The organism is Allochromatium humboldtianum (assembly GCF_013385175.1).
Taxonomy (GTDB): domain Bacteria; phylum Pseudomonadota; class Gammaproteobacteria; order Chromatiales; family Chromatiaceae; genus Thermochromatium; species Thermochromatium humboldtianum.
In genome coordinates, this window is record NZ_JABZEO010000005.1 from 112,639 (window position 1) to 311,697 (window position 199,059).

Here is a 199,059-nt window from a genome sequence, read left to right on the forward strand (position 1 = left end):
TGAGTCGCGACAGCTGTGGTCTTCGCGACGGTTCCGAGACTTTAGGCAGCATTGACGAGCGCCTTGGCCCTGGAACGGATGTTCCGGGCCGCATTCACGTCTGCATGGTCGGTGTGCCCACAGGCCACGCAGCGGAATTCCGATTGCGATGGGCGATTGGCCTTCTCCACACTGCCGCAGACCGGACAGGTCCGGCTGGTGTGGCGCGGATCGACGATCACGACATCGACGCCGGCGAGCTTTGCCTTGTAGGTGATGAACTGGCGTAGCTGGAAGAAGGCCCAGCCGCCCATCTTGGCTCGTTGCGGCTTGCGAAACCGGGTCCGGTCGCGAATGCCCTTGAGGTTTTCCAGGGCGATTCCGCGTTCGGTGTCTTTGGCCTTCGCCACGAGCGTTTTGGACAGGTGGTGGTTGACGTCCTTGCGAAACCGCGCCTCGCGGCCGGCAAAGGACTTGAGTTTGCGCCGGATGTTTTTGGGACGGCGTCCCCGACGTTGCCGCCGGGCGGCGGCCTGTTGCAGCGAGCGGCGCTGGTCGTGGTAGTGCCGGCGGCAGGCTTCGACCTCGGCGCCGCTGTGACGCTCGCCGTCGCTATCGGTGGCTAGGTTCGTCACGCCTAGGTCGACTCCGATGAAGTCGGTACTCGGCAGCGGCGTGCCGTCCGGCAGGTCGACGGTGACGAGCAAAAACCAGCGCCCGTCCTGGCGGCGTACCAGATCGCTCTGTCCCTTGGCGGCCTTGAACCGGGTCTGTTGGTATTGGCCCATGATGAAGGGCAGGATGATCCGCCCGGAGAGTGTGAGCAGTGAGACGCGGTCCGGTCCCTTGAAGCTCATCAGCCGCTGATCGAAGGGCATGGCGGCGAAGGGTTGGAACTGGGGGCGGATGGATTTGTCGCGTTTGTAGGCTTCGCAGACTTGGGCGATGCAGCGCACGGCCATTTGCGCGGAGAGGCCGAAGCGTGAGCGCAGGTCGGCATAGTAGAGTTTCTGGAGCGCGATCTTGTTGGCGGTGCGCCGTGCGAAGGCTTCTCCGGCGAGCCAGTCGGCGGCGGCATTGAAGGCGCGCAGTGTCGCTTCCAAGGCTTCGATTTGTTCGGGTGTGGGCAGTAGCTGGGTTTGCAGGGTCAGTTTCATGGAGAAAAAATATAGGCAATAAGAGTCTATGCTGCAAGCGCGATCTATCCACACCCGCTCAAGGAATGCGCAGACAGGCGATCGATCTTCCGGCCGTGAAGAATGGCGCTTCGCGCGCGTTTTGCTGGCTTCAGTGCGGATTTGTCACAGCAGGGTGTGACATCGGCAGGCTTTTGTCACAGGGGGGGGCGACAGAAAACGCCTGTGTCATCCGGGGAGGATGTGGCAGGCTGAGGGTGGCGGTGGGCGAAGGGCTGTAAACACAGGCGTTTGGGTGATTTTGAGCGTATCGAGTCGTAGTTGGCACGGCTTCTGCTGTAGCTGGGGCGGGAGACTTGAGTCATACGGTGGTGCAATCTAATCGCTGTTTGGTCTCCTCGCTCAAACGGTTTTCTTATTCATTGCGGAGCATGTCACATGAAAAAGTATCAGCAAGGCTTTACTTTGATCGAACTCATGATTGTGGTGGCAATCATTGGTATTTTGGCGGCAATTGCAATTCCAGCTTACAATGATTATACAGCCAGAGCTCAAGTCTCTGAAGCATTGAGCTTAGCCGGTGGAGCAAGAATAGCTGTTGCTGAAACATGGCAGTCAACCGGTGATTGGCCTACTGATAATGCGACAGCAGGATTGTCTGATGCTGCGGATATTAGTGGAACATATGTCGATAATGTAGCAGTTGGAGCAAATGGAGTTATTACAATTACGTTTATAAATGCTGCTCCTGCCAATGCTGCCATTAGAGGTGAAACTGTTGAACTTGAACCGACTGATGCAACGGGATCGGTTACATGGACATGCACGAGCAGCTTGGATGATAAATTCCTTCCTGCTAATTGCCGTGGTGGCGCGGCTGGTGGCGCGGCTGGTGGCGCGGCTGGTGGTGCGGCTGGTGGCGCGGCTGGTGGCGGCACTGGTGGTTAAAAACCTCCAACTGTCCTACTTGATTAAGTAGAGCACGATTGAAAAGGCGCCCTTGGGCGCCTTTTATTTAGTGACTTGGATGATTTAGCGAAGCATTCGGAGGCATCATGCATTTGGCGCTTTGGATGTTGGCAGTATTTTTCACCAGCCTCGTTACTGCCATTTTTACTGGACTAGCGAACGCATTGGGGTACGGCATTACCGCCAGATTATTGATGGCACTCACATGGGCAGCCGGCTTAGGAATGCTATGGCGAATGCGTGTGAGTGGCGATTTTGGAGTAAGCGCACCAGATCCCGATCGACTGACCCTGAAGCGATTAAGCCTCACTTTATGGCTAATGATATTGCTAATTTATACTTTTGCAATGAGCAAAATTGGTGTTGGACCTTTTGATTATTTTTTATTCGATTATTTACTGATACTGCCTATACTTTTATTGCTTTTACCCTGGTATTTGCGCTCGGCAGAAACACGCTTGCACGATCTCGAAGATGCCGAGTGGAGCTTTGGTCAATTTTTGACAGGCCAACGTCGATGGAAATTCCAAGAGCATAAACCTTATCTGCTTGCCTGGGCAGTGAAAATTGCTTTTATTCCAATCATGTATGGCGGCCTGGTTCTGACCTTAGAACAACTGCTTGCTTTCAACTGGCGCTGGGAGCCGACAACGCTAGTTGCTGGACTGTTTTTGTTTGGCCTGGCATTCGATCTCATCATTGCCAGCGGTGGTTACATCTTTGCCAGTCGGCTGCTAGGCAATGAAGTTCGCAGCACTGACGACACCTTTAGCGGTTGGTTAGTTTGTATGATCTGCTATCCGCCGCTGGTATTTTTCTTTCACTTGATCCGCGAGCAGACCGACAACGTAATTTGGTCAGACTGGCTCACGCCGAGTGAGCCGCTTTATTGGCTATGGGCAATTCTTGTAACTGTAACCTGGATGATTTACTGGTTATCAACCGCTAGTTTTGGCCTTCGCTTTTCAAATTTGACTTGGCGCGGACTGGTTGCCCAAGGACCATATCGTTTGTGCCGTCATCCCGCTTATCTATCAAAAAACATCTATTGGTGGTTGCATACCATTCCTTTTGTTGGCGTTGCTAGCGGTCTTGATTTGGCTCGCAATTTAGCTGGTTTGACGTTTGTATCTCTAATATACTGGCTGCGTGCAAAGACCGAAGAACGGCATCTGATGCGATTCCCTGAATATGCCGCGTATAGCGCCTGGATCGATGAGCATGGCTTATTTGCACGTCTGCGCCGCTGGGTTTTGCGTCTGCGACATGCACATTAAGCGGTTCGGTTCTTCTGACCCTATCTCCCCGTGGCGCTTGCGCCTGTTGCTCGCACTGCTGATGGTCGCTGTGCTTGGGCTGGCATTTCACTCCCCCACCCCGCCGATACTACGGCTGCCAATGCCTTACGCTTGCCAACCGTTTCCTCCTGCCGGTTTACATGAATTGATCGCCTTGGCGCGAGAACTTGGCTATCTTGGCTTCCAACTGGCATGGGTCAACACGCAGGGCGAGCGGGGCGCGTGCACGGCAGGTTGGGCGCAGACAGGTGTTTGGCCACAACGGCTGACATCTGGACATCGTTTACGCTATGCCAGTCTCACCAAGCTGTTTACCGCAACCGTCGCCATGCAATTGATTGCTGAACAACGCTTGGGGCTGACTGATCGCTTGGTGGAGCGTCTTGAGATCGCCGCACCCTATCGAGACCCTAACATCGCCGAGATTCGTGTTGCGCATCTGCTTGAACATACGGCCGGCTTTGACCGCAATCTTACTCCCGACCCAATGCTTCAGGCTGATCCCTGGTGTCCGCAACGACTCGACACACTCGCAAACTTGCAACTTGACCATACACCAGGAGAAGTCTATGCCTATGCTAACCTGGGTTATTGTTTGCTGGGAGCGATAATTGAAAGTATTGAACAGAAACCCTTAGAGCAGGTATTCGCGCAACGCTTGTTTGAGCCTGCTCAGGTCTCTGATATTCGTTCTGCAATCACAGGTAAATTGCACGACGATGAGCCGATCTACGAAATCGACCCAGCCGAATCTACTGAGAATCTTCTTTATCACAATTACGCTTCCAGCGTCGCCACTGGAGCTTTTACAGGCACAGCGGAAAACTTGCGAGACTTTTTAGTCGCCGTATTTCGCTCACCCAACTCATTACTTAGCCTGGATGCACAAGTACAGATGCTTCGAGTCAATCGCCCTTGTGATCTGAGTCGTTGGCGAACGTGTCATGGATATGGGTTGTATGCTTATCGCGCATCAGATGGCCATCTGATGTACTGGCGCGATGGAAGTTTACCTGGCGTCACTGCTTTTGCTGCGCTATTTGAAAATGAATCGATAATAGTTTTTCTTGCAAACAGTCGTCGCCGCCACTGGATGCCTGACCATGACCGGTTAGGCCAATGGTTGTATAAATGGCAATCAGGATAAAGAGTCAGGGCTGTTGCGTCCCGCGTGATCGGTCGCGTCGACCAGCGGCGGCGGCTCGGACAGCGATCGGGTGCGCAGATGCAGCGCCGCCTTGGACAGCAGATGCGCGCTCACCGGCGCGGTGATGAAGAGAAACAGCGTCACCAGCACCTCATGGAAACTCAGGCCCGCCTCCTGAGTGCTGAAATGGATCATGGACGCGATCAGCAGACTGCCGACACCGATGGTCGTGGCCTTGGTCGGTCCATGCAGCCGGGTGTAGAAATCCGGCATCCGCGCCAGTCCCAGCGAGCCGATGAAGGTGAAGATGGCCCCGATCAGGATCAGGACCGTCAGCGTGATCTCCAGCATCATGCACCTATTCGATGATGTCGCCGCGCAGCAGATACTTGCACAGCGCGACGGTTCCAATGAAGCCCATCATGGCGATCAGGATCGCCGCCTCGAAATAGAGCGCCGAGTCCAGATGCATCCCCAAGAGCACCAGGAGCGCGATGGCGTTCACATACAGCGTGTCGAGCGCCAGGATGCGGTCGGGCCTGTCCGGCCCGGTCAGCAGGCGCCAGAAGGTCAGACCGATGGCGGCCGTCACCAGGGCAAAGGCGATGAGTACGGCGATGTTCAGCATGACTCGAAGACCTCGCGGATGGGTGTCTCGTAGCGGCGCTTGATGGTCTCGATCAGCGCCTCGGGATCGGCCACGTCCAGTCCCTGCACCACCAGGATGCGTCGGTCCGGACTCAGCCAGGACGACACGGTCCCCGGCGTGAGCGAGATGGTGTTGGCCAGCAGACTGATACCCAGCTCCGAACGCAGATCCAGCGGAACCTCCACAAAAGCGGGTCGGATGTGATTGGCGCCGCGCAGGATCAGCCAGGCCACGGCCAGATTGGCGACCAGGATGTCGTATCCCACCACCAGCAGGAAACGCAGCAGGGTCAGCGGCCGGCGCACGGGCGCCGGGTCCGGCCAGAAGCGCAGGGTGAAGATGGGGATCAGCCAGCCGAGCAGCAGCCCGAGCAGGATGGAGCCGGGCGCGAGACTGTTGGCCAGCAGCACCCAGATCAGGGCGAGCGTCGGCGTGAGGATCGGATGCGGCAGCCAGCGTCTCATGACTCGGCCTCCCAGGGGGCGATCTGGATTCCGACGGGTTTGAGCACCGCCTGGATGTAGTCGGCCGGATCGAGCAATTGTCCAGCGGTCGCCTCGGCCAGATCCAGCACCGGACCCGAGCCGATCAGCAGCGCCAGACACAGCAGGAGCAGCCCGATGGTCGGCAGCGACGCGCCGGGCAGACCCTTCGCCGGTGGCGGATGGGTGGGTTCGCCCGAGCCGGCGCCCCGGATATGGAAGAACAGCAGACTGCCCGAACGTGCCAGGGCGACGATACCCAGCAGGCCGCCGACCAGGACCACCGCCAGCATCCAGGGCCAGACCGATTCCTCAAGCGCCGCGCGCAGGATGAGGAACTTGCCGACGAAGCCCGAGAGTGGCGGCAGCCCCGCGACCAGCAGTGCCGTGACGAAGAACAGCCCGCCGAGCAGCCCGGCATTCGGCAGCGCCGGCCCGGGCGCCAGCCGATCGGCCGCCCAGCCGCGCTCGCGCGTGATGAGATCCGCCAGCAGGAAGAAGGCCGCCGTCGCAAAAGTGGTATGGACCAGATAATAGAGTCCGGCCGCGATTCCCTCACGACTGCCGAGTCCGAACGCGGCCAGCAGCAATCCGACCGAGACCACCACCAGATAGGCGATCTGCCGGCGCAACTCGGTCGCCGCCAGCGCGCCCAGCGCACCGAGCGCCAGGGTCAGCAGCCCCAGCGGCAAAAGCCAGGCGGCATAGAACCCGGCCAGGATGCCGGCCTGTTCGCCGAACAGCAGCGTCTCGACGCGAAGCAGTGAATAGGCGCCGACCTTGGTCATGATGGCAAACAGTGCCGCCACCGGCGCCGAGGTCGAGGCATAGGCCGAAGGCAGCCACAGATGCAGAGGCGCCAGCGCCGCCTTGAGCGCGAACACCCCCAGCAGCAGCAGCGCCGCCACCCGCGCCGGTCCCAGATCCTCGGGCGGCAGCTGCGCGATCTTCAGCGACAGATCGGCCAGATTGAGCGTGCCGGTCAGACCATAGAAAGCGCCGGCCGCAAACAGGAACAGCGTCGAGCCGACCAGATTGATGACGACGAAATGCAGTCCGGCGCGCACCCGCGCCGCCCCGCCGCCATGCACCAGCAGGCCGTAGGAAGCCAGCAGCAGGATCTCGAAGAAGACGAACAGATTGAACAGATCCCCGGTCAGGAAGGCCCCGTTGAGACCGAACAACTGGAGCTGGAACAGCGGATGGAAATGGCGGCTGCACGTGTCGGCGCCCTGCATGGCGTGCAGCAGCGCGAAGAACGCCAGCAGTGACGTCACCAGCAGCATCCACACCGCCAGCCGGTCGGCCACCAGCACGATGCCCCAGGGTGCGGGCCAGTGGCCCAGATGATAGGTGAGGACGGTGCCGTCCCCGACCAGGATCAGCAGCTCGATCGCGAGCAGGATCTGCCCCAGGATCGCCGCCAGATTCAGGCTACGGCGCGCGGCCAGCGACAGTGTCCGCCGCGACAGCAGCAACAGGGTGCCGACCAGCAGCGGCAGCAGTAGCGGAGCGATGACGAGATGGTTCATGTCTCCGACTCCCGGCTGTCACGGACACTCGCCCGACCGTCGACATGATCGTTGCCCAGTTCGGCGCGCGCCCGCAGCGCCAGCATGATGACGAAGGCGGTCATGGCGAAGCTGATGACGATGGCCGTGAGCACCAGCGCCTGGGGCAGGGGATCGGTATAGCGACTCACCTCGGGATCGAGGATCGGCGGCGCGCCGATGGTCAGGCGTCCGCTGGCGAACAGGAACAGATTGACCGCATAGGTCAGCAGGGTCAGGCCCAGCACCACCGAGAAGGTGCGCGCGCGCAGCAGCAGATAGACGCCACCGGCGGTCAGCACACCGACGATCAGACTCATCAGGGCTTCCATGTCAGGCCGGCTCCTGGTTTGCGTGAGAACCGTCCGCTCCGGGATGGGTGGCGCGATGCATCAGCCCCAGATGGATCAGGATCAACAGGGTCGCGCCGACCACCACCAGATAGACGCCCAAGTCGAACAACATGGCCGTGGCCAGCTCGAAATCGCCGACGATCGGCCAGTGCACATGGGTGAAGCTGGAGGTCAGGAAAGGGTAGCCGAACACCAGACTCCCAAGCCCGGTCAGGGTCGCGATCAGCAGACCCGCGCCGATCAGCGGCAGCATGTTGCTCGACAGTCGCCGATGGGTCCAGGCCACGCCATTGGTCAGATACTGCATGATGAGCGCCACCGCCGTGATCAGCCCGGCGATGAACCCGCCGCCCGGCTCATTGTGTCCGCGCAGGAAGATGAAGATCGACACCAGCAGCGCCAGCGGCAGCAGCAGCCGCGCGAGCGCCGCCATGATCGCCGGATGGGTGTCCCAGTTCCAGGGGCGACCATCGGCATCGTGTGTCAGGCCCGGCAGCCGCAGGCCATAGAGCATGGCATGGATGCCGAGTCCGGCGAGCGCCAGCACTGTGATCTCGCCCAGGGTATCGAAGCCCCGGAAATCGACCAGGATGACATTGACCACGTTCGAGCCGCCGCCGCCCGGCAGACTGTTGGCGATGAAGTAATCCGAGATCGATTCCAGCGGGCGGGTGAGGATGGTCCAGGTCAGGACACCGGCGCCGAGTCCGGCCAGACCCGCGACCACGCCATCGCGCCAGCGCCGCGCGGCGCTCGACTCGTCCGGTCCGCGCTGCGGCAGGAAATAGAGCGCCAGCAGCAGCAGCACGATGGTCACGATTTCCACCGAGAGCTGGGTCAGGGCCAGATCGGGCGCGGAGAACTTGACGAAGATCAGCGCCACCAGCAGCCCGAGTGCGCCGACCACCACCAGCGCCGTGAAGCGGCGCCGATGCAGGGCGACCGTCACCAGCGTCACCAGGATCAGCCCGGCAGTCATGGTCAGACTGACACCGTCGATCGGCAGGATGGCGCGCGTTCCGGTCAGCGGCGAGCCGGAACCGACGAAACCGAGCACGCCGAACACCAGCACCGTCAGCAGCAGCACCAGCACCAGCCGTTGCAGCGAGCCGTTGTCCAGCCGCCGGGTGATCCAGCCCGAAAACAGCATCAACTCGGCCAGCAGCCACTCATACATGGCGCGCGCGTCGATCCGGCCCTCCATCCGCGCGGCGAGCCGGAACAGTGGCCGGCGCGCGGCATAGATCGACAGCCCCCCGACCAGCGCCACCAGACTCATGACCACCGGCAGCCCGAAGCCATGCCAGATGGCCAGATCGAACTCAGGCGGCGGGGCCTGCAGGACACTGGCGACGGTCATGCGCAGAATCGGATCGACCGTGAGCGCCGGCAGGATGCCGACCAGCAGACAGATGGCCACCAGGATCGCCGCCGGCGCCTTCATCCAGAACGGCGGCTCGTGCGGGGTGCGCGGCAGGTCGACCGGCTCGCCGTTGAAGAAGACGTCGTGGATGAAGCGCAGCGAATAGGCCACCGCCATCACGCCCGAGGCGACCACGAGTGAGGGCAGCAGCCAGCCGTATTCGAAGCCGGTCGAGAAATCGGCGGTCTCGGCGAAAAACATCTCTTTCGACAGAAAGCCGTTGAACAGCGGCACACCCGCCATCGAGGCCGCCGCCACCATCGCCAGGGTCGCGGTATAGGGCATGAAGCGCCACAGACCATTGATACGGCGCATGTCGCGCGTGCCGCACTCGTGGTCGATGATTCCGGCGGCCATGAACAGCGAGGCCTTGAAAGTGGCGTGATTGAAGATGTGGAAGACGCCCGCGACCGCCGCCAGCGGGGTGCCGAGTCCGAACAGGAGCGTGATCAGTCCCAGATGACTGACGGTCGAGTAGGCCAGCAGCCCTTTGAGGTCATGCTTGAACAGCGCCACGCCGGCGCCGATCAGGAGCGTGGCCAACCCGGCGCCGATCACCAGCCAGCTCCATTCCGGCGTGCCCGAGAGCACCGGGAACAGCCGCGCCAGCAGAAAGATCCCGGCCTTGACCATGGTCGCCGAGTGCAGATAGGCCGAGACCGGCGTCGGCGCGGCCATCGCGTGCGGCAGCCAGAAATGGAACGGGAACTGAGCCGACTTGGTGAAGGCTCCGAGCAGGATCAGCACCAGCATCGGGGTATAGAGCGGGTCGGCGCGCACCGCCTCGCCCTGGGTCAGGATCACCGAGAGGTCATAGCTGCCGGCCATCTCGCCGAGCAGCAGCAGACCGCCGAGCAGCGCCAGTCCGCCCATGCCCGTGACCGCGAGCGCCATGCGCGCCCCGCGCCGGCTCTCCGGCTTGCGGTAGGAATAGCTGATGAGCAGGAACGACGACAGACTCGTCAGCTCCCAGAAGATCAGCATCAGGATCACGTTCTCCGACAGCACGATGCCGAGCATCGAGCCCATGAAGAACAGCAGATAAGCATAGAAGCGTCCCAGCCCATCGCGCTCGGGCAGATAGTAGCGGGCATAGAGGATGACCAGCAGCCCGATGCCCAGGATCATGGACGCAAACAGCAGCCCCAGCCCGTCGAGCCGGAAGGCCAGATCCAGCCCGACCGCCGGCATCCAGTCCAGACGCCACAGCACCGTCTCGCCGGCGAAGGGCGTCGGTGCAAACGGTGCCAGACAGAGCACGGCCAGCAGGGTCACGGCGCCAGCCGTCCAGGCGGACTTCATGCGCCCGAAATGGGACGCCCAGCCCGTCAGGACCGCGCCGAAGAAGGGTAGGAGTACGACGAAGGACAGATTCATAGTGCCGCGACTCTGCCAGCGGAACGGCACGATGGCAAGTCGAGAGCCGAGCCGCGATCACTCAAGACCCGAGACGCGTTCGCTCAATTCATCGGCTCAACCCACTCATAGATCTCGACCGTCGCCGGATCGCACTGGCAACAGCCCCCGGCGCAGGGCGTATTGGCCGGGAGCTTACGCACCCGCCCCTTGCGCTCCAGCGTTTCCAGCATCCCGCGCAGCGCGTCCGGTTCAGCGTCGAAGCGATAGGCCAGATCGCGCACGGCGGCGCGGCGGTTGTCGCGCAGATAGCGCGAAAGTTCGCTGACGATCATGACGCCGCCCCCTCAGCCGCCAGTTTGACGGGCGCCGGCTCGCGCCTTGCCCAGAGACGCATCCCGATGACAACGGTGAGCAGCAGCCCAAGCATCACACCGATCCAGATCGAGGCGCTGACCGGATCACGGTTGAAGATCGCGGTCTGATAGAACACAGTCGCCGTGACATAGCCCAGTCCCGTCGTCCAGAGCACCGCGAAAGCGGCCCAGCCGGTGCTGGTCTCGCGCTGGATGGCGCCGATCGCGGCGACACAGGGCGAATAGAGCAGGATGAACAGCAGATAGGCGAAGGCCCCGGCCGCGCCGTCGAAGCGTGCGGCCATGGCGCCGAAGGTACCGCTGCCGACCTCCAGTTCCTCCGCCGCTGCCTCAGGTGTGGTCGTCTCAGCGACACCGCCCAAGCCCAGCGGATCGGCCCAACTGCCCAATGCATCGACCAGATTGATCGGGATGGTCGCCACCGCCTCGTTCAAGCCGGCGCTCAGGCTGTAGGGCACGTCCTCTTCGACGCCTGACTCATCACCCGCGTCGGCGGCGGCCAGACCCGAATAGGTCGCGTCCAGCGTACCGACCACGGCTTCCTTGGCCAGGATGCCGGTGAAGATGCCGACCGTCGCCGGCCAGTTCTCAGCATTCAGCCCCATCGGCGAGAACGCTGGAGCGATGGTGCGCCCGATGGCGGCGAGCACTGACTGTTCACTGTCCTCGTTGCCGAAACTGCCGTCGGTGCCCGTGGTGTTGAGCACGTTGAGCACCAGCACCATGGGCACGATCACCGCACCCGCTCGCACGACAAAGCCCTTGGTGCGATCCCAGGTGCGCAGCAGCACGCCCTTGAGCGTGGGCAGGTGATAGGGCGGCAGTTCCATCACGAAGGGCATGACCTGACCTTCGAGCAGCGTGCGCTTGAGGATGAAACCGGTCAGCACGGCGGCGAGAATGCCGATCAGATAGAGTGCGAACACCACGTTCTGCCCGCCGGCGGTGAAGAAGGCGGCGGCAAAAAGTGCATACACCGGCAGCCGCGCTCCGCACGACATGAAGGGCGCCATCAGCACCGTCAAAATACGGTCACGCGGATTCTCCAGGGTACGCGCCGCCATCACCGCCGGCACGTTGCAGCCGAAACCGACCAGCAACGGTACGAACGACTTGCCCGGCAGGCCGATGGCGCGCATGAAACGATCCATGACGAAGGCGGCACGCGCCATGTAGCCCGAGTCTTCCAGCACCGACATGAACAGATAGAGGAAGGCGATGATGGGGATGAAGGTCGCCACCACCTGCACGCCGCCGCCGAGTCCGTCGGCAATGCCGATGATCAGCCATTCGGGTGTGCCGATCCGACCCAACAGCTCGGCCGTACCATCGACGAAGATGGCCCCGGCGGCGATGTCGAAGAAGTCGATGAAGGCTCCGCCGATGTTGATGGTGAACATGAACATCAGATACATGACGGCGAGGAAGATCGGGAGGCCGAGCGCGCGATTGAGCACCACCCGGTCGACCCGGTCGGAGAGCGAACGCGAGGCTTGACCGGACTGCTGGATGGTCGCCTGGGTGACGGCGTGCGCGAAGCCATAGCGTGCGTCGGCGAACAGGATATCGACGTCGTCTGCCTCGTCGCCGAGCAGGGCTCGGACTTCGTCCGCCGTCACCGCCGCGCCTGCCAACTGGCGCGCCAGATCGTCGCCCTCGATGAGCCGTGCCGCCAGCCAGCGCGGCGGATCGCCTTGAGCGACAGCAATTGCGCTCAGACGCGGTTCGAGCGCGCTGATCGCTGCTTCCAGCGTCGGACCGAACGGAATCCGGACCGGCGGCGCGATGGCGCGGCCTGGGACGTATCTGGCCTGTTCCAGCAGGGTCTGCTTGAGTTCCGGCAGTCCCTGACCATTGGCCGCCACCAGCGGCACCACCGGACAGCCGAGCCGTTTGGAGAGCGCCGCGATGTCGATCTGGAGGCCGCGCGACTCGGCCACGTCCATCATGTTGAGCGCCAGCACCAGCGGTCGGCCCATCTCGATGAGCTGGGTGGTCAGATAGAGGTTGCGCTCGAGGCTGGAGGCATCGAGGATGTTGAGGATGACGTCGGCCTCGCGCGCATGGACGAAATCGCGCGCGATGCGCTCGTCGAGCGAGACCGAGGGGTCGGAGACGTCGAGCGAATAGGTGCCGGGCAGATCGACCAGGGTGAACTCGGCCTCGCCGAGCCGATAGCGTCCGGTCTTGCGCTCGACCGTCACACCCGACCAGTTGCCGACCTGCTGACGCGAGCCGGTCAGGGCGTTGAAAAGCGTCGTCTTGCCGCAGTTGGGGTTGCCGACGACGCCGATGCAGTAATGCGGCCTGGATTGGGGTTCGACCTGACTCATCACGCGCGCTCCATTTCGAGTACCGCCGCCTCGTCGCGGCGCAGACTGACCGAGGTGCCGCGCACCCGGATCTCGACCGGATCACCCAGCGGGGCGACCCGGATCACTTCCAGCGCGGCGCCGGGCGTCAGCCCCATCGCCAGTAGCTTGCGCCGATAGGCTCCGCCGCCGGCCTGAAAACCGAGCACGCGCCCTTGGTCCCCCGCCTTGAAATCCTTGAGTGTCGTGTTCATCCGTCGATCGCCTCCACCAGGATCTTGACCGCCATGCCGCACCCGAGCGCCAGACGCGTCTCGCCTCGCGCCACCACCAGGCCGCAGCCCTGACGCGCTACGATGCGCACCTCGGTGCCTGGATTCAGACCCAGCTCGGTCAGACGCCTGGCCAACCCCTTGCCGCCTTGCAGGGTCCGGATGCGCACCCGCTCGCCCTCGCCGGCCATGGCGAGCGGGAAGGTCTTGACCGCCGGTTGATCTTTGCAACGATCGACCCGTGCCGCCGGGGGGAAGGAATCACCGATATCGCCTGGATGCAGTGAGAGAGCAAGATTCATCTGGGATGCACCAATGAATAGCAACAAGAATGATTCTTATCCTATTTGAATATCCATGCTAATGCAATGAATTCTCATTCTGTCTTCAGGTCTGAGCGATGGGAGGCATGGCGGATCATGCAGCGACGCCCAGCGTTGGGCTTGACGCGGATCAAGGACTGTCATCACGGATCGGCCAAGATGCGCCCCGGCGATCTATGTTGGACCGCATGACACACGACGAGGAACCACGATGCCATCCGGACAACGACTCGAACGCGAGCAGAAGACCATCGCCGCCATGCTGGCGATCTATTGCCGAGACCATCATGGCGGACGACGGGAGCTGTGCGAGGACTGCGCCGGACTGCTCGACTACGCCCGGCGTCGGCTGGAGCGCTGTCCTTTCCAGGAAGAGAAACCGGCCTGCAATCGCTGCGAGGTACACTGCTACTCGGCCGGTCGGCGCGAACGGGTGCGGGCCGTGATGCGTTACGCCGGACCGAGGATGATCCTGCCGCATCCGATCCTGAGCCTATGGCACCTGATCGACACCAGGCGACCGGTGCCCAGGCTCAAGCGGCGCAAAGGCGCGGAGTGAGTCGCGCCTTACATCGACGCAACGGGCGGTGCGAAAGACATCGCCAGCCACACTCCGGCCGCGAACGTCAGCACCAGTGCGATGACGATCAGCCAGCGGACGACACGGCCCGTCGGCGGGTTCACGGGCGGATGCGCCGCCGGCGCCGTTGCTGGTGCGTGTTCGGCGACACAGATCGCCCGACGCCCGATCGCCATGGCCGTCTGTGTCAGCAGCACCACCACGACCCCGCTCAACAGCGTGACCAGTCCCGTACCGAGCTGGAGATAGAACGCCTGCTCGGTCTCGGCGAACAGGGTCAGGCTGGCGATGCCGATGGCGGCCAACGGAAACGAATAGGCCCACCAGGACAGAAAGAAGCGCAGCCCCAGAAAGCGCCGGATCTGGGTGAACAGCAGGAGTGTCAAAAAGAGCCCGGCGAAATAGAGGATGCGCCCGAAGCTGTCCAACTCGCCGACCAGCTTCAGATAGGCGATGAAGCCGACGGCCGGCGGCGCGATCAGGATGAAGAGCGTCGGCATCAGGTGCGACTCGATCGGATGATGGAAGAGCACCCGGTTGAAGACGATCACCAGCAGGATCAGCCAGAACAGGATCCCGATGCTGAAGAAGAACCAGGACAGGTCGACATAGCCCAGGGACACGCCGGCGATGGGCACCAGCACGTTACCGACCGCTGGGATGAACCAGGCCGGGTTCATGTGATGGATCTGGAAATGCTCGTGATGGATCCAGACACTGACGATGTAGAGCGTGAACAGCAGATGCAGTCCGGCGCCGATCATCCACAGCGGCGCACTGACGGCCGACGAGACCGGCAGGAAGGCGATGGCCAGCAGCAGCAGGCTCATCGAGATGGTCGGGAAGAAGTTGATCTTGACCGGATGGCGCAGCTCGCGGACCACCGACTGGCGATGGAGCAGCAGCTTGAACGTATAGAGCAGCACGAGCAGGCCGAAGATGGCGCTCGTGGCGCCCAGCAGCCAGGGCGTGAGTCCGAGATCGAGGTTCAGGAGCGACTGGACCTTCTCCCAACCGATGGTCAATCCCGACAGCCCCATGATCATCGAGAAGAAGGAGACGGGAAAATTGGCCAGACGATGTTCAGTGTGAGACATGTTCTCCATGATGACTCCGAGAGCGCCCGCTCCGAGCGGAACGGGCATGAGAATGGATCAGGCCCGCTTGGTATTGAGCTTCAGGGGCAGATAGAGCGGGCACCAGCCGATCAGGGCGGTGCCGAATGGGATCAGGGCCAGGGCGCCGAACAACCAGTTCTGGGTGTTCAGTGCCCAGAAGGCCAGGGCCAGGCCGATGAGGACACGGACGACGCGATCGAGTGTGCCGAGGTTCTGGGTCATGTGAGGATCTCCGTTCGAGTGCGGGCGGCTGGAGGCCGCTTGGACGTTGACTATGGAACGCACTCTAATGGTCGCCGCCGACCCTGTCGGTGACTTTGTCACACTGAAGCTTCGCGTCATACCTGACTTCAATCGTCCTGCGTGCGGCGTCGCAATTCCGCGCGATCGAGCAGTTCGATCCAGCCGCGCCGTGCCCGCAGTAGCCCCTGCTCCTCCAGCCCCTTGAGCACCCGGCTGATGACCTCGCGCGAGGAGCCCAGTTCGGCGGCCAGTATCTGGTGGGTCGCCTGGATCTCGGACGAATCCGTGCGCTCGGCCTGGCGTAGCAGATGGTCGATCAGCCGCTGGTCGAGGCGCTGGAACAGCACCGCGTCGAGCACGCCGAAGACCTCGACCAGCCGGCCGGCGATGAGGCCGAAGAGATATTCGCGCCACGGCTCGCTGCTCCCCAACCATCGGCGCACGCTCGCCGGCTGCACGACCACCGCCTCGACCTCCGTCTCGCATACGGCGAAGGCCGGAAAGGGGCGCGCGCTGAGCAGACAGGAGGCGGTTAGCACACAGCTCTCGCCCGAATGCACGCGGTAGAGCGTGATCTCGCGGCCGTTCTCACCGAGCTGATAGACCCGCGCCGTGCCGTCGAGCACCAGCGGCAGATGCGCGCACTGAGCGCCCGCCTGACAGACGGCCTGTCCGGCGGGCAGGCGCACGCGCATGATCTGATCGAAGAATTCGCGCTGGAACTCGGCCGAAGCGGCGCGCAAAAAGGCGAAGGTCTCCAGCAGACGTCGACGTTGATCGGGATCGGAAATCATGCCGAATCGTTTCGGGCGGCGCTAACGGGCCGGCGTGATGATGGCGTACAGCATGTCCGGCATGTACTGGGTGTCGGTGGAGGCATCGAACGGCCAGAGCGGTTCGGGAACCTTGCTGAACCGATCCTTGGTGTAGATGGCTTCCACCGCGTGAGTCAGACGTGTATTCGGGGCTGCGCCGTCGGAATGCTCCGGGATCAGGATGGTGCAGGAATCGGCCGACTGGCAGCCGCGTGGTCGCAGATTGGCCTGCCAGCCGGGGGCGGCCTGGATGGACGGATTGGCGGCGAGCAGCGCCTGGGCGACCGCGCGCGCCAGCGGCCCGTATCCGCTGAGTTCGGCCGGATAGACGGCATTGAAGGCGCCGTCCCGGAAGCTGACGTCGTACAGTCGGCCCTGGATGTCCAGCCCGGACACACCCGCGATCTCGCCGTCCTCGACGACGAGCGAGAGCGCTTGGGCCGAGCCGGCGATTCCAAAGCAGAGAGCCGCAAAGATGGAAGCGCGTCGACGCGAAACACGGGGGTTGGCGCTCATTCCGGCAGATGCTCCTGGAGCCATGTGTTGATCTGGATACGCGAACGCGCGCCGCTGAAACGGCCGCATTCCTCGCCGTGCCGGAACAGGATCACGGTCGGGAAGCCGCGCACCCGATAGTGTCCGGCCAGACGCATGTTCTCGCCCTCGTCGACCTCGACCTTGGCCAGTCGCAGACGCCCCGCGTGTTCCTCGACGACGCGCTTCAGATGCGGCGTGAGCGCGTGACAGGGACCGCACCAGTCGGCCCAGAAATCGACCAGGATCGGCTGCTCGGACGAGGCCGCGATGACCTGGGTTTGAAAGTCCTCGTAGTGGACATCGAAGATGGGCGGATGGGGCGGCGCGAACGACGACATTGAGATTGTTACCATTGAGTGGGCAAAAAGCCTGAAATCAATCGGGGATCGTGAGTTCGAGGTTTTCGAGCAGCAGTTCGTCGCCGCTGACCAGCCGGGTCTGGAAGGCGCCGCAGGCGCCGCACAGCAGCCGGTTCGCCCGCGCCTGGGTCTCGGCGCCGCAGAGATTGCACTGCACCCGGATCTCGGCCGGCTCGATGACGAGTTCGGCGTCCTCGGCAATCGTGCCCACGGCGACGAGCGGATAGGCCTGCCGGAGCAGCATCGGCTCGACCCCGGCGAGCGGTCCGACCTTGAGCCGGATGCGATCGACACGGCTCGCCCCGTGCTCGCGGGCGATGCCTGTCACCTGATCGATGAGCGCCTGACAGAGTGAGAGTTCGTGCATGTTTCGCTCGCTATCATCCTGGTTGCGGGCAGTCTAGTCTGATGTGACCCGGACGCCAACGTCTCGCCGTCAAGCTCGCCCGCTTGCGGCTGGCCGACAAACAGCGTCTGCTCGGCGCCATGACCACCACGGTGCTCGCCGATGGTCGGGTCGCGGCGGCCGAGTTGGAACTTTTGCGCGCCATCTGTGCCACACTGCGGACACCGTTGCCGGTTCTCGACTTGAATCGGTTGGGTGTCGCCCCGATCTAGGGGCCTTCTGCACTCCTTCGGAATGAAGGGCGCCAGACTCAAGCTTTATCAACCCACATCCATCGACCAACAATGGAGATTGTCCCGATGAAACACCTGCTAGCCAGCACCGCCGCCGGTCTCATGGCCCTTGGCCTCGCCAGCTCCGCTATCGCTGCCGGCCTCTCGCCCGAGGAGCAGATCGAGACCCGTCAGGCCGGCTACGAATTCATGGGCTGGAACATGGGCAAGATCAAGGCGAATCTGGAAGGCGAATACAATGCCGCTCAGGTCGAGGCCGCCGCCAACGTCATCGCCGCCATCGCCAACTCCGGCATGGGCGCGCTCTATGGCCCAGGCACCGACAAGAACGTCGGCGACGTCAAGACCCGTGTGAAGCCCGAGTTCTTCCAGAACATGGAAGACGTCGGCAAGATCGCACGAGAGTTCGTCGGTGCGGCCAACACGCTGGCTGAAGTGGCCGCCACGGGTGAGGCCGAGGCGGTCAAGGCCGCCTTCGCCGATGTCGGCGCGGCTTGCAAGTCGTGCCACGAGAAGTATCGGGCCAAGTAATCCCCGAACGTCGCCTGATCGCTCGAAAAAGGCCGCTCGATTCACTGGGCGGCCTTTTTCGTTCCTCACCAATCCGGTACGCTTCCCGCCGGCGGTGGGGGAGGCGGTGGCGGCAGTAGTCCGCCATTGGCGATCCAGACCGCGCCGGCCGCGATGGCGAGCGCCAGAACGAAGGCGATCGGCCCGCCGCCCCTGGCCGAGTGCGCCATCGGCTCGCGCGTCATCTTGTAGCCCGTGATCATGGGCCGGATCAGGTTGTCACGCCGCACCCAGGTATGGAAGAGTGTCGCCAGCACATGCAGGGCGACGAAACCGCCGATGATCCAGATCGCCTGACGGTGCAGACTGCTGAGCCAGCCGCTCGTCTCGCTGGAGACCAGAGATTTGAGCGGTCCTGAGAAGGCGATGTCGTCGTTAGCGAAGAGTCCGGTCAGGCTCTGGAACAGCATCAGCGCCAGCAGCACCAATACCGAGAGTCCCCCCAATGGATTGTGCCCCATGCCGTGCCAGCGTCCGCGCAGATAGGTCAGAATCGTTCGTGGGCCGGGCACGAACTGGCCGAAGCGGGCATAGGTCGAACCGACGAAGCCCCAGACGAGGCGAAAGACGATCAATCCGAAGATGGCCAGTCCGATCAAGCCGTGCCAGTCGATCCAGGGTCCGCCCGTCAGTCCGGTCACGAAGGCCAGTGCGACCAGTAACACCAGCAACCAATGAAAGAGACGGGTCGGAAGATCCCAGAGTTTGATTCGATGTTCCTGCATCATTCCTGTACCAGAGAGGGATGGGTGGCTAAAGTGTCGCCCAATCCGGCGGTCGACGCCAAGTGCGCGCGTGCTCCGGGGCGCGAGGTCGGGCGATGAAGCCCGCTGTCGTCCTGTTGAGCGGCGGTCTGGATTCGACCACGGCGCTCGCCATCGCCCGCGCCCAAGGCTTCGCTCCCTATGCGCTGTCCTTCCGCTATGGTCAGCGTCATGCCGTCGAGCTGGAAGCGGCCGCGCGCGTGGCCGAATCCCAGGGCGTGGTCGAGCATGTGATCGCCGAGATCGATCTGCGCCGCTTCGGCGGCTCGGCCCTGACGGCGGATCTCGCCGTTCCCAAGGGACGTGATCCGAGCGAAATGGATCATGACATCCCTGTGACCTATGTGCCCGCACGCAACACCGTCTTCCTGTCGTTCGCACTCGCCTGGGCCGAGGTGCTGGAGGCGGGCGACATCTTCATCGGAGTCAATGCGCTCGACTATTCCGGCTATCCGGACTGCCGTCCCGAGTACATCGCCGCCTTCGAGACACTGGCGAATCTGGCTACGGCCGCCGGTGTCGAGGGGCGTCAGCGTTATCGCATCCATGCCCCGCTGATCGAGATGAGCAAGGCCGAGATCATCCGTGCCGGGCTGGCGCTCGGGGTCGATTATGGGCTGACCAGCAGCTGCTATGACCCCGGCCCCGATGGTCGCCCCTGTGGGGCCTGCGATTCCTGCCGACTGCGTGCCAAGGGCTTTGCCGAGGCGGGCAGCGCCGATCCGCTCCTGACTCGCTTCGAGGTGGGTGCATGAATACCCGACTCTTCCATCTCGCCGCCGTCCCCTTCGAGGCCGCGTGTCGGGTCGACATCCTGCCCGAGGGACATCGCTGCCGGCGTCTGCATGGTCACAGCTTCCTGGCGCGGGTGCGCGCCGAGCCGCCGTCGGGCTGGGCCGGCTTTCCGGGCGCCGAGAGCGACGACCTCCAGGCCGCGCTCGCGCGCTGTGTCGAGCCGCTCGACTATCGCGATCTCAACACCGTCCTGCCAATCCCGACCGACGAGAATCTGGCGCGCTGGGTGCGCGACCGGCTCGACGTGCCCGGCATCGCCTCCGTCGGCATCCAGAGCACGCGCGATCAGGGCGCGGATCTCGACGGCGCCGATCACGCCCATCTCTGGCGCCGTTTCCGCTTCGAGTCGGCGCATCGGCTGCCGAACGTCCCCGAAGGCCATCCCTGCGGGCGGATGCATGGCCACGGCTTCGAGGTCATCCTCCACGCCGATCAGGATCTGGACGGCGAGGACATGGGCATCGACTTCGACCGGCTGGCCGCGCTCTGGGCGCCGCTGTACGCTGAGCTGCATCAGGTCTGTCTCAACGACATCCCCGGTCTGCAGAATCCGACCAGCGAGCTGTTGGCACGCTGGATCTGGGCACGGCTCAAGCCCGAACTACCGGCGCTGTCCTGGGTCACGGTCTACGAGACGGCGACTGCCGGCTGTCATTTCGACGGGACTCACTATCGCATCTGGAAGGAACAGCGCTTCGAGGCCGCGCTGCGTCTGGATCGGGCGCCCGAGGGCGATGCGCGTCGGCGTCTGCATGGACACAGCTATCTGTTGCGGCTGCATCTGACCGCGCCGCTCGATCAGGTGCTCGGCTGGACGGTCGACTATGGCGACGTCAAGCGGTTGTTCAAACCGCTCTATGACCGGCTCGACCATCATCGGCTCGATGCGCTCGACGGGCTGGAGTCGGCTGATCCGGGGAGTCTGACCCAGTGGATTCGTGAGCGCATCCGCGACGATCTGCCCGAACTCGACCGTATCGATCTGCAACCGACGCCTGGTTGCGGCGCTTCGTTGTGCTGGGGCGAACTGGGTCCGGCGCTGCCGACATGAGCTACTGGGTCAAGGAAAGCTTCTACAGTCTGCAAGGAGAGGGCGCTCAGACCGGACGCGCGGCAGTGTTCTGCCGCTTCAGCGGCTGCAACCTCTGGTCGGGTCGCGAGCAGGATCGCGATCGCGCCCTCTGCCGTTTCTGCGACACCGACTTTCGCGGCACGGACGGCGAGGGCGGCGGACGCTATCGCGATGCCGACGAACTGGCCAAACACCTCTATACCCTCTGGTCGGCCGAAGCGGATGCGAGCGGTCGACCCTATGTCGTTTGCACCGGCGGCGAGCCGCTGCTGCAACTCGACGCACCCCTGATCGATGCGCTGCACGGGCTAGGCTTCGAGGTCGCCGTCGAGACCAACGGCACCCGTCCGGCGCCGCCCGGTCTCGACTGGATCTGCGTCAGCCCCAAGGCGGGCACAACCACGGTATTGATCCTAGGTGACGAACTCAAGCTGATCTATCCGCAGCCCGGTCTGGAACCCGAGCGCTTCGCGGGGCTGGATTTCCGCCATTTCTTCCTGCAACCCATGGACGGCCCGCATCGCGTCGCCAACACCCGTCTGGCCGTCGACTACTGCAAGGCCCATCCGCGCTGGCGTCTGAGTCTCCAGACACACAAGTGGCTCGGGATTCCCTGAGCGCGACCCGCGCACAATTTTTGTAAATTCCTGTTGACATTGTTCGGTGTCAAGCTAAGATGACACCTGCCGAGCAGCGGAACCCCTTGAACCAAGCGTCAGCCGTTCGAGTGAGGCTTGAGGCAGCGTTGAACGCGATTCGCGCCTCCATCCGCGCGTCACGAAGGCGGTAGTTTCGATTTCCTTCGGAGTCATCAACTCAGTGGCTGAACAGAAGAAACCAGTTGCCCAAACCAAGGGCGGCGGTAGCGCCAAACCCACAATGGAGACCAAGTCCATGGCAAGTCTTTCCGGTCTGACCGATCAGCAAGCCAAAGAATTCCACGAGCAGTTCAAGACGACCTACACCGCGTTCGTCGGTCTGGCCGCTCTGGCTCACCTGTTCGTCATCGCCGCCAATCCTTGGTGGTAAAACGGTTTTAAACCTTCTTCACAGAGGTCAATGCAATGAGCAACGTCGCAAAGCCGCGTAACCCCGAAGACGATTGGAAGATCTGGCTGGTCGTGAACCCGGCTACCTGGCTGATGCCCATCTTCTACGCCCTGCTGGTTCTGGCCATCGCCGTCCACGCGGTCGTCTTCTCGGTCGGTCTCGGCTGGCAGTAAGGCATCAGATACTCGATCGCTCGTTGGGCGAATTCAGCCCTCGCGTCGCTCACTCGGCGTAAGCCGTCTAGCGATAGGTAGCGTTCGAGGTCTTGGCTTATGAAAGCAGCGCTGGTAGTCTCTGGCTATCAGCGCTGCTTTCGTTTGTCTGCGTGTCGTGCTAGACATGCGATGGGAGTGCGTTGGCCGCATACGGCCGTTGTTTCTTCAAAGCGATAAGCCCTGTTTCGGGTAGGAGCCTGGGATGCCCATCAGCCTGGTTCTAGCCGATGATCATGGTCTCATCCTGAGGGGGCTCGAATACCTCTTTTCCACGTCGTCCGATTTCGCCATCCTGGCTTCGTGCATCAATGGCGAACAGGCTTTGACGGCCGTCCGGCATCATCGACCGGATATCCTGCTGCTCGACCTCAAGATGCCCGGTCTCGATGGTCTGGGCGTGATGCGAAAACTACGCGAAGAGCACGACATCCCGACTAAGATCGTGTTGCTCACCGCCGAACTCAATCGAGACGAAGCGCTCGAGTCCATGCGGCTTGGTGTGCGTGGCATTCTCCTCAAGCACATGGCGCCGGCCTTGCTGATCCAGTGTATCCGGAAGGTCTACGCCGGCGAGGAGTGGTTCGAAAAACGCTCGGTCAGTCGCGCCCTGGACCGTCTGCTCTGTCGAGGGTTGGACGCGAAGCCCGAGCTGGCCTCCCTGACGCCGCGCGAGATCGAGCTGGTGCGGCAAGTCGCCAGTGGAATCAGCAATCGCGAGATCGCCGAGCAGCTCCACATCAGTCTGGGGACGGTGAAGATCCATCTGCACAACGTCTATGGCAAGCTCGGGGTCAGGGGGCGGGTGGCGCTGGCGAACTATGCGCGTGAGAATGGGTTGATTTGAACGTCATGCAGGCGCCTGAGAGCGGAGCCCGGCCCCTGAAGGCCGGGGGATCGCGGAGTACGGCGTTTCAAGCCACGTCGAAATACATGTTCGTATCCGTGGTGGCCGTGTTCCAGCCCTCGATCGGAAATTCTTCGTCGAACAGTGTGGCGAGCGGTACGTTATCGAGCAGCGAGAAGGTGTTGCCCCACAGGAAACCGTCGTTGTTGCCGTCGACCGATGGGATGAGGCCATCGAAGAGGCTGACGCTGGGTCCACTGAAGAAGTCGGACGTGATGCCGCCCTGCAGGCGCAGAAGTCCGACGAAGAAATCGAGATCGAGTCCTAGATAGGATAGATTCGAGAAAACTGCGTCCATGTCCACCGCGACGCCGAAGTCGATCAGTCCATCGGCGTCCCCGTCGATATCCGCATCGAACGTGCTGTCATCGGGTGTGTCGATGGTGATAGCGTCTCCAAGTGAGAACCCGGTGATGGTCGATCCATCTTCGAGCATGGCCATGAGCGGCAGATCCATGACCTCCAGCGAGAATTCCTGGATCGCTTTCAGTGTCGTGATCAGGTTCGCGGCAACGAGATCCCAAGTATATTCGAAGGACAACAGGTTCACGCCAGCGCCGGCGATGTCGATGTTCAGTCCAAAGCTGTCGCTTTCGCCGAAAGTGATCGGCACGCCGGTAGCTGCCTCTATCAACTGCGCGACCACGGCGTCCACGTCGATGTCGAGCACGGCCACATCGTCCTCGCCTTCGCTCGTCAGTGTATTGGATCCCACTGGATCCGGCGTCCCCGTGGTTTCGATGACCGGGAAGTTCAAATCCAGGGTTGCAAGACCGGCCAGGTCTATCGAGGTTTCGAGGTCATCCTCGGCTGAGAAGTCGAAAATATTGAAGCCTGGCTCGCCCTGGACCCCATTGAAACCAGCGATATTACCGGTGTCGATATCCCAGACGTCGATCGTGGAGCCGCCACCAAAGGTTGAGGCCGTGAGCAGCAAATCGAGATCGGTATCGAGATCGAATACGAAATCCATGCCGAAATTCACATTGGGCGACATGGTGTTGAAGGTGGCTCCGCCATCGACCGAATAGACGCTGGAGATGCTGAAGGTCTCGCCGTTCTCGACCTGGCGTGGTACTTCGAAGTAGACGTCGACGGGGATCTGGCTATCGACATCGCCCGATGTGAAGTAGAAATAGGGTTGGAGTCCGACCTTGGCGGCGAATGAACCCTGGGTGGAAACACCGGGTGTGATGATCGAGTCGGGAAGCTCGACATCTTCACCGAAGAGTCCGGCGAAGAAGTCCGCCAGTGCCTCGATTCCATTGAGGATACCGCTCAGGACATCACCCTCGAAGGTATAGCTGGGAACGATTTGGGCGCTGAGGTTCTGTGTGCCCGTGTCGAAACCGAAGAAGGGCAGTTCCGGCTGAAGGATGAGCGCCTCCCCGGTGCCGAACATTGATTGGTCTTGGGTCTCGAAAAGCAACTCATCGGAGAAGCCCACAGGCGCATCGTCCGAACCTGTGACCGTGACGGTGATCGTTGCCGGTACGGACGTATCGCTCTCTTCCGTGCCGCTGGGCGAGTTGCCGACTCCGCTGTCGTCGATGGCGACATATTGAAAGGTGACAGCGCGTGACTCGCCGGCATCGAGGAACTGGAATTCGTCCTTGGGGTTGAAGGTGAAGGTTCCGTCACCGTTGTTGACGACTTCACCATATTGATTGCCGAAGGCATCGGTCGGCGCCGAGATGATCTCGAAGGTCAGGACGTCGCCGATATCGATGTCGGTGCCGACGAAGTTGCCGGTCACGCCGTCTCCGGTCAGCGGGTCGAACTGGCTGCTCTGAACCGTATCGAACGCATCGTCCTCGTCGACGGTCAGGGCTACGTCGAAGGCAATGGGCTGATCGTTCTGACCATCGATCGTCAGCACCACGTCGGCCGTGGCGAGATTGCCTTCGCTGGATTGGGTCTCATAGGTGAAGGACCAGGTGCGGATGTCGTCATGGGCCAGCTTGTCCACGTCGGCGCCATCCGCCGTGAAGGTTGCAAAACCGTCATCGCTGACGAAGAGCGTACCCAGTACGAGTCCACCGATCTCGACCGTTCGCTGAAAGCCGCCACTGACGGGGTCGAGATCGCCCTCGGCATCAATGACGCTGATCACGGTCTTGCGAGTACCGTCGGGCTGCACGCCATTGGTGTCGTTTGCCAGCAGGTCGATGGTGCCGGCCGCGTTTTCATCCACCTCCCAGGCGTCGTTGCGTGCCACACCGCTGGCATCCCCGGCGATCTTGGTGCCGTCGCTGCGTTTGGATGCATTGCCGGCCGTGATATAGCGCAGACCAAAATCCGCGAGGTCGAGGCTGTCGAGCGAGAGGGGGTCATCGGCCGAGAGAATGAAGCGCGCCGAATCGATGTCGTCCCTGCCGAGGCCTGATGTCCCGAACTCGATACCTACGTCGAATTGCCCTTGTTCACGCGCGACGGCGCCTTTGACGTTGATGTCCCCGCGGACGCTGTCCACGTTTTCTTCACCGAAGACGCTCTGACCGATGAAGTGCTCGCTACCATCGATGCCGGTCACGGACAGGCCAGCAGTCGAGGCGTCCACGCCTGCAAGGTCGAAAAAGAGGCCGCGTAGGTCAGTGATCAGGCCAGCGCCTAGCAATTGCACATCGAAGCGGAGCGTGCCATCCAACAATTCCTCGATTTTGATGAGTGTATCGACAGGACCGTTGACCGTGAACGTTATGGAACGAGCCATGGCAGCCTCCAGTTGAATGAGGGTCTCGATGTGAGGCGCTAGCAAGAAAGCCCCGTGGAGATCCGCGTTATGGTTTATCGATTCTGTCAACTATTGTGGCTGTGGAGGCGCGATCGCCAATCGATCGAGCGATAGATTTTGGCTATACCCAAAGATATATTTTTCCTAGGGCGCCAATCGATTTGTGTGTTGAAGCGGGCGGCTGGATCCAGCCACAGGGCGGGGGAAGGACTGGAAAGTGACTGCCGATTGCCGCAATCCTCGCCGCAAGCCCCTATCCCTATCGGGCTCGTGCCAGAACACGGCGGAAATGGATCAGGTGTAGAAGTAGCGGGTGATATGGAAGAACAGGGGGGCAGCGAAACACAGCGAATCGATGCGGTCGAGCACGCCGCCATGTCCCTCGATGAGGGTGCCGAAGTCCTTGACCCCGAGATCCCGCTTGATGGCCGACAGACACAATCCGCCCGCGAATCCGGCGAGATTGATCGTCAGCGCGATCGCTAACGCCGCCCAGAAGCCGAACGGCGTCGACCACCACAGCAGCGCGCCGACGAGGCTGGCGCCGGCGATGCCGCCGATGGTTCCCTCCCAGGTCTTGTTCGGACTCACGCTCGGGACGATGCGCCGCCGTCCCAGCGTCTTGCCGAAGACGTATTGCAGCACGTCGCTCAACTGGACCACGACCACCAGAAAGAGCAGCAGCTTGGCGTTTTCATGCGCATAGCCCGGGATCTCCAGCATCAGGAGCGCGGGCGCGTGACTGACGCAGTAGACCGCGATCATCAGACCCCACTGGATCTTGGCCGTCCGCGCCAGGAAATCCTGAGTATCGCCGGCCAGGGCGCTGCGCGCCGGGATGAAGAGGAAGGCATAGACCGGAATGAAGATCGCGAACAGCCCGTACCAGCCGTCGTAGACCAGCAGATACTGGACGGGCAGGAAGACGAAGAAGGCCCAGAACAGGGTGCGGTGGTCCGCCCGGTGGGTCGGTGTGAGCGTGATGAGTTCGCGCAGGGCGACGAACGAGAGCAGGGCAAAGAGCAGCACCGACCCGATCCCGCCGGTCGCCATGGCCGCCACGAAGACGGCGGTCATGATCCACCAGGATTTGGTGCGGGCGTTGAAATTGGCGATGACCGCGCGGCCTGTCTCGCTGCGGAGGCGTTGCGCCAGCCACCAGCCGGTCACGCTCGCGACCACGAGCAGGGCGAGGATGCCGCCGAGCAGCAGCAGGATCTCGTGGTCCCAGGTGACGTTCATGCGCGACCTCCCAAGGCGAGCAGCGTCTGGCGGGCACGCTCCAGGAAGACCTGTCGCTCCTCGTTCGGCTCCAGCCGAATCGGTCGGCCGAAGCGGGTTGTGGCGATCAGCGGCACCGGCAGATACTCGCCCTTGGGCAGGATGCGGCTCAGGTTTTCGAGGAAGACGGGGGTCAGCTCGACGTCGGGGCGCTCCCGTGCGATGTGGTAGAGGCCGGCGCGCAGCTCGCCGATGTGCTCCCCGTCACCACGCGAGCCTTCGGGAAACAGGATCAGCGATCGCCCTTCGTCCAGCGCCGCGATCAGATGCCGCAGTGACTCGCGTGCCCCGCCGGTTCCACGCTCGATGAGGATCGCGTGGAGCACGGACACGGCCAGCCAGCGTCTCGGGCCGGGGCGATTCCAGTAGTCCATCGCCGCCACCGGGCTTGTCTGACGGCGCAGCGGCGGCGGAAGCGACGACCAGATCACCAGGGTATCGAGATGGCTTGCATGATTCGCGAAATAGACCCGCTGAATCCCAGGGACCGGGGGAGTGCGATCGATCCACTGCGCGCGGACTCCCGTGATCAGCCGGGTCAGGCCGACCAGGAGCGTGGCCGCGAGCGTGGCGGTGTTCATGGCGATCCCAGGTCTCGAAGCAGGGTTCGCGTGCGGCGGATGGCGGTCAGGCCGGTGCCGATCAGGAGCAGGATGAGGGTGATGAGCAGGACCGGGCCATCCAGGGACAGCGGCGTGCAGAGTGCGGCGATGAGCAGCCCGACAGTCAGGGCGGCCATGCGATGCGGCTTGGCCATGGGGCCTTGGAAGTCCTGCGGCAGTCCGAGCGAGGCGCCGAGCAGGCGGATGTTGGCGGTCAGCAGGGCCAGCAGACCCGCGCTCCAGGCCAGTTCCGGCCCCCACGCCACGCCGGTCAGATAGCCGGCGGGAACGATCAGCAAGGGGTCGGCGAGTCGGTCGGGCAGTTCGTTGAAGACGGCGCCTGTCCTGGTACCCAAGCCGCCCTCGACCGCGACCATGCCGTCCAGCAGGTTGCAGAGCAGACGCAATTGGATGCAGGCCGCCGCTGTCACGAGTAGTGCGGCCCGTAGCCCCGGCGGTCCGTCCGGAACGGCGGCGAGCATGACCAGCGCCCCGATCGAGGCGAATGCCAGACTGGCAACCGAGATGGCGTTGGGTGAGATGCGCCAGCGCGTGAGCAGCCGTGCCAGGGCGATGGCCAGACCTGAACTGCGGGTCTTCAGCGGACGTCTCGCGGATGGGTGATCTGGCATGACGGATAGACTCGCTCGCTGAACCCTGGTTAGGGTGAGAAAATGTCATGTTGCAGTGCTGTCGAGCGGCGAGCTTGCACCGAAAATCGATGTCCGGCAAGAGCGATTCGATTTCGGCCTGAAACGCCTGACGCCGTGAGATGAGTCCATAAAAAATCCCCCAGACGGGGGATTTTTGTTTTACGGCAATCGACGTCTCAAATCAGAGCGTCTTGGCCTGCTCGGCCAGATAGAGCCAGGTGTCGATCACGGTGTCTGGGTTGAGCGAGATGCTGCTGATGCCCTGCTTGAGCAGCCAGTCGGCGAAGTCCTTGTGGTCCGACGGCCCCTGGCCGCAGATGCCGACATACTTGCCCTGAGCGCGGCAGGCGGCGATCGACATCGACAGCATCTTCTTGACCGCCGGATCGCGCTCGTCGAAGTGCTCGGCCACCAGGCTCGAATCGCGGTCCAGACCGAGCGTGAGCTGGGTCATGTCGTTGGAGCCGATCGAGAAGCCGTCGAAATACTCCAGGAACTCTTCAGCCAGCACCGCGTTGGACGGCAGCTCGCACATCATGATCAGGCGCAGTCCATCCTTGCCGCGCTCCAGACCCTGCGCCGCCAGCGCCTCGGTGACGGCCTTGGCCTGACCCAGGGTACGCACGAAGGGGATCATGATCTCGACATTGGTCAGACCCATGTCGTTGCGCACGCGCTTGAGCGCCTCGCACTCCATCTCGAAGCAGTCGCGGAAGTTCTCGGCCACGTAGCGTCCGGCGCCACGGAAGCCGATCATCGGATTCTCTTCCTCCGGCTCATAGCGCGGACCGCCGATCAGGTTGGCGTATTCGTTGGACTTGAAGTCCGACATACGCACGATGACGGCGCTTGGCGCGAAGGCGGCGGCGAGTGTGGCGATGCCCTCGGCCAGCTTGGCGACATAGAACTCGCGCGGGCTGGCATAGGCGGCGATGCGCGGGGCGATCTGCGCCTTGAGATCCGCCGGCAACTGGTCGAATTCGAGCAGCGCCTTGGGGTGGATGCCGATCATGTTGTTGATGATGAACTCCAGCCGCGCCAGACCAATGCCCGCGTTGGGCGTGGCCGCGAAGGCGAAGGCGCGGTCGGGGTTGCCGACGTTCATCATGATCTTGACCGGGATCTCGGGCATGGCCGACAGTTCCACGGTCTTGTACTCGAACTCGAGCTGGCCGTCGTAGATGAAGCCGGTGTCGCCCTCGGCGCAGCTCACGGTGACGGGCTGACCGTCGACGATCTTGTCGGTGGCGTCGTTACAGCCGACCACGGCTGGAACGCCCAGCTCGCGGGCGATGATGGCCGCATGACAGGTGCGTCCGCCCCGGTTGGTGACGATCGCCGCCGCGCGCTTCATGATCGGCTCCCAGTCGGGATCGGTCATGTCGGTGACGAGCACGTCGCCCGGCTGGACCTTGTTCATGTCGGCGATGCTCTCGACGATACGCGCGACACCGGCGCCGATGCGGTTGCCGATGCTGCGCCCGGTCGTGAGCACCGGCCCCTTGCCCTTGAGGATGTAGCGCTCGATGACGTTGCCGGTGCGGCTCTGGACCGTCTCGGGACGCGCCTGGACGATGTAGAGCTTGCCGTCGGTTCCGTCCTTGGCCCACTCGACGTCCATCGGACGGCCATAGTGCTGCTCGATCAGGATCGCCTGCTTGGCCAGCTCCTGCACTTCGTCGTCGGTGATGCTGAAGCGCGGGCGCAGGTCTTCCGGAACCGGCTCGGTCTTCACATGCGCATCGTGCTCGGGATCGCTGTAGACCATGCGGATGGCCTTGTCGCCGACGGTGCGGCGCAGGATCGCCGGACGGCCGGCCGTCAGCGTCGGTTTGTGGACATAGAATTCGTCCGGGTTGACCGCGCCCTGGACCACCATCTCACCCAGACCATAGCTGGCGGTGATGAAGACCGCATCGCGGAAGCCCGACTCGGTGTCGAGCGTGAACATGACGCCCGAGGCCGCCAGATCGCTGCGCACCATGCGCTGGATGCCGGCCGACAGGGCGACGTGACGGTGCTCGAAGCCCTGATGCACGCGATAGGCGATGGCGCGGTCGTTGAACAGCGAGGCGAAGACTTCCTTGATCCGGTGCTTGATGTTGTCGAGCCCGTGGACGTTGAGGAAGGTCTCCTGCTGGCCGGCGAAGGAGGCGTCCGGCAGATCCTCGGCTGTTGCGGAGGAACGCACCGCCCAGGAGACGTCGTCGGTTCCGGCCTCGGCGGTCAGTTTGGCGTAGGCTTCATCGATGGCCGCTTCCAGGCCGGCGGGGAAGGGCTGTTCCATCACCCAGCCGCGAATGCGCGGGCCGGCCTCGGCCAGTGCGGCGACATCGTCCACGTCCAGCTCATCGAGTACGGTCTGAATGCGCTCGTCGAGTCCATCCTTGGCCAGGAACTCGCGATAGGCGTCAGCGGTGGTGGCGAAGCCGCCGGGAACGCTCACTCCGAGATGGGTCAGGTTCTGGATCATCTCGCCGAGAGAGGCGTTCTTGCCTCCGACGACGGGGACATCGTCCATCCCGAGGTCGCTCAGCCAGCGGACGTAGTCGGTCATCGTTGTGCTACTCCAGTCTTTGGAAAAGTCTGTATTTCAAAGGTATCCGGGCGGTGCGGTCCAGCGGAGTCTGGACCCATCCAGGCGGGCGAGTCGGCGTGGGCCACGGTGGGGGATCGGGTCGAGCCGCCCCGAACGGGTGATCGTCGGTTGCAATGACCGCATAATAATCTAGAAAATATACCCCAGCCAGACAGGGTGCGTCCCGAGAGTCCATCAATCCTGAGCATTGAACCGCACTGGATTGGCGGTTGCCGTTGCGCGCCTGGAGTCGCTTCTGGCGCGGACACCACATTCTTGTCTTGAACCAGCGGGTCCGTTCAGGCAGCCTAGGCGCGCCTAGCCGTATCCAAACCGATCCAGTCGATACTCGAACCGAGAGGAAGATCCAAATGAGTGAAGAATTGCCTGGCCTCGCGCAATTGCGAGCCATGCTGGGGGCCAGCGACAACAGTCAGCTCATCGTGCGTGGCATGTCCATCATCGTGGCGGCTGGAACCTTCTATGTGGTCTCCACCGAAGCGCTCTATGGCGATGCACCGCCGCTGCCGCAGTCTCAGGTTGAAGCCAATATCGCTCCGATCGGCGCTGTGGCGCTGACCGCGCCGCCAGCCGCGCCGGCACCCGCCGTTGAGGCAGCCCCGGCAGTCGAGGAGGCCGCTCCGGTTGCTGAGGAAGCCCCGGCAGTCGAGGAAACCGCTCCGGTCGCCGAGGAAGCCCCAGCAGTCGAGGAGGCCGCTCCGGTCGCTGAGGAAGCCCCAGCCGTCGAGGAAACCGCTCCGGTCGCTGAAGAAGCTCCGGCAGTCGAGGAAACCGCTCCGGTCGCTGAGGAAGCTCCGGCAGTCGAGGAAACCGCTCCGGTCGCTGAAGAGGCTCCGGCAGTCGAGGAGGCCGCTCCGGTCGCTGAGGAAGCTCCAGCCGTCGAGGAAACCGCTCCGGTCGCTGAGGAAGCCCCAGCCGTCGAGGAAACCGCTCCGGTCGCTGAAGAAGCTCCGGCAGTCGAGGAGGCCGCTCCGGTCGCTGAGGAAGCCCCAGCCGTCGAGGAAACCGCTCCGGTCGCTGAGGAAGCTCCGGCAGTCGAGGAAACCGCTCCGGTCGCTGAGGAAGCTCCGGCAGTCGAGGAAACCGCTCCGGTCGCTGAGGAAGCTCCGGCAGTCGAGGAGGCCGCTCCGGTCGCTGAGGAAGCTCCGGCAGTCGAGGAGACTGCTCCGGTTGCTGAAGAAGCTCCGGCAGTCGAGGAAACCGCTCCGGTCGCTGAAGAAGCTCCGGCAGTCGAGGAGACCGCTCCGGTCGCTGAACCAGCCGCCGTCAAGCGGCCGATGCCGGCCTGGATGCTGCACATGACGCCACGATCCTAAGCCAAGTCAGCCCACCATCCGGGTCGCGTGCCGAGGTGCGCGCGGCCCGCTTGCTGGCTGTCGTCCCTGGCCCCCATGGCCTGGGACTTGTCTCTGGTCAGGGTCGGCTCCATCTGCACACCATGTATCAGCCGAGTTCAGCCACCAAGCCTTTGCTCCTGATCTGCCTGCTCGTCTTTCAGGCGCAGGTGCTCGCGCTCTCCTGGCTGCCCTGTCCGCACGTCGACCAGCCCGAGACGATCGCCGGCTGCCCCAGTCACGCCTCCCATCCGCCAGCCCCCGACACGGATCCGAATATCCGCCAGGACTGCGCCAAATGCACCCTGGCCGTTGCGATCGGGACACTACACGCCCCACCGTTCGCACCGATCCAGGCCGTCCAGCCTCCCAGACTCGCCGACTGGCCGAGTCTCGATCCCATCCATACACAGCGCTTTCTCGCGCCTGAACTCCGACCTCCCCAGCCGGGTTCGGTCTGACCGAACCACCCTGACGGCGTTTCAATCCAGCATGGCGCCCAACGAACGGCGCCGGAGGTCATCATCATGCGCAACCCAACGAGCGGCACGGCTCGGTGGCGGCCAGCCCGCGCCCGTGGTCCTGTGCACCTGCACGCCCTGATATTCCTGCTGCTTCCGCCACTCCTGACGGGCTGTGGCGACGAGACGGGATCCCTGTATCAACCGACCGAATCCCTGGAAGAGGCTCAGCGCGACACGGCTCTGCAACATGCCGCCAAGCACCTGGACTCCAAATACATCTGTCCCATGCATCCCCAGATCGTCCGCGACGAGCCCGGCACCTGCCCGATCTGCGGCATGGCCCTGGTCGAGAGGCGCGTCGAGCCAACGGACGGCCGCGCTCCCGAGGTGACGCTGAGCGAAGCGACCATGCACAAAATGGCCATGCGTCTGGCGCCGGTCGAGCGCGGCCTGCTCTGGCGACACATCCACACCCTGGGGCGGATCGAGTACGACGAGACCCGGCTCGCCCACGTCCACCCGCGCGCGTCCGGGTTCATCGAGGGGCTGGATCTGCGCGCCGAGGGCGAGCCGGTGCGCCGGGGCCAGACGCTCGCACGGCTCTATGCGCCCGACATCCTCGCCGCCCAAGTCGATTTCCTGCTGGCACTCGATCCCCAGCCCCAGGGCGGCACGCGGGTGAGGGCGGACAAGGCGCGCAACCTGCTGCGCCTGCTCGACGTACCCGAGGACAGCATCCGCGCCATCGAGCAGAGCCGCGAACCCCAGCGCACCATTCCGGTGCTCGCGCCGATCGATGGCGTGGTAACGGCCATGACCGCGCGCGAGGGTATGTACGTGAGCGCGGTGGACGCGCTCTTCAGCATCGCCGACCCGAGCCGGGTCTGGGTGCTGGCCGACGTCTTCGAGCATCAGATCGACTGGCTGCGGCCGGGCCTGAGCGCCGAGATCCGCGTCCCGGCCCGTCCCGGTCGAGTGTGGGAAGGGCGGGTCGACTATCTCTATCCGGCGCTCGACCCCAAGGCGCGCACCCTGCGCGTGCGACTGGTGTTCGACAATCCGGACGGCGCACTCAAGCCCAATATGTTCGCCGACGTGGTCGTCTTCGGCGGACCCAAGCGGGATGCACTCAGCATCCCCGCCGAGGCGCTGATCCGGACCGGAACGCGATCCAGCGTGGTCAAGGCGCTCGGCGAAGGGCGCTTCCAGCCGGTCGACGTGGTGCCGGGGATGCGCGCGGATGGCGCGGTCGAGATCCTGTCGGGTCTGGACGAGGGCGATCAGGTCGTAGTCTCGGGCCAGTTCCTCATCGACTCCGAATCCAGTCTCCAGGCGTCCTTCGGTCGCCTGGGATCGGCGCCCGAGGCGGCGGTCGGGCCGGGAGGCGAACATGCGCACCACTGAGTCCCAATCGCAAAACATGGCTGTCGATGCAGGGAATGTCATGGTTTTTCAGGGAGAGACACCATGAAGCGCGTCATCCTCTGGTCGATCGAGAATCGCTTTCTGGTGCTGATGGCGGCGATCCTGCTGACGCTCTGGGGACTGGTCTCGCTCCAGCGTCTGCCGGTAGACGCCATCCCGGATCTGTCCGACGTGCAGGTCATCGTGCGCACCGACTTCCCCGGTCAGTCGCCGCGCGTGGTCGAGGATCAGGTGACCTATCCGCTGACCACGACCCTGCTGGCCGTCCCCGGCGCCAAGACGGTGCGCGGCTACAGCTTCTTCGGCGAGAGCTTCGTCTATGTACTGTTCGAGGACGGCACTGACCTCTACTGGGCGCGTTCGCGGGTGCTGGAGTACCTCAGTCAGGCGACCTCGCGGCTACCGGAGGGGGCCGAGCCGCGTCTGGGACCGGATGCGACCGGGGTCGGCTGGGTCTACAGCTATGCCCTGATTGACCGCTCCGGCCGCCACGATCTCGCGCAGTTGCGCGCGCTCCAGGACTGGTTCCTCAAGTTCGAGCTGCAATCCGTGCCGGGCGTGGCCGAGGTCGCGACCGTCGGCGGCATGGTCAAGCAGTATCAGATCGTCGTCGATCCCGAGAAGCTGCGCGCCCACGGCATTCCCTTGTCACGGGTCGTCGAGGCGGTGCGTGAGGGCAACGAGGAGGTCGGCGGCTCGCTGATCGAGCTGGCCGAGGCCGAGTACATGATCCGCGCACGCGGCTATCTGACCGGCGTCGAGGACATCGAGACCATCCCGGTCGATCTGTCCGAGCAGGGGACGCCGATCCTGCTGCGCGACCTGGCCCATGTCCAGATCGGCCCCGAGATGCGCCGGGCCGTCGCCGACCTGGACGGGGAGGGCGAGGTCACGGGCGGCATCGTCGTCATGCGCCACGGCGAGAACGCGCTCGCCACCATCGCGGCGGTCGAGGACCGGCTGGAGGCACTGCGTCCGAGTCTGCCCGAGGGCGTCGAGATCGTCACGACCTACGACCGCTCGCGGCTGATCCTGGCGGCGGTCGACAACCTCAGGGGCAAGCTGATCGAGGAATTGATCGTGGTGGCCCTAGTATGCGTGGCCTTCCTGTTCCATTTGCGCTCGTCGCTGGTGGCCATCCTCAGTCTGCCGCTCGGCGTGCTCATGGCCTTCATCGTCATGGACTGGCAGGGCATCAACGCCAACATCCTCTCGCTCGGCGGCATCGCGATCGCCATCGGCGCCATGGTCGACGCGGCCATCGTCATGACCGAGAATGCCCACAAGCATCTGGAGCGTGCCGGACCCGGACTCTCGTCCGCGCGCCACTGGCAGGTGATCGGCGAGGCGGCGGTCGAGGTGGGACCGGCGCTGTTCTTCTCGCTGCTGGTCATCACCCTGAGCTTCCTGCCGGTCTTCGCCCTGCAGGCGCAGGAAGGACGGCTGTTCGCCCCGCTCGCCTACACCAAGACCTATGCCATGGCGGCCGCCGCCGGGCTGGCCGTGACCCTGGTGCCGGTGCTGATGGGCTATCTGATCCGGGGCCGTATCCCGAGCGAGTCGCGCAATCCGTTGAGCCGCGCACTCATCCGGGTCTACCGTCCGGTGTTGCGCGCGACCCTGCACCGGCCACGGCTGACGATCCTGATCGCCCTCCTCGTCCTCTTCAGCACCGCGATCCCGCTGGCAGGCGTCGGCGGTCTGCTGGCGCCGCTCAAATGGCCCATGCAGGCGGTCGGGCTCGTCTGGCCGGACGGCCCCCAGCGTCCACTGCTGGCGCGCGTCGAGTCCTGGCAGTCGGGTCTGGCCGCGGGCTGGCGCGAGACCTTCCGCGACGTCCCGGTCCTGCGCGACTGGCACCGCGGCCTGGGCTCGGAGTTCATGCCCGAACTCGACGAGGGCGATCTGATGTACATGCCGACCACCCTACCGGGGATCGCGATCGGCAAGGTCGGCGAGTTGCTGCAACAGACCGATCGTCTGATCGCGAGTCTGCCCGAGGTCGAGCGAGTGTTCGGCAAGGCCGGCAGCGCCGACACCGCCACCGACCCGGCGCCCCTGAGCATGATCGAGACCGTCATCCGGCTCAAGCCGCGCGACCAGTGGCGACCTGGGCTGACGCTGGAGGATCTGATCGCCGAGCTGGACGCGACCGTCCGCTTCCCCGGCCTCACCAATGCCTGGGTGATGCCGATCAAGACCCGCATCGATATGCTGGCCACCGGCATCAAGACCCCGGTCGGGATCAAGATCGCGGGGCCGGATCTGGCCGAGATCGAGCGCATCGGCCGCGAGATCGAGCGTGTCCTGCCGGAGGTCGAAGGCACCGCCTCGGCCTATTCGGAGCGCGTCGCCGGCGGGCGTTACATCGAGATCCGCCCCGACCGGGTCGCCGCCGCGCGCGTCGGGCTCAACATCGCCGACATCAACCGGATCGTCGCGGCCGGTCTCGGCGGCGCCACCGTGACCGAGACGGTCGAGGGGCGCGAGCGCTATCCGGTCGACCTGCGATTCCCACGCGAGCTACGCGACGATCCCGAGAAGCTGCGAGATCTGCCGATCGTCACCCCGAGCGGTGCCCAGGTCGCGCTCGGCCAGATCGCCGAGATCGTCATCGTCGACGGCCCGCCCATGCTCGTCAGCGAGAACGCGCGTCTGAACGGCTGGACCTTCGTCGACATCCGCGGACGCGATCTCGGCAGCTATGTCGCCGAGGCGCGGCGGGTGGTGCGCGATCGGGTCCGGCTCCCGCCCGGCTATTCGATCACCTGGTCCGGTCAGTACGAATACATGCAGCGCGCTCAGGAGCGGCTGGCCCAGGTCGTCCCGGTCACGCTCGCCGTCATCCTGGTGCTGCTCTATCTGACCTTCCGCTCGCTCGGCGAGGCGCTGCTGGTGATGCTCTCGCTGCCCTTCGCCCTGGTCGGCGGGGTCTGGCTGGTCTATCTGCTCGGCTACGACCTCTCGGTCGCGGTCGGCGTCGGCTTCATCGCCCTGGCCGGGGTGGCCGCCGAGTTCGGCGTGGTGATGCTGGTCTATCTGGACAGCGCGGCGCGGCGCTGGCGCGCCGAGGGGCGGCTCGACCGTCCCGGCGGGCTGGAAGGCGCCATCATCGAGGGCGCCGTGCTGCGCATCCGGCCCAAGGCGATGACGGTGGCGACCATCCTCGCCGGCCTGCTGCCGGTGATGATCGGCGCCGGGGTCGGGTCCGAGGTCATGCGCCCTATCGCCGCGCCCATACTCGGCGGCATGATCACCGCGCCCCTGTTGAGCCTGATCCTGATCCCGGTGCTCTATCGCCTCTGGCACGAGCGGCGTCGGCCGGATCTCAAATGAAGAGCTGTCGCAGCTCGCTGTCGACGCTGCCGCGCTCCCAGAGCCGCTCGAAGTCCTGGCGCAACCGGCGCGCCGCCGGCGGATCGGCGTAGTCGGCGATCGCCTCCAGACGCTCGGCCAGCCGGCGATGGACATAGCCGGTCTCGTCGACGATGAGGAAGGCGTCGAGACGCTCCTGATCCTCGTCGGCGACACGCCGGATGGCGATGCGCGAGGTCAGGCGGCGTGCCAGCTCGATGAGCCGATGACCGCCCTGGGTTGCGGCGCGCGGGTCGAACAGCAGGACGCGCACGCAGACTCCGGGACGCGCCAGCGCCAGACGCCGCACGGCCTCCAGAAAGGACGCCTGGTCATAGAGCGCCGGGTCGAGCGTTGGGCCGTAGATCAGCAGCTCGCGTCGGGCCTGGGCGGCCATGTCCGCGCTGATCGCGGCGATCTCCGGTCCGTACGCGAGCGTCCGGCGTCCCGCATCGGTACCGAGCATGCCGCCGGGCTGGTCGATCTCTCTGGACATGGTCACTCCTGATGCGCCGTGGATGGCGGATGGTGCCGGATACATACAGATCGCGCGCCGGAGGCGAGCGGCGGGCGGCCTCGACAGGTCTGTATGTTGCAAATATGTAACGCGCTGGATGTGATGAAAACTTGTTTCATACGATCATTGCTTGCCTATTGGCTAAAAAGTGTTGCTTCCATATGGCAAACGTTGTAAATATGTCGCGAGTTCATAAATAAAGTTGCACTTTTGCTCCTTTTGTGGGCTAAAATGTCTGTGTCAAGGCGCGCGGCTTCATTGAACCGCGCTCGCGCTACGCTCATTTCGCCAGTGAGATTCCCGAGGCGGAAAGATGGTTTAGCGTTAGGGATCATGAGCGATCTTTGCAACTGACCCGTAGTTCGGCTAGACCATGCGTTCTCCGATTCGATCATCTCCACCACCTCAACAGGAAGCCAAAAAGATGCGCAAACAACCTCTTTTCAAACGTCTGGCCGCCCTGGCCGCCCCGCTTGCGGTGGCCGCTGCCCTGTCGGCTCCCGCGGCCGTGAGCGCCAACGACTACAACATGGAGCACTTCTGGTCGGCCCAGCCCGAAGGCACGGCCTGGGTGACTGGCTATGGCGAGTGCTGGCAGAGCCTGCATGGCCCCGGTGATCTGGAGCCCTGTGTCGTCGCCGCGCCTCCGGCTCCCAAGGAATTCACCGTGCGTCTGAACTTCGAGTTCGACAAGTACCGCATAGAGAACGTCGTCAACGACAGCGAGCTGCGTCGTCTTGATGACTACATCGCCCAGGTCAAGAACTCCGAAGTGCGGGAGCGCATCTCGCTGACCGGCCACACCGACGCCAAGGGTTCGGATGCCTACAACTATCAGCTCGGTCAGCGTCGCGCCGAGGCCGTTCAGGACTACATGATCAGCCGCGGCATCCCGGCTGAGGACATCGTCTCGGTCGAGAGCCGTGGCAGGTCCGACATGCTGCCGGGCGTCGACATCTACTCGGTCGAGCAGCGTCGCGTGAAGATCAACGCCGAGTACTGATCGTCGATCCACCCTCGTTCGGGCGCACCGCCGCCATTGGCCTGACGGCGCGCCCGATCCCCCGGCATCCGCTCCGGTGTTCGGCGGCCCGATGCCGAGTCCTTCTCCTGAGTTTACAAGTCCAATGAGCCTCATCCCCCCGACTGGGGCTTATGGCGGGGCCGGTTACGCCTGCGTGATCGGCCTTTTTTACGTCCGCGTCCTGGGATAGCGACCAATCTGAACGATGTCTTTCGAATCCCTCGTCGAGCTGCATTGGTGGATCTGGCTGACGGCCATGTTGCTGTTCGTTCTCTGGCGTCTCGGCACCGGGTCGCTCCAGGGACGCTGGCTCGCCGAGCGGCTGCCGATCGGCGCGGCTGTGCTGGATCTGGCGCTGTTTCCTCTGGTGCTGCTGGGACTGGGCGCCCTGACCGATCTGGCGGCGCGCACCCTGGGGCTGGATGGCGCGACGGCATCGATCCGCACCGCGACCCTGGCAGTGGTCTATGTCGCCGGCGGCTGGCTGGTCGCGCGTCTGATCGAGTCCATCCTGGCGGCCCGGACCGAGGCGCTGTCCGAGCGCATCCCCAAGCTGATGATGGGGCTGATCCACGGCGCCTTCATGTTCGTCGGGCTGGCGCTGTTTCTCTGGAGCCAGGATGTCTCCTTCACCGGCGTCTGGCTGTCGACCGGCGTGGCGGCGGCCGTGCTCGGTCTGGCCCTGCAGCGTACCCTGGGCGATCTGTTCTCCGGCATCGCGCTCGGCATCGAACGCCCGTTCAGTCTGGGTGACTGGATCGAGCTGTCGGACGGCACCGTCGGTCAGGTCATCGATCTGAACTGGCGCGCCACGCGGCTGCGCGGCTGGGACAATGCCACTCATGTCATCCCCAACTCGCGCATGGCCAGCGAGTCGCTCAAGAATCTCCACGACGATCAGCATCTGTTCGCGCCCTGGTATTTCGTCAAGATCCCGGCCGAGGTCGATCCGCGTTTCGCCAGTGCGCTGATCCTCGATGCGGCCATGCGCTGCGAGTCGGTCCTGAAGTTTCCGCATCCCATCGTGCGTCTGGCCGATGCCACCACGGTGCCCTACAGCTACATGGTCTGGGTGCATCTGCGCAACTATCCGGCGATGTTTCGCGGGCGCGAGGAGCTGTTCCGTGAGATCCACTGGGCCTTGCAGCGCGCCGGGATCGGTCTGGCGCCCGAGGTGCATGAGATGCGCACCAAGCGCGCTCCGGAGGTCCAGACCGAGCCGCCGACCATCCTGCTGGCGCTCAAGGGACTCGACATGGCCGGCTTGCTGACCTATGAGGAACTCGAACAGATCGCCGCGCGTGCCGTCTATGCCTACTTCGACAGCGGGCATGTGATCCTGGCCGAGGGCGCGATGAGCGATGCCTTCTATGTCATCGTCGGCGGACTGGTCGAGGCGGCGATCACGCTCCCTGATCGCACCCGTACCGTGACCGAGGTGCTGGCGCCCGGCAGCCATTTCGGCATCACCACCATGCTGGCCAACGAGCCGTCGTTCCTGGAGCTGCGCGCGCGCAGTGACGTCAGCCTGATCCGCATCGATCTGGAGGTCGTGCGCACACTGCTGGCCAACAGGCCCGAACTGGCCGAACGGCTGGCGCGTATCGTCAAGGAGCGCGTCGACGCCGCCGATACCGCGCGCGCGGCCAGTCGTCAGCCGGTCGGGCGTCTGAGTCTGCGCGACATCCGGCAGCGCATCGAGGGTCTGCGTCTGCGTCACCCACGCACGACGCGCCGTCTCTGAACGGTTCAGGCAGGAACCAGACGATGCCCCTGACCATCGTCGTCGATCCGAACTTCAGCCGCCCGGAGTTCCGCATCCCAGCGCCAGTCCTCGACCGCCGTCTCGTCGAGCGTCAAGCCAGCCGGGGCTTCGGGCAGATGCAGCCGTAGGATCAGGGTGCGCGGCGCCGGCCGGTACTCGCCGCGCCGTGCCGCCAGCGTGAACACCGCCCCCTGCGACAGCGGCGCGATGCGGCAATCGGTCTCGGCGAGCGCGCCGTCCTGATAATCGAAACTCTCGCCATCGTCCTCGATCAGCGTCCAGAAGCCTTCCGCCTCGTCGTCCGGGTAGATCTCCAGCATGAGTTCACCGAGCGGTTCGGCGGTCGACTGGCGGACGTTGCCCAGGGTGATGACCGAACCGCCGCGCACCAGGATCGGCATGGCCCCGAGCGGGGCGTCCATCACCAGCGGAGCTGGGCCGACACCGAGCCGCGCGCCCGAGCGGAAGTCGTACCAGCAGCCGGGCGGCAGCTCGATCAGACGCCGTCTGAGTCCGGGCGCGCGGATCGGGGCGATCATCATCTGCGGTCCGATCATGATCTGATCCTCGATCGCGTAGAGATCGGCCTGATCGGGGAAGTCGAACAGCAACGGACGCCACCAGGGTTCGCCGCTGCGATGGGCACGATGGGCCAGTGTGTAGAAGTAAGGCAGTAGCCGGTAGCGCAGTTCGATGGCTTGGCGGGCGATGGACTCGATCTCGGGGCCGAACGACCAGGGTTCCTGCGGTCGGCTGTCGCAATGGGCATGGGCGCGCATAAAGGGGTAGAAGGCGCCCAGTTCGATCCAGCGGCCATAGAGCTCGCCGAAACTGTGGCCGTAGAAGCCGCCGATGTCCACGCCGACGTGCGGCGCGCCGCACAGACCCAGACTGGCCAGTTGCGGCAGGCTGGTCTCCAGATCCTCCCAGCGCGCGCTGTTGTCGCCCATCCAGCTCGCCGCCCAGCGCTGGGTGCCGACGAAGGCCGAGCGGGTCAGCACCCAGGGGCGGCGTGCAGGGCGTAATCGCTCCAGCCCCTCCCAGGTCGCGCGCGCCATCAGGTGTCCATAGAGATTGTGGGTCTCGGCATGGAGCGCCTCGCCCTCGTCGCCCTGACGGACCGCGAGCGGTATCGGGAACTCGGTCACGCCCGGCTCGCGATAAGGACGGTCGACGATCGACGGCTCGTTCATGTCGCACCAGACGCCGTCGACGCCGATCTCGATCAGGGAGCCGTGTAGATCGCCCCACCAATGGCGGGTGCGCTCGCTGCAGAAATCCGGAAACAGCGACTCATCAGGCCAGACCCAGCCGCTGAAGAGTTCGCCATCGGGCCGGCGCAGGAAATAGTCGCCCGCCACGCCGGACTCGGCCACGCCGTAGCCCGTGCCGAGATCGTGCTTCACGCCCGGATCGACGATGGTGACGGTGCGGATGCCGAGCGCCTGGAGCGCCGCGACCGTCGCCGCCGGTTCGGGAAAGCGCTCGCGATCCCAGGTGAAGACCCGGTAGCCGTCCATGTAGTCGATATCGAGATGGATCGCATCGAGCGGGATGGCGCGCTGGCGGAAATCCTCGGCCAGGGCGCGCACGTCGCGATCGGTGCCGTAGCTCCAGCGCGACTGATGGAAGCCGAGCGCCCACAGCGGCGGCAGCAGCGGGCGGCCGGTGAGGCGTGTGAGCTGCTCGACGACCGCCGCCGGGGTCGGTCCGGCGAGGATGTAATAGTCCAGCTCGCCGCCCAGGGTGAAGAGCGTGAGCACGTCTTCGTACTCGCGCCCGACGTCGAAGCCGCTGAACCAGGTCGAGTTCAGCAGCAGACCCCAGGTCAGCCCCGGACGCACGGCCATGAAGGTCGGCTGGGCCTGATAGAGATTGTCCTCGCCCAGACCATGACCGGGCGCGGCACGATCGACCGTCCAGTGGGTCAGGCGCCGATGGCGGCGGTCGAGCCGTCCGTCGCGCTGGCCAAAGCCGAAATAGCCCTCGTCCTGGGCCATGCGCTTGCGCACCCCGACCCCGATGCGCGCTTCGCCGGGGGGCAGTTCGGTGTCGGGCAGATGTTGCAGGCCGGTCTCTTCCAGGGCGACCTCACGCCAGCCGGGTGCACAGAGATCCTCGGCGAAGGGGCGTCCGTCGGGTGTCGCGAAGCTGACGGCTCCGGAACTTAGATCGAGTCGGGCGCTCAGACGCTCGGTCTCCATCCAAAGCCGGCCGTCCTCCTCGTGCACCGAGAGTCCGGCCGGCGGCAGCTCCAGGACCGGACTCCAGGGACGGGGCGCGGCGAAACGTCCGCTGGGCGCGAAACGCAGACGCAGGATGTCGGGCGCGACCGCCTCCAGACGCAGGAGGCCGTGTTCATGGCGGGTGACGCAGGCCGTGGCCTCGCTGACCCAGTCCAGGGCAGGCATGGGCGGCGCGAGCAGTGGATCGTCCATCGCGGGTTCCTCATCGAGTGTGGGCCGACGGCTGTCCGGAGACGAGCACCGACTGTAAAGACCGATAGGATGTGATCGATTATTCAGTATCATGCCGCGCGATCCAAGCGTAGATGTACGCCCGGATCGCAACGGCGGATCGTCTTCCACTTCGTGCCTGTGGTTAAATGCCAACCCTATGTTCCATCCCTTGTCACTCTACATCGGCCTGCGCTACACCCGCGCCAAGCGCCGAAATCACTTCATCTCCTTCATCTCGGGCACTTCGATGGTCGGGATCGCGCTGGGGATCGTCGCCCTCATCGTCGTGCTGTCGGTGATGAACGGTTTCCACAAGGAGATCCAGCAGCGCATCCTGGCCATGGCCTCGCATGCGACCCTGTCCGATCCCTATGGCGGCGGCCTCACCGACTGGCGCGAGGTGCTGGATCAGGTGCGCGCCAATCCGCACGTGGTCGGCGCTGCGCCCTTCGTCGAGATCCAGGGGATGCTGGCCAGCGGCGCGCAGGTGAGCGGGGCGGTGGTGCGTGCCATCGAGCCAATCGAGGAGGACGAGGTCGCGGATCTGCGCCGGCACATGGTCAGCGGCTCGGTCGACGCGTTGGTCGACGGAGCGTTCAATATCATCCTGGGCCAGGATCTGGCCAACTATCTCGGCGTGGGGCCGGGCGACAAGGTGACGGTGGTCACGCCCCAGGTCAGCTCCACCCCGGTCGGCGTCATGCCGCGTCTGAAGCGCTTCACGGTCAGCGGGATCTTCGCCGTCGGCATGGCCGACTACGATCGCAACGCCGCCTTCATCCATCTGGCCGACGGCGCACGCCTGATGAGTCTGGGCGATGCGGTCGGCGGGGTGCGGCTCAAGCTCGACGACATGTGGCAGGCGCCGCGTCTGGCGCGCGAGATCGCCTATGAACTCGGCGGCGTCTATCGTCTGGTCAACTGGACCCAGGTCCACAGCAATTTCTTCAGCGCGCTGGCCATGGAGAAGCGGATGATGAGCATCATCCTGTTTCTGATCGTCGCCGTGGCCGCGTTCAACATCGTCTCGACCCTGGTGATGGTCGTCACCGACAAGCAGTCCGACATCGCGGTGATGCGCACGCTCGGTATCTCGCCGGCGCGGGTGATGGGCATCTTCATGGTCCAGGGGACGGCGATCGGCCTGATCGGCACCCTGGTCGGTGTGGTCGCCGGCGTGATCCTCGCGTTCAATGTCGAGTCCGTGGTGGCCGGGATCGAGAGCCTGTTCGGCATTCATTTCCTCGATCCGGACATCTACTACATCAGCGAGCTGCCCTCGGACGTGCATCTGGCGGACGTGCTCAGCATCGGCGGCGGCGCCTTCCTGATGTCGGTCCTGGCGACCCTCTATCCGGCCTGGCGCGCGGCCAAGACCCAACCGGCGGAGGCGCTGCGTTATGAATGAGTCGACGTCAGTGCTGGAGGTCCGGGATCTGGTCCAGACCTTCCGTCAGGGGCCGCAGGAGGTCCAGGTGCTCAAAGGCGTGAGCTTCCGCATCCAGGCCGGGGAGCGCATCGCCATCGTCGGCGCGTCCGGGTCGGGCAAGAGCACGCTGCTGCATGCGGTCGGCGGGCTGGAGCGTCCCACGTCGGGGAGCATCCGGTGGCGCGGCGAGGACATCGGCCGGCTCGGCGAGGCCAAGCTCGGACGGCTGCGCAACCGGCATCTCGGTTTCGTCTACCAGTTCCATCATCTGCTGCCGGAGTTCACGGCGCTGGAGAACGTGGCCATGCCGCTGCTGATCGGCGGCGCCGCGCCGGCCGAGGCGCGCGAGCGGGCGACACAACTGCTGGAGCGCGTTGGATTAGGCCATCGCGTCACGCACAAGCCGGGTGAACTCTCGGGCGGCGAGCGCCAGCGCGCGGCCGTGGCCCGTGCTCTGGTGACACGTCCGGCCTGTCTCCTGGCCGACGAACCGACCGGCAACCTCGACCGGCACACGGCGGCCGGGGTCTACGAGCTCATGCTCGAACTCAACCGCGAGATCGGCACCAGTCTGGTCATCGTCACCCATGATCCGGAGCTGGCCGGGCGTCTGGATCAGATCTGGCGGCTCGACGACGGGGTCTTGTCCAGCGCCTCGAACAGCGCACGATAGCGCGCCCGGCGCCGTTCGACCTGGCGCGCCACGCGCCAGCGCCAGAGGATCCGGATCGTCACATAGCCGACGAGCGAGCAGACGCTCCCGCAGATCAGACAGCCGATCAGCATGGGTTCGAGGATCTCGAACCAGTGATGCCAATCCAGCCAGAAGGCGGCCTCGAAGCCGCGGGGCTGGAGGCCGAGCACCCAGCAGCCGAGGACATAGGCGAGGTAGTACATGGCCGGCATGGTCAGCGGATTGGAGATCCAGGCCAGGGCGACCGCGATCGGCAGATTGACCCTCAGCCAGATGGCCAGCGCAGCGGCGATGAAGGTGTGGCCCAGTGGCGGCAGGTACATCACGAACAGGCCGACCGCCGTCGCATTGGCCACTGAGCGCCGATTGAGGTGCCAGAGGTTGGGATCGTGCAGCAGGGTGCCGAAGATCCCCACGAAGCGATTGCCATGCATCTGCGCCTGGGTTGGCATGACCCGTTTGAGCCACTTTCTCACGCGTTGTACTCTCTCGATTGGAATCGCGGCGCGAGTATAAGGCCAGAGGCGGCTTGGGATGCGGCTTGATGTCGGATTGGGCTTCGCGTTGGGTGTCGGCGGGCTGCATCTGCTGCCTGAGATGCCGCCCTGGTGGTCGGGAGCCGTGCTCCTGTCCGCGTTGGCCGTTGCGGCCTGGGTCCGGCCGCGTGCGAGCTGGGCCTTCGCCTTCGCGCTTGGATTCTGTTGGGCCTGGATGCACGCCTGTCAAGGGCTGTGCACGCCCTTTCCGGATGAACTGGCGCGCGCGCCTCTGGTGGTCGAGGGGCGCGTGGCCTCGATCCCCGCTGTCGAGACGCATCGAACGCGCTTTCTGCTCGACGTCGGGCACACCTGGGACGAGCACGGAACCGGGCTGGATTTCAGCGGCCGGGTTCGGATCTCCTGCTATCGCGACTGTCCCGCACTGTCGGCCGGTGAGCGCTGGCGTATCAACGTCCGTCTCAAGCCGCGTCATGGCTCGCTGAATCCGGGCGGCTTCGACTACGAGCGCTGGCTGTTCGAGCAGGGGATCGCGGCGACCGGCTATCCGCGCGGTCGGGAAGCGTTCGAGCGTCTGGACGCGGGGCCGGGGGCCTATTGGCTGACCCGCCTGCGTCAGCGGCTGGCCGAGCATCTGGCCGGAGCGCTGGACGGCTCGCCGCAACTCGGGCTGATCCAGGCCCTGACCCTGGGCGAACGCGGCGCCCTGGAGCGCGAGACCTGGGACACCTTCACCCGCACCGGCACCAATCATCTGGTCGCGATCTCGGGGCTGCATGTCGGGTTGGTGGCCGGCGGCGTCTTCTGGCTGGCGCGCCGGCTGTGGTCGCTGAGTGCGCGTCTGACCCTGCTTCTGGCCGCTCCGCGTGCGGCGGCGGTCTTCAGTCTGCTGGCCGGGTTCGGCTATGCGGCGCTGGCCGGATTCGCCATCTCGACCCAGCGCGCGCTCATCATGCTGGCGGTGGTGCTGGGGGCGCTGTTCTGGCAGCGCACGCTGCGACCCTATCAGGCGCTGATGCTGGCGCTGGTCGGGGTGCTGGTCTGGGATCCGGGGGCCGTGCTGTCGTATGGCTTCTGGCTGTCGTTCGGAGCCGTAGCCCTGCTGCTGCTGCATCTGGGACAGCGGTTGCCGAGCCGCGATCTCTGGACGCGCTGGGGGCGGGCGCAATGGGCGGTCGGTCTGGGACTGCTGCCGCTGCTGTTTCTGTTCTTCGGTCAGGCATCGCTGATCGCGCCGCTGGTCAATCTGGTGGCGGTGCCGCTGTTCAGTGTGCTGATCCTGCCGCTGGTGTTGATCGCCGGTCTCTTGAGCCTGGTTCCGTTCGCTGGACTCGATGTCCCGCTGCGTCTGGTCGCCGAGGGGCTCGGCTGGTGTCTGAACGGTCTGGACTGGCTCGCGGCTCGACCCTGGGCCGCCGTTCACCTGCCGGCACGACCGCTGTGGGCTTGGGCCTCGGCGCTGTTGGGGGCGGTGCTGCTGCTTGCGCCGCGCGGTCTGCCGGGACGCTGGCAGGGCTTGATCCTGATGCTGCCGCTGGCGGTCGCGCGCCCGGATGCGCCCGGCTGGGGCGAGGTCTGGTTCAGTCTGCTCGACGTGGGGCAGGGGCTGGCCGTCGTGGTCGAGACCCAGGACGGCATTCTGGTCTATGACGCGGGGCCGGCCTATCCGGGCGGTTTCGACACGGGCGCGATGATGGTCGCGCCCTTTCTCCGGTCGCGCGGGATCGAGCGTATCGATCGGCTCGTCGTCAGCCATGCCGACCGGGATCATGCGGGCGGAGCCTCCGGTCTGTTGGCGCTGGCGCCCGCCGAGACCATTCTCAGCGGCGAACCGGAGCGGCTGGGACTGGCCGGCGCCGAACCCTGTCTGGCCGGCGAGACCTGGAACTGGTCAGGCGTCGACTTTCGGCTGCTGCATCCGCAACGCGCCGACCTCAAGGGCAACGAGGCATCCTGTGTGCTGGAGATTCGCACCGGCGAGCGATCCATCCTGCTGACCGGTGATGTGGGCGCCCGCACCGAAGAGCGTCTGGTCGCGCGTCTCGGGGCCGACTGGCGGGTTGCGGTCTTGATCGCCGGACATCACGGCAGCGCGACCTCGACGTCGGCGCGTCTGCTGGATGTGACTCGGCCCGAGTGGGTGCTGTTCTCGTCCGGCTATGCCAATCAGTTCGGCTTTCCGGCGCCTGTGGTGCGCGAGCGTCTGGCCGAGCGCGGGATTCAGACCCTGAACACGGCGTTCGACGGCGCCGTTCAGTTCAGGCTGGGGCCGGACGGTTGGATCGACGAGCCGCAGGGCCGGCGCGAGCGTGCCGGACGGCTGTGGACGCATCATCCGTCGCGGCCGCCTTGAGGCGATCGAGCGTCTTGTGGTGGCGTGTGTGTGCCGACAGTGGCTCGAATGTGCCGATCACTCGATGAGGATCGCGCACAGCAGCAGCGCCAGGGTCTCGGTCAGCTCGACCAGGGCGCCGGCGGTGTCGCCGGTGAAGCCGGAGATCCGAGCGAGCATGGCTCGCCGCGCGATCCAGTAGAGCGCCAGCGCCGCCAGGATCAGTACCAGCCCCGACCAGCCGCCGAGCGCCAGCGTCACGACTCCAGCCGCCGTCACGCTCAGCCAGGCCGCCCGCCGAGGCAGATGATTGAACTGATCGGCGGCCATACCCTGCCGACGCGCATAGGGCGTGGTCAGTAGCAGCAGCGGCAACTGCGCCCGCGCCAGCATGGGAACGGCGAGCAGCGGCCAGATGACGCCGGCCAGGATCAGCGTCTTCAGCGCAGCCCACTTGGCGAGCAGCACCAGCCCGATGAGCGTCACGGCGGCCGGACCACTGCGCGGATCCTTCATGATCTCCAGCGTGCGCTCGCGACTGCCGATCCCGCCGATCCAGGCGTCCGCGCTATCGGCCAGCCCATCCAGATGCAGCACGCCGCTCGACCAGACCCAGAGCATCAGTACCAGAACGGCCGCAACGTCGATCGGCGCGCCGGCGAGCGCGAGTGCCGCGAGCGCCGCCGGTCCTCCCATCAGGAGGCCGACGAACGGATACCAGGGGACGGAGTGCCCGGTCTCATGCGGTTGCGTCGAGCCGGGGTCGGGGAAGGGCAGCCGGGAGAGGAATCGTCCGGCGATCCAGAGCGGGCGTAGTCGTGTCATTCGATCGAACCGTGAGCAATCAGACTCGGACGCCCCGGCGGCGGATAGATCCGCAGTCGGGTGAGACAGGCATGAGGGACTTCGAGCAGCAGCAATCCGGCATCGGACATGCTCAGCACCTCGGCGACCAGCACCCGGATGACGCCGCCGTGGGTGATCAGGAGCGTCCGGGGTTCGCGCGTGTCGAGCAGATCGCGCCAGGCCGCCAGCACCCGCGCGCGGAAATCGACGAAGGGTTCGGCCCCAGGCGGCGTATAGCCGACCGGATCGTTCCAGAAGCGCTGGAGTTCATCGGCCGGGATCTCGGCGACGGCAAGGCACTCCCAATCGCCGAAACCACGCTCGCGAAAAGCGTCCACCAGGTCCAGGGGTCGGTCATGCGTCTCGGACAGTTCGCGCGCGAACTCGGCGCACCGGCACGCCGGTGAACTGACGATTCGCGTCCAGTCCGACCGATCCGCCGTCGCGCGCCGCATCTGCTCCCAGCCGAGCGGACTCAGCGGATCGTCTCGCTCGCCGCGAAAACAGGCGCCGCCCTCGACATCGCCATGACGCAACAGCTCGATGAGCGGCTCAGCTCCAGAGCTGCTCAAGCCTCGCTGACCCCGGCCTCGTCGAAGGTGGCCATCTTCCGATGCACGACACAGGCCATGCGCAACAGTGGCACCAGGGTCGCGCCGCCCGTGGCCTCGCCGAGCCGCAGCCGCAGATGCAGATAGGGATCGGCGTCGAGCGCCTCCATCATGTGTCGATGTCCGGGTTCCGCCGAGCCGTGCGAGAACAGCATCCAGTCGCGCACGCCGGGGTTGATCCGGGTGGCGACCAGCGCCGCCGCGCTGATGATGAAGCCGTCGACCAGGATCGGCAATCCGAGCTGCGCGGCGCGGATGAAGGCGCCGGTGCTGGCGGCGATGTCGAAGCCGCCGAGACGGCGTAGCAGTTCCACGGGGCCGTGCTCGGGGCGGGCATGGAGATTCAGGGCCGCCGCAACTACCTGGGCCTTGCGCGAGACGCCCTGGCGGTCGAGTCCGGTGCCGGGGCCGGTCAGGATCGACGGCTCCAGATCCAGCAGGGCACAGGCCAGCGCGGTCGCCGGGGTGGTGTTGCCGATGCCCATCTCGCCGCAGATCAGGAGTCGCGCGTCTTCGTCGAGTGCACGCTCGACCGCCGTGCGACCGATGTCGAGCGCGCGCGCGAGCTGATCCTCGGTCATGGCCGGTTCGCGGGCGATGTTGCCGGTGCCGGGGCCGAGCCGCTCGGAGCGCACGTTCGCGACCGGGCCGGGGTCGGTGGCGATGCCCAGATCGAAGATCTCCATCACGGCGTCGATCGCCTCGGCCATCACCGAGACGGCCGCGCCGCCGCGCGCGATGTTATGCAGCATCTGGAGCGTGACTTCGCGCGGGAAGCAGGAGACGCCCTCGACGGCAACGCCATGATCGGAGACGAATTGCAGGATGCGCACCGGGTCGGGCGTGGGCGCGTCCGTGCCCTGCATCCCGGCGAGCCGGATCGCCATCTCTTCCAGGCGACCGAGCGAGCCGCGCGGTTTGGTGAGTTTGTCCTGACGCGCCTGAGCCGCCGCAGCGGCCTGGTGGTCGATGGGGCGGCAGGGGTCTTTGAGCCAGTCGAGCGTCATGTTCATCGATCTCAGGGCTGGTAGCGGAGCGTCAGATAGACCGAACGCCCGAGCTGGTTGTACAGATAGGCGGTCTCGTACTCTTCGTCGAGTGCGTTTTCGAGACTGGCCTGAAGACGGAGTGCCGGATTGATCCGGTATTCGGCGCGCAGGTCGAGCAGGGCATAGCCGTCGAGCCGGTCGCGATTGGCCAGATCGTCGTAACGCCGGCCGGCGACGAAGACCGTGCCACCGAGCGACCAGCGGTCGAAGCGCCGCTCCAGGTCGATCTCCAGACTCTGCTCGGGACGGCGCGGCAGCAGGTTGCCCTGGTTGGCGCCGGGCGAGCGGTTCTCGGGATCGAGCAGGGTCAGGCTGGTCTTGAGGCTCCAGTCGCGATAGTCGGCGCTCGTCGTCGCTTCCAGTCCGCGAATGCGCGCGCGCCGGACATTGGCGGCGGCCGAACTTGCCGCATCATAGGCGATCAGATCGTCGATGTCGGTCTCATAGAGACTCAGATCCCAGCGTCCGTCGATCCCTGGACCGACCGGCAGCTCACCGGCGATCCCCAGCTCCCAGCTTCGCGAACGCTCCGGGTCCAGGTCCGGATTGCCGTAGTCGGGATAATAGAGATCGTTGAAGCTTGGGGCCTTGAAGGCGGTGCCATAGGCCAGCGAGACGCGCAGTCCGGTGTCGAACAGATAGCCGAGCGCGGCATTGCCGGTGCCGTGTCCACCCAGATCGCCATCTTCGTCCTGGCGCAGACTGAGCTTGAGATCCGCCGCGCCGAGGCTGGCCTGATATTCGCCGAAGACGCCCAGGTTGTCGCGGGTGTCGCGGCTGTAGTCGACGGTGCCGTCGACACGGTCGACGCGATAGTCCAGGCCGACTGTGGCGAGCTGAGCCTCGTTGAGACGCCAGTCGTTCTGCAGCGAGAGGCTGTCGCGCGTGGTCTCGAAGCGATCGATGAAGCGCTCGCCGTCGGCTGTGTCCGGATCGTCGAAGAAAGACCGATAGTTGTCCCGGCTCTGTCCTGCAGCCAGCGTCAGGGTCCAGGGTTCGAGGGGCTTGAGGATCGCTTTCGCGCCCAACACCTGCTGTTCGGAGCGCGAGACATTGCCGGCGAAGGCTGAGCCGTCGAAGTCGAGCCGCCCCTCGGTTCTCAGTGCATTGAACTCCAGTTCGGCCTGTTCGCTGAAGCTGTAACCGGCGCGCAGACTCAGCCCTAGATTGCGATAGGGATCGCGGTCGTCCTGCTCGACGCCGCAACCAGCGAAGGGACTGGAGCGCCCGGAACAGGCATCGATGCCGTCGGTGCGATCGAGGCTGGCGCCCAGATCGATCCAGCCGCGTTCGCCGCCGCCAGAGAGTCCGGCGGCAACCCGCGCGGTGTGGAGGGTGCCGGCCCCCAGCGTCAGCCGTGGCGACCAGTCGCCGCCGCCGCGCCGGGTGAAGATCTGGATCACGCCGCCGATGGCCTCCGAGCCATAGAGACTGGAACGCGGTCCGCGCACGACCTCGATGCGCTCGATCTGCTCGATCGGCAGATCCTCCAGCGAGGCCGTACCCGAGGTCGCCGAGCCGATCTTGACGCCGTCGACCAGCACCAGCACGTGATCCGAGTTGGTGCCGCGCAGAAAGAGCGAAGACTGATGGCCGGGGCCGCCGGTGCGCGTGAGGCTGACGCCGGGCAGACCGCGCAGCAGATCCGGCACCGAGCGCGCCTGACGACGTTCGATCTCGGGGCGGTCGATGACGGTGACCGAGGCCAGGGTCGTACTCTCAGGTTCGGCGGTCCGGGTGGCGGTGACAACCACAGATTCGAGTTGAGTGGGCGTCTCGTCGGCCAGGACGAGACCGGCCAGCGGTAGCATCAGCGCCGCCAGCATCCAGGGATGGGACATGGTTGTTTCGACTCCGTGCATTGAGTCAGGCACACCCGCCTGACTCGACAGGGGAGGGCCGCGATGGGGAGCCGAATGGACGCACACTGAACCGCCGGACGAGCCGGGGACGCTGGCGCACGGTCGTCGCCCCACGCGACCCCGTTCATGGAGCCGGCCTCTCAATCTGGCGCGGCTCCGATCCCCTGGCCGGTCTCCGGGCTCACGAGCGGGGTGTTTGGACACCCCGACGCGACGCCTTCCCATGAGCCTGTTGCTCACAGTGGCCGTCTGTCGCGTCTTGACTCGTCTACCGTTGCGGGGGCAGCGCCGGCTTTCCTCGTTCACCCTGGACGAAGGCACCGGCTTCCCGTTCAACCGCTTGGTGAAGACCACCAAGCGGCACCGGGGGATCAAGGGCGGCTATTAAACCGCGTTCGGAGTGAAATGACGAGCTTGGGGTTTACTTGGATTTTCTGAAATTGGCCGTGACCGTCAGATCGGACGACATCGTCACGCTGCAGGCACCCGCACCCGAGCAGGCGCCGCTCCAGCCGGTGAACGCGAAACCACTACCCGGAACCGGGGTGAGCGTCACCTTGGTTCCACTGGTATAGTTCGCCGAGCAGCCACTGCAGTCGATTCCGGCGGGCGAACTCTTCAGCGTGCCGCTGCCCGTGGTCTTGACCGTCAGTGCATACTGAACCGTGCTGACCGGCGCCGCCGTGAAGGTGGCGGTACAGGTGGTGTTGGCGTTCAGGCTGAAGGAACTGCCGCAACTGCTCGGACTCCAGCCGCCGAAGGTTGAGCCGCTCGCCGCCGTAGCCGTCGGCGTGACTGTGGTTCCGGCGACATAGGTACCACCACCGCCGACCGTCCCCGAACCCGTACCCGTCTTGGTCACTGTCAGCGTGTAGTTGACCGGCGCCGTCGTGAAGGTGGCGGTACAGGCGGTGTCAGCGTTCAGGCTGAAGGAACTGCCGCAGCTGCTCGGACTCCAGCCGGCGAAGGTCGAGCCGCTCGCCGCCGTGGCCGTCGGGGTGACGGTCGTGCCCGCCGCATAATAGCCACCGCCGCCGACCGTCCCCGAACCCGTACCTGTCTTGAGGACGTCGAGCCAGTAACCCGTCGCGGTGATCGGCTCACCCCCCGTCGACGATACACGCTCCAGCTTGAACGCCGGCCACAGCGCCCCATTCGAACTCAGATAGGCCGAACTCCCGAATGGCCCCATCAGATTGGCGGCATTGGCGAAACCGGAGCCGGCATCCTCGAACAACTCGGCATAGCCGCCGCCGCCCTCGCCGAGACCGGCGATGATCTCGCCGCGCTGGTCGCCATCGACGTCGCCGATGGCCAGACGTGTCTCGCCGTTGAAGTCGTTGTATTGGCTCCAGCCAACGGTTAACTTGGCCATCGACAGGATCGAGGACAAACGATAGTCGAACACCTCGACATAGCCGCCGCCATAGGGTGCAAGACCAATCGCAATCTCCTGCGTACCGTCGCCATTCAGGTCGCCCAACGCCGGACGAGTCTCGCCGACTTGCGCGGCATATTCAGGCCAGGACAGATCGCCCTGAAGCTCCGTCTGCCAGGGATCCTGACCGGCTGCGAGCAATGTCTTGTCGAAGCCCTTCTTGATCAGGAAGGTGCCGCCAGTCCCGAGCCCGACGACGAGTTCGGCGCGTCCGTCGCCATCAATGTCACCCATCGCCGGCCAAGTTTGACCAGGCCAGTTGATATCGGTCCAGCCGAGCGATTGCAGTGAACCGCCGGCATAACTGAAGATCTGGAGAGAACCGCCTCCCTCGGCGCCGAGACCGATGAAGATCTCGGCCTTGCCGTCGCCATCGACGTCACCCACGGCCGGGCGTGTCTCGCCATTGGCTGAGTTGTAATCCGCCCAGTCGACCTGCCCCCAGGCCAGATGCGAGAAGTCGTCGTCCAGGATCTGAAAACGTCCGCCCGGCAATCCAGATCCGGCCTTCGCGAAGCCGATGACGATCTCGTGCTTGCCGTCGCCGTCGATGTCGCCGGTGGCGATCCGCGTCGCGCCGCTCAGAGCGTTGTATTCGGCCCATCCGGCCGGGAGCGTCTGCTCGAAGAGCTTGTTCATGTTGGCCAGTTCGAGCTGGCCGTCGTTGTTGGGATAGGCGCCCAGGCCGAAGACATATCTGAAACTTCCGCTGGTGACTTCGTTGGAGAAGTCAGACGACTCGCCGGCACCGTCGTCGGCCTTCACGGCGAAGTAGTAGACGGTGTTCGGGTCGAGATTCTGTACGGTGTAGGTCGTCGCATTGCCGACATCGACCCATTGATCGTAGTCGCGGTGAGTCTGACCATAATAGACCCGGTAATTGACGACGCGCGGGTCGTCGACAGGATCCCACTCCAGTACGTACTGCGCCGCGAGCAGGGGCATGCTCAGGCACAGCAGTATGGACAGAAGTCCGACTCGGCGAGCAAGGTTGAGAAATGTGTTCATAAGCTCATGATCCCGCTGAAAATGGCGTCTTTTCGTTGACATCCCATACCAACCGAAGTCGGTCGCTATTTATTATTAATCTTAGCGCCTTTTGGACTCGACAGTGATCCACCATCGGGTGAATCGCCCCGTCGTTACGACGATGAATCCAGGCGGATACATCCCTAGCATAGGGGCAACCGTCATTCGAAACCGTGAAGCCATCTGCAAGAATGCAATGATGGGGCAGGATCGCGATAGATTTTGAGCGCGCCCTGAAACGCAAAGACCCGGCCGAGCAGGGACTCGACCGGGTCTTTGGCATCAGCCCGCTTGGGGCGATTCAGCGGGAGGCGGCGCCTCAGTAGTCCATGTCGTCCATGCCGCCGGCGGGCGCGGCCGGAGCCTTCTCCTTCTTCGGTTCGTCGGCGACCATGGCCTCGGTGGTGATCATCAGACCAGCCACGGAGGCCGCATTCTGCAGCGCCGAGCGCGTGACCTTGGTCGGATCGATGACGCCCATCTCCATCATGTCGCCAAACTCGCCGTTGGCGGCGTTGTAGCCGAAGCTGCCCGAACCCTCGGCGACCTTGTTGAGGATGACCGACGGCTCTTCACCGGCGTTGGCGACGATCTGACGCAGCGGCTCTTCCATCGCGCGACGGGCGATGGTGATGCCGACGGTCTGGTCGTCGTTGACGCCCTTGAGATCCTTGATCGCGGTGAGTGCGCGCACCAGGGCGACACCGCCGCCGGGCACGATGCCTTCCTCGACCGCCGCGCGGGTCGCGTGCAGGGCATCCTCGACGCGCATCTTCTTTTCCTTCATCTCGATCTCGGTGGCCGCGCCGACCTTGATCACGGCCACACCGCCGGCCAGCTTGGCCAGACGCTCCTGGAGCTTCTCGCGATCGTAGTCGGAGCTGGTCTCCTCGATCTGGGCGCGGATCTGCTCGCAACGGGCCTTGATGTCGTCGTGCGAGCCGGCGCCGTCGATGATGGTGGTGTCGTCCTTGCCGACCTGGACGCGCTTGGCGGTACCCAGATCGTTCAGGGTCGCCTTCTCCAGCGACAGGCCGACTTCTTCCGAAATCACGGTCGCGCCGGTGAGGATGGCGATGTCCTGAAGCATGGCCTTGCGACGATCACCGAAGCCCGGCGCCTTGACCGCGCACACCTTGAGGATGCCGCGCAGGGTGTTGACCACCAGGGTCGCCAGCGCCTCGCCCTCGATGTCCTCGGCGATGATCAGCAGCGGCTTGCCGGCCTTGGCGACACCTTCCAGCACGGGGAGAAGATCACGGATGTTGGAGATCTTCTTGTCGTACAGCAGGATGAAGGGATCGTCCAGCTCGGTCTTCTGGCTCTGCTGGTTGTTGATGAAGTAGGGCGACAGGTAGCCGCGGTCGAACTGCATGCCTTCGACCAGATCCAACTCGTTGTGCAGCGACTTGCCTTCCTCGACCGTGATGACGCCTTCCTTGCCGACCTTCTCCATCGCCTCGGCGATGATGTTGCCGATCGAGTCGTCGGAGTTGGCCGAGATGGTGCCGACCTGGGCGATCTCCTTGTTGGTCGAGCAGGGACGCGACAGGGCTTGCAGCTCCTTGATCGCGGCCTCGACGGCCTGATCCATGCCGCGCTTGATGTCCATCGGGTTCATGCCGGCGGCGACCGACTTCAGGCCCTCGCGGACCATGGCCTGCGCCAGCACGGTCGCGGTGGTGGTGCCGTCGCCGGCGATGTCGGAGGTCTTGGAGGCGACCTCCTTGACCATCTGCGCGCCCATGTTCTCGAACTTGTCCTTGAGTTCGATCGCCTTGGCGACCGAGACGCCGTCCTTGGTGACGGTCGGCGCGCCCCAGGACTTCTCGATCACGACGTTGCGGCCCTTCGGCCCCAGCGTGACCTTGACCGCATTGGCCAGGACGTCGACGCCGCGCAACATGCGGACACGGGCGTTTTCACTGAAGAAGATCTGCTTGGCAGTCATTGCTCGATGAGCCTCTCGACTTGGATTCGGGATGTTTCGGTATCAGATGCGCTCAGGGGCTTATTCGATGACGCCCATCAGGTCGTCTTCGCGCATCACCAGCAGCTTCTCGTCGCCGATCTTGACCTCGGTGCCGGAATACTTGCCGAACAGCACGCGGTCGCCGACCTTGACGTCGAGCGCGCGCACATCGCCGTTGTCGAGGATCTTGCCCTTGCCGACGGCGACGACTTCGCCCTGGCTCGGCTTCTCGGTCGCACTGTCGGGGATGAGGATGCCGCCGGCGGAGGTGCGCTCCTCTTCACTGCGACGGATGACGACACGATCATGCAAAGGACGGAGGTTCATGGATCTTGGATCTCCCTTGAGGAAGGTCAGTGTGGATCGATCGGGTTGAGTTTGTTAGCACTCTTGCGGCGCGAGTGCTAACAATGTAATCGCAAAAATGGCGCTGTCAAGAGGGATGCACGCGGGTTGATAGCGTCGCGGTTTCCCGACACACTGCTCGGCCTGTCTCAGCGCCCGGTCCACTCCGGCCTGGACGCAGACTGATACTCGCTCGACTTCAGGAATCCCAGCTACCGCCGTGACCGCCATCCGCATTCGCCGCGTCCCCGACCAGGACGCTCCCATCCAAGCCCGCCACCCGGACGAACTCCTGAGCGTCCTCTATGCCCATCGCGGCCTGAGCGATCCGGCCGAGGCCGCGCCCGGACTCGGAACGCTCGCGCCCGTGACGTCCCTGCATGGCATGGAGGCCGCCGTGGATCGGCTGGTGGAGGCGATCCGGTCGGACCAGTCCATCCTGGTGGTCGGCGACTATGACGCCGACGGCGCCACCGGCAGCGCGCTCGCCGTGCGCGGGCTGCGCGATCTGGGCGCGCGCCGGGTGTCGTTCCTGGTGCCGAGCCGCTTCTCCAATGGCTATGGTCTCAGTCCCGCCGTGGTCGAGGCGGCTTGCGGGCAGGGCGCGGATGTCATCCTGACGGTCGACAACGGCATCTCCAGTCATGCGGCCATGGCGCGCGCCCGCGAGCTGGGTCTGAGCGTGGTCGTGACCGATCATCATCTGCCCGGCGACGCGCTGCCCGAGGCCGACGCCATCGTCAATCCCAATCAGCCGGGCTGCGATTTCCCAAGCAAGCATCTGGCCGGGGTCGGCGTGGTCTTCTATCTGCTCGCCGCGTTGCGCGGACGACTGCGCGAGAGCGGCTGGTTCGGCACCGACCGACCGGAACCCAATCTGGCCGAACGGCTCGATCTGGTCGCGCTCGGCACGGTCGCCGATGTGGTCAGCCTGGATCGCAACAACCGTATCCTGGTCGAGCAGGGACTCAGACGAGTGCGCGCCGGACGCGCCTGTGCCGGGGTGCTGGCCCTGCTCCAGGTGGCCGGGCGCGATCCGGCACGCGCGACGGCGGCCGACTTCGGCTTCTTCGTCGCACCCCGGCTCAACGCGGCCGGACGCCTGACCGAGATGTCGCTCGGTGTCGAGTGTCTGCTGACCGACGACCCGGACCGGGCGCTCGCGATGGCCCAGCAGCTCGATGCCCTCAACCGCGAGCGCCGGGCGATCGAGGGCACCATGAAAGAGGCCGCCGAGGCCGTGCTCGACGCCCTGATCCTCGATGGCGAGTCACTGCCGCCCGGACTCTGCCTGTTCGGTGAGGACTGGCATCAGGGTGTATCCGGAATCGTCGCCGCGCGTCTGCGCGAACGCTATCATCGCCCGACCATCGCCTTCGCCGACGCCGGTGATGGTCGGCTGCGCGGCTCGGGACGCTCGATCGAGGGACTGCATCTGCGCGATGCCATCGACTGGGTCGACCGGCGACATCCGGGGCTGATCGAGTATTTCGGCGGACATGCGATGGCGGCGGGGCTGACGTTGCGCCCCGGCTGTCTGGAGCCGTTTCGAGACGCCTTCGTCGAGGCTGTCAGAGTACAGCTCGGCGACATTCCGCCGACCCCTGAGATCCGTTCCGACGGCGCCCTGCCAGCGGAACTCCTGACGCTGGAGACCGCCGAGGCGCTGCGCTTCGGCGGTCCCTGGGGCAAGGATTTCCCCGAACCGCGTTTCGATGACGTGTTCGAGGTCGTCGAGGCGCGCCTCGTCGGCGATGACCGACGGCATCTGAAACTCAGGGTCGCGCCGCCGGGCGGGGCCGTGATCGAAGCCATCGCCTTCGGTCTCGGCGAGCGGATCGAGGCTGCGCACGGTGCGGTGCGTCTGGTCTATCGACTGGACATAAACAGTTATCGCGGGCGGCAATCGCTGCAACTGCTGGTCGATCATCTGGCCGACCCAGTGGAGATGTGACAAGACAGGTTGAATTGAATGCAATTACACGATGATGAGTTGGAATACGACGATGAGGACGATCAGCCGCAAGGCCCGAGCAAGAGCCAGATCAAGCGCGACAAGCTAGCGCTCCAGGCGCTCGCCGAGCGGATGGCGTCGATGCCGCGCCATGAGCTGGAGCGGCTCAATCTCAGCGAGGCGACCTGGGTCGCACTCGACGAGACGCCGCGCATCAAGGATCTGCGCGCGCGCAAGCGTCACTGGAAGCGCATCGCCAATCTGCTCGAACGCGAGGACATGGAAGCCGTCCATGTGCTGATCGACGGTGCCGAGGAGCGCGAGCGTACCGCCACCGCGCACCATCATGCGCTGGAGCGCTGGCGCGAACGTCTGATCACCGAAGGCGATGGGGCCGTGACCGAATTCATCGAAGCCTGCCCGGAAGTCGACCGCCAGCAATTGCGCGCCCTGGTCCGCGCCGCTCAGCGCGACACCGAACGCGGCAAGCCGGATGCGCCGCGCAAGCTGTTCCGGTTCCTGCGCGACTCCCTGGACTGATCGACCCAAGGACGCGCCGGAGGGTCAGCCGGCGGCTGGAGGCTCGACCGGGTGGCCATGGCGGTCGCCGCCGTAATACCAGCGGTTGCGGCCGTCCTGCTTCGATCGATACATGGCCTGGTCGGCGACTTGCAACAGGCGGGCGAAGTGATGCCCATCCCTGGGCGCCAGGGCGATGCCGATACTCGCGCCGATGCGGGCCTCGCCGGCTGGCGTCGGTATGGCGGCGGCCAGACTCGTCAGCAGTTTCGACGCCACGGCTCCGGCGTCGGTCGGCTGGGTGACGCCCCGCAGGACCAGCACGAACTCATCCCCGCCGATACGCGCCACGATATCGCCCTCGGCGCGTACCAGAGCCTGCATCCGCTCGGCGACCGCGATCAACACGGCATCGCCGGCCTCATGCCCCAGTTGGTCGTTGACCGGCTTGAAGCGGTCGAGGTCCACGACCATCAGCGCATGGGGGATCTGTCGATCCCGTAGCTCCTCGACCCTTCGCGACAGCCCATCGCGGTTGAACAGTCCGGTCAGCGGATCGGTCTCGGCCCGCTGCTGGGCCTGCTGCTTCTCCTGCCGCAGCAATTCGATCCGCTGTGCCAGGGCGAGCGAGAACAGCATCACTTCCAGTGACACGCCCATCTGGAACGCATGCTCGGTCCAGAGTGCATCCGGGGCGATCCCGAGCGCACGTGCCAGGGTGACGAGCGCGCCGGCCAGCGGGGCGAACTGGGCGAGCAGGAACAACCGCGCCGGTCGATAACCGCGCCACAGAACGCGCAGCGTCGCGACGAAGACCAGCAGCGTCATGGTGGTGCCGACCCAGAACGCCAGTTGATTCCCCAGCGTGTATTGGCCGGCGATCGCCAGGGCGATCATGCCCAGCGCGGCCAGCATGATCCCGCGCAATGCAAGATCGAGCCACGGCGTCTGTCCGGGCATATCGAGAAAGCGACGCGCCCACCAGGACAGGGCGATGAAATGCAGCGCGGGCATCAGGACATGCTGGTAATCGGCCAGCCAGAGATTCGTCGGCCAGAGGTACTGGTAGGCGTGGCCGTTGAGTTCGAGAATGACCACCAGCGAGGTCAGGCCGGCGAGCACATAGACGCCATAGAGCGAATCGCGCAACACACTCCAGAGAACCGCGTTGTAGATCAGCATCCCGAGGATGAGACCGTAGCTGATGCCCAGCCAGAGGTTTTCATGCGCCATGCGCTCGCGTAACGACTGCGGCCCCCACAGCCTGACGGGAACCGCCAGGCTGTCGCCGGTCGCCACGCGCAGATAGAGGCTGTAGGTGCCGGGACCGGGCAGTTCGAGCGGAAAGAGGAACAGTCGATGTGCGAGCGGGCGCTCGGCAAAGGGTTGGTGATCGCCCGAGCGCGTCATCCGGTAACGGCCATCGGTCTCCGGGACATAGAGACGCAGATCGTCCAGTGACGGCAGAGCCACCTCCAGCCACCAGTGGCCGTCGCCCGGCTTCAAGGCCCCGGCGTGCTCGTGCACGTCGAGCTTCAGCCAGATCACATCACGGGTGAATCCAAAGCCGGCTTGTCCCGCGAGCGGCGTGAAGGGGCGTTCGCGTATCTGGTCGAAGTCCAGTCGACCGCCGGGGTCGCGCAACACGGAGAGATAGCCCTCGGTGCGCTGGCCTTGGGGGCGATCCTCCAGCACCAGGGGGGCGGACAGGGCATCACTCAGCCAAAGCGTCGTCAGCACCAACACGGTCGCGATTTTGTACAACACCTGGCTTTTCATCGTTGTTTTCGGTCTTTGCGCGACAGGGGCCGGCAAGCGTGACGCAGGGAACAACGATGATAGGGGATGTGGCGTCGTTTGTGATGAGCGACGGTTCAACGGCGGTCTGGATGCCCTGGTGCTTCACTTCGGCGGTGAGGTGGCCGAGCCGACACCAGCTGCACCCCCGCCGGCACCGGAACCGGCGCGGCTGTCGCTCGAAAAGCGCGTCGAACAGCAGGCACCGCAACTGGTCAGTCTGGTGAAGACGGCGCGGCTGAGTCTGGGGAAGCAGGGATTGCAGGGACTGCGTGCGCGGGTCGGCCTGGTGCTCGATGCCAGCGGCTTGATGGGGCGTCAGTACAAGAGCGGGCGCGATGAAGTCTCCCACCGCTAAAGCCTTTGGCTTGTAGCACGGGGTTCCTGCTTCGTCGAACGCGGCGCGGTCGTGTTACCACGACCGCGTCTGAGCGCGTTCTCAACAGGCGTTTGCGGGATCAATCCCGCCGGTTCGGCCTCTCCCGGACCTACCGTCGTGCGCTTGAGCGCACAGCGTTTCTTGGGTTTTTCGACCACCTGTCCGTCTGCCACCAATCGTGCGCCGCGCGCCGCGATGACCTGCGCGGCATTGTGGTCGGCGTGGGCGTGATGGGCGCAGGCTTGGCAGACAAACCGCGCCTGACTGGGGCGGTTGTCCGGGTGAATGTGCCCACAGCGGGCGCATTCCTGCGAGGAATAGGCGGGCGGCACCTCCACCACCAGCTTGCCAGCACGGGCGGCCTTGTAGTGGAGGATCGTTTTGAACTGTCCCCAGCCGGAGGCGAGGATCGAGCGGTTGAGGCCGGATTTGGCCTTGGCGTTGTTCGGTAGATAGTGCCCAGGGCGTTCGGGATCGGGCTTGGGCGTAGCCCGCCGGGTCATCGACTGCACGCGCAGCGCCTCAAGGGCGTAGACCTGATAGCGCGGGTCATCGACCAGCACGCGCGTCGCCTTGTGCGCCAGATCCCGGCGCACGTCCGAGGCGTAGCGGTAGGTGCGCGCGACCTGCGCACGGGCCTTGGCGTGGTTTTGGCCGCCTTGGCGGCGCCGGGCGAGCTTGCGCTGCCAGCGTTTGCGGCGACGCTCCTTTTGGGCCAGACGCTGTTGCTGTGCCGGGGAGGCGACGAGGCGCTGCCCGTCGCTGGTCATCACCGGCGTGGCCACGCCGCGATCCAGGCCCACGGTGGCCGCCTGGAGTTGATCGATCGGCAACCGCTGCAAGCGTTCAGCGATGGCCGTCTCGCTTGGCGTCTCCGTGGCGGTCTCATTGGAAAAGCTGACATGCCAGCGTCCCGCGTCGAGACTGATGTGCAGCGAGGCCGGCGGCTCAAAGGCGCGGTGCGCGGTGAAGGCCAGTTTGCCGACGGGGAACTTGCCACAGCCGATCAGGAGCCGGTAGTGGCCGGGAGCCGCCTCGATCGGCTCGAACGCGAACAGTTCGCGCGTCAGCCACACCGATTGACGGCCATGGCGGGTCTTGATCGTGGGCCGACCGCCAAGCCCTTTGAAAAAGCGCTGGTAGGCCTGCTTCCAGCGGACCGCCCCGTTGCGCAAGACCACAGCCGGCACGTCGGCCAGAAACGGCGTCAGGTCGGTCTTGAACTGGGCGTAGGTCTGATCGATCGGGATCGGCGTGCCGGTGAGGGCGAGCGCCGACGCGGCAAAGCGGCGGAAATAGCGGTCCTCGCCCACCTTGGCGTTGTAGATGAAGCGCTGGCAGCCGATCCACTGGCGCAAAATCTGCGCCTGGTCTTCGGTGGGATAGCAGCGAAAGCGAAAGCCGTCCATGTCGGCTATAATACCCCCAAAACGCATTAGGCCGCAAGATGGATAACGCCAACAGATCAAGCTCTCACGCCGTTTTTAACCTTAAGCTGCATGTCGTTTTCGTGACCAAGTACCGGCGTCCGACCCTGAACCCGGAGCTACTGGCGTACCTGGAATCGGCCTTCGCGGAAATCCTGGCCGGCTGGCGATGTCGGCTCCTGGAGTTCGGCGGCGAGGCCGACCATGTGCATCTGCTCATCGACATCCATCCGGCGCTGGACATCTCGGTGCTGATCAACAACCTCAAGACGGCGAGCGCCCGGCGGGCGCGCAACCGCTTCGGCGAACACCTGGCGGGGTTCTATCGCAAGCCGCTGTTCTGGCACCGGGCCTATTTTGTCGCCAGCGTCGGCGATGCCTCCCTGGAAACAGTGCGCGCCTATGTGCAATCCCAGGGCACCGAGGAACATGCGCGCAAAAGCGCGCGGCGTGCTTGACGCCCTGTTGGCTTCGCCTAAGAAGGGGAATGCGCACGCAATTCGTTCAGGCTGGCCATCAGTGAGGCACCTCTTGCGATTGAGTGGGCGGTACGGTCGGAGACGGTCAGCGAACGCATGGCGAGTGCGCGGCACCGTCTTCCGTCGTCGCCCATTTCACGCCGCTGCTGTGTCGCAAGTGGGGCAGGAAGTGACAAGCTTTGTGGTTTTCGATGAGGCGGACAGTCCGTGTCGCCCGCCTCACCCGCGCGACTCAAGCACTCGGCCGATACTTCTCCAGCCAGTGCGCATAGGGTGCCGGCAATACCCAGGACGCCTTGTCTTCGTTCAGCGCCAGGGCCGCCTGATAGGGCCAGTGCGGATTGGCCAGATGCGCGCGTCCGACCATCACCAGATCCATCTGTTGCTGCTCGATGACGCGGTTGCAGGTCGCGGGCGCATCGATGCCCCAGGCCGAAGCGACCGGCAGCTCGGCTTCCCGGCGAACGCGCTCGGCGATGGGGGCCAGAAACGCCGGTCCCCAGGGGATCTGGGCGGTGGGCGTGGAAAACCCGACGCTGACGCTCAGCAGATCCAGACCGCCACGCCGCCAGTCGCGCACCAGTTCGATCGACTCGGCGAGCGTCTCCTCGTCGCGTCCGTCGAACTCGATGACGCCGAAGCGGGCCGTCAGCGGCAGGCGTTCCGGCCAGACCTCACGCACGGCCGCCAGGGTCTCGCGCAGGAAACGGCCGCGTCCGGCAGCGTCGCCGCCGTAATCGTCGGTACGCTGGTTGGAGTGGACGGAGAAGAAGCTTTGTCCCAAATAGCCGTGGGCAAAGTGCAGTTCGAGCCACTCGAATCCGGCCTCGCAGGCACGTTTGGCGGCGGCCACGAAGTCGCCACGAACGCGGTCGATCTCTTCTTGGCTCATAGCCTTGGGTACGCGCGGCAGATTGGCGCCGAAGGCAATGGCCGATGGTGCCAGCGGTGTCCAGCCACGCGGATCCCCTTCGGGGATGTGGTCATCGCCATCCCAAGGGCGATTGGCGCTGGCCTTGCGTCCGGCATGGCCGATCTGAATCCCCGGAACCGCGCCACTGGCCTTGATCGTGGCTGCGATGCGCGCCAAGCCTTCAGCCTGTGTCTCGTTCCAGAGTCCGAGGCACGCCGGGGTGATGCGACCCTCCGGGGCCACGGCGGTCGCCTCGACGATCACCAGCCCGGCTCCACCGCGCGCCAGACTCGCGTAATGGACTTGATGCCAATCGTTGGTGAGGCCGTTCTCGGCACTGTACTGGCACATCGGCGGGACGGCGATGCGGTTACGCAGCGTGATGTCCTTGAGCTTGAAGCTGGAGAAGAGTGCGGACATGGTGAGTTCCTGCGTGGTGTATGAACGGGAGCAAGACGAAGCTGGAGTGTCTGGCTCAAGCCTTGAGCTGATCGTTCAGACACGGCTGGATCAGGTCCAGCATGGCGCGATGCACCCGCAGATTGCCGGCGACCAGATTGCCGGTGTCGAGGAAGCGTTCACCGCCTGCCAGATCGGTCACGGTGCCGCCCGCCTCCTTGATGAGCAGCGCACCCGCCGCGCAGTCCCAGGGCGAGAGTCCCAGCTCCCAGAACCCATCCGTGCGCCCGGCCGCCACATAGGCCAGATCGAGCGAGGCCGAGCCGGGACGGCGCAGTCCGGCCGTGGCCAGGGTCATGGCCTTGAACATGCCGAGATAGGCGTCGATGTGGCGCTGGTCGCGGAACGGAAAGCCGGTGCCGATCAGCGCCCCGTCGAGCGACTGACGATTGGCCACCCGGATCTTGCGATCGTTGAGCTGAGCGCCCTGACCGCGCGCGGCGGTGAACAGCTCCTCGCGCAGCGGATCATAGACCACGCCGCATTCGAGCTGCCCCTTGTGCAGCAGGGCGATGGAGACGGCGAACTGCGGAAAGCCGTGCAAATAGTTGGTGGTGCCGTCGAGCGGGTCGATGATCCACTGGAAGTCGCTCTTGCCGGCCTGCTCGCCGCTCTCCTCGGCCAGGATGGCGTGGCTGGGGAAGCGCCCGCGCAGCTCCTGGACGATGGCCGCCTCGGCGGCGCGGTCGACGTCGCTGACGAAGTCGTTGCGGCTCTTGGTCTCGACCTTGAGCTGATCGACCCGGTCGGAGAAACGCAGGATGATCTTGCCGGCACTGCGGGCGGCACGGATGGCGATATTGAGGCTTGGGTGCATCGGTTGCGGGATATCCGGGACGGTCGCTGTATCATAGTCGGATCGAAACAGCGAGAGACTTGATGATTGAGTCGCCCATGATAGACCAAATGACCGAGTCGCTGGCGCGAATCCGTTTCGTGCTGGTCGAGACGACACACAGCGGCAACATCGGCGCGGTGGCGCGAGCGATGAAGACTATGGGGTTGTCGCGCCTGGAGCTGGTCGCCCCGCGTCAGCGGCCCGACGCCGAGGCCCTGGCCCGTGCCTCCGGGGCCGATGACCTGCTCGAACGCGCCGGCATCCACGAGAATCTGACCGATGCCCTGGCCGGCTGCCGGCTGGTCGTCGGCGCCAGCGCGCGGCTGCGCTCGATCGAGTGGCCGCTGCTGGAGCCGCCCGAGTGCGCGGCGCGTCTGCTCGCCGAGGCCGGCGAGGGCGAGGTGGCCCTGATGCTGGGACGCGAGAGTTCCGGCCTGACCAACGACGAGTTGGCGCGCTGTCACTTCCTGGTCCATATCCCGACCAACCCGGACTTCAGTTCGCTCAACGTCGCCGCCGCCGCCCAAGTGCTTGCCTATGAGATCCGCCGCGCGGCCCGTCTGGCAGCCGGTGAGCGACTGACCGAGACCCCGCGCGACCTGGCCACCGCCGAGGCGATGGAAGGTTTCTACACCCATCTGACCGAGACGCTGGTCCGGATCGGCTTCAGCGACCCCGAGCAGTCGCGCACGCTCACCCGCCGCCTGCGCCGCCTCTTCAACCGCGCCCGGCCCGACCGGGTCGAACTCAACATCCTGCGCGGCATCCTCAGCGCCGCCCAGGGGCGCAAGACCCCTGAACGCTTCGCCCGTTCGGACGAGGCCCCGCAACCGGATTGAACCCACGAGGTATCGGGACATCCATGTTCGATCGCATCCGAGAAGACATCCTCTGCGTCTTCGACCGTGACCCAGCCGCGCGCAACGCCTTCGAGATCCTCACCACCTATCCGGGGCTGCACGCCGTCATGGTGCACCGCCTCGCCCATCGGCTCTGGCGGCGCGACTTCAAGTGGCCAGCGCGACTGCTCTCGAACGTCGCGCGCCTGTTCACCGGCATCGAGATCCATCCGGGCGCGGTGATCGGGCGGCGCTTCTTCATCGACCATGGCATGGGCGTGGTCATCGGCGAGACGGCCGTCATCGGCGACGACTGCACGCTCTATCACGGCGTCACCCTCGGCGGGACGAGCTGGCAGAAGGGCAAGCGTCATCCGACGCTCGGGCGTGACGTGGTGGTCGGCGCCGGGGCCAAGGTGCTCGGCCCGATCGAGATCGGCGACGGGGCGCGCATCGGCTCCAATGCGGTGGTGGTCAAATCGGTCCCGGCCGGGGCGACCGCCGTCGGCGTACCCGGACGCATCATCGAGCCCGAGCGCGACGCGACCACACGCCGCCGCGCCGACACCGCCAAGCGCATCGGCTTCGACGCCTATGGCGCCACGCGCGACGCGCCCGACCCAGTCGCCAATGCCATCAACCGGATGCTCGATCACATCCACCACATGGACCAGCGGCTCGAATCCATGTCGCGCATCCTGGAGCGGCATGGACTCATGACGCACTTCGACCACGATGGCGATCTGGACGCCGTGGCGATCGAGCCGGCGACCCAGCCCGACCTCACCCGATCGGATAGCCCGCCGACGGATGACCCGACAGGCGCTAGGGGATAATTGATCGTCCTGCTTGGGTAACGTATGATGCCGCACGTACGTCACGCAAGAGAGGTTGCCCGTGAGACTGACGACCAAAGGCCGCTATGCCGTCACCGCGATGCTGGATCTGGCCATCCATCAGGGGCAGGGTCCGATCGCCCTGGCCGACATCGCCCAGCGGCAGGGGATCTCGCTCTCCTATCTCGAACAACTCTTCGCCAAGCTGCGCAAGCGCGGACTGGTGACGAGCGTGCGCGGTCCGGGCGGCGGCTACAATCTGGCCCGAACGCCGGCCGAGATCCATGTCGCCGAGGTGATCGGCGCCGTCGACGAGAGCGTGGACACGACCCGCTGCGGCGGGGCACACAACTGTCAGAACAACGGACCCTGTCTGACCCACGATCTCTGGCACGACCTGAGCGATCGTATCTACGATTACCTCAACCAGATCGATCTTCAGACCCTGGTCGACCAGCGCGACAGCCTGGGGCAGCGTCCGCCGACCACCTGCGCGGCGGTCGACGTCAAGCTCGACGTCCAGCGGATTCGCCTCGGCGCCTGAGCACCTTTGGTCCGGATGATCCGGCGACGGCACGAGCCGTGTTGAACTCACAGAAAAACTACTTCGAACTCTTCGACCTGCCGGTCGGCTTCGCGCTCGACTCCGGGGTGCTGGCCGAGCGCTATCGCGCCCTGGTGCGCGCGGTGCGGGCCGACTTCCTCAGCGACGAGGAAGACGAGACCACCCGTTCGCTGGCACGCATCGATCTGGCCTATCAGACACTGACCGAGCCGCTGGCGCGTGCCGAGTATCTCTTCCGGCTCTATGGCGTGGAGGGGACCGAGACCGGCGGCGACGACGACCCGGCGAGCACCACGCTCGTCGAGGAGATGGAGCGCCAGGAGGCTCTGGTCGCGGCCACCAACCGTTCCGATCCGGGCGCGGCCCTGTCCGAGGTGCTGACCCGTCTGGCCGAGCGCGGCGCGGCGCTCGACAAGGAACTGCACCAACTCTTCGCCGATCCCACGCCGCACAATCTGAGCGCTGCGCGCGAGGTCGTGCGTCAGCTCCAGGGACTCGCCCGCTGCCGGCGCGAGACCGAGGAGCGACAGGCCGAACGGCTCAGGCCGCGTCCGGCCTGAGTCCGGACCGGACGCGGTCGGGCTAGCACTGTTCCCAGGGCAGTCCGTGGAAACGCCAACCGCCGAGGGTGCTGCGATGGTGCTGCTCGTCGAGTTCGCCCTCGAATCCCTCGTCGATGTGGAACACCGACTTGAAGCCCTCGCGGATCAAGGCCCGGCCGGCTTCCAGCGAGCGCTTGCCGCTGCGGCAGATGAGGATGATCGGTGCGCAGCCCTGGCGCTGCTCGCAGACCGCGCCGCCGAGCACCAGCTTGCGGATCTCGGTGACGAAGTCGGGGTTGACCACCCAGTCGGGTTCGTCGATCCAGGGGACATGGACTGCGCCCTTGGGGTGCCCGACGAACAGGAACTCCATGGACGAGCGGATATCGACCAGGATGGCCTGCGGATGGGATTCGATCATTTCGAAGGCTTCGCGGGGCGAGAGGCCGGTCGGCAGGTCTTCGGTCGTGGTGCTCATATGGTGTGAGGCCTCGTTTTGGTGGTTGGTGATCGTCTGGTTGTTATCGTGCCGTGCCGGCTCATGCCGGTCAGTGGACCGTCTGGAGCCGAGTCTTCAGTGTAACCATTGCACGCCGTCTGTCATCACGAGCACCCTGGCGGGTGACTTGAATTTATCTATTGAATCGATGAAAACAAACCGCGCCACTCGGATTTCGAGGGAGCGGTGGGAGCGATTGCCTTGACTCGCCAAGCGAAGCGGGACTCCAACCAGGGTAAGGGGGCCGGGGATGTGTCACGTCCCGGACAGGCGCTCAAGGAGCGTGGATTGCGTGGGCTGATGCGGATGATGGCGCATCTGCCGTTGCCGCTGATTCATCGGCTGGGCGCCGTCGTGGGCTGGATCGTGGCGCGCTGGCCGAATCGGCAGCGACGCAATGCGCTGCTCAACATCGCGCTCTGCTTTCCGGAACTGACGGCTGAAGAACAGCGGCGTCTGCGCGACCGCAATCTCGGCGAGTTCGGCAAGACCTATCTGGAGATCGCTTATCTCTGGCTGCGGCCGGTCGATCATGTCCTGTCGCTGGTGCGCGAGGTGCGCGGGGCCGAATGGCTCGAACGCCGGCCGGGGCAGGGCCTGATCGTGCTCTCACCCCATCATGGCGCCTGGGAGCTGGCCGGACTCTATCTGGCGGCCCAGGGACGCACGGCCATCTTCTACAAGCCGCAGCGCTATCTCGACGATCTGATCCGCGAGTCGCGCGCGCGCACCGGCGCGGATCTGGCGCCCATCACGGCGCGCGGAATCCGGGTGCTGGTCGAGGCGCTGGAGCGGGGGGATTGCGTCGGCATCCTGCCCGATCAGGAGCCGAAAGCGGACAAGGGAGCGGTCTTTGCGCCCTTCTTCGGGATACCGGCCTTCAGCATGCTACTGGTCAACCGTCTGGCGCGGCGCACCGGCGCGCCCGTGATCTTCCTGTTCGCCGAGCGGCTGGCCGACGGGAGCGGGTTCGTCATCCACTGTCTACCGGCCCCCGAGGGCATCGACAGCGAGGACGACGGCGTGGCGGCCGCGGCACTCAATCGCGGCATCGAGCAGTGCGTGCGCGTCTGTCCCGAGCAGTATCTCTGGCCCTACAAGCGCTTTCGTCGTCGCCCGGAGGGCCTGCCCAAGGTCTATACCGGACCGCTCGACGATGGGCACGCGCTCGAACAGGCGCGCCGCGTGCGCGAGGCCCTGAAGACGCCTCAGGACATCGCGCCCGCGTCGGATCAGACGTAGCGCGCCTCGCGCTTGACGGGCAGGCCGGCGGACTCCCAGCCGGCGAAACCGCCGGCCAGACTCAGGACATCCTTGTAGCCCATCATTTGCAGGACGGCGGCGCCCATGGCCGAGCGTCCGCCCGTGGCGCAATAGAGCACGACCGGGCGCTCACGCGCTGCTGCCAGTTCCGGCATGTGCTTGGAGTAGGCGGGATCGGCCGCAGCCTCCAGGATGCCGCGCGGCACGAGCAGGGCGCCTTCGATATGTCCCTGCTCGTGTTCGGAGGACTCGCGCACGTCGACGATCAGAGGATCCGACCGCCGCGCGTCGAGCGTCTGGCTCAACGCCTCGGGCGCGATCTCCTGAATGCGCGATTTGGCCGAGGCCACGAAATCCATGAGGCCCACGGGTCGCTCCGGGTTGAAACTGCTGTACATCGATACCTCGTTTATCCGAAATGTATATTAGCGTTGGCTAACGGATTGTTTCAGATCATGAGGGTCGTTGTCAAAAGTTGACTTCAATCGTCGGCGATATGGACGTCCTGACCGGCCGCGAGCCGTTCGGCGGTCTTGGCGTTGATGTAATCAAAGGGGCTGTCCGGATACGTTTGATAGTGCCGCTGGCCGACGTATTCCAGAATTCCGATGAAGTGATAGCGGTAGAGCTCGTTGGCGATACGGGCGATCTCACGACCCTGGTCATAGAGCACCAGGGTTGGGCGGTAGTCGACGTCCAGCTCGTCGGCGAAGGCGCGCGCAGTGGTCTGGCGTCCGTCGGGCGTGGTTATGGGCGTGTCGGCCTGTGCGTCGAGCCGGACCAGGACGAAAGGCGCCAGGGCGGCATCGACCTCGGGGGCGGCCAGATGACCGTCGTGCAGGGCGTTGCAGGCCGCCGCGCACTGGGCATCCTCGAACAGCACGGCGAGCGGCTGATCCTTGACCGTGCTCAGGTCCGTGATGGACTGGAGGCGCGGATGCGGGCGGAAACCGTAATCGCTCGCGCCGTCGGCCGCGATGAACTCGGCCAGGGTCTGCTTTTCGTAGGCGCGCGTGGCCACATAATCGAGCACGCGCTTGAAGTCCGTGGCGTTGCGATAGCCATCGACCCGCGCGACCGGCTCGCCGCCGGCGTTCAGGAAGATGACGGTTGGGGTGTAACGCACCCCGAGCTGACGGGCGACCTCCTTTTCGGGCAGGCTGGTCTCGGCATCCAGCGCCACCTCGCGATCGCCCTGGACATTGAGCACGATGACGTCGAATTTCTCCTGGATGAAGTCGCGATAGGGCGCCTGAGCGAAGTTCTCCTCGACCATGCGCGCGCAATAGGGGCAGCCGTTCATCTCCAGCAGCAGGATCACATGCTTGCCGCGCTGTGTCGCTTCGTCGATGTCCTCGTCGATGTCGAGGAAGCTGTCCTTGAACCAGTCCGGGTGGACCGATTGGCGCGTGCCGAGGATCTTGCCGGCAGGTGTGGCTTGTTCGGTCTGCGCCGTGTTCTCGCTCGCCTGAGCCAGCAGCGGTAGGGAGAGCAGGGCGCCCAGCGACAGGGCGAGGATTCGGGATCTGTGTTTGGACATGGTCTATTCACTCCTCATCGAAGAATGCGGCTGATCCGGCGTCGATCGCTTGTGGCTGACAGTGCGGACAATGGAAACTCGATCGCTGTCCGATCTTCTGCTGCCGGATGAGTGTGCCGCAGATCCGGCAGGATTCGCCCGCGCGCCCATAGACCCGCAGCGACTGAGCGAAATAGCCCGGAGCACCGGACTCGTTGACGAAGTCGCGCAGCGTGGTGCCGCCCTGCTCGATGGATGCCCTGAGCACCAGTCGGATCGTCTCGGCCAGGCGTTCGTAGCCGCCCTGATCGATCCGGTTGCAGGCGCGCGCCGGATGCAGACCGGCGAGAAACAGCGATTCACTGGCGTAGATGTTGCCGACACCCACCACGACCGCCGAGTCCATGATGAACGACTTGACGGCGACCCGGCGTGAGCGGCTCGAACGATAGAGATGTTCGCCGGTGAAGTCGTTCTCCAGCGGTTCCGGTCCCAGCCTGCACAACAGCGGATGCTCGACGAGCGCGATCTCGGGCGACATCGATATCCAGAGAAAGATCCCGAACCGGCGCGGATCGTGAAAGCGCAGGATTCCGCCGTCCGAGAGTATCAGATCGAGATGATCGTGAGTTCGGGGCGGACTCCCGGCCGTGACGACGCGCAGACTGCCCGACATGCCCAGATGCACCAGCAGGCTGCCGTGCTCCAGCCCGATCAACAGATATTTGCTCCGCCGTCTCAGGGAGCGGATCGTTTGACCGGCGACCCGTTCGGGCATCTCGGGCGGGATCGGCTGGCGCAGACGCGGATTGCGCACGATCAGGCGTGCGATTCGGCGACCTTCCAGATGGGGCCGGATGCCGCGCAGCGTGGTCTCGACCTCGGGTAATTCCGGCATCAGTTGGCTGGATCGCTGTACATGGCCGGATCGGGCGCGAAGGGATCCTGACCGAAACCGCTGGGTGCGATCTTGTCCGGCTCGCCCGGTAGTGGAAACTCGGAGCTGGCCGGTTCGGCGTCCGGAACCTCGACGGGTATGGCTTGGCCGTCCGGGGTCAGGCGGACCACGGGCGGTTTGCCCGTCAGCCCATCGGCCGGAACGAGGCGTTCCGGAGTCGCCGCAAAGGGCTCGTCCGGCTGAGCGAAGGCATCGGACGCCATCGGTTCGTCCGATGGGGCTGGATCCATCGTCGGTCCGAACGGTGGCGAGTCCATGACCGGCGGTATGGACGGGCTTTGTACGGACGCGGGTGATCCGCCGAACGGGGACGGTATGGAGGCTTCGGGTTGAGGCTCCGGCGGCGTGGGGTCGACCGCGTTCGGATCGAGCGTCAGCTCGGGCGCATCGGTCAGGACATAGAGCAGCCGCTGGTCGAGCCGCGCCCAGCGGCGCCGGTCTTCCGAGATCAGGAAGCGCAGCGTGGTCCCATCAGCCGACTTGAGCGCGACCGGCTCGCCGCTCGGCGTCTCGGCCAGGATCTCGACGCGCTCGGCGTGCAGACCCACCAGATCGTTCAGGGTCTCGGGTGTGAGCGGGATGCCGCCCAGCCGCCCGAAGACCGGCCCGAATCCGCGCGGCACCAGTTGCGGCGAGACATAGTGGATGGGCGGCGCGATCAGCAGATGATGGAAGCGATCCTGGATCAGATGCACCAGTCCCTCGCCTGCGACATAGCGCATCCGACCGACCGGGTCCGTATCGCCGAACTGGAGTTCACGTGCGTCCAGACGCAGTCGGAGCCGCGCCGGCGAGAGTCCGAGTTCGCGCAGGTCGACAGTCTGAGCCGGGAAGCTGCGTTCGACCGGGGCCTCCAACAGACCGAGCAATTGAGTGACGCGACCGTTGTCAGCGTCCACCTGGAAGGGCGTCTCCAGACGCCAGCCGATCGCGGTCTGAAGCAGGGTGATAGTCGGCTCGCCCGTCCGATCGATCTCGACGCGATAGAGATCGGCGGCGGCCAGATCGGTCAGGGTCGGGACGACGTGCGCGCGCTGGAGTTCGGCGCGGATCAGCAGACCGAGCGCGACCAGGAGGATCGCCAATGCCCCATTGACCAGCCAGCGTCCGCTCATCGGCCCCTCCAGCGCCACCAGCGCATCCCCAGACCGCCGATCAGGAACACGCCCGGCAGCAGCACCAGCGCCCCCAGACCGATCAGGGTCCGGTGCCGTTCGTCCAACTCCAACGGCTCGGCCGCCGTCGGCGGGGGCGGGAGTTCGGGCAGATCCTCGCCCTCGCTCAGCCAGCGCAGCAGCGCCAGACCGAGCGCGCGATTGCCCTGAAGACCGAACTGGGCGTTGGACAGCAAATCACCGTCGCCCACCGCCACCAGACGCTGCTCACGCTCGCGCTCGGGGAGCGTGCGCGTGAGCGCCAGCACGACCGGCAATGGACCGGCGCGCTCGCCGATCACCTCGTCGCGCGTGAGCGGGCCGCTGAGTGTGCCGGTCTCGTTCCAGCTCTCGGCGCGGCTGGTCAGATAGGTCGCCAGCGCCCAGCCCGGCGCGACCTGGGTCTCGAAGGCCAGGGCGCCGGGCAGCAGCGCCGGTGCAGCGAGCCCTTCGGTCAGCGGGTGCGGTGCATAGTCGTCGATCACCGCTGCGGCGGTCGTCCCGAATCCGAGCCGCTCGGCTTCGGGATCGACCACCTGGCCGGGCAGGACGGCGAGACCCAGATGCTCCAGCAGGGGTTCGAGACCGCTCGGCGGACCAGGGTCCATCAGCCACAGCAGATGACCGCCGCGATCGAGGAAGTCGATCAACGCCTCGATCTCGCCGGGAAAAAGCGGCAGTCGGGGCTGGCTGAGCACCACCAGCCGCGTGTTGTCCGGGACGGCGCTGGTGGTGGCCAGATCCAGCGGACGCGCGATCAGGCCTAGTTCGAGCAGCTCGCGTCCCAGCCGGCCCAGATCCGTGTCGCGCTCACCCGCGATGGCGCGCTCGCCATGCCCCTCGATGATCGCCACCCAGGCATGGCGCGGACGGGTCAGGCGCGCGATGGCCGCCGAGATCGACCGCTCGCCGATCTCGGCCAGGGTTTCGCGTCGCCCCCGGTATTCGAGCAGGATCTGACCCTGGAGCGAGACCTCGGCCTCGCGTGCCTGCTCGGGGAAGCGTCGCGGATCCAGATAGCGGATCTCCAACTCGGGATATTCGTGCGCGTAACGCTCCAGGAGTTGGCCGATCATCCTGGCCAGCGGTGTCTGCGGATCGGCGAAGACGGTCAGACGCAGTGGCGCCTCCAGCCGTTCGAGGATGGCGCGGCTCTCGCGGGTCAGCCGATGGCTCTCGGACTGGGTCCAGTCCCAAATCCGGTCGTGTCGCGCCACCAGCCAGCCGGCGGTGACGACACAGCCCAGCAGCAGAAGGGCGAAGAGCGTGTCGGCGAGCGCGCGCTCGAAGCGGTGGACGAGGACTCGGATCGCCTGTGCGCGCGTCTTCATTGCAGTCGCCGATTGGCCAGATGCCGGTGGGCCAGGGCCAGGAAGAAGCCCGTGAAGAAGAGGAAATAAGCCAGGTCGCTCAGACGCACGGCCCCGAGCAGGAAGCGGAACAGATGCTCGTTCCAGGACAGCCAGCCGAAGAGCGAGAGCGTCTGGGCGGTGAGCGACTCGGCGCGTCCGATGATCGAGAACAGCAGCAGGAGGCCGAAGGCGATCAACACCGCCGCGCCCGGCTGTTCGGTGAGACTGGAGGCTTGGAGGCCAATGGCGCCGAAGAACAGGGCCGCGAGCCACAGACCCAGGGTAGCCGCCGCGACCTGACCGAGATCGAGCGTGGCCGCGCCGCTCAAGAGCGCCAGATTGGCCGCCGGCAGCAGACAGAGCGGGGTGATCAGGACCGCCAGTGCGATGAACTTGCCGAGCAGGATCTCGATCAGGCGGGCCGGAGCGGCGGCGAGCAGGTCATAGCCGCCGTCGCGAAACTCCGCGCTCAGCATCCGCATGGCCAGCAGCGGCGCGGCGAACATGGCGAGCACGGCGGCGAATCCGAACAGGTTCACACACAGCTCCTGGGTGAGCGAGGCCGAACGCTCCCCGGCATCCAGAGCGCTGAAGTCCTCGACGACCTGGAGGAAGATCCAGGCCAGGACCACCTGCCCCACGCCCAGCAGCACCCAGAGCAGCGGCGTCACCAGTCCGCTGCGGATCTCGCGCGCGGCGATGGTCCCGATCATGCGTGTTCCTCCGCGCCGATGAGATCGAAGAAGGTTCGCTCCAGATCACTGCGCTCGGGCGTCAGCTCGAACAGTTCCAGACCCGCCAGCAGGATGGCGCGCGCCAGATCGGCCGAAGTCGCCTCGGCGCGCAGATCGACCTGGAACTGATTCGGCCCGATGGCGAGCGCGCCGGCGACCGGCGCCAGATCGTTCAGATGCATGACATGGGTCTCGCCGCCCAGACGCACCCGCCAGAGATTGGTCGGACGTGCCGTGCGTGTCTCGGCATCGAAGCGCACCCGTCCCTGATGCAGGATCATCACCCGATCGCACACCGACTGGACCTCGGGCAACAGATGGCTGGAGAGGATGATGCCGCTGTCCTGCGCCAGATCGCGGATGAGTCCGCGCAGTTCGCGCATCTGCACCGGGTCGAGTCCCTCGGTCGGCTCGTCGAGGATCAGGAGCGGCGGGCGGTGCAGGATCGCCTGGGCCAGACCGAGCCGCTGGCGGTAGCCTCGGGAGAGTTTGGCGATCAGCCGCCGGCCCTGATCCTCCAGGCCGCAGCGCTGTTTGGCGGTGGCGATGGCCTCGGGGATGGCGCGTCGGGGCAGACGGTGCAGATGGGCGCAATGGGTCAGATATTCGTCGACCCGCAGTTCGGGATGGAGCGGCGGGCGCTCGGGCAGATAGCCCAGATGGCGTTTGGCCGCCAGCGGTCGGCGCACCAGATCGAGACCGAGGATCTCGATGCGGCCCGAGGTTGGGGCGAGCAGTCCGCTCAGGAGCCGCAGACAGGTGGTCTTGCCCGCCCCGTTCGGCCCGAGCAACCCCAGTACCTGCCCGCGCTCCAGGCACAGATCGACGCCGGACAGGGCCGAATGGCGTCCGAAGTCGCGGCTGAGATCGGTGACGCGAAGGAGTGTCTCCATGGTCGCGCGAAGATAACCGGTCTCAGCCGTCTTGCCAAACCCTGAAATCCGGGATCTCCGGAGCCCACAGAGATCGGTCCGTCAATGATCGAGCGCTCGATCGTCGGCGGCCCCAATGGGAACCAAGCGCGTCAGCAGCGCCATGGCGCTGTGCTCGTTCTGTGCGTTCAGTGCGTCTTCCAGCTCACTGAGCGCCGTCGCGAGCACGCCGGTCTCCAGGGTCTCGGCACAGCGCGCGATGTGGATGCGTGGATGCGGCGTATCGGCGAAACCCTCGGTCGGATAGAACAGCTCCTCGTACAGCTTCTCACCCGGACGCAGGCCTGTGTATTCGATGCGAATGTCGCGTTCGGGTTCGCGTCCGGACAGCCGGATCATCTGCTCGGCCAGATAGCGGATCTTCACCGGCTCGCCCATGTCGAGCACGAAGGTCTCGCCGCCCCGACCGATCACGGCCGCCTGCATGATGAGCTGACAGGCCTCCGGAATGGTCATGAAGAAGCGCTCGATCTCGGGATGGGTCACGGTCAGCGGCCCGCCGCGCTCGATCTGCTGCTGGAAACGCGGCACCACGCTCCCGGCCGACCCCAGCACATTGCCGAAGCGCACCGTCATGAAGCGACAGGCCGAGCGCCGCTGCACATCCTGACAGATCAGCTCGGCGAAACGCTTGGTCGCGCCCATCACATTGGTCGGATTGACCGCCTTGTCGGTCGAGATCAGCACGAAACGCTCGCAGCCCCAGGCGTCGGCGGCGGCGGCGATGGTGCGCGTCCCCAGTACATTGTTGGCGAGCGCCGCCAGCACCTGATCCTGCAACAGCGGAACGTGCTTGTAGGCCGCGGCATGGAAGACCACGTCCGGACGCTGCCGTGCAAAGAGCCGATCGAGCGCCGTCGCATTGGCGACATCGATCAGATGACGCGACAAGGGCGGCGGCTCGGGTCCATCCAGCAACTCGGTCTCGATACGATAGAGGTTGTATTCGCTGTGGTCGATCAGGATGAGTCGGCTGGGGCGACAGCGGGCCAGTTGACGACAGAGTTCCGAGCCGATCGAACCACCCGCCCCGCTGACCAGGATCACGCGCCCGGCCAGCCCCCGTTCGACCGCGTCCCAGTCCAGGGTCACGGGATCGCGCCCCAATAGATCCTCGATCGAGACCGCCCGGAGCTGATTGACCGCCACGCGCCCGGCCATCAGCTCCTTGGTCTGGGGCACGGTGCGAAACGGGCGTCCGGCCGTCTCGCACAGTTCGACCAGTCGCTGCATCTGGTGCGCCGAGGCACTGGGCGCCGCCAGCAGGATGACATCGATGCCGAACAGTTCGACCAGACGCGGAATGTCGTCCGCCGTGCCCCGGATCGGGACGCCGTGCACCACGCCGCCCTGACGATGCGGTTTGTCGTCGACGAAGGCCACGGGCACATAGCCGCACTGCCGATCGCGCAACAGGTCGCGCACCAGCATCTCGCCGGCACGTCCGGCGCCGACGATCAGCACCCGCCGGCCGCCGCTGAAGTCCAGCCGCCGATCCTTCAGCCAGCGATAGAGCAGCCGCGGCCCGGCCAGCAGCATCAGCTGGAAGATCACGAACAGCACCGGCAGCGAGCGCGGCACATAGGCCATGCGGTTGAGCGCGAACAGCACGAACAGCAGCAGCGTGGTGCCGACCAGCACCGCCAGGGCGATGCGCACCAGGTCGTTCAGCGAGGCGAAGCGCCACACGCCCCGATAGAGGCCGAAGGCCCAGTAGACAGGGCCCATCACCAGCACCACCAGCGGCAGGGTGTCGACGGCCTCCTCGATGAACTCCGGCGGCACATAGCCCAGGTTGAAGCGCATCCAGTAGGCCAGACCCCAGGCCGCCGGGATCATCAGCATGTCATGCAGGAACACCAGCAGGCGCGAGCGGGCGCGTTGTAACCACAGGCTCATCGGGACGACAAAGCCTGTGCCGGATCGAGTCGTCGAGGCGACTGTCGCATCAGCGGATCACGCTCTTCGAGATCGCGGGTCGGGAAGGCATTGAGCCAGTAGTTGGACCGGGCGCCGTCCGGCTCGCGGATGAAGACGCGATCCCGGGTCGCGAACCAGACGGCATGGTGTTCGGCCAGGGCGTCGGGCCGGACCGGATGGCCGCAGGTGTGCATGGGCACGCAGGCGCGATCACGATCCGTAAAGCGCGGGGCATGGAGCGGGATGAAGTCCCGGGTCGCATAGCGCGCCCGGATCATGTCGACGAGTGCGTCGGCGAAAGTCTCGATATCCGTGTTCATATCCTGCACAGTACAACATCACATCCTGTCGTCGAGATAGCGCCCGGTGTCGCGGTGCTCGAAATCGGGCAGTCTGTCATGGAAGAGGCGACCCGTTCAGCGCGCGTCCAGAGTCCGTGGGCCTCGTCTTCCGTCGCGCAAGGATAGGGTTCATAGCCCTGGGCCGACAAGTACCGTTCGGCGATTTCGGCGAACTCGACCGAGCCGCAATCGGTGGCGAAGGTGCGGAAGTCGCCGTCGATATGCCTGACCTACGTCCAGTTATGGCTCCACGACACGTTTCAAGAAGGCCTGCTGGGCGCTGGGAAGGAGCGTGTTTTTGTCCAAAGTCCAGCTTGTGTAGTCGCGAGATTTTATTGATAATGCCCGGTTATTCCGCGACTCCCCTCTAGGCTGGCCGGTCGGCCTTCTCCAAGGGTTCGCCCTTACCTCCCTCCGAGAGGCCCCTCCATCATGGATACCCCAGACGAAACGAGCGTCGGCTTCGACGCGCTCGGTCTTTCACCCGTGATCGCGCAAGCGGTCCAGAACCTCGGCTACGAATCCCCGACGGCGATCCAGAGCCAGTGTATCCCGCATCTCTTGGCCGGTCGCGATCTGCTCGGCCAGGCCCAGACCGGCACCGGCAAGACCGCGGCCTTCGCCCTGCCGATGCTCAGCCGTCTCGATCCGGATCTGCGCAAACCTCAGGTGCTGGTGCTCACGCCCACGCGCGAACTGGCGCTCCAGGTCGCCGAAGCCTTCCAGCGCTATGCCACGGATCTCAAGGGCTTCAATGTCCTGCCCATCTATGGCGGTCAGGGCTACGGGCTGCAACTCTCGCAACTCAAGCGCAATCCACAGGTGATCGTCGGCACGCCGGGGCGGGTCATGGACCACATCCGTCGCGGCACCCTGGCGCTGGACGCGATCCGCGCCCTGGTGCTGGACGAGGCCGACGAGATGCTCAACATGGGCTTCGCCGAGGACATCGACTGGATCTTCGACCAGGCTCCTGCTGAACGTCAGGTCGCGCTGTTCTCGGCCACCATGCCGCCGGCCATCCGGCGCGTGGCTCAGACGCGACTGGTCGATCCGGTCGAGGTCAAGATCGCCGCCAATTCCGAGACGGTCGACACCATCGAGCAGCATCACTGCATCGTCACCCGCTTCCATAAGCTCGATGCGCTCACCCGCATCATGGAGCTGGAGCCGTTCGACGGGCTGCTGATCTTCGTGCGCACCAAGAACGCCACGACCGAACTGGCCGACAAGCTCAAGGCGCACGGTTTCGCCGCTGAGCCGCTCAATGGCGACATGAACCAGGAGATGCGCGAGCGCACCGTCGAGCGGCTCAAGCAGGGTCAGCTCGATGTGCTGGTCGCCACCGATGTCGCCGCGCGCGGTCTGGACGTCGAGCGCATCAGCCATGTGGTCAACTACGACATCCCGACCGATCCCTCGGCTTATGTGCACCGTATCGGTCGCACCGGACGCGCCGGACGCGCCGGACGGGCGATCCTGCTGGTCGAGCCGCGCGAGCGTGGGCTGCTCAAGTCGATCGAGCGCGTCATCCGGCGTCCGATCCCGTCGATGGAACCGCCCTCGGCCGCCGCGCTCAGCGAGTCGCGCATCGACCGCTTCGTCGACGAGATCCGTAAGGCCCAGTCGGAACAGGATCTGGATTTCTTCTATCGCCTGCTCGCCCGCATCAGTCAGGAGCAGGAGATCGAGATGCTGGACATCGCCGCCGCGCTGGCCTATCTCAATCAGCGTGAGCGGCCGTTGAACGTCAAGGAAGATCCGCCGCGCCCGCCCAAGCGCTTCGACGAGCGCGGCGAGCGTGGACGCGGGCGCGATGGGGATCGGCGTCAGGGCGGCTGGGAGGATCGTCCGCCGCGCCGCGAGCGTTTCGAGGAGCGCGACGGGAATCGCGACGAGCGCCGGCCGCGTTTCGATCGGGCCGAACGCTCGGAGCGTCCGGAGCGCCCCGAACGCGGTCAACCGCGCCGCGATGATGCCGACCTGACCAGCTACCGCATCGAGGTCGGCCATCAGCACGGCGTGAGTCCGCGCGAGATCGTCGGCGCCATCGCCAACGAATCCGGCCTGGAAGGGCGCTATATCGGCCGCATCGACATCCGTGACGATCACTCGGTCGTCGACCTGCCCAAGGGGATGCCGAACGAGGTCTTCCAGCATCTCAAGCGTGTCTATGTGCGCGGTCAGGCGCTGCGGATCACGCCGGCCGATGAGAGCGCCGGAGCCGGGCGGGGCGGAGCCTGGGAAGGACGCCGTGACTCGGGCCGCGACCGCTCGGGTCCGCCGCGCGAGCGTGAGGCGAGACCGCCGCGCGCCGGAGGCGACTTCCAGCGCCGTGACCGCGACGGCTATGCACCGCGCCGGCCGAGCTCGGGCAAGAGCAACGACGGCGGCAAGCGCGGTCCGGGCTCGGGACGTAAATTCCGCGATTGAGCAAGATCACTGGATAGTTGGCGGATTATTTGCTTCATCTTCGTGAACAACCCTCCTTGTATCGGAAGTCACGAAGATGTCAGTCAACCTCGAAACACTCGCCGCCGGTCTGGCCGGCGGCGATCTGGCGCCCTATCTGGGGGCGGGCGCCCTGGCCGGTGCGGTCGATCCGCAGACCGGGGAGCCGATCCCCGCCGATAGCGACAGTCTGATCCTGGCCATGAACAATGGTCAGCCGATGTCGACGCGGCTGATGTGGGAGTTCTCGCGCGCGGCCATGAACGTCGAACTCAAGCGCGGTCGCGGCGCGATCCATCGCTTTCTGAACACGACCTATGCCGAGCGCACCTGGACCCGCTCGCCGCTGCACGACTGGCTCGCGCACATCCAACCGCCCTATGTGATCGACATCAACCGCGATCTCCAGCTCCAGGACAGCTATGCCGGGCGCCCCCATACCCTCGTCCGGGGCATCGCCCGCACCGGCGGCACCGACTATCGTTTTCGCATCCACGCCTATGACGGCGAGCGCTATACCGAGGTCGATCAGGCCGAAGTCGATCCGGCGCTCCCGATCCTGTTCAAACCCATGGGCAGCCCGCGCCCGGACGCGACCTACATCGCCTCGGACGCTGACTATGTCGATTACATCACCGAGCTGATGGGCGGATTCGCCATTCCGAGCTTCGTCAAGACGTTGCGCGCCGGCAAACAATATGTCTTCCTCGGCCTGAGGCTTCTGCGCGACACCGAGCGCATGGTGCTCTCGGATATGACCTATGGGGCGGGCGCACCGACCGGCTGGGCGCTGATCCCGGAGCCGACCGACAAGGAACGTCGTTTTTGCGACAAACGCGGCATCGAGATCCTGAAAGCCGACATCGCGGACCTGCTCGCGGTATCCTCGACACCGGAACCCACGGCGGCCTAGACACCGCCACAGCGCGACAGTGTCGAGGAGCCGATCTGAACCCCGTCATCGAACTGGTCCGCGGCCTGGCCGCCTGGATGGTCTTCACGGCCCATGCCGCCCATCTGCTCACGCCTGATCCAGCTTTTCTGAAGTTTCTCTGGACCGGAGTCGACCTGTTCTTCGTGATCAGCGGCTTCGTGTTCGCCCCGTTGCTGCTGTCGGGCGGCTTTGCGATCCGACCCTATGCGATCCGGCGCGTCTTCCGTCTCTATCCGCTCTATCTGGTCTCGCTGCCGCTGTACTACCTGATCGCGCCCGAGTCGCCCGACAAGCTCCTCTATCTGCTCAGGCATCTGGTCTTTCTCGGCACCACCAGCGGCGCGCACGAAGCCTTCTTCTTCAATCCGGCCTACTGGAGCCTGCCGGTCGAGGTCGAATACTATCTGCTGCTGCCGCTGCTGGCGCTGATCGTCGCGGGCCGGCTGTGGGTGGTGCTGGCGCTGTTCGGGGGTTTTTGTGTCGTGCGGTTCGGGATCGTGCTGGGAGCCACGTCCTTCGCGAGTCCGGATCCGAACTGGCTGTCGATCCTGCGGGTCCATCTGCCCGGCATCCTGATCCAGTTCCTGATCGGGGTCTTCGTCCATGTGGCGCATCAGCACTGGAGCGACTCAGGGCGACGCCTGTGGCCGATGCTCGCCGGGGCGGGCGGGTTCGCGCTCTGGCTGAGCCTGGGACTCTTCTTTGCGCGCCATGGCGATCCGGGGATCAGCGCTCATCTGTGGTTGAAGTCCTATTTCAGCCTGCTGTGCGCCATCGGCTATGGGCTGATGCTGTTTGGGCTACTGGGGCTGTTGCGCGGTCTGGACGGACGCGCTCGACGGTCGGCCTTCTTCCTGGGCAACCTGAGCTATGGCGTCTATCTGTTCCATATCCTGGTGCTGCGGCTCTACGAACGGTCGGACCTGGCGCTGCCGGGAGTCCTGGCCTTCATCGTCTGTGCGCTCGCGGTGCTGGTGCTGGCCCTGCTGGGCCATCACCTGGTCGAGCATCCGGCGCGCACCTTCGGTCGTCGTCTGGCATCGCGCTATCAGCCGATGCAAGCCCCTCTCCACTCGCGGGAGAGGGCGGCTGATTCATCGCTTGGATCTGCTCAATAGCTCCAGCGCCTGCCGGCGACAGAGTCGGGCCGTCTCCCGATCCAGGGCTTTGAGCCAGCGCCGGGGAATGGCCTCGAATCCATACAGGGCGCCGGCGATCATGCCGAGGATGGCGCCGGTGGTATCGGCATCGCCGCCTCGATTGACCACATCGATCAGGGCCGATTCAAAGCCATCCGTGGCGAACAGCGCTTGGAAGACCGCGCGCAGGGTCTCGACGATATAACCGCCGGGGTTGTCCTGACGGCGCTCGCCGTCGAAGGCAAAGCGTGGTTCCGCCTCGACGAGTGCATCGGCGAGCAGACGCAAATCTTCCAGCGATCCGCCGAGCAGGGCGGTCTGAGTCATTCGGATGACGCTGAGGGTTCCGAGATCGGACAGGGCGTTGTGATGGGTGACATGGGCCTGGAGCCGATTGGCTCGATCGACCGCCTCGGGTTCGGCGCCGAGCGTGTAGAGCGCGACCGGCAGACAGCGCATACAGGCCCCGTTGCCGGCATCGTATTCGTGCTCCGGAACCTCGGTCGTTCCAGTGCGCCGGTAGAGACTGATGCCGCGCCGGACCGTATGACCGATGTCGACCGGCTTGCCGCGCATCCAGTCGCTGAAGGCTTCGGCGATGGCCGGGGCGTCGAGTCCGTCACGCTCCAGGATCGCTCGCCCGAGCGCAAGACTCATCTCGGTGTCGTCGGTCACGCGCCCCTTGGGCAGTCGGAGCCAGCCGCCGCCGAGGATGTTGCGATGGATGCCATGGTGTTCGCGGATCTCGCGCGGGGTCATGAACTCGACCGTGGCCCCGAGTGCATCACCGATCGCCAGCCCCAGATAGGCCGCAACGGCGCGATCACGTAACCGGGCGTCGCTACTCGCGCCCCGGTCAATCCTCAGGCCCAAAACAGTTCGCATAGTCGACACAGACCCCACAGGATGGCGCACGGCAGACATAGATGCCCTCCGACTCGCACAGTTGCTTGTAGAGGAAGCGTTTCCACTTCATGTCATGGACGTTGCGCGCCGCCAGCTCGGGGAAGTTGCGCCGCATCAGCTCGGTCAGCTCGGCGCGGTTCCAGAGTCCGAGATCGTGCCACAGATGATCGTTGGCCAGGCAACCGCTGGCGACCACGCGCGCCATCCAGGCTTCCGACGGCGAACGGCCGGCACGATGGGTCAGCAGCAGTTCGATCAGCTCCTCGCGCTCCTCCAGGCGGTTGCCCAGCAGCGGGCTGGCGCCATCGGAGGAACCGAGCACGTCCGGCGAGACGCCAGGGAAATGATGCGCCATGAGGCGTTTGAAGTCGGCCTGATCCAGCCCGAGCCAGGCGGGCAGGGCGCCGCCGCCGGCCGCGCGCGTGGCGATCATGCCGGCGAAGGCGCGATCGTTGCCGTCCCCGGCCGCGCGGACCATCAGGCGGGCGAAGACGTGGTCGACTTCCCGAGTCAGGTCGCGGGCCAGGGTCGACATGATCAGTACTCCACGAGGATGTCTTCGTCGCGCACGATCATCTGACAGGCCAGACGCCATTCGCTCGGCATGTCATCGAGCGCCAGCCGGTCGATGTCCTCCTGGGTCAGCTTGCCGAGCTGACGCAGTACGGTGATCTCCTTGTCAGTGAGGTGATAGCCCATGCGCTGCTTGTCGTCGACGCTGGTCACGCGCACGATGCAGCTTCCGCACTCGCCGTCCTGGCAGTCGTGCTTGACCGGGATCTTGTTTTCCTTGGCGATCTTGAGGATGGTCTCGGTGTGGCTTCCGGCCACGGCGTAGACAGTCTTGTCCTTGTAGTCTGGATTGGAAAAGGTCACGAGGGCCACGGGGGTTCTCCGTCGAATCGGGGTGGGATCAGGCCGTCAGGCCGGCTTGACGCGGCAGTCGCCGAGGATCTGAGCCTGGCAGGCGAGGCGATCGTGGCGGCTGGCCATGTTCTCGCGCAGCACCTTCTCTTCCAGCACCGAGGGTTCGGTCAGATTGTTCCAGCCTTCCTCCACATGCATCATGCAGGTGCCGCAGTCGCCCTCGCGGCAGCCGTAGATGATGCCGGCGCCGATCTTCTCGGACACCTCGATGACGCGAGTGCCGGCCGGGACGTTGACGGTCTGGCCGATGTCGGTAAAGGTGATCTTGGCTTTCGCCATGATGTCGGACTCCTAAGTTTGAATGGTCGGTCGTCAGTGATCGGTCGTCGGGAACCACGGGCGCGCGGACGAACCGATCGCGAGGTTCAGCGCGCCCGGATCTCGGCTCTGGCGGCGGCCAGACGCTCAGGTGGAATGCCGGTCAGCGAGCCGGGCGGATTCAGCGGCATGCCCAGGCTATCGAGAATGACCCCTTCGACCGGGCAGATGCTCGCGCACTGTGGATCGGCGTACTCGCCCTCGCATTCGGTGCACTTGTGCGCGTCGATCAGGAAATGCGGTTTGGCGGCGACGATGGCCTGACTCGGGCACAGCGGTTCGCAGGCCCAGCAGTTGACGCAACCCTCGATGATCTTGAAGGCCATGGGTGTTGGCTCCCGGTGGATGACTGACTCAGGCCGACAGGCGCTCGGGTTCGGCGGTGACGGACTCCAACCGACCGGCGTCGAGCAGCTCGCGATAGACGGCGGCGACCGCGTCCTCGATCGGCTCCAGGGCATGTTCGCCGTTGGGCGCGATACCGGCGGCCTCCAGCTTTCCCCAAGGCTCGTAGCCGATGCGCGCGCACAGCACCACCTCACAGCCGTCGAGCGCGCGGATGGTCTGCTCCAGGCGGGTCTCGGCCTCGCCGCAGGTCTCGCTGCCGGTGCAATAGAGATCGACCTTGCGCGCCCCGATGAAACGCACGTCCTGGGCCGAAGCCTCGTAGATCAGGAACTCGCGCGCATGGCCGAAGTGCTGGTCGATGACGCCGCCGCCCGTGGTTGCGACCGCCATCAGCACCGGGCGGGACTCGGGCTGTTTGGGCTGAGGGCGGGCGCGCTCGATGGAAGCCAGTGAGACGAGGGCCACCTTGGTTTGCTGGTGCTGCGCGGCGCGCCTGGCCTCGATCTCGGCCTGGACCTCGGCGCGCTTCTGCATGGCCGCCGCGTAGTCGATCTCCAGATGCTCGATCTTGTCGAGCGTGAACTCCTGACCGCGATCCTCGCCCAGCATCCCGACCGCATCGGCGCGGCACTGACGGCAGTGACGCATCATGGCCATGTCGCCGGCGCAGGCGTCCTGGAGGCTCTGGAGTTCAGCCGAAGTCGGACCGCGCTGGCCCATGAGTCCGTAGAAGGTGCCATGCTCGGGCTCGGCGATCAGCGGCATGACGTTGTGCAGGAAGGCGCCCTTGGCCTTGACCACCCGGCTGACCTCCTTGAGATGTTCGTCGTTCACACCCGGAATCAGCACCGAGTTGACCTTGACCAGCACCCCACGCGCGACCAGCTTCTCCAGGCCCTCCTGCTGGCGACGGATCAGGATCTCGGCGGCCTTGCGCCCCTTGATGCGACGGTTGTTCCAGAAGATCCAGGGATAGATCTTGGCGCCGACGTCGGGGTCGACACAGTTGATGGTGATGGTGACGTGCTCGATGTTGTACTGACAGAGCTCGTCGACCAGATCGGGCAGGGCCAGACCATTGGTCGAGACGCACAGCCGGATGTCGGGCGCCTTCTCGGCGAGTTGACGGAAGGTCTCCAGGGTGCGCTCGGGGTTGGCGAGCGGATCGCCGGGACCGGCGATGCCGAGCACCGTCATCTGCGGAATGGCCGCCGCCACCGCCAGCACCTTCTTGACGGCCTGATCCGGCGTCAGGAGTTCGGAGACGACGCCCGGACGCGACTCATTGGCACAGTCGTATTTGCGGTTGCAGTAGTGACACTGGATGTTGCAGGCCGGGGCGACCGCGACATGCATACGCGCATAGTGATGATGCGCGTCCTCGGAGAAGCAGGGATGATTGTTGACCTTGGCGCGGATCGCCTCAGGCAGATGGGCCAGCCGGTCGGCACTACCGCCACAGCCGCTCGACGCGCAACCCCCTTGGGTCTGTACTTTCAACTCCAGCATGCGGCCTCCAGTGAATCAGGGGCGCCGGCCCCGGTGAAACGAATCTCTGGAGGAGTGAATGCAAAGCGTGCGCCAAATCTTTTTTTGACGCTAGATCGTTGATTATTCGATGACTAGAATCCGAGGGCAGGCGTCTTTGTGAGGATCGCGACAGTGGCGATCACAGTCCATTGTGAGGATCGGCACGGGCCGACCGAAGGCGTGCAAACAGGCGGGATGGCTTTGCTCTGGCCCCATCGACGCGGTTCGAATGATTCGAAATCACTCGAACCGCGCCTGGAGGTTCTCGTCGGCAGCGAGCCGAGAATCGGACGCGCAGCGGATCAGCTCTCCTTGAGGTGGTGTGCCAGCCGGGTCGCGTCCGGCATGGAACCCAGGACCGGCAGATCCAGATAGCGCGCGATCTGGCGCTCGGATTTGAAGGAAGGATCGGACAACTCCAGTATCCCGATCAGGAGCAGCACGGCCAGCAGCGACAGCACCAGGATGAGCGCCACGCGCGGCAGTCGCTCCGCACTCCAGGGCGTCGTCATCCCCACGACGCTCAGACCGCCATCGGCCTGGAAGCTGTAGGGCGCCGCGGCCTCGGAGGCTGGATGTCGCGCCGCGCCATCCTCGATGCGTTGGGCGAGCCGCTCACCATAGAAGTCGACCATGGCCTCGCCCAGACGCGCATTGGAACCCTCATAGGTCAGACGAAGTCGCGAGCCGGAGTCGCTCGCGAGCCGCATGGATCCATGGGCCGTGCGTCTGAGTTCCTGACCGGTCGGCAGTATGCCGGCGCTGTCCTGGAGTTCGAGTCTCTGCTGCAACTGGCTCAACGCAAAGGTATCGAGAAAGAGCTGATCCGGATCGGCCAGCAGGGTCTCCAGGGTCAGCGTATTGACCGGACTATTGGTGGCCGCGATGCGCAGGTCGCCGGAATAGGTGAAATCCTGAGTGACCGCGAAACTGTCGACACGCAGCGCGGCGACGATCAGATAGAGGATGACGGGTACCAGGGCCATGAGTGTCCAATGTTTGCGCTCCTGGAAAGCCGCGAGATAGCGTTTGATATAGAAGCCCATGTCGTCCTACCTTGTAGAATGAATCGAAGATGACCGCTGTGCGAAGATTTCGAACTCGTTATTGTTTGGTGGCCGGCTCACGGTGTTGATTGATGGTCACGCCGATCACGTTGGCTCCGGCCGCCTGCATGATCGTATAGGCCCGCTTGACCTGCTGTTTCGGCGTGACCCCGGTCTGGACCACCATCACGACGCCATCGACCATTCCCGAGAGCATCACCGGATCCATCATCATGCGATTGGTCGGGAAGATGGAGGCGCTGTCGACGATGACGAGGTCATAGGATTTCTTGGCCTGTTCGATCAGACGATTGACGACTCCAAAGACATCGCCATTCATCTTCGTATGATCCTGATGATCGATGGGCGCGACCAGCAGATCGGGAGACTGATCTCCGTTCTTGGCCACGAGTTCATTGAGATCGGCCTGAATGATGCGCTCCATCGGTTGATTCAATTCGTGGCCGAAACAGCGGTGCACCGAGGGCCGATACCAGTTGAGATCCAGCACGGCCACGCGATGCTTGCCCAGGCTCGCGGTGGTCGCCGCGAGCGCTGAGGCGAAGAGGCTCTTGCCCTCGCCATGCAGGGCGCTCGTGACCAGTACGGCCGCCGGTGTCCGATTCTGCAGGGCATGATCGATCGCACAGGAGATGCGCTTGATCTCGGCGATCTGCCCGAGGGCTTGCCGTTGTCTTTCCTCTAGTGTGTTCATGATCTTTGGTCCATTGGATTTTGGAGTACGGCGTGCAAGGAACCATTAGTATATAGCACGAAAAAAGCGGCTCGATCGGCGTGCCGCGGAATGGCGACCCCCGAGGCCCATGCATGATGACTGATTTGGCGTCCACCCCTTCCATGGATCGGAACCGGGGATTTTCGCAACGCTTGCACGACCGGCTCGATGCCGCCCTGGATCTGCTCGGGCGTGTGCGCGCCGACGAGGAGCTGCTGGCGGCGACGCTGGAGGCCGCGACCCGGACCGCCGAATCGATCGCGCGCGGCGCCACACTCTTCATCTGCGGCAACGGCGGCAGTGCGGGCGAGGCGACCCATCTGAGCGGCGAGCTGATCGGTCCCTTTCTCGACAAGGGCCGCCGTCCGCTGCCGGCCATCGCGCTCGGTTTCGACGCCAGCGCCACCTCGGCCGTGGCCAATGATTTTTCCTTCGATGAGATCTTCGCGCGTCAACTCGCCGCGCTGGCCCGCCCGGGCGACGTGCTCTGGGCGCTGTCGACCAGCGGGCGTTCGCCCAATGTGCGCCGCGCCCTGGAGACGGCTGCCGACAAGGGAATGCTGAGCGTGCTGCTGACCGGCGCCCGGCACGAGGATCTGCCGCCCCAGGCCGACATCGTGCTCGCTGTCCCCTCGCGCGAGACGCCCCGCATCCAGGAGATGCACCTGATACTGGGGCACTTCCTGTGCGAGATCGTCGAGTCCCTGAATCGGGACTGAGACCGGGCGACCGCCTCACACGACCATGGCCAGCCCGAAGCCGATCACCAGCAGTCCGGCCAGATGCCGGATCCAGGGGCGCTCGGCCAGACGCGCCACGGCGCCGGCCAGGAGCGCGAGGCCGAGCAGGTTCGGCAGGGTGCCGAGGCCGAAGGTCAGCATGATCAGCGCCCCGGCGAGCGGATCGGCGCTCGACATCGCTATGATGAGCACGCTGTAGACCAGGCCACAGGGCAGCCAGGCCCAGAGGAAGCCGATGACGGCGGCCTGTCCCAGGCGTCGGACCGGCAGGAAACGCCGCGCGATGGGTTCCAGCCGACGCCAGAGCGGCGCACCCAGGCGCTCGACGGCGGCGAGCGCGGCGGACCAGCCGGCCAGATAGAGTCCCAGCAGAACCATGGTCAGGCCGGCCAGTCCCTGGAGCAGGTGCTGCATTGCGGGCAGGGCCTCCAACTCGATCAGCGCGGCGCCCAGCCCGCCGAAGAGCGCGCCCGCCACCGCGTAGCCACTGATGCGTGCCAGATTATAGGTGAGCTGATAGGGCAGCATCCGCCAGGGATCGCGGCGGATCTCGGGAGTCATTCCCAGCGTCAGTGTGGCGACCAGCCCGCCGCACATGGTCAGGCAATGCACGCCGCCCAACAGCCCGACGGCCAGGGCCGTGAAGTACACTTGCGGCTGAGAAACTTCCATCGTGGAACCTCCCGGATCCGAACTCGATCAGACACGACCGCGAGGCTCCACCGACTTCCGACCGTGCGGACAGGAACCCTGACGATGCATGATTATCAACGTGAACTGCTGGACTTCGCCACCGAGATCGGCGCCCTGCGCTTCGGTGACTTCACTCTGAAATCCGGACGCCGCAGTCCCTATTTCTTCAATGCCGGACTCTTCTCCAGCGGCCTGCGGCTCGCGCGTCTGGCACGCGCCTATGCCCATGGCATCCAGGCCGCCGGGATCGCCTTCGACGTGCTCTACGGCCCGGCCTACAAGGGCATCCCGCTGGCGGCGGCCACGTCCGTGCTGCTGGCCGTCGAGCATGGCCGCGACACGCCCTATGCCTTCAACCGCAAGGAGGCCAAGGATCACGGTGAGGGCGGGCTGATCGTCGGCTCGCCGCTCGACGGGCGCATCCTCATCATCGACGACGTCATCACGGCCGGCACCTCGGTGCGTGAGTCGGTCGAGATCATCCGCGCGGCCGGCGCGACGCCCGCCGGCGTCGTCATCGCGCTCGACCGCCAGGAGCGCGGTCAGGGCGAGCGCTCGGCCGTACAGGAAGTCGAGGACCAATTCGGCTTGCCGGTCCGGGCGCTGCTGACCATGGCCGATCTCATCCTCTACCTCGAAGAGAAGGGCACGGATGCCGCCCTGCTGGAGTCCATGCGCGCCTATCGCACGCGCTACGGAATCTGAACCATGAGCCGCTCGGCCCCATCCAAGCGGCCCGTATCGGCTCGACGACTGGCGATCCTGATGCTGATGCCGGTCCTTGGGCTGGCGTCCTGGACTGCGTCGGCCCAGAAGCTCTACCGTTGGGTCGACGACCAGGGTGAGGTCCACTATACCGATCAGGTGCCGCCTGCGCAGGCCGACAAGGCACGCGCCCGCCTTTCGGAGCAGGGGATCGCCGTCGAGACCCAGCCGGCGGTGCCGACCGGAGAGGAGTTGGAACGCGCCAGGGAGCTGGCGCGCCAAAAAGCCGAGGAGGAGCGGCGCCGCGCCGAGCGTCAGGCCAAGGACGAGCGTCTGTTGAAACTCTACCGCACGGTCGATGAACTGGAATTGGCCCGTGATGGCCGAATCGCCGCGATCGAGGCGAGCATCCAGGCCAAGCGTGATGACATGCGCGACGAGACGCGAACACTGATCGCCCTCTACGAGGAGATGCGGACGCTCCAGAAAGCGGAAAAGCCCGTCCCGCTCGATCTGATGAGCCGGATCGACTCATCAATGACGAACATCCGCAATGGCTACACCGAGATCGTCGACAACGAAGCGCGCAAGCAGAGCGTTCAGGACGAATTCGAGGGCGACATCGCGCGTTTCAGACAGCTCAGGCGCCTGCCGGCGCCGGATGAATCCGCCGTGGCGGCCAGGCCTGAGCGCAATGGCTCGACCCTGGTGAGTTGCCGGGATCGGGAGCAGTGCCATGCCTATTGGGAGCGTGCCGTCAGCTATGTCCGCGCGCATTCGGACCGGGACGGTGAGGTTCTCGGACCCGGACTGCTGATCGCCTTTCAGCAGGACGAGCGTGAGATTCGCACCCTGACCATCGCCTGGACCCAGGAGGCGGTCGATCGGCCGGTCTGGATCTATCTGGACATTCAGTGCCGGCATCGGCTGACCGCCAGCCTGATCTGCGTCGATCCGAATGTGCCCAGGGTGCGGGAAGGGTTCAGAGCCGCTGTGATGGATGAGTGAGCGACGGGGGCCGCCGAAACGACGAAACCCGCACTCGGGCGGGTTTCACAGGATTCGTCCGGACGACTCGTCTCAGAGACGCGAGGAACCGACGATCTCGTGCGCCAGATCCACGACGCGATTGGCCATGTCCATGTATTCCTGACGATAGTTGGCGAGCATACCGTCCGAGGAGGCCCAGTAGTCCTTGCCGGTGACACCGTGCTGGTGCTCGTACTCGATGAACTGCTTCTGCATCTCCAGCATCTTGTCGATCAGATCCTGCTTTTCTTTCTTCAGCGCCGCGATGTCGGTCATGGAAGGTGTCCCCCGGTCTGGGATTGGCTGTCGAGCCTTGTGGTTTCAGTAAATGCGGATGCATTAATATAGCACGCGCCTAGGAAAAGATGTAAAGCCTCCCGATATGTTCGAGATCATCCTCTACGAGCCGGAGATTCCACCCAATACCGGCAATGTCATGCGTCTGACCGCCAATCTCGGCGCGCGTCTGCATCTGATCGAGCCGCTCGGCTTCTCGCTCGACGACCGGCTGCTGCGGCGGGCCGGACTGGACTATCGGGAGTGGGCGGACGTGCGGACACATGCGTCGCTGGCGGCCTGTCTCGCGACCCTGGAGCGGCCCAGGCTGCTGGCCGTCAGCACACGCGGGCGCGTGCCCTATGTCGATCTGGAGTTCCAGCCGGGGGATGCCTTTCTGTTCGGCCCGGAGACCCGCGGGTTGCCGGAATCCGTGCTGGAGTCCGTCTCCGAAGAGCACCGTCTCCAGATCCCCATGCGTCCGGGCAACCGCAGTCTCAATCTCTCCAACGCCGTGGCCGTGGTGCTCTACGAGGCCTGGCGCCAGCAGGGATTCGCCGGCGCGGCTGAAATGGGAGACTAGCCGAACTCCGGCTTGGGCTCGCGCTCCAGGAGGGCGCGCGTGGCCTCGGCCGGCGAGACGCCTTCGTGGAGCACGCGATAGACCTGTTCGCTGATCGGCATCTCGATCCCGAGCCGCGCGGCGAGACGATGGACGGCCAGCGCCGTGACGACGCCCTCGACCTCCTGCCCGATCTCGGCCTTGGCCTCGTCGACGGACTTGCCGCGCGCCAGTGCCAGACCCATGCGCCGGTTGCGCGACTGATCGTCGGTACAGGTGAGCACCAGATCCCCGAGTCCGGCCAGTCCGGTGAAGGTCTCGGGTCGACCGCCGAGCGCGGTCCCGACCCGGATCAGCTCGGCCAGACCACGGGTGATGAGCGCCGCGCGCGTGTTGGCGCCGAAGCCCAGACCATCGGCGATGCCGGTGGCGATGGCGAGCACGTTCTTGGCCGCGCCGCAGATCTCCACCCCGACCATGTCCGGGCTGGTATAGGCGCGGAAGGTCGCCCCATGCAGCAGGGTCGCAAAGCGGGTGGCGAACTCCGGCTGGTTGGAGGCGACCGTCACCGCCGTCGGCAGTCCGCGCGCGACCTCGCCGGCGAAGCTCGGACCCGAGACCACGGCCAGCGGGCGCTCGCCGAGTTCTTCCTGAGCGACCGTGTGCAGGAGCTGACCGCTGGCCACGTCCAGGCCCTTGGTCGCCCAGGCGACGCCGAAATCCGCCGGCAGACGCTCGGCCAGTTGGCGCGCGACCAGACGGAAGGCCTGGCTCGGCACGACCACCAGACAGTCGCCGGCACCGTCGAGCGCCTCGTCGAGCGAATCCGTCGGGTGCATCCCGGCCGGGAGCGGATGACCGGGCAGGAAGTGACGATTCTCGCCATCGCGGCGGATCGCCTCGATCTGAGCCGTCTCATGCCCCCACAGCCGCACCTCGTGACCGTTGCGGCACAGTTGCAGCCCCAGGGCCGTGCCCCAGGAACCGGGGCCGAGCAGAGCGATCCGGGCCGGCGTGCACATGGTCAGTGCTGGACCGGCTTGGCGTCGCCGGCCTGTTCGGCGGCCTGCTGCTGATGCTGGGCGAAGAGCACGTCGAAGTTGACGTGCTGGAGCACCAGTTGCGGGAAGCTGCCCTTGACCACCAGATCCGAGACGACCTCGCGCGCATAGGGGAAGAGCAGGTTGGGGCAGTAGGCGCCGAGCAGCGGCCCGAGATCCTCCTCGGAGAAGCCCTGGGCTGTGAAGATGCCGGCCTGCTGCACCTCGACCAGGAAGGCGGTCTTGTCCTCGACCTTGACCGTCACCGTGACCGCGAGCACCACCTCATAAACGGTGGCGTCGAGCTGGTTGATCTTGGTGTTGAGGTTGAGCTCGTGACGCGGCTTCCACTCGCCCCGGAAGATCTCGGGCGCGTTGGGCGACTCGAAGGAGACGTCCTTGGTGTAGACGCGCTGGACGGAGAATTGACGTTCGTTGTTCTGCTGTTCTTCGGTCATGCCGGCACCTAGAGTCTGTGTGTCGTGATGAATAGGGTTCGAGAGATGGCGCGCGGGGCGCTCATCTCCATGGGATCAGCGTTTTTTGCGCGTCAGGGGCAGGCTCGCCGACTCCCAGGCCATGATGCCGCCCTGGAGGTTGTAGACCTCTTCGAACCCGGCCTTGCGCAGATGCGCGCAGGCCACCGAGGACTGGGCGCCGGACCGGCAATTGACGATGATGGGCCGGCCCTTGTATTTGTTCAGGGTCGCCAGTTGATTGTTGAAGCCGTTCATCGGGATGTTCAGGGCATTGATGATGTGCCCGCGCGCATAGTCCGCTGCCGGACGCACGTCGATGATGACCGCCTCGCGATGATTGAGCATCTCTGTGGCCTGGAGCGGCCCGACGCTGCCCTTGCCGCCGACGATGAGATTGTGGGTCAGGAGGCCCAGGATCACGATCAGGGCCAGGAACAGGAACCAGTGATTACCGATGAACTCGATGAGTTGTGACATGGTGTGAGCCGTCTCGTTCGGAATGGGGATCGGGCTGGGCGGCTCGCCCTAGCGGGTGTGATGACAGAAGACCTCGCGCATCATCCCGATCAGTTGCAGGGTGCGATTGTCGCTGACGCGATAGTAGACGCGATTGGCATCCTTGCGCGAGGCGAGGATGCCCTTGTCGCGCAGGATCGCCAGATGCTGCGAGATGTTGCTCTGCGAGGTGCCGACGTGCTCGACGATCTCCTGGACGCTGATCTCCTGGTCGCCGAGCGTGCAGAGGATCTTCAGACGCAACGGATGCGACATCGCCTTGAGCGAGCGCGAGGCGCGCTCGATGTCGGCATCGTCGGCGAACAGATCGATCTCCTCGCCCGCGCTCTCGGGGAGATTCAGTACCGGACGGACGGGATGACTCGAGTTGCCTGCCATTGGATCGCATCTGATCGATTTATCAACGTACAATGATAAACGCTTTCCGACCGGCTGCGAAGCGCCTGGACGAGAAGCGCGCAACGCCATCAACTCGGACACCATCGATGCCTAGTACCCTTCACGGATCCAATCCGAGATTCCAGCGAGGAACTCCAGCGGCGCTCCGATGGTGCTGTTCGTCCGGACGTGCATCCCTGTGGAGCCGATGCACGGTCGTGTTCCTGACCGGGTTTCTGTCGTCATCGAGTCCGTCGTTCGCTCAGTCGGACGCCTATCCGACGCTGGAAGCGCGACAACGGGATCTCAGCACGGTCGAACGCTCGCTCGAGGACATCGGGCGCGAATTGAGCGACAGGCACGCCGACCGGCGCGCCCTGATCGCGGAGTTGGAGGCGCGCGAGCGCAACGTCGCCGAGCTGTCGCTGGCCAATCGCGAACTGGAGCGTCTGGTCGCGGAGCACAATCGTATCGCCGGTGAGTTGCGCACGCGGCAGGTCGAGGAGCAGGCGGCGTTGGGTATCGAGCTCGACCTGCTCGCGGATCTGCTGCGAACGGCCTATGTCATGGGGCGCGCCGACCGTCTGCGCCTGCTGCTCAACCAGCAGGATCCGACCCGCGCCAGCCGCGTCATGTCCTATTTCGCCTATTTCAATCGCGAACGCATGAAGGGCATCCAGGCCGTGCAGCAACGCGCCGAGCGACTCGAACGACTCGCCCGCGACGCCGAGGACGAGGCGCGCCGACTGGCCGAGCTGGCGCGCAGTCAGGAGGCCACGCGCCTGCGGCTCGAAGAGGCCAGGACACGCCGCGCCCAGGTCTTGCGCGATCTGGAGGCCAGCATCACCAGCCGTGCCGAGACCCTCGAGACGCTCAAGCGCGACGCCGAATCCCTGAAGCTGCTGGTCGAACATCTGCGTCAGCACGCCCAGATCCAGGCCGAACTCGACATCCAGCAGGATCCGTTCGCTGAGCTCAAGGGGCGGCTCGCCTGGCCGCTGCTGGAGAATCGCATCCTCGCCGCCTTCGGCACGCGCAAGGAGGCGACCGAGATCGACTGGGATGGCGTGCTGCTGGCGGCCGGCGAGGGCGAGGAGGTGCGCGCGGTCAAGGACGGGCGCGTGATCCACGCCGACTGGCTGCGCGGCTTCGGTCTCTTGATCGTGATCGACCACGGCGACGGCTACATGACGCTCTATGGTCACAACGAGGCGTTGCTGCGCGAGGTCGGCGAGTGGGTCGCGACCGGCGACCCCATTGCGCTCAGCGGCAAGAGCGGCGGGCGCCGGGAACCCGTGCTCTATTTCGCCATCCGGCACAATGGGCGTCCCCAGGATCCGGCGGTCTGGTGCGCGAATCAGGGCCGATACGATCGGCGTTCCAGTCAGGCCCAGCCCGCCGGCGCCAGCCCCCTGGAGGCTGGCGCCCTGATCGTCCGCTCGCCGAATCTGTCGAATCGATGCGAAACATGCGATCCTTCATGACACTGTGTCCAACTCCATTTTTCGCACAATGCTAGCCACCGTCCGCTAGGGATTCATGATGATGCGCCTTCTTCAATTCGTCCTTCCGCTGTGTCTTGGTTTTCTGGTCGGCGCCGTCGCCTGCGCCGAGGAGCCGGCCCCCATCGCGCCGGCCCCGGTCCAGACCGCTCCGGCCGCTGAAACGCCCCAGGATCTGCCGCTCGACGCGCTGCGAACCTTCGCCGATGTCTTCGGACGCATCAAGGAGGACTATGTCGAGGAGGTCGAGGACAAGTCCCTGATCGAGAATGCCATCCGCGGCATGTTGTCGGGACTCGACCCGCATTCGTCCTATGTCGACGGCGAGGAGTACCGCGACCTCCAGGTCGGCACCAGCGGCGAGTTCGGCGGACTCGGCATCGAGGTCGGCATGGAGGACGGTTTCGTCAAGGTGATCGCGCCGATCGACGACACGCCGGCCCAGCGCGCCGGACTCCAGGCCGGCGACATGATCATCCGCATCGACGACAAGCCGGTGAAGGGTCTGAGTCTGAACGAGGCGGTGCAATTGATGCGCGGCAAGCCCGGCACCCAGATCCGGCTCAGCATCCTGCGCGGGAGCGATGAGAAGCCCTTCGAGGTCGTCCTCGAACGCGCGGTCATCCAGGTGGCGAGCGTCAAGAGCCGGATGCTGGAACCCGGATTCGGCTATGTGCGTCTGACGCATTTCCAGGCGCATACCACCGACGACATGCTCAAGGCGATCGAGGAACTCAAGAAAGCCGGCGAGGGCCGGCTCAAGGGGCTGGTGCTGGATCTGCGCAACAATCCCGGCGGCGTGCTCAATGGCGCGGTCGGCGTCAGCGATGCTTTCCTGGCCGACGGGCTGATCGTCTATACCGAGGGCCGGGTCAAGAACAGCCAGATGCGCTTCAAGGCCGGTCCGGACGACGTGCTCGACGGCGCACCGATCGTGGTGCTGGTCAACGGCGGCAGCGCCTCGGCCTCCGAGATCGTCGCCGGCGCGCTCCAGGATCATCGGCGCGCCATCGTCATGGGCACCCGGACCTTCGGCAAGGGATCTGTCCAGACCATCGTGCCGATCGACGAGGACTCGGCCCTGAAGCTGACGACCGCGCGCTATTACACTCCGTCCGGGCGCTCGATCCAGGCCAACGGCATCGTGCCCGACATTGCCCTGGAGCGCGGCGAGTTCAAGCCGCTGGCCGATTCCGGACTCGGTTCGCTCAAGGAGTCCAATCTGGTTCGGCATCTCGACGGACAGGCGCCGGCGGGCGAGGAGCCGGCCGAACCCACACCAGACCCCTTGCCGCTCGCCGTCGAGGATTTCCAGCTCTCCGAGGCGCTCAACGTGCTCAAGGGACTGAACATCCTCGGCGCGGCGGCCAAACCCTGAGCCAACCATCAAGATGCCGGAGGATCCGTCATGCGCGTACTCGTCCCACTCGCCCAGGGCTGCGAGGAACTCGAAGCCGTCACCATCATCGATCTACTGCGCCGTGCCGAGGTCGAGGTCGTGACCGCCGGTCTGACCGAGGGTCCGGTCAGGGCCAGCCGTGACACTGTGCTGCTGCCCGACACCACGCTGGACGCGGTCGTGGACCAGGACTTCGACATGGTCGTCCTGCCCGGCGGGCTGCCCGGCGCCCGGTATCTGGAAGAGGATCCGCGTCTGTGTGCCATCCTGCGTCGTCACGCCGAGCGTGGCGCCTACACGGCGGCGATCTGTGCCGCCCCCAAGGTGCTGGCGAGCGCCGGGCTTCTCGACGGCAAACGGGCGACCTGCTATCCGGGCAGCGTGAAGCCGGAGGACTTCCCGCGTCTGAACCTGATCGACGAACCCGTGGTGATCGATGGCCGGGTCGTCACCGGACGCGGACCGGGAGCGGCCATGGATTTCGCGCTCGCGCTCATCGAGTCGCTCGCCGGACGCGAGCGGCGCGAGGCCGTCGAGTCGGCCCTGATCCGCTCGCATTGATCGAGACGTTCCACCTCCATTCTCAACGACCGCCGCCCCATGTCGCCCAGCCTCACACCGCTCGTCCTCGTCTCCATGGCCGCCCTGGTTCTCAGCCTGCTGCTCACGCGCCGGCTGGCGACGCGGGCGGGTTCGGGATTCGGTCCGCTCGATCATCCGAACGAGCGTTCACTGCACGCCACGCCGGTACCGCGCTCGGGCGGGCTGGGCGTGCTGGCGGGCGTGATCCTGACGCTCCTGGCCGCGCTCGGGCTGGGCTGGATGGAGACTGAGTTGGCTTGGATCGGAGGCGCGCTGCTGCTGGTCGCGCTGGTGTCCTTTCTCGACGACCTCGGGCATCTCTCCCCACTGGTGCGGCTGACGGCCCATGGGTTGGCCGCCGGCCTGCTCGTGTTCGGCGCATTGGGCTGGAGCCGTTTGGATCTGCCCGGCTTCACGCTGGCGTTTCCAGGCTGGCTCGCGCTCGTGCTCACGCTGCTGTTCGTGGTCTGGATGATCAATCTCTACAACTTCATGGACGGTATGGACGGTCTGGCCGGCGGCATGGCGGTGTTCGGCTTCCTGGCGCTGGCCTGGTTCGGTTGGCACGGCGGGGAGGCGGTCTATTCGCTGGTCTGTCTCGGCGTGGCGGCCTCCGCCGGCGGCTTTCTGGTCAGCAACTTTCCGCCGGCACGCATCTTCCTGGGTGACGTCGGCTCGTCGAGCCTGGGGCTGCTGGCCGCCGCGCTCGCGCTCTGGGGCGCCAAACTCGGACTCTTTCCGCTCTGGGTCGCCTGGCTGGTCTTCTCGCCCTTCATCGTCGATGCGACCTGGACGCTGCTGGCGCGTCTGGCGCGCGGCGAGCGGGTCTGGGAGGCGCATCGCTCGCATCACTATCAACGTCTGGTGCTGGCCGGCTGGAGTCACAGACGAACGGTGCTGCGCGCCTATGGACTGATGGCGGCGGTGGGCGCCTGCGCGATCGCGGCACCCGGACTCACTCCAGCTGATCAATGGATGCTGCTCGGGGGCTGGGCCGTAATCTATGGGGTCATCCACCTCAAGGTCGGGCTGGTCGAGCGTCGCGCCCGGATGGACGTCGCATGAATCCGCCCGTCGACCGGCTAAGTTCGCGCACCGCCGCCTTGAAGTACGATCTGCCGAGCATCCCGATGGCCTGGATGCTCGCCTCTTGGCGGCGCTTCGGTCTCGACGCCGCCGAGGGGACGGGCCAGAGGCTCGTCATGAGCGTGCTTCCCGGCCGGCGTTCCGAAACCGTTCACTCCAACGAGACCAGGGGCTGATCCAATGCAAGAAGACGCCATCCTAGTAGAGGACGCGCCGCCGATCAGCGCGCGGCGCGACGAGCTGGACGAATCGCTGCCGGACGCATCGGCGAATCCGATCCCGGAGGCGGTGGCCGAAGCGCCCGAGCCGAGCGCCGAGTCCCGGATCGCCGGTCATCTGATCGCCCAGTCCAAGCTGACCGCCGCCGACATGGCGCGCGCCCGGCGTCTGGCCGAGGAGGCGGGCGAGGCGCTCTTGCCCCTGCTGGTGCGTCTTGGGCTGGTGTCGGAGCGCGACATGGCGCTGGCCATGTCCGAGGTGCTGGCTCTGTCGCTGGCCGGCGGGTCGGACTTCCCCGAGGAGCCGGTGCGCGAGGATCTGCTCACGCTGCGCTTCATGAAGGATGCGCGCGTCCTGGTGCTCGCCGAGCAGACGGAGCATCTGCGCGTCGCCTTCGCCAATCCGGTCGACGACTTCGTCCGGACCGCCGTCGCGCTGGCCGCCGACCGACCGATCGAGGCCGTGGTCGCCCTGCCGAGCGAGATCGACTCGGCCATCGAGCGGCTCTACGAAAAGGTCGAGGAGACGCCCGAGACCGGCGAGTCCGAGACTGACTTCGGCGACTTCGACGAGGAAGACATCGAGCACCTCAAGGATCTGGCCAGTGAGGCGCCGGTCATCCGCATGGTCAACCAGCTCATCCAGCGCGCCGTCGAGTCGCGCGCTTCCGACATCCATATCGAACCCTTCGCCGATGAGCTGAAGGTCCGCTATCGCGTCGACGGGATTTTGAAAGAAGTCGACGCCCCGCCAGTGCGTTCCACGGCGGCCGTGATCTCGCGCGTCAAGATCATGTCCAAGCTCAACATCGCCGAGCGCCGTCTGCCGCAGGACGGACGCATCCCGATCCGCATCCAGGGCAAGGAGCTGGATCTGCGCGTTTCGACCGTGCCGACCATGTTCGGCGAGAGCGTGGTCATGCGTCTGCTCGACAAGGAGAGCGTGCGCTTCGATCTGGATGCGCTCGGTTTCGACGGCACGCCGCGCCGGCGTCTGAACACCATTCTGGAGCAACCCTACGGCATCCTGCTGGTCACGGGGCCGACCGGCTCGGGCAAGAGCACCACGCTCTACACGGCGCTCAGCCGGCTCAACACCCAGGAGCGCAAGATCATCACGGTCGAGGATCCGGTCGAATACCAGTTGCCCGGCATCAACCAGATCCAGGTCAAGTCCTCGATCGGCATGACCTTCGCCGGCGCGCTGCGCGCCATCGTGCGCCAGGATCCGGACATCATCATGGTCGGCGAGATGCGCGACCTGGAGACGGCGCGCATCGCCGTGCAGTCGGCGCTGACCGGTCACGTCGTGCTCTCGACGCTCCACACCAACGACGCGGCCAGCGGCGTGACACGCTTGCTGGACATGGGCGTCGAGGACTATCTGCTGACCTCGACCATCAACGGCATCCTTGCCCAGCGGCTGGTGCGCCGGCTCTGTCCGCACTGTCGCGAGTCTTATCGCGCCCAGTCCGAACTGGCCGCACGCTTTGCCCATATCAAAGGCTTGAGCGGACTGGCCGGTGAAGTCGATCTCCAGCGCGCCGTCGGTTGCGAGCAGTGCAACGGCACCGGTTATCGCGGCCGGCTGGTCATCACCGAGGTGCTGGTCATGTCCGAGACCATCCGTCAGGCGATCCTGGCCCATGCCACCGCTACCGAGATCAAGCGCATCGCGATGGAGGAAGGCATGGAGACCATGTATCAGGACGGACTGCGCAAAGCGCTCGACGGGCGCACCACCATCGAGGAGGTGTTGCGCGTGGCCGAGGCGGATTGAGTCCTTTGACTTTGGGGGGGTTGCATTGCTGAATCCGGTCGCGTATATTTCGCGGTCTTTCCCGTAGTGGACAAACGATTTACACGGCCAGCGCGCTGATCACCGTGCGCGGCCTCCCGGAGCGATGGAACATGACGACGACTGTTAGCGCCAAGCCCGCCGAGGTTCGCCGCGCTTGGTACCTGGTTGATGCCGAAGGCCAGACCCTGGGGCGTCTGGCAAGCGAGCTGGCACGCCGCCTGCGCGGCAAGCACAAGCCGCAGTACACCCCGCACGTGGACACGGGCGACTACATGGTGGTCGTGAATGCCGAGAAGATCCGTGTGACCGGCAACAAGCTTCAGGACAAGATGTACTATCGCCACACGGGCTATGTCGGCAACCTCAAGTCGACCAATCTGGAGAAGCTGTTGCAGACCGCGCCTGAGCGTGCCATTCAGATCGCCGTCAAGGGCATGTTGCCCCGCGGTCCGCTCGGTCGTGCCATGTTCAAGAAGCTGCGTGTCTACGCCGGCCCCAACCACGAACATCAGGCCCAGCAGCCGCAAGTCCTCGAACTCAACGTGTAGGAATCAGACTCATGTCGGAGACACAACTCGCCACTGGTCGTCGCAAGACCTCCGCCGCACGGGTCTTCCTGTCGCTGGGATCGGGCAACATCACCGTCAACAACCGTCCGCTGGATGAGTACTTCGGTCGCGAGACCGCGCGCATGGTCGTGCGTCAGCCGCTGGAGACCGCCGGTCTGGCCGAGCGTGTCGACGTCAAGATCACGGTTCGCGGCGGCGGCAACACCGGACAGGCCGGCGCTATCCGTCATGGTATCGCTCGCGCACTGGTCGAGTATAATGAGGAACTGCGCAGCCCCATGCGCCGCGCCGGTTTCCTGACTCGCGATGCACGCGAAGTCGAGCGTAAGAAGGTCGGTCTGCACAAGGCGCGCAAGCGTCCGCAGTACTCCAAGCGCTGATCGCTTCGAGACAGTTTTCCTGGGGAATCGTCTAACGGCAGGACAGCGGACTCTGACTCCGTCAATCTAGGTTCGAATCCTAGTTCCCCAGCCAAACAAAACAAGGGCTTACCGAAAACGGTAGGCCCTTTTTCTTTGTGCTGAGTCCAATATGAGTCCACACCGCTAAAAACCGCGCTACACTCCACGCCACACAAGGCCGTAAGGAGTCCCCGCCGTGGCGTCGATTCAGAAGCTCGACAACCGCACCAAGCCCTGGCAGGTCCGCATTCGCCGCAAGGGCCAGACCTTCATCGAATACTTCCGCACCAAGAAAGAGGCCGACGCCTTCGCCGCCAAGGTGGAAGCCGACTTCGACCGTTGGGCCAAGATCCTTGGCGGGGAGCTGCGCCGCCATACGCTCGCCGAGCTGATCGAGCGTTACATCACGATCTGGACCGGCAAGGATCCGACCCTGACGGCCCGGCTCGGCTGGTGGAAGGATCGCTTTGGCGACCGCTCGCTTTCGGAGTTCAACACGGACACCGTCCGCGAGGCGCTGGCCATCATGGAGAGCGAGCCGGCAAGCCGGGGAGGGCGCAAGGTGACGACGCTCACGACCACGCGCTCGAATGCGACCATCAACCGCTACAAGGCCGCGCTGAGTGCGGCATTCAAGACCGGCATCGATCGCGGCTGGTTCGGTCTCCAGGTCAACCCCTTCACCGGCATTCGCGACAGGAAGGAGAGCGGGCACCGATTCGGCCGTTGCCTGGAGGATGACGAACGCGCCCGGCTGCTGGAGGCGTGCGACCGCTCGACTGTGTGGCGGGATCTCGGGCTGTTCGTTCGCTTGGCGCTGGCGACCGGCGCGCGTCGAGGCGAGCTGGTCGGGCTGGAATGGCGTGACGTGGATCTCAAGGGCGGATCGATCCTGCTGCGCGAGACCAAGAACGGGGAGGATCGCCGCGTCCCGCTGCTCGGTGAGGTCCGCGCCTTGCTCGCCGATCACGCCAAGGTCCGGCGCCTGGACGATCCGCGCGTGTTCCCATCGGCCAAGACACACACCAACCCGCCCGTCGACAAAGCCTGGTCGGCCGCCAAGCAGGACGCCCAGGTCGAGAATCTGCGTCTGCATGATTTGCGTCACAGTTGCGGGAGCTATCTCGCCAAGGCCGGCGCGTCCGCGTTCCAAATCGCCGCGATCCTTGGGCACCGATCCGGCCCCGGACTGACTGCGCGCTATGTGCATCTGGTCGCCGAGGATTCGCGCGAGATCATGGAATCGGCACTGCGCGGAAAGATCGGGGAGGGAGCCTGACATGCAGCCAGTTCGAACGACGGACGACCATCACCATCGCGAGATACTGGCCGCCTGGAAGGCGGGGCGTGGTTATCGTGGTCTCTCTCATGGCTTCATCGACCGATACGTCATCAATGGCCCGCATCGCGAGACCCTGCAACGCATGATGCGTGACGCCGAATTCAAGTCTGTGGTCAATTCATTGCTGGCCGCGCACACTCTGCCGGGCATTCCGGCCCAGCAAGCCCTAGAAGGTGTGCTCCATGTGGCGTCCATGCCGACGAATGGCGTATTCGGCGATAAGTTCGATTGGTCTGCGCTCAATAAGGATTTCAAGAGCACAGTGAAAGCCGCGCACTCACTGAGTTACAAGCTCAAACGGCTGAATACGATAGCGCTTCAAGAGAAGCAAAATCAGGAGCTACCCCCAGCTCGGCGAGGGCGGCTCGACTACTCCACGCGACTGGTGGCGACGATCGACCAACTCTTAGCGGAGCTGGTCCGGCAATGCGAACTGCCCCCGCCGCCGCTCGAATACTATGAGTCCCGCAAGAAGGAAGGCCGCCGCGCGATGGCGCTACGAAAAGCGCGCGTTCTCAAACGCGAGTTCGCGCACCTGTACCGCAGGCCGCATCATCAAGCCGTTGCTGATCTCGTCAATCTGGCTGTGCTCGCCGAGCTGGCTGAGGATCTACCGGATAAGGAACCATGCAAGCTGACGGCTTGCGATGTCGAAAAACTCTGAGAATCCGAAGATTCGACTCCGAAAAAAATCCTGAATCTTCGTCGCGGCCAAGACTGCTCTGCGCGACCCTAAAACCTCCCAAGCAACCGGAGGTTTTAGACATGCCTGCACCGATCGACACCAATCCGGGCAAATCCGCCCTGGACCTGTCCGATATCGTCCCCTTCGCCGATTTCTGCCGTGAGGCCGAAAAGCGCAAGCTCGCCACGCGAACCGCGTTGCAGTGGTGGATGCGCTACCGGCGCGAGAATGGATTGCTCTCGTCCGGCGCCGTGGTCGAGAAGCGCGCCAACCCGCAAAGCAAACGCGCACTGCTGTTCGTGGTCCGGCCCCGTTTCGTCGAGTGGCTGACCAACAGCCACCAGCACGCCGCCTGACAGGGAGTCGTCACGATGCCGAGAAGATCACAGAAGATCCGCGCAGAACGGCGCGAGAAGCAGGCCCGGAAGTGGGCCACAAATGAGAACGCCCCGACGCGCGACCGTCGAGGCGTTGCAAAGCAGTCCGATTTGGGCGTATCGTTAAAGCCGTTCCCCCCGGCCCTGCCAGGCCAAAGGGGACATTTAAGCACCGACCTGTGAAGCCAATGGTGCACCGGCAAGCGCGATTGTACCCCGTTCGGGGTCTGTCTGCCATGCGCGCTCGCTCGCCTGCCCGCCGTCTTTGCGGTCGGTCCATCCATGTTCCACATGAGGACCGTACCCATGTTCCCGACTTTCAATGTCGACTCCCATCCCGAGCTGAATCCGCTTGTCGGCTCCAGCCTGTACGAGACCGCGCTGAACTGTGCCAGCGCCTTGCGCTGGCTCATGGCCATCGATGTCGAGCGCCTGTCTGATAAGGCCGCCGAAGATGGCTTGTACAGCGTCATCAACCCGATTCTGGGCGCCCTGGAATGCGCGGCAGGACGCGAGGAAGGCTGCATCACGCTCTCGGCCGGCGACTCCAAGCGCCTTCGCGCACTGGCCAGCGAAGCGCATCAAGGCCATATCGCCGCCGCCCTGAATGCCGCGATCGATGCGGCTGAGATCCTGACTGAGCAGGAAACCGAGGCCAAAGCCGCCGCCGAACCCGAACGCCAGCGCCGCATTGCCGAGGCATTGCGCGCCGTCGCCGATGATGTCGAGCGTCAGGCCAAGGAGGGTGAGCGTCCCGAACCCCTGAATCTGGACCTGTCCGACGCCGAGCTGGCCCAGCTTCGCTCCCTCGCCGAGCAGGAGGGCGCCGACCTGCCCCGCACCGCCGGCCGGCTGCTGGCTGCCGCGCTGCATCGCCATGCCGATGCGGTGACGGGAGGTGCGCAATGATCGAGCAACGCCGCTACGCCCTGGACGCCTGCCGCGCCGTCATCCGCGAACTGGATAGCCGGCTCAGCGAATGCTCATTGACGAGCGAAAACCGAGACCACGCCGTTTGGCTTGTGACTGGCGCCGCGATCCTGGCTGATGTCGCCGTTGAATGGCGCGACTCGGAACCCACGCCAACACCGGTACCCGCCACCGACACCCCGAAGGCGACCGAGCCGGAATCCGTCTGTGACCTGCTCGCCGATCTCGACTGGTATCTGAGTCCGTCCCAGCACCGGGCGCTTCGCCGCTTGGCCGATGAGCGTTACGACGGGAATCTCAAGCTGGCGCTCGCCAGCCTCTTCGAGGGCGCGCTTGAGGAACTGGAGGGTGCCGACCAATGAGCACTTATCCCGAGTCCTTCAAACTGAGCTACGCGCTCAGCAAGCAATTGGCATCGGCCCACACGCTCGCATCCAGCTATGGCGATCTCGAATTGGATGATGAGCTTCGTCGAGCCGTCGCGCGGGCACTGAGGCCGATCCTCGAATGCCGCTTGAAGCAGGCCGAGAAGCAGGAGTCGAAGCGATGACCAGCAGCCCCAAGGACGGGGCCGCTTCGGCCCCGACGAAACGTGCCCGGCGCGGGATTCGGCTGCACACCGACCCGCCGCCGGTCTCCTTCCCTCCATCTGGCTTCCCCATCGCGACCGTGGCCAATCGCTTTGGCGCGGTCGAACAGCGCGAGCTGGTGAACTGGTCTGCCCTGGTCGAGCGCCTGACACACACCAAGCCTGGCCCCAAGGACGGCCCGGCATGGCTGCCCGCTGATATCGATCCAGGCCCACGCTCTGCCGAGCGCGTCCGCGCGTGGTCGGTTCTCCCGCTGGACGTGGAAGCCACCACCCACGGCACCGGCGCGGCTAAGACCGTGGTCGGTCTCGAACCGCCGCCCCTCGCCGAGATCCTGGACGAACTCCAGGCGAGCGGTTGGCGCTGCATCGGTCACACCACGCATAGCCACCTGGACCCGACGATCCAGCCGACCGACCGCGAACACCACCGCTATCGGCTGGTGTTCGCGCTCTCGCGCCCCTTGGCCCCCGCCGAGATCCGCCCGTTGGGCCTGCACCTGGCCGCCGTGCTGGGTCTGAGCGAGTGTGTCGACGCCAAATGCCTGGAACCGGCCCGCCTACTGTATCTGCCGCGCTGCCCCCAGGAGCGGCTTGAACACTTCCAGGCCCGCGCCGTCGAGGGCGAACCGCTCGACGTGGACCGCCTGCTCGAAGCCGCCCAGCACGCCGAGGCCATGCTTCGTGCAGTCAGCCAAGCACCGCCGCCCGCCCACTCGACGCCCCAGGACGGCCCGTCTGTCATCACCGCCTTCAACGAAGCCCATGACCCCGGCGAGCTGCTGACCCGGCATGGCTACATCCCGAAGGGTCGGGGTCGCTGGCTGCACCCGGCGTCTTCGTCGGGTATGCCCGGAGTCCGGTTGTTGTCGGAGACCGGCAAGGTCTACTCCGATCATGGCGGCGATCCGCTGGCCGATGGGCACCCCCACGATGCGTTCGACCTGTACCGCATCCTCGCCCATGGGGGCGACCAGAAAACCGCCGTGCGGGAAGCGGCCCGGTTGCTGGGGCTGAGCCGGGGCGGATCATCGCGCCGCGAGTCACGCCATGAGCCGCCCATTGAGGCACCACCCCCCGCGCCCCCCGAGGATCTGGACGACAGCGCGCCGCCGAGTCTGCCCCCGGAGAACCTGCGTCTCGGGCAATACCTCTGGCGTGGTGGCGAGTTCTACCTGGTGCGCGTTTCGGTTGGCCGTGGAGCCGACGCCAGTCCGACCGAGAGCACGACCAAGCTGGCCAATTTCTCGGCGATCGTCACCGAGGAACGCCAGCGCGACGACGGCGAGACGGTCGAGAATGCCACGCTGCTGACGATCTTCCAGCCGCGCGGGGGACGCATCACCGAAACCCTGGTCGAGATCCCAACCGATCGCTTCGCCGGCCTGACCTGGATCACCCCCAAGCTGGGGCATCACTTCGTCGTCACGGCCGGCAACTCGATCCGCGACCATCTGCGCGCCTGCATTCAAACCTTCTCCGCCCACTTCCAGGTCCAGACGCGACGGGTCTACACCCACAGCGGATGGCGCAAGATCGGCGGCGAACTCCACTACCTGCACGCCGGCGGGGCGATCACCGCCCATGGAGCGCGCGACGATCTCGCCGTTGACCTGCCCGACCCGCGCTATCACTTGCCGGCTCCCCCCGCGCCCCCCGAGTTGCGGGAGGCCGTGCGCGCGACCTTGCGCCTGGTGGACCTGTCCACGGCTCAGCCAGGCATTGGCGCCGTCCAGTTGGCACGCATCGCGGCCCCACCCTTGGCGCCGTGGGTGCGGCTCGATTGGGGCGTGTTTGTCGTCGGGCGCACCGGCTGCCTCAAGACCGAGCTGGCCGCCTTGGCGATGGCCCACTACGGTCAGTTCCACGCCCGCGCGCTGCCCGGATCATGGGAATCGTCCGAGGGCGCGTTGCTGCTTCAGGCCCACGCCGTCAAGGATGCGCTGTTCGAGATCGACGACTTCAACCCGAGCGGGGCGGCCCACGATCAGGCCCAGTTGGCGAAGAAGGCCGATCGGGTCTTTCGGGGCGCCGCCAATGCGGCCGGACGCGAGCGCCTGACCGCCGATATCCGTCTACGCAAGGGACAGCACCCGCGCGGCCTGGTGTCTGCGTCCGGCGAAGACCTGCCCCCTGGTCGCAGTCTGCGCGCCCGACTCTGGACGGTCGAACTCGACGTGGGGTCGATCGACCTATCCAAGCTGACCGCCTGCCAGCGCGACGCGGCCCAGGGCGTCTATCGCCAAAGCCTGGCCGGATACCTGCAATGGCTCGCCGGGCGCGCGGATGACTTGGGCGCGAAGCTGCCGACGCGCTATGAGAGCTTGCGCACCCAGGCCCCTGAAGCCTTACGCGCGCATGGTCGCATCCCATCCAACTTGGCCGGCCTGACCGTCGCTCTGGAGACCTTCGTCACCTTTGCCGTCGACGTCGGCGCGCTCGAATCTGATCAGGCCCACGCGCTGCTCGTCCGGCTGGTCGGGGCGCTCCAGGCTCAAGCCAAGAATCAAGCCGACATCCAGGATCAGTCAGAGGACGCGACGCGCTTCATAGAGATGCTGCGCGCCGCACTCGCCACCGGCCGCGCGCACCTGGTCGACGCGGCCCACTGGCCGGCAACGCGGCCGCCCACCATGCACGCGGCTCTGCTCGGCTGGCGTGGTCGCATCCGACAGAAGGACGACCCCGACGACGGCCCGCGTTACGAAGAGCAGGGCGAGCTGATCGGCTATGTCGAGGGTACGCGGGGCGAGGTCTGGTTGATGCCGGACGCCGCTTACTCCGTCGTCTCCCGGATCGCCCGAGATCAGAACGCCGGCGCCCTGCGCACCCAGGCCAGACTTGGGCGCGCGCTGGTGGAGAAGGGCTATCTGCGCTCCGGCGAGGGTCGCAATGTCGGGTATCGCCATGGTCGACGCGGCATCACCCCGCCGCGCGTCTGGTGCCTGCCGATGGCCAAGCTGGTGGAGGGTGGAGAATGAATCGGCTTACACCTTTCGCTCTATCGTGTGTCGTCAAAGTTGAGACCACTATTAGATTTTGTCGGAAATGTCGGAAATGTCGGAAATCAAGAGAAAAGCCATTGAGGATCAATAAGGTTAGGAGTTCCGATTTTGGCTAAACCCTGTCGGAAGTGTCGGAAAAGATCACCGCCACCGGCCTGAAAATTCCGACATTTCCGACACGCAAAACTTTGTCGGAACGCCAAAGCCAATGATCCTAAAGGCTTTTCCGACATTCCGACATTTCCGACATTTTTCGACATACCCGCGCAATACTTTGCACGCACTCAAGCAGTGAGACACGTAAAGATGAAGACAACACGCCCGAGGAATTCCTGCCCCTTCTGTGGGTTTCTCTCTACCCAAGTGCTCGGACCAAGGACGACCCCGAACGCATCGACCCATGCCAAGGGGTATCAGGTGGAGTGCATCAACTGTGGCGCGCGCGGCCCATGCGGGATGGCTACGCCACGCGATGCGGTCGCTGTGTGGGATACGGGAGACGGTATGTATCGCCGACCTGCGGTCCAGGCTGCCGAGACTTTGGCGCCCGGCGGGTAGGTTCTTCCTGAGCACTCGTACTGCGGGTGCGAGACTCGCGAGATTTAGCTAGTTGGTGTACGCCATTCATGGTCAACCCCTCCTGACAACCGACCGACAGAGCAAACAACATGGCCAAACCTGAGCAAAAAACAGGCTCAGCATCGAAGATGTTAGCTTCGCTCCCCCTGGAACAGACCGGCTTGGGGTTCCGAATCACCCGCGCCGATCTGGCCAAGCTGCTGGGGTGCTCGCGCGCTTACGTCACGGAGCTGGTCGATAAGGGCGTCGTCCCGATTGAGCGGAACGGCCGCATCGATCCTGATCGCGCCGTCCGCGAACTCCTGCGCCGCCAACCCAACGGCGGCCGGCTTCGCTTCCTCGTCAGCATCCGTCACGAGATCGACGAAGCCCACGCGCGCGCCCAACAAGCACAGGAAGCCGCCACCCAAGCGACCACCAGCCTGGCCGAACTGCGCAAGCTGATCACCCCTTTGACGCGCGCGCTCCTGGAGTCCGAACGCCGCCTAGACCTGCTACTCGAGGAACTGGACCCGGTACTCGGCGAGAGCTACGACGATGAAATCTCCAATTCGCTGGACAGCGCATTCACCCGCGCGGCATCCACCAGCAACGCCGGGCTATTCGAGCACCTGGTCGAGTCCGACGAAGCGCTGGCCGCCCTGGTCGCCGCCGTCCGCCCGGATCTCGCACCGCCACCACCACCCGCGCTGTGCGAGGCCATCACCGAGGCACTGGAAGGCGAGCCGCTGCCGCTGCTGGCCGATCTCGACGAACCGCCGACCGAGGCGACCAGCGACCCGGCCGCTCTGGAGACCCTACCGTGAATACGATCGACCGCCTGACCTTCACCAACCCAGACGCCCGCCGCGCCATGGAAGCCGACGCCCGTCACCTGCTGAGCCTGGCCCTGAGCGCCCAAGGTCCGGCCGCCCTGGCGTGCCCCCGCCGTGCCGCCGCGCTGCACGAAGCTGGGCATGTGGTGATGTACCTGGACCACGGCCGCCGCGTCCGCTCCGTGAAGATTTTCGAGCGCGATGGATTCTGGCTCGGGATGACGCGCGCGGCCGGTCGGCTCTACATCGACGAATGGACACATCCACTCGCCGATCTGGTCGAGGCCAAGATCCTCCTGGCCGGCCCCTTCGCCGAGCTGGCCTTGAGCGGATCGCCCGCGCTCGGTGCGGGTGTCGACGAGCTGGCCTTGGCGCGTGCGATCGTCGGGCAAGCGTCCAGCAAGCTGGATGAAGACCCCGAACACCTGATGACCGAGACACTGACCGAAGTGTTGGAGCGACTGCGCGACCACCGCCGCGCACTCGACGAGATGGCCGCACTGCTCCAGCGACACCGCAAGCTGAGCGGCGAGCGCGTCACGGCCGTGCTCCGGCGTCATGCGTCCGGGTATGCATAGGTTCTTTCCCGAGCGTCCGGGATGCGGACGCAAAGGGCGCGGAATTCGGCTAGAAACGTGGACTTATGGGTATGAAAAATCAAGCACTTGCATCATTCGAATACCAAGAGCGACAGGGAGCGCAACGCGAATATGCCCAGTTGGTCGAGGTCTCGGACGCGATCCGGTTTCAGTTTCCGGAATGGCTGTTGAACGCGAAGGGGGGCGCCACCGCCCTCAGGGAGACCACCACCGAGGCCGACCCCACATGACCACGCTCACCATCGTCGCCGAGTTCGGCCCGCGCCGCGATCGAGCGCTGTTCATGCGCCAGATCTCCGCGCGCTTCGCCCGGCTCGATTACTACGATCGCCTCCCCCGCGTCCGTGACTTCCTGTCCGGTCGCCGCCTGCCGACGCTGGACGCCGCCCGCGCCCTGGTCGACACGATCGCCCGCACCGTGCGCTTTGCGGACGCCAGCGGACTCGAACCCGCTCGGGAGTCGCGCGCCTGTCTCGGCGGCCTGCACGATGACGGATTCGATCACGTCACGACCTGGACCTTTGATGGCGGCCTGGTGCTGTGCACCGAACCGTATGGCGGTCCCGACGCCGCGCAGTCCTGGTGCTCGGATCACGGCTGGAGTGCGCGCCCCCTGCCGGCGTGGTCGACCTGGAACCCGCCGAACACGACGCTCATCCTGACTAGTCCGCCCGATGGTGGTGCTCTGCTCGACCCGATCCTGTCTCGGCTCGCGGCCGCCGAGCCGCTACCGATCACCGATCGCTGCACGGCCGGCGAGGTGCGATCCCCCACAAGAGGCACACGGCTATGACGATCCAGCACCTTGAGCCAGACCCGGTCGCCGTGGAGTCCAACCGATGCCCCATCGAAGCCCTGCTGCGGGTCGCGGACATCGCGTCCGCGCCCTGGCTGAAGCGTGCGATCCGCGACTATCTCCAGGGCGCCGCGCTCGACGAGGCCCTTGGACTGAGCGGCGCCCCAGGGCGCCCGACCGCCCGGACGCGCTATCTGCGCCGCCGGCGCGATCACTTCCTGCACCAAGCCTGGCTTGAGATCCCCGGCGAGTTGGGACCGTTCGAGCGCTCCGAGGCCCTGGAGCGCGAGTGCCGGCGCGTCGAGAGTCTCTGGCCCAGCCTTCGGCACCGATCGGACCCACCGGCGAACTTCAACGCCGTCCGCTGTGCCATCTTCCGCGCCCTTCAAACCGGCGAGACACTGCCCAAACTCCGCCAGCTACACAGCATTTGCACTGCACTGCATTGACCCTATCGATTGCACTCCGTTGGGTTCAGGATGCACGCATCCAAAACCCACCGGAGCCGGCAGTGTCCACCAATCCCAAGACCCACGAAGCCCTGACGATCGCGCGCCAAGACCTGATCGACGCCTTCGAGCGCTATCGCGACAGCAAGGCGCGCGCCCATGAACTGAAGGAGCGCACGCTCAAGGCCAGTCAGGATCTCGAATCCGCCCGTCACGCGCTGGAGCACGCCAAGCGTGCCGCAAACGAAGCCTTCGACGAGCACCTGGCCGGCAAGCTTGAGCTGACCGCCATCGAGCAGCGCCACGCCGAGGTGTCGCGCCTCGAACAGCAAGTCAAGCTCCTCGCCGAACTGGAGGAGCGTTTCCGCCAAGCCAAGCCGATCGGCGCCGAGGAGGCCTACCACGCGCTACGCGCTGCACGCGACACCTTCGCCCGCCAACTGGGTCGCGCGAACGTGGGCGATTTCGACGGCCTGCGGTCCCGCTTGCTCGAAGCCTTCGCGGCCGATCTGTGGGGGCGGAAGATCCAGGCCACCGAGATCACATCCACAACCGGATTGCGCTTCGGCGATTTCGTGGGCGACTTCTTGGGTCTCCCGGATTCGACGGAGCTGAGCGACGCTTACGCCCGCCTGATCGTCACCCACCTGGTCAACCTACCCGAGGGACTGTCATGACCGAGATCGTCTGCCGCACCGGCGTTGGCGGCGATGCGCTGGAACTGGTCAGGCTCGACGGCCAGCGCTTCGCGCTGCGTCACCCCGAGACCGGCGCCATCGTCCGCCATGTCTCCGACTCCGAGGCCCGCCGGATCAGCCAGCGCCCCGGCACGCTGCACTACACCAACCCAACCGACCTTCAGGCACGCGCCCCGCGCCCCGTATCCAGGAGCCGCCGCTCATGAGAACCGTCCGCCACAACTTCAAGCCGTTCGCGATGCGCAAACCCGGCGAGCTGCGCGCATTCGACCCGGCCCTGTATGCCGGCGGCCGGCGCCAAGCCGAGCACGCCGCCCACCGCGCCGGAGCCTGGCTCAGAGCAGCCGTTTTCGGCGACGAGCGCGCGCGCAACTGGTGCCGTGAGAACGGAATGCAGCGCGCCCTGACTGGCATCGGCCCTGGACAGTCCGCCATCGTTCCCGACGAACTGGTCGGCCCCATCATCCGCTTGCGCGAGTCTTATGGTGTGGTCCGGCGATTGTGTCGACGCCACCCGATGGCCAGCGGAACAGCCACGATCCCACACGACACCGGCGACACACCCGCTTGGTTCGTCGGTCGCGAAGCGCCGCCGTCACCCAGTGACCCAACGCTGGATGCGATCACGTTGACAGCCCTCAATCTGGCCGCCGAAACGCGGATCTCGAACGACTATGCTCAGGACGTGACCCTGGTCGATCTGGCTGAATATGTCGTCGAGCAGATGGCTCAAGCCTTCGCGCGCAAGGAGGACGAGTGCCTGATCGACGGCGATGGAACGAGCACCTATGGCGGTATCGTCGGTCTGCGCTCGGCGATCCTTGGCAAGGCCGGGGGCGTCTCCGCCGCATCGGGGCATTCCACCCTTGGCGACATCGACACGACCGACCTTCGAGCATTGATGGGGCGTCTGCCCGACTATCCAGGTATGACGCCCGTCTGGTTGTGCTCGAAAAAGGCGCGCGAACTGGTGTTCGGTCGCCTGATGGACGCCGCCGGCGGTAATACAGCGGCGACGCTGGCTGAAGCGGATTCTCTTGAGTATGCCGGCTTCGAGATTGTCACCACTCCTGCCATGCCGGCGAGCTTCAGCGATCTGAGCGATGAGGCGATGCTGATCTTCGGTGATTTGCGGCTGGGTGCCATTTTCGGCGACCGTCAAACCCTAACGCTGCGCGTCGACCCCTACAGCCTGTCGAGCTATCAGCAGACGAAGGTTATCTGTAGCGAGCGCTTCGACCTGAATGTCTCCCCTGGCGTCGGTAGTGCGACGGAAGCCGGCCCCATCGTCGCGCTGATCGGAACCGCTTGAAACCCACAATGAATCCGGTCGAGCGAGATCCGGCTCGCTCCGACCTGCTCGACGCGCGGTAGATCTGCCCGCGCGAGGTTTCGGCCCGCCGGCTGGTCGCGAGCAAAAGCCGGCACCCTTCGCTTTCCCTCCTATGAGCCACACCGGGCACCGGATGTCCGCGCGAGCCATGAAGCCGACCACCCAGGTCGAGGGTCATCCACTGACAGCCTGGAGCCGACCACCCAGGTCGAGGGTCATCCACTGACAGCCTGGAGCCGACCGCCCTGGCTGAGGATCATCCGCATGATGACTTGGAGCCGACCACCCAGGTCGAGGGTCGAGCCGTCTCTTTTCACGCGGTCTCTGCGCGATTCGTCACAGTGTCGAAATATCCTTGTATTTTCGTCACTGTGCGCTATATTCAAGTCACCTATAACCGACACGGTGACGAGAAATGAGCGACACGACCACCGCCACACCGAAGAAGCGCGGCCGCCCGAAAGGCCCGCGTCCGGCTCTGACATCGGCTGAGCGGATGCGGCAGGCTCGGGAGCGCGTCCGGTTCGCCCTGGACGATCCCGAGGGCAACATCACCACGTTACCCGACCAACTGCTGCTGGAAGCCGTGGCCCTGGCGTATCGAAAAGACCGGCCCGGCGCGCTGTTCTACGGCGTCGAGGAACTGTTCGGGCGGCTTAATGCGCGCTCCAGTGACGATCACACCTATGTGGTGCATCTGGAGCGGATACCGAAAGGCGACACAGTGACGAATAAGGCGGCTGATAATGGCGTCACTGTAACGTAAAATGAGTCCGAAGATACCGACACAGTGACAGATATTAAGCCGAATTTACCCCCAAAAAGGGGAAAAGGGCGGACGCCCCTGGAAAGCGACACAGTGACGCCAGCACCGGCCCTGGAGCGGAACGCACCGCCGCGCAGTGATGCCGACCTGGTCGGTCTGCTGCTCGACCGGTTCGGCACCTATACCGACATCGCCCGTGCTATGGCCGCCGCCGGGCACAAGATCGACCGCTCCAACCTGAGCCGCATCCATCGCGAGGGCCAGACAGCATCGCGAGAGACGCGCGCCGCCCTGGTGTCCGAGGTCGAAGCGCTGGAGCAGGATGGATAATCGGCTGGGTGGTATTTCACCACCCCATGGGCGCATTTCCTCGCGCGCGCGGAGCCGGCGATGGACAAATTTGAGCATCGGCGTCCAACTCCCGCATTTCCTCGCGCGCGCGGAGCCGGCCCTATGCGCCGGGCGACAAGGTCATTCAGCTGGCGCATTTCCTCGCGCGCGCGGAGCCGGCCGCCTCATCCAGTGCAGGGATCTGACTGGCCGGCGCATTTCCTCGCGCGCGCGGAGCCGGCTTAGCAAATCCGGGAAGATCCCGGATTTTCGGCCGGCGCGAGTGCCAGACAGCATCGCGAGAGACGCACACCGCCCTGGTGGCCGAGGTCGAAGCGCTAGAGCAGGATGGCTGATCCAGCGGAACACCCATCACCGATCAGGCCGCTAAGCTCTGGTATCCTGAGATGACCGCCGCACCATAGAAGGATCGACGCCCCCTGGTGGCTCAGGGATAGATCGTTATGCTTCGAGACAACCAACAACCCGAGAGAGACACCCAATGACCACCATCGTTCTCGACACCCTGGCCTATGCTGAAAAGCTCAAGTCCGGTGGCTTCAGTGAACAGCAAGCCGCGACCCAAGCCCACGCCCTGGCAGAGATCATTGACCGGCAGATAGCCACCAAGGGGGATGTCGAGGCCCGCGAGAATAACCTCAGGCGCGACATCGAGGCACTGCGTCTGGAGGTGAAACGCGACATCGCGGAAACGAACGCGCGCATCGCCGAGAGCAAGGCCGAGCTGATCCGCTGGGTTGTTGGGGCAGGATTCCTTCAGACTACGCTTATCATCGGCGCACTGATGAAGATGAGCGGAATAGTCTAGACGAGACCCAAAAGCTATGATCCCAGACCCGCCGATTGGCGGGTTTTTCATGGGCGCGTCTAGGCCGCGCTGTGGGATACGGCCCTGATCGCCGATCTGCCGTGAACCCCACCCCAGGGCATTCGAGGAAGCGGTCAACGGAGTTTCGAAAAGCTGACCTGATTCACCCCTGAGTCCAATCTGAGTCCACTGCCCGCCGCGTTGACGCGCAAAACGGCACCATTCAGCACTAGCGCAAACAGATAAGCCGCTGATTTTTATGGCGTTGAATGGTGCCCCGAAGCGTTCAAAAGTGCCGGACTCGGACTCTGACTCCGTCAATCTAGGTTCGAATCCTAGTTCCCCAGCCAAACAAAACAAGGGCTTAGCCGCAAGGCTAGGCCCTTTGTTTTTGGGTTCCGGGCGTATTCTGGGTGCAGCCACGTACAGCATGTTCCAGGAAGAGCTAGTTGCGGATAAGATTAGGGTTCACACACGTCTTGCCTGAACTGCCGGGCGTCAGCCAGCGTGCCACGATCACAGGACCGAACCCGAAGCGATGACCCGCGACCAACTGAAGCGACTGGAAGCCGATCTCTGGGCCGCTGCCGACACTCTCCGCGCCAACTCCGACCTCAAGGCGTCCGAATACAGTACGCCGGTCCTTGGCCTGATCTTCCTCAAGTTTGCCGATATCAACTACCGCCGTCACGAAGCGACAATCCAGGCTGAGTTCGAGCAGCTCAAGGGAACGCGCCGCGAACGTCCGCTACACGAGATCGCGCTTGCCAAGTGCGGTCTCTATCTTCCCGACCACGCGCGTTACAGCTATCTGCTCGACCTTCCAGAGGACCGGAACATCGCCAAGGCGATCGAGGAGGCGATGGACGCTATCGAGGCGTACAAGCCTGAGCTGGCGGGCAGTCTGCCGAAGCACGAGTACCACCGGCTCACCCAGAGTGCTGAAGAGACCCGGCACCTTCCGTTCGCGCTGCTACGCCAGTTCGACAACATCCCCGAGGATGCCACGGGCGACATCTTTGGGCAGATCTACGAATATTTTCTCGGCAAATTCGCGCTGGCCGAGGGGCAGGGTGGAGGCGAGTTCTTCACCCCGCGCTCGGTGGTGCAGCTCATGGTCGAGATCATTGAGCCGCACGGGGGCACGGTCTTCGATCCGGCCTGCGGCTCGGGTGGGATGTTCGTCCAGTCTGCCGACTTCATTCGGCGTCATCGTCAGGAACTGGAATCACAGGGACGGGACACCAGTGTCTATGTCTACGGACAGGAGAAGCAGGGCGAGACGGTCAAGCTGGCGCGCATGAACCTAGCCGTCAACGGGCTGCGCGGCGAGATTGAACCCGCCAACACCTATTATGGCGACGCTTTCGGTTCGCTCGGTCGCTTCGACTATGTGCTCGCCAATCCGCCGTTCAACGTCGACGATGTCTCGCTCTCGGCGGTCGAGAAGGACAGCCGTTTCAACACCTACGGCATCCCGCGCAACAAGACCAAGGCCAAGAAGTCCGAGCAGGGCAAGGAGACCGTCCCCAACGCGAACTATCTCTGGATCAATCTGTTCGCGACCTCGCTCAAGGAACCGAGCGACAGCTCTCCCGGCGGACGCGCGGCGCTGGTGATGGCCAATTCGGCGTCGGACGCGCGCAACACGGAGGCCGATATTCGCCGGACGCTGATCGAGAAAAACTTGATCTACGGCATGCTGACGCTGCCGTCGAATATGTTTTATACGGTGACGCTGCCAGCGACCCTGTGGTTCTTCGACAAGGGTAAGACCGATGAGCGCGTACTGTTCATCGATGCCCGCAACATCTTTACGCCGATTGATCGCGCCCATCGTGAGTTCTCCGAGGAGCAGATCCAGAACATCGCGGTTATCAGTCGGTTGCACAAGGGGCGGCGCGAGGCGTTTTTGGCGCTGATCGATCGCTATTTCGCCTCGGGCATGGAGCGTTTGGTCGAGAACCGGGCGCAGGTGGAACCGGTCGCGACGCAGCTTCTCGAAGTCCTCGATGAACAGGCCGATGCGGAGGCGATCGACCGTCTGAAAGCCGCCTGGAACGAACTGGTCCCCCTGGAGCAGGCCTATACCGCCTATCAGCAGCAGAACCCGCCTGTCTCTCTGGGAGAGGCTCCAGAGGTGAGCGACATCGAGGCCAGGAACACCGCCCAACGCGAGCTACGCGCGACCTTCGCCCCGTTCTTTGCTCAGTTGCATGAGTGCCTCAAGCAGATTGACAAGGCAGTGCGTCGTCACGAGAAAGCCTTGGCGGAGCAGGCACGGGCAGCGGGCAAGCGCCAGGTGGTTGATCGTGCAACCAAGCAGCTCAAGACGGCGCTCGAAGCCTTACATGCAGAGGTGAAGAACGCCGAGAGTTTCTTTGGGCATATCCAGTGGTTGCAGGAGCGTTTCCCCGAAGCGCGCTACGAGGATGTCACCGGACTTTGCAAGCTGGCGGATCTCGATGAGATCAAGGAGCAGGATTATTCGCTCAATCCGGGGCGCTATGTGGGGGTGGTGATCGAGGAGGACGGAAAGACGGAGGAGGAGTTTTTGCAAACCATTCTAGATTTTAACGAACAGCTTGCGACTCTGAACTCTGAGGCAGCTATTCTTTCCTCAGTGATTGAATCCAACATCTCGAAGATTTCCGAGGGTACATGAAAAACTGGAAAGACGTGCCTTTCGATGAACTTCTTGTCGAGAGCCGAGATGGCGAGTGGGGGCTGAGTCAGCCGGAAGTTGGTCATACTGAAGCGGTCGTCGTTCGCGGTACCGACTTCTCCAGCATAAATAATCCAGGTCAGAATTTGCCGCATCGCTGGATAAAAGATCATTTGGTCGAACGCAAGAGGCTTCAACCTGGAGACATTATTTTCGAGATGGCGGGAGGAACATCCACGCAATCTACAGGTAGAAGCGCTTTGTTGAAACCTGGAGTCTTTGAGCGCAATGCGCCATTACCCATACTATGCGCTAGTTTCAGTCGTCATTTGCGTCTTGATGCCTCCAAATTCTGTCCGGAATTTGTTTACTATTTTCTTCAAACTTTGCACCGTTCAGGGTACATGGGGGTTTTTCATACTCAGCATACAGGTGTGGCTCGGTTTCAATATTCATCTTTTAAAAAACACACCACCCTCAAGATTCCAGATCTTTTGGTCCAACGCAAAATCGCAGCGATTCTAACGGCTTATGACGATCTGATCGATATCAACAACCGCCGAATAGCCATGCTTGAAAAGATGGCCGAGGAAATCTATCGCGAATGGTTCGTTCGTATGCGTTTTCCTGGCCACAAAAACACCAAATTTTTTAAAGGTGTGCCAGAGGGGTGGAAAGAGGTTGAGCTTCGAGAAGTGTGCGATGAAGCATCGAAAAGTACGAAGTCGGGGGAACATTTGTCTGATAGATTTTACCTCCCCCTTGATTTATTGGCATCTAGGCAAATGCTGCCAATCGATCACTACGACTATACATCCGCCCAGAGCAGCTTGGCACTATTTGAGAAGGGCGATATTCTTTTCGGCGCAATGCGTCCCTATCAACATAAAATAATTGTTGCGCCGTTCAACGGCGTAACAAGAACAACGATGTTCGTGATTCGGCCCAAGAAAGATTACCTCCATGCATACTGCTACCTGAACCTTTTTCAGGACTCATCTGTCGAATATGCAACCCTAATATGCAATGGATCAGATCGTCCTTATGTCGTTTGGAATAAAGCAATGGAACGTATGAAGGTTTTTTTGCCTCAAAAGGAAATATTGATCAATTTTGAAAAAATCGTAGCTCCAATTCTCACGAGTATTCATGATTTTTACTTCATCCAGCGAAAGTTGGCTGAAACCCGCGATCTCCTCCTCCCACGCCTGATCTCCGGCAAGCTCTCTGTCGAAGACCTCGACATCCAATTTCCGCTCAGTATGCGCGATGACAGCGAGGCGGACGATCGCTTGGATAAAACGCCATGAGTCCAACCGTCTTCAAGGAGTCTGGTTATCGCTTTTTCTTCTTCTCAAGGGAAGAGGAGCGCATGCATGTGCACATCATGTCCAGCGAAGGCGAAGCCAAATTCTGGCTCGAACCCGAAATCGAACTGGCCAGAAATCACGGTCACTCAAGAAAACAACTGAAGAATATCGAATCACTGATCGAGGTTCACCATGATGAACTCGTTAGCGTTTGGAAACAGCATTTCGGACGTTGAGATCACCAATATCTCAGCCCATGGAGTGTGGCTGCTGGCGCACGGAAAGGAATTGTTCATGGCTTACGACGACTTTCCATGGTTCAAGGCACAGACCATCGAGGCCATCGTCCACGTCGAAGAACCGTCCCCAGGACATTTCTACTGGCCCGACCTGGATGTCGACCTGACGCAGGACATCATCGAGCATCCAGAACGCTTCCCGCTCAAGGCCCGCGCGATGTCCTAGCGCCTCACAGGATCGGGTACCGCCATGCCAAACTTCATTTCAGAGGACGATCTTGAACAGGCCATGGTGCAACACTTGCAGCACCTCCACGGTTACGACGTTCAGGACTGCTACACCGCCGACCCCGCCGACTTCAACGACGGCTCCGGACGCACCGACAAACGCGACGTCATCCTCCGCGACCGCCTCAAGGCCGCCGCTGTCGCCCTCAACCCCGAGATCCCCGAATCGGCTATCGACGACGCCCTGAACCGGCTCTGCGACCGGCGGCAGACGATGACCCCGATTGCGGCCAACCGCGAACTCTACGGCCTGATCCGCGACGGCGTCCGTGTCACCTTCAAGGACGCACGCGGACGCCCCCGCACCGAACGGGTCCGCGTCATCGACTTCGACCACCCCCACTCACCGCACAACCAATTCCTCGTCGTCACCCAACTCTGGATCCAGAGCACCGGCACCGCCGCCAAGGCCGCCTACCGCCGCCCCGACGTCCTGCTCTACGTCAACGGTCTGCCGCTGGTCTTCGCCGAACTGAAGAACGCCAACGTCAAACTGCGCACGGCCTACGACGACAATCTCACCAACTACAAGGCCGACATCCCGCAACTCTTCCTCACCAATGCCCTGTGCGTTCTCTCCAACGGCCTCGAAACCCGCCTCGGCAGCCTGACTGCACATTGGGAACACTTCTTCCACTGGCTACGTCCGGACGACGAACAGGAAAAGATCAAGCGCGAGCAGATCACCCAGGACGGCACCAGCCTCGAACGCTTTCTCCGGGGACTCGGCCCCAAGGACCGCTTACTCGACTACATCGAGAACTTCATCCTCTACCACCGCGAAACCCAGAAGATCATCGCCCAGAACCACCAGTTCATCGGCGTGAACAAAGGCTTCGAGCAATTTCTCCGGCGTAGCGAATGTGGTGGGCGGCTCGGCGTTTTCTGGCACACCCAAGGCTCGGGCAAGAGCTTCTCGATGATCTTCTACGTCCGCAAGATCCTGCGCCAATGCGCGGGAAACTACAGCTTTCTGGTCGTCACCGACCGCGACGACCTCGACGGACAGATCTACCGCAACTTCCTCGACACCGGCACCGTCAGCAAAGCCGATGCCGCCCAGCCCAAGAACAGCGAACAACTACGCCAGTTTCTCGGGCAGAACAAACGCCTCGTCTTCACCCTGATTCAGAAATTCCGCTGGCCCAAGGGTAAAGCCTACCCCCGACTCTCCGAGCGCGATGACATCATCGTCATCGTCGACGAGGCCCATCGAACCCAGTACGAAACACTGGCGGAGAACATGCGCGCCGGTCTACCCAACGCGCATTACCTCGCCTTCACCGGCACACCGCTGCTCGGACGCGAGCGCAAGACCAACGCCTGGTTCGGCGATTACGTCTCGGAGTACAACTTCAGCCAGTCGATGGACGACGGCGCGACCGTGCCGCTCTTCTACCGAAAGCGTGTGCCGACGGTGCTCAACCAGAACGAAGAACTGAGCGAGGAGTTCTACGAGATCCTCGAAGACGAGAACCTCGATGAGGCCCAGCAGGCCAAGCTGGAGAAGCGCTTTGCCACCGAACTGGAGGTGATCAAACGGCCCGACAGACTGGAGACCATCGCGCAGGATGTGGTGCACCATTTCCCACGTCGCGGCTATCTCGGTAAGGGCCTCTTCGTCGCCGTCGATAAATTCACAGCGGTCAGGATGTACGACCAGGTGCAACGGCTCTGGAAGGAGGAGATCAAAAACCTGCATGGAACCATCAAAGCATCGACCGACGAGCTGGAACGCCAGCGCCTGAAACGCCGCCTCACCTACATGCGCGGGGTGGAGATGGCGGTCGTCGTCAGTGCCGAGAACGGCGAGGAGGAGAAATTCGACCAACAGGGTCTGGATATCCGCCCGCACCGTAAGCGCATGGAGCAGGTCGACGCCAACGGACACGACATCGAATACAACTTCAAAGATCCCGAGCACCCGCTGCAACTGGTCTTCGTCTGTGCCATGTGGCTGACCGGCTTCGACGCGCCATCGGTTTCCACCCTCTATCTCGACAAGCCGCTGAAAGATCACACCCTGATGCAAACCATCGCGCGCGCCAACCGCGTCTGCGCGCACCGAATCAACGGGGTCGAGAAGACCAACGGCGAAATCGTCGATTACTACGGCGTCTTCAAACGGCTGAAGAAAGCGATCAAGGAGTACGGCCAGGGCGGCGAGGGCATGGACGATCCACCGGTCCGGGATAAAGAAGAACTCTTCAAGCAGCTCGACGAGGCTATTGAACAAGGCCGCGCCTTCTGCGCCGAGCATGACATCGACATCGACCAGGTCAAAGGCGGCGGTGACGCCTTCAAGCACATCGCGCAGTTCAAGGACTGGGCCGACAGGCTGCTCGCCCGCGACGACCGGCGCAAGAGCTTCACAGTCTACGCCAACACCATCAACACGCTTTATGAGGCGAGCAAGCCGGAGATCCTCGGACAACCCGTCGTGCAAACGGTGTCCGTGTTTCAATATCTGCGTGGTGTGATCGACAGCCTGATCGAACGGCAGGATGTCGACTCAGCCGTTCGACAGATCAGCGCGCTGCTCGACGAAAGCGTCGTGGTCGACGATGACGCCTTCAAGCAGGCCAAGGAGGAGGGGAGTCGCTACCGGATCTCGCACACCGGACAGACTTGGGATCTCAGCCGAATCGATTTCGACCAGCTCAATGAAGATTTCCGCCAAACACCGTACAAGCACATCGCCATCACGGATCTGCGCGCCGTTCTCGACAAGAAACTGGCCGACATGCTGCGCCAGAACAACACCCGACGCGGCTTCGCCGAACGCCTGCAGGCAATCATCGACCGCTACAACTCCGGCAGTAGCTCCGTAGACGCCGACTTTGCCGATCTCCTGCAATTCGCCCAACAGCTTGGCGAAGAAGAGCAACGCCACGTCCAACTGGGACTGAACGAAGACGAACTGGAACTCTACGACCTCCTTCGCAAAGACCGGATGACCCAGGCCGAAGAACAGAAGGTCCGTCTGGCGGCCAAGGCCCTGCTTAAACGGTTGACCGAAACCTCACCCAAGATTCTCGTCCAGGACTGGTTCAAGGATAGCCAGACACGCCTCACCGTTCGAAACGAAGTCGAGGCCGTGTTGGACAAATACCTTCCAGTGGAAAGCTACGACAAAGACCTATTTCTCCAGAAAAGGGACACTGTTTTCGAGCTGACTCTGGATTTGGCGATCAACCATTTGAAATGGGCGGCATGACGGCTCAAAATCCGCTATTTTCATATGAAGCACCTAGACCACAAGGAATAGTCGTAAAAAGATCGTCTTACGTACAACTCGTCCGTCAACCTTGAGCCGGTCAAGAAAAAAAGATCCCTCCAGCGGAGCAGCGCATCCTGCTGCCCCGCTGTTTTTGCGGGAATCGATTCGTTCAGAACTCTTCCCAGTGTTCGCCATCGTCCGTGGCCGGCATCGACTTGGGCCGTTTGCTGAGCGAGGAGGATTGGCTCGCTTTGGCGGGAGACTTGGATTGGGCGCCCATCGTCTTGGGTGCGGCCGATGCGGTCATGCCGGAACGCGGCTGAGCCTGACTCCTGGCCGGCGGGCGCGCACCCGTGGAGCCGGCTCCAGAGAGCTTGAAGATGGAAACGGCCTGCGCCAGCACCCGCGTCTGATCCTCCAGACTCTCGGCGGCCGCAGCCGCCTGTTCGACCAGAGCGGCATTCTGCTGGGTGACTTCGTCCATCTGGGCGACGGCCTTGGTCACTTGCTCGATTCCCGAGCTCTGCTCACGCGAAGCACCGCTGATCTCATCGACCAGCGTCGTGACCTGGCGGAAGCTGTCGAGGATCTCGGACATGGTCGAGCCGGCCTGCGCGGCCAGCTCGGCGCCGCCCTCGACCTTGCCCACCGAGTCGGTGATGAGCTCCTTGATCTCCTTGGCCGCCTGGGCGCTGCGCTGGGCCAGATTACGCACCTCGGCGGCGACCACCGCGAAGCCGCGCCCCTGCTCGCCGGCACGCGCCGCCTCCACGGCCGCGTTGAGCGCCAGAATGTTGGTCTGGAAGGCGATGCCGTCGATGACGCTGATGATGTCGGCGATGCGCCGGCTCGATTCCTGGATCGAACTCATGGTGCCGACGACACGCTGAACCATGTCGCCGCCGCGCGCCGCGATCGAGTTGGCGTGCTGGGCCAGTGAGTTGGCCTGTTCGGCGTTCTGGGCGTTCTGCTTGACCGTGGCGTTGAGTTCCTCCATGGAACTGGCCGTTTCTTCCAGGCTTGCGGCCTGTTCCTCGGTGCGTTGACTGAGATCCTGGTTGCCCGAGGCGATCTCGCCCGCAGCGGTGCTGATGGCCTCCGAGACTTCCAGGATGCGCCCGACCACCTCGCGCAGACGCGCGACCGTGGTGTTGGTGTCCTCCTTGACCTGACCGAAGGTGCCGCTGTAATCGGCCTCGATGGTGCGGTTGAGATCGCCCGAAGCCATGGCATTGAGCACGGCGGCGACATCGGCCAGCCCCCGGGCCATGATCTCGATCAGGCGGTTGAGTCCCTCGCCCAACTGTAAGAAAAAGCCGTCCTTGCCCTGGAGCTCGATGCGGCGCGTGAAGTCGCCGTTGGCCGCCGCCTGGACCAGCTCGGCGATCTCATGTTCGGCCGTGACCTCGGCGGTGCGATCCTGCCACTGGGTCACACGTCCGCGATAGACGCCATCCTCGCCCTTGATCGGGGTGGCGGTCATGCGCAGATTGCGCCGCGATTGGATCATGTCGAAATGCCGGGTCCGGTCCAACTGGCCGCGATAGACCTCGGCGACCGTCTGATCCTCGAAATAGGTCGCGAGGCTGGTGCCGATCATGCCGGCGACCGTGAATCCGGGATGGCGCAGGCGAACATCCGCCTCCATCTTCTGCCAGACGTGCTGCGCGGCGGCGTTGAGGTAGACCAGTTGGCCGCGGTCGTCGGAGATGGTCACAGGCAGGGTGACATTGTCGAGTCCGGTCCGGATGCGCAGATTCTCGTTGGCGATTCGTCGCGCGTCCTGGATGTCGAAGTCCAGCCGTGCCTGGACCGACTTGACCGCCAGCATCATCTCGCCGAGTTCGTCCTTGTTCTCGGCCTGGATGCGGCTGCTGTAGTCGCCGTTGGCGAGGGCTTCCAGATAGCCGAGCGTCTTGCGTAGCGGACGGGTGATCTTACGCACCAGCCAGACGCCGAGCAGGATGGCCGTCACCAGCGCCAACAGTGAGAAGGCGATGGCCTGGCGTTCGGCCAGCTTCGCGGACGCAATGGCGGCGTCGCGCTCGGCTTGCGCGGCACGGCTGACCTTGCCGGCGGCGTCCATGATCAGATCCTTGTAGGAACGCCAGACGACATTGTCCTGGGTGTCATAGATCTCCTTGGCGCCGATCAGGTCGCCGGTGCTGATCCGGATCAACACCTGACCCTGGATGCCGCTGTGGCGCTCGCGTTCCTGCTCGATGCGTTCGAGTACCTGGAGCGCCTCGCGGTCATCGGCCGAGAGCCGGCGCGCCGTTTCCAGATGCTGAGCGAATTGCCGGCTGCCTTTTTCGACATTGTTGCGCGCCTGCTTGTCGCTGGGTTCGAGCAGCAGATAGCGCATGGCGGCGGCCATCTGCAGACCCTCGCCGAGCATGCCGTCGTAGGCCTGTTCCAGGAGCTGGGTTTCATCGTTGATGTGCTGCAATTGCGCGGCGGCACGATCCAGGCTCATGAGCGAGAGCGCCAGCGCCAGCACGAAGAGCGCGGAGATGAGGAAGAGACCGCCCGGTAAGGCCCAGCCGATCGACGTGTCGTTGATTTTGGCGATGATCCGGCGTAGCGGTCTTTGGGCCGGTTTGCCCGCGCGCAGCCGTGCATAGATCGCCTCGGCTTCGGCGATCTGCTCGCGCGTGGGCTTGCGGCGCACCGAGATATAGCCGGTGACTTTGCCATTCTCGCGTAGCGGCGAGACATTGGCCTCGACCCAGTAGAAGTCGCCGTTCTTGCAGCGGTTCTTGACCAGCCCGGTCCAGGGACGGCCGGACTGGATGGTCTGCCACATGTCCTTGAAGGCCGCCGGCGGCATGTCGGGGTGACGGATGATATTCTGCGGGGCGCCCATCAGCTCCTGTTCGGTGAAGCCGCTGATGTCGACGAAATCCCGGTTGAAGTCGGTGATTCGTCCCTTGAGATCGGTTTTGGAGACGATCAGTTGGTCGTCACGCATCACATGCTCGGTGGCGGTGACGGGCAGATTCATGCGCATGGTTGGTCGTGTCCCCTCATGTCGTTACGGCTTGGGCGCGCTTTTGCAAAATCGATCAAGCATTGAGTGTCTTGCCGATCGAGTCAAGCTCGGCGAATGTTGGATCGATATATACTCGCCGGCTCTACTCGTGACTCGGAATCCACCAAGGCGGCCCGTATGGTTCGTTTCGCTTTCAGTCCCAGGCCGGCGGTTGCGATACTCGTCGGGCTGGCGTGCATCGTCTTGGGCGCGAGCGCTGTCGCTGCCGAGGCCGGCACGGATGCCTTCAGGCTGACCATCCTGCACATCAACGATCACCATTCGCACCTCGAACCCACTCTGGATGCACGGCTGGAGTTCGCTGAGCCGGTTGGCTCCATCGAGGTCGAACTGGGCGGTTTTGCGCGTGTGACGGCCAAGATCCGGGAACTGCGATCGCGTTACCCGAACAGCCTGGCCCTGCATGCGGGCGATGCCGTCACCGGCACCCTCTACTACACCCTGTTCAAGGGTCAGGCCGACGCGGCGGCGATGAACCGGGTCTGTTTCGATGCCTATGCGCTCGGCAATCACGAGTTCGACGACGGCGACGCGGGACTGGCGGGCTTTCTCCGAATGCTCGCGGGCGATCCGGCCGGCTGTCGGACTCCGGTGCTGGCGGCCAATGTCGTCCCGGAACTGGGCACGCCGCTCTATCCCCGCGCGGGTGAACGCCTGATCCGGTCGGAGGCGGTACTGACGGTCGATGGGCAGCGGATCGGGATCATCGGACTCGACATCTCGGGCAAGACCCGACGCTCGTCGCGTCCGCTCGACTCGACGGTCTTCCTCGACGAACTCACGACCGCGCAGCAGCGGATCGATGCACTCACGGCTCAGGGTGTCGACAAGATCCTATTGCTGACCCATCGGCAGTATCTCAATGATCTCGACATGGCGCTGCGTCTGCGCGGGGTCGATGCCATCATCGGCGGTGATTCGCACAGTCTGCTCGGCGAGGCATTCGCGGGCTGGGGGCTGAATCCGAGCGGTCCCTATCCGACCGAGACGCGCGATCTGGACGGCAACCGCGTCTGCGTCGTGCAGGCCTGGCAGTATGCGAGTGTCGTCGGCGAGCTGCATCTGAGCTTCGACGCCGACGGGCATGTGACGCGCTGTGAAGGGACGCCGCATCTGTTGCACGGCGAGCGATTCGCGCGCGATGGCCGGTTACTGGAAGGGGAGGCGCGTCAGGCGGTGCTCGATGTCATCGCGGCGGCGCCTGAACTTGGCATCGTTACGCCCGATCCAGCCACTCAGGCGCTGATCGCGCGCTACTCCGAGCAGGTCGAGCGGCTCAAACAGACCATCGTCGGGGTGGCGGTTCAGGATCTCTGTCTGGAACGGGTGCCGGGACAGGGTTTGAGTGCCATCTGTGACGTGCGCGCGACTCAGGCGCATGGCGGGGACATCCAGCAACTGGTGACGGCGGCCTATCTGGCGCGTGTTCCGGAGGCGGACGTGGCGATCCAGAACGCGGGCGGGGCGCGCATCGACATCCCGGCCGGGCCAATCAGCGTCAGTGATGTCTACAGCCTGCTGCCTTTCGCCAATACCCTGGTCGAGCTGCGTTTGACCGGCGCCGAGATCAAGAACGCATTGGAGGAGGCCGTCGCCGGCTTCATGGATCATGCGGACGGATCGGGCGGCGCCTATCCGGTGGCGGCCAATCTGCGCTGGGAGCTGGATTTGAGCCGGCCGCGCGGACAACGCTTCAGCCGCGTCGAGATCCGGCGGCGCGGTGCGCCTGACTGGCGGCTACTGGAGGATGCGGAGGACGTTATCGTTGTTACCAACAGCTTCCTGGCCGGTGGCGGCGATGGCTATGCAATCTTCAAGCGTGCGAGTGGGGAGGGACGAGCCACCGACACCTTCATCGATTACGCGCAGGGCTTCATCGACCATTTGCAGCAGGATCTGGGAGGCGCGGCGCCCGGTGATCCGATCCTCGCCACGCCGCCCGAGGTTCGGGCGCTTCCCTGCGCCGACTACAGCACCCAGCGTTTCGTCGATGGATTGGGTCGACCGTTGCAGTCGGACCCAGAGGTTCCTCAAGGCTGTGGCGGCTAACCGCCCACCAGCGCCAGCAACACACCGGCGGCGACCGCCGAGCCGATGACGCCGGCTACGTTCGGCCCCATGGCGTGCATGATCAGGAAGTTGTGGTGGTTCTCCTCCAGCCCGACCTTGTTGACCACGCGCGCCGCCATGGGCACGGCCGAGACGCCGGCCGCCCCGATCAGCGGATTGACCTTGCCGCCCGTGACCCGGCACATGATCTTGCCCATGATCACCCCGGCGGCCGTGCCGATGCAGAAGGCGAGCGCCCCGAGCAGCAGGATGCCCAGCGTCTCCATGGTCAGGAACTTGTCGGCCGAGAGCTTGGAGCCGACCGCCAGACCCAGCAGGATGGTGACGATGTTGATGATCTCGTTCTGCGCCGCACGGCTCAGACGCTCGACCACACCGGCCTCGCGCAGCAGATTACCGAAGGTCAGCATCCCGATCAGGGGCGCGGCCGAGGGCAGCAGCAAGGCACAGAGGATCAGCACCACGAAGGGGAAGATGATCCGCTCCAGGCGCGAGACCGGACGCATCTGCTGCATGACCACGGCACGCTCGGCCTTGGTGGTCAGAGCGCGCATGATCGGCGGCTGGATGATCGGCACCAGCGCCATGTAGGAATAGGCCGCGACCGCAATCGCCCCGAGCAACTCGGGCGCGAGCTTGGAGGCCAGGAAGATGGCCGTGGGACCGTCGGCGCCGCCGATGATGGCGATCGCCGAGGCGTCGGCCAGCGTGAAATCGAACCCCGGCAGCAGATTGAGCGCAATCGCCCCGATCAGGGTAGCGAAGATGCCGAACTGCGCCGCCGCCCCCAGCAGCAGGGTCGAGGGCCGCGCGATCAGGGCGCTGAAGTCGGTCAGCGCCCCGACGCCCATGAAGATCAGCAGCGGAAAGATCCCGGTCTCGATGCCGGCTGCATAGACCATTCCGAGCAGCCCGTCCGGCCCACCGATGCCGGCGATCGGGATGTTGCTCAGGATGGCGCCGAAGCCGATCGGCAGCAGCAGCAGGGGTTCGAACTTCTTGGCGATCGCCAGATAGATGAGCAGACAGCCGACGCCCATCATCAGCGCCTGCGTCCAATCCAGATTGGCGATCCCCATGGACAGCCAGAGTATTTCGAGCTTGTCCATGACGTTAGCCCAATGCGATCAGCGGCGCGCCGAGCGCCACGGCGTCGCCTTCCTTGACGCGGATCTCGGTCACGCGACCGGCCGACGGCGCGCGGACCTCGGTCTCCATCTTCATCGCCTCCAGGATGACGATCACGTCTCCGGCGTTGACCGTCTGACCGACACCGACCGGGATCTTGACGATGGTGCCGGCGAGCGGGGATTCGATCGTCTGGGCCTGGACCGGCGCGGCCGGTGCAGCGTGAGTCGGCGCCGAACCGGCCGCGGACGGCGTGACGGACTCGATGGCCCCTTGCGGCGAGACCGTGACATCATAGGCGCGGCCATTGACCTCGACGCGATAGTGCTCGGGACCACCGGCCGGAGTCGCCGCCGCGGTTGGAGTCAGAGCGGCGGGCGCGTCGGCGATCTCCCAGGGACGCGGCTCGAAGGCCGCCGGGTTGTCGCGGTTCTCGATGAACTTCAGTCCCACCTGCGGGAACATGGCATAGATGAGCACGTCGTCGATCACCGGATCGACCAGCTTGAGCGTGCGCTCGCGGGCGATCGCCTCCAGCTCCTCGGTCAGACGGTCCAGCTCGGCCGTCAGGTTGTCGGCCGGACGGCAGGTGATGGGCTCTTCGCCCGGCTGGAGCACGCGCGATTGCAGATCAGGATCGACCGGCGCGGGCGTGGCGCCGTATTCGCCGCGCAGCACGCCGGCGGTCTCGGTGGTGATGGTCTTGTAGCGCTCGCCCATGAGCACGTTGAGCACCGCCTGGCTGCCGACGATCTGCGAGGTCGGCGTGACCAGCGGCAGGAACCCCAGCTCCTCGCGCACGCGCGGGATCTCGGCCAGCACCTCGTCGAGCCGGTCCGCCGCGCCCTGCTCGCGCAACTGGTTCTCCATGTTGGTCAGCATGCCGCCCGGCACCTGAGCGACCAGGATGCGTGAGTCGACGCCCTTGAGCGAGCCCTCGAAGCGCGCGTATTTCTTGCGCACCTCACGGAAATAGGCCGCGATCTCCTCCAGCAGATTCAGATCCAATCCGGTGTCGCGCTCGGTGCCCTGCATGATGGCGACCACGGATTCGGTCGGCGAATGACCATAGGTCATGCTCATCGAGGAGATGGCGGTGTCGACCATGTCGATCCCGGCTTCGGCGGCCTTGACGATGGCCGCCGTGCTCAGGCCGGTGGTGGCGTGACACTGCATGGCGATCGGGATGGCGCAGGTCGCCTTGAGTCGCGTCACCAGTTCCTCAGCGACATAGGGACGCAGCAGTCCGGCCATGTCCTTGATGCAGATGGAGTGACAGCCCATGTCTTCGAGCCGCCGGCCCATGTCGACCCAGTAGTCGATGTCATGCACCGGACTGACGGTATAGGACAGGGTGCCCTGGGCGTGGGCATCGGTGGCCAGCGCCGCATGGACCGCGCGCTCCAGATTGCGCAGATCGTTCATGGCGTCGAAGATGCGGAACACCCCGATGCCGTTGACGGCCGCGCGCTCGACGAACTTCTCGACCACATCGTCGGCATAGTGGCGGTAGCCGAGCAGATTCTGACCGCGCAGCAGCATCTGCTGGGGCGTGCGCGGCATCGCGGCCTTGAGCTGACGCAGACGGTCCCAGGGATCCTCGCCCAGATAACGGATGCAGGCGTCGAAGGTGGCGCCGCCCCAGGATTCCACGGACCAGTAGCCAACCTGATCCAGCTTGGCGGCGATGGGCAGCATGTCCTCGGTGCGCATACGGGTCGCCAGCAGCGACTGATGCGCATCGCGCAGGATGACGTCGGTGATGCCGAGTGGGGTCTTCTGAGTCATGGGTCTATTCCCGCTGTTCGCGCCCGCTCGGGCGTCCGGGACGCGCGAGCCGGGCCGGGTCGATGGAGGCTCGGGCCTCTCGGTTGGAAGTCGGGTGCGCGCGTCCGGTCAGCGCTGAGCACGATAGCGCGTGATGGCCGCCGAGATCACGGCGATCAGATCCTCGGAGCCGTCCGCCGGGAGCGGCGCGGCGGCCGGCGACGGCGTAGGCTGGAGCTCCTCGGCGGGCGCCAGGCGCAGGATGAGCGTCGACATCAGACGCAGGATGCCGACCAGCAGCAGCAGAAAGCCGAACACGATGCCCATGCCGATCAGCATCAGCATGAAACTCTCGAACAACAGGGCGCCGTCGGTCATGACAGGGCTCCTTTAGTCTGTGATTTCCCCATACAGCACGAAGCCCGCCGGAAGCGGGCTTCATTGCGCCACGGACAAGGAAGATCGACGACATCGCCGATCGCGATCAGGCTTACTTGATCTTGCCTTCCTTGTACATGACGTGCTGGCGGACGACGGGATCGAACTTCTTGATCTCCATCTTGCCGGGCTGATTGCGCTTGTTCTTGGTCGTGGTGTAGAAGTGACCGGTTCCAGCGCTGGAGTTCAGGCGGATCTTTTCGCGTGCGGCCTTGGCCATGGGGGAATCCTCCGGTTAGACCTTGACGCCGTCGGCGCGCAGGTCGACGAGCACCGCATCGATGCCCTTCTTGTCGATGGTGCGCATGGCCTTGGTGGTCAGGCGCAGCTTCACCCAGCGCTTCTCGGCCTCGACCCAGAACCGCTTTTCGTGCAGATTCGGCAGGAAACGACGTTTGGTTTTGTTGTTCGCGTGCGAGACGTTGTTGCCGGTGAGGGGTCGCTTACCGGTAACCTGACAGACCTTGGACATGGCGGGAATCCCTACAAGTCGGCGTTGTTCAGTGCTAAAGACCGCGCACTCTAACACAGTGGTCAAAATCGACGCAACCAAAAACCCGATCCTCGTCATCGTCGGCGAGTTGTTGCAGAATGCCGCTCGAACCGCGTCTTTCGACGCTTCAGCGAGGAAAAACCATGTCTCCCGCATCGCTTTGGATGACTCTGGGCGCCGTCGGCGGTCTGCTGACGGTGGCGCTCGGCGCCTTTGGCGCGCACGGACTCAAGGGTCGGGTCGATCCGGCGCTCCTGGCCAACTGGAACACGGCGGCCGATTATCTGGGACTGCACGCCCTGGCGATCCTAGCCTGCGGTCTGACCCTGCTGCATCGGCCTGAGGCCGGGCTGGTGAACTGGGCCGGCTGGGCCTTCCTCGTCGGCGTCTGCCTGTTCAGCGGCAGCCTGTTCGCCATGACTCTGACTGGGTTGCGCCAGTTGGGCATGATCACGCCCATCGGCGGTGTCCTGCTCATCCTCGCCTGGGCGCTGCTGGCCGTGGGGGCGGCCCGTCTGGGCAGCCCGGCTCCATGAATCCGGACTGAGACCCATGCGCCTGACCCGTCTTCATGTCGACCTAAAGTTGACGCCCGGCGCCGAGTTCGATCTACCGAGCGCCCAGGCCCGGCACGCCGTACAGGTGCTGCGGCTCGAACGCGACGCGCCCCTGGTGCTGTTCAATGGCGATGGACACGACTATCCGGCCCGTTTGATCGAGGTGCGGCGCGATCGGGCGCGTGTCCTGATCGAATCGCGCGGCGATCCGGAACCGGAATCCAGGCTCGACATCCATCTGGCGCTCGGCATCTCCAAGGGCGAGCGCATGGACTTCGCGATTCAGAAAGCCGTTGAGCTGGGCGTGACCCGGATCACGCCGCTCTTCACCCGCCGCGCTCAGGTGCGGCTCGATGGGGCGCGACTCGACAAGCGGCTGGAGCACTGGCGAGGTGTGGTCATCGCAGCCTGCGAACAATCGGGGCGCAGACGCCTGCCGGTGCTGGAGACGGCAGCGGATCTGGAATCCTGGCTGGGGACGGCGCTCGGGGAGGGCCGAACGCGCGGACTGCTGCTCGACCCACTCGCCGAGCGAGCGCTGCCGGCATTGCCGACGCCCGAATCGGGTCTGACGCTGTTGATCGGGCCTGAGGGTGGACTCGATTCGCGCGAACTCGAAGCCGCGCGGCATCAGGGCTTTCAGGGCGTGCGTCTCGGTCCGCGCATCCTGCGCACCGAGACCGCGCCGCTGGCCGCCATCGCCGTGATCCAGGCGCTCTGGGGCGACTTCCGCGACGCTTGAATCCGCGATCTTCGCTCAGCTGGGGAAGATTAGCATCGCTTGCGCTCTGCCCATCCTACGAGTGCGATGGGTCGATGGCGGCGTAAACATCACCGCTTGCCGACCAGGGCGCCGATCTCTTCGAGCAACTGCGATTCCTGATAGGGCTTGCCCAGATAGCGGTTCACGCCGAGCTGGGTCGCATAGTCGCGATGCTTGGCCCCGGTGCGCGAGGTGATCATGATGATCGGCAGATCCTTCAACCGCTCCGAGCGCCGGATGTGGCGCGTGAGTTCATAGCCGTCCATGCGCGGCATCTCGACGTCGAGCAGCACCACGTCCGGAATCCGCTCGTCGAGCAGCGTCAGCGCCTCGACGCCATCCTTCGCGGTCAGCACCTCCATGTTCTGCCGACGCAGCAATCGGCTGGTGACACGCCGCACGGTCAGCGAGTCGTCGACCACCATGACGCAGACCGATTCGCTCGCCGGCTCGGGTGCGATCAGCACCGGCGCCTGCTCGCGAATGGCGCCCGAACGCACCAGCGCCAGCGCATCGAGAATGAGCGCGACCCGCCCGTCCGGCAGGATGGTTCCGCCGCTCAGCCAGCGCACCCCCGCCAACTGCGGCCCCAGCGGCTTGACCAGGATGCGCTGACTCTCCAGCAGGGTATCGGCCTGCAGCGCCACGCGCTGATCGCCGATGCGCGCCAGCAATACCGGCAACCAGCGCCGCTCGCCGAGTTCCGGTTCCGGTCCGTTCGCCTCCAGCGCCTGACCCAGATAGGCCACGCGATAGCGATGACCGCGCACCGTATAGGTCTTGGTCGGATCGGCATAGATGGCCAGCAGCTCCTCGCGGTTGATGCGCGCCAGCCCCTCGACCGTGCTGTGCGGCACGGCATAGACGGTGTCGCCGACCGAGACCAGGAAGGCATCGATGATGGCCAGGGTCAGCGGCAGACGGATGGTGAAACGCGCCCCCTTGCCGGGCACCGACTCCAGACTCATGGTGCCGTTGGCCGCCTTGATCTCGGAGGCGACCACGTCCAGACCCACGCCGCGCCCCGAGATCTGCGTGACCTTGCCCGAGGTGGTGAAGCCCGGCTCCATGATGAATTGCAGCACGGCCTCGTCCGGGAGCTTGGAATCGGCCGTCATCAGACCACGCGCGATGGCCTTGCTGCGGATGGCCTCCAGATCCAGACCCTTGCCGTCGTCGCCCAGACTGATGACGGCATCGTTGCCCTCGCGCCGTAGCGCCAGCGTCACCATGCCGGTCGCCGGCTTGCCGCGCGCCACGCGCGTCTTGGTGTCCTCCAGTCCGTGATCGACGGCATTGCGCAGCAGGTGTTCGAGCGGCGCGACCAGTCGGTCGAGGATGGTGCGGTCGAGCTCGACCTCGGGGCCGATGACCTCCAGCCGTGCCGACTTGCCGAGCGTCTCGGCGGTCTGGCGCACCAGACGATGCAGTCGCGGCACCACCTGCACGAAGGGCACCAGGCGCGTGCGCAGCAGCCCGTCCTGCAGGTCGTCGGCCAGACGCGCCTGCTGGGTCAGCAGGTCGGTCATCTCACGCTGATAGCCGGCCAGCATCTCCTTGACGCTGATGAGGTCGTTGATGGTCTCGGCCAGGGAGCCTGAGAGCTGCTGGAGACGCGAGAAACGGTCGAACTCCAGCGGGTCGAACTCGGCGTCGTAGTCCGCGGCCGACTCGGTGCGCTCCGAGGACTCGCCGCTACGCTCGAAGCGATTCAGGATCTGGGCCTGGGTCTCGATCTCGAGCTGGCGCAGTTGCTCGCGCAGTCGCACCACGGTCTGATCGAGTTCGCCCAGTCCGAAGCCGAGCTGGCCGTTGCGCTGGGTCAGACGGCCGCGATAGATGCTGATCTCGCCGGCATGGTTGACCAGACGGTTGAGCAGGTCGGAGCGCACCCGGATCTGGGGGACGGCGGCGATGGCCCCGGCTCCCTCGCGGGTGGCGGCATCGGTCGGAGCGGCCGCCGGTGTCGGGAGCGGCCGCTCCATCGCGGCCGGCGCGCTGGGTTCGGCCGTCTCCGCCGGACGCATCAGGGCGACCTCGGGCGTGGCGGCTTCCGTCGTCGGTTCGCCGTGCGGTGTGCGCGACAGATCGTCGACGAGCTCGGTCATGCGCGGGATGGCCGCACCCTGTTCGAGCGCGTCGACCTGGAGCGAGAGCATGTCGACGGCGCGCTGAGCCAGTTCGAGCGTGAGGTCGTTGATGCCGGTCTGGTCTTCGTCGAGCGCCTTGAGTCGGGTCTCGAGCGCATGGCTGAGGTCGCCGATCGCCGGCAGTCCGGTCAGGCGGGCGCTGCCCTTGAGCGTGTGCAGCAGCCGGTTGACACCGGCGAGCGCGGCGCTGTCCTGGGGGGCGAGCAGCCAGTCGCGGAACTGACGATCCAGCTTGTCGAGCAGGTCGCGTGCGTCCTCCAGGAAGAGCGCGGCCAATTCGGGGTCGGGTGCGGCCTGGATCTCCGCAGGAGCAGGCTCCGGCGTTACCTCTAACTCGCGCTCCGGCTCCGACGTGGGCGGCTGTTCCACCACCGGGGCGGGTGGCTGGGGTGTCTCGGTATGTGCCGACGTCGTCTCCTCGATGTCGATCCCCGTGGAATCCCTGTCCGGCTCAGGTTCTTCCCGCATGGCTTCCAGCACATCGGCCTGGGCCGTCTCCGGTTCGAGTTCGGGCAAGGGTTCCAGCTCGATCTCGGGTTCCAGCTCTGGTTCCGGCGTTGGCTCCGGCTCGGATTCGAGCGCGGACTCCGGCCCCGGCACACCCTCGACGTCTGCGACCAGTGGCTCTTCGGTCGGACTCGGCTCCGCTTCCGGGCTGAGCTCCAGCTCGGGCATCTCCATGTCGATCGGTGCGTCGAGCTGTAGCGGCTCTTCCAGGTCGACGAATGACTCCGTCAGGTTCTCGTCGATGGCCACGAAGGATTCGGGCGAGTCCTCGTCCTCGAAGGCGATATCCAGTTCCAGTTCGAGTGGGGCGAGGTCCGGCGCTTCGGATTCCAGCGGCTCGACCTCGACGGCCGGCCCGTGCTCCGGCTCCGGCGTCTGGAGCGACGCCGAGTTCAGTTCGGACCAGAGGGTGGCGAGCGCGGCCGCGCCGGCGCCCGATGCGGGCAGTTCCGCGACCCGCTGCTCGATGGCCTCGGCGGCGCGCCGAAAGAGCGTGACGAGCGGCGCGCTCAGGGGTTCGCCGCTCGCGCGCCTTGGCTTGATGCACAGCTCCATGGCTTTGGTGACGCGCGCGATGGACTCGATGCCCGACATGCGGGCGCTGCCGGTCAGGGTATGGAGCGCGCGTTCGATCGACTCGTCGAGCGGTCGTTCGCCGCCGGACGCGTCGCCCTCCAGGAAGGCGCGCACGACGCTCAGGTGTTCCAGGGTCTCGGTGCGGAAGATGTCGAGCAGCTCCGCGTCGGCGGCGAACAGGCTGTCGTGGTCGAGGCTCTCCTCGACGGGCGCCGACGTTCCGGCCTCCGCGACCAGGGGTTCGGCAAGCGGCTCTGGCTCAGCCAGCGGCTGGAGCTCGACGGATGGCTCGGGTTCCGACGGACCCCCGGCGCCGATGTCCTCGCGCAGTCGGGTCGCGCGCACGACATGGGGTTCGATGTCGAATGGGCGACCCTCGGCCTCGGACTCGACCAGCTCGGGCAGGACGCGCACGGCCTCGGCGATGCAGTCCAGGATCGGCGTCGATGGCCTGGACGTGGTCTCGATGAGCCGGTTGAGCAGGAACTCCATGGCCTGGGCGAAATCGCCGACCTGGAGCGCGCCGACCAGTCGCCCACTGCCCTTGAGCGTGTGGAAACTGCGGCGCAGCGTGGCCAGTGCGTCCGCATCGGACGGATCGGACTGCCAGCGCGCCAACTGGGTGCGGGCCGAGTCGATCTCCTCGCGCGCCTCTTCCAGGAAGATGTCCAGGAATTCGGTCTCGCCGTCATCGGACTCCAGATCCGACTCGTCGGCCGGACGTGTAGGTTCGGGTTCGGGCTCAGGTTCGAGCGGGAGTTCGAGTGCCGGCTCGGGGCGCTCGGTTTCGATGAGCGGCTCAGGTGTTGCGGCGGCCCCCGGCGCCTCGGGGACGGCGGGCGGCTCACCCAGCTCGCCGAGTTCGGCCTGGAGCGCCGAGATGCCGCGCCCGGCACGGTCGATCAGGGTCTCGCCGAGCGGCATCGGCTGCTGCAGATGGCCGATATAGAGCTCCAGTCCGGCGATAGCGTCGGCCAAGTGGTCGATCTGGCTGTCGGTCGGGAGACGCTGGTGGCGCACATAGGCCGCCTGCACCAGATTCGCGACCAGCTCGGCCAGATCGGCGGCCGGATTCTCGCCCAGGATGCGCAGCGCGCCCGACACGCCCGCCAGATAGCCCTGAATGGGGTTCAGGATCTCGCGGGACTCAGGGTCGCTCTGCCAGTCGGCGATGGCCTCCTTGACCCGCGACAGCTCGTAGCCGGCCTCGCGGAGCGTGGCGGCGGTCAGGTCCGAGAGATCCATGTCGGGCGCGATGAGCCGCCCGGCGCCCGCGTCGCGCCGGTCGGCCAGGGCCAGCAGCACGGACTCGATCCCCAGCAGCTCCATCGCATAGGACTCGAGACGCGCGGCCTGCCCCTTGAGATCGGTCGCATCGAGTGTCTGGAAGCGATCGGCGAGCGCCCGCAGACGCGCCGGCAGATTGCCGACCTCGACCTCGTCGAGTCGCGTGGCCAGTCGGCGCAGACGATCGCTGAACCCCTGGATCAGATCCGGGTCGGCGCGCTCGGCGAGTGTGAGTCGATCGAAGGTCGCCTTGAGATCCGCGAGTTCGGTGACGAGCTCGCTCGCCAGTCCGGCGAGCGCCGCCTCGGCCTCCAGCGTGGCCTGGGTCTCGGCTTCGACCGGCGCGGCAGGCGCCGGACCATAGGTCATGCGCGCCTCGGTGAGCGCGTCGTCCTCGATACCGGCCGCGACCAGGATCTCGAGCAACTGTTCGATCAGCGCCTTGGCATCGACCTCGGGCCAGACGGGCGGACGCTGGGTCAGCGGCTTGAGCGCCCAGTCCATATGCCCCATGAGGGTACGCGCGCGCGGGCTGCATTCGAGCCGTCCGTCCTGGAGCGCCGTGGTGAAGATCTCGGCGAGTCCGAAGAGATCGGCGAGGGTTCCGTCCTTGAGGTAGTCGTGGAGCTGATGGAAGATCCGCCCGAGCTGAATGAGCGCCTCGGTGTCGTTGCGGTACCAGCCGACCAGATGACGATGGAACTGGGGGCGGACCTGGCGGATGACCTCGGCCAGGATGTCCAGCTCCTCGGGAATCCATTGCGAGCGGCCGTCCTGATCGGAGATCGCAAACCTCAGCAGCTCCGAGCGGGTCAGCGGGAGCTGATCACGGGCCGAACGCAGGGCGTTGATGATCGACCACAGGCTCAGCGGCGGCTCCTCGAATCCGGCGTCCAGCCGGTCGAGATGGTTGGCGAGCTGATCGAGCGCCTGCCCCAGGACGACGCCGGCCTCGGTGTAGTGCTCGGGTTCGGTCTCTTCGAGACACTCGGCGAGCCGATGCATCTCCTCGACCAGGCGCGCGGGCGTCGTCAGGCGCAGGGCCAGCAGCACGCCCTGGACCTGATCGAGCGACTTGAGCACCAGGGCCAGCTCGGCCTCGACATCGAAGTCGGCGCCGGCCTCGACCAGATCGCGGACCGGGCGCAGGGTGGCGCCGATCTCGCCCTTGACCCATTTCAGGCCACCGATCAGCTGTTTGTCCGCCATTGGCTCATCCCTCGCGATGACATCCGCCGGTCAACCCGGCAGCCGGAAGCCGGCCACCGATTTCTGCAGGTCGCTGGCCAGACCGGCCAGCACCTCGACCGATTCGGCGGCCTTGCGCGTGCCGTCGGTGTTCTCTTCGGTGATGGCGCGGATGGCCTGCACCGTGTCGTTGATCTCGGCCGACTGGCGCGACTGACGCTGCGAGGAGTCGGCGATGCGCTTGGTCAGCTCGGCGATGTAGGCCGAGACGTTCTCGATCTCGCGCAGGGCCTCGCCGGCGTTCTCGGCCAGATGCGCGCCCTCGACCACGCCGGCGGTACTGGCCTCCATGGAGCTGACGGCCTCGTTGGTGTCGGCCTGGATGGTGCGCACCAGCACCTCGATCTGCTTGGTGGCGTTGCGCGAGCGCTCGGCCAGACGCTGCACCTCGTCGGCGACCACCGCGAAGCCGCGCCCGGCCTCGCCGGCCATGGCCGCCTGCATGGCCGCGTTTAGGGCCAGGATGTTGGTCTGGTCGGCGATGTCGTCGATGAGTTCGACGATCTCGCCGATCTCCTGCGAGGACTCGCCCAGACGCTTGATGCGCTTGGAGGTCTCCTGGATCTGCTCGCGGATGGCGTCCATGCCCTGGATGGTGTCGCGCACCGTCTGGGCGCCGCGTCCGGCGACCTCGACCGAGCGCGAGGCGACCTCGGCCGACTCGCCGGCGTTGCGCGCCACCTCGTCGATCTGCACCGTCAGCGACTGCACGGCGGCCGAGGCCTGAGTGATCTGGAGCGACTGGGCGCTACTGGCCTCGGCCAGCCGCAGCGAGATGGAGCGGCTCTCCTGCGCCGAGCCGGCGACCTGGGTTGCAGTCTGGTTGATGGTGGCCACCAGTCCGCGCAGGGCCTCGATGGCATAGTTGAAGGCGTCGGCGATGGCGCCGGTCTTGTCCTCGGTGACTGTGGCCTCGACCGTCAGATCGCCGTCGGCCAGATCGCCCAGCTCGTCCAGGAGACGCAGGATGGCGCGCTCGTCGCGCTCGGTCTGCGCCCGGTAGGCCGCCTCGCGGGTCTTGGAGTCGCGCAGGAAGATCAGGACCAGGGCGGCGAGACTCAGGAGCGACAGGGCCGCGAACACGAGCACCGCGCCCGTGCCGATCGGCAGACCGAGCAGGATGAAGCGCCGTCCGGCCTCGCGATAGTGGGTCAACAGCTCCGACAGGGCCGACTCGACGCCCCCGGCGGCCGTCTGGATGCCCGGCAGTTGACCGATGGCCGCGCGCACGCCGTCCATGCGTCGCAGGATCTCGGTTGAGCGGGTCTCGAGCGTGGCGAACTGCTCGGTCATCTCTTCGAGCGCCGCGCGCGATCCGGCCGCCTCGCTGCGTCCGCGCACACCGGCGATCAGGGTCGAGAGCCCCTCGGCAAAGGACTCGATCGATTTGACCGACTCTTCGAGCGCCTGACCGGCCGCGACGCCGCCGAGCAGATAGCGATCCAGCGCCGACTCCAGCCGCTCCAGCCGCGAGAGCTGGAGTCCGGCCTCCAGCACCAGGGCCGGCGCGGCGCCCTCGGCGGCGAGCCGCTTGGCCACCTTGGTCATGGTCTCGCGCAGACGCGGGAGCTGCTCGCGGGACTCGCCCGTCAGCTTGCGTACCGCCAGGATCGGCTCGCGCGCGGCCAGGATGGCGTCGAGGCCCTGGGCGAGCGGGGTCCAGGACTGCTCGATCTTGCGCAGATCGCCACGCAGCAGGCCGGTCGCCTCCTGCGTGGCCGACTCCTCGATGCCCTGGGTCAGATCTACCAGCGTGGCCTGGAAGCGCTGGCGCTCGCGGCGCAGACGGTCGAGCGTCTCGGCCTCGCCGGTCGTGGACTCGTGCGCCGAGCGCAGCAACTGCTGGGTCAGGATCTTCTGCTCGGCGGCGATGAAGCCCTGGCGCGCTTTCAGCTCGTCGAGCTGGGCCAGTTCGAGATAGCTGAACAGCGCCAGGATCGCGAAGAACAGCGCGCCGAACCCAAAGGCGATCGCGATCAGCAGATGCGAGCCATCCAGCGCGGGCTTGCCAAGATTGAGTTTGAAGCGTGTCGCCATCTCGTACCGACTCCTCGATGAACCCCAGGTCGACCCGATGTCCGGATGTCGGGACCGACAGGGTTCGACTGCTTAAGATGTGATGTGCCGGGATCAGGTGAGCGCGGCGTTGAGCAGCGGATCGGCCATCATGGCCGTCAGTTCGATCACCGGCCGCGGTTGACCGTCGAGCCGATAGGCCGTCTCGACATAGCGGCCGATCGGCCCCCAGCCGTCGACGTTCCCGGCGACCCGGTCGCTGTTCTGGATGTAGCGCATGCCCACGGCCTCGGAGACCACCAGACCGCAGGGAAGATCGTCCTGCCGCACGACCAGCACGCGCTCGCGGCCCCGGACGTGCTCGCGTCGGCGTTCGGGCGCGCCGTCCTGAAAGCGCTTGCGCATCCGTGGCGGGCTACCCGTGATCAGGGAGGCCAGATCATAGATGGGCAGGAGCGTGCCGCGGTTGTTGGCCACGCCGAGCAGCCAGGGTTTGGTGCCGGGGACGCGCGTGATCTCCCAGGGCAGCTCCAGCACCTCGGCGAGCTGTTCGAGCGGCGCGAGCAGGAATTGTCTGTCGACCCGGAACAGCACGGCGGCCCAGCTGTCCGGCGGGCGGGCCTCGTCGGGCAGACCGGCGGCGCGGGCGCGACAGCGGGCGTCGAGCTTCTGGATCAGCTCGTGCAGATCGGTGCGGGTGCGCTGGGTCTTAGCCATGGCTCGCCGGACCGTCCAGGAGTTCACGGATGCGTTCGAGCAGGAGCTGGCGGTCGACCGGCTTGGTCAGATAGTCGGTCGCGCCCTGGCGCAGACCCCAGGTCCGGTCGGTCTGCAGATCCTTGGTCGTCACCATGATGATGGGGATGTCGGCGGTCTCGGCGTCGCGCCTCAGCAGGCGCGTGGCCTGGTAGCCGTTGAGCACCGGCATGATGACGTCCATGAGGATGAGGTCCGGTCGCAGTTCCCGCGCCCGCGCGACGCCCTCCTCGCCGTTACAGGCCGTCTCGACCCGATAGCCGGCCTTCTTCAGCGTGGTCGAGAGGATGTGGGTCTCGGTCGGCGAGTCGTCGACGATCAGGACGGTCGGGGGCGTCTCCAGGGTCGTCGCGGCGGCGCCCAGATCCCGGTGCGGATTCGGTTTGTCTTGGAAACGTCTCATGGCGTGCTCGGGACTCGAGTGCTTGATATCCTCGCGCAACGATCGCGCTTGGGATCGAACGCTGGCATGGCTGAGTGGCTCGGGGGTCGACTCATGGGCGCTGGCGTTCGCTTCAGGGCGACTCCGTGGATGGAGCCGGACTCAGACTGGCGCGCACCGCGCCGATCAGCTCGTCGGCGGTGAAGGGCTTGGCGAGATAGAGCCGCGCGCCGACCAGACGTCCCTTGGCGCGATCGAAGAGACCGTCCTTGCTCGAGAGCATCACCACGGGCGTGTCCTTGAGCTGGGGGTTGTTCTTGATCAGGGCGCAGGTGTGATAGCCGTCGAGCCGTGGCATCATGATGTCGACGAAGACCAGATCCGGCTTGAAGCTGACGACCTTGCCGAGCGCCTCGAAGCCGTCCTCGGCCAGTTGCACCTCGCAGCCGGCCTTGGTGAGCAGGACTTCGGCACTGCGGCGGATGGTCTTGCTGTCGTCGACGACCAGTATCCTGGCGCCGCGCAGATCTAATTCGTCCGGCATGCCGACTCCTGGTGGTGACATGGCCGGATACGTGTCCGGGCCGTCCGGGGTGGGGCGGCCGGACCTGGGCCATCGGGGTTCTCGAAACTGGGCGCCGTGGTCATCGATGCTGGAGTTCCTGCACTCGGGTGGGGATTCCTGATGCCTGGAATGGACTGGGATGCTAGGGTCAAGCGTCCTCCCATGCAAGCGACTCGACTCGGTTTTTCACTTTAGCCGGTTTTTCACTCTAAGGCGGGGTTTATGAACATTCGAATCGGTTTCGTGATGGACCCGATCGGTTCCATCCGGATCAAGAAGGATAGCACCTTCGCCATGCTGCTCGCCGCCCAAAGGCGCGGCTGGTCTCTCTGGTACATGGAAGTCGGCGATCTGTCACTGCTCGACGGTCAGGCCATGGCGCGGATGCGCGCCGTCGAGGTCGTCGACGATCCGCTCGGCTGGTTCAGGCTCGGCGAGGAGATCGAACGGCCGCTCGACTGGCTCGACACCCTGCTGATGCGCAAGGATCCGCCCTTCGACATGGAATACGTCTACACGACCTATCTGCTCGAACAGGCCCAACGGGCCGGCTGTCTGGTCGTCAACGATCCGCGCAGTCTGCGCGACGCCAACGAGAAGGTCTTCACCGCCGCCTTTCCGCAGTGCGCGCCGCCGACGCTCGTCACGCGCCGGGCGCGCGACATCCGCGCCTTCCAGGCCGAGCACGGCGAGATCGTGCTCAAGCCGCTGCACGGCATGGGCGGGGCCTCGATCTTTCGTCTGCGTCCGGACGACCCCAATCTGAGCGTCGTCATCGAGACCCTGACCCAGCATGGCCGGGCCTTCTGCATGGTCCAGCGCTTCATCCCCGAGATCGAGACCGGAGACAAGCGCATCCTCATGGTCGACGGTGAGCCCGTGCCCTATTGTCTGGCGCGCATCCCGGCCCCCGGCGAGACGCGCGGCAATCTGGCCGCCGGCGCTTCGGCCGAGGCGCGGCCGCTGAGCGCGCGCGATCGCTGGATCGCCGAACAGGTCGGTCCCGAACTGCGCGCACGCGGTATCCTCTTCGCCGGGCTGGACGTGATCGGCGACTATCTCACCGAGATCAATGTCACCAGTCCGACCTGTATTCGCGAGCTGGACGCCGCCTATGACCTGGACATCGCGGGCGATCTCATGGATTGCATCGCGGCCCGGTTGGGCGAGCGTGCGGATCGCGCCGATCAGCGACGTCCATCCTGAGAGATCTGTCCTTGAAACCAGGCGTGCCATCGAAAACGGGGCGCGCGCACGAGGTTCAACCTGGGAGCCATCATCATGGGGTTTGTGCTGTCCCCCTCGACCCTGGTCCGACCGGCGCACGCGCTCTCGCTGCTGCTCGTGCTGTCGCTGACACTCGCCGGCTGTCGCGACAAGGCGCCGGTCATGCTCTCGCGCTTCACGGCCTTCGAGACGCAGGTGGACGTGAGTCTGGTCGCCGTCACCCGCGAGCAGGCCGAGCGGGCCGCCGCGCTCGTCGCCCAGGACTTCGCCTATCTGGAGCGGGACTGGGCGAGCGACGGCGAGGCCATGGAGCGCGTGAACCGGCTCCTGGCCCAGGGTGAGCCCTTCGTGCCGCCGCCGTCCGTCCTGCGTCTGGTCCGGCTCGGTCAGACGCTGGAGGTCGAGAGCGAGGGGCTGGTCAACCTGAGCATCGGACGGCTCGTGCGACTCTGGGGATTCGACGCGGCGACCACCGCCGGACGTCGTCCGCCGGAGCGCGAACGGATCTCGGCCCTGGTCGCAGCCGCGCCGTCCATGTCGGCGATCACGATCGAGGGGCTGACCCTGCGCGGCAGCAACCCCGCCCTGAGTCTCGACCTGACCCCCATCGCCAGAGGGCAGGCCATCGATCTGGCGATCCGGCATCTCAAGGATCTGGGCGTGCGCAACGCGCTCATTCAGGCGGGCGACGAGCTGGGCGCGCTCGGTGAGCGCAGCGGCCAGCCCTGGCGCATCCCCGTGCTGCGTCCCAGCGGTTCGGCCGTGCTGGCGATCGCGCCCCTGCGCGGCGACGAGGCCCTGGCGACGGTGGCCGAGCACGATCGCTCCTTCACGGATCGCGGCCGGCTCTATCACGCCGTCCTGGATCCGCGCACGGGTCGGCCGGCCGACGGGGCGCGTTCGGTCACGGTCCTGAGTGCGGATGCCACGCACGCGGCGGCGGCGGCCCGGGCGCTCTTCGTCGCCGGTCCCACGGATTGGCGGCGTCTGGCCGGGCGTCTGGGTGTGCGGCAGGCACTGCTCGTCGACGCCGAGGGACGTCTGCATGTGACACCCGCCATGGCCGAGCGTCTCGAACTGGTCGATGCCGACGAGCCGGTGACGATCGTCGAGCCCGAATGGCCGGCGCCCGTGGCGCAGGACGGGCGACGGCCATGACCGCCAGAGGGATCGGGACACTGGAACTGCCGCGTGAACTGATCATCCAGGGCGCCAGGGCGCCGAGCACGCCCTTCGTCGCCGCCCTGGCCGGGGCCGGCTGGCTGCATCTGCTGCTGATCCTGGCCGTGTCCTTCGTGTGGCCGGAGCCGGGTCCGCCGCCCGAGTCGGCGATGGAGGTGGTCCTGCTCAAGGAGGTCGGCGCCAAGGCCCCGAACCGCTCACCTGAGGCCGTGCTGGCCCAGCGCGATCAGGTGGGTGAATCGCCGCTCGGCGACGCGGCGATCCCGACCTTCGGCGATGCGCCCGAGGAGACGTCCGATACGCGCGCGGAGACGGATGGACCGGCCACGGAGTCCGTGCATCCGGCCGAGCCCCCCGAACGCGCGGACGAAGCCACGCCGACCGAGGCGCCGCCGCACACCGACCCCCTGGCCCGTCCGGATGCCATGACGCTGCCGCTGCGGGAGCCGCCAACCGCGCCGATCCTGGCCACTGAGGCCGAGGCCCCGCCCCGGCCGGAGGTCGACCCGCTCACGCCGCGCCAGACGGTCGTCGATGCCGCTCAGATCCTCTCCAGCCAGGGGCTGGAGGTCGCGCGTCTGACCTCGCGTCAGGCGGCCGGCGCCGCCAACGGCGCCAAACGCGCGCGACGCAAGTCGATCAGCGCCAGCACGCGCGAGTTCCGTTACGCCAGCTATCTGGCGGCCTGGGCGCAGAAGGTCGAGCGCATCGGCAATCTCAACTATCCGCAGGCCGCGCGCGATCAGCGTCTCTACGGCAGTCTCATCCTGCACGTGGCCGTGCGCGCCGACGGCAGTCTGGAGAACATCCGCGTGGTGCGCTCCTCCGGCTTCGACCTGCTCGATCAGGCGGCGATCCGGATCGTCGAGCTGGCCGCGCCCTTCTCGCCCTTTCCGCCCGACATCGCCGCCGAGACCGACGTGCTCGACATCGTGCGCACCTGGCAGTTCATGCGCGGCGACGTGCTCGGATGGGAGCGCTGAGGATGCGGTTCTCTGGGACAGCGGGACGAAAGGGCCGTATGATCGTCCTATCGAACTGGGGCCGGCCGGACGCGGTTCGCGTCCCGAGGACGGCTCGTCGCGCTTGCCTCATCATGAGCCGATCAGGATACTAACGCCCATGCCTTTCAGTACTTCATTGACCAACCATCTCCTGATCGCGATGCCGGGTCTCCAGGATCCCAACTTCGCGCGCACCGTCACCTATATCTGTGAGCACACGGAGCAGGGGGCCATGGGTATCGTGATCAACCGCCCGCTGGACGTGAAGCTCGGCGCACTCCTGGATCAACTGGAGATCCCGGCCCTGCGTCCCGGCGTGGCCGACACGCCCGTCTATCAGGGCGGTCCGGTTCAGACCGACCGCGGCTTCGTGCTGCACACGGCGGGTTACAGCTACGACTCCACGCTCAGCATCACCCCCGACATCAGCGTCACCACCTCGCGCGACATCCTGGAGGCCATCGCCGGGGGCGAAGGGCCGGATCAGGTGCTGATCGCACTCGGCTATGCCGGTTGGGGCAGCGGTCAGCTCGAACAGGAAATGAGCGCCAACGCCTGGCTCAACGGCCCGGCGAGCAACGAGATCATCTTCCGCATGGACCCGAGCGCCCGCTGGATGGCTTCCGCCCAGCTGCTCGGCGTGGATCTGAACCTCATGAGCGGCGAGGCCGGGCACGCTTGACGCGCCCGGACCGATCATGACGCTGCTCGGATTCGACTTCGGCCCGCGCAAGATCGGCGTGGCCGTGGGTCAGACGATCACCCGTTCGGCCACACCCCTGACCACGCTGCGCAGTCAGGGCGAGAAACCCGACTGGACGCGCATCGAGGCCCTGATCCGCGAATGGCAGCCGAGCGCCCTGGTCGTCGGTCTGCCGTTCCAGATGGACGACAAGGAGGTCGAGTGGTCGCCGCGCGTGCACCGCTTCGCCCGCCAGTTGGAAGGACGCTATCGCCTGCCCGTGCATCTGGTCGACGAGCGTCTGACCTCGCGCGAGGCCCATCGTCAACTCGCCGAGCGCGATCGGCGCACGCCCACGCTGGAAGCCGTGGACGCGCTCGCGGCGGCCCTGATCCTGGAAACCTGGCTCTGTGAGCAAGTCTGACATCTGGAAGGACGCCGCCGCCATCGAGGCGGCCATCGACACCATGACCGAGCGGCTGCGCGAGCGTCTGGAGCGGCGCGGCATTGAGCGTCCGCTCATGATCGGCATCCACACCGGCGGGGTCTGGGTCGCCGAGCGGCTGCACGCGCGGCTGGGGCTGGCCGAGCCGCTGGGACATCTGGACATCTCCTTTTATCGCGACGACTTCAGCCGGGTCGGCATGCATCCACAGGTACGCCCGTCCTATCTGCCGGTCGGAGTCGACGACCGGCATCTGATCCTGGTCGACGATGTGCTCCAGAGCGGACGCACCATCCGGGCCGCGCACAATGTGCTGTTCGACTATGGCCGTCCGGCCTCGGTGACGCTGGCGGTGCTGCTCGAGCGCGACGGACGCGAGCTGCCGATCGCCGCCGATGTCGCCGGTTTCGAGGCCGGTTTCGGCGCCGACGAACAGATCAAGCTCAGCGGGCCCGAACCGTTGCTCATGCTGCGCGCCCGCCGGGGCGTGAATCCGATTCGCTGACACAGTCCGGCTCAGCCCATCCACCCGTATTGAAATACCATGACGACGCCCAATCCACAGCTCGACGCCCAAGGCCGGCTCAAGCACTTCCTCACCATCGACGGACTGAGCCGTGAACTCCTGATCGAGATCCTCGATCAGGCCGAGGGTTTTCTCGGCGTGGCCCAGCAGGCGGTCAAGAAGGTGCCGCTGTGTCGCGGCAAGGTCGTGGCCAATCTGTTCTTCGAGACCAGCACCCGCACCCGCACCACCTTCGAGCTGGCCGCCAAGCGGCTCTCGGCCGACGTGCTCAATCTCAACATCTCGACCTCGTCCACGGCCAAGGGCGAGACCCTGCTCGACACCCTGCGCAACCTGGAGGCCATGCACGTCGACATGTTCGTCGTGCGCCATGCCGAAAGCGGCACCGCACACTTCATGGCCGCCCATGCCGCGCCGCATGTGAGCATCGTCAACGCCGGCGACGGACGCCACGCGCATCCGACCCAGGCCATGCTCGACATGCTCACCATCCGCCGCCACAAGCCGGACTTCGACCAGCTGAGCGTGGCCATCGTCGGCGACATCCTGCACTCGCGCGTGGCGCGCTCGCAGATGCTCGCGCTCAGGACGCTCGGCGTGCCCGACGTGCGCATCATCGCCCCGCGCACCCTGCTGCCGACACGGGTCGAGGAGGCGTTCGGGGTCAGGGCCTATCACGATCTGAGCGAAGGTGTGCGCGACGCCGACGTGGTCATCATGCTGCGTATCCAGCGCGAGCGCATGAACAGCGCGCTGCTGCCGAGCGAGCACGAATACTTCCAGCTCTTCGGGCTGACCGAGGAGCGGCTCTCGACCGCGCGCCCGGATGCCATCGTCATGCATCCGGGGCCGATCAATCGCGGGGTCGAGATGGATTCGCAGGTCGCCGACGGGCGCCGCTCGGTGATCCTGGAGCAGGTGACGAACGGCATCGCGGTGCGCATGGCGGTGATGTCCATGTGTCTCGGCAATCAGCATCTCGGCAGCCAGAGTCAGGAAGAAGCGACCCATGCTTAATGCACCCCGTCTCAGCATTCGTCACGGACGGCTCATCGATCCGGCCAGCGGGCACGATGCCGTCGCCGACATCCATCTCGCCGAGGGCCGGGTGCTGGCCATCGGCGCCGCGCCCAGCGGCTTTCAGCCCGACCGCACGCTGGATGCGCGCGGGCAGGTGGTCTGTCCTGGCTTCGTCGATCTCTGCGCGCGGGTGCGCGAACCCGGTCTCGAACAGAAGGCGACCATCGCCAGCGAGGGACGCGCGGCGGCCGCGTCCGGCGTCACCACGCTCTGCTGTCCGCCCGACACCCGCCCGGTCATCGACAACCCGGCGGTGGCGCGGCTGATCCATCAGATCTCCAAGCGTCATGGTCTGACCCGCGTGCTGCCGATCGGGGCCATGACCGTGGGACTGGAGGGCCAGTCCATCACCGAGATGGCGGCGCTCAAGCTCGCCGGCTGTCCGGCGCTCGGTCAGGCCGATCGCCCGATCCGCGACACCCAGGTACAGCGCCGCGCACTGGAATATGCCGCGACCTTCGGGCTGACCCTGTTCCTGCTGCCGCTCGATCCCGAGCTGAGCGCGGGCGGTTGCGCGCACGAGGGCGTCGTCAGCACCCGGCTCGGGCTGCCCGGCATCCCCGAGGCGGCCGAGACCGTGGCCGTGGCGCGCGATCTGGCGCTCGCTGAGCAGACGGGGGCGCGCATCCACTTCCGTGGTCTGTCGACCGCGCGCGGGGTCGAGATGCTGGCCGAGGCGCGCGCGCGCGGGGTGCGGGCGAGCGGAGACGTGGCGCTGCATCAGCTCTTCCTCAGCGAGCACGACCTGGAGCGTTTCGACGCCAACTGCCATCTCGTCCCGCCGCTGCGCACGCCGGCCGATCGCGACGCACTGCGTGCGGCGCTGGCCGAAGGTGTGCTGACGGCGGTCTGCTCGGACCATCAGCCGCACGACCCGGATGCCAAGCTCGGTCCCTTCCCCGAGACCGCGCCCGGACTCTCGGGCCTGGAGACCGTGCTGCCGCTGGCGCTACGGCTGGTCGAAGAGGGCGTGTTCGATCTCATGGGCATGATCGAGCGGCTCACGGTCGGGCCGGCCGCCATCCTGGAGCGCGACCTAGGACGCCTCGCGCCCGGCGCCGCAGCGGATCTCTGTGTCTTCGACCCTGAAGCGCTCTGGACGCCGTCGCCGGCGACCTGGATCAGTCAGGGACACAACACGCCCTTCATGGGGCACGAGTTGCGCGGACGGGTGAGCTGGACGCTGCTCGGGGGGCGGATCGTCTTCGAGCGTTGATCGCCGGGCGACATCCCGATTTGGCGCCGGCCCAACGAGAGTCCGGCCCGTCGGCGGCCGATGCAGGCGGCCGGAATCATGTTGAGCGTGACCATGACGGTCAGGGCCAGCGTCAGTCGTCGAGGATGGCGTCCGCCGCCTGGAAAGGGTGCGTGGAGCAAATCGCACACGCCGCTATGCTTTTTGTGCATAACGCCACATCCCTTGGCCGGGTGAGCGATCTTCGGCCATGGCGCTCGCGTGTCGGTATCAGCGGATCAGTCGGGCGGCCAAGGATGGCAGCTTTCTTGCTAGTGCAGGACATGACTGTTAGATGAGGAGCGGAAAACGTCGTGTCATCCAAACCGAAAATCAAAGAATTGCTCGTCGAGAGCGCCTGCGAGCACAACAAAGACAAAAAAAAGTCTTGTAACGCTCCCACGCCCGGAGCCACCACCGGCGGCTGTGCGCTTGACGGTGCTCAGATCGCCCTCTTTCCCTTCGCCGATGCCGCTCATCTGATCCATGGCCCCATGTCCTGCATCGGCGGGGCCTGGGAAACGCGCCTGACGCCGACCTCTTGGGCCGGGCGCGACCTGACCCAGACCGGTTTCGCCACCGACATCACGAACAACGATGTGGTGTTCGGCGGCGAGCGGAAGCTGGCCGCCGCCATCGACCATATCGTCTCCAACTATGCGCCCGAGGCCGTGTTCGTCTACTCGACCTGCGTCCCCGCCCTGACCGGGGATGACATCGACGCCGTCTGCAAGCACAGAACCGAGAAACACGGCATCCCCTGCGTGCCTGTGCATGCGCCCGGTTTCGTCGGCGCCAAGAACCTCGGCAGCCGTATCGCCGGCGAAGCCGTGCTGCAACACCTGATCGGGACCAAGGAACCGGAGTACACGACCCCCTTCGATATCAACCTGATCGGCGAGCACAACAACACCGGCGAGCTCTGGCGCTACCGGCATCTGCTCGAAGAACTCGGCATCCGCGTGCTCTCGACCTTCAGCGGCGATGGCCGCATCGCCGAGATCCGCACCGCCCACCGGGCCAGGCTCAACGTGATCGTCTGCGCCAAATCCCTGGTGTCCATGACCCGCAAGATGCAGGAGCGGTACGGCATCCCCTGGATCTCCTGTTCCTTCTACGGCATGACCGATACCTCGGCTGGCCTCCTGGCCATCGCCGAAGCCTTGGGCGATGCCGATCTGATCGAGCGCACCCGCGCGCTGATCGCCCGCGAAGAGGCGCGTCTGAAACAGCAGCTCATCCCGTACCGGGAGGTCTTTGCCGGCAAGAAGGCGGTGCTCAATACCGGCGGCAACAAGGCCTGGTCCATCGCTTCGGCGCTCCAGGATCTGGGGATCGAGGTCGTGGCGACATCGGTGCGCAAGTCGACGGAGGAGGATAAGGCCAAGGCGCGGCAATACCTCGGCGAGAAGGCCATTCTGATGACCAATCCGGCGACTCAGCAGGCGAAGGTCATCGACGAGACAGGGGCCCATCTGCTCCTGGCCGGCGGGCGTTCACTCTATACCGCGATCAAAAAGCGGATCGCCTTTACCGACGTCAATCAGGAAAAGAAGAAGAGCTACGGCGGTTACGACGGGCTCCTGGTCCTCGCCGAAGACCTCAAGAATTCATTGCAGAATCCGGTTTTCGAACTGGTCGACAGGAAAGCGCCATGGCAGAAGTAAAACGCAAGTCGGGCAAGCCGCTTCAGGTCAATCCCCATAAGCTGTCACAGCCGATGGGGGCGACCATGGCGTTCCTGGGAGTCGACCGCTGTATGCCCCTGATGCACGGCGCTCAGGGCTGCGCCAGTTTCGCCAAGGTGATGTTCACCCGCCATTTCTGCGAGCCCGTCGCCCTGCAGACGACGGCGGTGAACGACGTGATCGCCGTGCTCGATGGCGGCGACTACAGTATCGTCGAGTCGATCAAGAACATTCACGACAAGGTCGCCCCTGAGCTGATCGGGCTGCATACCACCGGGCTGACCGAGACCAAGGGGGACGATATCCGAGGCATCGCCGGCAAGATCGACGTGCCTCTGGTCTATGTCAACACCCCGGATTTCAAAGGCGGCCTGGAGAGCGGCTGGACCCTGACCACCCAGGCGCTGATCGATCAGCTCACCGAGCCCGGCGACCGGATCGATGCGCAGAAGATGGTTCTGGTCCCTCATGTCAGTCTGCTGCCCATCGAGGTCGAGAAGCTCCGGGAGGTCATCGAATCATTCGGCTTCACGGTCGTTGCCGTGCCGGATCTGTCCTCCTCGCTCGACAACCATCTGGGTGAAAAACAGGCATCCTTGAGCAGCGGCGGGGTGACGGTCGCTGAACTCAGGCAGCTGGCGGATGCGGCCTTCGTCGTCACGGTCGGGGGTTCCGTCAAGCCCGTCGGCGCGACCTTGCAGGCCAAGAATCCGGCGATTCGGCACCGGCACTTCAATCATGTCAGCGGTCTGGAGGGAACCGACGCGCTGGTGGCCTGGCTGCTCGAAGTGAGCGGTCGGGATGCGCCTCCGGCAGCGGTCGAACGCTGGCGCAAGCGGCTTCAGGACGCCATGCTCGACAGCCATTTCTCCATCGGGCAGACCCGTTTCCTGCTCGCTGCGGAGCCTGATCATCTGGCGGCCATGGCCGCGTCCCTGCGCGAGGTCGGGGGCAAAGTCACCCTGGCGATCGCGACGGTCGATTCGCCGATCCTCGCTGAGATCGATGCGGATCAGGTGATCGTCGGGGATCTCGAAGACGCCGAAAACATGAGCGAGTCTTACGACCTGATCATCGGCAATTATCACACCGAGTCCCTCGCGCATCGTGTGGGGAAAAAGGCGGTCATGCGGGGCATCCCCAATTATGAAGAGGTCGGGAGCGCCTTGAAAAATGATGTGCTCTACGAGGGTAGCGCCTATTTTCTCTTCGAGATCGCCAATGCCGCCGAAAAGATGAGAGAAGCGCGGGTTCACCATGCGCGTGAGCAGATCAAGCGGCAAGGTAGCGCGTAGTTCCATCTCGCCGGTTACGGGGCGTTTGCCGTAGCGGCATTGATCGCTGTTCTGCATGGCGATGATCTCGGTGGCGGTTCAGGGTGAACAGGGGTCGAAGCGCGTCGCCTCGGTGTCCGTGGCGCGTCCCGACAAGGGGATGATCGCTGCGTGCGGGATTCCGAGTCGGGTGCGACTGCCGGGCCTCGGTGTCGGGGTCCGGCTGTCGAGCCGGATCTGGATGGCCGTGTGATCGGGCAGGCGGCCCAGCAGTGTCCGGTCGTCGTCCAGTGCGATGACGCGGGTGATCTCGATCTCCAGTCCCAGCGCGTCGCCGAGACGCAGTCCATCGGGCCGGATGGCGATGACCACGACACGCCCATGATCGGTGTAGTGCTCTGCGGGAAATGGCGCTTCGCCCGCAGGCGAGCGATCACGACGGCATCGCCTGGCAGCCGGAGGTCGACAGCGCGAGGTGTGCTGCCGGATACTGCGACCTGGCGATCGCCTCGGCTATCGGCCACTGTATGCGAGCTGAAACCTTTCTCGTCGGCCAGACCCGTATGCCAACACCCCGGACCAGCCAGACCCATCCTCTACAGATCGCGGAAGTCCGCGCAACGCCGTCGCACGGGCGGATCGGGATCACCTTCTGTCCAGGCAAGCATGACCCCTTTGCCCACACGGGAGCCTGGGAGCGCGATCTCGGCAGCGATTTGGATGCCATCGCAGCTTGGGGCGCGCGGCTGGTGCTGACCCTGCTGGAGCCGGCCGAACTCGTGGCGCTCAAGGTTCCGTCTCTCGGGCAGGAGATTCAGCGCCGAGGCATCGCGTGGCTGCATCTGCCCATTGCCGACTACTCCGTTCCAACCGAGGCGTTCGAGCACCAATGGGTCACGCAAGGCTGTGCGATCCGCGAGCGACTGCGCCACGGCGATGACGTGCTCGTGCATTGCCGGGGCGGACTGGGGCGGGCGGGGATGATCGCGGCGCGGCTGCTCGTCGAGCTGGGCGTGGACACCGAAGAGGCGATCCGCTCCGTGCGCGGCGCGCGCCGGGGCGCCATCGAAACGCCCGCGCAACTCGCCCTGGTGCGCCGTATCGTTCCGCTTCCCTGAGCCGAGTCGCCGTGATGAGCGTTGGAATGCCCGTGATCGATACGGCCGCCATGCAGCGCGTCGGCGGACAGCTGGGCACCAATCCCGCCGGCATTTACCAGGACGCGCGCGGGCGACGCTACTATGTGAAGACGCTAGAGTCTGCCGCGCATGCGCGCAATGAAACCATCGCGGCCCGGCTCTACCGCCTGGCGGGCGCCCCGACCCTGACGTATGTGCACACCACGGCTCCCGACCAGATCGCCACGCAATGGGTTCAGCTCGACAAGACATGCGTGGCGCACTTCACCGAGCACGAGCGCCGGCAGGCGCAGCGGTGGTTCGGCGTGCATGCCTGGACGGCCAATTGGGACGCGGCGGGTTTCGTGGGCGACAATCAGGGCGTCCTCGCTGGAACCGTGTTGACGCTCGATGTGGGGGGCGCGCTGGCGTTCCGGGCTCACGGCGATCCCAAGGGGCGAGCGTTCGGCACCCGCGTGGACGAGCTCGATGTCCTGCGGAGCGACCAGGACAACCCGCATGCCATCAAGCTCTTCGCGGATATGGGTCCGGATGACATCGAGCGGGCTATCAGGATCGTGGTTGGCCTCCCCGACGAATGGATTCGCCGGGTCATCATCGACAGTGGCGGCAGCGGCAAGCTGGTCGAGAAGATGATTGCGCGCAAAGCCGATATGGCAGAGCGTTTGGCCGATCTAGTGGATGTGTGAGGCCGACCCCGTTTTCCGCACCGCTAACGATGGTGAGGATGAAGGCGGCCAAGCGGGTGTTCCGGCGTTAGAACGGTTCGGATGCAGGCGGTTGGCGGTTTTCATCTGGTCTGTTGACCCAGTTCAGGGCGGGGAAGGATAGCGCGGAGGGCGGAGCCGTCCTTGGGTTTCAGGTATGATCGAGCCATGCAACGCCTTCAAGCCTACAAGTACGCACTCCGGCCCACGGGTCAGCAGGAGCGGCAGTTGCGCCGCTTCGCCGGATCGTGCCGGTTTGTCTACAACCGGGCGCTAGCGTTGCAGCAGGCGCGTTATGAGCACGGCGAGCCGAAGCTCGGTTACGCGGGGCTGTGCCAGTGCCTCACCGACTGGCGCAACCGCCCGGAGACGGCCTGGCTGGCCGAGGCGCCGGTTCATCCGCTGCAACAGACGCTCAAGGACTTGGAGCGGGCCTATACCAACTTCTTCGCCCAGCGGGCGGCGTTTCCCCGCTTCAAGAAGAAAGGGCAAGGCGACAGTTTCCGCTACCCGGACCCCAAGCAGATCAAGCTCGATCAGGCCAACCGCCGGATCTTTCTGCCCAAGCTCGGCTGGCTGCGCTATCGCCACAGTCGGGACGTGCTCGGTGTGGTGAAGAACGTCACCGTGAGCCGGTCGGGCGGCCAGTGGTTCGTGTCGATTCAGACCGCGCGCGCGGTCGATCCGCCCATCCCGCAAGGCGGCGCCGTCGGCCTCGACCTGGGTATCGTCCGCTTCGCCACGCTCTCCGACGGCACGTTCTACGCACCGCTCAACAGCTTCAAGCGCCATGAAACGGCCTTGCGCCAGGCGCAGCAGGCACTGAGCCGCAAGGTGAAGTTCAGCCGCAATTGGAAGAAGGCGAAAGCCCGCGTCCAGAAGATTCATTCCCGGATTGGTAATGCCCGCCGCGACTACCTGCACAAGACCTCGACCACGATCAGCCAAAACCACGCGATGGTGTGTATCGAGGACTTGCCGGTACGCCATCTGTCCAAATCAGCGGCCGGCACCACCGAGCAGCCAGGCCGGAACGTTCGGGCCAAATCCGGTTTGAACAAGTCCATCCTCGACCAAGGTTGGTACGAGTTCCGCCGCCAGTTGGACTACAAGCTGGCCTGGAAGGGCGGCTGGCTCATCGCCGTGCCACCGCGCAACACCAGCCGCACCTGTCCGTGTTGTGGTCATGTGTCGGCCGACAACCGCCGGACGCAAGCCCGGTTCGCCTGTGTGGAATGTGGTTTCGAGGAACACGCCGATCTCGTCGGCGCGATCAATGTGTTAAGGGCGGGACACGCCCGGTTCGCCTGTGAAGTGAGCGGTGCTGTCAGGCCGCCAGCAGCAGGAACCCACCGAAGCGACTCCGGCACGGCTCAAAGCCGCGTTTGAGCGCCGTAGGAATCCCCCACCTTCAGGCGGGGGAGGATGTCAACAGCTTGAATGGTGCGATGGCGTTGGAAGGCATTGATCGTGGAATCGCTATGTTTGAAAAACTATAGCGCCGATTAGGGTCAGAGTGAATCGATGCATGCCAGCTTCGCCGCCAGCGCTATGGTGGCAAATACCAACCGCCTCGCCCTACAGTCAGGACACGGTTCGCCGAAGCCCTAAAGGGACGGTGTCCGTTGTTCCCTGTCCTCAGAAAAAGCGAGATCCGACATGAAAATCAGTGCACGCAACATCTTCCGTGGAACCGTCGACGCCGTTCGCACCGGGGCCGTCAACAGCGAGGTGGATCTCACGCTGTCCGGCGGCGAGAAGCTGGTCGCCATGATCACCAACGAGAGTGCCCAAGCGCTCGGGCTGGCGGCCGGCAAAGAGGCTGTGGCGCTCGTCAAGGCGTCGTCCGTGCTGGTCATGACCGACGAGGCGGGTATTCGGCTCAGCGCGCGCAACTGTCTGGCCGGAACCGTCAAGGCCGTCACCTCGGGTCCGGTGAGCGCCGAAGTGACCATTGCCCTGACCGGCGGCGCCGAGGTTCATGCCACCATCACCCACAACGCCGCTGACGAGCTGGGACTCGAACCTGGCAGCCCCGCCACGGCGGTCTTCAAGGCCTCGTCCGTCATCCTGGGCGTCCCGGCCTGAGCCATCCCGTCCGATCAGTGGCCGGCATTCTCGCGTTGGGAGTGCCGGTGTCTTCCGACGTCAATCCATCAAGGCCACCGCCTTGACCTGAGCGAAGACGCTCTGGCCCTCATGCAGCCGCAGCCGGTCGCGCGAGTGGCGGGTGATGCGGGCCAGCAGCGGTGTTTTCTCGCCAGCCCCCGTGCAGAGCTTGACCAGCACCTGTGCCTGTTCGATCTCGCGCATCTCCAGGATGCGCGCGGGCAGGATGTTGAGGATGCTGGACGCTCCCGGTTCGTCCAGGGCCAGACTGACATCGCGCGCATGGATACGCACCCGCACCAGCTCATGGATGTCGCGATCGAGTCGCGCCACGCTCAGATGGCCGCCCTGGATCTCCAGCCGCGTCAGGGCATAGTCGTCGTCATGACTCAGAACCACGCCCTCGATGATGGCGCTCGCCTCCTGATCCTGAGCGAGCGCGAGATCGAGCCGGCTGAACAGCTCGTTCACCGGCCCCTGGGCGCGCACGCGCCCCTGTTCCACCAACACCACGGTATCGGCCAGCCGCGCGACCTCGTCGGGCGAGTGGCTGACATAGAGCACCGGAATCTCCAGCGCGTCGTGCAGCCGCTCCAGATAGGGCAGGATCTCCTGCTTGCGCTTGAGATCGAGCGCGGCCAGCGGCTCGTCCATCAGCAGCAGTCGCGGCTGGACCGCCAGGGCGCGGGCGATGGCCACGCGCTGGCGTTCGCCGCCCGAGAGCTGATGCGGGCGCCGGTCGAGCAGATGACCGATGCCGAGCAGCGCGACGGCCTGTTCCAGCGCCGCGCCATCCATGGCGTTGCCGACGCGCTTCATGCCGTATTCCAGATTGCCGCGCGCGGTCAGATGCGGGAAGAGACTCGCCTCCTGGAACACATAGCCCAGCGGGCGCTTGTGGGTCGGCAGAAAGATCCGGTCATCCTGCCAGACCTCGCCATTGACGCTCAGACGGCCATCCTGGATACGGATCAGCCCGGCGACCAGACGCAGCAGGGTCGTCTTGCCCGAGCCGGAATGCCCGAACAGAGCCGTGACCCCGCGTCCCGGCAGTTCGAGATCCACGTTCAGCGTGAATTCCGGATAGTCGAGATGGAAGCGGGCCTGGATGTGATCGGTCGTCATGGGGTCAGAAACGGCGTTGGTTGGGGTTGAGGGTATAGAGCGCCAGCAGCACCAGGAACGAGAAGATCACCATGCTCATGGCCAGCCAGTGGGCCTGACCGTACTCCATGGCCTCGACATAGTCGTAGATCTGCACCGAGACCACGCGCGTGGCGCCCGGAATGTTGCCGCCGATCATGAGCACCACGCCGAATTCGCCGACCGTGTGGGCGAACCCCAGGATGGCGGCGGTCAGGAACCCAGGTCGCGCCAGGGGCACCACGACGCTGAAGAAGCGATCCCAGGGGCCGGCGCGCAGGGTCGCGGCCACCTCCAGCGGGCGCTCGCCGAGCGCCTCGATGGCATTCTGGATCGGCTGCACCACGAAGGGCATCGAATAGAATACCGAGGCGATCACCAGCCCCCAGAAGGTGAAGGGCAGCAGGCCGATCCCGACCGCTTGGGTGAGCTGGCCCACGGGACCATTCGGCCCCATGGCCACCAGCAGATAGAAGCCGATCACCGTGGGCGGCAGCACCAGGGGGAGCGCCACCACGGCGCCGACCGGCCCCTTCCAGCGCGAGCGGGTGCGCGCCAGCCACCAGGCGATGGGCGTGCCGATGAGCAGCAGCAGGAGTGTGGTCAGGCCGGCCAGACGGAATGTCAGCCAGATCGCCTGGATGTCGGCATCGGAGAAGCCCATGGCGCGCCCGTCCGATCAGATCTCGTAGCCGAAGGAGCGGATGATGGCCTTGACCTTGTCGCTCTTCAGATAATCCATGAAGGCATTCGCTGCCGCGTTGCCTTCGCCAGTCTTCAGGATCACCGCGTCCTGACGGATCGGCTCATGCATCTCGGCCGGGACGACCCAGGCCGAACCCCCGGTGATCTGGCCATCCTTGAACGCCTGTGACAGGGCGACGAAGCCCAACTCGGCGTTGCCGGTGCTGACGAACTGATAGGTCTGAGCGATGTTCTCGCCCTGGACCAGCTTGGGCGCGAGCATCTGATCGACCTGAAGCGCCTTCATGACCTCGACGGCGGCGGTGCCGTAGGGTGCGGTCTTGGGGTTGGCGATGGCGAGCTTGCGGAACTGGTTGCGCCCCAGCACGCGGGCGCCATCCTTGATGAGCGCGGGATCGGCGCTCCACAGCACCAGGGTGCCCGTGGCATAGGTGAAACGGGTTCCGGGCCGTGTCATGCCCTCGTCTTCCAGTTTGGCGGGCGTGGTGTCATCGGCCGCCAGGAACACTTGGAAGGGGGCGCCGTTCGTGATCTGGGCGTAGAACTTGCCTGTCGAGCCGTAGGCGGCCTCGGCCTTGTGGCCGGTGTCCTGGGCGAAGGCCTCGGCGATGACCTTCATGGGGGCGGTGAAATTGGCCGCGACCGCGACCTGAACGGTCTCGGCCTGCGCGGCACAGGCGCCGGCGAGCAGGGCTAGGGCGGTGAGTGTCTTGGGTATGGTTTTCATGCGGGTTCTCCTGATCTGCAATCTTCTGACGCGGATGAAGTGGATGGCTATATCCATAAAGATATAACGGCTGGCGCAACAACGAATCGTTACAACCAACCGCTCAATCCTTGACGGCCAGGATGACGTGCGGGGCCTTGATCAGGGCGCAGGCGCGCTCGCCGACGGTCAGCTCCAGATCTGTGGCGCTCTCATTGGTGATCATGGCTGTGAGTCGGGTTCCGCCGTCGAGCGCCAGCACCACCTCAGTGTTGACCGCGCCCGTGACGATACGCTCGACGACGCCGCACAGCCGGTTGCGCGCCGAGGTCTTGAGTCCGCCGTCCTCGGTGGCGAGGATGACGAAGGACGCCTTGATGAGGGCGAAGGCCTCGGCGCCGACCGTCAGACCCAGCGCAGAGACGCTGTCGTTGGTGATGATGGCGACCAGTGGATCGCCGTTGACGTCGAGCGTGACCTCGGCATTGACCGCGCCGGGCTTGATCGCGGAGACGATCCCGCGCAGATGATTGCGTGTGCTGACTTTCATGCTCAATGTTCCCAAGAGTGCGTGAAAATGATCGAAATCCTGAATGCCCGCGCTCAGACGCTCCAGAAAGCGCCGGTGCTCGCGCTCGGCGGCCTCGTAGACCGCGATCAGGCGGCGTCCCTCCTCGGTGAGTTCGGTCCCGCCGCCATGCCGCCCGCCGACCTGACGCCGCACCAGCGGCTCGGGCGAAAGGTTGTTCATGGCATCGACCGAGTCCCAGGCCTGTTTGTAGGACATGCCCAGTGACTTGGCCGCGCGCGAGATCGATCCGGTCTCCGCGATGCGGCGCAACAGATCGATTCGGCCATGACCGGCGAACTTCTGGTGATTCAGCTCCAGTCGCAGCGCGCCGCTGGTCTCCAGGCCCTGTTCGAGGCTGTGCGTCATGACGGTCGGTCTCCGAGTCGGGTGTTATATCCAAGACGATATAACGCAGATCAGACAGCAAATTCAAGGCCAACGTCAATGAGGGTTCAGGCGTGCCTTGGGTTTCCGTTCTTTGGTGGCGTTTTCTGAGCCAAGGCGACACTTCGCGCGAGCGGTCGATGTGCGAACCTGGTGCACGAGGCGCGTGGCTCGACCGGCAATGATGCGACAATGTGCGCGAAACCGAACAATCGAACGGACCTGAGGCACATGAGCAAGAGCGAGCACAACCTGATCTGGATGGATCTGGAGATGACCGGACTGGATCCCGACCGCGACCGTATCCTGGAGATTGCGACTCTCATCACGGACAGCCGGCTCCAGGTGTTGGCCGAGGGGCCGGTCATGGCGATCCATCAGGACGAGGCCATTCTGGCGGATCTGGACGACTGGAATCGCGAACACCACGGTGCGTCCGGGCTGCTGGAGCGCGTGCGTCTGAGTCCGTATAGCGTGCGCGATGCCGAAACGGCGACGCTCGACTTTCTGGCTCAATACGTCCCGTCCGGCGCCTCGCCCCTGTGCGGCAACAGCATCTGTCAGGATCGACGCTTCCTGGCGCGCTGGATGCCGCGTCTGGAAGCCTACTGCCACTATCGCAACCTGGATGTGAGCACGCTCAAGATCCTCGCCCAGCGCTGGGCGCCCGAGGTGGCGAGCGGTTTCAAGAAGGAATCACGCCATTTGGCGCTCGACGACATCCGCGAATCCATCGACGAACTGCGCCACTATCGCGCCCATTTGTTGAAGGTCGACTGAATCAGGCGTCGAATTTGGCGCCGGCCGCCGAGCAGGGTCAAAACGAGCGCCAGACTCACCGCCGGCCAGTGGCCGAACCGGCTGAAGGGTGTGGCGCCCTGGCGCGGCTGGATCTCGGCCGTGACCGCGCCGCGCACGAAGGAGGGCAGGGTGTCGATCAGGCGACCGCGATGGTCGATGATGGCCGAGATCCCGGTATTGGTGGCTCGCAGCAGATCGCGCCCGGTCTCCAGCGCCCGCATCCGCGCAATCTCCAGATGCTGCGGCGGGGCGAGCGAGTCGCCGAACCAGGCATCGTTGCTGACGTTGATCAGATAGGCCGCTTCGGGCAGAGCCTGGATCACCTCAATGGGAAAGGCATCCTCATAGCAGATGGAGACGCCGACCTGATGCGCGCCCACGTTCAGCAGCGGACGGCGATTGTCGCCGGGGCTGAAGTCCGACATCGGCACCTCGAACAGATCCACCAGCGGCCCGAGCCAGGACTTGAAGGGCAGGAACTCGCCGAAGGGCACCAGATGGCGCTTGGCGTAGAGATCCTCCCGGCTTCCGATCGCCAGCAGCCCGTTGAAATAGCGTCCGCTCTCCAGATCCATCGCAGGTAGCCCGAGCACGATCTCGGTCCCTTCAGCGCGCGCCCGTTCGGCGAGCGGATCGAGCAGTGATGCACGGATCTGGTGCAGGAAGTCGGGCAGGGCGGTTTCGGGCCAGACGATCAGGTCCGAGTCCAGATGTTCCAGGGTCAGATCGACATGGGTCTCGGCGATCATCAGTCGCGCTTCGGGATCCCACTTGATCGACTGCGGGATATTGGCCTGGAGCACGCTGGCGCGCAGCGGTGGACCGGCCGGTTGAGTCCAGTCGACGGCGCTCAGTCCGGCCCCGCCGATCCAGAGTGCCGCCAGCGCGACCCCGGCGCCGATCCGCGCGCGGTCACGCCAGTGGATCGCGCACCACAGCAACCCGCCCGAGAACGCAACCAGCAGACTGATGCCATGTACGCCCAGGATCGGCGCATAGCCGGCCAGAGGTCCCGCGATCTGTCCATAGCCCAGACTGAGCCAGGGAAAGCCGGTGAACAGCCAGCCGCGTATCCATTCGAGCAGCACAACGGCTCCTGGAAGCAGGAGCAGCGGCCCAACCCAGACCGGAGCGCCTGCGTCCAGACGCCGCACCAGCCAGCCGGACGCGCCGCTGTAGAGGGCCATGACCGCGATGAACAGCGCCGTGAGCAGATGCGCGACCCAGGCGTCCATGTTGCCGAATTCGTTGAGACTGATCCGAATCCAGAACACGCCGAAGCCGAACAGGCCCATGCCGAACAGCCAGCCGCGCTGGAAGGCGGCCCGTGGGCTGGCTTCCGTGAGCGACTGATAGAACGCTGCGATGGCGAGCACGGCGACAGGAGACAGCGAGAAGGGGGCAAAGCTGAGGACTGTCAACGCACCCGCGCCGAGCGCGAGCAGTGCCGGCGGGATCGGGAGGCGCGCAAGAGCCGGCTTGAGCAGAGAAACCATGGAGATCGCCATCGGACGGATTGGAGGCGCCGTTTCTATCAGTCGCGCGCCCGATGGTCAAACGAAAGAGCCGATATCAACAGTCGCTGATATCGGCTCTTTGATGAATTCGATGGTGGCTATGCCCTGACTCGAACAGGGGACCCTCGCATTATGAGTGCGATGCTCTAACCAACTGAGCTACATAGCCAGATGAGACGCGCAATGATAGCGGCCATCGCAACGCGCGTCAAACAGGATCGAAGCGCGATCCATGTCGGGGTTGCGACAAGGCCGCCGATTGTCGCGACCCCGACAGCCGGCAACGCCCGGTCAAGCTATCGAAAGCAGTTGTTTCGATGTCTTTAGTCTAATCAAATCAAGTCACTAAAGGTCTTTGTCATGAGGGGCACGATTCATGCATTTCGCATGACGACCACCCAAGCCGCCAGGACAGAATCAGCCACCATGTCACTGCAACGCCGCCTGCGCCTTCTGAGTGACCTGAGCGAGACCAGATCTATGAACACGGCGATCCGGGTCGCCTTCGCGACCTCGAACCTCAAGGAAATCGACCAGCACTTCGGGGCCGCCGAATCCTTCGCCATCCACGCGATCGATGCCGAGACGGCCGGCTTGCTGGAAGTCGTCCAGTTCGGCCCAAGCGACATGGACGGCAACGAGGACAAGCTCGAAGCCAGGATCGCCGCGCTCGACGGCTGTGTTGCCGTCTACTGCCAGGCCATCGGCACCTCGGCGATCAGCCGACTGCGTCCTTGCGGCATCCAGCCGATCAAGGTCGCCGCACGCACCCCGCTGAATCAGCTGATCCGCGCACTCCAGGATGAACTGCGCACCGGCCCGAGCGTCTGGCTCGCACGCGCCATCGAGCGCCGGAATCCCGGGGGCGCCAATCGCTTCGATGTCATGGAAGCCGAGGGCTGGAGCGAGTGATCAAGGAATTTGAAATTTCCCCAATGATTCAATAGGTCAATTCCATGAGCGAGACACTGAACATTGAAAACGAAGGACTCCTGCAATCGGTCTTCATCGTCGAGATGGTGCGCCAGATGCGCGCCATCGATTCCTACGGCCAATACGACAAGCTCTCGACCGTCGAACTGCTCGACCCCTTCGTCCTGACCAAGGAGAAGAAACAGGAGATCCCCATCATCGGCGATCCGGACGAACTGGTGGTAGCGCGGGTCAAGGCGTTCTACAACGCGATCTCGGCCATGATCGAATCCGAGTGCGGGCTCATGGCCGTGCCGCTGATCAATCTCACCCACGAAGGCTTCGGACGTGCGCTCATCACGGTCGGCAAGCTGGTGGTGATGGACCGCACCCTGCGCGACGTCCATCGCTTCGGTTTTCCGAGTCTGTCGAAGATGAAGGACGAGGCCGACAAGATCCTTTCGGTCGCGCTCGAGCTCATCGGTGAGCATTCCAAGGTCGCGGGTCTCTGACCCCAGGGGAGGGATCGATGACGCCCGAAGAGCTCAAGTCACTGGAAAAGGCGGTCAGCAAGGCCAAGCGCATTGCCAGCGAGCGCGCGAGCGAACTGCACGATCTGGTCGAGGACCGCTTGCCCGCCGCCTATGAGGAGCTGCCGGCGATCGCTCAGGCGACCTATGACGCCTGTCGCGCCTGGGCCGAGGCCAATGCTCGACTCAAGGCCGCTGCGGCTGGATAGAGAGACGAGGGTACGCCAAGCGTGCCCCGCTGAATTTCGATATCGGAGAACCAAACATGTCTGTCATCACGGGAGTCACACGCGGCGGGGCGTCCTGGACGCCGTCGTTCGTCGTCGCGCTCAATCAACAGAAATGCATCGGCTGCGGCCGCTGCTACAAGGTCTGTCCGCGTGACGTCTTTGAGCTGATCGATCGCGACGATCTGGATCTGGACGACATGGACGACGATGACGCCTTCGACGACGAGGCGCCGGGCATGGTCATGAACCTCAAGGACACGCTCGACTGCATCGGCTGCGAGTCCTGCTCGCGCGTCTGCCCCAAGGGCTGTCTGTCGCACGAACCGCAGATGCTCGCGGCCTGATTGCGAAGCCGGGTGCCAAGGCATCCGGACTTCTTTCGGAATGGCATGAAAAAAGGGCTTGGATGTTCGTCCAAGCCCTTCATTTGTTTGGCGCTCTCTAGGGGATTCGAACCCCTGTTACCGGCGTGAGAGGCCAGCGTCCTAACCACTAGACGAAGAGAGCGGTACTTCGTTCAAGAATGGCGTATTATACGCAGCTCGCCGCGTTAGACAAGCGGCTTTTGAACGATCGATGACAAGGACCATCTACGAAGACATCCATGCAGGATTCCGACCCTCATTCCGCTCCGATCCGTCCCGGCCAGCCTCGGGTGGTGCCGCGTCCCGAGCACAACGTCTCGCGCGCCAACATCAGTGAGCAGGCGCTGCGCGTGCTCTATCGGCTCCGGCAGGAGAACTTCCAGGCCCACCTGGTGGGCGGCGGGGTGCGCGATCTGCTCCTGGGCCATGAGCCCAAGGACTTCGACGTCGCCACCGACGCCACGCCCGAACAGGTGCGCCAGGTGTTTCGCAACTGTCGCCTGATCGGGCGACGGTTCCGTCTGGCGCATGTGCATTTCGGCCGCGACATCATCGAGGTCGCGACCTTCCGCGGCAGCGGCTCGGACGACGGTGAAGATGCCGATCGCCAAGTGCGCGACGGTCTGATCGTGTGCGACAACATCTACGGCACCATCGAGGAAGACGCGCTCAGGCGCGACTTCACCATCAACGCGCTCTACTATGACATCGCCGACTTCGCCCTGATCGACTATGCGGGCGGACTGGACGATCTGCGCGCGGGACGACTGCGGCTGATCGGCGATCCGGTCAAGCGCTATCGCGAGGATCCGGTGCGGATGCTGCGCGCGGTGCGTTTCGCCTGCAAGCTCGGTTTCAGCATCGAGCCGGCGACCGAGCAGCCGCTGTTCGAGCTTGGCCGGCTGTTGCGCGACATCCCGGCCGCGCGCCTGTTCGACGAGCTGCTCAAGCTGTTCCACTCCGGCTATGGGCTGGAAGTGTTCGAGAAGCTGCGTCACTACGGACTCTTCGGTCATCTGTTCCCGGCGACCGAGGCCTGTCTGGCACGCGAGGATCACGACTTCCCGATCACCTTCGTCAGTCGCGGCCTGGCCAATACCGACAAGCGCTTGGCCGAGGACAAGCCGGTCACGCCCGCCTTTCTCTATGCGATCCTGCTGTGGGAGCCGGTGCGGCGGCGCTGGGAGGAACTGGTCGCGCATGGCATGGCGTCCATCGAGGCGATCCTGCTGGCCTCCTCCGAGATCTGCGTCGATCAACAGCCGCTGGTGGCCATCCCCAAGCGCTTCTCGCTGCCGATGCGCGAGATCTGGGCCTTGCAGCCGCGTCTGGAGCAGCGCGACGGCAAGCGGCCCTATCGGCTCATGACCCATCCGCGTTTCCGCGCGGCCTATGACTTCCTGGTGCTGCGCGCCGAGGCCGGTGAGGCCGATCCCGAACTGGCCGACTGGTGGACGCGCTTCCAGGACGCGAGCAGTCAGGAGCGCGCCCGCATGACCGAGCCGTCCGCGCGCCGCAAGCGCCGTCCGCGCCGCCGTCGCAAGCCGTCCGGTTCGAGCGGCGAGTCCGCCGGCTGACGCGATCCACTCCCTCTAGCATTCCGGAGCCGACGATGTCCGTTGCACCTGTGTCCGTCGCCACGCTGTCCGCCATGAAGGCGCGCGGCGAGCGGATCGTCAGTCTGACCTGTTACGACGCCTGTTTCGCGCATCTGCTCGACCGCGCGGGCGTCGATCTGCTGCTGGTCGGGGATTCATTGGGGATGGTGTTGCAGGGACACGCGACCACGGTGCCGGTGACGGTCGAGCAGATGGCCTATCACGGCGCCTCGGTGGCGCGCGGGCGCGAGCGGGCGCTGCTGGCGGTCGATCTGCCGTTCATGGCGGCGGCCACGCCCGAGCGGGCGCTCGACAGTGCCGCGCGGCTGATGCAGGAGGGCGGCGCCCAGGTCGTCAAGCTGGAGGGCGGCGAGTGGCTGGCCGAAACCGTCCGCCGTCTGTCCGAACAGGGCGTGCCGGTCTGCGCCCATCTGGGGCTGCTGCCGCAGTCGGTCAATCGGCTCGGGGGCTATCGGTTCCAGGGGCGCGACGAGACGTCCGCCGAGCGCATCCGGCGTGAGGCGCGGGTGATGGAAGAGGCGGGCGCCAGTCTGCTGGTGCTCGAATGCGTGCCGGCGGCGCTCGCCGGCGAGATCAGCCGGTCGCTCAGCATCCCGGTGATCGGCATCGGCGCCGGGGCCGGATGCGATGGTCAGGTGCTGGTGCTGCACGACATGCTCGGGTTGAACCCCGGTCGTCCGCCGAGCTTCAGCCGTGACTTCATGCAGGGGTGCGGGTCGATCGGCGAGGCGGTGGCCGCTTATGTGGAGGCGGTGCGTGACGGGAGCTTCCCCGCTGCGGCCGAGACACCCTATTGAGCCGGTAGATAGAGAGATCGAGACCATGCCGAGTACAGCGCACGCTCCATCAAACCTGATCCAAGTCGAACGCGTCGCCGAGTTGCGCGCACAGGTTCGCGCCTGGCGCGCGGCCGGCGAGCGGATCGCCTTCGTGCCGACCATGGGCAATCTGCACGCCGGCCATCTGAGTCTGGTGCGCGAGGGACGCGCCCGCGCCGACCGAGTGGTGGCGAGCATCTTCGTCAATCCGCTGCAATTCGGGCCGGGCGAGGATCTGGACGCCTACCCGCGCACGCTCGAGGCCGACCGTCGCCAGCTCGGTGAGACCGGCTGTGACCTGCTGTTCACCCCGAGCGTGCGCGAGATCTATCCGCGCGGTCAGGACACCCATACGCGGGTCGAGGTGCCGGGGATCTCGGACATCCTCTGCGGCGCGAGCCGGCCTGGGCACTTCGTCGGCGTGGCGACCGTGGTCTGCAAGCTGCTCAACATGGTTCAGCCCGATGTTGCGCTCTTCGGCGAGAAGGATTTCCAGCAACTGCTGGTGATCCGCCGTCTGGTCGAGGATCTGGCGCTGCCGGTCGAGGTCGTTGGCGTACCGACCGCGCGCGAGTCCGATGGTTTGGCGATGAGTTCGCGCAACGGCTATCTGACGCCCGAGGAGCGAGTGCTGGCGCCGGCGCTGTATCGGGTGCTGAATGCGACTGCCAAGGCCGTGCGGGCAGGTGAGCCGATCGAACGCGCCGAGCAGGCAGGGCTGGAGGTACTGGCAGCGGCCGGACTGTGCCCCGATTATCTGACTGTGCGCCGCACCGAGGATCTGGCCCCGGCCGGTCCCGAGGATCGGGCGTTGGTCATCCTGGCGGCGGCCTATCTCGGGCGGGCGCGGCTCATAGACAATGTGTGCTTGAATCTGGATCGTCACTGATTCTCTGACAGGTGTTCGATGAATCCTGTATGACTGATCCCCGTCTCCCACGCCATCGCATCCTCGGTATCGACCCCGGCTCGCGCAACACCGGCTTCGGCGTCATCGACAGCGACGGGCACCACAGCGTGCGCGTGGCCAGCGGCTGCATCCGTGTCGGCGAGCATCCCTGGCCGGACCGGCTGGGGCTGATCTTCGACCGGGTCGCGGCCATCGTCGCCGAATACCAGCCGCACGAGATGGCGGTCGAGCAACTCATCTTCGCTCGCGATCCGACCGCCGCGCTCAAGATCGGTCAGGCGCGCGGCGCCGTGCTCTGCGCCGGACTCAAGGGCGGAGCGATCGTGCACGAATACAGCCCCAAGTCGGTCAAGCTCGCCGTGGTCGGTTCGGGCGGGGCGGACAAGTCGCAGGTGCAGCACATGGTGCGCGTGCTGCTGGCGCTCCCCGAGACCCCAGGCGAGGACGAGGCCGATGCGCTCGCCATCGCCCTTTGTCACGCCCATTCCATGGGCATCCCGGCCCGCAAGCGCGCCGCCGCCTCCTGGCGCGACTGGAGACCCTGACGCATGATCGGACGACTTCAAGGCCGGATCCTGGCCAAGCACCCGCCGCAACTGCTGCTCGACGTCAACGGCGTTGGCTATGAGCTGGAAGCCCCCATGTCCACCTTCTACGACCTGCCGGCCGTGGGCGAGACGGCCACGCTTCTGACCCATCTGGCGGTGCGCGAGGATGCCTGGACCCTCTACGGCTTCATCCGCGAGCGCGACCGCGCACTCTTCCGGGCGCTGATCAAGGTGACGGGCGTCGGTGCGCGCATGGCGCTGGCCATCCTCTCGGGCATGGACGCGGCACGGTTCGCCCGGTGCGTCGAGCAGGAGGACTCCACGGCCCTGACGCGCCTGCCGGGCATCGGCAAGAAGACCGCCGAGCGTCTCATCATCGAAATGCGCGACCGGCTCGGCGGGGTGATGATCGCGCCCGGCGCGGCGCTGCCGTCCGCGACCGGCCAAGCAGCGATCGAGTCGGGCACGGTCGGCAAGGGCGCCGAGGATCAGGCGCTCGCCGATGCCGTCAGCGCCCTGGTGGCGCTCGGCTACAAGCCGCCGGACGCCAACCGCATGGCGCGCGCCGTCGACGATGGGGCCAAGACCGCCGAGGAGATCATCCGTGCCGCGTTGCGCTCCGTGAATCCGGTCTGAGCCGGCCGTTCGCCGTCCGGACCGTTGCCCCGAGAGAGATTTGGTCGTATTTGGCGTATTATTTTTACAGACCTTCCTCTCCGAGGTGGCACAGGCTCTATGGACGTGATCGGCGACTTGGTTTGGCTGCAAGACGCGCGAGGTCTCTGTCTCGACGCCAATCCGGCCTTTGAGCGTTTGACGGCGACCAAGCGCGTTCGGATCATCGGACAGCCTCTGGACAAGGTGCTCGGGCCAGCCTGGACGGCGGCGCTCTGGCAACCCGACTGGTCGAAGCTCCAAAGCGGCGAGATCTGCTCGCACGAGAGCCGGCTGACCATCGAGTCCGTGCCCTGCCTCTACGAGATCACCCATATCCCGCAGCGCGACCGCGACGGCGAACTCGTCCGGGTCCAGAGCCTCGCGCGCGATATCACCCAACACCATCAGCGGATCGAGCAGTCACTGCACGACAGCCGGCGCCAACTGGCCGACGTTATCGACTTCCTGCCCGATGCCCTGCTGGCCATCGACCGCGACAAGCGGGTCATCATTTGGAACAAGGCGATCGCCAAGATCACCGGCATCCCGCCGGAGGTCATGCTCGGGCAAGGCGACTACGCCTACACCGTCCCCTTCTATGGCGAGCGGCGCCCGCAGTTGATGGATCTGGTCTTCATGCCTGACGCCGAACTGGAGCGGCGCTATGCCAGCGTCACCCGCGAGGGCGACACCTTCACGGCCGAGGGGTTCTGCAATGCGCTCCATGATGGTCGTGGCGCCTGGATCCTGGCCAGGGTCGCCCCGTTGCGCGACGCCGCCGGACAGGTCGTCGGCGCCATTGAGATCATCCGCGACATCACCGAACGCAAGCAGGCCGATGAGGCGCTGCGTCGGAGTGAAGAAGTGCTCGCGCTCTTCATCCGCCATTCGCCGATCTACGCCTACATCAAGGAGGTGACGCCCACCCAGAGCCGCGTCCTGCAGGCGAGCGACAACTTCGAGCGGATGATCGGCATTCGCGGCTCGGACATGGCCGGCCGGTGCATGGACGAACTCTTTCCGCCCGAGTTCGCCGCCAAGATCAGCGCCGACGACTGGCGCGTGGTCTCCAGCGGCGAGTTGCTCACGCTCGAAGAGGATCTCGACGGACGTCATTACACCAGCCTCAAGTTTCCCATCGTCCAGGGAGGGCGCACGCTGCTCGCCGGCTACACCATCGACATCACCGAGCACAAGCGCCTGGAGGAGGATCTGCGTCAGCTCACGCGCCTCGATCCGCTCACGCAGCTCTTCAACCGGCGCTATTTCTTCACCCGGGCCGATCAGGAGTACCAGCGCTTCCGCCGCTACCATCACCCCATGGCGCTGTGCATGATCGACATCGATCATTTCAAGCAGGTCAACGACCAATATGGCCATCTGATCGGTGACACAGTGTTGTGCGCCGTCGCCCAGACGCTGCATGACAATCTGCGTCAGGTCGACATCCTGGCCCGCTATGGCGGCGAGGAATTCGTGATCCTCCTGCCCGAGACCGACCGGCAGACGGCACGCGCCTCCGCCGAGCGATTGCGAGTGGCTGTCGCGAAACGACGCATCGAGACCCCGAGCGGTCCGGTCTCGGTGACGCTCTCGCTCGGCGTGGTGGCTGTCGACGACGGACCGGCCATGACCCTCGAACGCCTGCTCGACGCCGCCGACCAGATGCTCTATCGCGCCAAGCAGGCCGGCCGTGATCGCGTCGAGATCCGGGATCTCGGTCGTCCCCTGGAGTCCGGCGGATGCTGAAGCGGTCGTTGGGCGAAACCTCGAATCCTGTCCGTATGGCGATCGACCCGTGCCGGGAGGGCGGCTTGGTGCGCTTCGTGCTGCTGATGCTGTCGCTCCTGGCCGGGCTGATGCCCGTGCAGGCAGGCGCTACGGACGATCCGACCGAGGTGCTGATCCTGGTCTCCTATCATCCGGGCGAGGCCTGGTCCGATCGCGAACTGGCCGGCGTCCAGCAGACGCTGCGTCAGGCGCGCCCCGAACTGTTGACGGCGATCGAGTACCTGGACGCCAAGCGCTTCCGCGAGTCCGAGCATCTGGAGCGGTTCAAGCAGTATCTGGCTCAGAAATATCAGGACCGCTCGCCCGATCTGATCATCGCGCTCGACGATTCGGCCCTGGAGCTGCTGCTCGATGATTCGGCCGAGTTGTTCGCCGGGGTTCCGGTCGTCTTCGGCGGGATCAACGACGCTCGACCCGAGCGGCTGGCCAAGCGTCCGCACATGACCGGCGTGGTCCAGACCCATGATCTGGCCGGCGGACTGGAACTCCTGCACCGTCTGCATCCCAAAGCCCGTCGTGTCTGGGTGATCCATGACCGCACCCCGACCGGACGGGCGATGGGCGACAGGATCAAACGCCTGATCCCGGACTTCCAGGGGCACTTGCAGATCGAATTCGCGCCCGATCTACCCTTCGATGAACTGCTCCAGCGACTGGCCGAGCTGGAGGACGACAGCCTCGTGCTGCTGCTCTCCTATGCCGTCGATCGCACAGGACAGAGCCTCGATCGCACCGACTTCGCGCGGCTCATCAGCGCCAACAGCGCCGTGCCCGTCTATGCCACGCACGAGCTCCTGCTCGGTCAGGGCATCCTCGGCGGTCTGCTCCTGGACGGCTATCGGCATGGCGCTCAGGTGGCCGAACTCGCCCGGCGCGTGCTGGCCGGCGAGGCGCCGGAGCGCCTCCCGGTCGAGTCGAGTCAGTCTCAGCCCGCGTTCGACGCCGACCAGCTCAAGCGGTTCGGTATTCGGCTCGCCGACCTGCCGCCCGACAGCCTGATCGTCAATCAGCCGCTATCGTTCTACACCCTCAACCGCACGCTGGTCTGGAGCGGGCTGACGGGGCTGACCCTGCTGGCCCTGGTGATCCTGGTGCTGACGAGCGCGCTGGTGCGGGTGCGTCGCGCCCAACGCGACCTGACCGAGAGCGAGGAGCGGAGACGCGCGCAGCGCGTCTTCTACGAACGCATCCTGGATCGCGTGCAGGACGGCATCTGGGTCGGCGACGCCAAGCACCGGATCGTCTATGTCAATCCGGCCATGGCCCGGATCTCGGGCGTGCCGGTCGATCATCTGCTGGAGCGCTGGGTGCTGGAGGACTTCCCGGAGGAAACTCTGCTCGAATTCCGTCCGCTCTATCTGGAGGTCATGGCCTCGCTGATCCCGCGCGAATACGAGATCCATCTGGTCACGCCCGCCGGACGCGAGGGCTGGCAGTCCGGCTGGCTGATTCCCATGGTCGAGCGCGGCGTCTTCGCTGGAATGATCTGCACGGTGCGCGACATCACCGACATCCATGACCGCGACGCTGAGCGTCAGGCGTATCAGGCCGAGCTGGAGGACATCGCCGAGATCCGCACGCTCTCGCTGCGCCGCACCGAAGAGCATCTGCGCCTGATCCTGGACTCGAGCGCCGGCGGACTCTACGGACTCGACCGCGATGGACGCATCACCTTCGCCAACCCTGCCGTCTCACAGATCCTGGGTTATTCGCCCGAGCAACTCTATGGGCGCGTCAGTCACACCCTCTTCCATCATCGCTATCCCGACGGGCGCGACTATCCGCTGCATGAATGTCCGACCCGCTTCGCCCTGGAGCAGGGTCAGAAGGTCAGCGTCGACGACGAGGTCTTCTGGCACGCCGATGGCCGGCCGATCCCGGTGATCTATTCCATCCAGCCCATGATCCGCGACGGCGAGATCCTGGGCGCCGTGGTCAGCTTCATCGACATCTCGATCCGGAAACAGGCTGAGGCCGAGCGCGAGGCCGCACTGGCCGAGGCCAAGCGTCTGTCGCAGGTCAAGAGCGTGTTCCTGGCCAACATGAGCCACGAGATCCGCACCCCGATGAACGCCATCGTCGGCATGACCCATGTCCTGCGCCGCACGAGTCGCGATCCCGAGCAGCGCGGGCGTCTGGATCGCATGATGGCCGCCGCGCACTATCTGCTGGCCATCATCAACGACATCCTCGACTTCTCCAAGATCGAGGCCGGTAAGCTGGAGCTGGAGCGGATCGATTTCGACCTCGCCGGCGTCCTGGAGCGCGTTCAGGATCTCATCGGCGAACAGGCGCGCGTCAAGGGGCTGGAGCTGATCCTGGATCTGGACGCCGAACTCCAGGGCGGTTTGCGTCTGCGCGGTGATCCGACCCGCCTGACCCAGGTGCTGGTCAATTATCTGAGCAACGCGGTGAAGTTCACCGCGCAGGGAAGCGTCCGGCTGCGTAGTCGCCTCGAAGCCGCCGGCGACGAAGATTGCCGGCTACGTTTCGAGATCCAGGACACCGGGATCGGGCTGACCGCTGAGGATCGGGCGCGGCTGTTCCAGCCCTTCGCCCAGGCCGACGACTCGACGACCCGCCGGCATGGCGGCACCGGACTTGGGCTGGTCATCAATCGCCGTCTGATCGAACTCATGGGCGGCACGGATGGTGTCGAGAGCCGGCTCGGTGTCGGCAGCACCTTCTGGTTCAGCGTGCGGTTTGAGCGGGCGCCGGCAGAGGCCACTCTCGCCGCGCCGGCTCCGCGCGTCCCGGCGATGCCTGAGACGGGTGCCGAATCCGCAACGACCGGCGCCGGCGACGACTTCGAGCGTTCGGAGAACGAGCGTCGTCTGGTCGAGCACTACAGCGGCGCCCGGCTGCTGCTGGTCGAGGACAACAGCATCAATCAGGAAGTGGCCCTGGCGCTGCTCCAGGGGGCCGGGCTAGAGGTCGATCTCGCCGACGACGGGGCCGAGGCGCTGGCCAGGGTGCGCGAGTCGCGTTACGACCTGATCCTGATGGACGTGCAGATGCCGGTGATGGACGGCCTGGAGGCCACGCGCGCCATCCGGCGTCTGCCGGACTGGGAGACGACGCCGATCCTGGCCATGACCGCCAATGCCTTCGCCGAGGATCGCGCCTCCTGCCTGGAGGCCGGCATGAACGATCATGTCGGCAAGCCGGTCGAACCGGAGGCGCTCTTCGCCGCGCTTCTGAAGTGGCTGCCGAAGCGCGAGCGTTCGCGTGTGACCGATCGGCCCCGGACGGAGTCGCCGACCATTCCCGACCAGCAATCCTTTGGCGTGGAAGCTTTGAGCGAAATTTCGGGGATCGACCCTGAACTCGGAGTGCGTAGCGTGCGGGGGCGCGTCGAGGTCTATGCGCGTCTGCTACGGACCTTCGCCGAGCATCATGGCGAGGACGGCGAGCGCCTGCGACAGAGTCTGCGCGATGGCGAGACCGAGACGGCGCGTCGTCTGGTCCACACGCTCAAGGGCGTGGCGGCCAACCTGGGCGCGACACGGTTGCCGGGGCTGGCCGTCGAGCTGGAACGCCTGTTCAAGCAGGCCGCGCCAGAATCCGAGCTGGAGCCGGCGATCCGGCGTCTGGAGTCCGAACTCGACGCGCTGGTCGCGGATATCGGTCGCGCGTTGCCGGCGCCCGTCGTCCCGGAGGCGGTCGCGTTCGATCCTGAGCAGTCCGCCGCCGTCCTGGCCGAACTCGCGACGCTCCTGGCCGAGGACAATGTGCGCGCCGCCCAGGTCATGCGCGATCACAGCGGACTGCTGCGCGCCGCGCTCGGCGAGGCGGCGGTCGAACTGGAACGCCGGATCGAGTCCTTCGACTATGAGGCCGCGCTTCGAACGCTCACCAGGGCACGCGCGTCCTAAGATCGGCTCCAGGACGCATTGCCGATCGGCCTGTCGGTCCCTATCTACAAGGCTCGCCTCAAGCCAATCCCGGATGATCCGCGAGGAACACGGTGAGCACTGATCTGACACAGGAACTCCAGGAGCGCGTGCGCGCGGCCCTGGCCGACGCGACGCCGCTCAGACTGCTGGGGAACGATACCAAGTCGTTCATCGGTCGCGCGGGCGGCGGTGAGCCGCTCGGTCTGTCCGGGCATACAGGCATCCTCAACTATCAGCCGAAAGAGCTGGTCGTCACCGCCCGTTGCGGGACGACGCTCGCGGAATTGGAAGCGACGCTGGCCGAGCAGGGCCAGATGCTGCCTTTCGAACCACCCCATTTCACGGCGTCGGACGGACCGGACGCCACCCTGGGCGGAACCGTCGCCTGTGGTCTCTCGGGTCCGGCGCGGCCTTATTGGGGCGCGGCACGCGATCTGGTGCTCGGCGCACGGATACTCACCGGGCGCGGCGAGGTGCTGCGGTTCGGCGGCGAGGTGATGAAGAACGTCGCCGGCTACGACGTCTCACGGCTCATGGTCGGTGCACTGGGGACGCTCGGTATTCTGCTCGACGTCAGTCTCAAGGTGCTGCCGGTTCCGGCCGCGACCCGCACGCGGGTGCTGAGCTGCAACCAGGACGAGGCGCTGGAGCGGATGAACCGCTGGGGCGCCCGGCCCTGGCCGTTGAGCGCGACCTGTTTCGACGGCGAGCGGCTCTGGGTGCGTCTGTCCGGGACGGCTCAGGGTGTTGCGGAAGCGGCCGAGCAGATCGGCGGCGAGCCGGTCGCGGACGCCGAGGCCGAGGCATTCTGGCGTCGGTTGCGTGAACAGGAATTCCCCTTTTTCAGCCAGGGCGAAGCTCCGCTCTGGCGTCTGTCGCTGCCCCAGGGCGCACCCGCCGTGCGTCTGGAGGGGCCGCAATGGATCGAATGGAGCGGCTCGCAACGCTGGCTCAGGAGCGAGGCGTCGGAGGCGACCATCCGCGCCGAGGCCGAGCGGCTGGGCGGACAGGCCACGCGCTTTCGCGGTGGGGATCGCACGGGCGAGGTCTTCCATCCCCTGCCCGAGCCGCTGATGCAGCTACATCGACGGGTCAAGTCCGCCTTCGATCCGCATGGCCTGCTCAATCCGGGCCGTCTCTACGCCAATCTTTGAGCCACGAGAGGTCCGGCGTGCAAACCGAGATCCTGCCCGAATTCCTGAAGACTCCCGAAGGTCAGGAGGCCGATGCCATCCTGCGGGCCTGCGTCCACTGCGGATTCTGTACCGCCACCTGTCCGACCTATCAGCTACTTGGTGACGAATTGGACGGTCCGCGCGGGCGGATCTATCAGATCAAGCTGGTGCTGGAGGGACAGGCGCCGACGCGCGTCACTCAGACCCATCTCGACCGCTGTCTGACCTGTCGCGCTTGTGAGACCACCTGTCCCTCGGGTGTGCGCTATGCGCGTCTGGTCGACATCGGGCGGCATCATGTCGATGAACGGGTCGAGCGGCCCTGGAACGAACGCTGGTTGCGTCGGCTGCTGGTCGCGATCGTGCCCTACCCACGGCGTCTGGCGCCCGTGGTCCGGTTGGGACGTCTCATGCGTCCGTTGCTCCCGGCCGCCCTGCGCGCCAAACTGCCGATACGTCAGGAGGCCGGTCACTGGCCGCCGCCCGCCGGTCGACGCCGGATGCTGGCGCTCGCCGGATGCGTGCAGTCGGTGGCCACGCCCCGCACCAATGCCGCCGCCGCGCGTCTGCTGTCGCGGCTCGGGATCGATCTGGTCGAGGCACCCAAGGCGGGGTGCTGCGGCGCGGTCGCCTATCATCTCGACGACCGCGAGGCGGGACTGTCGGCCATGCGGCGCAACATCGATGCCTGGTGGCCCGAGATCGAATCGGGTGCCGAGGCGATCCTGGTCAATGCCAGCGGCTGTGGCGCCATGGTCAAGGAGTACGGCGAGCTTCTGGCGCACGACCCGAACTATGCCGATCGGGCGGCGCGTGTCTCAGCACTGGCGCGTGATCCGGTCGAGGTGTTGGGGGCGGAGGATCTTTCAGCACTTGGAATGCCGGGCGCTGGGCGTCGGGTTGCTTTTCACTCGCCATGCAGTCTTCAGCATGGTCAACGGCTCAAGCAGGTGGTCGAACCCATCCTGGAGCGTCTCGGCTTCGTCGTCACGGCGGTTCCGGATGCCCATCTCTGCTGCGGCTCGGCCGGAACCTATTCGATCACCCAGCCCGAACTCTCGACGCGACTGCGCGATAACAAGGTCGCGGCACTGGAATCGGACGCGCCCGAGATCATCGCCACGGCCAACATCGGCTGTCAGCTCCATCTGGCCGGCGGGGCGCGAACGCCCGTCGTGCATTGGCTCGAATTGCTCGACGAGGCGGTGGAGGTTCGACATTGACTACAGAAGACATTGTACGAGATGGCTTCAGATGCCCGCCGTTCGAGACGGGCACCTGGGTCGAGGTCAGTTGGTCGTGGTCGCGGTCTCGGTTGGAGTGTCCGTCGTCGCCGCCTCAGGTTTGACATCTGCCGCGACCGTTTCGGGTTTGGCGTCTGCCTTCATCGTCTCGGGCTTGACGTCCGCTGTGACCGTCTCAGGTTTGACCTCTGCGGTCACGGTCTCTGGTTTTGTGTCGACCGGCGTATCGGCCTTGGCCTGGATCTCGGCCGCGTCTTTCTTGCGTGGCTTGGACAGACGGCAGTGGCTCGATACCTGGATGCCGTCCTTGCGGGTATAGCCGTCCATCCAGCGACAGTTCTCATTGGTCACGCAGACGTCCTGTGCCAGTCCCTTGCACTCGGAAGCGCCCATGGCGGGTTGCCAGGTCAGGGCGAGCAGCGGAAGCGCGGCAGTCAGCAGAGCGGGTTGGGCAATCAGGGGCCGTGATCTGTGCATCGTTGAGTCTCCCTTCGAACCGTGGTCTTTGCCGTGCCGGAAAGGTCTTGATTGAAGCTCGATTCGTGATTGATGCGATGCAGGCTCGGAACCGATTCGAATACCGTTTCAGGGGCGAATGCTTGCTTTTACAGTCTTTGTGGAGTTTTAGCGGAATTCGCAAAACAGAATGTGCTGCAAGCGGGTGGCGTCACGTTTTTATCGTGTATGACGCTGGCGCATTTATACAATGAATTTTACACATCAGGCAAGGTTTTCGAGGTAAAAAGCACGTCTGTCGCTTGATTCGAGCATTTCGACGTGTATGGAAGGCTATCGCCCGGCGGCGATCCGGGTATAGGTCATGTGCAGTTCGTGGAGACGGGGTTCCAGCGCCGCGCGCTCGCCGCTGTTGTCGATGAGATCGTCGGCGCGGGCGTTGCGCTCCTGGCGTGGGATCTGGCTGGCGATGATGCGCCGCACCTCGGCTTCGGACAGACCGCTACGCTGCATGACGCGCGCGATCTGGACCGACTCGGGCACGTCGACCACCAGCACGCGATCGGCATGACGCTCCTGCCCGGTCTCGAACAGCAGCGGGATCACCAGCACGGCATATTCGGTCTGGAGTCCGGCCAGCCGTTCGAGCATGGTCGCTTCGATGAGCGGATGGAGGATGGATTCGAGCCGGGCGCGTGCGCTCGGGTCAGCGAAGACGATCCGGCGCAGCCGCGTTCGATCGAGCGTGCCGTCGGCGAGCCGGATGTCCGGCCCAAAAGCGGCGGTGATGGGTTCCAGGGCCGCGCCGTCACGCGCCGTCAGCGCCCGCGAGATCTCATCGGTGTCGATGACCCCGGCCCCCAGCTCGGCGAGCCGGTCGGCCACCGTGGTCTTGCCACTGCCGATGCCGCCGGTCAGGGCGACGACCAGACCTACACCGCTCACGCCAGCCCGCTCAGACGCAGATAGGCGCCATTGATCGTCTCGCCCCAGATCAGACTGATCCAGCCGGCGGCGGCCAGATAGGGACCGAAAGGCAGCGGCTTGCCCGACTCGTGCCGGCCGCTCAGGATCAGCCCGACCCCGACCAGAGCGCCGACCAGCGCCGAGAGCAGGATGATCTGCGGCAGCGCCGACCAGCCGAGCCAGGCTCCGAGCAGCGCCAGCAGCTTGAAGTCGCCATAGCCCATGCCCTCCTTGCCGGTGGCGAGCCGGAACAACTGGAAGACGACCCACAGACTCAGATAGCCGGCGACGGCGCCGATGATGGCGCTCTGGCTGTCGGTGAAGAGCCCGAACAGACTCAGGAACAGCCCCAGCCACAGGAAGGGCAAGGTGATACTGTCGGGCAGGAGCTGGGTGTCGAGATCGATGACGGCGAGCGCAATCAGCGACCAGGTCAGGAGCAGTGCAGCCGCCGCCTGCCAGGTCGGACCGAACTGAACCACCACGATCAGGGTCAGGAGTGCCGTGAAGGCTTCGACGAGCGGATAGCGCAGGCTGATCCGTGTCTTGCACTCCGAACAGCGTCCACGCAGCCACAGATAGCTCAGGACCGGGATATTCTCGTGGACGCGAATCCGATGCCCGCAGCTCGGACAGGTCGAGGCCGGTTTCGACAGACTGAGCGGCGGCTCATCGGTCTCCGGCGCCGTCCCGTCCGGACTCAGGAGTTCGGCGCAATCGCGTCGCCAGCCGGCTTCCATCATGCGCGGCAGACGCAGGATGACGACGTTGAGAAAGCTGCCGAGGATGAGTCCGAGCAGCACGGCGCTCGTATACAAGAGCCAGGGGTTCGTCTGGAGCAGTTCCAGCCAGGCGGGTGTGGACATGGTGTTTGGCAAGGCTCCTGAAACGGCTTAGACGACAGCGGCCAGCTTGAAGATCGGCAGATACATGGCCACCACCAGACTTCCGACCAGACCGCCGATGACGACCATGATCATGGGTTCCAGCAGACTGCTCAGACTGTCGACCGCGTTGTCGACCTGTTCCTCGTAGAAGTCGGCGACCTTGCCCAGCATGTCGTCGAGCGCGCCCGACTCCTCGCCGATCGCGGTCATCTGGATGACCATGTGCGGAAAGAGATCGCGCTGGCGCATGGCCAGTTGCAGCGACTGACCCGTGGCGACCTCTTCGCGCATCTTCATCACCGCGTCCTGATAGACGACGTTGCCGGTCGCGCCCGAGACCGATTGCAGCGCCTCGACCAGGGGCACACCGGCGGCGAACATGGTCGAGAGCGTGCGCGCAAAGCGGGCGATGGCCGCCTTGTTCAGGATGGCGCCGATGATCGGGATCTTGAGGCTGGCACGGTCGATCATCTCGCGAAAGGCGCGCGAGCGCTTGAAGACATAGGCGATGGCATAGACGAGCGCTCCGACGCCGCCGAAGAAGGCCCACCACCACTCACGGATCAAATCCGAGAGCCCGATGACCATGAGCGTGAAGGCCGGCAGATCCGCGCCGAAACTCGAGAACAGTTCCTTGAACTGCGGGATGACGAACAGCAGGATGACGACCGTGACGACCACGGCCACCACGATGACGGCGGCCGGATAGAAGAGCGCCTTCTTGATCTTGCCCTTGATCGACTCGGTCTTCTCCTTGTAGGTCGCGATCTTGTCGAGCAGCACGTCGAGCACACCGGCCTGCTCGCCGGCCGCGACCAGACTGCACACCAGATCGTCGAAATAGAGCGGATGCTTGGCCATGGCGATCGACATCGCCGTGCCGCTCTCGATGTCCTGCTTGATGGCGAGGATGATGTCCTGCATCGCCGGGTTCTCGTGTCCGCGTCCGACGATGTCGAAGGCCTGCACCAGGGGCACGCCCGCCGACATCATGGTGGCGAGCTGACGGGTGAAGATCGAGAGATCCTGCCCCGTGATCTTCTTCTTGCCGCCGCCGAACAGCGGCTTGGGCTTGGCCTTGACCTTGGTCGGGTTGACGCCCTGGCGGCGCAGATCGGCGCGCACCGCATTGATGTTGGCGGCCCGCGACTCACCCTTGACCCGCGACCCGCGCCGGTCGGTGCCCTCCCAGGTGAAGACCTTGGCTTCCTCTGTTTTGGGCTTCGGTTTGACCTTGCTTGCTGTGGCGAGTGCCATGATGGTGCGCTCCGTGGAAGGTTATTCCGTCGTGACCCGGTTGACTTCTTCCAGGCTGATGAGTCCGGCCTTGACCTTGCGCAGTCCGGAGGCGCGCAGATCGGCGATCCCCTCGCGTCGGGCCTGTGCGGCCAGTTGCATGGCGTTTCCGCCCTCCAGGATCAGACTCGAGGTCTCCTCCGAGATCGGCATCACCTGGAAGATACCGACACGCCCGCGATAGCCCTTGTTGCACTTGTCGCACCCGACGGGACCATAGATGGTCAGACCCTCGTCGATCTCCTGTTCGGTGAAGCCCTCTTCCAGCAACGCCGCGCGCGGCAGATCCACCTTTTCACGGCAGTGCACGCACAGTCGCCGTGCCAGACGCTGAGCCATGATCAGCAGCACCGAAGAGGCGATGTTGAACGGCGGCACGCCCATGTTGGCCAGACGGGTCAGGGTCTGGGGCGCGTCGTTGGTGTGCAGGGTCGAGAGCACCAGGTGTCCGGTCTGGGCGGCCTTGACCGCGATCTCGGCCGTCTCCAGGTCGCGGATCTCGCCGACCATGATGATGTCCGGATCCTGGCGCAGGAAGGCGCGCAACGCGGCGGCGAAGGTCAGGCCGCTCTTGGGGTTGAGGTTGACCTGATTGATGCCGGGCACCTGGATCTCGACCGGATCCTCGACCGTGGAGATGTTGATCTCGGGGTCGTTGAGGATGTTGAGCGCGGTGTAGAGCGAGACCGTCTTGCCCGAGCCGGTCGGCCCTGTCACCAGGATCATGCCATAGGGTTTCTTGATGGCCTTGAGAAAGTTGTCGCGCTGTTCGGGTTCGAAGCCGAGTGCGTCGATGCCGACCTGGGCCGAGCTGGAATCGAGGATCCGCAGCACGATCTTCTCGCCATAGATGGTCGGCAGCGTATTGACGCGAAAATCGATGTCGCGATTGCGGCTGAGCTTGAGCTTGATGCGTCCGTCCTGGGGCACGCGCCGCTCGGCGATGTTCATGCGCGACATGACCTTCAGACGCGAGGTCAGCCGATTGGCGATGTTGAGCGGCGGACTGGCGACCTCGCGCAGCAGACCGTCCTGACGGAAGCGGATGCGGAAGAATTTCTCGAACGGCTCGAAATGGATGTCCGAAGCTCCAGAACTGATGGCATCGACCAGGATCTTGTTGACGTAGCGCACGATCGGCGCTTCATCGATGGCTGCTTCCAGGTTCTCGGTGTCTTCTTCCTCGCCGCCCTCGACCTCCAGCTTTTCCAGGTCGGCGTCGGCGAAGTCGCCGACGGTGCTCGTATCCTGGGCCTGGATCGCCTTATGGATGGCCGCGCCGAGCTTGCCGTCCTCGACCAGGATGGGATCGGTGGCCAATCCGGTGTGAAAGCGGATCTCTTCGAGCGCCTGATCGTTGGTGGGGTCGGAGATCGCCAGAAAGAGCCGGTTGCCGCGCCGCATGAGCGGCAGTGCGCGATGCTTGGTGATCAGGCGCTCTTCGACCAGATTGGGCGGCAGATTCGAGATATCGAAGGCCTCCAGGTCGAGCAGGGGAACGCCGAACTCCTGCGAGGCCACGATGGCGATGCGGCGGCTGTCGAGGATCTTCTCCTCGACCAGATGCTGCACGAAAGTCCGTCCCTTGGACCGCGCATCCTGATAGGCCGCCTGCATCTGGGACTCGGAGATGAGCTGGTCCTTGACTAGTCGCCAGGCTAGTCCGGAGGGTTTGAGCATGGCTTGATCCTTCGGCATCGGCGGCCCCTTATGGCGCGTATCCGCTAACGGTTGACCGAGAACGCCAGTCTCACGTTGTTGGCGACCAACCCGTTGTCCTTCTGTTCGCTCTCGTTGACATAGAACTCCAGGATGGTCTCGCGATTCATCAGCAGATCCTCCGTCACCTCGTCGGCGACCTCGTTGGCATGACAGAAGACGCTGACATAGGGCGAGTCGGGCTCGCGCGGGTCCGTGATCCAGAGATTGTTCGAGATCTGGTTCATGAATCGCAGGAAACCATACCCCTTGTCGGGGAACCACTTGGTGCAGACCCCGCGCACGCAGGAACCGGGCTTGCCCCATTCGTTGCGCGGCTCATAGTGGACGGGCAGCAGGTCCGGGATGACGAAGCCCGAATAGAAGGCATCGACCCGCTGCTGGAGCAGACGCGAGACATTCTTGAAGCCGATCAGCTCGACCCGGCAGCCGGCATTCTGCAGCGCCTCGACGACCTGCAGGAAGTCCCCGTCGCCCGTGACCAGCAGCACCTGATCGAGCCGATTGGCCTGGAGCATGGCATCGACCGCCATGTCGAGATCGGCGTTGGCCTTGGTGGTGATGTTGCCTTTGTCGTCAGTGTAGCGGCGCACGGTCTTGGCGGTGATCTTCCAGCCGAAGTCGCGCACCATCTGTTGATAAGCATGAGCCTTTTTCTTGTACTCGAAGTCCTCGCGCGCGCGCTCGGCATCATAGGCCATGTAGGTGTTGAGACGTTGTAATACGCCGCCCTCGCGTGCGGCGAAACGGCGCAGGATGTCGTAACGCATCTGATAGCCGCCGTTGTAACGCACGTTTTCGGCGTCGACGAAGACTCCAACTCGAAAACTCGAAGACAAAGTGAACCTCTGGAGATGATGGGTTCAAACCGCGTCCAATGCTGAAAAAACGGTACCGTCCAGTTTCACGGTCTCGTATCCGAGCCGAACGGCTGGTGAGACGCGGCTTGAAGCGTTTCATAAGTCAATCAATTGCAATCCCTGTTGGTCTTGCGACCCAGTCCCTTCGAGACGAAAGACGCGGCCCGGACGAGCCGGGCCGTGTGCTGCGCGCGCCTTACTTGACGGCGCGGTTCTCGATCAGATCCTCGACCACGGTCGGATCGGCCAGGGTGGAGGTGTCGCCGAGCGAGTCGATCTCGTTGGCCGCGATCTTGCGCAGGATGCGGCGCATGATCTTGCCCGAACGGGTCTTGGGCAGACCCGGCGCCCACTGGATGATGTCGACGATGGCGATCGGGCCGATCTCACCGCGCACCAGGGACACCAGTTCCTTCTTCAGCTCGTCGGTCGGCTCGACGCCGGCCATCGGGGTGACATAGGCATAGATGCCCTGACCCTTGAGGTCGTGCGGATAGCCGACCACGGCCGCCTCGGCGACATGCGGATGCAGCACCAGCGCCGACTCGATCTCGGCGGTGCCGAGACGGTGGCCCGAGACGTTGAGCACGTCGTCGATACGGCCGGTGATCCAGTAGTAGCCGTCGGCGTCGCGGCGCGCGCCGTCGCCGGTGAAATAGTAGCCCGGATACTGCTTGAAGTAGGTGTCGATATAGCGCTGATGGTCGCCGTAGACGGTGCGCATCTGACCCGGCCAGGGCCGGCTGATGACCAGCGCGCCTTCACCCTCGCCCTCGATCGGTACGCCCGTGGAGGCATCGACCAGCGCCGGCACCACGCCGAAGAAGGGCCGGCTGGCCGAACCCGGCTTGAGCGCGGTGGCGCCCGGCAGCGGGGTGATCAGATGGCCGCCGGTCTCGGTCTGCCACCAGGTGTCGACGATCGGGCAGCGCTCCTCGCCGACCACGCGGTAGTACCACTCCCAGGCTTCCGGGTTGATCGGCTCGCCGACCGAACCCAGGATGCGCAGCGACTTGCGCGAGGTCTTCTTGACCGGCTCCTCGCCGGCGCGCATCAGCGAGCGGATGGCGGTCGGCGCGGTGTAGAAGATGGAGACATTGTGCTTGTCGACCACGTCCCAGAAGCGCGACATGTCCGGATAGTTCGGGATGCCCTCGAACATGACCGAGGTGGCGCCATTGGCCAGCGGGCCATAGACGATGTAGGTGTGACCCGTGACCCAGCCGACGTCGGCGGTACACCAGTAGATCTCGCCGTCCTGGTAGTCGAAGGTGTACTTGTGGGTCATGGCGGCATAGACCAGATAGCCGCCGGTGGTGTGCAGGGCGCCCTTGGGCTTGCCGGTCGAACCCGAGGTGTAGAGGATGAACAGCGGATCCTCAGCGTCCATATCCACGGGGGCGCACTCGGTGGCGGCGGCGGCGATGGACTCGTCGTACCAGATGTCGCGGCCCTCGACCCAGTCGACGTTGCCGCCGGTGCGACGCACCACGATCACGGTGTCGACGTTCGGGCACTCACGCATGGCGATGTCGGCATTCTTCTTGAGCGGGATGTGACGTCCGCCGCGCACGCTCTCATCCGAGGTGATGACCAGCTTGCACTCGGAGTCGAGCACGCGGTCGCGCAGCGAGTCGGGCGAGAAGCCGCCGAAGACGATCGAGTGCACCGCGCCGATGCGGGTGCAGGCCAGCATGGCGACGGCGGCTTCGGGGATCATCGGCAGATAGATGCAGACCCGGTCGCCCTTGTCGACGCCGCGCGACTTGAGGACGTTGGCCAGACGGCAGACTTCCTCGTGCAACTCGCGATAGGTGATCTTGCGATCGACGTTCGGATCGTCGCCTTCCCAGATGATGGCGACCTGATCGCCGCGCGTCTCCAGATGACGATCGAGGCAGTTGTAAGAGACGTTGAGCTTGCCGCCCTGGAACCACTTGATGTGCAGGTCTTCGGCCTGGTAGCTGTAGTCCATGACCGAGTCCCACGTCTTGCTCCAGGTCACGAACTGCTCGGCCTGTTCGGCCCAGAAGCCGGACGGGTCGTCGATCGAACGCTGGTACATGGCCGCGTACTGCTCGGCGTTGATGTGGGCGTTGGCGGCGATCGCCGCTGGAACCGGATAGACCTTTTCTTCCGACATGGATCTGATCTCCTCGATCTCTTCGATGGTGTGTTGCACGAGTCGGAGTCACGCCGACGACGGAGTCTCGACGACGCCGACCCAGGGTCGAAACGCGACAATAGTAAACCGTCGACTGAGCGACGATCCAGCCGAGTCGACGAATGCGCGGCCCTCAGCACAGGAATTCCGACAGACGCAGCCGGCGTCCGTCGTCGCGATAGGCGGCCTGGGCCAGGAAGAGTTCGGCGGCCGAGAGCGCGTCGCTCAGGGCGTTGTGGGCGCCGTGGCGCGGCAGATTGTAGCGGCTGGTGAGTGCGTGCAGGCGCAGATCCGAGGCTTTGAACGGGATCTGGCGTCGCTCCAGGGTGCGATGGGCCAGGGTCTGGGTGTCGACGATGCGCAGCGGCAGTGCCTGCCCCCAGCAGCGTTTGCAGGCGTTGGACAGGAAGCCCTGCTCGATGCTGGCATGGTGCGCGATCATCACCCGTCCGGCGAGCGCGGCGAGGGTTTCGCCGAGGACGTCTTCCAGTTCGCGTCCGGTGGCGGCCTGATCGTCGGTGATCTGATGGATCACGGCGCTGGCTTCCGGGATGGAGCGATCGATGCGCACCAGATGATGGCGCGCGGTCGACAGATCGATCTCCGGACCGTGGAGCACGACATAGCCGACGCTCAGGATCAGATCCTGACGCTGATCGAGTCCGGTCGTCTCCAGGTCGATGGCCAGATAGTCGACTTCGCGATAGTCGGCGCGCGGGCTCGGCAACGGCTGGTCCAGATAGTCGCGCAGCGGGCCGGGCGGGGTGCGCCGGTGACGCCAGCGTCGTCTCCAGTCGCTCAGGATCGGCATGGTGTCGAGTCTCTGGCGATCAGGCGAAGCGCCCGGTCTGATAGCGCTGGCCGAGCGACTCCTGCATGGTGTTGATCAAGACGAAGGCCTCCTTCAGATGCCCGCGCTCCAGCGGCGAGAGGGCGTCGGGCGCGAGAAAGTTGTCGGGCTTCTCGCCGTTGCGCAGTTGCTGGGCCTGATGGCGCATGCGCAGGGTGGCGATGAGTTCGAGCGCGTCGATCAGATTGGCCGCGCCGTCGCGACTGAGCGCCCCGCGTTCGGCGGCGGTCTGGAGGCGCTCGTTGGTGTTGTTCTCCATGATCCCGGCCGAGAGCGCATAGACGCGCGCCAGATCGATGATGGGGATGAGGCCGCGATGCTTGATGTCGAGCGTGTGGTCGTGATCGCCGCCCTGGATCAGCACGATGTTGCGGAAGAAACCGAGCGGCGGACGGTTCTTGAGCGCATTGGCCGCCATGTAGGCGATGAAGATGCGGTTGGCGCGCGACTTCTCGATGATGCGCTCGTGCAGCTCCTCGCACAGTCCGTTGGGGTCATGCAGCGAGCGCATGTCGAAGAAGACATTCGACAGCATCAGCGCCATCGGCTCGGGTTTGAGGATCCAGTTGGAGAAATACTTGTTCCAGATCCGCAGCGTCTGACGCCACTTGGGATTGCTCGCCATGACGTCGCCGGGACAGTAGACGAAACCGCAGGCATGGAGTCCATCGTTGACGAAGCGGGCCAGGGCGGCGAAATAGGCGTCGTCCTCGGGCTTGGCCTCGTCTGAGATCAGGAGCGCGTTGTCCTGATCGGAGTGTGCGGACTGCTCGCGCCGCGCCTGCGAGCCGCCCAGCAGCCAGGCATAGGGCACGGGCGGCGCGCCGAGATCGGCCTCGGCCAGCTCGATCAGACGCAACGTGATGGCATCGGTGATGGCGCTGATCGCCTGTCCGACCTGGGTCGCCGTCGCTCCGCCCAGGATCAGATGCACCTGCAACTCGGCGATCTTGGCTCCGATCTGGGCCAGGGTCTCGATGGAGTCGGCGCGATGGATGTCGCCGACCAGATAGATCGAGTTGGCGCTCTGGAAACGGGTGAAGTCGGTCGAGGAGATCAGCCCCACGACCCGCCCGTTCTCCACCACCGGCAGATGATGGATGTTGAGCCGGGTCATGGCGATGAGCGCCTGGAAGCCCAGGGTGTCCATGTCCACCGTGGTCAGCTTCTCGGTCATGATCGCTCGCACCGGCTGGTCGGTCGCCAGTCCGGCCGCGACACAGCGGTTGCGCAGATCGCGGTCGGTGATCATGCCGGCCAGTCGCTCGCCGTCCATGATCAGCAGCGAGGAGACATGATGCTCGGACATGAGACGCGCGGCCTCGCGGATGCTGGTCTCCGGGCCGGTGGCGATGGGGCCGCGTCGGACCATGTCGCGCACCCGCACCGTCATGAGTCCGGTGCCGCTGGACGGTGACTCGGTGACGACGTCGAGCGCCTTGCGCAGTCGGCGCGAGGTCGACTGATCGAAGTGTTCGGCGAAAGACGGATGCGCGGCGCGCAGTTCGGTCAGGTCCGAGCAGGGCAGGGCATAGACGAGTGTGTCCTCGGCGGTATTGCCCTGGAAGCGCGGCTCATCGGCCTCGGCGCGACAGTTCTGCTCGCACAGATCGCCCTCGGCCAGCTTGCCGACCAGATCGCCGCGCGGATTGCGCAGCTCCACCGCACCGCGGCGCAGGATGTAGAGACAGGGCGAGTCGGTCGCCTCGGGCGGAAAGGGCGTGCCGCGACGGAAATAGCGCACCGACAGACGGCGCGGAAGACGGGCCAGCGTCTCCTCGGGCAGTTGATCGAACGGCGGATGACTGGCCAGGAATTCCTGGATCTCGATCAGTTCGACATCCATCGATTGTTCTCACGCTTGCGGAATGGAACTCGGGTCGAGCCGCTATTGAACCATGAATCGCGGGCGTTCGGGCGAATGGCGTATCACGCCGGTTTCGTTCGCAGGGCGTTTCGGCGAGAATGCGCCGTCGCCCAAGAATTCCTGGATGCCCTGTCTATGCTGCTGATGATCGACAACTACGATTCCTTCACCTACAACCTGGTGCAGTATTTCGGCGAGCTGGGCGCCGAGGTGAGGGTCGTCCGCAACGACGAGCTGACGGTCGAGGAAGCGGTCGCGCTCGCGCCCGAGCGGGTCGTGATCTCGCCCGGACCCTGTACGCCGCACGAGGCCGGCATCTCGGTGGCCCTGATCGAGCGTCTGGCCGACGAGGTGCCGATCCTAGGCGTCTGTCTGGGGCATCAGTCGATCGGGCAGGCCTTCGGCGGGCGCATCGTCAAGGCGCCCGAGGTCATGCACGGCAAGACCTCGCCGGTGTATCACACCGATCAGGGCGTCTTCAATGCTCTGCCCAATCCGTTCGAGGCCACGCGCTATCACTCGCTGGTGATCGCGCCCGAGACCCTGCCGGACTGTCTGGAGGTCACGGCCTGGACCCGGAACCCGGACGGCTCGCGCGAGTGCATCATGGGGGTGCGGCATCGCACATTGCCGATCCAGGGCGTGCAATTCCATCCCGAATCCATCCTCACCGAGCAGGGCCATCGCCTGCTCCAGAACTTCCTGGAGGATCGCTGACATGGAGCTCAAGGACGCCATCACGCGCTGTATCGAGCGACGTGATCTCAGTAGCGACGAGATGACGGCGGTGATGCGCACCATCATGACCGGCGGGGCCACCCCGGCCCAGATCGCGGGTTTTCTGGTCGCGCTGCGCATGAAGGGCGAGAGCGTGACCGAGATCGCCGCCGCCGCCGCCGTGATGCGCGAGCTGGCCGCCGGGGTCGAACTCTCCGGACTCGAGCATACGGTCGATATCGTCGGCACCGGCGGCGACTGTTCGGGGACTTTCAACGTCTCGACCACCAGCATGTTCGTCGCCGCCGCCGCCGGCTGTCGTGTCGCCAAGCACGGCAACCGCTCGGTCTCCAGCAAGTCCGGCGCGGCCGATGTGCTGGAAGCGGCCGGGATCCGGCTCGATCTCACGCCCGAGCAGGTCACGCGCTGCGTGCGCGAGGTCGGGGTCGGCTTCATGTTCGCGCCCGGTCATCACAGCGCCATGAAGCATGCCGTCACGCCTCGGCGCGAGCTGGGCGTGCGCACCATTTTCAACGTCCTGGGGCCGCTGACCAATCCGGCGCGGGTGCCCAATCAAGTGCTGGGCGTCTTCAGCGCCGAGCTGCTCGAACCGCTCGCCCTGGTGCTGCAACGGCTCGGCAGCCGGCATGTGCTGGTGGTCCATGCGCGCGACGGACTCGACGAGATCAGTATCGCCGACAGCACGGATGTCGCTGAACTGCGCGACGGCGAAGTCCATGTCTACAGCCTGCGGCCCGAGGATTTCGGACTCCAGCGCGCGCCGCTGGATGCGATCCGCGTGTCCGGCCCTGCCGAGAGTCTGGCGCTGCTGCTGAGCGTGCTCGCCGGTGAAGCCGGACCCGCGCGCGACATCGTGCGGCTCAACGCCGGTGCCGCCATCTATGCCGCCGGGCGTGCCGATTCGCTCGCCGAGGGCGTGACGACGGCTGCTCAGGTGATCGACAGCGGCGAGGCGCAGCGGCGTCTGGAACGTCTGGTCGACCTGACCAAGAGCTTCGATTGATCCTCTCAGAGATGACGCAAACGCCCATGACTGATACCCCGGATATCCTGAAGAAGATCGTCCAGCGCAAGATCGAGGAAGTCAGCGAACGTCGCACGTGCCGGTCGGATGCTGAACTGAGCGCCGCCCTGGCCGATGTCGGGCCGGTGCGTGGTTTCGCCGCCGCGCTCCAGGCGCGTGTCGCGGCCGGCGATCCGGCGGTGATCGCCGAGGTCAAGAAGGCCAGCCCCAGCAAGGGCGTGCTACGTGCCGATTTTCGTCCCGCCGAGATCGCCGCGAGCTATGAACGCGGCGGCGCGGCCTGTCTCTCGGTGCTGACCGATGTGGATTTCTTCCAGGGCGCCGACGCCTATCTCCAGGAAGCGCGCGCGGCCTGTGCCCTGCCGGTCATCCGCAAGGACTTCATCATCGACCCCTATCAGGTGCGCGAGGCGCGTCTGATCGGCGCCGATGCCATTCTGCTGATCGCGGCCTGTCTGTCGGATGCGCAAATGAGCGAGCTGAACGCGCTGGCGCATGAACTGGGGCTGGACGTGCTGGTCGAGGTGCACGACGCCGACGAGCTGGAGCGGGCGCTCGCCGTACCCGGACGGCTGATCGGCATCAACAACCGCAATCTGCGCACCTTCGAGGTGACGCTGGAGACCACGCTCGGCCTGCTGGATGCGATCCCCGAGGACCGTCTGCTCGTCACCGAGAGCGGTATCCTGAACCGCGAGGACGTGGCGCGGATGCGTGGTCAGGGCGTCAACGCCTTCCTGGTCGGCGAGGCGTTCATGCGTGCGCCCGATCCCGGCGTCGAACTGGCGCGGCTGTTCTTCTAGCGTGCGCCATAGACCACGATGGTCTTGCCCTTGACGCTCACCAGACCCTGCTCCTCCAGGGTTTTCATCACCCGTCCGGCCATCTCGCGCGAGCAGCCGACGATGCGCCCGAGTTCCTGACGCGTCACCCGGATCTGCATCCCGTCCGGGTGCGTCATGGCGTCCGGCTGTTTGCAGAGATCGAGCAGGGTGCCGGCGATGCGCCCGGTGACGTCGAGGAAGGCCAGATGTCCGACCTTGCGACTGGTCGTCTGCAAGCGCATCGACAGTTGCGCGCCGAGGCTGTAGAGCAAGTCCTTGGCGACATCGGCCAGCTCGTCGTCGAGCAGGCGGTCGAGACGCTGATAGCTGATCTCGGCGACCTTGCAGCGGGTGCGGGTCCGCACGATGACGCTGCGCGTGTTTTGCGGCACGAACAGCCCCATCTCGCCGATGAATTCGCCCTTGTTGATATAGGCCAGCATCAGCTCGCGGCGCTCCTCCTCGTCGAACATCAGGGCCGAAACCGACCCTTCGATGAGGTAGTAGAGGCTCTCGGCGGCCTGTCCCTGGCGGATGAAATCGACGTTCTTGTCATAGCTCTTGGTGTGGCATTGCGCCAGAAAGGGCTTCAGCCACCTGGGCTCTTCCTTCAGTGCTCTCTGAGTGCTCATCGCTCGACCTGTGGCGTGGGTGGGCGGAACTGAACCGGATTCTAGGCAGGCTGGGTAGTCTTGTCGAACTTATGCTAGCCTGCCCCGCCGCCGACGCGGGCGGTCGAGACGAATCGGATCACAACCAACGGCAATGAGGGGCGAGCGATGAAGGCACGGGTGAAGTGGATCGATGGGGTGGCCATGCTGGGCGAATCCGGCTCGGGGCATGGCGTGGTGATGGACGGCCCGCCCGAGCTGGGGGGACGCAATGTCGGGGTGCGTCCGATGGAGATGCTGCTGCTCGGCATGGGCGGCTGCACTCAGTTCGATGTGCTCCTGATCCTGCGCAAGGGGCGTCAGCAAGTCACCGACTGCGTGGTCGAGCTGGAGGCCGAGCGCGCCGAGCAGGATCCCAAGGTCTTCACCCGGATCCACGCCCACTTCATCGTCACCGGGCGCGGGCTCGACCCCAAGCGGGTCGAGCAGGCGATCCGGCTGAGCGCCGAGAAATACTGCTCGGCCTCGATCATGCTTGGGGCGACAGCTGCCGTCACACACGACTTCGAGATCCGCGAGGCGCCCTGAGCAGCGCGCTCAGACCCAGTACGCGGTGCGCGTCATCACGCGCGAGGTCAGCTTCATCGCCTGACGGATGGGCGCGGGCAGGTCGGCCCCGCCCGCCGACTTGGCGACCTGGGCATGATGGATCTCGTCGGCCTTCATCCGTTCCAGGATCGCGCGGCTCTTCTCGTCATGGGCCGGGATCTGGGTCAGATGGTCGTCGAGATGATCCTCGACCTGACGTTCGGTCTCGACCACGAAGCCGAGACTCCATTTGTCGCCCGCCAGACCCGCCAGCGCGCCCAGCGCGAAGGAGCCGGCATACCAGAGCGGATTGAGCAGGCTCTTGCGGTCGCCGAGTTCTTCCAGCCGCTCCTCGCACCAGGCCAGATGGTCGTTCTCCTCCTTGGCCGAGCGCTCCAGACGCTGACGGGTCTCGGGCAGCCTGGCGGTGAGCGCCTGACCCTGATAGAGCGCTTGGGCGCAGATCTCGCCCGTGTGGTTGATGCGCATCAGGCGTGCCACATGCCGACGCTGATCCTCGCGCAGTTCGGCCTCCATCAGGTCGGCGGCCGGATTCTTGCGCTCGGTGATGCGCGGGCGTCCGAACACCGTGCGTAATGCTTGATCGGCGCCGATGAGCAACTGGTCGATCGGGGTATAGCGGCGGCTGTCGTGCTGAGTGTTCATCATCGATTCGAAGACTCGCAAATCAGGTGGAGGAGGGGAGCTGACGCACGATCAGCTCGACCGGATGCCGGACCTCGATGTCGAGACCGGACTCACGCACCCCGGCGAGCAGATGCAGCGCGCATCCTGGATTGGTGGTCACGATGATATCCGGCTTCAAGTCCCGGATGTGGTGCAGCTTGTCGTCGAGCAGCGCGGCGGCCATCGCCGGCTGCTGGAGCAGATAGGTTCCGGCCGCGCCGCAGCAGCGATCGTTGTCCGGCATGGGGGCGACCTCGAGGTCCGGAATCCGTGCCAGCAGCCGATGGACGGCGGCGTTGCCCCCGAGCAGGCGCCGGTGCGAGCAGGGTTCGTGCACCAGCACACGCTGTCTGAGCGGCGCCAGGACGAGCGTCTCGGGCCAGCTCCGGCGGTCGAGGTAATCGCAGACCTCCTGCGCTTGGGTGAGTGCCGGATGCTCGCGCAGTTCGGCGATACAGGCGCTGGAGACGCCGACCAGCGGGCGACCGCCGTGGACATGCGCGCACTGTTCGCGAGCACGATCGGCGGCCTCCGGGAAACCATTGTGACGCTGCATGGCGCCGCAGCAGACAGCGTCCGACGCGATCCGGACCCGGAGTCCGAGCCGTTCGCAGAGGATGCGCGTGGCCGCGATCGCTTCGCCTTGCGCGCTCGCGCCCGAGCAGCCGACGAAGAGATCCAGGTCGGCGTCGTCGATCTGGTGTGCTGCGACCGGGCGTGCCGTGACGGCCAGCGCTCCGAGAAGACGATGATGGGTCGCGATCGAGCGGAAACGGATCAGGCGGGCGATCTCGACGAGCCGCGCCAGTCCGGCTCCGACATAGACAGAGGCCCACCGTCCCAGCGCGTCCATGACCCGAGCGTTCGACAACGCACCGAGCCGGCGTCCGGTCCAGAATCGCCGCCAAGCCGGAGTCTCGGCCACGCGCTGCGTCCGCGCGCCGTCGAGCAGACGTCCATAGGCGACCAGCGACGGGCAGGCCGACTCACAGGCGCGACAGAGCAGACAGCCATCGAGATGTGCAGCCAGTCCGGGCGTCATATCCAGTTGGCCGGTCAGCCAGCCCTGGACCAGCGCGATGCGCCCGCGCGGAGAGTCACCCTCGTGGCGCGTCTTGGCATAGGTCGGACAGTGCGGCAGACAGAGTCCGCATTTGACGCACTGATCGGCGAGTCTGAGCAGATCCTGATTCGAGAGACGGGGCGTCGACCGGGCGGCCGACAGGTTGACCGGAGTATTCAAGGCGGATTCTTGGCGGTGAAGTGTGATGGACGACGTTCGACGGGAGCACCCGATCAGCGCGCGGGCGCGGCTCGGTGTCATGTAAGGAGCGGTGTTCGGGGCGTCATGATACTCTATAAGCCGTTATTCCGACCGAATCACTCTCCCAATCCATCGACCACGACGACCCGAGTTCGACCATGGCGCGCTACAGTCATCACATCTTCTTCTGCACCAACAGGCGCGAGGACGGTCGCCAATGCTGTGCCCAATCCAACGCCTCGAACATGCGCGACTATCTCAAGCGCCGCGCCAAGGAGGAGGGGCTGTCGGGTCCGAGCGGCGTGCGCGTCAACACGGCCGGCTGTCTGGGTCGCTGTGTCGATGGCCCGACCATCGTCGTCTATCCCGATGGCGTTTGGTACACATACGCCGATGAGCGGGATCTGGAAGAGATCCTGAGCGAGCACCTGAAAGCCGGGCGTGTGGTCGAGCGTCTACGGTTGCCCGATTCGGAGAAGTCCGCCTGAGTGTGGCGCGTCCTGTATCCACACCTGCCGCTCGATGACCTGTTGGCCGTCACCCACGGCTTTATCAGCACGTTTCGGCGGCGACGGACCTCCGGTCGCTGATCCATCCGAAGCTGCCGGCGTTCTGGGAGTCCTATCAGCCGCATCTGCGCCGATCCGTTCCGGGCGATCGTTGCGCTAGGCGACAGCGGCGGCGTCTCACCAGACGGTTGGGTTGAATCCACTGGGGTTGCGTACTTCGATCTGGTCGCCGTTTTGGCCGAGGACGTACAGTCCGCGCTCCATGGCGTATTCGGCGACGTCCTCGGTGACGACCATCCCGGCGACGGCGCCCATGACGCGATGATCCTTGTACAGTGGCAGGACGCGCTTGAGCTTTTCGAGCCGCACCAGGTGTCGGTCGATGTGTTCTTCGATGAGTTTGCTTTTGCATTCGACGGCAACGAGGGCGCCGTCGTTGACGACCAGCAGGTCGATCTCCAGGGCCTCGCCGTTGCGTTTGGCGGAGACGCTGGGATAGACGGCGTGCACTTCGATGCCCTGGGTGCGGAATAGGCGCACGACGGCGGGGGCGACCAGGTGTTCGACGAATTCACCGAGCCGGTTGCCGAGATCGCCCAGGTTTTTCGACAGTTGTTTGACGAGGCGGTCGGTTTCCTGGAAGCGGCGGTCGGTTTCCTGGAAGCGACGTTCGGTTTCTTGGAAGCGACGTTCGGTTTCCTGAGCGGCTTCTTTGATCAGGCGCTCGGTTTCTTGAAAGCGGCGGTCGGTTGCCTGGAATAGCTGCCATACATCTTCTAAGGTCGGATTGGCGAGGCCCATGGGGAATCCTGATCGATGTTTCCGGGGTTGGACTGATGCGGAGTGTAGAGTACGTGTTGGGCAGGGTCGAGGCTGTAAGGTTGCCGCCGATCCTGCCGATCGTGCTCTACAGTGGGTCGGGGCGCTGGTCGGCGGCGACGGACATCCGGGCGCTGATCCGTCCGAAGCTGCCGGCGTTCTGGGAGTCCTATCAGCCGCATCTGCGCTATTACCTGATCAATGAAGGGGCCTATGGGCCGGAACAGTTGGCGGCGATCGGCAGTCCGTTGAGCGGGGTGTTCGGGATTGAGACGGCGAGCGATCATCGGGCGTTGCGCGAGGCCGATCAGCACTGACCTGGCCGGGTTGGGGTCGCTCAAGGCGTCCGGCTTGCGCGCAAGGCTTCGACTTGGGCCAGG

At 65.0% G+C, this 199,059-nt stretch carries 197 protein-coding genes, 4 tRNA genes and 1 riboswitch; of the genes, 108 read left to right on the forward strand and 93 right to left on the reverse strand.

All coding sequences use genetic code 11. From position 1 onward, the window contains the following. Window positions 1–41: 41 nt before the first annotated feature. Window positions 42–1,136: an RNA-guided endonuclease InsQ/TnpB family protein gene (locus HW932_RS09080; RefSeq protein ID WP_176976172.1), complete on the reverse strand. Its 1,095-nt coding sequence runs from the start codon at window positions 1,134–1,136 to the stop codon at window positions 42–44. 417 nt (window positions 1,137–1,553) lie between these two features. Here HW932_RS09080 and HW932_RS09085 point away from each other — a divergent pair, with 417 nt between their 5' ends. The 3 genes from HW932_RS09085 (at window position 1,554) to HW932_RS09095 (ending at window position 4,529) form a co-directional block, all read left to right on the forward strand. Then, window positions 1,554–2,063 carry a pilin gene (locus tag HW932_RS09085; protein ID WP_176976173.1) on the forward strand — a complete coding sequence of 170 codons (510 nt, stop codon included), beginning with the start codon at window positions 1,554–1,556 and terminating at the stop codon, window positions 2,061–2,063. Window positions 2,064–2,170: 107 nt separating this feature from the next. After that, window positions 2,171–3,361 carry a methyltransferase family protein gene (locus HW932_RS09090; RefSeq protein WP_176976174.1) on the forward strand — a complete coding sequence of 397 codons (1,191 nt, stop codon included), beginning with the start codon at window positions 2,171–2,173 and terminating at the stop codon, window positions 3,359–3,361. Next, window positions 3,306–4,529 (forward strand): serine hydrolase domain-containing protein, encoded by a 1,224-nt coding sequence (locus HW932_RS09095; RefSeq protein WP_176976175.1) that lies wholly within the window; start codon window positions 3,306–3,308, stop codon window positions 4,527–4,529. The genes HW932_RS09090 and HW932_RS09095 overlap by 56 nt, the downstream gene beginning before the upstream one ends. Here HW932_RS09095 and HW932_RS09100 read toward each other — a convergent pair. From HW932_RS09100 to HW932_RS09145, 10 genes are all read right to left on the reverse strand, one after another. After that, window positions 4,521–4,880 (reverse strand): Na+/H+ antiporter subunit G, encoded by a 360-nt coding sequence (locus HW932_RS09100; RefSeq protein ID WP_176976364.1) that lies wholly within the window; start codon window positions 4,878–4,880, stop codon window positions 4,521–4,523. The two genes, HW932_RS09095 and HW932_RS09100, sit on opposite strands and share 9 nt — an antisense overlap. 7 nt (window positions 4,881–4,887) lie before the next feature. Continuing rightward, a complete protein-coding gene (locus tag HW932_RS09105; RefSeq protein ID WP_176976176.1) occupies window positions 4,888–5,157 on the reverse strand; it encodes a K+/H+ antiporter subunit F in 270 nt (89 codons plus the stop codon). Continuing rightward, entirely contained in the window at window positions 5,151–5,642 is a 492-nt protein-coding gene (locus HW932_RS09110; protein ID WP_176976177.1) for a Na+/H+ antiporter subunit E, read from the reverse strand. Before HW932_RS09110 ends, HW932_RS09105 begins: the two co-directional genes overlap by 7 nt. Then, window positions 5,639–7,192 (reverse strand): monovalent cation/H+ antiporter subunit D, encoded by a 1,554-nt coding sequence (locus HW932_RS09115; protein ID WP_176976178.1) that lies wholly within the window; start codon window positions 7,190–7,192, stop codon window positions 5,639–5,641. The genes HW932_RS09110 and HW932_RS09115 overlap by 4 nt, the downstream gene beginning before the upstream one ends. Further along, on the reverse strand, window positions 7,189–7,542 hold the full coding sequence (locus HW932_RS09120) for a Na+/H+ antiporter subunit C (protein WP_176976179.1): 354 nt from the start codon (window positions 7,540–7,542) through the stop codon (window positions 7,189–7,191). The genes HW932_RS09115 and HW932_RS09120 overlap by 4 nt, the downstream gene beginning before the upstream one ends. A gap of 1 nt (window position 7,543) precedes the next feature. After that, window positions 7,544–10,363, reverse strand: a complete 2,820-nt coding sequence (locus HW932_RS09125) for a monovalent cation/H+ antiporter subunit A (protein WP_176976180.1) — start codon at window positions 10,361–10,363, stop codon at window positions 7,544–7,546. Between the two features lie 83 nt (window positions 10,364–10,446). Further along, on the reverse strand, window positions 10,447–10,677 hold the full coding sequence (locus HW932_RS09130) for a FeoC-like transcriptional regulator (protein ID WP_176976181.1): 231 nt from the start codon (window positions 10,675–10,677) through the stop codon (window positions 10,447–10,449). Further along, window positions 10,674–13,052: a Fe(2+) transporter permease subunit FeoB gene (gene feoB / locus HW932_RS09135; protein WP_176976182.1), complete on the reverse strand. Its 2,379-nt coding sequence runs from the start codon at window positions 13,050–13,052 to the stop codon at window positions 10,674–10,676. Before feoB ends, HW932_RS09130 begins: the two co-directional genes overlap by 4 nt. Next, window positions 13,052–13,285, reverse strand: coding sequence for a FeoA family protein (locus HW932_RS09140; protein WP_176976183.1), 234 nt, complete (start codon window positions 13,283–13,285; stop codon window positions 13,052–13,054). The genes feoB and HW932_RS09140 overlap by 1 nt, the downstream gene beginning before the upstream one ends. Continuing rightward, on the reverse strand, window positions 13,282–13,605 hold the full coding sequence (locus HW932_RS09145; protein ID WP_176976184.1) for a FeoA family protein: 324 nt from the start codon (window positions 13,603–13,605) through the stop codon (window positions 13,282–13,284). Before HW932_RS09145 ends, HW932_RS09140 begins: the two co-directional genes overlap by 4 nt. Window positions 13,606–13,837: 232 nt before the next feature. Here HW932_RS09145 and HW932_RS09150 point away from each other — a divergent pair, with 232 nt between their 5' ends. Further along, on the forward strand, window positions 13,838–14,185 hold the full coding sequence (locus tag HW932_RS09150) for a nitrous oxide-stimulated promoter family protein (RefSeq protein WP_176976185.1): 348 nt from the start codon (window positions 13,838–13,840) through the stop codon (window positions 14,183–14,185). Between the two features lie 8 nt (window positions 14,186–14,193). Here the strand turns inward: HW932_RS09150 and HW932_RS09155 are convergent, their stop codons facing one another. The 6 genes from HW932_RS09155 to HW932_RS09180 all read right to left on the reverse strand — a co-directional run bounded on the left by HW932_RS09155 (window position 14,194) and on the right by HW932_RS09180 (window position 17,645). Next, a complete protein-coding gene (locus tag HW932_RS09155) occupies window positions 14,194–15,303 on the reverse strand; it encodes an SLAC1 anion channel family protein (protein ID WP_246296745.1) in 1,110 nt (369 codons plus the stop codon). A gap of 57 nt (window positions 15,304–15,360) precedes the next feature. After that, window positions 15,361–15,546 carry a YgaP family membrane protein gene (locus HW932_RS09160; RefSeq protein WP_176976187.1) on the reverse strand — a complete coding sequence of 62 codons (186 nt, stop codon included), beginning with the start codon at window positions 15,544–15,546 and terminating at the stop codon, window positions 15,361–15,363. A gap of 128 nt (window positions 15,547–15,674) precedes the next feature. Beyond that, window positions 15,675–16,361 carry a Crp/Fnr family transcriptional regulator gene (locus HW932_RS09165; RefSeq protein WP_176976188.1) on the reverse strand — a complete coding sequence of 229 codons (687 nt, stop codon included), beginning with the start codon at window positions 16,359–16,361 and terminating at the stop codon, window positions 15,675–15,677. A 21-nt stretch (window positions 16,362–16,382) separates the two neighbouring features. After that, window positions 16,383–16,898 carry a hypothetical protein gene (locus tag HW932_RS09170; RefSeq protein ID WP_176976189.1) on the reverse strand — a complete coding sequence of 172 codons (516 nt, stop codon included), beginning with the start codon at window positions 16,896–16,898 and terminating at the stop codon, window positions 16,383–16,385. Beyond that, window positions 16,895–17,257: a thioredoxin family protein gene (locus tag HW932_RS09175; protein WP_176976190.1), complete on the reverse strand. Its 363-nt coding sequence runs from the start codon at window positions 17,255–17,257 to the stop codon at window positions 16,895–16,897. Before HW932_RS09175 ends, HW932_RS09170 begins: the two co-directional genes overlap by 4 nt. Window positions 17,258–17,294: 37 nt before the next feature. Continuing rightward, a complete protein-coding gene (locus HW932_RS09180; protein WP_176976191.1) occupies window positions 17,295–17,645 on the reverse strand; it encodes a hydrogenase maturation nickel metallochaperone HypA/HybF in 351 nt (116 codons plus the stop codon). Window positions 17,646–17,728: 83 nt separating this feature from the next. Between HW932_RS09180 and HW932_RS09185 the strand changes: the two genes are divergently transcribed. Beyond that, window positions 17,729–17,896, forward strand: a complete 168-nt coding sequence (locus HW932_RS09185; RefSeq protein ID WP_176976192.1) for a TerB family tellurite resistance protein — start codon at window positions 17,729–17,731, stop codon at window positions 17,894–17,896. Between the two features lie 87 nt (window positions 17,897–17,983). Then, on the forward strand, window positions 17,984–18,448 hold the full coding sequence (locus tag HW932_RS09190; RefSeq protein WP_176976193.1) for a c-type cytochrome: 465 nt from the start codon (window positions 17,984–17,986) through the stop codon (window positions 18,446–18,448). A gap of 65 nt (window positions 18,449–18,513) precedes the next feature. Here the strand turns inward: HW932_RS09190 and HW932_RS09195 are convergent, their stop codons facing one another. Continuing rightward, the gene (locus HW932_RS09195) at window positions 18,514–19,212 is read right to left on the reverse strand and encodes a cytochrome b/b6 domain-containing protein (protein WP_176976194.1); all 699 of its coding nucleotides are present in this window, start codon (window positions 19,210–19,212) and stop codon (window positions 18,514–18,516) included. 62 nt (window positions 19,213–19,274) lie between these two features. Here HW932_RS09195 and queC point away from each other — a divergent pair, with 62 nt between their 5' ends. The 6 genes from queC to HW932_RS09225 all read left to right on the forward strand — a co-directional run bounded on the left by queC (window position 19,275) and on the right by HW932_RS09225 (window position 23,227). Beyond that, entirely contained in the window at window positions 19,275–20,006 is a 732-nt protein-coding gene (queC, locus tag HW932_RS09200; RefSeq protein ID WP_343047117.1) for a 7-cyano-7-deazaguanine synthase QueC, read from the forward strand. Further along, window positions 20,003–21,097: a 6-carboxytetrahydropterin synthase gene (locus HW932_RS09205; protein ID WP_176976196.1), complete on the forward strand. Its 1,095-nt coding sequence runs from the start codon at window positions 20,003–20,005 to the stop codon at window positions 21,095–21,097. The genes queC and HW932_RS09205 overlap by 4 nt, the downstream gene beginning before the upstream one ends. Then, a complete protein-coding gene (gene queE, locus HW932_RS09210; RefSeq protein ID WP_176976197.1) occupies window positions 21,094–21,735 on the forward strand; it encodes a 7-carboxy-7-deazaguanine synthase in 642 nt (213 codons plus the stop codon). The genes HW932_RS09205 and queE overlap by 4 nt, the downstream gene beginning before the upstream one ends. Before the next feature lie 277 nt (window positions 21,736–22,012). Further along, window positions 22,013–22,147, forward strand: a complete 135-nt coding sequence (pufB, locus tag HW932_RS09215) for a light-harvesting antenna LH1, beta subunit (protein WP_176976365.1) — start codon at window positions 22,013–22,015, stop codon at window positions 22,145–22,147. 35 nt (window positions 22,148–22,182) lie between these two features. Further along, entirely contained in the window at window positions 22,183–22,341 is a 159-nt protein-coding gene (gene pufA / locus HW932_RS09220; protein ID WP_155448088.1) for a light-harvesting antenna LH1, alpha subunit, read from the forward strand. A 244-nt stretch (window positions 22,342–22,585) separates the two neighbouring features. Further along, window positions 22,586–23,227, forward strand: a complete 642-nt coding sequence (locus tag HW932_RS09225; protein WP_176976198.1) for a response regulator — start codon at window positions 22,586–22,588, stop codon at window positions 23,225–23,227. 67 nt (window positions 23,228–23,294) lie between these two features. Here the strand turns inward: HW932_RS09225 and HW932_RS09230 are convergent, their stop codons facing one another. From HW932_RS09230 to ppsA, 5 genes are all read right to left on the reverse strand, one after another. Then, entirely contained in the window at window positions 23,295–26,000 is a 2,706-nt protein-coding gene (locus HW932_RS09230; RefSeq protein ID WP_176976199.1) for a VCBS domain-containing protein, read from the reverse strand. Window positions 26,001–26,315: 315 nt separating this feature from the next. Next, window positions 26,316–27,263, reverse strand: coding sequence for a phosphatidate cytidylyltransferase (locus HW932_RS09235; RefSeq protein WP_176976200.1), 948 nt, complete (start codon window positions 27,261–27,263; stop codon window positions 26,316–26,318). After that, on the reverse strand, window positions 27,260–27,883 hold the full coding sequence (locus HW932_RS09240) for a lysophospholipid acyltransferase family protein (protein WP_176976201.1): 624 nt from the start codon (window positions 27,881–27,883) through the stop codon (window positions 27,260–27,262). Before HW932_RS09240 ends, HW932_RS09235 begins: the two co-directional genes overlap by 4 nt. Further along, window positions 27,880–28,536, reverse strand: coding sequence for a CDP-alcohol phosphatidyltransferase family protein (locus HW932_RS09245; RefSeq protein ID WP_176976202.1), 657 nt, complete (start codon window positions 28,534–28,536; stop codon window positions 27,880–27,882). Before HW932_RS09245 ends, HW932_RS09240 begins: the two co-directional genes overlap by 4 nt. A 202-nt stretch (window positions 28,537–28,738) precedes the next feature. Beyond that, entirely contained in the window at window positions 28,739–31,114 is a 2,376-nt protein-coding gene (ppsA, locus tag HW932_RS09250; RefSeq protein ID WP_176976203.1) for a phosphoenolpyruvate synthase, read from the reverse strand. 392 nt (window positions 31,115–31,506) lie between these two features. Here ppsA and HW932_RS09255 point away from each other — a divergent pair, with 392 nt between their 5' ends. The 4 genes from HW932_RS09255 (at window position 31,507) to HW932_RS09270 (ending at window position 37,715) form a co-directional block, all read left to right on the forward strand. Further along, window positions 31,507–32,472: a hypothetical protein gene (locus HW932_RS09255; protein WP_176976204.1), complete on the forward strand. Its 966-nt coding sequence runs from the start codon at window positions 31,507–31,509 to the stop codon at window positions 32,470–32,472. Window positions 32,473–32,522: 50 nt separating this feature from the next. Next, on the forward strand, window positions 32,523–32,951 hold the full coding sequence (locus HW932_RS09260) for a hypothetical protein (RefSeq protein WP_176976205.1): 429 nt from the start codon (window positions 32,523–32,525) through the stop codon (window positions 32,949–32,951). Between the two features lie 66 nt (window positions 32,952–33,017). After that, on the forward strand, window positions 33,018–34,358 hold the full coding sequence (locus HW932_RS09265) for an efflux RND transporter periplasmic adaptor subunit (protein ID WP_176976206.1): 1,341 nt from the start codon (window positions 33,018–33,020) through the stop codon (window positions 34,356–34,358). 63 nt (window positions 34,359–34,421) lie between these two features. Beyond that, window positions 34,422–37,715, forward strand: coding sequence for an efflux RND transporter permease subunit (locus HW932_RS09270; protein WP_176976207.1), 3,294 nt, complete (start codon window positions 34,422–34,424; stop codon window positions 37,713–37,715). Here the strand turns inward: HW932_RS09270 and HW932_RS09275 are convergent. Next, window positions 37,708–38,229 (reverse strand): DUF7931 domain-containing protein, encoded by a 522-nt coding sequence (locus tag HW932_RS09275; RefSeq protein ID WP_176976208.1) that lies wholly within the window; start codon window positions 38,227–38,229, stop codon window positions 37,708–37,710. The genes HW932_RS09270 and HW932_RS09275 overlap by 8 nt on opposite strands. Before the next feature lie 445 nt (window positions 38,230–38,674). Here HW932_RS09275 and HW932_RS09280 point away from each other — a divergent pair, with 445 nt between their 5' ends. After that, a complete protein-coding gene (locus HW932_RS09280; RefSeq protein WP_176976209.1) occupies window positions 38,675–39,253 on the forward strand; it encodes an OmpA family protein in 579 nt (192 codons plus the stop codon). Window positions 39,254–39,479: 226 nt separating this feature from the next. Beyond that, window positions 39,480–41,018, forward strand: coding sequence for a mechanosensitive ion channel family protein (locus HW932_RS09285; RefSeq protein WP_176976210.1), 1,539 nt, complete (start codon window positions 39,480–39,482; stop codon window positions 41,016–41,018). A gap of 5 nt (window positions 41,019–41,023) precedes the next feature. Here HW932_RS09285 and HW932_RS09290 read toward each other — a convergent pair whose 3' ends face one another. Then, a complete protein-coding gene (locus HW932_RS09290) occupies window positions 41,024–43,477 on the reverse strand; it encodes a glycoside hydrolase family 31 protein (RefSeq protein WP_176976211.1) in 2,454 nt (817 codons plus the stop codon). 178 nt (window positions 43,478–43,655) lie between these two features. On the opposite strand from HW932_RS09290, the gene HW932_RS09295 reads away from it, so the two are divergent. Then, window positions 43,656–44,906: a lipoprotein-releasing ABC transporter permease subunit gene (locus HW932_RS09295; RefSeq protein ID WP_176976212.1), complete on the forward strand. Its 1,251-nt coding sequence runs from the start codon at window positions 43,656–43,658 to the stop codon at window positions 44,904–44,906. After that, window positions 44,899–45,600 carry a lipoprotein-releasing ABC transporter ATP-binding protein LolD gene (gene lolD, locus HW932_RS09300; RefSeq protein WP_176976213.1) on the forward strand — a complete coding sequence of 234 codons (702 nt, stop codon included), beginning with the start codon at window positions 44,899–44,901 and terminating at the stop codon, window positions 45,598–45,600. The genes HW932_RS09295 and lolD overlap by 8 nt, the downstream gene beginning before the upstream one ends. On the opposite strand, the gene HW932_RS09305 is transcribed toward lolD, so the two are convergent. Continuing rightward, window positions 45,543–46,097: a DUF2062 domain-containing protein gene (locus tag HW932_RS09305; protein ID WP_176976214.1), complete on the reverse strand. Its 555-nt coding sequence runs from the start codon at window positions 46,095–46,097 to the stop codon at window positions 45,543–45,545. The two genes, lolD and HW932_RS09305, sit on opposite strands and share 58 nt — an antisense overlap. A gap of 58 nt (window positions 46,098–46,155) precedes the next feature. Between HW932_RS09305 and HW932_RS09310 the strand changes: the two genes are divergently transcribed. Continuing rightward, the gene (locus HW932_RS09310) at window positions 46,156–48,471 is read left to right on the forward strand and encodes a DNA internalization-related competence protein ComEC/Rec2 (protein ID WP_176976215.1); all 2,316 of its coding nucleotides are present in this window, start codon (window positions 46,156–46,158) and stop codon (window positions 48,469–48,471) included. Window positions 48,472–48,528: 57 nt separating this feature from the next. Here HW932_RS09310 and HW932_RS09315 read toward each other — a convergent pair whose 3' ends face one another. The 7 genes from HW932_RS09315 to HW932_RS09345 all read right to left on the reverse strand — a co-directional run bounded on the left by HW932_RS09315 (window position 48,529) and on the right by HW932_RS09345 (window position 57,584). Next, window positions 48,529–49,275, reverse strand: a complete 747-nt coding sequence (locus HW932_RS09315) for an adenosylcobinamide-GDP ribazoletransferase (protein WP_176976216.1) — start codon at window positions 49,273–49,275, stop codon at window positions 48,529–48,531. Continuing rightward, a complete protein-coding gene (locus HW932_RS09320; RefSeq protein ID WP_176976217.1) occupies window positions 49,272–49,868 on the reverse strand; it encodes a histidine phosphatase family protein in 597 nt (198 codons plus the stop codon). Before HW932_RS09320 ends, HW932_RS09315 begins: the two co-directional genes overlap by 4 nt. Beyond that, window positions 49,865–50,920, reverse strand: a complete 1,056-nt coding sequence (gene cobT / locus HW932_RS09325; protein WP_176976218.1) for a nicotinate-nucleotide--dimethylbenzimidazole phosphoribosyltransferase — start codon at window positions 50,918–50,920, stop codon at window positions 49,865–49,867. Before cobT ends, HW932_RS09320 begins: the two co-directional genes overlap by 4 nt. A gap of 5 nt (window positions 50,921–50,925) precedes the next feature. Beyond that, window positions 50,926–52,797: a TonB-dependent vitamin B12 receptor gene (gene btuB, locus HW932_RS09330; protein WP_176976219.1), complete on the reverse strand. Its 1,872-nt coding sequence runs from the start codon at window positions 52,795–52,797 to the stop codon at window positions 50,926–50,928. A 170-nt stretch (window positions 52,798–52,967) separates the two neighbouring features. Then, window positions 52,968–53,201, reverse strand: a riboswitch (cobalamin riboswitch). Window positions 53,202–53,239: 38 nt separating this feature from the next. Next, entirely contained in the window at window positions 53,240–55,264 is a 2,025-nt protein-coding gene (locus HW932_RS09335; RefSeq protein ID WP_176976220.1) for an InlB B-repeat-containing protein, read from the reverse strand. A gap of 340 nt (window positions 55,265–55,604) precedes the next feature. Beyond that, on the reverse strand, window positions 55,605–57,236 hold the full coding sequence (groL, locus tag HW932_RS09340; protein WP_176976221.1) for a chaperonin GroEL: 1,632 nt from the start codon (window positions 57,234–57,236) through the stop codon (window positions 55,605–55,607). 60 nt (window positions 57,237–57,296) lie between these two features. Then, window positions 57,297–57,584 carry a co-chaperone GroES gene (locus tag HW932_RS09345; RefSeq protein WP_176976222.1) on the reverse strand — a complete coding sequence of 96 codons (288 nt, stop codon included), beginning with the start codon at window positions 57,582–57,584 and terminating at the stop codon, window positions 57,297–57,299. A gap of 238 nt (window positions 57,585–57,822) precedes the next feature. Between HW932_RS09345 and recJ the strand changes: the two genes are divergently transcribed. Together recJ and yjgA are read left to right on the forward strand one after the other, a co-directional pair. Continuing rightward, window positions 57,823–59,556, forward strand: a complete 1,734-nt coding sequence (gene recJ, locus HW932_RS09350) for a single-stranded-DNA-specific exonuclease RecJ (RefSeq protein WP_176976223.1) — start codon at window positions 57,823–57,825, stop codon at window positions 59,554–59,556. Window positions 59,557–59,574: 18 nt separating this feature from the next. Then, window positions 59,575–60,096 (forward strand): ribosome biogenesis factor YjgA, encoded by a 522-nt coding sequence (gene yjgA, locus HW932_RS09355; protein WP_176976224.1) that lies wholly within the window; start codon window positions 59,575–59,577, stop codon window positions 60,094–60,096. A 24-nt stretch (window positions 60,097–60,120) separates the two neighbouring features. Here the strand turns inward: yjgA and HW932_RS09360 are convergent, their stop codons facing one another. Continuing rightward, window positions 60,121–61,842 carry a 7TM diverse intracellular signaling domain-containing protein gene (locus tag HW932_RS09360; RefSeq protein ID WP_343047133.1) on the reverse strand — a complete coding sequence of 574 codons (1,722 nt, stop codon included), beginning with the start codon at window positions 61,840–61,842 and terminating at the stop codon, window positions 60,121–60,123. Between the two features lie 130 nt (window positions 61,843–61,972). Between HW932_RS09360 and HW932_RS09365 the strand changes: the two genes are divergently transcribed. Continuing rightward, window positions 61,973–62,230: a hypothetical protein gene (locus HW932_RS09365; protein ID WP_176976226.1), complete on the forward strand. Its 258-nt coding sequence runs from the start codon at window positions 61,973–61,975 to the stop codon at window positions 62,228–62,230. Here HW932_RS09365 and HW932_RS09370 read toward each other — a convergent pair. Continuing rightward, window positions 62,227–63,660 carry an RNA-guided endonuclease InsQ/TnpB family protein gene (locus HW932_RS09370; protein ID WP_176976227.1) on the reverse strand — a complete coding sequence of 478 codons (1,434 nt, stop codon included), beginning with the start codon at window positions 63,658–63,660 and terminating at the stop codon, window positions 62,227–62,229. The genes HW932_RS09365 and HW932_RS09370 overlap by 4 nt on opposite strands. A 38-nt stretch (window positions 63,661–63,698) precedes the next feature. Here HW932_RS09370 and tnpA point away from each other — a divergent pair, with 38 nt between their 5' ends. Further along, window positions 63,699–64,136, forward strand: coding sequence for an IS200/IS605 family transposase (gene tnpA, locus HW932_RS09375; protein WP_176976228.1), 438 nt, complete (start codon window positions 63,699–63,701; stop codon window positions 64,134–64,136). A gap of 253 nt (window positions 64,137–64,389) precedes the next feature. On the opposite strand, the gene HW932_RS09380 is transcribed toward tnpA, so the two are convergent. Both HW932_RS09380 and HW932_RS09385 read right to left on the reverse strand, forming a co-directional pair. Next, window positions 64,390–65,490, reverse strand: coding sequence for an NADH:flavin oxidoreductase/NADH oxidase (locus tag HW932_RS09380; RefSeq protein WP_176976229.1), 1,101 nt, complete (start codon window positions 65,488–65,490; stop codon window positions 64,390–64,392). A gap of 55 nt (window positions 65,491–65,545) precedes the next feature. Further along, on the reverse strand, window positions 65,546–66,346 hold the full coding sequence (locus tag HW932_RS09385; RefSeq protein ID WP_176976230.1) for an inositol monophosphatase family protein: 801 nt from the start codon (window positions 66,344–66,346) through the stop codon (window positions 65,546–65,548). Window positions 66,347–66,423: 77 nt separating this feature from the next. Between HW932_RS09385 and HW932_RS09390 the strand changes: the two genes are divergently transcribed. From HW932_RS09390 to HW932_RS09405, 4 genes are all read left to right on the forward strand, one after another. Beyond that, on the forward strand, window positions 66,424–67,206 hold the full coding sequence (locus HW932_RS09390; RefSeq protein WP_246296747.1) for an RNA methyltransferase: 783 nt from the start codon (window positions 66,424–66,426) through the stop codon (window positions 67,204–67,206). Window positions 67,207–67,229: 23 nt separating this feature from the next. Continuing rightward, window positions 67,230–68,042, forward strand: a complete 813-nt coding sequence (gene cysE / locus HW932_RS09395; protein ID WP_176976231.1) for a serine O-acetyltransferase — start codon at window positions 67,230–67,232, stop codon at window positions 68,040–68,042. Between the two features lie 61 nt (window positions 68,043–68,103). Then, the gene (iscR, locus tag HW932_RS09400) at window positions 68,104–68,586 is read left to right on the forward strand and encodes a Fe-S cluster assembly transcriptional regulator IscR (RefSeq protein ID WP_176976232.1); all 483 of its coding nucleotides are present in this window, start codon (window positions 68,104–68,106) and stop codon (window positions 68,584–68,586) included. A gap of 38 nt (window positions 68,587–68,624) precedes the next feature. Further along, on the forward strand, window positions 68,625–69,167 hold the full coding sequence (locus HW932_RS09405) for an iron-sulfur cluster co-chaperone HscB C-terminal domain-containing protein (RefSeq protein ID WP_343047138.1): 543 nt from the start codon (window positions 68,625–68,627) through the stop codon (window positions 69,165–69,167). Window positions 69,168–69,189: 22 nt separating this feature from the next. On the opposite strand, the gene HW932_RS09410 is transcribed toward HW932_RS09405, so the two are convergent. Further along, window positions 69,190–69,627 (reverse strand): rhodanese-like domain-containing protein, encoded by a 438-nt coding sequence (locus HW932_RS09410; RefSeq protein ID WP_176976234.1) that lies wholly within the window; start codon window positions 69,625–69,627, stop codon window positions 69,190–69,192. Between the two features lie 321 nt (window positions 69,628–69,948). Between HW932_RS09410 and HW932_RS09415 the strand changes: the two genes are divergently transcribed. Then, window positions 69,949–70,890, forward strand: a complete 942-nt coding sequence (locus tag HW932_RS09415; protein ID WP_222932302.1) for a lysophospholipid acyltransferase family protein — start codon at window positions 69,949–69,951, stop codon at window positions 70,888–70,890. Here HW932_RS09415 and HW932_RS09420 read toward each other — a convergent pair. The 9 genes from HW932_RS09420 to HW932_RS09460 all read right to left on the reverse strand — a co-directional run bounded on the left by HW932_RS09420 (window position 70,881) and on the right by HW932_RS09460 (window position 79,800). After that, window positions 70,881–71,309 (reverse strand): rhodanese-like domain-containing protein, encoded by a 429-nt coding sequence (locus HW932_RS09420; RefSeq protein ID WP_176976236.1) that lies wholly within the window; start codon window positions 71,307–71,309, stop codon window positions 70,881–70,883. The two genes, HW932_RS09415 and HW932_RS09420, sit on opposite strands and share 10 nt — an antisense overlap. A gap of 83 nt (window positions 71,310–71,392) precedes the next feature. After that, entirely contained in the window at window positions 71,393–72,451 is a 1,059-nt protein-coding gene (locus tag HW932_RS09425) for a thioredoxin family protein (RefSeq protein ID WP_176976237.1), read from the reverse strand. 7 nt (window positions 72,452–72,458) lie between these two features. Next, window positions 72,459–73,328: a bifunctional DNA-formamidopyrimidine glycosylase/DNA-(apurinic or apyrimidinic site) lyase gene (gene mutM / locus HW932_RS09430; RefSeq protein WP_176976238.1), complete on the reverse strand. Its 870-nt coding sequence runs from the start codon at window positions 73,326–73,328 to the stop codon at window positions 72,459–72,461. Next, entirely contained in the window at window positions 73,328–74,503 is a 1,176-nt protein-coding gene (locus HW932_RS09435) for a DUF4340 domain-containing protein (protein WP_176976239.1), read from the reverse strand. Before HW932_RS09435 ends, mutM begins: the two co-directional genes overlap by 1 nt. Further along, the gene (locus tag HW932_RS09440) at window positions 74,500–75,873 is read right to left on the reverse strand and encodes a GldG family protein (protein ID WP_176976240.1); all 1,374 of its coding nucleotides are present in this window, start codon (window positions 75,871–75,873) and stop codon (window positions 74,500–74,502) included. Before HW932_RS09440 ends, HW932_RS09435 begins: the two co-directional genes overlap by 4 nt. Continuing rightward, window positions 75,870–76,607 (reverse strand): ABC transporter permease, encoded by a 738-nt coding sequence (locus HW932_RS09445; protein WP_176976241.1) that lies wholly within the window; start codon window positions 76,605–76,607, stop codon window positions 75,870–75,872. The genes HW932_RS09440 and HW932_RS09445 overlap by 4 nt, the downstream gene beginning before the upstream one ends. Next, window positions 76,604–77,521, reverse strand: coding sequence for an ABC transporter ATP-binding protein (locus HW932_RS09450; RefSeq protein ID WP_176976242.1), 918 nt, complete (start codon window positions 77,519–77,521; stop codon window positions 76,604–76,606). Before HW932_RS09450 ends, HW932_RS09445 begins: the two co-directional genes overlap by 4 nt. 81 nt (window positions 77,522–77,602) lie before the next feature. Next, the gene (locus tag HW932_RS09455) at window positions 77,603–79,459 is read right to left on the reverse strand and encodes a nucleoside-diphosphate sugar epimerase/dehydratase (protein WP_176976243.1); all 1,857 of its coding nucleotides are present in this window, start codon (window positions 79,457–79,459) and stop codon (window positions 77,603–77,605) included. Next, window positions 79,456–79,800, reverse strand: a complete 345-nt coding sequence (locus tag HW932_RS09460; protein WP_176976244.1) for a hypothetical protein — start codon at window positions 79,798–79,800, stop codon at window positions 79,456–79,458. Before HW932_RS09460 ends, HW932_RS09455 begins: the two co-directional genes overlap by 4 nt. Window positions 79,801–80,253: 453 nt before the next feature. Here HW932_RS09460 and HW932_RS09465 point away from each other — a divergent pair, with 453 nt between their 5' ends. The 3 genes from HW932_RS09465 to HW932_RS09475 all read left to right on the forward strand — a co-directional run bounded on the left by HW932_RS09465 (window position 80,254) and on the right by HW932_RS09475 (window position 84,324). Beyond that, a complete protein-coding gene (locus tag HW932_RS09465) occupies window positions 80,254–82,254 on the forward strand; it encodes a DEAD/DEAH box helicase (RefSeq protein ID WP_176976245.1) in 2,001 nt (666 codons plus the stop codon). A gap of 76 nt (window positions 82,255–82,330) precedes the next feature. Next, the gene (locus HW932_RS09470; protein ID WP_176976246.1) at window positions 82,331–83,185 is read left to right on the forward strand and encodes an SIR2 family protein; all 855 of its coding nucleotides are present in this window, start codon (window positions 82,331–82,333) and stop codon (window positions 83,183–83,185) included. After that, entirely contained in the window at window positions 83,098–84,324 is a 1,227-nt protein-coding gene (locus HW932_RS09475; protein WP_281358199.1) for an acyltransferase family protein, read from the forward strand. Before HW932_RS09470 ends, HW932_RS09475 begins: the two co-directional genes overlap by 88 nt. Here the strand turns inward: HW932_RS09475 and draG are convergent. The 8 genes from draG to HW932_RS09515 all read right to left on the reverse strand — a co-directional run bounded on the left by draG (window position 84,301) and on the right by HW932_RS09515 (window position 90,135). Further along, window positions 84,301–85,230 (reverse strand): ADP-ribosyl-[dinitrogen reductase] hydrolase, encoded by a 930-nt coding sequence (draG, locus tag HW932_RS09480; protein ID WP_176976248.1) that lies wholly within the window; start codon window positions 85,228–85,230, stop codon window positions 84,301–84,303. The two genes, HW932_RS09475 and draG, sit on opposite strands and share 24 nt — an antisense overlap. Then, window positions 85,202–85,786 (reverse strand): nitrogen fixation protein NifQ, encoded by a 585-nt coding sequence (locus HW932_RS09485; RefSeq protein WP_176976249.1) that lies wholly within the window; start codon window positions 85,784–85,786, stop codon window positions 85,202–85,204. The genes draG and HW932_RS09485 overlap by 29 nt, the downstream gene beginning before the upstream one ends. Window positions 85,787–85,788: 2 nt before the next feature. Next, window positions 85,789–86,136, reverse strand: coding sequence for a 2Fe-2S iron-sulfur cluster-binding protein (locus HW932_RS09490; protein WP_176976250.1), 348 nt, complete (start codon window positions 86,134–86,136; stop codon window positions 85,789–85,791). A 36-nt stretch (window positions 86,137–86,172) separates the two neighbouring features. Then, window positions 86,173–86,457 (reverse strand): 2Fe-2S iron-sulfur cluster-binding protein, encoded by a 285-nt coding sequence (locus tag HW932_RS09495; RefSeq protein WP_091331790.1) that lies wholly within the window; start codon window positions 86,455–86,457, stop codon window positions 86,173–86,175. Window positions 86,458–86,543: 86 nt separating this feature from the next. Then, window positions 86,544–86,822, reverse strand: coding sequence for a 4Fe-4S dicluster domain-containing protein (locus HW932_RS09500; RefSeq protein WP_176976251.1), 279 nt, complete (start codon window positions 86,820–86,822; stop codon window positions 86,544–86,546). 28 nt (window positions 86,823–86,850) lie between these two features. Continuing rightward, window positions 86,851–88,353 carry a nitrogenase cofactor biosynthesis protein NifB gene (gene nifB / locus HW932_RS09505; protein WP_176976252.1) on the reverse strand — a complete coding sequence of 501 codons (1,503 nt, stop codon included), beginning with the start codon at window positions 88,351–88,353 and terminating at the stop codon, window positions 86,851–86,853. A gap of 323 nt (window positions 88,354–88,676) precedes the next feature. Beyond that, entirely contained in the window at window positions 88,677–89,420 is a 744-nt protein-coding gene (locus HW932_RS09510; protein WP_176976253.1) for a hypothetical protein, read from the reverse strand. A gap of 58 nt (window positions 89,421–89,478) precedes the next feature. Beyond that, window positions 89,479–90,135, reverse strand: coding sequence for a P-loop NTPase family protein (locus HW932_RS09515; RefSeq protein WP_176976254.1), 657 nt, complete (start codon window positions 90,133–90,135; stop codon window positions 89,479–89,481). Between the two features lie 113 nt (window positions 90,136–90,248). Here HW932_RS09515 and HW932_RS09520 point away from each other — a divergent pair, with 113 nt between their 5' ends. After that, complete coding sequence (locus tag HW932_RS09520) at window positions 90,249–90,875, forward strand: D-sedoheptulose-7-phosphate isomerase (RefSeq protein ID WP_246296751.1); 627 nt, start codon at window positions 90,249–90,251, stop codon at window positions 90,873–90,875. Window positions 90,876–90,890: 15 nt separating this feature from the next. Here the strand turns inward: HW932_RS09520 and HW932_RS09525 are convergent, their stop codons facing one another. Then, window positions 90,891–91,568, reverse strand: a complete 678-nt coding sequence (locus HW932_RS09525) for a sulfite exporter TauE/SafE family protein (protein ID WP_176976255.1) — start codon at window positions 91,566–91,568, stop codon at window positions 90,891–90,893. Window positions 91,569–91,652: 84 nt separating this feature from the next. Here HW932_RS09525 and pyrE point away from each other — a divergent pair, with 84 nt between their 5' ends. Together pyrE and HW932_RS09535 are read left to right on the forward strand one after the other, a co-directional pair. Next, window positions 91,653–92,294 (forward strand): orotate phosphoribosyltransferase, encoded by a 642-nt coding sequence (pyrE, locus tag HW932_RS09530; protein WP_176976256.1) that lies wholly within the window; start codon window positions 91,653–91,655, stop codon window positions 92,292–92,294. A gap of 3 nt (window positions 92,295–92,297) precedes the next feature. Further along, entirely contained in the window at window positions 92,298–93,302 is a 1,005-nt protein-coding gene (locus HW932_RS09535) for a DUF4124 domain-containing protein (RefSeq protein ID WP_176976257.1), read from the forward strand. Between the two features lie 72 nt (window positions 93,303–93,374). On the opposite strand, the gene HW932_RS09540 is transcribed toward HW932_RS09535, so the two are convergent. After that, window positions 93,375–93,599 carry a hypothetical protein gene (locus tag HW932_RS09540; RefSeq protein ID WP_176976258.1) on the reverse strand — a complete coding sequence of 75 codons (225 nt, stop codon included), beginning with the start codon at window positions 93,597–93,599 and terminating at the stop codon, window positions 93,375–93,377. A gap of 106 nt (window positions 93,600–93,705) precedes the next feature. Between HW932_RS09540 and HW932_RS09545 the strand changes: the two genes are divergently transcribed. Beyond that, the gene (locus HW932_RS09545; protein WP_176976259.1) at window positions 93,706–94,182 is read left to right on the forward strand and encodes a tRNA (cytidine(34)-2'-O)-methyltransferase; all 477 of its coding nucleotides are present in this window, start codon (window positions 93,706–93,708) and stop codon (window positions 94,180–94,182) included. Here the strand turns inward: HW932_RS09545 and HW932_RS09550 are convergent. From HW932_RS09550 to HW932_RS09565, 4 genes are all read right to left on the reverse strand, one after another. After that, window positions 94,179–95,183, reverse strand: coding sequence for an NAD(P)H-dependent glycerol-3-phosphate dehydrogenase (locus HW932_RS09550; RefSeq protein WP_176976260.1), 1,005 nt, complete (start codon window positions 95,181–95,183; stop codon window positions 94,179–94,181). The genes HW932_RS09545 and HW932_RS09550 overlap by 4 nt on opposite strands. Window positions 95,184–95,185: 2 nt before the next feature. Beyond that, entirely contained in the window at window positions 95,186–95,659 is a 474-nt protein-coding gene (gene secB / locus HW932_RS09555; protein ID WP_176976261.1) for a protein-export chaperone SecB, read from the reverse strand. Between the two features lie 75 nt (window positions 95,660–95,734). Further along, on the reverse strand, window positions 95,735–96,157 hold the full coding sequence (locus tag HW932_RS09560) for a rhodanese-like domain-containing protein (RefSeq protein ID WP_176976262.1): 423 nt from the start codon (window positions 96,155–96,157) through the stop codon (window positions 95,735–95,737). 48 nt (window positions 96,158–96,205) lie between these two features. Then, window positions 96,206–96,574, reverse strand: a complete 369-nt coding sequence (locus HW932_RS09565; protein WP_176976263.1) for an ArsR/SmtB family transcription factor — start codon at window positions 96,572–96,574, stop codon at window positions 96,206–96,208. A gap of 218 nt (window positions 96,575–96,792) precedes the next feature. On the opposite strand from HW932_RS09565, the gene HW932_RS09570 reads away from it, so the two are divergent. From HW932_RS09570 to HW932_RS09730, 33 genes are all read left to right on the forward strand, one after another. Continuing rightward, window positions 96,793–98,058 carry a murein hydrolase activator EnvC family protein gene (locus HW932_RS09570; RefSeq protein WP_343047152.1) on the forward strand — a complete coding sequence of 422 codons (1,266 nt, stop codon included), beginning with the start codon at window positions 96,793–96,795 and terminating at the stop codon, window positions 98,056–98,058. 61 nt (window positions 98,059–98,119) lie between these two features. Beyond that, a complete protein-coding gene (locus HW932_RS09575; RefSeq protein WP_176976265.1) occupies window positions 98,120–99,454 on the forward strand; it encodes a S41 family peptidase in 1,335 nt (444 codons plus the stop codon). Window positions 99,455–99,484: 30 nt separating this feature from the next. After that, window positions 99,485–100,036 (forward strand): DJ-1 family glyoxalase III, encoded by a 552-nt coding sequence (locus HW932_RS09580; RefSeq protein WP_176976266.1) that lies wholly within the window; start codon window positions 99,485–99,487, stop codon window positions 100,034–100,036. Window positions 100,037–100,075: 39 nt separating this feature from the next. Continuing rightward, on the forward strand, window positions 100,076–101,122 hold the full coding sequence (locus HW932_RS09585) for an MraY family glycosyltransferase (RefSeq protein ID WP_176976267.1): 1,047 nt from the start codon (window positions 100,076–100,078) through the stop codon (window positions 101,120–101,122). Continuing rightward, window positions 101,119–101,319, forward strand: a complete 201-nt coding sequence (locus tag HW932_RS09590) for a hypothetical protein (RefSeq protein ID WP_176976268.1) — start codon at window positions 101,119–101,121, stop codon at window positions 101,317–101,319. Before HW932_RS09585 ends, HW932_RS09590 begins: the two co-directional genes overlap by 4 nt. 4 nt (window positions 101,320–101,323) lie before the next feature. Further along, a complete protein-coding gene (gene gspE, locus HW932_RS09595; protein ID WP_176976269.1) occupies window positions 101,324–103,141 on the forward strand; it encodes a type II secretion system ATPase GspE in 1,818 nt (605 codons plus the stop codon). A gap of 131 nt (window positions 103,142–103,272) precedes the next feature. Beyond that, window positions 103,273–103,710, forward strand: coding sequence for a 50S ribosomal protein L13 (rplM, locus tag HW932_RS09600; protein WP_176976270.1), 438 nt, complete (start codon window positions 103,273–103,275; stop codon window positions 103,708–103,710). An 11-nt stretch (window positions 103,711–103,721) separates the two neighbouring features. Next, the gene (rpsI, locus tag HW932_RS09605) at window positions 103,722–104,111 is read left to right on the forward strand and encodes a 30S ribosomal protein S9 (protein ID WP_176976271.1); all 390 of its coding nucleotides are present in this window, start codon (window positions 103,722–103,724) and stop codon (window positions 104,109–104,111) included. A gap of 20 nt (window positions 104,112–104,131) precedes the next feature. Beyond that, window positions 104,132–104,205, forward strand: a tRNA-Gln gene (locus HW932_RS09610). Window positions 104,206–104,328: 123 nt separating this feature from the next. After that, complete coding sequence (locus tag HW932_RS09615) at window positions 104,329–105,411, forward strand: tyrosine-type recombinase/integrase (RefSeq protein ID WP_176976272.1); 1,083 nt, start codon at window positions 104,329–104,331, stop codon at window positions 105,409–105,411. A 1-nt stretch (window position 105,412) separates the two neighbouring features. Then, window positions 105,413–106,138: a hypothetical protein gene (locus tag HW932_RS09620; RefSeq protein ID WP_176976273.1), complete on the forward strand. Its 726-nt coding sequence runs from the start codon at window positions 105,413–105,415 to the stop codon at window positions 106,136–106,138. Between the two features lie 101 nt (window positions 106,139–106,239). Continuing rightward, complete coding sequence (locus HW932_RS09625; RefSeq protein WP_176976274.1) at window positions 106,240–106,515, forward strand: hypothetical protein; 276 nt, start codon at window positions 106,240–106,242, stop codon at window positions 106,513–106,515. Between the two features lie 327 nt (window positions 106,516–106,842). Then, window positions 106,843–107,445 (forward strand): hypothetical protein, encoded by a 603-nt coding sequence (locus HW932_RS09630; protein ID WP_176976275.1) that lies wholly within the window; start codon window positions 106,843–106,845, stop codon window positions 107,443–107,445. Beyond that, complete coding sequence (locus HW932_RS09635) at window positions 107,442–107,828, forward strand: hypothetical protein (RefSeq protein WP_176976276.1); 387 nt, start codon at window positions 107,442–107,444, stop codon at window positions 107,826–107,828. The genes HW932_RS09630 and HW932_RS09635 overlap by 4 nt, the downstream gene beginning before the upstream one ends. After that, on the forward strand, window positions 107,825–108,016 hold the full coding sequence (locus HW932_RS09640; protein ID WP_176976277.1) for a hypothetical protein: 192 nt from the start codon (window positions 107,825–107,827) through the stop codon (window positions 108,014–108,016). The genes HW932_RS09635 and HW932_RS09640 overlap by 4 nt, the downstream gene beginning before the upstream one ends. Continuing rightward, window positions 108,013–111,036 carry a hypothetical protein gene (locus HW932_RS09645; RefSeq protein ID WP_176976278.1) on the forward strand — a complete coding sequence of 1,008 codons (3,024 nt, stop codon included), beginning with the start codon at window positions 108,013–108,015 and terminating at the stop codon, window positions 111,034–111,036. Before HW932_RS09640 ends, HW932_RS09645 begins: the two co-directional genes overlap by 4 nt. A 731-nt stretch (window positions 111,037–111,767) precedes the next feature. Then, window positions 111,768–112,445, forward strand: a complete 678-nt coding sequence (locus HW932_RS09650) for a hypothetical protein (protein WP_176976279.1) — start codon at window positions 111,768–111,770, stop codon at window positions 112,443–112,445. After that, entirely contained in the window at window positions 112,442–113,032 is a 591-nt protein-coding gene (locus tag HW932_RS09655; RefSeq protein ID WP_176976280.1) for a hypothetical protein, read from the forward strand. Before HW932_RS09650 ends, HW932_RS09655 begins: the two co-directional genes overlap by 4 nt. A 71-nt stretch (window positions 113,033–113,103) precedes the next feature. Further along, on the forward strand, window positions 113,104–113,283 hold the full coding sequence (locus HW932_RS09660) for a hypothetical protein (RefSeq protein WP_176976281.1): 180 nt from the start codon (window positions 113,104–113,106) through the stop codon (window positions 113,281–113,283). Then, window positions 113,280–113,846: a hypothetical protein gene (locus tag HW932_RS09665; RefSeq protein ID WP_176976282.1), complete on the forward strand. Its 567-nt coding sequence runs from the start codon at window positions 113,280–113,282 to the stop codon at window positions 113,844–113,846. Before HW932_RS09660 ends, HW932_RS09665 begins: the two co-directional genes overlap by 4 nt. Then, window positions 113,843–114,298 carry a hypothetical protein gene (locus HW932_RS09670; protein ID WP_176976283.1) on the forward strand — a complete coding sequence of 152 codons (456 nt, stop codon included), beginning with the start codon at window positions 113,843–113,845 and terminating at the stop codon, window positions 114,296–114,298. Before HW932_RS09665 ends, HW932_RS09670 begins: the two co-directional genes overlap by 4 nt. Before the next feature lie 62 nt (window positions 114,299–114,360). Next, entirely contained in the window at window positions 114,361–114,975 is a 615-nt protein-coding gene (locus HW932_RS09675) for a hypothetical protein (protein ID WP_176976284.1), read from the forward strand. Further along, on the forward strand, window positions 114,972–115,202 hold the full coding sequence (locus tag HW932_RS09680; protein WP_176976285.1) for a hypothetical protein: 231 nt from the start codon (window positions 114,972–114,974) through the stop codon (window positions 115,200–115,202). Before HW932_RS09675 ends, HW932_RS09680 begins: the two co-directional genes overlap by 4 nt. A gap of 32 nt (window positions 115,203–115,234) precedes the next feature. Next, entirely contained in the window at window positions 115,235–116,308 is a 1,074-nt protein-coding gene (locus HW932_RS09685) for a phage major capsid protein (protein WP_176976286.1), read from the forward strand. Between the two features lie 436 nt (window positions 116,309–116,744). Beyond that, a complete protein-coding gene (locus tag HW932_RS09690; RefSeq protein WP_176976287.1) occupies window positions 116,745–117,095 on the forward strand; it encodes a hypothetical protein in 351 nt (116 codons plus the stop codon). A gap of 93 nt (window positions 117,096–117,188) precedes the next feature. After that, complete coding sequence (locus HW932_RS09695) at window positions 117,189–117,425, forward strand: hypothetical protein (protein ID WP_176976288.1); 237 nt, start codon at window positions 117,189–117,191, stop codon at window positions 117,423–117,425. A gap of 502 nt (window positions 117,426–117,927) precedes the next feature. Beyond that, on the forward strand, window positions 117,928–118,254 hold the full coding sequence (locus HW932_RS09700) for a hypothetical protein (RefSeq protein ID WP_176976289.1): 327 nt from the start codon (window positions 117,928–117,930) through the stop codon (window positions 118,252–118,254). Window positions 118,255–118,517: 263 nt separating this feature from the next. Further along, a tRNA-Ser gene (locus tag HW932_RS09705) sits at window positions 118,518–118,604 on the forward strand. Window positions 118,605–118,792: 188 nt separating this feature from the next. Further along, a complete protein-coding gene (locus tag HW932_RS09710; RefSeq protein ID WP_176976290.1) occupies window positions 118,793–120,919 on the forward strand; it encodes a type I restriction-modification system subunit M in 2,127 nt (708 codons plus the stop codon). Next, a complete protein-coding gene (locus HW932_RS09715) occupies window positions 120,916–122,229 on the forward strand; it encodes a restriction endonuclease subunit S (RefSeq protein ID WP_176976291.1) in 1,314 nt (437 codons plus the stop codon). The genes HW932_RS09710 and HW932_RS09715 overlap by 4 nt, the downstream gene beginning before the upstream one ends. After that, window positions 122,226–122,465, forward strand: a complete 240-nt coding sequence (locus HW932_RS09720) for a DUF4160 domain-containing protein (protein WP_176976292.1) — start codon at window positions 122,226–122,228, stop codon at window positions 122,463–122,465. Before HW932_RS09715 ends, HW932_RS09720 begins: the two co-directional genes overlap by 4 nt. Next, window positions 122,422–122,694, forward strand: coding sequence for a DUF2442 domain-containing protein (locus HW932_RS09725; protein ID WP_246296753.1), 273 nt, complete (start codon window positions 122,422–122,424; stop codon window positions 122,692–122,694). Before HW932_RS09720 ends, HW932_RS09725 begins: the two co-directional genes overlap by 44 nt. Before the next feature lie 24 nt (window positions 122,695–122,718). Continuing rightward, on the forward strand, window positions 122,719–125,973 hold the full coding sequence (locus HW932_RS09730; RefSeq protein WP_176976293.1) for a type I restriction endonuclease subunit R: 3,255 nt from the start codon (window positions 122,719–122,721) through the stop codon (window positions 125,971–125,973). A 172-nt stretch (window positions 125,974–126,145) separates the two neighbouring features. On the opposite strand, the gene HW932_RS22010 is transcribed toward HW932_RS09730, so the two are convergent. Continuing rightward, window positions 126,146–128,980, reverse strand: a complete 2,835-nt coding sequence (locus tag HW932_RS22010) for a methyl-accepting chemotaxis protein (protein ID WP_281358200.1) — start codon at window positions 128,978–128,980, stop codon at window positions 126,146–126,148. Window positions 128,981–129,145: 165 nt separating this feature from the next. Here HW932_RS22010 and HW932_RS09740 point away from each other — a divergent pair, with 165 nt between their 5' ends. Then, entirely contained in the window at window positions 129,146–131,077 is a 1,932-nt protein-coding gene (locus HW932_RS09740; RefSeq protein ID WP_176976295.1) for a bifunctional metallophosphatase/5'-nucleotidase, read from the forward strand. On the opposite strand, the gene HW932_RS09745 is transcribed toward HW932_RS09740, so the two are convergent. The 5 genes from HW932_RS09745 to rpmB form a co-directional block, all read right to left on the reverse strand. Further along, window positions 131,074–132,207, reverse strand: a complete 1,134-nt coding sequence (locus HW932_RS09745; protein WP_176976296.1) for a sodium ion-translocating decarboxylase subunit beta — start codon at window positions 132,205–132,207, stop codon at window positions 131,074–131,076. The two genes, HW932_RS09740 and HW932_RS09745, sit on opposite strands and share 4 nt — an antisense overlap. Window positions 132,208–132,211: 4 nt before the next feature. Further along, window positions 132,212–134,014: a sodium-extruding oxaloacetate decarboxylase subunit alpha gene (gene oadA / locus HW932_RS09750; protein ID WP_176976297.1), complete on the reverse strand. Its 1,803-nt coding sequence runs from the start codon at window positions 134,012–134,014 to the stop codon at window positions 132,212–132,214. Between the two features lie 108 nt (window positions 134,015–134,122). Then, on the reverse strand, window positions 134,123–134,371 hold the full coding sequence (locus tag HW932_RS09755; RefSeq protein WP_176976298.1) for an OadG family protein: 249 nt from the start codon (window positions 134,369–134,371) through the stop codon (window positions 134,123–134,125). Between the two features lie 112 nt (window positions 134,372–134,483). Beyond that, window positions 134,484–134,651 (reverse strand): 50S ribosomal protein L33, encoded by a 168-nt coding sequence (gene rpmG / locus HW932_RS09760; RefSeq protein WP_005222974.1) that lies wholly within the window; start codon window positions 134,649–134,651, stop codon window positions 134,484–134,486. Window positions 134,652–134,666: 15 nt separating this feature from the next. After that, on the reverse strand, window positions 134,667–134,903 hold the full coding sequence (gene rpmB, locus HW932_RS09765; protein WP_012969432.1) for a 50S ribosomal protein L28: 237 nt from the start codon (window positions 134,901–134,903) through the stop codon (window positions 134,667–134,669). 164 nt (window positions 134,904–135,067) lie between these two features. On the opposite strand from rpmB, the gene HW932_RS09770 reads away from it, so the two are divergent. Further along, window positions 135,068–135,460 carry a DUF423 domain-containing protein gene (locus HW932_RS09770; RefSeq protein WP_176976299.1) on the forward strand — a complete coding sequence of 131 codons (393 nt, stop codon included), beginning with the start codon at window positions 135,068–135,070 and terminating at the stop codon, window positions 135,458–135,460. Between the two features lie 16 nt (window positions 135,461–135,476). Then, window positions 135,477–136,223: a 16S rRNA (uracil(1498)-N(3))-methyltransferase gene (locus HW932_RS09775; RefSeq protein ID WP_176976300.1), complete on the forward strand. Its 747-nt coding sequence runs from the start codon at window positions 135,477–135,479 to the stop codon at window positions 136,221–136,223. An 89-nt stretch (window positions 136,224–136,312) separates the two neighbouring features. On the opposite strand, the gene HW932_RS09780 is transcribed toward HW932_RS09775, so the two are convergent. The 5 genes from HW932_RS09780 to HW932_RS09800 all read right to left on the reverse strand — a co-directional run bounded on the left by HW932_RS09780 (window position 136,313) and on the right by HW932_RS09800 (window position 145,710). Then, entirely contained in the window at window positions 136,313–141,973 is a 5,661-nt protein-coding gene (locus tag HW932_RS09780; RefSeq protein ID WP_176976301.1) for a hybrid sensor histidine kinase/response regulator, read from the reverse strand. Between the two features lie 30 nt (window positions 141,974–142,003). Continuing rightward, window positions 142,004–144,049 carry a methyl-accepting chemotaxis protein gene (locus HW932_RS09785; protein WP_176976302.1) on the reverse strand — a complete coding sequence of 682 codons (2,046 nt, stop codon included), beginning with the start codon at window positions 144,047–144,049 and terminating at the stop codon, window positions 142,004–142,006. Between the two features lie 93 nt (window positions 144,050–144,142). Next, window positions 144,143–144,745, reverse strand: a complete 603-nt coding sequence (locus HW932_RS09790; protein ID WP_176976303.1) for a chemotaxis protein CheW — start codon at window positions 144,743–144,745, stop codon at window positions 144,143–144,145. Continuing rightward, entirely contained in the window at window positions 144,738–145,187 is a 450-nt protein-coding gene (locus tag HW932_RS09795; protein ID WP_246296755.1) for a response regulator, read from the reverse strand. The genes HW932_RS09790 and HW932_RS09795 overlap by 8 nt, the downstream gene beginning before the upstream one ends. 112 nt (window positions 145,188–145,299) lie before the next feature. After that, window positions 145,300–145,710 carry a response regulator gene (locus HW932_RS09800; protein WP_176976304.1) on the reverse strand — a complete coding sequence of 137 codons (411 nt, stop codon included), beginning with the start codon at window positions 145,708–145,710 and terminating at the stop codon, window positions 145,300–145,302. Window positions 145,711–145,953: 243 nt separating this feature from the next. Between HW932_RS09800 and gshB the strand changes: the two genes are divergently transcribed. The 10 genes from gshB (at window position 145,954) to nifN (ending at window position 156,094) form a co-directional block, all read left to right on the forward strand. Beyond that, window positions 145,954–146,937 carry a glutathione synthase gene (gshB, locus tag HW932_RS09805; RefSeq protein ID WP_176976305.1) on the forward strand — a complete coding sequence of 328 codons (984 nt, stop codon included), beginning with the start codon at window positions 145,954–145,956 and terminating at the stop codon, window positions 146,935–146,937. Between the two features lie 75 nt (window positions 146,938–147,012). Continuing rightward, a complete protein-coding gene (locus HW932_RS09810) occupies window positions 147,013–148,116 on the forward strand; it encodes an FAD:protein FMN transferase (protein ID WP_176976306.1) in 1,104 nt (367 codons plus the stop codon). Beyond that, entirely contained in the window at window positions 148,113–149,123 is a 1,011-nt protein-coding gene (locus tag HW932_RS09815) for an energy transducer TonB (RefSeq protein ID WP_176976307.1), read from the forward strand. The genes HW932_RS09810 and HW932_RS09815 overlap by 4 nt, the downstream gene beginning before the upstream one ends. Window positions 149,124–149,262: 139 nt before the next feature. After that, the gene (locus HW932_RS09820) at window positions 149,263–149,826 is read left to right on the forward strand and encodes a YqgE/AlgH family protein (protein WP_176976308.1); all 564 of its coding nucleotides are present in this window, start codon (window positions 149,263–149,265) and stop codon (window positions 149,824–149,826) included. A gap of 13 nt (window positions 149,827–149,839) precedes the next feature. Next, entirely contained in the window at window positions 149,840–150,250 is a 411-nt protein-coding gene (gene ruvX, locus HW932_RS09825; RefSeq protein WP_176976370.1) for a Holliday junction resolvase RuvX, read from the forward strand. Beyond that, window positions 150,237–150,776, forward strand: coding sequence for a bifunctional pyr operon transcriptional regulator/uracil phosphoribosyltransferase PyrR (pyrR, locus tag HW932_RS09830; protein WP_176976309.1), 540 nt, complete (start codon window positions 150,237–150,239; stop codon window positions 150,774–150,776). Before ruvX ends, pyrR begins: the two co-directional genes overlap by 14 nt. Window positions 150,777–150,815: 39 nt before the next feature. After that, entirely contained in the window at window positions 150,816–151,814 is a 999-nt protein-coding gene (locus tag HW932_RS09835) for an aspartate carbamoyltransferase catalytic subunit (RefSeq protein WP_176976310.1), read from the forward strand. Beyond that, window positions 151,807–153,093, forward strand: coding sequence for a dihydroorotase (locus HW932_RS09840; protein ID WP_176976311.1), 1,287 nt, complete (start codon window positions 151,807–151,809; stop codon window positions 153,091–153,093). The genes HW932_RS09835 and HW932_RS09840 overlap by 8 nt, the downstream gene beginning before the upstream one ends. A 332-nt stretch (window positions 153,094–153,425) precedes the next feature. Then, on the forward strand, window positions 153,426–154,778 hold the full coding sequence (gene nifE, locus HW932_RS09845; protein WP_176976312.1) for a nitrogenase iron-molybdenum cofactor biosynthesis protein NifE: 1,353 nt from the start codon (window positions 153,426–153,428) through the stop codon (window positions 154,776–154,778). Then, on the forward strand, window positions 154,766–156,094 hold the full coding sequence (gene nifN, locus HW932_RS09850; RefSeq protein WP_176976313.1) for a nitrogenase iron-molybdenum cofactor biosynthesis protein NifN: 1,329 nt from the start codon (window positions 154,766–154,768) through the stop codon (window positions 156,092–156,094). Before nifE ends, nifN begins: the two co-directional genes overlap by 13 nt. Before the next feature lie 78 nt (window positions 156,095–156,172). Here nifN and HW932_RS09855 read toward each other — a convergent pair whose 3' ends face one another. After that, window positions 156,173–156,445, reverse strand: a complete 273-nt coding sequence (locus tag HW932_RS09855; protein ID WP_222932294.1) for a TOBE domain-containing protein — start codon at window positions 156,443–156,445, stop codon at window positions 156,173–156,175. A gap of 191 nt (window positions 156,446–156,636) precedes the next feature. Here HW932_RS09855 and HW932_RS09860 point away from each other — a divergent pair, with 191 nt between their 5' ends. The 4 genes from HW932_RS09860 (at window position 156,637) to HW932_RS09875 (ending at window position 160,007) form a co-directional block, all read left to right on the forward strand. Continuing rightward, on the forward strand, window positions 156,637–157,191 hold the full coding sequence (locus HW932_RS09860; RefSeq protein ID WP_012970103.1) for a cyclin-dependent kinase inhibitor 3 family protein: 555 nt from the start codon (window positions 156,637–156,639) through the stop codon (window positions 157,189–157,191). Window positions 157,192–157,217: 26 nt separating this feature from the next. Next, on the forward strand, window positions 157,218–157,901 hold the full coding sequence (locus HW932_RS09865) for a hypothetical protein (RefSeq protein ID WP_246296756.1): 684 nt from the start codon (window positions 157,218–157,220) through the stop codon (window positions 157,899–157,901). 186 nt (window positions 157,902–158,087) lie between these two features. Further along, entirely contained in the window at window positions 158,088–159,308 is a 1,221-nt protein-coding gene (locus HW932_RS09870) for an RNA-guided endonuclease InsQ/TnpB family protein (RefSeq protein ID WP_176976315.1), read from the forward strand. Between the two features lie 270 nt (window positions 159,309–159,578). Beyond that, window positions 159,579–160,007: a TOBE domain-containing protein gene (locus HW932_RS09875; RefSeq protein ID WP_176976316.1), complete on the forward strand. Its 429-nt coding sequence runs from the start codon at window positions 159,579–159,581 to the stop codon at window positions 160,005–160,007. Window positions 160,008–160,067: 60 nt separating this feature from the next. Here HW932_RS09875 and modC read toward each other — a convergent pair whose 3' ends face one another. From modC to HW932_RS09895, 4 genes are all read right to left on the reverse strand, one after another. After that, complete coding sequence (gene modC, locus HW932_RS09880; RefSeq protein ID WP_176976317.1) at window positions 160,068–161,153, reverse strand: molybdenum ABC transporter ATP-binding protein; 1,086 nt, start codon at window positions 161,151–161,153, stop codon at window positions 160,068–160,070. 4 nt (window positions 161,154–161,157) lie between these two features. Further along, window positions 161,158–161,835, reverse strand: a complete 678-nt coding sequence (gene modB / locus HW932_RS09885; RefSeq protein ID WP_176976318.1) for a molybdate ABC transporter permease subunit — start codon at window positions 161,833–161,835, stop codon at window positions 161,158–161,160. 15 nt (window positions 161,836–161,850) lie between these two features. After that, window positions 161,851–162,603, reverse strand: coding sequence for a molybdate ABC transporter substrate-binding protein (gene modA, locus HW932_RS09890; RefSeq protein WP_176976319.1), 753 nt, complete (start codon window positions 162,601–162,603; stop codon window positions 161,851–161,853). Window positions 162,604–162,706: 103 nt separating this feature from the next. Next, on the reverse strand, window positions 162,707–163,519 hold the full coding sequence (locus HW932_RS09895) for a TOBE domain-containing protein (RefSeq protein WP_176976320.1): 813 nt from the start codon (window positions 163,517–163,519) through the stop codon (window positions 162,707–162,709). A 249-nt stretch (window positions 163,520–163,768) separates the two neighbouring features. Between HW932_RS09895 and orn the strand changes: the two genes are divergently transcribed. Further along, window positions 163,769–164,317, forward strand: coding sequence for an oligoribonuclease (gene orn / locus HW932_RS09900; RefSeq protein ID WP_176976321.1), 549 nt, complete (start codon window positions 163,769–163,771; stop codon window positions 164,315–164,317). On the opposite strand, the gene lnt is transcribed toward orn, so the two are convergent. Then, window positions 164,287–165,834: an apolipoprotein N-acyltransferase gene (gene lnt / locus HW932_RS09905; protein ID WP_246296758.1), complete on the reverse strand. Its 1,548-nt coding sequence runs from the start codon at window positions 165,832–165,834 to the stop codon at window positions 164,287–164,289. The two genes, orn and lnt, sit on opposite strands and share 31 nt — an antisense overlap. On the opposite strand from lnt, the gene HW932_RS22015 reads away from it, so the two are divergent. Further along, window positions 165,833–165,964: a hypothetical protein gene (locus tag HW932_RS22015; protein WP_281358201.1), complete on the forward strand. Its 132-nt coding sequence runs from the start codon at window positions 165,833–165,835 to the stop codon at window positions 165,962–165,964. The genes lnt and HW932_RS22015 overlap by 2 nt on opposite strands. On the opposite strand, the gene HW932_RS09910 is transcribed toward HW932_RS22015, so the two are convergent. Then, a tRNA-Met gene (locus HW932_RS09910) sits at window positions 165,948–166,024 on the reverse strand. The two genes, HW932_RS22015 and HW932_RS09910, sit on opposite strands and share 17 nt — an antisense overlap. Before the next feature lie 257 nt (window positions 166,025–166,281). Here HW932_RS09910 and HW932_RS09915 point away from each other — a divergent pair. From HW932_RS09915 to fdxB, 4 genes are read left to right on the forward strand one after another with little or no spacing between them, the layout of a single operon-like run. Next, complete coding sequence (locus HW932_RS09915; RefSeq protein WP_176976323.1) at window positions 166,282–166,767, forward strand: NifB/NifX family molybdenum-iron cluster-binding protein; 486 nt, start codon at window positions 166,282–166,284, stop codon at window positions 166,765–166,767. Between the two features lie 44 nt (window positions 166,768–166,811). Then, window positions 166,812–167,279 (forward strand): NifX-associated nitrogen fixation protein, encoded by a 468-nt coding sequence (locus HW932_RS09920; protein WP_176976324.1) that lies wholly within the window; start codon window positions 166,812–166,814, stop codon window positions 167,277–167,279. A gap of 17 nt (window positions 167,280–167,296) precedes the next feature. Further along, window positions 167,297–167,506 (forward strand): CCE_0567 family metalloprotein, encoded by a 210-nt coding sequence (locus HW932_RS09925; RefSeq protein WP_176976325.1) that lies wholly within the window; start codon window positions 167,297–167,299, stop codon window positions 167,504–167,506. A 56-nt stretch (window positions 167,507–167,562) separates the two neighbouring features. Then, window positions 167,563–167,871, forward strand: coding sequence for a ferredoxin III, nif-specific (fdxB, locus tag HW932_RS09930; protein ID WP_176976326.1), 309 nt, complete (start codon window positions 167,563–167,565; stop codon window positions 167,869–167,871). An 88-nt stretch (window positions 167,872–167,959) separates the two neighbouring features. Here fdxB and HW932_RS09935 read toward each other — a convergent pair. Next, window positions 167,960–168,034, reverse strand: a tRNA-Glu gene (locus HW932_RS09935). A 97-nt stretch (window positions 168,035–168,131) separates the two neighbouring features. Here HW932_RS09935 and pcnB point away from each other — a divergent pair. From pcnB to glcF, 9 genes are all read left to right on the forward strand, one after another. Continuing rightward, window positions 168,132–169,469 carry a polynucleotide adenylyltransferase PcnB gene (pcnB, locus tag HW932_RS09940; protein ID WP_176976327.1) on the forward strand — a complete coding sequence of 446 codons (1,338 nt, stop codon included), beginning with the start codon at window positions 168,132–168,134 and terminating at the stop codon, window positions 169,467–169,469. A gap of 35 nt (window positions 169,470–169,504) precedes the next feature. Next, window positions 169,505–170,308 (forward strand): 3-methyl-2-oxobutanoate hydroxymethyltransferase, encoded by an 804-nt coding sequence (gene panB, locus HW932_RS09945; RefSeq protein ID WP_176976328.1) that lies wholly within the window; start codon window positions 169,505–169,507, stop codon window positions 170,306–170,308. 25 nt (window positions 170,309–170,333) lie between these two features. Next, window positions 170,334–171,218, forward strand: coding sequence for a pantoate--beta-alanine ligase (gene panC / locus HW932_RS09950; protein ID WP_176976329.1), 885 nt, complete (start codon window positions 170,334–170,336; stop codon window positions 171,216–171,218). Between the two features lie 29 nt (window positions 171,219–171,247). After that, complete coding sequence (gene ruvC, locus HW932_RS09955) at window positions 171,248–171,784, forward strand: crossover junction endodeoxyribonuclease RuvC (RefSeq protein WP_176976330.1); 537 nt, start codon at window positions 171,248–171,250, stop codon at window positions 171,782–171,784. Between the two features lie 3 nt (window positions 171,785–171,787). Continuing rightward, window positions 171,788–172,423: a Holliday junction branch migration protein RuvA gene (ruvA, locus tag HW932_RS09960; protein WP_176976331.1), complete on the forward strand. Its 636-nt coding sequence runs from the start codon at window positions 171,788–171,790 to the stop codon at window positions 172,421–172,423. A 99-nt stretch (window positions 172,424–172,522) separates the two neighbouring features. After that, a complete protein-coding gene (locus tag HW932_RS09965; protein ID WP_176976332.1) occupies window positions 172,523–174,193 on the forward strand; it encodes a sensor domain-containing diguanylate cyclase in 1,671 nt (556 codons plus the stop codon). 35 nt (window positions 174,194–174,228) lie between these two features. After that, window positions 174,229–178,110: a PAS domain S-box protein gene (locus tag HW932_RS09970; RefSeq protein ID WP_176976333.1), complete on the forward strand. Its 3,882-nt coding sequence runs from the start codon at window positions 174,229–174,231 to the stop codon at window positions 178,108–178,110. Window positions 178,111–178,202: 92 nt separating this feature from the next. After that, the gene (gene glcE / locus HW932_RS09975) at window positions 178,203–179,285 is read left to right on the forward strand and encodes a glycolate oxidase subunit GlcE (RefSeq protein ID WP_176976334.1); all 1,083 of its coding nucleotides are present in this window, start codon (window positions 178,203–178,205) and stop codon (window positions 179,283–179,285) included. A 17-nt stretch (window positions 179,286–179,302) separates the two neighbouring features. Beyond that, window positions 179,303–180,529, forward strand: coding sequence for a glycolate oxidase subunit GlcF (gene glcF, locus HW932_RS09980; RefSeq protein WP_176976335.1), 1,227 nt, complete (start codon window positions 179,303–179,305; stop codon window positions 180,527–180,529). Between the two features lie 66 nt (window positions 180,530–180,595). Here glcF and HW932_RS09985 read toward each other — a convergent pair whose 3' ends face one another. The 9 genes from HW932_RS09985 to HW932_RS10025 all read right to left on the reverse strand — a co-directional run bounded on the left by HW932_RS09985 (window position 180,596) and on the right by HW932_RS10025 (window position 191,594). Further along, window positions 180,596–181,027 carry a hypothetical protein gene (locus tag HW932_RS09985; RefSeq protein ID WP_176976336.1) on the reverse strand — a complete coding sequence of 144 codons (432 nt, stop codon included), beginning with the start codon at window positions 181,025–181,027 and terminating at the stop codon, window positions 180,596–180,598. A gap of 312 nt (window positions 181,028–181,339) precedes the next feature. Continuing rightward, the gene (coaE, locus tag HW932_RS09990; RefSeq protein ID WP_176976337.1) at window positions 181,340–181,951 is read right to left on the reverse strand and encodes a dephospho-CoA kinase; all 612 of its coding nucleotides are present in this window, start codon (window positions 181,949–181,951) and stop codon (window positions 181,340–181,342) included. Beyond that, on the reverse strand, window positions 181,948–182,838 hold the full coding sequence (locus tag HW932_RS09995) for a prepilin peptidase (RefSeq protein WP_176976338.1): 891 nt from the start codon (window positions 182,836–182,838) through the stop codon (window positions 181,948–181,950). The genes coaE and HW932_RS09995 overlap by 4 nt, the downstream gene beginning before the upstream one ends. A 27-nt stretch (window positions 182,839–182,865) precedes the next feature. Then, entirely contained in the window at window positions 182,866–184,116 is a 1,251-nt protein-coding gene (locus tag HW932_RS10000) for a type II secretion system F family protein (protein WP_186350691.1), read from the reverse strand. Window positions 184,117–184,137: 21 nt separating this feature from the next. Beyond that, complete coding sequence (gene pilB / locus HW932_RS10005) at window positions 184,138–185,853, reverse strand: type IV-A pilus assembly ATPase PilB (RefSeq protein ID WP_176976339.1); 1,716 nt, start codon at window positions 185,851–185,853, stop codon at window positions 184,138–184,140. Between the two features lie 26 nt (window positions 185,854–185,879). Then, window positions 185,880–186,713: a LabA-like NYN domain-containing protein gene (locus tag HW932_RS10010; RefSeq protein WP_176976340.1), complete on the reverse strand. Its 834-nt coding sequence runs from the start codon at window positions 186,711–186,713 to the stop codon at window positions 185,880–185,882. A gap of 217 nt (window positions 186,714–186,930) precedes the next feature. Continuing rightward, window positions 186,931–188,877, reverse strand: coding sequence for an acetate--CoA ligase (gene acs / locus HW932_RS10015; RefSeq protein WP_176976341.1), 1,947 nt, complete (start codon window positions 188,875–188,877; stop codon window positions 186,931–186,933). 154 nt (window positions 188,878–189,031) lie between these two features. Continuing rightward, window positions 189,032–189,709 (reverse strand): exonuclease domain-containing protein, encoded by a 678-nt coding sequence (locus HW932_RS10020; RefSeq protein ID WP_176976342.1) that lies wholly within the window; start codon window positions 189,707–189,709, stop codon window positions 189,032–189,034. 19 nt (window positions 189,710–189,728) lie between these two features. Further along, the gene (locus tag HW932_RS10025) at window positions 189,729–191,594 is read right to left on the reverse strand and encodes a putative nucleotidyltransferase substrate binding domain-containing protein (RefSeq protein WP_176976343.1); all 1,866 of its coding nucleotides are present in this window, start codon (window positions 191,592–191,594) and stop codon (window positions 189,729–189,731) included. Window positions 191,595–191,750: 156 nt separating this feature from the next. Between HW932_RS10025 and HW932_RS10030 the strand changes: the two genes are divergently transcribed. From HW932_RS10030 to trpC, 3 genes are read left to right on the forward strand one after another with little or no spacing between them, the layout of a single operon-like run. Further along, complete coding sequence (locus tag HW932_RS10030) at window positions 191,751–192,332, forward strand: anthranilate synthase component II (protein WP_176976344.1); 582 nt, start codon at window positions 191,751–191,753, stop codon at window positions 192,330–192,332. A 1-nt stretch (window position 192,333) separates the two neighbouring features. After that, complete coding sequence (gene trpD / locus HW932_RS10035) at window positions 192,334–193,356, forward strand: anthranilate phosphoribosyltransferase (protein WP_176976345.1); 1,023 nt, start codon at window positions 192,334–192,336, stop codon at window positions 193,354–193,356. Window positions 193,357–193,382: 26 nt separating this feature from the next. After that, window positions 193,383–194,180 carry an indole-3-glycerol phosphate synthase TrpC gene (gene trpC, locus HW932_RS10040; protein WP_176976346.1) on the forward strand — a complete coding sequence of 266 codons (798 nt, stop codon included), beginning with the start codon at window positions 193,383–193,385 and terminating at the stop codon, window positions 194,178–194,180. Here the strand turns inward: trpC and crp are convergent. Further along, a complete protein-coding gene (crp, locus tag HW932_RS10045; protein WP_176976347.1) occupies window positions 194,177–194,833 on the reverse strand; it encodes a cAMP-activated global transcriptional regulator CRP in 657 nt (218 codons plus the stop codon). The two genes, trpC and crp, sit on opposite strands and share 4 nt — an antisense overlap. Before the next feature lie 147 nt (window positions 194,834–194,980). Between crp and HW932_RS10050 the strand changes: the two genes are divergently transcribed. Next, window positions 194,981–195,400 (forward strand): OsmC family protein, encoded by a 420-nt coding sequence (locus tag HW932_RS10050; RefSeq protein ID WP_176976348.1) that lies wholly within the window; start codon window positions 194,981–194,983, stop codon window positions 195,398–195,400. A 9-nt stretch (window positions 195,401–195,409) separates the two neighbouring features. Here the strand turns inward: HW932_RS10050 and coq7 are convergent, their stop codons facing one another. Together coq7 and HW932_RS10060 are read right to left on the reverse strand one after the other, a co-directional pair. Beyond that, on the reverse strand, window positions 195,410–196,069 hold the full coding sequence (gene coq7, locus HW932_RS10055) for a 2-polyprenyl-3-methyl-6-methoxy-1,4-benzoquinone monooxygenase (protein WP_176976349.1): 660 nt from the start codon (window positions 196,067–196,069) through the stop codon (window positions 195,410–195,412). Between the two features lie 19 nt (window positions 196,070–196,088). Then, window positions 196,089–197,330: a (Fe-S)-binding protein gene (locus HW932_RS10060; protein WP_176976350.1), complete on the reverse strand. Its 1,242-nt coding sequence runs from the start codon at window positions 197,328–197,330 to the stop codon at window positions 196,089–196,091. Between the two features lie 179 nt (window positions 197,331–197,509). On the opposite strand from HW932_RS10060, the gene HW932_RS10065 reads away from it, so the two are divergent. Further along, window positions 197,510–197,839 carry a (2Fe-2S) ferredoxin domain-containing protein gene (locus HW932_RS10065; protein ID WP_176976351.1) on the forward strand — a complete coding sequence of 110 codons (330 nt, stop codon included), beginning with the start codon at window positions 197,510–197,512 and terminating at the stop codon, window positions 197,837–197,839. A 198-nt stretch (window positions 197,840–198,037) separates the two neighbouring features. Here HW932_RS10065 and HW932_RS10070 read toward each other — a convergent pair whose 3' ends face one another. After that, the gene (locus tag HW932_RS10070) at window positions 198,038–198,661 is read right to left on the reverse strand and encodes a DUF3782 domain-containing protein (protein ID WP_176976352.1); all 624 of its coding nucleotides are present in this window, start codon (window positions 198,659–198,661) and stop codon (window positions 198,038–198,040) included. An 80-nt stretch (window positions 198,662–198,741) separates the two neighbouring features. Here HW932_RS10070 and HW932_RS10075 point away from each other — a divergent pair, with 80 nt between their 5' ends. Continuing rightward, entirely contained in the window at window positions 198,742–198,996 is a 255-nt protein-coding gene (locus HW932_RS10075) for a hypothetical protein (protein ID WP_176976353.1), read from the forward strand. The last annotated feature ends 63 nt before the right edge of the window (window positions 198,997–199,059 follow it).

What these genes read in the sequence shown, in the direction of transcription:
- HW932_RS09450 (WP_176976242.1), bottom strand. Translation starts at nt 77,521, where the DNA reads ATGGAGACACTCCTTCGCGTCACCGATCTCAGCCGCGACTTCGGACGC.
- HW932_RS09625 (WP_176976274.1), top strand. Translation starts at nt 106,240, where the DNA reads ATGCCTGCACCGATCGACACCAATCCGGGCAAATCCGCCCTGGACCTG.
- HW932_RS09985 (WP_176976336.1), bottom strand. Translation starts at nt 181,027, where the DNA reads ATGCACAGATCACGGCCCCTGATTGCCCAACCCGCTCTGCTGACTGCC.
- HW932_RS09795 (WP_246296755.1), bottom strand. Translation starts at nt 145,187, where the DNA reads ATGAGACGTTTCCAAGACAAACCGAATCCGCACCGGGATCTGGGCGCC.
- HW932_RS09385 (WP_176976230.1), bottom strand. Translation starts at nt 66,346, where the DNA reads ATGCACCCAAGCCTCAATATCGCCATCCGTGCCGCCCGCAGTGCCGGC.
- HW932_RS09085 (WP_176976173.1), top strand. Translation starts at nt 1,554, where the DNA reads ATGAAAAAGTATCAGCAAGGCTTTACTTTGATCGAACTCATGATTGTG.
- HW932_RS09560 (WP_176976262.1), bottom strand. Translation starts at nt 96,157, where the DNA reads ATGTCACAACTCATCGAGTTCATCGGTAATCACTGGTTCCTGTTCCTG.
- HW932_RS09285 (WP_176976210.1), top strand. Translation starts at nt 39,480, where the DNA reads ATGTCTTTCGAATCCCTCGTCGAGCTGCATTGGTGGATCTGGCTGACG.
- HW932_RS09420 (WP_176976236.1), bottom strand. Translation starts at nt 71,309, where the DNA reads ATGTACAGCAGTTTCAACCCGGAGCGACCCGTGGGCCTCATGGATTTC.
- HW932_RS09295 (WP_176976212.1), top strand. Translation starts at nt 43,656, where the DNA reads ATGTTCCATCCCTTGTCACTCTACATCGGCCTGCGCTACACCCGCGCC.
- secB (WP_176976261.1), bottom strand. Translation starts at nt 95,659, where the DNA reads ATGACCGAAGAACAGCAGAACAACGAACGTCAATTCTCCGTCCAGCGC.
- HW932_RS09495 (WP_091331790.1), bottom strand. Translation starts at nt 86,457, where the DNA reads ATGGCGAAAGCCAAGATCACCTTTACCGACATCGGCCAGACCGTCAAC.
- HW932_RS09970 (WP_176976333.1), top strand. Translation starts at nt 174,229, where the DNA reads ATGGCGATCGACCCGTGCCGGGAGGGCGGCTTGGTGCGCTTCGTGCTG.
- pufA (WP_155448088.1), top strand. Translation starts at nt 22,183, where the DNA reads ATGAGCAACGTCGCAAAGCCGCGTAACCCCGAAGACGATTGGAAGATC.
- HW932_RS10000 (WP_186350691.1), bottom strand. Translation starts at nt 184,116, where the DNA reads ATGGCACTCGCCACAGCAAGCAAGGTCAAACCGAAGCCCAAAACAGAG.
- HW932_RS09275 (WP_176976208.1), bottom strand. Translation starts at nt 38,229, where the DNA reads ATGTCCAGAGAGATCGACCAGCCCGGCGGCATGCTCGGTACCGATGCG.
- HW932_RS09180 (WP_176976191.1), bottom strand. Translation starts at nt 17,645, where the DNA reads ATGCACGAACTCTCACTCTGTCAGGCGCTCATCGATCAGGTGACAGGC.
- ppsA (WP_176976203.1), bottom strand. Translation starts at nt 31,114, where the DNA reads ATGACCGACTACGTCCGCTGGCTGAGCGACCTCGGGATGGACGATGTC.
- HW932_RS09590 (WP_176976268.1), top strand. Translation starts at nt 101,119, where the DNA reads ATGAATCCGCCCGTCGACCGGCTAAGTTCGCGCACCGCCGCCTTGAAG.
- HW932_RS09345 (WP_176976222.1), bottom strand. Translation starts at nt 57,584, where the DNA reads ATGAACCTCCGTCCTTTGCATGATCGTGTCGTCATCCGTCGCAGTGAA.
- coq7 (WP_176976349.1), bottom strand. Translation starts at nt 196,069, where the DNA reads ATGATGAACACTCAGCACGACAGCCGCCGCTATACCCCGATCGACCAG.
- HW932_RS09650 (WP_176976279.1), top strand. Translation starts at nt 111,768, where the DNA reads ATGTTAGCTTCGCTCCCCCTGGAACAGACCGGCTTGGGGTTCCGAATC.
- HW932_RS09515 (WP_176976254.1), bottom strand. Translation starts at nt 90,135, where the DNA reads ATGAACACACTAGAGGAAAGACAACGGCAAGCCCTCGGGCAGATCGCC.
- HW932_RS09520 (WP_246296751.1), top strand. Translation starts at nt 90,249, where the DNA reads ATGATGACTGATTTGGCGTCCACCCCTTCCATGGATCGGAACCGGGGA.
- btuB (WP_176976219.1), bottom strand. Translation starts at nt 52,797, where the DNA reads ATGTCCCATCCCTGGATGCTGGCGGCGCTGATGCTACCGCTGGCCGGT.
- HW932_RS09545 (WP_176976259.1), top strand. Translation starts at nt 93,706, where the DNA reads ATGTTCGAGATCATCCTCTACGAGCCGGAGATTCCACCCAATACCGGC.
- yjgA (WP_176976224.1), top strand. Translation starts at nt 59,575, where the DNA reads ATGCAATTACACGATGATGAGTTGGAATACGACGATGAGGACGATCAG.
- lnt (WP_246296758.1), bottom strand. Translation starts at nt 165,834, where the DNA reads ATGGTTTCTCTGCTCAAGCCGGCTCTTGCGCGCCTCCCGATCCCGCCG.
- HW932_RS09720 (WP_176976292.1), top strand. Translation starts at nt 122,226, where the DNA reads ATGAGTCCAACCGTCTTCAAGGAGTCTGGTTATCGCTTTTTCTTCTTC.
- rpmG (WP_005222974.1), bottom strand. Translation starts at nt 134,651, where the DNA reads ATGGCCAAGGCCGCACGCGAAAAGATCCGCCTGAACTCCAGCGCTGGA.
- HW932_RS09140 (WP_176976183.1), bottom strand. Translation starts at nt 13,285, where the DNA reads ATGAACACGACACTCAAGGATTTCAAGGCGGGGGACCAAGGGCGCGTG.
- HW932_RS09575 (WP_176976265.1), top strand. Translation starts at nt 98,120, where the DNA reads ATGCGCCTTCTTCAATTCGTCCTTCCGCTGTGTCTTGGTTTTCTGGTC.
- HW932_RS09155 (WP_246296745.1), bottom strand. Translation starts at nt 15,303, where the DNA reads ATGTCTCACACTGAACATCGTCTGGCCAATTTTCCCGTCTCCTTCTTC.
- pufB (WP_176976365.1), top strand. Translation starts at nt 22,013, where the DNA reads ATGGCAAGTCTTTCCGGTCTGACCGATCAGCAAGCCAAAGAATTCCAC.
- cysE (WP_176976231.1), top strand. Translation starts at nt 67,230, where the DNA reads ATGTTCGATCGCATCCGAGAAGACATCCTCTGCGTCTTCGACCGTGAC.
- HW932_RS09110 (WP_176976177.1), bottom strand. Translation starts at nt 5,642, where the DNA reads ATGAGACGCTGGCTGCCGCATCCGATCCTCACGCCGACGCTCGCCCTG.
- pilB (WP_176976339.1), bottom strand. Translation starts at nt 185,853, where the DNA reads ATGCCGAAGGATCAAGCCATGCTCAAACCCTCCGGACTAGCCTGGCGA.
- HW932_RS09390 (WP_246296747.1), top strand. Translation starts at nt 66,424, where the DNA reads ATGATAGACCAAATGACCGAGTCGCTGGCGCGAATCCGTTTCGTGCTG.
- HW932_RS10050 (WP_176976348.1), top strand. Translation starts at nt 194,981, where the DNA reads ATGAAGGCACGGGTGAAGTGGATCGATGGGGTGGCCATGCTGGGCGAA.
- HW932_RS09150 (WP_176976185.1), top strand. Translation starts at nt 13,838, where the DNA reads ATGCCATCCGGACAACGACTCGAACGCGAGCAGAAGACCATCGCCGCC.
- HW932_RS09870 (WP_176976315.1), top strand. Translation starts at nt 158,088, where the DNA reads ATGCAACGCCTTCAAGCCTACAAGTACGCACTCCGGCCCACGGGTCAG.
- HW932_RS09240 (WP_176976201.1), bottom strand. Translation starts at nt 27,883, where the DNA reads ATGAACACCGCCACGCTCGCGGCCACGCTCCTGGTCGGCCTGACCCGG.
- HW932_RS09460 (WP_176976244.1), bottom strand. Translation starts at nt 79,800, where the DNA reads ATGAACACGGATATCGAGACTTTCGCCGACGCACTCGTCGACATGATC.
- HW932_RS09195 (WP_176976194.1), bottom strand. Translation starts at nt 19,212, where the DNA reads ATGCAGGAACATCGAATCAAACTCTGGGATCTTCCGACCCGTCTCTTT.
- HW932_RS09755 (WP_176976298.1), bottom strand. Translation starts at nt 134,371, where the DNA reads ATGACCGACGGCGCCCTGTTGTTCGAGAGTTTCATGCTGATGCTGATC.
- HW932_RS09225 (WP_176976198.1), top strand. Translation starts at nt 22,586, where the DNA reads ATGCCCATCAGCCTGGTTCTAGCCGATGATCATGGTCTCATCCTGAGG.
- HW932_RS09315 (WP_176976216.1), bottom strand. Translation starts at nt 49,275, where the DNA reads ATGACACGACTACGCCCGCTCTGGATCGCCGGACGATTCCTCTCCCGG.
- HW932_RS09255 (WP_176976204.1), top strand. Translation starts at nt 31,507, where the DNA reads ATGAGTGAAGAATTGCCTGGCCTCGCGCAATTGCGAGCCATGCTGGGG.
- HW932_RS09580 (WP_176976266.1), top strand. Translation starts at nt 99,485, where the DNA reads ATGCGCGTACTCGTCCCACTCGCCCAGGGCTGCGAGGAACTCGAAGCC.
- HW932_RS09270 (WP_176976207.1), top strand. Translation starts at nt 34,422, where the DNA reads ATGAAGCGCGTCATCCTCTGGTCGATCGAGAATCGCTTTCTGGTGCTG.
- HW932_RS09160 (WP_176976187.1), bottom strand. Translation starts at nt 15,546, where the DNA reads ATGACCCAGAACCTCGGCACACTCGATCGCGTCGTCCGTGTCCTCATC.
- HW932_RS09500 (WP_176976251.1), bottom strand. Translation starts at nt 86,822, where the DNA reads ATGGCCTTCAAGATCATCGAGGGTTGCGTCAACTGCTGGGCCTGCGAA.
- HW932_RS10070 (WP_176976352.1), bottom strand. Translation starts at nt 198,661, where the DNA reads ATGGGCCTCGCCAATCCGACCTTAGAAGATGTATGGCAGCTATTCCAG.
- HW932_RS09535 (WP_176976257.1), top strand. Translation starts at nt 92,298, where the DNA reads ATGAGCCGCTCGGCCCCATCCAAGCGGCCCGTATCGGCTCGACGACTG.
- HW932_RS09690 (WP_176976287.1), top strand. Translation starts at nt 116,745, where the DNA reads ATGAGCGACACGACCACCGCCACACCGAAGAAGCGCGGCCGCCCGAAA.
- HW932_RS09080 (WP_176976172.1), bottom strand. Translation starts at nt 1,136, where the DNA reads ATGAAACTGACCCTGCAAACCCAGCTACTGCCCACACCCGAACAAATC.
- HW932_RS09095 (WP_176976175.1), top strand. Translation starts at nt 3,306, where the DNA reads ATGGCTTATTTGCACGTCTGCGCCGCTGGGTTTTGCGTCTGCGACATG.
- HW932_RS09445 (WP_176976241.1), bottom strand. Translation starts at nt 76,607, where the DNA reads ATGATCGGGACCATCGCCGCGCGCGAGATCCGCAGCGGACTGGTGACG.
- HW932_RS09680 (WP_176976285.1), top strand. Translation starts at nt 114,972, where the DNA reads ATGACCGAGATCGTCTGCCGCACCGGCGTTGGCGGCGATGCGCTGGAA.
- HW932_RS09190 (WP_176976193.1), top strand. Translation starts at nt 17,984, where the DNA reads ATGAAACACCTGCTAGCCAGCACCGCCGCCGGTCTCATGGCCCTTGGC.
- trpD (WP_176976345.1), top strand. Translation starts at nt 192,334, where the DNA reads ATGGAGCTCAAGGACGCCATCACGCGCTGTATCGAGCGACGTGATCTC.
- HW932_RS09335 (WP_176976220.1), bottom strand. Translation starts at nt 55,264, where the DNA reads ATGAACACATTTCTCAACCTTGCTCGCCGAGTCGGACTTCTGTCCATA.
- HW932_RS09700 (WP_176976289.1), top strand. Translation starts at nt 117,928, where the DNA reads ATGACCACCATCGTTCTCGACACCCTGGCCTATGCTGAAAAGCTCAAG.
- HW932_RS09895 (WP_176976320.1), bottom strand. Translation starts at nt 163,519, where the DNA reads ATGACGCACAGCCTCGAACAGGGCCTGGAGACCAGCGGCGCGCTGCGA.
- HW932_RS09175 (WP_176976190.1), bottom strand. Translation starts at nt 17,257, where the DNA reads ATGTCGTCGTTCGCGCCGCCCCATCCGCCCATCTTCGATGTCCACTAC.
- panB (WP_176976328.1), top strand. Translation starts at nt 169,505, where the DNA reads ATGTCCGTTGCACCTGTGTCCGTCGCCACGCTGTCCGCCATGAAGGCG.
- HW932_RS22010 (WP_281358200.1), bottom strand. Translation starts at nt 128,980, where the DNA reads ATGAATCTGCCCGTCACCGCCACCGAGCATGTGATGCGTGACGACCAA.
- HW932_RS09685 (WP_176976286.1), top strand. Translation starts at nt 115,235, where the DNA reads ATGCGCAAACCCGGCGAGCTGCGCGCATTCGACCCGGCCCTGTATGCC.
- HW932_RS09415 (WP_222932302.1), top strand. Translation starts at nt 69,949, where the DNA reads ATGCGGATGATGGCGCATCTGCCGTTGCCGCTGATTCATCGGCTGGGC.
- HW932_RS09125 (WP_176976180.1), bottom strand. Translation starts at nt 10,363, where the DNA reads ATGAATCTGTCCTTCGTCGTACTCCTACCCTTCTTCGGCGCGGTCCTG.
- HW932_RS09470 (WP_176976246.1), top strand. Translation starts at nt 82,331, where the DNA reads ATGTCAGTCAACCTCGAAACACTCGCCGCCGGTCTGGCCGGCGGCGAT.
- HW932_RS09775 (WP_176976300.1), top strand. Translation starts at nt 135,477, where the DNA reads ATGCGCCTGACCCGTCTTCATGTCGACCTAAAGTTGACGCCCGGCGCC.
- HW932_RS09780 (WP_176976301.1), bottom strand. Translation starts at nt 141,973, where the DNA reads ATGGCGGACAAACAGCTGATCGGTGGCCTGAAATGGGTCAAGGGCGAG.
- HW932_RS09730 (WP_176976293.1), top strand. Translation starts at nt 122,719, where the DNA reads ATGCCAAACTTCATTTCAGAGGACGATCTTGAACAGGCCATGGTGCAA.
- HW932_RS09630 (WP_176976275.1), top strand. Translation starts at nt 106,843, where the DNA reads ATGTTCCCGACTTTCAATGTCGACTCCCATCCCGAGCTGAATCCGCTT.
- draG (WP_176976248.1), bottom strand. Translation starts at nt 85,230, where the DNA reads ATGCGAACTGTTTTGGGCCTGAGGATTGACCGGGGCGCGAGTAGCGAC.
- HW932_RS09145 (WP_176976184.1), bottom strand. Translation starts at nt 13,605, where the DNA reads ATGAATCTTGCTCTCTCACTGCATCCAGGCGATATCGGTGATTCCTTC.
- HW932_RS09865 (WP_246296756.1), top strand. Translation starts at nt 157,218, where the DNA reads ATGCCCGTGATCGATACGGCCGCCATGCAGCGCGTCGGCGGACAGCTG.
- queE (WP_176976197.1), top strand. Translation starts at nt 21,094, where the DNA reads ATGAGCTACTGGGTCAAGGAAAGCTTCTACAGTCTGCAAGGAGAGGGC.
- HW932_RS09785 (WP_176976302.1), bottom strand. Translation starts at nt 144,049, where the DNA reads ATGGCGACACGCTTCAAACTCAATCTTGGCAAGCCCGCGCTGGATGGC.
- HW932_RS09435 (WP_176976239.1), bottom strand. Translation starts at nt 74,503, where the DNA reads ATGAGCGGACGCTGGCTGGTCAATGGGGCATTGGCGATCCTCCTGGTC.
- tnpA (WP_176976228.1), top strand. Translation starts at nt 63,699, where the DNA reads ATGGATAACGCCAACAGATCAAGCTCTCACGCCGTTTTTAACCTTAAG.
- HW932_RS09455 (WP_176976243.1), bottom strand. Translation starts at nt 79,459, where the DNA reads ATGAGCCTGTGGTTACAACGCGCCCGCTCGCGCCTGCTGGTGTTCCTG.
- HW932_RS09745 (WP_176976296.1), bottom strand. Translation starts at nt 132,207, where the DNA reads ATGGACAAGCTCGAAATACTCTGGCTGTCCATGGGGATCGCCAATCTG.
- fdxB (WP_176976326.1), top strand. Translation starts at nt 167,563, where the DNA reads ATGTCTGTCATCACGGGAGTCACACGCGGCGGGGCGTCCTGGACGCCG.
- HW932_RS09550 (WP_176976260.1), bottom strand. Translation starts at nt 95,183, where the DNA reads ATGTGCACGCCGGCCCGGATCGCTCTGCTCGGCCCCGGTTCCTGGGGC.
- HW932_RS10020 (WP_176976342.1), bottom strand. Translation starts at nt 189,709, where the DNA reads ATGCCGATCCTGAGCGACTGGAGACGACGCTGGCGTCACCGGCGCACC.
- modC (WP_176976317.1), bottom strand. Translation starts at nt 161,153, where the DNA reads ATGACGACCGATCACATCCAGGCCCGCTTCCATCTCGACTATCCGGAA.
- HW932_RS09090 (WP_176976174.1), top strand. Translation starts at nt 2,171, where the DNA reads ATGCATTTGGCGCTTTGGATGTTGGCAGTATTTTTCACCAGCCTCGTT.
- HW932_RS09740 (WP_176976295.1), top strand. Translation starts at nt 129,146, where the DNA reads ATGGTTCGTTTCGCTTTCAGTCCCAGGCCGGCGGTTGCGATACTCGTC.
- HW932_RS09290 (WP_176976211.1), bottom strand. Translation starts at nt 43,477, where the DNA reads ATGGACGATCCACTGCTCGCGCCGCCCATGCCTGCCCTGGACTGGGTC.
- HW932_RS09440 (WP_176976240.1), bottom strand. Translation starts at nt 75,873, where the DNA reads ATGAAGACGCGCGCACAGGCGATCCGAGTCCTCGTCCACCGCTTCGAG.
- HW932_RS09710 (WP_176976290.1), top strand. Translation starts at nt 118,793, where the DNA reads ATGACCCGCGACCAACTGAAGCGACTGGAAGCCGATCTCTGGGCCGCT.
- gshB (WP_176976305.1), top strand. Translation starts at nt 145,954, where the DNA reads ATGAACATTCGAATCGGTTTCGTGATGGACCCGATCGGTTCCATCCGG.
- HW932_RS09380 (WP_176976229.1), bottom strand. Translation starts at nt 65,490, where the DNA reads ATGTCCGCACTCTTCTCCAGCTTCAAGCTCAAGGACATCACGCTGCGT.
- HW932_RS09130 (WP_176976181.1), bottom strand. Translation starts at nt 10,677, where the DNA reads ATGATCGTCAGCGAACTTTCGCGCTATCTGCGCGACAACCGCCGCGCC.
- HW932_RS09820 (WP_176976308.1), top strand. Translation starts at nt 149,263, where the DNA reads ATGCCTTTCAGTACTTCATTGACCAACCATCTCCTGATCGCGATGCCG.
- HW932_RS09670 (WP_176976283.1), top strand. Translation starts at nt 113,843, where the DNA reads ATGACGATCCAGCACCTTGAGCCAGACCCGGTCGCCGTGGAGTCCAAC.
- HW932_RS09205 (WP_176976196.1), top strand. Translation starts at nt 20,003, where the DNA reads ATGAATACCCGACTCTTCCATCTCGCCGCCGTCCCCTTCGAGGCCGCG.
- rpmB (WP_012969432.1), bottom strand. Translation starts at nt 134,903, where the DNA reads ATGTCCAAGGTCTGTCAGGTTACCGGTAAGCGACCCCTCACCGGCAAC.
- HW932_RS09165 (WP_176976188.1), bottom strand. Translation starts at nt 16,361, where the DNA reads ATGATTTCCGATCCCGATCAACGTCGACGTCTGCTGGAGACCTTCGCC.
- HW932_RS09660 (WP_176976281.1), top strand. Translation starts at nt 113,104, where the DNA reads ATGAAAAATCAAGCACTTGCATCATTCGAATACCAAGAGCGACAGGGA.
- modA (WP_176976319.1), bottom strand. Translation starts at nt 162,603, where the DNA reads ATGAAAACCATACCCAAGACACTCACCGCCCTAGCCCTGCTCGCCGGC.
- HW932_RS09170 (WP_176976189.1), bottom strand. Translation starts at nt 16,898, where the DNA reads ATGAGCGCCAACCCCCGTGTTTCGCGTCGACGCGCTTCCATCTTTGCG.
- panC (WP_176976329.1), top strand. Translation starts at nt 170,334, where the DNA reads ATGCCGAGTACAGCGCACGCTCCATCAAACCTGATCCAAGTCGAACGC.
- HW932_RS09920 (WP_176976324.1), top strand. Translation starts at nt 166,812, where the DNA reads ATGAGCGAGACACTGAACATTGAAAACGAAGGACTCCTGCAATCGGTC.
- HW932_RS09875 (WP_176976316.1), top strand. Translation starts at nt 159,579, where the DNA reads ATGAAAATCAGTGCACGCAACATCTTCCGTGGAACCGTCGACGCCGTT.
- HW932_RS09100 (WP_176976364.1), bottom strand. Translation starts at nt 4,880, where the DNA reads ATGCTGGAGATCACGCTGACGGTCCTGATCCTGATCGGGGCCATCTTC.
- pyrE (WP_176976256.1), top strand. Translation starts at nt 91,653, where the DNA reads ATGCATGATTATCAACGTGAACTGCTGGACTTCGCCACCGAGATCGGC.
- rplM (WP_176976270.1), top strand. Translation starts at nt 103,273, where the DNA reads ATGACGACGACTGTTAGCGCCAAGCCCGCCGAGGTTCGCCGCGCTTGG.
- HW932_RS09410 (WP_176976234.1), bottom strand. Translation starts at nt 69,627, where the DNA reads ATGAGCACCACGACCGAAGACCTGCCGACCGGCCTCTCGCCCCGCGAA.
- orn (WP_176976321.1), top strand. Translation starts at nt 163,769, where the DNA reads ATGAGCAAGAGCGAGCACAACCTGATCTGGATGGATCTGGAGATGACC.
- HW932_RS09105 (WP_176976176.1), bottom strand. Translation starts at nt 5,157, where the DNA reads ATGCTGAACATCGCCGTACTCATCGCCTTTGCCCTGGTGACGGCCGCC.
- groL (WP_176976221.1), bottom strand. Translation starts at nt 57,236, where the DNA reads ATGACTGCCAAGCAGATCTTCTTCAGTGAAAACGCCCGTGTCCGCATG.
- HW932_RS09810 (WP_176976306.1), top strand. Translation starts at nt 147,013, where the DNA reads ATGGGGTTTGTGCTGTCCCCCTCGACCCTGGTCCGACCGGCGCACGCG.
- HW932_RS10030 (WP_176976344.1), top strand. Translation starts at nt 191,751, where the DNA reads ATGCTGCTGATGATCGACAACTACGATTCCTTCACCTACAACCTGGTG.
- acs (WP_176976341.1), bottom strand. Translation starts at nt 188,877, where the DNA reads ATGTCGGAAGAAAAGGTCTATCCGGTTCCAGCGGCGATCGCCGCCAAC.
- HW932_RS09645 (WP_176976278.1), top strand. Translation starts at nt 108,013, where the DNA reads ATGACCAGCAGCCCCAAGGACGGGGCCGCTTCGGCCCCGACGAAACGT.
- HW932_RS09835 (WP_176976310.1), top strand. Translation starts at nt 150,816, where the DNA reads ATGACGACGCCCAATCCACAGCTCGACGCCCAAGGCCGGCTCAAGCAC.
- HW932_RS09665 (WP_176976282.1), top strand. Translation starts at nt 113,280, where the DNA reads ATGACCACGCTCACCATCGTCGCCGAGTTCGGCCCGCGCCGCGATCGA.
- HW932_RS09725 (WP_246296753.1), top strand. Translation starts at nt 122,422, where the DNA reads ATGATGAACTCGTTAGCGTTTGGAAACAGCATTTCGGACGTTGAGATC.
- oadA (WP_176976297.1), bottom strand. Translation starts at nt 134,014, where the DNA reads ATGACTCAGAAGACCCCACTCGGCATCACCGACGTCATCCTGCGCGAT.
- mutM (WP_176976238.1), bottom strand. Translation starts at nt 73,328, where the DNA reads ATGCCGGAATTACCCGAGGTCGAGACCACGCTGCGCGGCATCCGGCCC.
- HW932_RS09265 (WP_176976206.1), top strand. Translation starts at nt 33,018, where the DNA reads ATGCGCAACCCAACGAGCGGCACGGCTCGGTGGCGGCCAGCCCGCGCC.
- nifN (WP_176976313.1), top strand. Translation starts at nt 154,766, where the DNA reads ATGGCAGAAGTAAAACGCAAGTCGGGCAAGCCGCTTCAGGTCAATCCC.
- HW932_RS09770 (WP_176976299.1), top strand. Translation starts at nt 135,068, where the DNA reads ATGTCTCCCGCATCGCTTTGGATGACTCTGGGCGCCGTCGGCGGTCTG.
- HW932_RS09635 (WP_176976276.1), top strand. Translation starts at nt 107,442, where the DNA reads ATGATCGAGCAACGCCGCTACGCCCTGGACGCCTGCCGCGCCGTCATC.
- HW932_RS09280 (WP_176976209.1), top strand. Translation starts at nt 38,675, where the DNA reads ATGCGCAAACAACCTCTTTTCAAACGTCTGGCCGCCCTGGCCGCCCCG.
- nifB (WP_176976252.1), bottom strand. Translation starts at nt 88,353, where the DNA reads ATGCTGGAGTTGAAAGTACAGACCCAAGGGGGTTGCGCGTCGAGCGGC.
- crp (WP_176976347.1), bottom strand. Translation starts at nt 194,833, where the DNA reads ATGAGCACTCAGAGAGCACTGAAGGAAGAGCCCAGGTGGCTGAAGCCC.
- HW932_RS09925 (WP_176976325.1), top strand. Translation starts at nt 167,297, where the DNA reads ATGACGCCCGAAGAGCTCAAGTCACTGGAAAAGGCGGTCAGCAAGGCC.
- HW932_RS09245 (WP_176976202.1), bottom strand. Translation starts at nt 28,536, where the DNA reads ATGCCAGATCACCCATCCGCGAGACGTCCGCTGAAGACCCGCAGTTCA.
- HW932_RS09640 (WP_176976277.1), top strand. Translation starts at nt 107,825, where the DNA reads ATGAGCACTTATCCCGAGTCCTTCAAACTGAGCTACGCGCTCAGCAAG.
- HW932_RS09485 (WP_176976249.1), bottom strand. Translation starts at nt 85,786, where the DNA reads ATGTCGACCCTGGCCCGCGACCTGACTCGGGAAGTCGACCACGTCTTC.
- ruvA (WP_176976331.1), top strand. Translation starts at nt 171,788, where the DNA reads ATGATCGGACGACTTCAAGGCCGGATCCTGGCCAAGCACCCGCCGCAA.
- gspE (WP_176976269.1), top strand. Translation starts at nt 101,324, where the DNA reads ATGCAAGAAGACGCCATCCTAGTAGAGGACGCGCCGCCGATCAGCGCG.
- ruvC (WP_176976330.1), top strand. Translation starts at nt 171,248, where the DNA reads ATGACTGATCCCCGTCTCCCACGCCATCGCATCCTCGGTATCGACCCC.
- HW932_RS09965 (WP_176976332.1), top strand. Translation starts at nt 172,523, where the DNA reads ATGGACGTGATCGGCGACTTGGTTTGGCTGCAAGACGCGCGAGGTCTC.
- HW932_RS09525 (WP_176976255.1), bottom strand. Translation starts at nt 91,568, where the DNA reads ATGGAAGTTTCTCAGCCGCAAGTGTACTTCACGGCCCTGGCCGTCGGG.
- HW932_RS09790 (WP_176976303.1), bottom strand. Translation starts at nt 144,745, where the DNA reads ATGGCTAAGACCCAGCGCACCCGCACCGATCTGCACGAGCTGATCCAG.
- HW932_RS09120 (WP_176976179.1), bottom strand. Translation starts at nt 7,542, where the DNA reads ATGGAAGCCCTGATGAGTCTGATCGTCGGTGTGCTGACCGCCGGTGGC.
- HW932_RS10065 (WP_176976351.1), top strand. Translation starts at nt 197,510, where the DNA reads ATGGCGCGCTACAGTCATCACATCTTCTTCTGCACCAACAGGCGCGAG.
- HW932_RS09540 (WP_176976258.1), bottom strand. Translation starts at nt 93,599, where the DNA reads ATGACCGACATCGCGGCGCTGAAGAAAGAAAAGCAGGATCTGATCGAC.
- HW932_RS09370 (WP_176976227.1), bottom strand. Translation starts at nt 63,660, where the DNA reads ATGGACGGCTTTCGCTTTCGCTGCTATCCCACCGAAGACCAGGCGCAG.
- modB (WP_176976318.1), bottom strand. Translation starts at nt 161,835, where the DNA reads ATGGGCTTCTCCGATGCCGACATCCAGGCGATCTGGCTGACATTCCGT.
- HW932_RS09425 (WP_176976237.1), bottom strand. Translation starts at nt 72,451, where the DNA reads ATGTCCAAACACAGATCCCGAATCCTCGCCCTGTCGCTGGGCGCCCTG.
- HW932_RS09840 (WP_176976311.1), top strand. Translation starts at nt 151,807, where the DNA reads ATGCTTAATGCACCCCGTCTCAGCATTCGTCACGGACGGCTCATCGAT.
- HW932_RS09235 (WP_176976200.1), bottom strand. Translation starts at nt 27,263, where the DNA reads ATGAACGTCACCTGGGACCACGAGATCCTGCTGCTGCTCGGCGGCATC.
- HW932_RS09995 (WP_176976338.1), bottom strand. Translation starts at nt 182,838, where the DNA reads ATGTCCACACCCGCCTGGCTGGAACTGCTCCAGACGAACCCCTGGCTC.
- HW932_RS09860 (WP_012970103.1), top strand. Translation starts at nt 156,637, where the DNA reads ATGCCAACACCCCGGACCAGCCAGACCCATCCTCTACAGATCGCGGAA.
- HW932_RS09310 (WP_176976215.1), top strand. Translation starts at nt 46,156, where the DNA reads ATGCGGCTTGATGTCGGATTGGGCTTCGCGTTGGGTGTCGGCGGGCTG.
- HW932_RS09115 (WP_176976178.1), bottom strand. Translation starts at nt 7,192, where the DNA reads ATGAACCATCTCGTCATCGCTCCGCTACTGCTGCCGCTGCTGGTCGGC.
- HW932_RS09510 (WP_176976253.1), bottom strand. Translation starts at nt 89,420, where the DNA reads ATGGGCTTCTATATCAAACGCTATCTCGCGGCTTTCCAGGAGCGCAAA.
- HW932_RS22015 (WP_281358201.1), top strand. Translation starts at nt 165,833, where the DNA reads ATGGAGATCGCCATCGGACGGATTGGAGGCGCCGTTTCTATCAGTCGC.
- pcnB (WP_176976327.1), top strand. Translation starts at nt 168,132, where the DNA reads ATGCAGGATTCCGACCCTCATTCCGCTCCGATCCGTCCCGGCCAGCCT.
- HW932_RS09800 (WP_176976304.1), bottom strand. Translation starts at nt 145,710, where the DNA reads ATGCCGGACGAATTAGATCTGCGCGGCGCCAGGATACTGGTCGTCGAC.
- HW932_RS09915 (WP_176976323.1), top strand. Translation starts at nt 166,282, where the DNA reads ATGTCACTGCAACGCCGCCTGCGCCTTCTGAGTGACCTGAGCGAGACC.
- HW932_RS10025 (WP_176976343.1), bottom strand. Translation starts at nt 191,594, where the DNA reads ATGGATGTCGAACTGATCGAGATCCAGGAATTCCTGGCCAGTCATCCG.
- HW932_RS09815 (WP_176976307.1), top strand. Translation starts at nt 148,113, where the DNA reads ATGACCGCCAGAGGGATCGGGACACTGGAACTGCCGCGTGAACTGATC.
- lolD (WP_176976213.1), top strand. Translation starts at nt 44,899, where the DNA reads ATGAATGAGTCGACGTCAGTGCTGGAGGTCCGGGATCTGGTCCAGACC.
- feoB (WP_176976182.1), bottom strand. Translation starts at nt 13,052, where the DNA reads ATGAGTCAGGTCGAACCCCAATCCAGGCCGCATTACTGCATCGGCGTC.
- HW932_RS09715 (WP_176976291.1), top strand. Translation starts at nt 120,916, where the DNA reads ATGAAAAACTGGAAAGACGTGCCTTTCGATGAACTTCTTGTCGAGAGC.
- HW932_RS09620 (WP_176976273.1), top strand. Translation starts at nt 105,413, where the DNA reads ATGCAGCCAGTTCGAACGACGGACGACCATCACCATCGCGAGATACTG.
- cobT (WP_176976218.1), bottom strand. Translation starts at nt 50,920, where the DNA reads ATGAACATGACGCTCGACTGGCTCAAAGACCCCTGCCGCCCCATCGAC.
- trpC (WP_176976346.1), top strand. Translation starts at nt 193,383, where the DNA reads ATGACTGATACCCCGGATATCCTGAAGAAGATCGTCCAGCGCAAGATC.
- HW932_RS09230 (WP_176976199.1), bottom strand. Translation starts at nt 26,000, where the DNA reads ATGGCTCGTTCCATAACGTTCACGGTCAACGGTCCTGTCGATACACTC.
- HW932_RS09465 (WP_176976245.1), top strand. Translation starts at nt 80,254, where the DNA reads ATGGATACCCCAGACGAAACGAGCGTCGGCTTCGACGCGCTCGGTCTT.
- HW932_RS09565 (WP_176976263.1), bottom strand. Translation starts at nt 96,574, where the DNA reads ATGGCAGGCAACTCGAGTCATCCCGTCCGTCCGGTACTGAATCTCCCC.
- HW932_RS09585 (WP_176976267.1), top strand. Translation starts at nt 100,076, where the DNA reads ATGTCGCCCAGCCTCACACCGCTCGTCCTCGTCTCCATGGCCGCCCTG.
- rpsI (WP_176976271.1), top strand. Translation starts at nt 103,722, where the DNA reads ATGTCGGAGACACAACTCGCCACTGGTCGTCGCAAGACCTCCGCCGCA.